We start from the raw sequence: 169240 nt of genomic DNA, 5'->3' as shown, positions 1-169240 counted from the left end.
GTTGGGGGGGGGGTGGGCGGTGGGGTTGTTCTGTTGTGGGGGGTTGTGGGTTGGGGGGCGTGCGTGATGGTGGGGGGGGCGGCCCCGGGCTGTCCCCCGCCCCACCGGTCGCAGCGAGAGTACGGAAAAGGTCAGGCCTTGAGCTCGGCCGCGACCAGCTCCGCGATCTGCACGGCGTTGAGCGCCGCGCCCTTGCGGAGGTTGTCGCCGGAGAGGAACAGCGCCAGGCCGTTCTCGGCGGTCTCGTCGCGACGGATACGGCCGACGTACGACACGTCCTGGCCGGCGGCCTGGAGCGGCGTCGGGATCTCGGACAGGGCGACGCCCGGTGCCCCGGCGAGCAGCTCGGTCGCGCGCTCCACGCTCAGCGGACGCTCGAAACGGACGTTGACCTGGAGCGAGTGGCCGGAGAAGACCGGGACGCGTACGCAGGTGCCGGAGACCTTGAGCTCGGGGATCTCCAGGATCTTGCGGGACTCGTTGCGGAGCTTCTGCTCCTCGTCGGTCTCGAAGGAACCGTCGTCCACGATCGAGCCGGCCAGCGGCAGCACGTTGAAGGCGATGGGGCGCTTGTAGACGCCGGGCTCCGGGAAGTCCACGGCGTCGCCGCCGTGGGTGAGCTCGGCGGCGTGGTCGACGACCTTCTTGACCTGACCGTCGAGCTCGGCCACACCGGCCACACCCGAGCCGGAGACGGCCTGGTAGGTGGTGGCGACCATGGCCGTCAGGCCGGCCTCCACGTGCAGCGGCTTGAGGACGGGCATCGCGGCCATCGTGGTGCAGTTCGGGTTGGCGATGATGCCCTTGGGGCGGGTCGCCACCGCGTGCGGGTTGACCTCGGAGACGACCAGCGGTACCTCGGGGTCGCGGCGCCAGGCGGAGGAGTTGTCGATCACGACCGCGCCCTGCGAGGCGACCTTCTCGGCCAGCGCCTTGGAGGTCGTGCCACCGGCGGAGAAGAGGACGATGTCCAGGCCGGTGTAGTCGGCCGTCGACGCGTCCTCGACGGTGATGTCCTTGCCCTGCCACTCGATCGTGGAGCCCGCGGAACGGGCGGAGGCGAAGAGGCGAAGCTCGTCGGCCGGGAACTTTCGCTCGGCCAGGATGGTGCGCATGACTGTGCCGACCTGACCGGTGGCTCCGACGATTCCGACCCTCACGAGGACTCCTTCGTACGTACGAACGTGCTGCTGGGGGCTTGACCTGGTGCTGTCCATAATGCGTATGTCCCGGGCCGCCTTGTCCAATCCATTGTCCGGCCCCTGGACCGGGTGACCGTTGTCACGGCCGTCACATGGCCGTCACCGGGTCTCCAGGCTCCACGCGCCACCCGTCCGGATCTGCAGGAAGCCGCTGGGGAACGTGTGCAGCCCGGGGGCGGTGGTGATGCGCCGCACCGGCTCCAGGCGCTCGTCGAGGGCCCAGACGACGGGCAGGTCCAGGGCGCCCTTGGACTCGTGCGTGAGCATCATCTCGGTTTCGGGTCCGGTGTTGCGTACGACGGCGTATCCCTGGCCCGAGACGGTCTGGCCGACGGCCGGGGCGCTTTCGGCGGCCATCGGCTCGATCTGCCAGCCGGTCGCTCCGGCGGCGGCGACCAGAACGTAACAGTGAGCTGCCCCGCTCATCACCCAGAGCGGGCCGACGACCGGGCGGCGCCTGCCCTGGGTGTCGGCGGAGATCACGGTCTTGCCGTGGGCCTGGACGGTGCGGGCGCAGAGCGGGTGGTCGTCGGACGTGGTGCGGCGGATGCCGAGGAGGGCGGGCGGCCCGTCGTAGCGGAAGACCTCGCTGCCGTTGCTCTGCACCGGGCCGGTGAGCACCGGAACCTGGTCCAGGGGGATCAGCCGCAGGTTCCAGTCGACGGCGTCCGCGATCCGCAGCCGGACCTCGGCCTCGCCCTTGCGGAACAGGAGGGTGCGGCCCTGCTCGCCGTTGTCGTTGCCGCGCAGGAAGCGCTCCTCGTCGTCGTACTCGTCGAGGATCGCGACCTCGTAGCCGAAGAGCGATCCGTCGCTCTGGACCGTGTACTCGAGAACGGCGGGGCGGCCCGGGTTCGGGTTGGTGAGGGTGACCGTGGTCGCGCCGCGGCCCTGGTGGACGCCGGTGGCCCGGGCGGCGGCCGCGTCGAAGACGGGCAGCGCGCGGGGGGTGAGCGACCAGGGGCCGTCGGCCTCGACGGTGATCACCAGGGGGCCGGTCGTGAGGGGAACGGTCTGCCGCAGCCGGCCGGTCTCGTTGACGAGGAGATCGCTGCGGTCACTGAACTTGTCGGCGGTCTCACAGCTGCTTACGCCGAAGTAGCCGCCCTCGTCCTCGTCGCCTGCGAACTCCACGTCGAGGTCGGCCACCGGGCCGTGGTAGACGACGACCTCCGGTCCGAAGCCGCGGATTCCCTCCGTCATGTCCCGGGCGACGGAGAGCGGCTGCACCATCAGGGTCCAGTCGTTGTCCGCCTCGATCTTCAGCCGCAGCGGGCGGTCGGGGCGGTTCTGGATGAGCGCCCGGCCGCGGAAGGTGGTGATGGTGGTGTTGAACACCAGCTCGTCGTCCTTGTTGCGGCGGTCGAGCGTCTCGACGCAGAAGTAGCCGTCCTCCTCGTGCCAGGCCTCGATGATCACCGGGCCGGGGGGAATGGGCGCGTCGACGGTGACGACGTCGTTGCCGTGCCCGCGGCGTACGAAGGTGGGGAACTGGGGGCCGAAGGTGTGGGGCACGCGGTCCTGGACGGGCGCGGAGTGCTGGACGGGCGTGGGCACGGCGTCCTGGATGACGGGTGCGGGCGCGGGTGCGGGTGCGTACGTGGCAGCCGGTGGGGCGGCGGGCACGGGCGCCGGCACCGCGTTCTGGGGCTGGGGCACGGTCTGCGCCTGGGCCTGCGCGGCCTCGCCCCCGTCGACCGCGATGCCGAAGTCGGTCGCGAGTCCGGCCAGCCCGGACGCGTAACCCTGCCCGACCGCACGGAACTTCCAGCCGCCGTCGCGCCGGTAGAACTCGCCGATGACGAACGCGGTCTCGTTCGTCGCGTCGTTCACCGCGTAGAGCGTGACCGGCACTCCGCCGCCGGTGAGGACCTGGACGTACAGCCCGGGTACGGAGCCGAAGACGCCGCCGTCGCAGGAACCGGCTATCAGCACCCGCTGCACCTCGGGTTCGACGCGCGGCAGATCGATCTCCAGCCACTCGGCGAGCCGGCCGTTGGCCTCGTTCGTGCCCAAGTGCCGTGCGGTGCCCGACGGGTGGTGCGGCTGGTTGTAGAAGACCAGGTCCGCGTCGCCGCGCACCTTGCCGTTCGCGTCCAGCAGGAGGGCCGATGCGTCCACGGCCGGAGCCCCGGCGACGTTCTGGCGGCAGACTGCCACGCGGAGAAGTTCGCTGGGCACAGGGGTGTTGGCCCCCTTGATGATGTGCGTCATGGGGAACATGGTGACAGTGAAGATGATGTGAAGTCGATGTGCAGTTCGAATTCTCCGGGGTGGATTTCTCCGGGAACGCGGCAGGGCGGGCGCCTGTGCGGGCGCCCGCCCCTCGTGCGTAACTCACGCTGCTACGAGCAGTGTTACGGCGTGACCTTCTCGATCTGCGCGCTGCCGGAGCCCGCGACCGTGCCGCGCGTGTTCACCAGCTGCACCTGGCCGAAGAAGCGCCGGCCCTCGGGGGCCGCTCCGGCCACCACAACCTCGGCCTTGACCTGCGCCGAAGCGCCGTTGGCCAGCTGCACGACCTGCGTGTCGTCGACCTTGACCTGGCCGAGCGACGGCGCGAAGTACACGTCGCGGTAGTTGTACTCGGTGCCGGCGGCGCCGACCGCGTAACCGTCCACCTCGATGGTGTACGTACCGGCTGCGGGCTTGATGAGGCTGACCGCCTCCTCCGAGTCGCCGTCCGCGGCCTGGCCGACGACCGCGGCGCCCCGCTTGACCGTCAGGTCGAGGTCGGCGGTCGCGTCGGAGACCCCGCCGATGGCGACGTCGAAGCGCTCGACGCCCTCACCGATGGTGACCGTGGTGGTCTGCGTCTCGCCCTGCTTGATGCTCGGGCGCGCGTCCTTCGAGGAGCCGAGCGAGCCGCCCTTCAGCTTGCCGTCCATCGCGGCGAAGCCGTTGGTGACCTTCCACTCGACCGGGGCCGGCGTACCGACCTTGGCCTCGGGAATGGTCTGCACGGCCGGGTCGAAGGCGGCGCCGAGCACCGAGACGTCCAGCTTGTACGGGTTGTCGAGCAGCGGCGACGTACGGCGCGACTCGATCTCGACCTCCCAGACGCCGGCCTGCGGGTTCGCGTACGAACGCAGGTCCGGGCGGCAGGTGTTGGCCGGGTTGGTGTAGTTCGGGTAGCAGACGATCGACGACGTGGAGTCGACCGGGACGCCGTACGGGTGGATCGCGATGAACCGGGTCTGACTGTCCTTGCCCAGACCGCCGAGCGCGACCTCGAGGGACTTCGCGCCCTTGGGGACGTTGATGAAGTACGACTTGCTGCTGTTGCGCTGCACGGAGGCGGTGTCCGAGAAGGTGTACGAGGGCTTCACCAGGTCCTTGGACACGACCACGGTCGCGAGGATCTGCTTGTCGATGCCCTCGGTGTCCTCGTCGTCCACTTCGAGGGCGGCGCTGTGCACACCGGCGGAGCCGGGCTTGGCCTGCACCTTGACGGTGACCGGCTTGTTCAGCGGCAGGTCGACGTCGCCGTCACCGAGGAGACGGAACGTGCCGTCGTTGTACTTCCAGTCCAGCTCGTGCTCGATCGCGCGGTCCGGGCCGCTCGTACGCGTGATGGTCACGTCGTACGTCTTCTTCTGCCCGGCCTTCAGGCCGCCCTCACGGTCGTAGACACCGGAGCCGAAGCCCGGCGTCTTGAGGTTCTGGTCGAGCGCGGTGTCGACCGGCGCCTTCACGGCGTAGTCGTGGGCGGTCGCGCCGTCCTCGATCGCGTCCCAGGCGTCGACGACGTTGATCAGGCCGGAGCCCTGCTCGTGCGCCTGCGTGCCGCTGATCTTGTCGGCGGCGCTGGTCAGCGCGGTGCGCAGCTCGACCGGCGTGAGGTCGATCTTCTCCTGCTTGGCGGCCGAGAGCAGCAGCGCGCTGGCGCCCGCCGCCTGCGGCGAGGCCATCGACGTACCCTGCAGCATCGAGTAGCCGGCCGGGAGCTTGTAGCCGGCCTCCGCGACCGGGCCGCCGGGCGACCAGGTCTGGGTGGTGTTGATGGACGAGCCGGGCGCGGAGATGGTCGGCGTGAAGCCGCCGTCCTCGCGCGGGCCGCGGGAGGAGAACGGCATCATGGCGTACCGCTTCTCCACGACCGAGCCGTAGTTGGCGGCCCAGGTCTCCTTGGAGATGGACGCGCCGACCGAGACGACCTTGTCGGCGAGGGACGGGTCACCGATGGTGTTGGTGCCGGGGCCGCTGTTGCCGGCCGAGACGACCAGCTGCACGCCGTACGTGTCGATGAGGCGCGTGTAGAGCTGGGCGCGCGCGTTGTTGCCGTCGTTCAGCGCGGGCAGGCCGCCGATCGACATGTTGACGATGTCGACACCGCGCTTGGTGACGAGGTCGATCATGCCCTCGGTGAGTGCGACGTTGGTGCAGCCGCCGCTCCAGGTGCAGGCGCGCGAGGAGACCAGCTTGGCGCCGGGGGCGGCGCCGTTCATGCGGCCGCCGAAGAGGCTGTTGGCGGCGGTGATGCCGGCGACGTGCGTGCCGTGCGAGCCCTCGATGACGCCGATGTTGACGAAGTCGGACTTGGCGCCGGCCGCGTTGTGGACGACGTCCTTGCGGACCTCGGCGACGAACGGGATCTGCTCGACGACCTCGGTGGCCGGGTCGTCCTTGCCGAAGTACCGGACCTGGTGCTTGTCCTTGTACGGCTTCATCGCCTCTTCGTCGCCGAAGTCGGCGTCGTCGTCGAGGTCGACGCGGATCGTGCCGGAGGCGGCGTCGTAGAGCACGCCCCACACGTCGGTGGTGTCACCGTCGCGGTTGAGGTCGCCGTTCATGTCGCCACCCTTGGTGGCGGCTTCGGCGAAGTTCCGGAACATGTACGACCCGGCGGGGGCCGAGTACGTACGGCTGCCGGAGGTGAACGTCGGGCCGGTCACGGCGCCGTCCATCCGCAGCCAGGTGCCGTCACCGTCCGCGACCGGGTCGGTGGCCGTCACCCAGTCGACGATCTTGCGCTCGCCGGTGGTGGTCTTCTGGAGCGCCGGGTGACCGACGTCGACACCCGAGTCGAGGATGCCGATGGTGACCCCGCGGCCGTCGGCCTTGGGGTTGTCCTTCACGAACTCCACGGCGCCGGTCTCGTGGGAGGGGTTGTACGGGTTCTTCGCGGGCGTCTGCTTGCCGGGGCCGGAGTAGGTCCCGGTTGTGGCGGTTTCCGCAGCCTTGCTCCGGTCGCCCGCCGGCGTCGGGTCGTCCAGCAGGATCTCCTGCTTGAGGTCGATGCCGTGGACGGAGGAGAGCTTCGTGGCGGCCTTGATGGCCGCGTCCGCCTTGCCGGTGGGCAGGGTGGCCCGTACGTATCCGAGCTTGTCGTCCGTACGGCCGACCAGGCCGCCCTGCACGGAGCCGAGCTGCTGCGCGACCTGCTCGGTGGCGCCGGGCGCGGTGGCGACCATCAGCGTGACACTCTTCGCGCCGTCGGCCTCGGCCTCCGCGAGCAGCTGCGCGTCGGCGGAACCGAGCTTCGCGGCGGCGGACTTGGGCGCGGGCGCCGTGGCCCGGGCGTCGTCGGGGCCGGCCGCCAGGGCGGGCACCGGTGCGGTCGCACACAGCGCGGCGACCAGACCGGCGGCGAGCGCTATGCGGGCCGCGGGTCTGGCCCCGGGTATGGAGCCGGATGATTCGAGGGTCATGGGCTTCCCTGTATGTGAAAGAAGGAGTCCGGAATACGGTGCCGGATGACCGCTCAGCCTTGCCTAAGTGATGGTTGTTTGGGGAGAGTTGCCGGGGGCGGAATGCGGTCGTGGCACACATCCGCCACTGCGCGGTATGCGCCACTGGGCTCAAATCCCCAGATACCGGACAGCTTGTCGGTGTCACCCCGTAACCTCAGCCAATGAACCGAGAGCTGAGGGTGGCGGCCTACGCCGTGTGCGTGCGGGAGGGACGGGTGCTCCTGGCCCGCTGGGTTGCGCCCGACGGCGCGAAGCGGTGGACGCTGCCGGGTGGGGGCATGGACCACGGCGAGGATCCGTACGACACGGTGATCCGCGAGGTGGAGGAGGAGACGGGCTACGCCGTCGAACCGGTCCGGCTGCTGGGCGTGGACTCCATCACCCGCCGCTACCCGCGCAGGCTCGGCACGTTCGCCGACTTCCAGGGCCTGCGGGTGGTGTACGAGGGCCACATCACCGGCGGCGAACTCCGCCACGAGACCACCGGCTCGACGGACTTGGCGGCCTGGCACCCTCTGGAGGCCGTGCCCCGCCTCGACCACGTCGAGCTGGTCGATACGGGAATGGAACTGTGGCGGACAAGGCCGGCGGTGGGGCGGGTGGCGCTGCCGGGGCGGTGAGGGTGAACGGTTGCCGCTACGCGGCAGTATTCAGCCCCTCCGGCATTTGAGGAGCGGGGTCTGGGGCAGCGCCCCCACGCGGCGGAGCCGCAAAGTGTCACAGCGGGATGGGGCGGGTAGGGGAACAGCGCCGCAGGCACCCGCACTGCCCCGCGGCCCCCCGCACCCTGCCCGCACGCCCCCGCGGCCCCAGCGGTGATCCCTGTTCGGTGATCGGCGTTGCGCGTTGCGGAGCCGTTAACGCGCAGGCCATCCCCGGTGTCAACGATCCAATGGGGCAAGGGGTTCCACTGGCTCCCACCAGTGGTCCGCCCTCTGCCCGGCCGATGCGATCGCACCCCGGGGAGACCGCACCATGTCACGCCTACGTTCCGCAGCCGAAGCCGCCCTCGACCGCCGTTCGTTCCTCGCCGCGACCGGAGCGGTCGGCATCTCCGCCGGCATCGGGCTCGCGCTCCGCCCGGAGCACGGTGCCCAGGCAACACCCCCTACCGTCGCCCCGGCGTCGGCTCCCAACCCCACCCCCGCCCGGGCCCCCGTCGCCGTCCCACCCTGGACGGCCACGACCCTCCGCACGGTCGCCACCCCGCGCGGCTCCGCCTCCGGCTACCGGCGGCTCACAACGGGCCCCGGCTGGCAGCGCGTCGTACGCACCCAGCTCACCGCCGCCCGCTCGGGCCGCGTCGAGCGACGTACGCCGCTCGCGTCCTTCGTACAGCTCACCGACCTCCACCTCACCGACGTACAGCACCCGGTCCGCACCGAATACCTGCGCGCCCAGGCGCCCAGCGCCTGGCGCCCCCAGGAAGCCCTGACAGTCCACGGCGCGATCTCGCTCGTCGAGCGCGTCAACGCACTCCGCGGCGGCCCCGTCACCGGCACGGACCTAGGCTTCGTCATGACGACCGGTGACAACACGGACAACAACAACAAGGCCGAACTCGACTGGTTCCTGCGCACCATGAGCGGCGGCCGCATCACCCCCAACACCGGCGACCCGACCCGCTACGAAGGCGTCCAGGACTCCGGCCTGCCCCTGTACTGGCACCCGGACGCGGTGCTGGGCGACGCCGACAAGAAGCGCGGCTTCCCGCGCCTGGAGGGCTACCTCGCGGCAGCACTACGCCCGGTGAACAGCCCCGGCCTGCGCATCCCCTGGTACTCCACCGTCGGCAACCACGACGACCTGCCCAGCGGCTGCTTCGCCAACGCCGCCGCCAACGGCTCCGGCGCCAACGGCTCCGGCTTCCTCGCCGATTTCGCCGTAGGCGGCCGCAAGCTGATGTCCCTCCCGGTGGCCGACGCGAGCGCGCTCGAAGCCGTACTCAGAAAGGGAAACGACCCGAGCGGAAGCTACTTCACCGACCTCCTGCGCCGCGAGACCCGCCGCATGCGCTCCATCACGCCCGACCCGGCCCGCGCCCCCTTCACCCCGCGCGAGTACGTCGAGGCGCACCTGGACCCGGCGTACGCCGGCGCGGGCCCGGCCGGCCACGGCTACACCCGCGAGAACGCCGACACAGGCGACCTCCACTACTCCTTCCGCATCTCCGACGACGTACTCGGCATCAGCCTCGACACCACCGACCGGGGCGGCCACTTCGCGGGCTCGATCGGCAAGGCACAACTGGACTGGCTGAGGCGCACTCTGCTCACCCACCAGGACGATCACGTCATCGTCTTCAGCCACCACAACAGCTGGACGTTCGACGACGGCGGCGGCGACAAACTCATCGCCCTCCTCCAGCAGCACCGCAACGTCATCGCCTGGATCAACGGACACAGCCACCGCAACGAAATCCTCGCGCACGGCACCTTCTGGGAGATCTCCACGGCTTCGCACGTCGAGTTCCCCCAACTGGCCCGGATCATCGAACTGACCGACAACCACGACGGCACGCTCTCCCTCTTCACCACGCTGATCGAGTCCGCCGCCCCCCACCACACGGACTACACCGACCTCTCCCAGACGGGCCTGGCGGCGCTCTACCGCGAACTGTCCCTCAACGCGCCGGGCGCCCGGCAGACCCTGGCGGGCCCGGCGGACGCCCGGAACACGGAGCTCCTGCTGAAGAAGCGCTGAGCCTGCTGAGCCCGCTGTGCCTGCTGAGCCTGCTGCGCCGCTAGCGTGGCAGAACCACCACATAAGCGGGCGGCTCCCGATCGCTCGACGCCATGAGAGCGGTCCGTACGACCGTCGCCTGCTGCTCCACCGCTTCCCGCAGCTTCTTCGGCGTGATGTGTACGACGGTGATGCCGAGCCGCTCCAGGTGTTCGCGCTTACGGGCGTACGCCGACCATTCCCCAAGCTCTCGGCTTCGCTCGAGCAGGGGAGACCCCATTGCGTCCTCGTCCTGCCGGGGCGCCCGGGTGTCCAGCTCCACGGCCACGGCCTGGTCGGGCCAGTAGATGTCGACGCCGCCGAGGTGGGGCCCGCCGGGCAGCCGCAGATCGACGTTCCAGAGCGGGTCCGGCAGGCCGTGATCCCGGACCATCGCATACAGCCGGTCCTCGGCGATGGCCCGCCCCTCGGCGAGCAGCGAGTCGACGGCGTCGATGACGTGCGGCCGCGAGAGCAGCCGCGCGAGCGTCAACTCCTTCACGACCGCCGACGGTTCGCAGTGGGAGCCGCGTACGGCCTCGGTGAGCAGCCGGCGTACGGCATCGGCGTCACTCAGCTGCGCGACGGCGTCGGCGAGGGCGCGGGCGACGGGGGCGACGGGCAGGCCGCCGATGTGCTGGACCGGGGGCAGCGCATGAACCCGGACCAGCCGCGCGCAGCCGGTGGACCGCAGCCGCCGCGTGCGCGGCACGAGGACGTCGATCCGGTCGAGGGAGAGCAGCGGGGGAGCGGAGGAGAAGCGGTGCAGGGCGAGGGCGGCGAGCCCGGTGACCATGACGTCACCGTACGAGCCTGCCTCGCCCTCCCCCCTGGCCTGCGCCGGCACCACGCGCTCCACGGTCGGCCGCCCCGCGTACAGCAGGGCGGCGTGCAGCCGCTCCTCGCTGGTGGGCGGCCCGGGGTGCAGGACAAAGACACCGGGCAGGATCTGCTGCCAAGGCCCACCGGGGCGGCACTGCGCGGCGGTCTGGGCGGTGGACACGCCGTGCGCCCGCAGCTGGGCGGCGGACAGCACGCGCCGCTGGGCGTCGGAGAGGTGGCTGAGGGGGCGGGGGGAGACGGGGGTGTTGTGGTTCATGTCCCGGGGTTTCCCGCCCACCCCCTGCCGCCTAACCGCTGTTACGCACCTGTCGACAATCCGGGACAACCCCGCACTAAAGTACGGCCGTTCGACTGCCGAAACCCCACCCGCCGAAAAGCGCCGCAGGCACCCGTAGCCGCACCGACTTCCGCACCCCCAGCGGCATCACCCCCAGCGCCGTCACCCCCAGCGCCGTCACACCCCCGCAGCCCGGTCGCACGCCTGCCCCCGCAGCCCCCGCGCCAAGTCGTCCCGCGCCTCCAGCACCAGCCGCCGCAGCGCCGGCGCCGCGTCCGCGTGGCCGGCCAGCCACGCGTCCGTCGCGTCGAGCGTGCCCTGGTCGTCCTGGAGCCCCGGGAACAGCCCCGACACCACATCCATCCCGATCTGAATGGACCGCTCGGCCCACACCCGCTCAATCGCGGCGAAGTACTTCTGTGCGTACGGAGCGATCAACTCCCGCTGCCCCGGCTGCACAAACCCGTCGATCGTGGCCACGACGAGCGCGTTCGACAGCGTGTCGGACTCCACGACCGCCGCCCATGCCTGCGCCTTGACGGCGGCCGAAGGGCGCGACGCCAGGCACCGCACCTGGTGCCGCTTGCCCGAAGCGGTGTCGTCCCGCGCCAGCTCCGCGTTGATCGCCTTCTCGTCCGCCACACCGTGCGAAGCGAGCGGCCCGAGGAAGGCCCAGCGCAGCTCCTGGTCCACGTCGAGCCCGTCGATCTTGGCCGTACCCTCCAGCAGCCCCTGGAGCAACTGGAAGTCGGTGTCCCGGCAAGCCGTAGCCGCGAAGAACCGCGCCCACGTCAGCTGGTGCTCGCTGCCCGGCTCGGCGATCCGCAGCTCCCGCAGCGCGCCCTCCGCCAGCGAACGCCCGCCCTGCTCACGCCACTCGGGCGCCGCGTAGTACGTCAGCGCGGACCGCGTCCACGCGTGCAGCATCTGGAGTACGCCGATGTCCGTCTCGCGTCCGGCGAACTTCAGCACCAGGTCCACGAAATCCCGCGCCGGCATCAGCGCGTCCCGCGTAAGGTTCCACATCGCCGACCAGCACAGCGCCCGCGCCAGCGGGTCACTGACATCACCGAGGTGAGCACGCAGGGTCCCCAGCGACTCCGCATCGAAGCGGATCTTGCAGTACGTCAGGTCGTCGTCGTTGACGAGCACCAGATCCGGCTTCTCGCTGCCCGCGAGCTCCGCCACGACCGTACGCGGCCCGGCGACATCCACCTCGGCCCGCGCGTACCGCACCAGCGCACCGCCGACTCCCTCTCGCCGGTACAGCCCGACAGCCACCCGGTGAGGCCGCAGCTCAGGATGGGACGCGGCGCTCTCCTGGAACACCGCCAGCTCGGTGATCCGCCCGGCCGAGTCGTACAACACCTGGGGAGTGAGCGAGTTGACCCCAGCGGTCTGCAACCACGCCCGTGACCAGGACGCCAGATCCCGCCCCGAGGTCTCCTCCAGCACGACCAGCAGGTCCTCGAGCCGGGTGTTCCCGTAGGCGTGACGCTTGAAGTAGCGTCGGGCGCCCTCCATGAAGGCGTCCTTCCCGACGTACGCGACGAGCTGCTTGAGTACGGACGCACCCTTGGCGTACGTAATCCCGTCGAAGTTGAGCTTCGCGTCCTCCAGGTCACGGATGTCGGCCGTGATCGGGTGCGTAGAGGGCAGCTGATCGGCGCGGTAGGCCCACGCCTTGCGGTTGTTGGCGAAGGTGATCCATCCGTTGGTGAAGCGAGTGGCCTCCACCATCGAGTACGACCCCATGAAGTCGGCGAAGGACTCCTTCAGCCACAGGTCGTCCCACCACTGCATGGTGACCAGATCGCCGAACCACATGTGCGCCATCTCGTGGAGAATGACGTTCGCCCGCCGCTCGTACGACGCCTGCGTGACCTTCCCCCGGAAGATGTACTCCTCGCGGAAGGTGACGCAGCCAGGGTTCTCCATGGCGCCGATGTTGTACTCCGGCACGAAGGCCTGGTCGTACTTCCCGAAGGGGTAGGGGAAGTCGAAGTTGTCGTGGAAGAAGTCGAGCCCCTGCTTGGTGACGGTGAAAATGTCATCCGCGTCGAAGTGCCGGGCAAGCCCCTTGCGGCACATCGCGCCAAGCGGGATTTCGAGCTCCGTACCGTCGCTGAACGTCCGCCGGTACAGATCGCTCTCGTAGTGGTACGGACCGGCGACGAAGGCGGTGATGTACGTCGAGATCGGCTTGGTCGCGCCGAACCGCCAAACCCCTGCACCTGCACCTGCACCTGCAGCGGTCACCTCGCCGACCCCGTTGCTCCACACGGTCCACCCGTCGGGAGCGGTCACCTCGAACCGGAACGGTGCCTTGAGGTCCGGCTGTTCGAAGTTGGCGAAGACGCGGCGCGCGTCGGCCGGCTCGTACTGCGTATACACATACACCTCGCCGTCCTCGGGATCGACGAAGCGGTGCATGCCTTCGCCGGTACGGCTGTACGCACACTGCGCGTCCACGACCAGGACGTTGTCGTCCCGCAGCCCGGCGAGCGCGATCCGCTTGCCGTCGAAGACGGCGGCCGGGTCCAGCGCTTCGCCGTTGAGTGTGACGGCGGTCACGGAGGGCGCCAGCAGATCGGCGAAGCTGTCGGCACCGGGCCGCGCGCACCGGAAACGGATGGTGGTCAAGGAGCGGAACGTACGAGGCCCGTCCCCGCCGTCCGCACCGTCCGCACCGTCCCCACCCTCTGTACTGTCCCTCCCATCCCGGGTCTCCCCGACCGCCGATCGCAGGTCGAGGGCTACTTCGTACCCCTCGACGGACAGCAGTTCGGCCCGCGCGCGGGCCTCGTCGCGGGACAGATTCTCACCGGGCACGGGCACTCCTTCGTGTCTCGTTCGAACCTCCCGATCCTCGCACGCGGCGCTGGGGTGGGGAGCGTGGGAATGCCTCCGGGGGCCGGTGGCGTTGCCACCGTCAGGTTGCGACCGCGCTGTTGACGCCATTGACGCCATTGACGCTATTGAGGAGAGACATGTCCGAGAGCTCAGAGAACGGCAAGACCGCGGCGGATTTCTGGTTCGACCCGCTGTGTCCGTGGGCCTGGATGACGTCCCGCTGGATGCTGGAGGTCCAGAAGGTCCGTAATGTCGAGGTTCGCTGGCATGTCATGAGCCTTGCCGTACTGAACGAGGAGAAGCTCGACGAGCTGCCGGAGCAGTACCGCGAACTGCTCGGCCCCAAGGGCTGGCGCCCGGTGCGTGTGGTGACGGCGGCACAGCAGCTGCACGGCGACGAGGCCGTCGGCAAGCTGTACACGGCGCTCGGTACGCGCTTCCACAACAAGGGTGAGGGCTCGACCCTGGAGGCGATAGCAGGCGCGCTCGAGGACGCGGGTCTTCCGGCTGACTTGATCGAGTACGCCGACAAGGAGACGTACGACGCCGAGGTGCGGGCGTCGCACAAGGCGGGCATCGACAAGGTCGGCCAGGAGGTGGGTACTCCGGTGATCTCCGTCCCGGGCGCGAACGGCGAGGAGATCGCCTTCTTCGGCCCGGTGGTCACCCCGGCACCGAAGGGCGAAGAGGCGGCACGCCTGTGGGACGGCACGCTGATGGTGGCGTCGATCCCCGGCTTCTACGAAATCAAGCGCACGCGCACGCAGGGCCCGATCTTCGACTGAGGGGGGCGGGGGCGGGGCGGAGGCGGGGACGGGGACGGCCGGGAAACCAAGGCTTGCTTCTGGGGGGCGGGCCGTCCCGAGCGCTCGAGTGTCGGTGGGCCGTGACGGCGCGTCAAGGGCGCTCCCTGCGGTCGCGTCGCTGCGCGATGTGCCTTCGGCCCACCCTTGACCCGCCGCCCCGGCCCACCGCTAACGCTTATACGGGGACGGCCCAAAGAAAAACGCCCTGCACGGGGGCTGGGGGAGTGGCGGAGGTCGGTTCGGTGGCCGTCGGCCGAGTGAGTGGGGCGCGCGACGTCTATGGGGCGGCTGGGCCCCAGCCTCAGCGACTGCGGCGACGGCCGTTGGCGCGCCATCCCCATTCCCACGCACACGAGCACCCAAGCCGGTGGACGGCCGACCTACCGGGTCGACCTGCGAACTGATGACTGCGCGGGTGGGGCGCATGAGTTGAATGGGGTGACTCGGGTGGGTGTGGCGTCCGTCCCGTCCGGTGGTCGGTTGGGCCGCAAGCACGTGGCTGGTGTGGGTGTGTAGAGGGGCGTCCAGTGGCAGGCAGTCCTGCCGACGGTCCGGCCGGGACGAGCGACGGGGCTCGCGGACCGGCTCGACACTCTCGCCCTCGACTTCGAACGAAACGAACCCACGAGAAGACGAACCCGCTCGTCCCTTTTATGCCGCTTTAATCTCACTTGGGTGATCGCAAACTGCATCGCAGGCCGGTTTCGGTGCACGTCGACATCCGGTCGGGTCGTCGCAGGCAGTGCGTGCGGGCAGAAGGCGGGCCGGCGGCTCGGGTCGACACCGAGGTCTCGATTCCGCTCCGGCTGGATGAGGTGAATCGGGCAGGCGCGGCGGACCTGGACGCCGCTACGGTTGGCGAGAAGTCGCCGCTGAGGGGGCGGTCGCTCCGACAACCCCGTTCAGGCGTCGGAATGCGACGAACCCATCACTTGATGAATCCCGGCCCCCCTGGGGCCCCATCCGTCCCATCCGTATCACTTCAAACCAGCGCGCGAGCGGTTAGTCCCAAGGCCCGAGGACTCGGTGTGGCTTGCGGCGGCCGACCATCCAGCGGGGAGGTCGGCTCCGTGGGGCTGGAGGGGACGGTCGAGATGAAAATCCCGCCGCAGTCACTCCGGCCAAGTAGCGTGCTCGCTCTCACCGTTGGCGGGGACTTGCCGCCCGCCGCCCCAACGGTCTGGTTCGGAGCGTGGAACGCGACGAACCCGGCACTTGATGAGCCTCAACGGCCCTCTGGCCCCTCCAGCCACAGCCGTATCGCTTCCAGCCATCACGGGAGCGATACGACCCACGTGTCTGGTGAGGATTGCGGTGGTTCGGCGGGCTCGTGTCGGCCGCCACACCCAGAGCACCGAACGCCACGAACCCCACACTTGACGAGGCACAACGCCCCTCTAGCTGTGAGGGGCCAAGACGTTGGTGACGCCGCCGCGTAGTCGTGTGGCGGGTGGCCGGTTCCTTATGGCGGTGTGGGGGCGGTGGTAGTTGTAGTGGATGTTCCAGACGTGGAGCGCGTCGGAACGTTGATTCTCTGACAACCAGGTCCTGGCGTAGAGGAACTCTTCTGCGAGGATCCGGTTGTAGCGCTCGACCTTCCGTTGTGACGGGGTGTGTACGGCGTGATTCGCCGATGCCTGGCCCCGTGCAGGGCGCGCGTGATCGCTGTCGCGTCCGTGGACCCGCCAGCCTCCGCCGTCGGGGATGCGGCCGGACTTCTTCATGTCGACGTGGATCATGTGGCCCGGTCGACAGGCGATGATCTGTCGAGGTTCCCGGTTCGAGTCTCCGTTGGGGTCGATGAAGCGACGCCGATTCAGCCCGAGCTCGGCGAGGTGCCGGCTGACCGTGCGTCGGCTGACCACGGTGCCGGTCCGAGACAGCTCGAACGCGATCTGCGCAAGCTGACCACTTGTGCCTGCGCCGGAGATCCTCTATCTGTGCCACCACATCGTCAGGTGTTGCGGTCGGCTGGTGGTGCGGAGTCGAGGAGCGGTCAAGGAGGCCGAGGTGGGTTCAGCAGTTGGCTTGCAGGCCGAGCGCGACAAGCACGCCGAGCAGAGTGAGCGCGGAGAAGGTGAGGCCGGCGAGGAGCCCACCCGCGAGGAGCATGAGCGGCACCGAGAGAACGCGAAGAGCTGTCTCCTGGCGCGATCGCCAGGCCGCGTTCACGGTCATTGGCCGTCGGTAGTCACCGCGGTTGCTGTTCCGCGATGACCGCCCAGTCGTCCGCCCCGCGACCGTCGGCGATGGCCTGATCGAAGACAGCCCGCAGCAGCTGACCGATCGGGAGCGGAATGTTGTGGTCGATCGCCGCATCGAGCGCGAGGTGGAGGTCTTTGCGGCCCAGGACTGTGGTGAAGCCGGCCGGAAGGTAGCGCCGTTCGGCAATCATTGACCCGTAGCCTGCGTAGACGGCACCCGGGAAGAGTGTCGAGGTCAGCAGATCGACGAACTGCCCAGAGTCGACACCGGCGCCTTCCGCGAGGCTGACGGCCTCGCCCAGTGACTGAATCGCGCAGGCGATCAGGTAGTTCCCGAGGATCTTCACGATGTTGGCCTGCTCCGGACGGTCGCCGAGTCGCCACGTCCGCGAGCCGATCACATCGAAGAACGGCTGCACGCGGTCAATCAGCCCGTCCTCACCGGCCGCAAGGACGTTGAGTGCCCCCGCTTCGGCGACCGGGACACGGCCGAAGACCGGTGCCGCGACGTACCCGACACCGGACTCGGCGTGCGCTGCGCCGACCCGGCGAGCCAGGCCGGCACTCACCGTGGCGAGGTTGACGTGAACAGTTCCGGCCGGGATCTGAGAGAGGACACCGGAGTCGATGAACGTCTCGGCGACGGCCCGGTCATCGGACAGGACCGAGAAGACCACCGGCGAGTGCATGGCCTCTGCGACTGAGGCGGCACGACGGGCACCCGCTGCAACGAGTTGCTCCGCATGTGCGTCGGAGCGGTTCCACACCACGACGTCGTGGCCGGCCTTCAAGAGGTTGTGCGCGATGGGTCTCCCCATCGCTCCCAGACCGATGACCGCGATGCTGCTCATGCAGAGCACGCCCCTTCCATTGAACCGTCTAAGACGGTTCAATGGAACCATGAAGTTACCATCATTTCGAACCGCCTAAGACGGTTCGATGAGTGTTGTCGCTCACCGCGGAGGTTGGAAATGACCGAGGACGTACGGCGTGTGTTCCGGATGGACAACGAGGTCCTGGCGTTCCGATTCACTGCCACCGTCAGCGACAGAGCCGGCATGGAGCCGAGAGAGCGGCTGACCGGCCCCGCACGACTGAAGATGTGGCTGCAGGCCACAGGGCTCGACGTCACAGACGTGTCGCCTGCCAATCTGGAGGACGCCGTCGAACTGCGTGAGGCGATCTACCGAATTGGGTCGGCGATCGCCGCAGGTGAACAGCCGGATTCAAAGGATGTCCGCACCCTCAACACGGTGGCTGCCGCTGGGCATGCGAAGGCTGCGCTGGAGCACGAACGTGCAGAATGGCACCTGACGGACACGACCCCTATTGGTGACGCCCTCGGCGTCCTGGCCACGGATGCCATCCGCATCCTCGGGGGCCCCGACCGTAGCCGCATCAAGAACTGCGAAGGCCCCGGATGCGCGGGGCTTTATCTCGACACCAGCCGCGGAGCCAACCGCCGTTGGTGCTCCATGAACACCTGCGGCAACAAGGTCAAGAAGTCACGGCTCACCGCGAGCTGACCCGACAGCGCCGCGATCAGAGCCGTCAACAACGTCATGACCAGCAACACCTAGTCCCACTCGTCTCAGCTGTATCGCTCCCAGTCGTCATGGGAGCGTTTCGACCCACGGCCGCTACCGCGATCGCGTGCCCCACCCCCAACCCACACCAGCAACGGGCTTGTAGCTCTACCGACCACCGGTCGGGGCGGACGCCACACCCGCCCGAGTCACCCCATTCAACTCATGCGCCCCACCCGCGCAGTCATCAGTTCGCAGGTCGACCCGGTCGGTCGGCCGTTCGCCGGTGTGGGTGGTCGTGTGCGTGGGAATGGGGAGGTCGCGCCAAGGGCCGTTCCCGTCGGCCGCTGAGCCTGGGGCCGAGCCGCTTCCTCAACCTGCCGCGCCCCACCCACTCAGCCGTCGGTCGGCAGCGGCGAGCGGCTAATCCCCGGACCTTCCCGTGGGCTCCCCCGGGGGCCGCCCCCCAGATGCATTGCGGCGGAGGGTCGGCGGTCAAGGGGGGAGCGGAGCGGAATCGCCGTAGGCGACGCGACGTAGGAGCGCCCTTGAGGGGCGGGCCTCCGGCGCCACCCTCCGAAAAGGCGGCCCCCACACCAGAAGCGAACAAGGCCCCAGGGCTGCCAACGCCCCCGCCCGGGGTTCGTCGGCCGACGCAGGTTCCTACTCGGGTGGTGGCGGGACGCGGAGCTCCGGGGTGAAGGGTGCCTTGTTCATGCCCGTGCGCAGGTTCCGGCAGCCTTCGGCAGTGCACATGAGGTAGTTGTCGACGTTCCTGGCGCGAATACGGTCCTTCAGCCACGCCTTCTCCTCGCCGCTGAGCGGCCGGTGCGGCTCGAACGAGTCACAGGTGTCGCAGTAGATCGGCTTGTTGCTCGCCATCATGCGGATCCTCCGCCGACTGTGGTCACAAGTCAGGAGTGGACGATCCTAATCGGGGCCTGGCAGGGAGCGACAGGATTAGCAATAGAACGTCAGAACGACAGGGCGTCGGAGCAACGTCTACCGCGCGAAAACAGCCGGCCCCCGCGAGTCAGGTCCTCGCGGGGGCCGGCCGTTTCATCCGCCTGCAAGTGATGGTTGAGAAGACGATCACGAGCAGGACGCCATGGTGTGCCGTGCGTGCCGTGCCTGCCGTGCGTGCCTACGGCGCGAGCAGCAGGTTGTTCGCGCGCGCCTTCGCGGCGGCGTAACGCTTCGACACGTCCTGCCAGTTGACGACCTTCCACATCGCCTCGATGAAGTCCACCTTCTGGTTCTTGTACTGAAGGTAGAAGGCGTGCTCCCAGGCGTCGAACACCAGGATCGGGACCGACCCCTGCCCGACATTGCCCTGGTGGTCGTAGACCTGCTCCACGATCAGGCGGCCGCTGACCGGCTCGTACGCGAGGACGCCCCAGCCCGAACCCTGGGTGGTCGCGGAGGCCTTGGTCAGCTGGGCCTTGAACTTGTCGAAGGATCCGAACGACTCGGCGAGGGCGTCCGCCAGCTCACCGAGCCCGTCCTTCTCCAACGGCTCACCGCCGCCGTCACCGGACATGTTGTGCCAGTAGATGGAGTGGAGGATGTGGCCGGAGAGGTGAAACGCGAGGTTCTTCTCCAGCCCATTGATCGTTCCCCACGACTCCTTGTCGCGCGCCTCTTCGAGCTGCTCAAGGGTGTCGTTCGCGCCCTTCACGTAGGCCGCGTGGTGCTTGTCGTGGTGCAGCTCGATGATCTGCGGGTTGATGACAGGCTCGAGCGCCGCGTAGTCGTACGGAAGTTCAGGAAGTGTGTAAACGGCCATGGAATCCGAGCCCTCCGACTGCTTATTGCGACTGATGTGCAAGTGCAGGTTAGCAGCAAGAGGGCTCGGAGTTGATCAGATCTCGGTCGTCCGTTGGTCCTAGGACTCCTAGGACTCCTAGGACTCCTAGGACTCCTAGGACTCCTAGGACTCCTAGGACTCCGTGGCCCCGGCCGCGTCCCTCGCGATGACCGCGAGGTCGGGGAAGTCGGTCACGACCGCGTCGACCCCGAGCCCGTAATGCAGGGCGTACTCCGCGAAGGCGTCCCCGAAGTCGTTGGGCGCGGTGCCGCGGCGGAACTGTGCGGGCAGGAATTGGTTCTCGCAGCGGAAGGTGTACGCCCCGACCTTCAGCCCCGCCGCGTGCGCGTCCGCGAGCAGCGGCGGGGCCGCGACGACCGAGGACTTGTCCGGGCCGATCCAGTCGGCGTACTCCGCGATCTGCCGCAGACCGGCCGGCGTCATCATTTCCTTGTACGTCGCCGGGTGGCCGTACGGCCCGCCCGTGGTCCCCAGCGCCTGCCACAGCGGCAGGCGCAGCCGGGCCTCCGCGATCCGGGTCAGGCTCGACGGTTCGAAGGACTGCACGACGCATTCGTGGGCGCCGAGCCGGTTGCGCCGAATGACGCGGATGAGCTCCGGTTCGAGGGGCAGGCCGATCGAGCGGAAGTAGGTGGGGTGCTTCGTCTCCGGGAACACGGCGATCGTCCGCCCGTGCCGCTTGGACAAGTGCCTTGCCAGGTCCACGACGTCCTGGAACGTCATGACTTCGAGTCGGCCGTCGAAGACGGTGTTCCTGTTCCTGACCAGCGGCAGGCGCTCGACGGCTCGCAGGGTTTTCAGCTCGGCGAGCGTGAAGTCCTCCGTGAACCATCCGGTGACGGACCGGCCGTCCACGGTCTTTGTCGTACGCCGCGACGCGAATTCCGGGTGCTTCGCGACGTCCGTCGTCCCGGAGATCTCGTTCTCGTGCCGTACGACGAGGACGTGGTCCTTGGTCGGTACGAGATCGGGCTCGATCCAGTCGGCGCCGGTCTGGACGGCATGGGTGTACGACGCGGCGGTGTGCTCGGGGCGCCAGCCGGCTGCGCCGCGGTGGCCGATGACGATGGGACCCTTGGGCCGGCGGTGGGGTTCGTCCGCGGCTGCCGAGCTCGCGCCGGGCAGGGCGGTGACGGCGGATGCGGCGGCGCCGACGGCGAGGAGTACGGAACGGCGTCTCGGCTGCTGTGCGGGCATGGAAGTCTCCCTGGTAGGCGGGGATATGGAGGGGCGGCGACTGCACGATAGGCCGCCCTGTGTCCGTGCGGAGCTGAGTACGCCCCCTTTCACGCAGTGGCCGACCGGAGGCCATGCGGGCTTCACTTGGCGGGCCGCACCCGCCCCTTGCGCGGACGGGCTGAAAGCGACCAAGCGCGCGCAGTCCGCATCCTCCGCCCCCACCCCGCCTCGCGAGTCACGGTGCCGGGAGGGGACGTGTCGGGGCGCTCCCCGCAGGGCGTTGAACGCAACCGGCCCGGAGAAAACGCGGTGCCTCGGTGTTCGACGCCCGAGGAGACGCCCCGGCGCGGCACCGACCCCGGAGCGCCGGGCCACTCGCACCCCCGGGAAGCTCAGCCCGGGGTGCCGGCACGGCCCCGCGCTCGGGTTCGGGCTTCCGCCAAGTGCGCCAGGTGCTTCGCGTAGCCCACCGTGTAGTGCTCCGCCCGCCCCGCGTCCGGCTCGACCACCGTCGTCGGACGCGTCCAGGACGCCACGTCCAGCTCCACCCCGTACCGCTCCGCCGCCGCCAGCACCGCGCCCCGCGCGCCCACCTCGCCCTCGACCACGCGCAACGGGCGGCCCAGTACGTCGGCGAACAGCCGCAGCCACGCCGGGGACCGCGTCCCGCCCCCGCAGACCGCCAGGGTGCCCGTGAGGCCCGCCGCCTCCAGGCAGTGGCGCGCGGCGTAAGCGATCCCCTCGCACGTCGCGCGCACCAGGTCGCCCTTCGTCGTCTCCAGCGACACGCCCGTCAGTTCCGCCCGCAGCCGCGGCTCCACGAACGGGGCGCGCTCGCCCGACGGCGCGAAGTAGGGCAGCACCTGCACCCCGTTCGCCCCCGGCGGTGTCGCGTCCAGGAGCGCGTCGACCTCCTCGTGCCGTACGCCCGTCGTGTTCAGCACCCAGTCCAGCGCCGCCGTGCCGACCATCGCCGGCATGGCGCGCAGCCACTGCCCCTCGCGGTCCGTGGAGATGTAGAGCCCGGCCGGCTCGCCGGCCTCCAGGTCGAGGACATCCGTCGCGACCAGCGACGCCAGGCACGTGCCGATGATGAGCAGCCCGTCCCCCGGCCGCGTCACCCCCGCGCCGAGCGCGCACGCGGGCAGGTCGTACGGGCCGTTGGCCATCCGCGTACCGGCCGGCAGGCCCGGACCAGACGCATCGCCGACCGCGACCGGGTCACTGACCGGGGCGAGCAGACCGCGCCGGTGGCCGAGGCCCAGCAGAGCCAAGGCCCCGTCGTCGTACGTCCGTGTCCGCGGATCCAGGAAGGGCATGGACGCGTCCGAGACGTCCGTCGCCCGGACCCCGGTCAGGCGCTGGAAGACCATGTCCTTGCAGTACAGGGCGGTGGCGGCCGCATCCAGCACCTTCGGCTCGTGCCGGTCCAGCCACGCCAGCACCGGCCCCGGACACCCCGGGAACATCGCGCTGCCCGTACGCCGGAACACGGAGGTGAAGACGTCCGACGCCATCCACGCGTCGAGGACTTCGTGCGCCCGGCCGTCCATCCAGGAGATGGCGGGCCGCACCGGGCGCCCCTCGGCGTCCACCAGCCACACCCCGTCGCCCTGCCCCGTCAGCCCGGCCAGGGAAACAGGGCTGTCCAGCCCCGATGTCAGCGTCGTCAGGACGTCCACGACCGCCCCGTACACCTCGTCCATGTCCTGCTCGACGCGGCCGTCGCGGATGTCGAGCCCGACCGGCCGGGACTCGACCGCGACCTCCCGCCCGGACGCGTCGAAGGCCGCCGCCTTCACCATGGACGTGCCCACATCGATACCGACGTACAACATTCCTCAGGACTCCTCAGGTCAGGCTGTGCGCCAGTGGTGTTCCGGCGGCGTACCGCGCCACCTCGGCCGCCGCGATCCGCGCCGCCTTCTCGGCCACCGGGCGGCTCGCCCCGCCCAGGTGCGGCGTCATCACGACCCCGGGTACGCCCCGCAGCCGCGCACCGGCAGGCAGTGGTTCCTGCTCGTACGTGTCGAGGGCGGCCGCCCCCAGCTGCCCGCTCTCCAGCGCGTCGCACAGCGCGTCCGTCTCGACGAGCGGCCCCCGCGCCACATTGACCAGCACGGACCCGCGCGGCAGCAGCCCCAGTTCGCGGGCGCCGATCAGGCCACGGGTCTCGTCGGTGAGCCGCGCGTGCAAAGTGACGACCCGCGACCGGGACAGCAGCGCGTCGAGCGACGCGACCCGTACGCCGTGCACATCACCGCGCACGTACGGGTCGTACACCTCCACCTCCGCACCGAACGCGCACAGCACCCGCGCGACCCGGCTGCCGACAGCGCCGTATCCGATCAGCCCCACCGGGGTGTCCTCCAGCTCCGGACCGCACCGGTCGTACGTGAAGTACGAGCCGTCCCATACGCCCCGCCGCGCCAGCGAGTCATGGGTCTCCGGGATGCGGCGCATCGCGGCCAGCATCATCCCGACCGTGAACTCGGCGGTGGCCGCCGCATTGCGGCCCGGCGCGAAGCACACCTGCACGCCGCGCGCCCGCGCCGCCTCCACGTTGACGTTGACCGGGCCGCCGCGGCAGACCACGATGAGCCGCAGCGCGGGGGAGGCCTCCAGCACCCGCTCCGTGAACGGCGCCATCTGCGTCACGCACACCTCGACGTCCCGCAGCGCCTCGATCAGCGCGTCCTCGCAGTCGCTGGCCTCGTCGACCTCGGCGACTTTCGTGAACGGTTCGAGCGGCCAGGGAAGGGTCAGTTCGGTCAGTTCGAAGGGGGACGCGGTGACGGCGGTCTCCACCGCCTCACCGATCAGTGAGTTGAGTACGAAGTGGTCACCGGCTGCCAGGATTTTCATCGCAGAGCCTCCCCTGTCTCGGCGTCGAATACATGCGTGAGCTGCGGGTCCGCGGTCACCCGCACGGTGTCGTCCCGGTCGAGGCGCACCTCGGGTCCGGTCTGTACGACGAGGGGCTTGGCCACTCCGTCGAGCGCGAGCGTGGCGATACCGGCTTCGAGGAGCGGTTCGTGTGCGCTCACCCGCGCCCGTACACCCGCGTCCTCCGCCAGCCGCAGATCCTCCGGCCTGATCCCCAGCACCACCTCCCGCCCCACGGCCAGCCCCGTCCCCAGCCGCACCGGAACGGCCAGCCGCACGCTGTCCGAGAGCCGCACCCGGCCGTCGGCTTCGGCCACCCCCGGCAGGAGGTTGATCGCGGGCTCGCCGACGAAGTCGGCCACGAAGAGATTCGCCGGGCTGTCGTAGATCTCGTACGGCGTGCCGAGCTGCTGGATGACGCCGTCCTTCATCACGGCGATACGGTCGGCGAGCGACAGCGCCTCCTCCTGGTCGTGGGTGACCAGGATGGTGGTGTGCCCCAAGTCCTGCTGGATGCGCTTCAGTTCGCGCCGGGTCGTGTCGCGCTGCGCCGCGTCCAGGTGCGAGAGCGGCTCGTCGAGCAGCAGTACGTCCGGCTCGCGGATCAGCGCGCGCGCCAGCGCCACCCGCTGCTTCTGGCCACTGGAGAGCCCGCCCGGCCGCGCGTCGAGCAGCTCCGTCAGGCCGATCCGCTCGGCCATGTCCCGTACCCGCGACGCCACTTCCCCGCGGGGCCTGCCCCGCGCCGCCAGCCCGAAGCCGAGGTTGTCGGCGACGGTGAGCGGCGGATAGAGCGCGTAGTTCTCGAAGGCGACGCCGATATTGCGCCGCTGGGCGGGAACCTTCACCACCGAGTCGCCGCCGACGAGAATGTCGCCGCCGGTCACCGCCTCCAGACCCGCGATCATCCGCAGGGTGGTGGATTTGCCGCAGCCGGAAGGGCCGAGCAGGCCCAGCAGCTCACCGGATCGCAGCTCCAGGTCGATGCCGCGTACGGCCTCCACCGGGGGGCGGCCCCGCGACACGTAGGTCTTGCGCAGCTCGCGCAGCGCGAGTTCAGTCATCGTCCGGTACTCCCCTCGCCGTCCCGGCCGTCCCAGCCGTCGCGCACACCTCGTACGGGACCTTGTGCTCGTCGAGGTCGCGCAGCAGCTCCGCCGACGCCCCGTCGTCGACCAGCACCAGGTCGAAGCGGGAGAGCGGGGCGAGCCGGTGGAGGGCGACGCGGCCGAGCTTGGAGTGGTCGAGCAGCAGCACGTTCTTCGCGGCGGAGTCGAGCATGGCCCGCTTGACGGAGACGATGTGCTGCTCCTGGTGGTAGGCGAAGCCGCCGGAGACGGCCGACGTCGACGTGAAGCAGATGTCGACCTGGAGGAGCTGGACGGCTTCCATGCAGGAGACGCCCAGGAAGGACGAGTGGAGGGGATCGTAGTCGCCGCCGAGCGCCATCAGGTGGATGCCGCGCTCGCCCGACAGCAGCGTCAGCGCTTCGAGGAAGTTGGTGACCACGGTCAGCGGACTGATCGGTCTCGAACCGAGCCGACGCGCGATCTCCAGGGTGGAGGTCGAGTCGTCGAGCATCACCGCCATGCCGGGCTCGATGAGCTTCAGCGCGTGCTCGGCGACGGCGGCCTTCTCCGCGCGCATCGTCTTCAGCCGGTACGCGACGTTCGATTCGAAGACGCCCGACGGCTGGGCGGTGACTCCGCCCCTGAACTTCCGTACCAACCCCTGTCGTTCGAGCTCGTCGAGGTCCCGGTGGATGGTCATCAGGCTGACGTCGAAGCGCTCGGCCAGCTCGGCGGCGGTGGCCGAGCCCGCGGCCAGTACGCGTTCGGCGATGGCCGCCTGGCGGGGTCCGGGGCCGCGCTCGCGCTGGTCGCCGCCGCTCATGCGCCGATCCTCCGCCCCGGCAGGTCCGGCCCGTCGGCTTCGAACAGCAGCAGGCTCTGAGGCCGTACGCTCAGCCTCACCGGCGCGTCGGGCCGCAGCCCGGCGGCGTCCGCGCGCGGCACGACCAGCGAGAGGTGCTGCCCGCCGAGCCGTACGGTGACCTCGGTGGCGCGCCCGAGGACTTCGGTGATGTAGACGGTTCCCGTGAGCTCGATGCTGCCCGCTCCGAGGGCGGAGGAGCCCAGCGCAAGGTCGCGCGGCCGGACCCCGATCTGCACGGCGGTGCCGGGTGCGGCGGACCCTGCCGGCAGCCAGTTCAGCGGAATCTCGAAGAAGCGGTCGGCGGACAGGAAGGTGCCGTGGCCCGTGACGGTCCCCGGCAGCAGATTGATGCGGGGCCGGCCGAAGGAGCGGGCGACGAAGGTGTCGTACGGCTGGTGCCAGATCTCCTCGCGAGTCCCCGTCTGGACGATCCGCCCCTCCCGGATCACCCCGATACGGTCGCCCAGCGCCAGCGCCTCCACCGAGTCGTGCGTGACGTACAGGGTCGTGGTGCGCTGGACCGCGCCGATCGCCTTCAGCTCGGCGCGCATCGCCTGGCGGAGCTTGGCGTCCAGGTGGGACAGCGGCTCGTCGAGCAGGAACGCGCGGGCGGGGCGCACCAGGACACGGCCGAGCGCGACGCGCTGCCGCTGCCCGTTGGACAGCCGGCCCACGGGGCGGTCCAGCAGCGCGCCGATGCCCAGCAGCTCGGCGATGGTGCCGATACGCTCGCGCGCCTGGGCGGCCGGCAGCTTGTACCGGGGGGAGCGCAGGGGCGACGCGAGGTTGTCGTACGCGCTGCGGTGCGGGTAGAGGGCGTACGACTCGAAGCACATCGCTACGCCCCGGTCGTACGGCTCGACTCCCGTCATGTCGGTGCCGTCGAGCGAGACCGTTCCCGACTGGGGTTCCTCCAGCCCCGCGACGGTCTTGAGTGTCGTGGTCTTGCCCGCGCCGGACGGCCCGAGCAAGCAGAAGAACTCCCCTTCCCCGACGTCGAGATCGAGCCCGTCGAGCGCGATGTTCTTGCCGTACGCCTTATGAATCCCGCGCAGCGAGATGGCAGCGCTCGGAGCGGTCGGAGCAGCCGGCATCAGGACTTCACCGCCCCGAAGGAGAGTCCGCGCACCAGATAGCGCTGGATGGTGAGCGCGAGCAGCAGCGGCGGGATCACCGAGACCAGCGCCGCCGCAGCCGTCAGGTTGTACTTGGGGCGGTCGCCGCCGAGGAAGGACAGCGCGCCGACCGTCACGGTCTGGGCTTCGGACGACGTCAGGATCAGCGGGAAGACGAAGTTGTTCCAGGCGAAGATGAAGGCGAGCAGCGACACGGCGGCGATGCCCGGCTTGACCAGCGGCAGCGCGACCTTGAAGAAGGCCTGTTTCCTCGTGTAGCCGTCGAGCAGCGCGGCCTGCTCCAGCTCCGGTGAGAGGTCGGAGAAGTACGAGCGCATGATCCAGACGATCAGCGGCAGCGTGACGAGCTGGAGCACCCAGATCATGCCGACGTACGTGTCGAAGAGCCCGAGCTGCTGGTAGAGCACGAACAGCGGGATGATCACGGTGAGTTCGGGTGCGAACCGGAAGGACAGCAGCGTGAACATCAGGTTCTCCGAGCCCCGGAACCGCCAGCGCGCCGCCGCGTAGGCGGCAGGCAGCCCGATCACCAGCGACAGCCCCACAGCTCCCAGCGACACCACCAGACTGTTGACGAAGAACCGCAGGAACGGCACGCCCTCGTCGTTCCCGGCCCCGAGCACCGTCTTGTACGCGTCGAAGGTGGGCGTGAACGAGAAGTACGTACTGAACAGCTCGTTCGCCGGCTTCAGCGACAGAATGATCATCCAGGCGATGGGGAAGAGCGCGAAGACGAAGTACAGAATCAGCGCCCCGTCGGCAGCGACAGCAAGCAGCTTGCGCTTCACTTGGGCACCTCCGCGGCCCGGTTCTGGATCTTCCCCAGATAACGCACCAGCACCATCGTGACCAGGTAGACCACCGCCCACAGCACGATCATGTAGCTGATCCCGAACGAGTACCGCTGGAAGCGGATCGCCTCCAGGTACGCCCGGATCTGGAGCACCACGGTCGAGTCGCCGGGTCCGCCCTCCGTCAGGGCGTAGATGATGTCGAAGACCTTCAGCGAGTCCATGAACCGGAAGATCACCGCCACCAGCACGTACGGCCACAACATCGGCAGCGTCAGCTTCCGGAACGTGAACCACCAGCCGGCCCCGTCCACCGCCGCCGCCTCGAACGGCGACGCGGGCAGCGACCGCAGCCCCGCAAGCGCCAGGATCGCCACGAACGGCGTGTAGACCCACACGTCCACGGCAATCGACGACAGCAGCGCGCCGGTAGGGGTGTCCGTCCACTGAACACCCCCCATACCGAAAGGTTTCAGCAGATAGTTGATGACCCCGACGCTCGGCTGGAGCATCAGCTTCCACATGATCGCGGCGATCACGGGCGCGATCATCAGCGGCAGGATGAGGATCTTCTCCAGTACACGCCCGACGAGCGTGGAGCGGTGCAGCAACAGCGCCACCCCCACCCCCAGGACCGTCTCGACCGCCGCCGCCCCCACCGCGTACAGCACCGTGATCCACGCCGAGTCCCAGAAGGACGACTCACTGAAGATCCGCCGGTAGTTCTCCAGCCCGACCATGTCCGGTTGCGGTTTGCTCGCCGCGAAGTCGAAGAGCGTGTAGTACAGCCCGAGCCCGAAGGGATAGAGGATCCCGCCGGTGAGCAGCAGAGCAGGCACGATCAGCAGATACGGCCGCAGCCCACGCCGCCAGCGCGGTACGACGCGCGCCGACGGCCCACCTCCCTCGCGTGAGGCCGCCCCGTGGCCGGTCTCGGTGAGGGACGACGACATCGAGCCGTCACCCGACCTTCGAAGCCAGGCCGCTCGCCAGCCCGTTCAGCACCGACTTGGCGTTCTTGCCGCCGTAGATCTCCTGGAGCGACGCCGCCCAGCTCGTCGTCGCGTCGAAGAACTGCTCCTGCGGCGTGAACTGGATCTTCGTCTGGTCGACGACCGTCTCGAAGGTCTCGATGAAGCCTTCCAGCCCCTTCATCTTGTCCTTGTACGCCGCGTCCTGGCTGATCGACTTCCGCACCGGGTCGATGTGGTTGCCCTCGACAGCGGCTTTCCGCAGATGCTCCTTGCCGGTAGCCCACTGGAGGAACAGCCACGCCGCGTGCTTGTTCTTGCTCTTGGCGTTCATGCCGAGCGACCAGATCCACATGTTCGTGGCGAGCGACCCGTCGGGCCCCTTCGGCCCCGGATGGAAGGCGATCTTCCCGGAGGCGGGCGACGCGCCCTTCACCGCCTGGAAGTACGCCGCCGTATCGGCGTCGAAGAGCATCCCGGCCTTCTTCGCGCCGAGGTCGCTGGAGCACTGGTACCAGGTGTACGAGGTCCAGGACGGCGGCCCGCCCTTCCGTACCATCTCGGCCCAGTCCTGGGTGAAGCTGACGGCCTCGGGGGTGTTCATGGCGGGCTTGACCTGCCCACCCTCGACCGTGAAGTCCTTGAGCCCGTACCGCGAGTACATCGTCATGAAGCCGGGATGGATCGTCGCCCAGCTCCGCGACCCGCGCACCGCGACGCCGTACATCCCCTCGAAGCCCGCACCGGGTGCCTTGCGCTTGATGGCGCCGGATATCTCGCGCAGCTCGTCGAAGGTCTCGGCGGGTTTGAGCCCGAGCTTCTTGAAGACCTCGGTGTTGTAGGCGACGACGTTCGTTTCCCACCCCCAGGGCAGCGCGTACTGCCCGCCCTGCCCGAGTGGCGCACCGGCTTTGAGCGACCACTGATCGGCCTGCAGCAGATTCGGGAAGAAGTCCCCTTGGTCCCACTCCCCACCGGTCGCCGAGGAGTTGCTCATCCATGGCCCCAAGTCCTCCAGCCACCCGGGCGGCCCGTACTGCCAGACCATGTAGGCGCCGAGCATGAAGATGTCGTAGGACGCACGCCCGCTGGACAGATCGACAGTGAGCTTGTCGAAGTAGTTGTCCTCGGGAAAGACGTCGTACTCGACTTTGATGCCGGTCTTCTCGGTGAAGGACTTGAGATCGGCGATCAGTGCGTCGGTGTACGGATGCTTGTTGAGCAGCGCTTTGACTGTCTTCCCCTTGGCCTTCTTCCAGTCGAAGGCCCCGGTGACGTCGTCGGCGGCGGACCCACCACCTTCTTTGCTCTCATCACCGCCGAAGCCGGCGCCGCAGGCGCTCAGCAGCGGGGTGGCGGAAGCAGCCGCTGTGAGGGCGAGGAACCGCCGCCGGTCATGTACGCGCATGTCCATCCCGACCTCCGCTAACACGTGCAGTCGACTGGTTAACAGAGCTTGGAACAGCGGAAGTTGGGCGTCAATCCCTCGCGCAACGGAAAATCTCGGTGCACAGTGAGAACTTCACAGGCGGCGCCGATAAGCGCGGGAGGATCGTGTGCGATCCGACAAGTCCGGAGACTGGGACGACGACACGGCATGGCTGGGCATCGACCTCGGTACGCAGAGCGTCCGGGCGGTGGTCGCGACCACCCGCGGACACCTGCTGGGCAGCGGCTCGGCCCCGTTGACCGGCCGGCGCACCGGCGTGCGCCACGAGCAGGACCCCGCCGACTGGTGGTCCGCCGTCTGCACCGCGACCCGGGCCGCGCTCACGGGCGTACAGGCGCGCAGACTCCGTGCGCTCGCGGTGTGCTCGACCTCGGGCACGGTCCTGCTCACTCACGCGTACGGCAACCCGCTCACCCCCGGCCTGATGTACGACGACGGGCGCGCCGCACCCGAGGCCTACGAGGCGGGCGTACCGCCGAGCTGGGGCCTGCCGAAGGCGCTCTGGCTGGCCCGGCGGCGTAACGGAACGACCGTGAGGCTGTCCCACCAGGCCGACACGGTGACCGCCCGGCTCACCGGCGGCCCGGTCGCCACCGACTCCAGCCACGCCCTGAAGACCGGCTACGACCTGGAACGCGACACCTGGCCCGAGGAAGCTCTCGCCCAACTGGGCCTGTCCGTCGCCCTCTTCCCGGAAGTCGTACGCCCCGGAACCTGCCTGGGCAAGGTCACCGAAGCGGCATCGACCGAGACCGGCATCCCCGCCGGGACCCTGGTCATCGCCGGCATGACGGACGGCTGCGCCGCGCAGATCGCCTCGGGCGCCTTACGCCCCGGCTCCTGGAACTCCGTACTCGGCACCACTCTGGTCCTCAAGGGCGTCTCGACCGCCCCCGTCCGCGACAGCACAGGCATCGTCTACAACCACCGCTCCCCGGACGGCAACTGGCTCCCCGGCGGCGCGTCCAGCGTAGGCGCGGGCGCCCTCACCGTGGCCTTCCCCGGCGCGGACCCGGCCCGCCTGGACGCCCTGGCCGCCCACCACGAGCCGTCGGTAGCCCTCGCCTACCCACTGACTTCACAGGGCGAGCGCTTCCCCTTCCGAGCCCCGGCCGCCACCGCCTTCATCCTCAACGGCGGTACGTCGGAGGCCGACAGATGGGCGGCGATGCTCCAGGGCATCGGCTACGCGGAACGTCTGTGCCTGGACTATCTGCACTACCTGGGCGCGCCGGTCGAGGGCCCTCTGACCTTCACGGGCGGCGCGGCCCGCAGCCCGTACTGGAACCAACTCCGTGCCGACATCCTGGGCCGCCCGGCCCGAATCCCCGAACAGACGGAACCAGCACTGGGCATGGCGATCCTGGCGGCGCACGGCGCGGGGGAGGGGGCGGGCCCCAACCTGGCCGACACGGCGGAAGCCATGGTCCGCATCCGCGAGACCGTCCACCCCCGTCCGGGCCGCACGACGGCCTTCGCGGCCCCGTACGCCCGCCTGATCACCGAACTGACCCACCGAGGCTGGCTACCACCCCCCGTGTCCGCCCACGCCCTAACCCGCCTACCCCCCTGACCCTGCGAGCTTTTCCGGGGCGCTGCCCCGGCCCCCGCTCCCCAATCGCCGGACGGGCTGAGGGGAGCCGGGGGTGGCTGGGGCTCCGCCCCGGACTCTGGTTCTCAAGTGCCGGTCGGGCTGTGGGGAGCCGGGGGTGGCTGGGGCTCCGCCCCGGGCCGCGGTCCTCAAACGCCGGACGGGCTGAAGTGGCCGGGGTGGCTGGGGCTTCGCCCCGGACTCTGGTTCTCAAGTGCCGGTCGGGCTGTGGGGAGCCGGGGGTGGCTGGGCTCCGCCCCCGGCCCTGTTCGCCGGAGGGGGTGGAGGTGCCCAGGGGGCTCGTCCGAGCTGAGGGCTTCGCCCCAGCTCGAGGTTGCCGCGCTCCGTGCAATTGCCGCGCTCTGGGACTCCAGCGCAGCAAAATCCAGCCCGTCCGGCGTTTGAGGACACGCCCGGAGGGCGTCTGTGTGGTCTGGGGGCTGGGGCTTGCCCCAGTTCGGGAAGGGGCGGGTAGGGGAAAAGACCGTCAGTACGCGCAGAACCCCCCGGCCATAGCGGCCAGGGGGTCCAACGCGTTGCGACAGATCGCTCAGTCTTCCTTGCTGCTACTGCTGCTACTGCTGCTGTTGCTCGCGACCGCTTCCGCGACCGCATCCGCCGCAGCCTTGGCGACAGCATTCGTCGCCGCTTCCGCAGCAGGCTTGGCAACGGCCTCGGTAACGGCCTTCGTCACGGCGTCAGCAACGGCCTTCGTCACCGCCACGGTGACAGCCTCCGTGATGGCCGTCGTAAGGGCCTCGGTAACGACAACCGGGGCAGGCTCGGTAACCGCCTCCGCGTCGGTCTCCGCCTCGGTCTCCGCCTCGGCCTCCGGCACAGTCTTCGTGACGACCACCGGCGCAGCCTCCGCGGCGGCCACCGCAACAGGCTCAGCCACCGCTACCGCCACCGGCGTCCGCACCATCTGCAGCACGAAACCGACAACCGCCAGAAGGCCCGTCAGCCCACCACTCCAGTACAGCTGAACCCGCGTGCCCTCCTCACGGGCCATCAGGACGAAAACGGCCGCCATGCCCGCGAGCGCCACCCACGTCAGCACCGGGTACGCCCACATCTTCACGACCAGCGTCTCCGGCGCCTCGCGCTCGGTGCGTCGGCGCAGCACCAGCTGCGAAACGGCGATGAAGAACCAGACGACCAGGATCAGCGCGCCGATCGTGTTGAGCAGCCACACGAAGATGTCGTTCGGCCGCCAGTAGCTCAGCAGCACACAGACGAAACCGAACACGGACGAGACCAGCACGGCGGTGCGCGGCACACCACCGTAAACCGCACCGAGCGCCTTCGGGCCCTGACGGCGCGAGACCAGCGAGCACGCCATGCGCGAGGCGCCGTAGATGTTGGCGTTCATCGCCGAAAGCAGGGCGATCAGCACCACCACATTCATGATCTGACCGGCGGCGGGGATACCCAGGTGGTCCAGGGTCGCGACGTAGGGCCCCTTCTCGGCGACCGCCTTGTCGTTCCACGGCACCAGCGTGACGATGACCGCCATCGAGCCGATGTAGAAGATCGCGATGCGCCACATCGCCGTACGCACGGCCTTCGCGACACCCTGCACCGGCCGCTCGGACTCGGCCGCCGCGATGGTGACCGTCTCCAGCCCGCCGTACGCGAAAACAGACGCCAGCAGTCCCACGATCAGACCCTCGGACCCGTTCGGCATGAACCCGCCGATGCCCGTGAGGTTCCCGGTGCCCGGCGCGGGGTTGTCGGAGCCCGGCAGGACGCCGACGATCGCGAGGACGCCGATGCCGAGGAACAGCACGATCGCGCCGACCTTGAGCGCGGCGAACCAGAACTCGAACTCACCGAAGTTCTTTACGGCCGCCAGGTTCGTGCAGCAGAACACCAGCATGAAGAGCGCGACCCAGGCCCACTCGGGCGAGTCCGGGAACCACCCCACCATGATCTTCGCGGCGCCGATGCCTTCGAGGCCGACAGCCACGCAGAGCAGGAACCAGAACGCCCAGCCCGCCGTGAAGCCCGCCCACGGGCCGATCGCGCGCTCGGCGTGCACGGAGAAGGAACCGGAGGCCGGATTGGCGGCCGACATCTCGCCGAGCATGCGCATCACGAGCATGACCAGCAGCCCGGATATGGAATACGCGACGATGATCGAAGGACCGGCGGCGGCGATGCCCGCACCCGACCCGACGAAGAGCCCGGCGCCGATGACGCCACCGAGGGCGATCATCGACAGATGGCGTTGCTTGAGTCCGTGCGTGAGTGGCGAGTCGACCTTGTTGCCGATGTCGGCAGTGCCGACATCTTCGACGGGCGCCGGCGCGGAAGTCCGAGACATGGGTGTGCCCTGTTCGGTAGCTGAGACGGGGGAATAGACGCCACAGTCTGAGTACGCGCACCGGTCACTGGGAACACTTGCCCGCTATACGGACACCATGCTCACACTTCGTGAACGATTACACACGCCGCGCACGCAACTCTCTCACCACGGCCACCACCAGCACCGCACCGGTAGCCGCGCCCGACCACATCACCTGCGGCCGCGCCGCGTCATCGGTGAGCATCAGCAGCAGTACGCCGCCGAGTGCGGCCAGCGTGACCCAGGTGAGCCAGGGGAAGCCCCACATCTTCAGCGTCAGCGTCTGGGGAGCCTCGCGCTCGATGCGCCGCCGCAGCCGCAGCTGCGAGGCGGCGATGAGCCCCCACACGAACAACAGCACAGCGCCCACCGCGTTGAGCATGTAAAGAAAGACGGTGTCGGGCCACATCAGATTCAGAAGTACGGAGACGAACCCGAAGGCGACCGAGGCCAGCACGGCCCGGCGAGGCACGCCACCGCCGCCCTCGCCACCCGACACCTTGAGCAGCCCCTTCGGCGCCTCACCGCGCTCCGCCAGCGAGAACACCATCCGCGAGGACCCGTACAGATTGGCGTTGAGCGCGGAAAGCAGCGCGACGAACACCACGACGTTCATGATCTGCCCGGCGGACGGAACGCCGATCGCGTCGAGCACGGTCACGTACGGGCTGAGCCCCGCCTGCTGCGCGGTCCAAGGCAGGACGGTCACGATGACCAGCATCGACCCCACGTAAAAGAAAAGAATCCGCCACACGGCGGCGCGCACCGCTCGCGCCACATTGCGGGCCGGGTCCTCGGTCTCGGCGGCGGCGATCGTGACGACCTCCAGCCCGCCGAAGGCGAAGACGACAGTCAGCACCCCCGACACGACGCCTTCCCAGCCATTCGGCAGGAAGCCGCCCCGACCGGTGAGATTGCTGAACCCCACGGGCCCGGTCTCCGGCAGCACCCCAAAAATGGCCAGCACCCCGAGCCCAAGAAACAAAACAATCGCGCCGACCTTGAGCCCGGCGAACCAGAACTCGAACTCGCCGAAGTTCTTGACGGCCGCGAGGTTGGCGCAGGTGAACACCACCATGAAGATCAGCACCCACGCCCACTGGGCGATCCCGGGCACCCAGCCGTTCGCGATCTGCGCCGCCGCCGTGGCCTCCACCGCCAGCACCACGACCAGCAGGAACCAGTACAGCCACCCCACGCTGAATCCGGCCCAGCGACCCAACGCGCGCTCGGCGTGCACCGAGAACGACCCCGAAGCGGGCATCGCCGCGGACATCTCCCCGAGCATCCGCATGACCAGCATCGCGAGCGCGCCCGCGATCAGATACGAGACGACGATGCCGGGGCCTGCGACCGCGATCCCGGCACCCGAGCCCACGAACAGTCCGGCGCCGATCACCCCGCCGAGGCCGAGCATGGTCAGATGGCGCTGCTTGAGCCCATGGGCCAGGGGCTCGGCATTGGCGGGGTGCATGTGGCTCGCGGCTCAGCTCTAGGAAACGTTCAGCAGGGCATTTGGCAAGAACCTACAGTCTGGCCGAGCCCGCCCCTGCTCCGCAAAACGGCCCTCCGCGCCCCCGACCTCAGTGACGAGCATCACGCGATCGCGCGATTACGGTCGACTCTTTGTCCGAACCCCACCACGCCGTCAACCTCCCCTTTGTCAGTGGCTGATGGTGATCGCTCGTTAACCCCTGGGTTACGGTCACGGTGTCCTTTCTGCCCGAGCCCTACTTTCCGCGGAGTCCCGATGAGCACTGCTGCCGCCCCCGCCCGCTCCGGAGCGGTCCTCGCCGACCTGCTGCCGTCCACCACCACCACCGCCCGGGCCTTCGCCCGCGACGCGGCCCTGGTGCTCGGCGGCGCCGCGCTCACCGGCATAGCGGCCCAGATCGCCGTCCCGGTCCCGGGCTCCCCGGTCCCCGTCACGGGCCAGACCTTCGCGGCGCTGCTCGTCGGCACGGCCGTCGGCGCCCGCCGCGGGTTCCTCTCCCTGGCGCTGTACGCCGTGGTCGGCATGGCCGGCGTGCCGTGGTTCGCGGGCGGCACCTCGGGCGCGGGCGGCGCGTCCTTCGGCTACGTACTCGGCATGCTGCTGGCCGCCACCGTGGTCGGCGCGCTGGCCCGCCGCGGCGGCGACCGCTCGGTGCTGCGCACCGCGGGCACGATGGTGCTGGGTTCGGCGGTCATCTACGCGGTCGGCGTTCCGTACCTGGCCGTCTCCACCGGCATGTCGCTGGGCACGGCCGTGGCCGTAGGCCTGGTCCCGTTCCTCCTCGGCGACGCGCTCAAGGCAGCCCTCGCGATGGGCGCGCTGCCGACGGCATGGAGGCTGATGGGGGACCGCGGCTAAGTCGCCCGTACAGACAAACAAAAAGGGCCCGCACCTCGCGTACGAGGTGCGGGCCCTTCCGTCTGGTCCTTACAGGTCCGAGCTAGCCGACCGAGTCCTCGACGACGACGCTCGCGTCCCGGCCACGCCGCAGCTTCTCGCGGATGAACGCGATGCCGACGACGACGGCAGCCACCAGCAGCGACAGCAGCACCTGCTCGCGCGCGGCGTTGTCGAACGCCATGTACACGATGACGAACGTGATCATCGCGGCGGTCGCCCACGTCAGGTACGGGAAGAGCCACATCTTCACGATGAGCTTCTCCGGCGCCTCGCGCAGGATGATCCCGCGCATCCGCAGCTGCGTGAAGCAGATGACGAGCCACACGAACAGGGCCACAGCGCCCGAGGAGTTCAGCAGGAACGCGAACACCGTGTCGGGCCACTTGTAGTTGAAGAAGACGGCGACGAACCCGAAGGCGACGGACGACAGGATCGCTGCCGTCGGTACGCCCTTGTCGCTCGTACGGGCGAACGACTTCGGCGCGTCACCGCGCTGGCCGAGCGAGAACGCCATCCGCGAGGCCGTGTACAGCCCGGAGTTCAGGCAGGACAGCACAGCCGTCAGCACGATGACGTTCATGATCTGACCGGCGTGCGGAATCCCGATCGAGTTAAGAGCGGCGACGTACGACCCGTCCTTCAGGATCGACTTGTCGTTCCACGGCAGCAGCGTCAGCACCACAAAGATCGAGCCGAGGTAGAAGACGCCGATACGCCAGATCACGCTGTTCGTGGCCTTGGTGACGGCCCGCTGCGGGTCCGACGACTCGCCGGCCGCCAGCGTGACGATCTCGCTGCCCATGAACGAGAAGACGACCATGAGCACACCGGTCAGGATCGCGCCGGGCCCGTGCGGGAAGAACCCACCGCTGTCGGTCAAATGCGCAAACCCTGTCCCAGGGTTGTCGGACCCCGGCAGCACCCCGAAAACGGCCAGCAGACCAATGACAACAAAGCCACCGATGGCGACGACCTTGATCCCGGCGAACCAGAACTCGAACTCGCCGTACGACGAGACGGACACCAGGTTCGTGGCGGTCAGGACGACCATCACGATCAGCGCCCAGCCCCACTGCGGTACGGCCGGTATCCACCCCTCAAGGATCTTCGCGCCGGCGGTCGCCTCGACCGCGAGCACCACGACCCAGAAGAACCAGTAGAGCCAGCCGATGGAGAACCCGGCCCAGCGCCCCAGGGCCCGATCGGCGTACGCCGAGAAGGAACCCGACGTCGGGTTGGCGGCGGCCATCTCGCCGAGCATCCGCATCACGAAGACGACGAGGGCGCCGACGAGTGTGTACGACAGCAGAATCGCCGGACCGGCGGCCGCGATGCCGCCGCTCGACCCCACGAAGAGGCCGGCGCCGATGACACCGCCGATGGCAATCATGGACAAATGGCGGTTTTTCAGACCGGCCTGGAGACCGTCGGAGGAGTGCGGATTCCCTGGTTCTACGGGGTTTCCGCCTGCCTTCGCAAGGGTCGGCTGCGCGTTCATGCACAATCCTTAGCTTCTCGGGTTACGAGCCCGTGCATTCAAACTGGAAGTTACGCGGGACGGAAGACCCGATTCCGGATCGTTGTACGAAATCCGAAGCAAGCGCCGCCGACCTCACCCCGGCGACAGCTACCCGACCGCTCACGTGCCACACTCGTCCCATGCGCGTGTACCTCGGTTCCGACCATGCCGGATACGAACTCAAGAACCATCTCGTCGAGTGGCTGAAGGCCCACGGGCACGAGCCCGTCGACTGTGGCCCCCACATCTACGACGCCCTCGACGATTACCCGCCGTTCTGCCTGCGTGCCGCGGAGAAGACCGCCGCGGACCCGGAGAGCCTGGGCATCGTGATCGGCGGCTCGGGCAACGGCGAGCAGATCGCCGCGAACAAGGTCAAGGGCGTACGCGCCGCGCTGGCCTGGAGCGAGCAGACCGCGGCGCTCGGCCGTGAGCACAACGACGCCAACGTGATCTCGATCGGCGGCCGGATGCACTCGCAGGACGAGGCGACCAAGTTCGTGGAGATCTTCCTCTCCACCCCCTACTCGGGCGAAGAGCGCCACCAGCGCCGCATCGACATGCTGGCGTCCTACGAGCAGACCGGCGATCTCCCCCCGATCCCGGCCCACCACCCCCAGCAGCCGTAGCAACCCTCATCGCCGGAGGGCATGGAGCCCTCCGGCGTTTCGAGGACCCGCCCGCCCAGGAGACGCACACCCATGCCCGAGGGGCACACCATCCACCGCCTCGCGGACGACCACCGCGCCCGCTTCGTGGGCGGACCGGTACGCGTCACGAGCCCCCAGGGCAAGTTCACGGACAGCGCGGCCCTCCTCGACGGAACACCCCTCACCACCTCAGAGGCCCACGGCAAGCACCTCTTCCTCGGCTTCGAGGACACCGGCTGGATCCACATCCACCTGGGCCTCTTCGGGAAACTGGGTTTCGGCAGCGCGAGCCCCGCCCCACCACCCCCCACGGACACGGTCCGCCTCCGCCTCCTGAACACCCACCACTACGCAGACCTCCGCGGACCCACCACCTGCGCTCTGATCACCGACGGCGAGAAGCAGGCGATACACGACCGTCTGGGCCCGGATCCACTGCGCCCGGACGCCGCCTCCGACAAGGCCTGGCAGCGCGTGTCCCGCAGCCGCACCACCGTCGCGGCGCTCCTCATGGACCAGAAAATCATCGCCGGCGTAGGCAACGTCTACCGCGCAGAAGTCCTCTTCCGCCACGGCATAGACCCGTATCGCACCGGCAAGGACCTGACCCGCCGCGAGTGGGACGCGATGTGGGCCGACCTGAGAACCCTCATGCGCGAGGGCGTACGCAACAACCGCATCGACACGGTCCGCCCCGAGCACATGCCGGAAGCGATGGGCCGCCCGCCCCGCGTAGACGACCACGGCGGCGAGGTCTACGTCTACCGCAGGGCGAACATGCCTTGCCACATTTGTGGCGACGAGATCCGCACCGCCGGTCTCGCCGCCCGCAACCTCTTCTGGTGCCCCACCTGCCAGACCCGCTGAGCGGGACGCGCTGCACGGTCGCGGTGGCTGGCGGGGACGTGCCGGGGCGCTCCCCGCAGGGTGCCGAACGCAACGAGCCCGAACAAACAACGCACTACCCGAACGTTCGGCACCCGAGGAGACGCCCCGGCGCGGCACGGCCCCCAAGGCCCCCGCTTCAAGCGAGCCCCGGGCCATAAGCGCGGCCCCGCCCCCAAGGCCCGCGCCTCAACCAGGGCCGGGCCGAAATTCCCAGCGCCCCTCAGAACCCGTGCGGAAGCCACGGCGCGACCCCCGCCCCGAACGCCACCGAAGCCTCCCCCAGCGCCCCCGGCCGCAACTCCCGCACGCGCCCGGCCGCCGCCAGCGAAGCCAGGCTGACTCCGCCCAGATACGCCGCACCCAACTCCCGTACAGACAGCGCGAGATCCGCCGCGTCATCAGTCCGCTTGCACGACGCCCCACCCTTCGCATCACCCGTCAACCGCCAACGCCCCTCATTCCAGGGGCAAAAGGCGTCAGCCACCTCCAACACCACATCCACCGGCGCCTGATAAGCACGCGCCTCCAACGCCGCCCCCACCTCAACCAGCCGCACGTACAGCGAATCCCGCACCCTTAGATCGCACCGCCGGATGTCAGACACAAGGTGCTGCCAGGCATCGTCCACAGGCCGGTTCCGCACCCGGATCTTCGACGTCAGATCAATGTCGAACAAAAACCGCCACAGCGCCGCGTACGCCGCCGGATCGAGCGCCTCCAGGTCCCGCAGCACGACCGTGCCGTCGGACCCGGCCCACTTCCACTCCGGCTTGAACTGAAACCGCGCGTACCCCACCACATCACCCGCCCGCTCGGCCAGCACACACCGCAGCGGCGACGCACCCTCACGCTCACTCTCCGGATCGAGCAGCGGCATCCGCTCCCAGTGCGGCCGCCGCGCGAGCATCCCGGGCCGCCCCGGCACATTCCGCGCGTACACCGCCTCGCAGGCGTTCCGCGCGTCGGCCGGCGCCGCGAACCTCAGCCGTACGTCGTCCGTCCCCGCCGGCACCGCCAGCCGCACCCGCGCCGTGTCGATCTCCGCCGACAACTGCTGCGTAGCGGCGCCGTACCCGAAGCGCCCGTAGATCGCGGGCTCCGAAGCGGTCAGCAGAGCGACCGACTCACCCCACTCCCGTACGTCGTCGAGCTGCCGCCGCATCATCGAGGTCAGGACCCCGCGCCGCCGGTGCGTAGTCGCGACACTCACCAGACTCACGCCCGCCGCAGGCACGAGCGCGCCCCCCGGCACGGACAGCCGAAAAGAGAAGGCCGAAGCAGTCCCCACACACTGATCCCCGTCCCAGACGCCCAGGCTCCGGTCAGCCTCCGTCACCGCGCGGTCGAACTCCCGCTCCTCCGCGCTCTCCGTCACACCCCCGAAGGCCAGTTCGACCGCCTCGAACCAGACGTCCCACTCACTCGCCCGCAACACCCGTAATTCGGTGGTCATATGCCATGCCTACCAGGCCTCCGGCATGAGGGCGACCCGATTTCGAACACAATGTCACAGGGGTCCCCCTGCGGAGCATGGCCGAGGATAGATAGGGTCCACCGCAATGGCAGCAGGAGTGGGAACCGAATCGCTCTCGGCACGGACGCGCAAGTCGGCGTACCGGGCCCGTATCGCGCTGCGCAAATCCGGCGTCGACTACTTCCGGGGCGACGGCTCGGACTGGATCGCCCTCGCGGGCCTGATGCTGACGATCCCGGCGATCGTCGGCGGCACGATCGCCTCGCCGGTCTGGTGCGCGCCGGCCATGCTGGTCCTGCCGATCGTGGCCGGCGGCCTGCTGCTGCGCCCGGCCAGCCTGCTCGGGCTGTACGCCGCGGCCGCGACCGGACTGATCGTCGAGTCGATCGTGCTCGGCCCGTACACGCAGGGCCCGGCCACGGTCACGCCCGGCACGGTGCTCACGGTCGCCGCCTGCGGCTTCTTCGGCCTGATCATCGCCCAGTTCCGGGCCAGGGTCGGCGTCCCCTGGCGACGCGGCGGCACGATGCTCTTCGACCTGCGCGAACGCATCCGGGTACAAAGCGCGCTGCCCCGCCTCCCGCAGCACTGGCACAGCGAAATGGCACTGCGCCCGGCCGGCGGCCAGTCCTTCTCCGGCGACTTCGTGGTCGCGGCCCGCACGAACGGCGGCCGCACCCTCGAAGTGGTCCTCACCGACGTGTCCGGCAAGGGCATGGACGCGGCGTCACGCGCACTCCTCCTCTCCGGCGCGTTCGGCGGCCTCCTGGGCTCCCTCCCGCCGCACGGCTTCCTCCCCGCCGCCAACGGCTACCTGCTGCGCCAGGACTGGGACGAGGGCTTCGCGACCTCCATCCACCTGGTCCTGGACCTGGATTCCGGCGACTACGAGCTCCTGTCGGCGGGCCACCTCCCCGCGCTCCAGCTCCACGCGGGAAGCGGCCGCTGGGAGGAGAAGTCCGGCGAGGGCCCGCTGCTCGGCGTGTACGACGGCGCCCAGTTCGACTCCTGCAAGGGCTCCCTGGCGCCCGGCGACGTACTGATGCTGTTCACGGACGGCCTGGTGGAGGCGTCGGGCCGGGACATCGCGGAAGGAATCGACCGCCTGACGGGCGAAGCCGACCGCTACGTGTCCTGCGGTTTCGAGGGCGCGGCGTGGCACCTGATCGAAGCGGTGGCGAAGGACGTCAACGACGACCGCGCCCTCCTCCTGATCTGCCACGACGCGTAACCGCGAAGGGAAGGGGCTTTCCCCGTCGCGGCCAGGGACCGTACAAGGTCCGCACACCATCCGTCCGTACAGTCGGGGGCATGCCGAACATGACTCTCGCCGAGGTCGAAGCCATCGCCCGGGCCGCGCACGCCGCGCAGACCGACAAGGCGGGCCGCCCGTACGTCGAACACCTCGCCGCCGTAGCCGAGGGCGTACGCGTGCGGGGAGGCAGCGAAGAGCAGATCGCCGCGGCCTGGCTGCACGACTCGGTGGAGGACGACGCCCTGTCGGCGGACTGGCTGGCGGCGGCCGAACTGCCGCAGTCCACGAAGGACATGGTGCTCGCGGTGACCAAGCGCCCGGGGGAGGACCTTCGCGCGTACACCCGGCGCATCCTCGCGACGCCCGGCGCGCGCCTCGTCAAGGAGGCGGACCTCGCACACAACGCGGACCCCGGCCGTCTCGCCGTACTCGACGAGGCGACCAGGGTCCGTCTCACGCTCAAATACGCGGAGGTACACCGTCTCCTGGGACTGGAACCCGGGCCCGGGACCGCTGCCCCCTAGGAGGCGTTGCCCGCCTTGCCCGCCTTGCCCGCGAAACGGCGCTCCCGCTGCCGGGCGTTCTCGACCGGGTCGCGGCGGAAGGCCCACTTCATCTCGGGCTCCATCGCCCAGCGGAACATCCGCCGTACGAACGGCGTGCAGAGCAGCGTGACCGCGACGGCGATCACGACGGTCACCAGGATCTCGCCGAGGGGGGTGGAGAGCCAGGGGTACGTTTCGAACAGGTCCGCGTAGCCGGCGCCCTTCACCAGGAAGCCGTGCAGCAGATAGCCGCCGAGCGTGCCGGCGCCCAGCACCGTGAACCACATCGTGCGGCCCGGGACCCAGGCCAGGAAGCAGGCCGTCAGGACGAGCGAGCACCCGAAGAGTGCGAAGGTCATGACGACCCCGGCCCACCAGGGAGCGCCGATCTGCTGCGACGCGCTGCTGTGGTAGAACCACCCGAGCCCGAGGCGGGGGGCGGCCCAGTACGCGAAGACCAGGGTGCAGAGCACGACGGGAAGGGCCAGCAGCCGGACCTCGCGCCGCCGCACCATCTGGAAGTGCTCCGGCTTCAGCAGCAGACCCAGCACGAAGTACGGCAGGAACTGCAGCACGCGCTGGAGGTTGAGGTCGTCCCCGATGTTGGGGGTCACGGAGGCGAGCACGGCGATGCCGAGCGCCACCGGCAGGGGATGGCGGAGCGACTGCCAGAGCGGGGTGGTCAGCCGCCAGACGAACAGGGCGATCAGGAACCAGGTCAGGTACCAGGGGTCGAGCAGGCTGATGGACTGGTCGGGGTCGTCGGCCCACCGTTTGAAGAGGGTATAAGCGGTCTCAAAGATCACATACGGTACGGCGACGCCCGTGATCAGGCGCTGGATCTTCTTGCGGCTCATGTCGAAGCCGCGGGAGAAGTAGCCGGAGATGATGATGAACGCCGGCATGTGGAAGCTGTAGACGACCATGTACAGCGCGCGGGTGGCGCGGCTGCCGTCCATCACGGGCTCCCACATGTGCGCCATCGCCACGAAGACGATCGCCAGGTACTTGGCGTTGTCGAAGAACGCGTCGCGCTGCTTCGGGGCGGGGGCGGGGGTGGCGGCGGAGGTGGGGAGGGGTGCGGCGGGCGTGGGGACTGCTTCGGCCCCGGACCGGGGGGTGGGGGTCGCGGCGGTCCGTGCAAGGGGTGTTTGGGGCTCCTGCTCCCGGGCCGGGGGGAGCGGGGCCCTCTGATATCCGTGCGGAGCGTGAAACATCTGAGGCACCCTAGCGCCGCCGGAGGGATTCCGTAAAACCTCGTTCTCGGCTCTCTGCTATTCGTGTGAGTACCCCGTGGACAGAGAAGTCGACATAGCCATGGGTCTTTATGGCGCGGCTCACATTTTCACCCCCGTATGGGGTAACTCATCCCGATTAAATGGTGCATACCGTCGGCGGGTGACTCTGGTGATATGTCCCATTCAATACATCTTTGTCGACCGTCGGCGTGTGGCCGTCCGCGCAATTCGAATTTCCTGCGAACAAGATGTGTGGATAGCGAAACGATCACGCCTATTAACTCCCGCGCGGGGCAGTCCAATTCAGCGGCGAGTATGTGCGCCGCCCGCGCCCCGGGGTGTGCGCCGGATCTCCCGGTGGCGCGAACCGGTCACCAACGTTCCGTCACCCGGCAGCCACCAGTGGTGAGTTGGTGGCACGATGGTGCCTGCGGGAGTGTGCTGGGCCGTGCGCCGGGCCGTGCGCTCCCGGGCCGGCAAGGCGGACCGACCAAAGGTGTGATCAGTGTGGCCATTTCACTGTCTGTGGTGCTTCTGTTGGCGATCATCCTGGTGGTGTTGATCCGCGGGGGTTCGATCAAGGCGGGACCGGCGGTGGTGGCCGTGCTCTTCGGCTTCTTCCTCGCGTCCACCGGCATGGCGCCGTCGATCAATCGCTTTCTGGATTCCCTGGCGGACACCATCAACCAGATCAGCTTCTGAGGGGGCGGCCGCAACGGCCGTCGTCGCGCCTCCGGCGGTACGGCTCACGAAATGCCGCCGGCCCGACCGGTGACGTATCACCGAGCCGGGCCGGAGGCTGTGGAGCGGGCGACGGGAATCGAACCCGCGTAGCTAGTTTGGAAGACTAGGGCTCTACCATTGAGCTACGCCCGCACATCGCACCGCCGGTCACGTGACCGCGGCACGAAGAGCATCGTAGCGGGTCCCTGGCCTTCGGCGCACACCCGATGGGCCCCTGGTAAACCGGCGGCCGTACTGTCCGCGGGCATGTACCCTACGTGTCGCACCGACGGGGTGTGGCGCAGCTTGGTAGCGCGTCCGCTTTGGGAGCGGAAGGTCGTCGGTTCGAATCCGGCCACCCCGACCATCACCAGCATCATCAGTACCGCCATCGGCGTCACCAGAAGCGCGATCCCGTGCGATCCCGACCAAGATCGCGTTGTGGGAGTCTTCCTGCTTGCCGTTACTATGCAAACTCGTGCCCGTGTGTCTGATGTGCCGGGCTCGATCGGCGAAGCCGCCTCCCGCGCGGCCCAGCAGAACCCCAGAAGTCAGCCCCCAAGGAGACCGAACCGTGAAGAGCGCCGTGGAGACCCTGAACCCGACCCGGGTTCGGCTCAGCATTGAGGTGCCCTTCGAGGAGCTCAAGGACAGCCTCGACGCGGCGTACAAGAAGATCAACCAGCAGGTCACGGTGAAGGGCTTCCGTAAGGGCAAGATCCCGAACCGAGTCATCGACCAGCGGTTCGGCCGTGGTGCTGTGCTGGAGGAGGCCGTCAACGACGCCCTTCCGAAGTTCTACACCGAGGCTGTCAACGAGGGTGAGCTGAATGTCCTCGGTCAGCCCGAGGTCGACATCACCGAGCTGAAGGACGGCGAGCTGCTCTCCTTCACCGCCGAGGTCGACATCCGCCCGACGATCGAGATCCCGGACTACTCCGGCATCGAGGTCGAGGTCGACGCGGTCGAGGTCAGCGACGAGGACGTCGACAAGGCCGTCGAGGAGCTGCGCGCGCGCTTCGCCTCCACGAACCCGGTCGAGCGTGCCGCCGCCGACGGCGACGTCGTGACGATCGACCTCGAAGCCAAGGTCGACGGTGAGGTCCTTGAGGACGGCGTCGCCGAGGGTGTCTCGTACACCATCGGTTCCGGCGAGCTCCTCGAAGGCATCGACGAGGCCGTGACCGGCGTGGAGGCCGGTGGCGAGGCCACCTTCACCTCCTCGCTCAAGGGCGGCAGCGCCGAGGGCAAGGAGGCCGAGGTCACCGTCAAGGTCACCCAGGTCGCCGCCCGCGAGCTGCCCGAGCTGGACGACGACTTCGCGCAGATGGCCAGCGAGTTCGACACTCTTGACGAGCTCAAGGCCGACAGCCGCAAGCGCCTCGAGAACATGAAGCAGTACGACCAGGCCACGCAGGCCCAGGAGCGCGTCCTGGAGAAGCTGCTGGAGCTGGTCGAGGTCCCGATCCCCGAGAAGCTGCTCGAGGACGAGATCAAGACCCGCAAGCACAACCTGGAGAACCACCAGCTCGCCCAGATGGGCCTGGACATCGAGAAGTACCTCGAGATCCAGGGCAAGTCGGCCGAGGAGTTCGACGCCGAGCTGCGCGAGCAGGCGGTCAAGGGCATCAAGACGCAGTTCGTCCTGGACGAGCTCGTCAACAAGGAGAAGCTGAACGTCAACCAGGAGGAGCTCACCGAGCACCTCATGCGGCGCGCGCAGTCCTCCGGCATGAGCCCCGACCAGTTCGCCCAGGCCGTCGTCGAGGGTGGCCAGGTGCCGATGCTCGTCGGCGAGGTCGCCCGCGGCAAGGCGCTCGCTGTTGTCGTCGAGGCCGCCAAGGTCACCGACACCAACGGTGACGCTGTCGAGCTCGAGGACGAGGAAGACGAGGCGGCCGAGGCTGCTGAGGCTTCCACCGAGACCGAGTCCGAGGCCAAGGCTGACGACAAGGCTGACGACAAGGCCGAGGAGAAGACGACCGAGGCCTGAGCTTCGATCGATCTGATCTGATCTGCGAGGACGGGCCCGGACGCATCACGCGTCCGGGCCCGTCGTCGTACGTCGGTGCGGCTCCGTACCTTGCGCTCCCAGCGAACAGTTCGGGAAGCGGGATGGCGTTGTCCTACCTGCGCGTTAGGGTCCATGAAGAGGAGAGTGGGGAGTCCCCGCCCTCCGGTACGAAGACGCTGAGACGGCCGATGCCGTCAGAGACGAGCAGGTGTATACGTGACGAATCTGATGCCGTACGCCGCGGGTGAGCCGTCCATCGGTGGAGGCCTCGGCGACCAGGTCTACAACCGGCTGCTCGGCGAGCGGATCATCTTCCTCGGCCAGCAGGTCGACGATGACATCGCCAACAAGATCACAGCGCAGCTGCTCCTCCTTGCGGCCGACCCGGACAAGGACATCTACCTCTACATCAACAGCCCCGGTGGCTCGGTGACGGCGGGCATGGCGGTCTACGACACCATGCAGTACATCCCGAACGACGTCGTCACCATCGGCATGGGCCTCGCGGCCTCGATGGGCCAGTTCCTGCTGACCGGTGGCGCCGCGGGCAAGCGCTTCGCGCTCCCCAACACCGACATCCTGATGCACCAGGGGTCGGCCGGCCTCGGCGGCACCGCCTCGGACATCAAGATCCAGGCGGAGCAGCTGCTGCGTACGAAGAAGCGCATGGCGGAGATCACCGCCCGGCACTCTGGCCAGACCGTCGAGACGATCATCCGTGACGGTGACCGCGACCGCTGGTACTCGGCGGAAGAAGCCGTGGCGTACGGCCTCATCGACGAGATCATCAGCTCCGCCTCGGGCGTTCCGGGCGGCGGCGGTACCGGGGCCTGACCCCCGCAGCCGAGCCTCCCCCAGCCCACCGAACGCCACCAGGATGGTGAAAACCCACATGAACGACTACTCCGCGAGCGGCCTCTACACCGGCCCGCAGGTGGACAACCGCTACATCGTGCCGCGCTTCGTCGAGCGCACCTCGCAGGGCGTGCGTGAGTACGACCCGTACGCGAAGCTCTTCGAGGAGCGCGTGATCTTCCTCGGCGTGCAGATCGACGACGCCTCCGCCAACGACGTCATGGCGCAGCTGCTGTGCCTGGAGTCGATGGACCCGGACCGCGACATCTCCATCTACATCAACAGCCCCGGCGGCTCGTTCACGGCCCTCACGGCCATCTACGACACGATGCAGTTCGTGAAGCCGGACATCCAGACGGTCTGCATGGGCCAGGCGGCCTCCGCCGCGGCCGTGCTGCTCGCCGCCGGTACGCCGGGCAAGCGCATGGCACTGCCCAACGCGCGTGTGCTGATCCACCAGCCGTCCTCGCAGACCGGCCGTGAGCAGCTCTCCGACCTGGAGATCGCGGCTCAGGAGATCCTCCGGATGCGTTCGCAGCTGGAGGAGATGCTCGCGAAGCACTCCACGACGCCGATCGAGAAGATCCGCGACGACATCGAGCGCGACAAGATCCTGACGGCCGAGGACTCCCTTGCGTACGGTCTGATCGACCAGATCGTGTCCACCCGCAAGAACGCGCCAGTGGGCGCCTGACGCGTGGCAGTCCACCCCTTGGCACGGTCGGGCACATCAATGTGAACCGTGCCGAGGGGGGCCCGAACGGGGGGCCAGGCAAGGTACCGTCGGATATGAGGCACCAGGAGACGCTGAACGTGGCGTCTCCCAGGCGAAGGGGAAGCACCTCGTGGCACGCATCGGTGATGGCGGCGACCTGCTCAAGTGCTCGTTCTGTGGCAAGAGCCAGAAGCAGGTGAAGAAGCTCATCGCAGGTCCCGGTGTGTACATCTGCGACGAGTGCATCGACCTCTGCAACGAGATCATCGAGGAGGAGCTCGCAGAGACCTCCGAGGTGCGGTGGGAGGAACTCCCCAAGCCGCGGGAGATCTACGAGTTCCTCGAGGGGTACGTAGTCGGCCAGGAGCCCGCCAAGAAGGCGCTCTCGGTGGCGGTCTACAACCACTACAAGCGCGTTCAGGCCGGCGAGAACGCGGGCAGCGGCTCGGGCCGCGACGACGCGATCGAACTGGCCAAGTCCAACATCCTCCTGCTGGGCCCCACCGGCTCCGGCAAGACCCTCCTCGCGCAGACCCTCGCCCGCATGCTGAACGTCCCGTTCGCGATCGCGGACGCGACGGCGCTGACGGAGGCCGGGTATGTCGGCGAGGACGTCGAGAACATCCTCCTGAAGCTGATCCAGGCGGCCGACTACGACGTCAAGAAGGCCGAGACCGGGATCATCTACATCGACGAGATCGACAAGGTCGCCCGCAAGAGCGAGAACCCGTCGATCACGCGCGACGTATCGGGCGAAGGCGTCCAGCAGGCGCTCCTCAAGATCCTTGAGGGCACAACGGCGTCGGTCCCGCCGCAGGGCGGCCGGAAGCACCCGCACCAGGAGTTCATCCAGATCGACACGACGAACGTGCTCTTCATCGTGGGCGGCGCGTTCGCCGGCCTCGAGAAGATCATCGAGTCGCGTGCGGGTGCGAAGGGCATCGGCTTCGGTGCGACGATCCGCTCGAAGCGGGAGATCGAGGCGAGCGACCAGTTCCAGGAGGTCATGCCGGAGGACCTGGTGAAGTTCGGGATGATCCCCGAGTTCATCGGCCGCCTGCCCGTCCTCACCTCGGTCCACAACCTGGACCGCGAGGCGCTCCTCCAGATCCTGGTCGAGCCGCGCAACGCGCTGGTCAAGCAGTACGAGCGGCTCTTCGAACTCGACGGCGTGGAGCTGGAGTTCGAGCGCGAGGCACTGGAAGCGATCGCGGACCAGGCGATCCTCCGCCAGACGGGCGCGCGCGGTTTGCGCGCGATCATGGAGGAGGTCCTGATGTCGGTGATGTACGAGGTCCCGTCCCGCAAGGACGTGGCCCGCGTCGTCATCACACCGGACGTGGTCCGCAACAACGTCAACCCGACCCTGGTCCCGCGCGAGCCCCGCATCATCAAGAACGACGGCCGCCACGAGAAGAGCGCGTAGCGGCTGCGTACGTACGCCGAAGGGGCGCCCCACCAGTCCAACTGGCCGGGCGCCCCTTCGCGTTGGTGTCTGAGATCTGTGCGGGCTACTTGATCTCGACGCGCACTTCGTTGCGGACCTTGGCCGCTGTGGCAGCCGCCTCCTCCAGGGACTTGCCCTCACCGCGGAGGGTGGACGTGTCGGCCTGTGTGGCGGTGCCCATGGTGCTGTGGTCGGCCCACAGGCAGGTGGGAATGCGGATGCCGCCACCGCTGACGCCCACCGAGGCAGAGGCTCCGGGGCTGGACATCTTCGTCATCCGGCACTTCATCACGCCGTCCTCGAACCCGTCAGGAGTGAAGGCCTCCGGTTCCCCGACGAACTCGACCTTCAGGCCCGCGACCTGTCCCGCCGAGGGGTCCTTCTCCTGCTTCTCGAACATCGCGTCGACGACTGCTTCGGGGTCCTCGATCTCGCCCCAGACGCCGCTGAAGTTCAGCTGCGTGGCGGTCGTCCCCTCCCCGGACTTGTAGCTCGCGCCCTCCTGCTTGGCGTTGGAGATGCCCAGTGCTTCCATCTCCGCGGCATCCTTGGCGGGCAGACCGCCGCTCGAAGCACCGCCGGCAGTGGCGTCCTTCTTGTACTCGCCCAGGAGCGTTTCCGGCGCGGCCAGCTTGTACTTCTTGCCGTCGTCGGCGACCGCGCCGCCACCACCGCGGGGGCTCAGGAAGTACGCACCGCCGGCGATCACCGCCAGCACCACGATCACCACGCCCACGATCAGGCCCGTCTTCTTCTTCGGGGCCGGCGGGGGCATCGGGACCATGCCGCCGGGGTACTGGGGCTGCTGGCCGTACGGGCCCGGGTGCTGGGGCTGGCCGTACGGAGCCTGCTGGCCGTACGGGGCCTGCTGCTGGCCCTGCTGGGGGTAGCCGTAGCCCTGGGGCGGCGGGGCCTGCTGGGGGTAGCCGTAGCCGGGCTGGCCCTGCGGGGGCTGCTGGCCGTACGGGTTCGGCGGCTGCTGGCCGTAAGGACCGGGCTGCTGCCCGCCGTACGGGCCCGGCTGGTTGTAGCTCATGGACTGGGTTCCCCTCCAGATACTTATGCGTTACGAACATCCTGGCGGAACCACCGGCGTCCAAGGGCGGCGGGGCCCTCACCGTTACCAAGAATCCGGTTTCGGTACGGGGCTGTGACGCCCGTAAACTGAGCCCGTGACCGAGAACTCATCGCAGCAGCCAGCCGCCCCCGCCCCCGAACTGCCGACCCAGTACGCGCCGGCCGAGGTAGAGGGGAAGCTGTACGAGCGCTGGGTAGAACGCGGTTACTTCGAAGCCGATGAGAAAAGCGACAAAGAGCCGTACACCATCGTCATCCCGCCGCCGAACGTCACGGGATCGCTCCACCTCGGCCACGCCTTCGAGCACACGCTGATCGACGCCCTCACGCGCCGCAAGCGCATGCAGGGTTACGAGACGCTCTGGCAGCCGGGAATGGACCACGCCGGCATCGCCACCCAGAACGTCGTCGAGCGCGAGCTCGCCAAGGAGGGCAAGTCCCGCCACGACCTGGGGCGCGAGGCGTTCGTCGAGCGCGTCTGGCAGTGGAAGGCCGAGTCCGGCGGCCAGATCTCCGGGCAGATGAAGCGCCTCGGTGACGGTGTCGCCTGGTCGCGCGAGCGCTTCACCATGGACGAGGGCCTGTCCAAGGCCGTCCAGACCATCTTCAAGAAGCTGTACGACGACGAGCTCATCTACCGCGCCGAGCGCATCATCAACTGGTGCCCGCGCTGTCTGACCGCCATCTCCGACATCGAGGTCGAGTACCAGGAGGACGACGGCGAGCTCGTCTCCATCCGGTACGGCTCCGGGGACAGCGAGATCGTCGTCGCGACGACCCGCGCCGAGACGATGCTCGGTGACACCGCCGTCGCCGTCCACCCCGACGACGAGCGGTACGCCCACCTCGTCGGCACCGAGATCGAGCTGCCGCTCACCGGCCGCCGCATCCCGGTCGTCGCCGACGAGCACGTCGACCCCGAGTTCGGCACGGGCGCCGTCAAGGTGACGCCTGCCCATGACCCGAACGACTTCGAGATCGGCCAGCGGCACGGCCTGCCCAACCTGGCCGTGATGGACGAGCGCGCCGTCATCACCGCGCACGGTCCCTTCCAGGGGCTCGACCGCCTCGAGGCCCGCAGCGCCATCGTCGCCGCCCTGCGCGCCGAAGGCCGGATCGTCGCCGAGAAGCGCCCGTACGTCCACTCCGTCGGGCACTGCTCCCGCTGCAAGACGACCATCGAGCCTCGCCTGTCCCTCCAGTGGTGGGTCAAGGTCGGCCCGCTGGCGAAGGAGGCCGGCGACGCGGTCCGCGACGGCCGGGTCAAGATTCACCCGAAGGAGATGGAGCCCCGCTACTTCGGCTGGGTCGACAACCTCCACGACTGGTGCATCTCGCGTCAGCTGTGGTGGGGTCACCGGATCCCGGTCTGGTACGGCCCGAACGGCGAGGTCGTCTGCGTCGGTCCTGACGACGAGGCGCCGACCGGCGAGGGATGGCACCAGGACACGGACGTCCTGGACACCTGGTTCTCGTCCGGCCTGTGGCCGTTCTCCACGCTCGGCTGGCCCGAACAGACCCCGAGCGTCGAGAAGTTCTACCCGAACTCCGTTCTGGTCACCGGCTACGACATCCTCTTCTTCTGGGTCGCCCGGATGATGATGTTCGGCCTGTACGCGATGGACGGCACCCCGCCGTTCCACACCATCGCCCTGCACGGCATGGTCCGCGACCAGTTCGGCAAGAAGATGTCGAAGTCCTTCGGCAACGCGGTCAACCCGCTGGACTGGATGGACAAGTACGGCTCCGACGCGGTCCGCTTCACGCTCGCGCGCGGCGCCAACCCCGGCGTGGACGTGCCGATCGGGGAGGACTGGGTCCAGGGCTCCCGCAACTTCGCCAACAAGATCTGGAACGCCACCCGCTTCGCGCTGATGAACGGCGCGACGGTCGAAGGCGAACTGCCGCCCGTCGGGCAGCAGTCGGCGACCGACCGGTGGATCCTGTCGCGGCTGAACGCGACGGTGGCCGAGGTCGACGCGTACTACGAGGACTACCAGTTCGCGAAGCTCTCGGACTCGCTCTTCCACTTCGCGTGGGACGAGGTCTTCGACTGGTACGTCGAGCTGTCCAAGACCACCTTCTTCGCGGGCGGCGAGCAGGCGAAGGTGTCCGCACGCGTCCTCGGCGAGGTCCTCGACGTGACGCTGCGCCTCCTGCACCCGGTCGTCCCCTTCGTCACCGAGACGCTGTGGACCACGCTCACCGGCAAGGAGTCGCTCGTCATCGCGGAGTGGCCGAAGGACTCCGGTTTCCGTGACGCCGGGGCCGAGAAGGAGATCGCGCTCGTCCAGCAGGTCGTCACCGAGGTCCGCCGCTTCAGCTCCGACCAGGGCCTCCAGGCCGGCCAGAAGGTCCCGGCCCGGCTGACCCTGGACGGGACGGCGCTGGCGCCGCACGAGGCGGCCATCCGTCAGCTGCTGCGTCTCCAGCCGGCCGGCCCGGACTTCCACGCCACCGCGTCCCTGCCGGTCGCGGGCGCGAAGGTCGAGCTCGACCTGTCGGGCGCGATCGACATCGAGGCGGAGCGCAAGCGCCTGGCGAAGGACCTGGCGGCGGCCGAGAAGGAGAAGGCGCAGGCGCTCGGCAAGCTCGGCAACGAGGCGTTCCTGGCCAAGGCTCCGGACAACGTGGTCGACAAGATCCGCGGGCGGCTCGCCAAGGCCGAGGCGGACATCGAGCGGATCACCGCGCAGCTCGCGGCCCTGCCGGAGAAGTAGGACCGTACGGTACGACGACGCCGAGGGCCCCCGCGCGAGCCGCGCGGGGGCCCTCGGCGTCGTCACCAGTCCGCCAGGAACTCCTCCAGCAGGTCGAAATTCTCGACGCATTTGCCCGCTCCGAGGGCCACACAGTCCAGCGGGTCGTCCGCCACGAACACCGGGATCCCCACCCCGGCCGAGATCCGCAGATCCATCCCCGGCAGCAGCGCCCCGCCGCCTGTGAGCACGATTCCGTGCTCCATCACATCGTCGGCGAGTTCGGGCGGGCACTCCTCCAACGTCGACTTCACCGCCGTGACGACGGCTTCCGCCGCGTCGTCGAGCGCCGCCCGCACTTCGCTCGCGGTCAGCTCGACGGTGTGCGGCAGCCCGCCGTGGATCTTCTCCCGCCCGCCCACGGCGAACGTGCGGTTCTCCAGTTCCGGGTCCTCCGGCACCGGCCACGCCGAACCGATCGCCAGCTTCACGGCCTCGGCCGTCCGCTCACCGATCAGCAGCCCGTGCTCCTTGCGCACATGGTCGGCTATCGCCGCGTCGAGCCGGTCGCCGCCCACCCGCAGCGACCACGCCGCGACGATCCCGCCCAGCGAGATCACGGCGACCTCGGTGGTGCCGCCACCGATGTCGACCACCATCGAGCCGTGCGCCTTCGACACCGGCAGCCCGGCGCCCATCGCCGCCGCCATCGGCTCGTCGATGAGATGCACCGTGCGGGCACCCACGCGTTCGGCCGCCTGGACGATCGCGCGCTGCTCGACCGGAGTAATACCGCTCGGTACGCACAGGACCATGCGGGGGCGGGGTTTGCGGCCGGGCACGGCCTTGCGGACGAAGTGCCGGATCATTTCCTCGGCGGCCGCGTAGTCGCTGATCACACCACCCTTGAGCGGGCGGATCGCCGTGATCGACCCCGGCGTCCGGCCGATGGTGTTCCTGGCCTCGGTGCCGACCGCGAGGGCGGTGCCGGACCTGGCCTGCACTGCCACCACGGACGGCTCATTGAGGACGATGCCTTTGCCCCGGGCGTAGACGATCGTGTTCGCCGTACCCAGGTCTATACCGATGTCCTTGGCCGTGTCACCCATCTGGAGAACCCTCCGATCGTGGTTTCCCAGGCTGGCACGACATCGCCGGATCCGCCGCCGCAGAGCGTCCGAAGGCGGTCGAAGGGCGGTGCGGAGGTCCTGGCGGGGCGTTGTCAGTGGTGCTCCGTAGACTGGTCCCGTGAGCCAGCTCCCCCCGCACGATGACAGCGACACCCCCGACGACACCCCCGACGGCCCCGACGCCTTCGAAGAGATCGTCCAGGCCGAGACAGGCCGCGACCCCGACCTGGCGGTGATCGAGGCAGGCAGCCGTACGCTGCGCACCCAAGGTGCCCCGCAGCAGGGCGACGGCGTGGCCGGCCGCCCGCAGGACCCGGAGGTGGACAAGGCGCTGCGCGCGGTCGAGCAGGAGCTCCTGGGCCGCTGGCCGGAGACCAAGCTGGACCCGTCGCTCGTCCGCATGGAGGCCCTGATGGACGTGCTGGGCGAGCCCCAGCGCGCGTACCCCTCGGTCCACATCACCGGCACCAACGGCAAGACCAGCACCGCCCGCATGATCGAGGCCCTGTTCGGCGCGTTCGAGCTGCGTACCGGGCGGTACACCAGCCCGCACGTGCAGTCGATCACGGAGCGCATCAGCCTCGACGGCGCCCCGATCGACCCCGAGCGCTTCATCGAGACGTACAAGGACATCCAGCCGTACGTCGAGATGACCGACGGCATGCAGGAGCACCGCCTGTCGTTCTTCGAGACGCTGACGGGCATGGCGTACGCCGCGTTCGCCGACGCGCCCGTCGATGTGGCGGTCGTCGAGGTCGGCATGGGCGGCAGCTGGGACGCGACGAACGTGATCGACGCGTCCGTCGCCGTCGTCACGCCGATCGATCTCGACCACACGGACCGGCTCGGCGGCACGCCCGGCGAGATCGCCGTCGAAAAGGCCGGGATCATCAAGCAGGGCGCCACGGTCATCCTGGCGCAGCAGCCGGTCGACGCGGCCCAGGTCATGCTGAAGAAGGCCGTCGAGGTCGACGCGACGGTCGCCCGTGAGGGCATGGAGTTCGGCGTCGTCTCCCGCGAGATCGCGGTCGGCGGCCAGCTGATCACCCTGCGCGGACTCGGCGGAGAGTACGAAGAGATCTTCCTGCCGCTGCACGGCGCGCACCAGGCGCACAACGCGGCGGTGGCCCTGGCGGCCGTCGAGGCGTTCTTCGGTATCGGCGCGGAGCACACGCGCACGCTCGACAACGAAACGGTCCGCAAGGCCTTCGCGTCGGTCACGTCGCCCGGCCGCCTGGAGGTCGTACGCCGCAGCCCGACCGTCGTCCTGGACGCGGCGCACAACCCGGCGGGCGCGCGGGCGGCCGCGGAGGGCGTCACCGAGGCGTTCAGCTTCAGCCGCCTGATCGGGGTCGTCGGCACGAGCGGCGACAAGGATGTGCGGGGCGTCCTCGAAGCCTTCGAGCCGATCCTCGCCGAGGTGGTCGTCACCCGTAACTCCACGCACCGCGCGATGGACGTCGACGAGCTGGCCGCGATCGCCGTCGAGGTCTTCGGCGACGACCGCGTCCAGGTCGAGCCGCGTCTGGACGACGCCCTGGAGGCGGCCATCACCCTGGCGGAGGAAGAGGGCGAGTTCGCGGGCGGCGGCGTCCTGGTGACCGGTTCCGTGATCACGGTCGGCGAGGCCCGGCTGCTCCTGGGGAGGGGCTGATACCTGTGCGTATGCTCTGCGCGTCCACTCTGATCAGTGAATTCTTCGTGGTGGCCTTCGCCGGCCTGGTCGCGATGAAGTCCGACGACCTGTCGATGACCGCGGTCTGGACGGTCTGCGGCATCGCGATGCTGCTGTCCGTGCTGCTCTGCGGAATGCTCGGCCGGCCGGGCGGGGTGCAGCTCGGCTGGGCGCTCCAGATCGGCCTGATCGCCAGCGGTTTCGTGGTCCCGACGATGTTCTTCCTCGGCGTCGTCTTCGCGGGCCTGTGGTGGGCTTCGATCCACTACGGCCGCAAGATCGACGAAGCGAAGGCGCGGTGGGCGGCGCAGGCGGAGGCGCAGGAGGCGCAGGAGGCGGGGGCGCAGTAGCGCCGCTGTCAGTGCCGGGTGCGGCCCCCGCGGCGTGTCCTTGTAGCCTCTGGACATTGCATCCGCTATGCCCGCAAGGAGCCGTACATGACTCAGCGCACTCTCGTCCTTCTCAAGCCGGACGCGGTCCGACGCGCACTCGTGGGTGAGATCATCAGCCGGATCGAGCGCAAGGCCGGCTGGAAGATCACCGCGCTGGAGATGCGCAGCCTTGATCACGAGACGCTGGAGCAGCACTACGGCGAGCACAAGGGCCGCCCCTTCTACGAGCCGCTGGTCGAGTTCATGTCCTCCGGTCCCGTCGTCGCGCTGGTCGTCGAGGGCGAGCGCGTCATCGAGGGTGTACGCCAGTTGGCGGGTCCGACTGACCCGATCGCGGCAGCGCCCGGCTCCATTCGTGGAGATTTCGGAAGCATCGTCCGGGAGAACCTCATCCACGCCTCGGACTCCGAGGAGTCCGCGGAGCGGGAACTGAAGCTTTTCTTCCCCGGCATTTCCTGACATAGCGTCAGCCAAACAGAGCTCATGGCCTGGGGCGACCGAAGTAATTCGGCCGCCCCCCGGCATATGCGGGAAGATGCGGGGAACGCATCCCTCCGACACGACGTCACCATTACTGGGACGGGCACGTGTTCCACTCACAATGGCGAAGGACCCTCGCACTGCCCATCCGTGCGGGCGGCACTACGATGAAACCCTCCACGCCCGCACCACCCACTTCGCCGTCCTAAAAAGCCAACCGCTCCACTTGGGAAGGCCCGACGCATCCTCATGGGGAACAAGGGGAACTCAATGTCGTTCATCGGCCGTGACATGGCTGTCGACCTCGGGACCGCCAACACGCTGGTGTACGTCAGGGGCAAAGGGATCGTGCTCAACGAGCCCTCCGTCGTCGCCATCAACACCAACACCGGCGGCATCCTCGCCGTAGGTGCCGAGGCCAAGAAGATGATCGGCCGGACGCCGGGCAACATCGTTGCCGTCCGGCCGCTGAAGGACGGCGTCATCGCCGACTTCGAGATCACCGAGCGGATGCTCCGCTACTTCATCCTGAAGATCCACAAGCGCCGCTACCTGGCTCGCCCCCGGGTCGTCGTCTGCGTGCCCTCCGGCATCACCGGAGTCGAGCGCCGCGCCGTCATCGAGGCGTCCACCCAGGCCGGCGCCCGCCAGGTGCACATCATCGAAGAGCCCATGGCCGCGGCCATCGGCTCCGGCCTGCCCGTCCACGAGGCCACCGGCAACATGGTCGTGGACATCGGTGGCGGCACCACCGAGGTCGCCGTCATCTCGCTCGGAGGAATCGTCACGGCACAGTCGATCCGGGTGGCCGGCGACGAGCTGGACAGCTCGATCATCCAGCACATCAAGAAGGAGTACTCCCTCCTGCTCGGCGAGCGCACCGCAGAACAGATCAAGATCACGATCGGCTCGGCGTTCGACCTGGAGAAGGACGAGCACACCGAGATCCGCGGCCGCGACCTCGTCTCCGGTCTCCCCAAGACCGTCGTCATCTCCGCCGCCGAGGTCCGCAAGGCCATCGAGGAGCCGGTCAACGCCATCGTCGACGCCGTGAAGACGACGCTCGACAAGTGCCCGCCCGAGCTCTCCGGTGACGTCATGGACCGCGGCATCGTCCTCACCGGCGGCGGCGCCCTGCTGCGCGGTCTCGACGAGCGCCTGCGCCGCGAGACCGGCATGCCGATCCACATCGCCGAGGACCCGCTCGACTCCGTCGCGCTCGGCGCGGGCAAGTGCGTCGAGGAGTTCGAGGCGCTCCAGCAGGTACTGGACGCCCAGCCCCGGCGATGAGCCGTTCCAACGAATCCGCCGTACGAGGCCTTCCCTCTCGTGCGGCGGATCGTTGATATAGAGACATAAGAATCCGACAGGAAGGCACGGCCGCCGCACGTGAGGGACACACGAGAGAGCCGGCTGCTCCTGGTGCTGCTGATCGCCATCGCATTCGCGTTGATCACGGTGGATATCCGTGGCGGCGAGGAGTCGCCGGTCGACGGTGCCAGGCAGGCCGCCGCCACCGTCTTCGGGCCGGTGGAAAACGCGGTCGCCACAGCTGTCGACCCGATCGGCAACGCCGTCGGTGCCGTTCGGGACTCCGGTGAGCGCCACGACCGCCTCGCCGTCCTTGAGCGCGAGAACGCCGCACTCAAGCAGAAGCTCGGCAGCGACGACCGCAACCGCAGCGGCGTACGACAGCTCGACAAGATGCTCAAGAGAGCCGGCGCCGGCCAGTACGGCATCAAGGGCGCCGAAGTCATCGCGATAGGAGCGGCCCAGGGATTCTCCTGGACCGTCACCATCGACTCCGGCAGCAACGACGGCATCAAGCGCGACATGACCGTACTCAACGGCGACGGACTAGTCGGCCGCGTCACCACCGTAGGCCCGGACGTCGCGACCGTACTGCTCGCCAACGACCCGGACTTCACCGTCGGCACCCGCCTGGAGAAGACCGACGAACTCGGCTTCGCCACCGGCCAGGGCGACCGTCCGCTGCGCGTGCAGATGCTCAACGGCAAGGCCAAGATCAAGGCGGGCGACCGGCTCGTCACCTTCGGCTCGCAGGCCGCCAAGCCGTTCGTGCCCGGCGTCCCGGTCGGCCAGGTCGTACGCGTCGACCCGTCCGGCGGCGACCTCACCCGCACCGTCTACGTCCGCCCGTACGTCGGCTTCACCAAGCTCGACATCGTCGGCGTCGTCGTCCAGGCCCCGCGCCACGACCCGCGAGACATGGTCCTGCCGCCCAAGCCGGCCCGACCGAAGCCCACGCCCACGGTCACCGTCACGGTCACCCCCTCGGCGCCCCCCGCCGACGGCATCGATCCCGCCGACGGCACCGAGTAGGAGCTGAACCTCATGCGCTTCAACCGGATGCTGCTCTCCACCACCCTGGTGATCGTCGCCCTGGTCGTCCAGGTCACCGTCCTCGCCAGGCTCCAACTCCCCGGCGCCGTACCGGACCTGATGCTCCTCACCGTCCTCGGTCTCGCCTTCGTGTACGGCAACACCAGCGGCGCCCTCATCGGTTTCGGCGCGGGCCTCCTCGCCGACCTCGCCCCGCCCGCCGACCACGCCGCCGGCCGCTACGCGCTCGTCCTGTGCGTCATCGGCTACCTCGCCGGACTCGCGAAGCCGGAGAACGGCCAGATCAAGTCCGCGACCGCCCCGATGGTCGCCGTCGTAGCCGCCGCAATCGGCTCCACCCTCCTTTACGCCGGAGTGGGGGCCCTGGTCGGCGACACCGCCGCCCGCCATGTGGGCATCGTGAACCTGCTGTTCACGTCCGCGCTGTACGACCTGCTGCTCGCCCCGTTCGTCGTCCCGGTCATCATGTGGCTCGCCAGACGCGCCGAGAACGATCCGCTCGCCGACAGCCAGAGCGGCAACAACGGCGCCGACGTGGCCAGCGGCTGGCTCGCCTCCGGCACCGGCCTGCGCATCGGCAGCCAGCGCGGGGGACTGAGGGTCAAGGCCGCACGCTCGCGGGCGGCGCGGGCCGGACGTATCAAGGGGGTCAAGCGACTGTGACCAACATTCCCGAGACCGGGCGGACCCCCCGGGTCCAGATCCGGCTCATCATCATCCAAGTGCTCGTCTTCTCCCTCCTGCTCACCCTCGGCGGCCGCCTCTGGTACCTCCAGATCCGCAACGGTGACGAGTACACCGCCGAAGCCGCCGGCAACGGCGTCCAGCAGGTCGTCCAGCCCGCCGTCCGCGGCTCGATCCTCGACGCGCGCGGCGTGCCGCTCGCCGACAACGAGACCCGCCTCGTCGTCTCCGCCAGCCGCACCGAGCTGCTGAAGATGAAGGACGACGGCAAGGCCGTACTGGCCCGCCTCGCCGGCGTACTCGGCATGAAGCCCGAAGAAGTCGCCGGCAAGGTCAGGCTCTGCGACTCCAAGACCCCCAAGCCCTGCTGGAACGGCTCGCCCTACCAGCCGATCCCCGTCACCGACGAGGCCACCACCAAGCAGGCGCTCCAGATCCGTGAGCGCGCCGAGGACTTCCCCGGCATCACCGCCGAGCCGACGGCCGTACGCCGCTACCCCGCCCCGGGCAAGGCGAAGACCTCCCAGGTCCTCGGCTACCTCTCGCCCGTCACCGACGAGGAGATCGAGAAGGCGAAGGACGGCCCGTCGCCGTACCTGCGCTCCGACATGGTCGGCCGCTCCGGACTTGAGCGTACGTACGACAAGGAACTGCGCGGCAAGGCAGGCGTCACCCGCTACGAGGTCGACAACCTCGGCCGCGTCATGGGTGAGGCGGAGAACGACCCGACGGTCCCCGGCTCCAGCGTCGTCACGAGCCTCGACGCCCGGGTCCAGGCCGTCGCCGAGTACGAGCTCCACCAGGCGATGAAAACCGTCCGGAAGGAGACCGACAAGATCACCGGCCGCCCGTACGAGGCCGACGCGGGCGCCGTCGTCGTCATGGAGTCCAAGACCGGCCGCGTCGTCTCGATGGCCTCCCAGCCCGACTACGACCCCAACGCCTGGATCGGCGGCATCTCCGGCAAGGAGTACGCCCGGCTCACCGACAAGAAGTCCAACTACCCGCTGCTCAACCGGGCCATCCAGGGCCAGGCACCCGCCGGCTCCGTCTTCAAGGTGGTGTCGGCGAGCGCGGCCGTGCGGGCCGGCCACCCCTTCGACGGCCTCTACAACTGCAGCAGCTCCTACAGCATGGGCAACCGGAGCTTCGCGAACTTCGAGTCCAAGGGGCACGGCCCCATCTCGCTGGGCGACGCCCTCAAGTTCTCCTGCAACACCGTCTTCTACCGCCTCGGCCACGAGGAGTGGAAGCGTGACGGCGGAATAAAGCCGAAGAAGGACGCCCACGACTGGTTCTACCGGACCGCCCATGACTTCGGATTCGGCGGCGAGACCGGCATCGACCTGCCGAACGAGGTCAAGGGCCGCATCCCCGACCGCCAGTGGAAGCAGAACTTCTGGGAAGCCAACAAGGACTCCTGGTGCAAGCAGGGCAAGAAGGGCGGCAGCTACGTCGAGCAGATCGCCTACGAGAGCTGCCTCGAAGGCAACCAGCTGAAGGCCTTCGACAGCATCAACTTCGCCATCGGCCAGGGTGACGTCCTCATCACCCCCATTCAGCTGGCCACCGCCTACGCCGCCATCAGCAACGGCGGCACCCTCTACAACCCCACCATCGGCAAGGCCGTGATCAGCCCCGACGGCAAGCGGATCGAGGAGATCAAGCCCAAGGCCCACGGCAAGCTGCCGGTCGACGCCGAGACCATCAGCGATCTCGACAAGGGCCTGCGCTCCGTCGTCGAGCCCGGCGGCACCGCCGCCTGGCGGTTCGGCGGCTGGCCTCAGGACAAGATCCCGATGCGGGCCAAGACCGGCACCGCCCAGGTCTACGGCAAGCAGACCACCTCGTGGTTCGCGACCTACACCGACGACTACACGATCGTCATGACGATCTCCCAGGGCGGTACGGGCTCCGGCGCCTCCGGACCCGCCGTACGCAACATCTACGACGCCCTCTACGGCGTCAGCGACGACGGCGACATCAACCCGAAGAAGGCCCTGTTGCCCAAGCCGCAGAAGGACCTCCCGAAGATCGGTACGGACGGCTCCATCGACGCCCCGGAGATCCGGCCGTACGTACCCGAGAAGCCCAAGGACCCGGCTGCCGACCAGCAGATCGCGATCGGCAGGAGTGGCGACTGATGTCCGGCCCGCACGGTTTCTCCGTCCAGCGGTACGCCCCCGAGCGCGGCACCCTCGCCAAGCTCACCGCACGCGACTCCATGGTGCGCCGGCTCGACTGGCCGCTGCTCTGGGCGTCGCTCGCGCTGTCCGTCATCGGCGCGCTGCTCGTCTGGTCCGCGACCCGCACGCGTGACCAGCTCAACCAGGGCGACCCGGAGTACTTCCTCTGGCGCCACGTCCTCAACACCGGCATCGGCCTCGTGCTGATGATCGGCACGATCTGGCTGGGACACCGCACCCTGCGCGGGGCGGTGCCGGTGCTGTACGGGCTGTCGGTGGTGCTGGTCCTGCTCGTCCTCACGCCGCTCGGCGCGACCATCAACGGCGCGCACGCCTGGATCGTGATCGGCGGCGGGTTCTCGCTCCAGCCCTCCGAGTTCACCAAGATCACGATCATCCTGATCATGGCCATGCTGCTCGCCGCCCGCGTCGACGCGGGCGACCAGGAACATCCCGACCACCGCACCGTGGTCAAGGCCCTGTGCCTCGCCGTCGTACCGATCGTCGTCATCATGCTGATGCCCGACCTCGGCTCCGTCATGGTCATAGCGGTCATCATCCTGGGGGTACTGCTCACCTCCGGGGCGTCCAACCGCTGGGTCCTCGGCCTCATCGGCACGGGCGCCGTCGGCGCCGTCGTCGTCTGGCAGCTCGGTGTTCTCGACGAGTACCAGATCAACCGCTTCGCCGCGTTCGCCAACCCCGAACTCGACCCGGCGGGCGTCGGCTACAACACCAACCAGGCGCGCATCGCGATCGGCTCCGGCGGCCTCACCGGCACCGGCCTCTTCAAGGGCAGCCAGACGACCGGACAGTTCGTACCCGAGCAGCAGACCGACTTCGTCTTCACCGTCGCGGGCGAGGAGCTCGGCTTCCTGGGCGCGGGCTTGATCCTTCTCCTCCTCGGCGTGGTGCTGTGGCGCGCCTGCCGCATCGCCCGCGAGACGACCGAGCTGTACGGCACGATCGTCGCCGGCGGCATCATCGCCTGGTTCGCCTTCCAGTCGTTCGAGAACATCGGGATGACGCTCGGCATCATGCCGGTGGCGGGACTGCCGCTGCCGTTCGTGTCGTACGGCGGCTCGTCGATGTTCGCGGTCTGGGTCGCGATCGGACTGCTCCAGTCGATCAGGGTGCAGCGGCCCCTAACGGCATAGCCTCTGCCCACGATTCCGATTCACGTCTAGATTCGATTCATGGCGGACACGAAGCGTGAGATCGAGCGGAAGTACGAGGCCGCGGCGGATGCCAGTGGCGAGACCCGGCTGCCCGACCTGACCAAGGTGGCCGGCGTCTCGTCCGTACGGGACAAAGGCGTCGCGGAACTCGACGCCGTCTACTACGACACGGACGATCTGCGCCTCGCCGCGGACTCCATCACCCTGCGCCGCCGCACCGGCGGCGACGACGCCGGCTGGCACCTCAAGCTCCCGGTCTCCCCGCACGTACGCGACGAGATCCGCTCGCCGCTGGCGGACGACCTGCCACCCGCCCTGGCCGCCCTGATCCGGTCCCGGACCCGCGCGGAGCCGGTCGTTCCCGTCGTACGGCTGCGCAGTGTGCGCGACGTACGCCACCTCCTGGACGCCGGGGGCGACCTGCTCGCCGAGGTCAGCGTCGACACCGTCACCGCGCAGCGGATCGGCGTCGACGCCGCCGGCGCCACCGCCCGCTGGACCGAGGTCGAGGTCGAGCTCGCCGACGAGGGTGACCCGGACCTCCTCGACGCGGTCGAGAAGAAACTCCGCAAGGCCGGCCTGCGCCCCGCCACGTCGGAGTCCAAGCTGGCCAGGGCGCTCGCGGACACGGCGCCGTCGTGGAAGAGGCCGGGGGAGGAGAAGCCGGACCGGACCGCGGGCGATCACGTCCTCGCGTACCTGCGCGAGCAGTACACGTCGCTGGTGGCGTACGACCCGGCCGTGCGACGGGACCTGCCCGACTCCGTGCACCAGATGCGCGTCGCCACCCGCCGGCTGCGCAGCGCCCTGCGGACGTACCGCAAGGTCCTGGACCGGGCGGTCACCGACCCGGTCGTCGAGGAGCTCAAGTGGCTGGCGCGGGAACTGGGCGCCGACCGCGACCAGGAGGTGCTGGACGCCCGGCTCCGCGCCCGGATCGACGACGTACCCGAAACGCTCCTCATGGGCCCGGTAAGCGGACGGCTCCGCATCTGGTCCGTGGCCGGCCGGGAGGGCGTACGCGCCAAGACCCTCGCGGCACTCGACAGCCGGCGGTACCTGGACCTCCTCACCGCCCTGCACGCCCTGCTGACCGATCCGCCGCTGCGCCCCGCCGCGAAGAGGTCTGCCGCCGAGGTCCTGCCCAAGGCGGTCCTCAAGGACTACGGCCGGCTGGCCCACCGCATGGAGCCCGCCCTCTCACTGCCCCACGGCGAGGAGCGGGACCGGGCCATGCACAGCGCGCGCAAGGCCGCCAAGCGCACCCGTTACGCCGCCGACGCCGCCCGGCCCACGCTCGGGAAGCCCGCCAAGCGGTTCGCGAAGCGGGTGAAGGCCGTCCAGTCCGTACTGGGGGAGCACCAGGACAGCGTGGTGGCCCGCGAGACCCTGCGCACCCTGGCCGCCCAGGCCCACGGGGCGGGCGAGACAGCGTTCACCTGGGGGCTGCTGTACGGGCGGGAGGAAGCGGCGGCGCAGGCGCGGGAGCGGCAGCTGCCGGTGGCGTGGGCCAAGGCTTCCAAGCCGAAGCCGCGGGCGCGACTCCGGGCATAACCGCACGGGTGGTCGGTCGTTTTGTCGGTGCACGGCTTCCCCGCACGCGCGGCGGTATTCCGATCGCCGTGAGGGGGGCGGTTCCAGGCGGGTTACGCTAGACAGTCGTCCCCCAGCCAGCTCAGGAAAGTTCTCGATGTCTGTCGATTCGGTCTTCCCACAGCTCGAAGCTCTGCTCCCGCATGTGCAGAAGCCCATCCAGTACGTCGGCGGTGAGCTCAACTCCACCGTCAAGCCGTGGGACTCCTGCGATGTGCGCTGGGCGCTCATGTACCCCGACGCGTACGAGGTCGGGCTGCCCAACCAGGGCGTAATGATCCTTTACGAGGTACTGAACGAGCGCGAGGGGGTTCTGGCCGAGCGCACCTACAGCGTGTGGCCCGACCTCGAGTCGCTCATGCGTGAACACGGTGTGCCGCAGTTCACGGTGGACGCACACCGGCCGGTCCGCGCCTTCGACGTCTTCGGGCTCAGCTTCTCCACCGAGCTCGGCTACACCAACATGCTCACCGCCCTGGACCTGGCGGGCATCCCGCTGGAGTCCAAGGACCGTACGCTCGACGACCCGATCGTCCTCGCGGGCGGGCACGCCGCCTTCAACCCCGAGCCGATCGCGGACTTCATCGACTGCGCGGTGATCGGTGACGGCGAGCAGGCCGTCCTGGAGATCACCGAGATCGTCCGCGCCTGGAAGGCCGAGGGCCGTCCCGGCGGGCGTGACGAGGTGCTGCTGCGGCTGAGCAAGACCGGTGGCGTGTACGTTCCGCGCTTCTACGACGTCGAGTACCTGCCCGACGGGCGTATCGGCCGCGTCGTACCGAACCGGTCAGGCGTGCCGTGGCGGGTCAGCAAGCACACCGTCATGGACCTCGACGAGTGGCCCTACCCGAAGCAGCCCCTGGTTCCCCTCGCGGAGACCGTCCACGAGCGGATGTCTGTCGAGATCTTCCGCGGCTGCACCCGCGGCTGCCGTTTCTGCCAGGCCGGCATGATCACGCGCCCCGTGCGGGAGCGAAGCATCACCGGCATCGGCGACATGGTGGAGAAGGGCCTGAAGGCGACCGGTTTCGAGGAGGTCGGCCTGCTCTCCCTCTCCTCGGCCGACCACACCGAGATCGCGGAGGTCGCGAAGGGTCTCGCCGACCGGTACGAGGAAGACAAGATCGGCCTCTCCCTGCCGTCGACCCGCGTGGACGCGTTCAACATCGACCTCGCGAACGAGTTGACCAGGAACGGGCGCCGGTCCGGCCTGACCTTCGCTCCCGAGGGCGGTTCGGAGCGTATCCGCAAGGTCATCAACAAGATGGTCTCGGAAGAGGACCTCATCCGGACGGTCTCGACGGCGTACGGCAACGGGTGGCGTCAGGTGAAGCTGTACTTCATGTGCGGCCTGCCGACCGAGACCGACGAGGACGTTCTCCAGATCGGTGACATGGCCGTCAAGGTCATCGCCGAGGGCCGCAAGGTGTCCGGCCAGAACGACATCCGCTGCACGGTGTCGATCGGCGGATTCGTCCCCAAGCCGCACACCCCGTTCCAGTGGGCCCCGCAGCTCTCCGCCGAGGAGACGGACGCCCGCCTGGAGAAGCTGCGCGACAAGATCCGCGGCGACAAGAAGTACGGCCGCTCCATCGGTTTCCGCTACCACGACGGCAAGCCCGGCATCGTCGAGGGCCTGCTCTCGCGCGGCGACCGGCGCATCGGCTCCGTCATCCGCGCGGTCTACGAGGGCGGCGGCCGCTTCGACGGCTGGCGCGAGTACTTCAGTTACGACCGCTGGATGACCGCCGCCGAGAAGACGCTGCCGGACTTCGGCGTGGACGTCGACTGGTACACGACGCGTGAGCGTACGTACGAGGAGGTCCTGCCCTGGGACCACCTGGACTCCGGTCTCGACAAGGACTGGCTCTGGGAGGACTGGCAGGACTCGCTCGACGAGACCGAGGTCGAGGACTGCCGCTGGACCCCGTGCTTCGATTGCGGCGTGTGTCCTCAGATGGATACGCAGATCCAGATCGGCCCCACGGGCAAGAAGCTGCTGCCGCTGACGGTCGTGAAGTAGCCGTAACGCAGGGGAAGGCCCGGCCTCTTGGCCGGGCCTTCGTGCGTGCCGGGCACAATGGCGCGATGCCGCAACTCATAGCCCCTGACGTCCGCTTTCGTGCCTCCTTCCTCGACGCGATGAAGGAATTCCAGACCGCGGACGAGTACGCCGGTGTCACCCTCACTCGCGAACTCGCTGTGTACGGCGACACCTTTCTCGGGCGCATCCACCTGCGTCACCGCCTCACGCCCCAACTGCGGGAAACGGGCGGGCACATCGGTTACGGTGTCCGGCCCGGCGCCCGCCGCCAGGGCCATGCCACCGCGATGCTGCGCGCCTGCCTGCCGTACGCCCGTGAGCTCGGCATCGAGTCCGTGCTGCTGACCTGCGACCGCGACAACGCGGGGTCGCGCAGGGCCATCGAGGCGAATGGTGGTGTCTTCGAGAACGAGCGCGAAGGAAATCTCCGATTCTGGATCCGGACGGCCGGCTGACGCGTCTTTGCGGGTATGGACTTTGAGAAGCGGCCCCAGCCGCAGCCGCCCGCGCCGCGGCGCGAGGTGCCGCAGGCGGAGGGCTGTCTGACTGCCGTCATCAGGATCCCCGTGCGCATCGTCGTGCTGGTTCTGGTCGTCCCGGTGCGGATGCTGTGGGACCTGCTCACCGTCTGCGGGAAGGCGGTCGGCCGCGCGCTCGCCGCGGTGTTCCGAGTGCTGGTCGTGACACCGCTGGTGTGGCTGTACGGGAAGGTTCTCGTTCCGGTTGCCAAGGCCTTGGGGTACGTCGCGCATGCCGTGCTCGTCGTGCCGGTGGTGTGGCTGTACCGGCAGGTGCTGACCCCGCTCGGGCACGGACTGGTCTGGCTCGGGCGCACGGTCGGGCATGCGATCGCGGCCGCCGCGCGTGCGGTGGGTGTGGCAGTGGTTTGGGTGGTCCGGACGTTCGCTGTGGTTCCGCTGGTGTGGCTGTACGCGTACGTCCTCGCGCCGGTCGGACGCGGACTCGGCCGGCTGGGCAGGGCGTTGTGGGAGTACGTACTCGCTCCGCTGGGGCGGGGTGTCGCGTGGCTGGCCGCCGGTCTCGGGCGCGGGCTCGCCTGGGTGGCGAACGCGGTGTTCGTGTGGCCGTGGGTGGCGTTGTGGCGGTACGTGCTTGCTCCGGTGGGGCGGGGTGTCGCGTGGCTGGCCGGCGGGCTGTGGCGTGGGGTGGTCTGGTGCGTCATGACGGTGCTGGTGGCGCCCGTCGCGTGGTTGTGGCGCGTCGTGCTGGTGCCGGTGGGGCGCGAGACCGGTGCCGCGTTCGGGCACGCCTGGCGCATCGCGGGGTACATCTCCCGGGCCGTCGGGCGGGCGCTGAAGTGGCTCGGGTGGAATCTGGTCGGGCGGCCGGTGCGGTGGGTATGGCTCGGCGTGTGTACGCCGGTGGGGCACTGGGTGCGTGACAGCGTCTGGGCGCCGGTGAAGCGTGCGGGCCTCGAAGCGGGCCGGGCGGCGCGCGGGGCGCTGCGGAGCGCCCGGGAAACGGTGCGCCGGGCGCGGCGCGACGCGTGGCGTGCGCTGGTCGGAGGGCCTGCGGACACGTGGCCGTCGGAGCGCGAGGCGGTGCGGCAGCGCGGGCCCGTCGACCCGGGGGAGGCCCCCGGAAGGCCGGGAATCGGTCGCAGCCTGGGCCCGGTGGAGCCGCAGCCCCTGTCCGGCCGTGCCCCTGTCGTGGAGCACTCGCCCCATCCCTCCGGGCTGCGGCCGGGCCCGGCCGCCGAGGCCGTGGAACCGGGGCGGGCTCCTGCGCGTACTCTGGGTAGTAAGACGACTGCCCCCAGCGCGGCACCCGCATCGTCCGAGATCTCCTTGCTTGAAGGAAAGACAGTCAACAAGCAGGGGTGAGCCGGCCGGCGGGACGGACGCGAGGGGACGCCCCCACGCCGGAGGGTGACGCGCGGACAGCGCGTCGCCCCGCACGAGGAGAAGAACCACTGGGCAAGCGACAGCCCGAAGGCCCGCCGCCCGCACCGGCGGTGCAGCGCATCCGACTGCGCTACACCAAGCGCGGCCGCCTCCGGTTCACCAGCCACCGCGACTTCCAGCGCGCCTTCGAGCGGGCGCTGCGACGCGCCGACGTACCCATGGCGTACTCGGCGGGTTTCACCCCGCACCCGAAGGTCTCGTACGCCAATGCCGCACCCACCGGCACGGGCAGTGAGGCCGAGTACCTGGAGATCGCACTGACCGCCACGCGCGACGCCGGTGAGCTGCGCGAGCTGCTCAACGAGTCGCTGCCGGACGGGCTCGACATCACGGACGCGGTCGAAGCGCGTACGTCGGGTCTCGCCGACCGGCTGCAGGCCTCCGTATGGGAGATGCGGCTCGACGGCGTTACTCCCGAGGACGCGGAGAAGGCCGTCGGCGCCTTCCTCGCCGCCGAGAGCGTCGAGGTCCAGCGCCGGACCAAGAACGGCATGAGGTCCTTCGACGCACGCAGCGCCGTCGCTGATCTGCAGGCCGTCCGTCCCTCGTCCGATAGGCCGGAGGACAAGCCCTGTGCGATACTGCGGCTGGTTGTTCGGCATTTGACACCCGCCGTACGACCCGACGACGTCCTGTCCGGTCTCCGAGCTGTGGCCGACCTGGCGCCGCCGGTCCCCGCAGCGGTGACCAGGCTGGCGCAGGGGCTCTTCGACGAGGAGTCCGGCACGGTGACCGACCCGCTCGCGCCCGACCGCGAGGCAGTCACGGCCGCCACACCCACGGCCGCCGGACTGACCGCCGCGAAGGCGCCGGAAGGTGCAGGTTCCGCGTAGGGCGGTCGTTGTAGCGCAGCCCTGGTACTCGGGAGCCACCTGGGTCGGGCAGCGCACTGACCACGAAGACTTTCGCCAGGCCGTACGCATACCGCGTACGGAACCGGCGAGCTAGACAACAGCTCCCGTGCGGCGCCCGCGCCCCGGACGGCGGTACCGCGCTCATCGCGCGGACCGGACCGGACCGGAATCAGGTGTGGCGCCCGGGAGCGTGACGGGAGAACCGCCCGCATGCTTGAGCCGATCGATTCCACCGAGCCCTCGGAAGGAACCGCGCGTAACGCGCGTACCGCCGGGGAGACCGACAACAACCATTCGCCCAGCGACACGCTGCCGCCGCGCCGCCGGCGCCGCGCGGCCTCGCGTCCTGCCGGACCTCCGTCCGGTGACGCGAAGGCCGTAGTGACCGCCGAGACTGTAGAGGCCGCGGCTCCGGCCATACCGGCCGGAGAGGGTGCCGCCGTGAGCGAGCCCGCAGAGAGCACACACCCCACCAAGAGCACCGAGAGCACCGAGAGCACCGAGAGCGCAGAGGCCGCGCCGCCGGCCCGTGCGCGCCGCCGTGCCACCCGTAAGGCGACCGCGCCCGCCGGTGCGCCGAAGGCCGCCGAGGTGGAGGAGGCCCCCGCGGCCCCCGCCGCGGTTGAGGAGCCCGCCGCGGACGAGGCCGCTGCGCCGGCCCGTACGCGCCGTCGTGCGACGCGCAAGGCGACGGCTCCGGCCGGTGCGCCGAAGAGCGAAGAGACGGCCCCTGAGCCCGAGGCCGAGCCCGCCGCTGCGGCCGAGGTCGCGGAGGAGGCAGCTGCGCCGGCCCGTACGCGCCGCCGTGCCACCCGTAAGGCGACCGCGCCCGCCGGTGCGCCGAAGCCCGCCGAAGCCGAGCCTGAGGCCGAGGCTGAGGTGACCGAGGCCCCCGCCGCTGTGGAGGCCCCTGAGGCCCCCGCCGCCGACGAGGCTGCCGAAGAGGCGCCGCGTGGGCGTGGCCGTCGTCGCGCGACCCGTAAGGCGACCGCGCCCGCCGGTGCGCCGAAGCCGGCCGAGGCGGAGGCCGAGGCCGCAGAAGAGGCGCCTGCCGCTGCCGAGCCCGCCGCCCCGGCGGAGCCGGTGGCCGCGCAGGCCGAAGAGGCACCCCGTGGCCGTACGCCGCGTCGTCGCGGTGGTCGTAAGGCCGCCGACGAGGCCGCTGCCGCGGAGTCGGCCGCGCCGAAGCCCGCAGCCGAGGAGCCGGCGCGTTCGCGCCGCCGTGCCGCGGGCCCCGCCGTGGCCGTGTTCCAGGCCCCGGTCTTCACCGAGCCGATGTTCCAGACCCCCGAGACGGCCGCGGCTGCCGCTGCTGCCCGGGTGTCGGAGCCGGACTACATCGAGGACGTGGAAGAGGACGAGGAGGCGGAGGAGACCGTCACCATCGAGGCCCCGCCCGCGCCGCAGGTACGGGAGCGCGGCCGCCGTCGCCGTCGCCGCGGCGAGCCTTCCGCGGACGAGCGCGACGAGCGTGCCGAGCGGCCCGCTCGTGCTGAGCGCGCCGAGCGTGCCGAGCGCGTCGTCGAGGCCGCCCCGGAGCCGGAGGAGCCCGCCGAGGCCCTTGAGGAAGAGCGCGAAGAAGAGGCGCGCGACGAGTCGGAGGAGGCCGAGGACCGCAGGGCGCGTCGTCGTCGCCGCGGTGGCCGTCGCCGCCGTCGTGGCGAGCTCGCCGACGCGGAGGAGGCCGAGGAGGAGCCGTACACCTCCGAGGAGGCTGCCGCCGCCGAGCGCGCCGAAGAAGAGGAAGAGCGCGCCGAGGAGGAGGAAGACGAGTCGGGTGCGGGTTCCGCGTCCAGCCGTCGCCGCCGTCGCCGTCGCCGTCGTAGCGGTGAGGCGGGCCCCGAGGCCGAGGTCAACGGTGTCGACGACCCGGAGCGTACGGTCGTCAAGGTCCGTGAGCCGCGAAAGAAGGAAGCAGCGGAGCGCGAGCCCGGCACCGGCTTCGACGAGGTCCAGTCCATCAAGGGCTCGACCCGTATGGAGGCGAAGAAGCAGCGCCGCCGCGAGGGCCGTGAGCAGGGCCGCCGCCGCGTCCCGATCATCACCGAGGCCGAGTTCCTGGCGCGCCGCGAGGCCGTCGAGCGCGTGATGGTCGTACGCCAGAACGGCGACCGCACCCAGATCGGCGTGCTCGAGGACAACATCCTCGTCGAGCACTACGTCAACAAGGAGCAGGCGAGCTCGTACGTCGGCAACGTCTACCTGGGCAAGGTCCAGAACGTACTGCCGTCGATGGAGGCCGCCTTCGTCGACATCGGCAAGGGCCGCAACGCCGTCCTGTACGCCGGTGAGGTGAACTTCGACGCGCTGGGCATGGGCCACGGCCCCCGCCGCATCGAGTCCGCCCTCAAGTCCGGCCAGTCGGTCCTCGTGCAGGTCACGAAGGACCCGATCGGCCACAAGGGCGCCCGCCTGACCAGCCAGGTCTCGCTGCCCGGCCGCTACCTGGTCTACGTGCCCGAGGGCTCGATGACCGGCATCAGCCGCAAGCTGCCCGACACCGAGCGCGCGCGTCTGAAGACCATCCTCAAGAAGATCGTTCCCGAGGACGCGGGCGTCATCGTGCGCACCGCCGCCGAGGGCGCGAGCGAGGACGAGCTGCGCCGCGACGTCGAGCGTCTGCAGCAGCAGTGGGAAGACATCCAGAAGAAGTCGAAGAGCACCGGCGCGACCAGCGGTCCGACGCTCCTCTACGGCGAGCCGGACATGACCGTCCGCGTCGTGCGCGACATCTTCAACGAGGACTTCTCGAAGGTCATCGTCAGCGGTGACCAGGCGTGGGAGACCATCCACGGTTACGTCAACCACGTCGCCCCGGACCTGACGGACCGGCTCTCGCGCTGGACGTCGGAGGTCGACGTCTTCGCGACGTACCGGATCGACGAGCAGCTGATGAAGGCGCTGGACCGCAAGGTCTACCTGCCGAGCGGCGGTTCGCTGGTCATCGACAAGACCGAGGCGATGATCGTCGTCGACGTCAACACCGGCAAGTTCACCGGGCAGGGCGGCAACCTCGAAGAGACCGTCACCAGGAACAACCTGGAGGCGGCCGAGGAGATCGTGCGTCAGCTGCGGCTGCGCGACCTGGGCGGCATCGTCGTCATCGACTTCATCGACATGGTCCTGGAGTCGAACCGCGATCTGGTGCTGCGGCGTCTGCTGGAGTGCCTGGGACGCGACCGTACGAAGCACCAGGTCGCCGAGGTCACCTCGCTGGGCCTGGTCCAGATGACGCGCAAGCGGGTGGGCCAGGGTCTGCTGGAGTCCTTCTCCGAGACCTGCGTGCACTGCAACGGGCGTGGCGTGATCGTGCACATGGAGCAGCCGGCGGTTGTCGGTGGCGGTGGCGGCGGCAAGCGTGCCAAGAAGCGCGGCCGTGGTGCGGAGGCCGAGCACGAGCACGTGGAGTCGATCGAGGCCGAGATCGAGGCCGAGATCGAAGCCGAGACCGAGGCTGAGCTCGCCGCCGAGGTGGCTGAGCCGATGGCGCTTGCCGAGCCCGAGTTCGTGCCGGACGAGGAGCTCTACAGCAGCCCGGCGGAGGCCGAGGCGGCTGCGGGCGGCCGTGGTCGTTCGCGTCGTCGCGCGTCGCGCAAGGCGACGGCTCCGGCCGGTGCGCCGAAGGCGGCCGCCGAGCCGGTGTACGCCGAGGAGCCTGCTCCGGAGCCCGCGGTCGTGGCCGAGCCCGAGCCCGAGCCCGTGGTCGAGCCCGCGCCCGAGCCCGTGGTGCAGGAGGCCGCCCCGGCCCGTACGCGCCGTCGTGCGACGCGCAAGGCGACGGCCCCGGCAGGTGCGCCGAAGGCCGCTGACGTCGCGGCCGACGAGGCGGTCCAGGTCCTCGCTCCGGCCCCCGTGGCCGAGGAGCCGAAGGCCGAGGAGCCCGAGGCAGCCGCTGAGCCGGTGGCCGAGGCCCCGGTCGGGGAGCCGGCGGTGGAGGAGCCCGCAGCGGCGGCTCCGCCGCGTGCGCGCCGTCGTGCGACCCGCAAGGCGTCCGCTCCCGCGGGCTCGCCCAAGGGTGCGGAAGAGGCGGCCGTGCTGGTCGTCGAGGCGCCGGTGACGGAAAAGGCCGCCGAGGCAGAGGCCGGTGCCGAAACCGGTGCCGAAGCCGAAGCCGAGGTCGCGGCTCCGGTCAAGAAGGCGGCGCGTAAGACCGCCGCCAAGAAGGCCCCCGCGAAGAAGGCGGCGCCCGCCAAGAAGGCGGCCGCGAAGAAGACGACCGCCAAGAAGACGACGGCCAAGAAGGCGTCGGCTTCGAAGAAGACCTCGGCTGCGGAGCAGCAGTCGCAGTCGGCGGTGTCGGCCCCGACGGAGGACTGACCGCAAGGTCGTACGGCATAACGACTGAGGGCCGCTCCCCGTCATGGGGGGCGGCCCTCGGGCGTACTACGGCGGTGGCTAGCGCTTCAGGCGTTCCGCCATGGCCTTGCCCACCCGCACCCGGTCGATCCGCAGGGTGAACTGCTCGCCGCCGGCCGTCGGTCTCGCGTACCAGGGCAGGCCGAGGCGCCGCCACCGGCCGGCTTCCATGTTCGGGCGTGCGGGCACGGGCGCGAGCCAGGCGGCACCGCCCGCTCCCGCCAGCGTCAGGGACGCTGTCCAGGTGCCGGCCGCGAGGCCGGAGACGGGGACGTGCGCGGTGAACCCCTTGTCCCGTGCTGCCCCGCGGGCGGTGACGGCGAAGTCGACGAGTGCGCCCTCCTCGCTGCTCAGCCGTACGCTCAGCGCGCCGAGCGGCAGCGTGGCCAGCTTCCACGAGCCGGTGATCTCCAGAGTCGCCGTATCGGTCTTCGACCAGGCGACACCGTCGATACGGAACTTGTCCGCGACGCGGTGCTTGTTCTCGCCGACATCGACGGTGAGGTTGCTGTACGGCTTGGTGAAGTAGAGGGCGACAGCCATGGTGCCGTCGCCCTGACCCACGACATGCGTGGCCGGCTTGGCGTCGACCTCGGGCAGACGCTTGTTGCCGAAGCGGATCTCGCGGGTGACGCCGTCGGTGTCGAGTGCGACGAAGACGTCCCACAGGCCGCGCGGCAGCCGCCCGCCGTCGGCGACGGAGAGCAGGTCCGCGGTCACGGAGAAGCCCGCGTCGGCGTAGGTGTACGCCCCGCCGTCCTCGTCCGCGCCGAGCCCGGCCGTCCTCGCCGGCTCCGCCGGTACGCGGTGCTCGGCCTTGCTGTCCCGCTCGCGCAGTACCAGCTCGACACCGGTGCGCTCGCCGGGGACGCGCCGCAGGTAGGCGTGGCCGGTCAGCGTCAGCCGGGTGCCGTCGAGCGATACGGAGTCGAGCCGGTGGCGCGCCTGGAGCTCGCGGGTGATGTCGAAACAGGCGTCGGGGATGCTGAGCCCGGTGTCGCGGAAGAACGGCATACGTGCGTACGCACTGCCGTCCTCCACCAGGACATCGGGGGAGGTACCGGCGCTCTTGTGGGCCTGCTCGGCGCGCTCCAGCTCCAGTAGCTCCGTGAGCATGCCGCGCTGGATCAGCTCGCAGCGCAGCCGGGTGATGGCATTGACGCGGGTCTTGAGCGACTCGGGGTACGAGCCCGACAGCATGTCGCGCAGTTCGCCGAGGTTGTTCTCCTGGACCGCGCGATCGGTCTCCCGCTCGATGTGCAGCAGCGCGTGGTACATGTCGATCGTCAGGTGACGGTGCATCAGTGCGTCGCGGTCGGGCCCGGGAGGGACGTTCTCCTCGACCAGGTCGACCATCATGCGCAGGGCGCGGATGCGCTCCTCCGCGCCGCGCGTGGTGACGGTGATGTTCTGGCCGTCGTCCCGCCTGACGATGAAGAGGCATTCGTAGTCGGCGACGACCGAGATGCCGTCGGCACGCAGATAGGCGAGAGCGGTGAAGAGCTGGTCCTCGCACACTTTGTAACCGGTGGGGAAGCGCAGTCCGTGACGCTCGATGAGGTCCCGGCGAAACAGCTTGAGCGGGTTGAGCGCCCAGTACACCCGGGAGCTGAAGACGTCGGTGCGCGGCTGATTCCGTACGAACATCGAGGCGGGCGCGGAGCGTCCGTTGACGCCGACCATCTTGCCGAGCACCACATCGGTCTTGTTCGTCTCGGCGGCCGCGAGCAGCCGCTCAAGGGTCTCTTCGCCGAGGTAGTCGTCGGCGTCGAGGAAGAAGATGTACCGGCCCCTGGCGCGGTCGAGTCCCACATTGCGCGGGGCGGAGGGGCCGCCGGAGTTCTCCTGGTGGATGACCTGGAAGAGCCCCGGGTAGTCGGCGGCGAAGCGCTCCAGCTCTTTGCCCGTGGTGTCGGTGGAGCCGTCGTTGACCGTGATGATTTCCATCCGGTCGTGCCCGATCGACTGCTCGACGACCGAAGTGAGGGTTCGAGTCAGGTAGGGCATGGCGTTGTAGGCGCCGATGATCACGGATATGTCAGGGTTGGTCACAGGTGATTCCCCGTTCCGGCGGCTCGATGAGCTCTGCCGCGAACGCGGGAAGGGCCGGCCGCCGTGCTACCGGCCCTTGCAGGACCTATTGGACGCGATGAAGATCTTCACGTGAAGGTACTTCATGTGAGGGCGGAGTGAAGTCTTCCGACTCGCCTGTACCTGCCTGAACCCATCGGCGCCGCGCCCCTCGCCCGGCCGCGGTGGGGCCGGTTTGACCCCTCAACACGGGGCCCGTACTCTTGACCGTCGGCGTGTTTTTGTGCACGCCATCTCCTGAGCACCTCCCTTCCGGCACTCCTTCGGTGTGCTGTTAGAGGCCGCTCGTCCATTCGGATTCGTCGCGGGCCCCGGCCCGTGCGAGCGGCTGGCATCAGGGGTCCCCGTCCCGAGCGAAAGAGAGATCAGCGTGTACGCCATCGTGCGCAGCGGTGGTCGCCAGCACAAGGTTGCTGTCGACGACATCGTTGAGGTTGACAAGATTCCCACGGCCAAGGTTGGCGACACGGTCGAGCTCTCGACCCTGCTCGTGGTCGACGGCGACTCCGTCACCAGCGACCCGTGGGTTCTGGCCGGCATCAAGGTCACCGCCGAGGTCGTGGACCACCACAAGGGTGCCAAGATCGACATCCTTCGGTACAAGAACAAGACCGGCTACCGCCGTCGCCAGGGTCACCGCCAGCAGTACACGGCGATCAAGGTCACCGGTATCCCCACGGCTGCGAAGTAAAGGGACTGAGACATGGCACACAAGAAGGGCGCATCGTCCACTCGGAACGGTCGCGATTCCAATGCCCAGCGGCTCGGCGTGAAGCGCTTCGGCGGTCAGGCCGTCAACGCCGGTGAGATCCTGGTCCGCCAGCGCGGCACCCACTTCCACCCGGGCTCGGGCGTCGGCCGTGGTGGCGACGACACGCTGTTCGCGCTCGCCGCCGGTGCGGTGGAGTTCGGCACGCACCGTGGCCGCAAGGTTGTGAACATCGTTCCGATCGCCGAGTAATTCCGGCTTTCGTCGAGCGGTACGCACAGCACTTTCCGAGGGCGGACGCACTTTCCCGGGTAACGGGGAAGCGCGGCCGCCCTTGGCGTGTTACGTATGTAGACATTTCCGTATGTACTGGAGGACCCACCCATGACCACCTTCGTGGACCGCGTCGAACTGCATGTCGCCGCGGGTAACGGAGGCCACGGCTGCGCCTCCGTACACCGTGAGAAGTTCAAGCCGCTCGGCGGCCCGGACGGCGGCAACGGCGGGCGTGGCGGCGACGTCACCCTCGTCGTCGACCAGTCCGTGACCACCCTGCTGGACTATCACCACAGCCCCCACCGCAAGGCCACCAACGGCCAGCCCGGCGCGGGCGACAACCGCTCCGGCAAGGACGGCCAGGACCTGATCCTGCCCGTCCCCGACGGCACGGTCGTCCTGGACACGGACGGCAACGTCCTGGCCGACATGGTCGGCCACGGCACGACGTACGTCGCCGGTGAGGGCGGCCGCGGCGGCCTCGGCAACGCGGCGCTGGCCTCGGCCCGCCGCAAGGCGCCCGGCTTCGCTCTGCTCGGTGAGCCGGGCAAGGGCGGCGACATCGTCCTGGAGCTCAAGACCGTCGCCGACGTGGCGCTGGTCGGCTACCCGAGCGCCGGCAAGTCCTCGCTGATCTCCGTACTCAGCGCGGCCAAGCCGAAGATCGCGGACTACCCGTTCACCACGCTCGTACCCAACCTCGGTGTCGTCACGGCGGGTTCGACCGTCTACACGATCGCGGACGTGCCGGGTCTGATCCCCGGCGCGAGCCAGGGCCGTGGCCTGGGCCTGGAGTTCCTGCGGCACGTCGAGCGCTGCTCGGTGCTCGTGCACGTACTGGACACGGCGACTCTTGAGTCCGACCGTGACCCGCTGACCGACCTCGATGTGATCGAGGAGGAGCTGGCGCAGTACGGCGGCCTGGGCGACCGGCCGCGTGTGGTGGTCCTCAACAAGATCGACATCCCGGACGGCAAGGAACTCGCGGAGATGATCCGCCCGGACCTGGAGGCGCGTGGTTACAGCGTCTACGAGGTGTCGGCGGTCGCGCACATCGGCCTCAAGGAGCTGTCCTTCGCGCTGGCCGAGGTCGTTGCCAAGGCGCGCGCGGCGAAGCCGAAGGAGGAGTCGACCCGGGTCGTCATCCGTCCGAAGGCCGTCGATGACGCGGGCTTCACGATCACCGAGGAAGACGGCGTCTACCACGTGCGCGGCGAGAAGCCGGAGCGCTGGGTGCGCCAGACCGACTTCAGCAACGACGAGGCCGTGGGCTACCTCGCGGACCGTCTCGCGCGCCTCGGCGTCGAGGACAAGCTGATGAAGGCCGGTGCGCGTGCGGGTGACGCGGTGGCGATCGGTTCGGAGGACAACGCGGTTGTCTTCGACTGGGAGCCGACGGTGATGGCGGGTGCGGAGATGCTCGGCCGCCGTGGTGAGGACCACCGCCTGGACGTTCCGCGTCCGGCGGCGACGCGGCGCCGGGACCGCGAGGCGGAGCGCGACGACCCGCAGCGCGAGTACGACGAGTTCAAGCCCTTCTAGGGGCTGCGCGGGGCCCCGGCGGGCGAGCGATGTCACCTGTGGCATCGGTCACGGCCGGGGCCTGCGGCGCTTTGGGGCTCCGCTCCGGACCCCGCTCCTCAAACGCCGGAAGGGCTGGAAGGTCGCGCGGGACGCACCGCAGGCGTACCCCCGGTTTCGTACAGGTGTCGCCCGGGGGACGTCCACCTTGCGAGACCGTCACGGAGAGTGCGACCATCACCCTGTCTCCCAGCCCTCGCAAGGTAGGTCGTCTGTGTCTGTGCAGCCCATAGCCAAGCCCCGAACCACAGCAGTAGTGCTCGCCGGTGGTACCGGTCAGCGTGTGGGTCTGTCGATCCCCAAGCAGCTGCTGAAGATCGCAGGCAAGGCGGTCATCGAGCACACGCTGTCGATCTTCGAGCAGGCGGAAGGCATCGACGACATCATCGTTCTCATGGCGCCGGGCTACGTGCCCGACGTCGAGAAGATCGTCGCCAAGGCCGGCCTCACCAAGGTCACCAAGGTCATCGAGGGCGGTGCGACGCGCAACGAGACCACCGAGCGCGCCATCTCCGCGCTCGAGGAAGGGCTCGCGGAAGGGGAGGACCGTAACGTCCTCTTCCATGACGCGGTGCGTCCCCTCCTGTCACAGCGCGTGATCCAGGACTGTGTCGACGCGCTCGACCGCTACCAGGCGGTCGACGTCGCCATCCCGTCCGCGGACACGATCATCGTGACGCGTACGCACGGCGGCGACGGCGAGTTCATCACCGAGGTCCCGGACCGGTCCCGGCTGCGCCGCGGCCAGACCCCGCAGGCCTTCAAGCTGAGCACCATCCGCAGGGCGTACGAAGTCGCCGCCGGTGACCCGAACTTCCAGGCCACCGACGACTGCTCGGTCGTGCTCAAGTACCTGCCCGACGTGCCGATCTACGTCGTCGCGGGTGACGAGTACAACATGAAGGTGACGCAGCCGGTCGACGTCTTCATCGCCGACAAGCTGTTCCAGCTCGCCTCCACCGCCGCCCCGCAGCAGGCCGACGAGGCCGCGTACCGCGAGCTGCTGGCCGACAAGACGCTGGTCGTCTTCGGTGGTTCGTACGGCATCGGCGCGGACATCGCGACCCTCGCCGAGCAGTACGGCGCCAAGGTGTACGCGCTGGGCCGCTCCACCACCGGTACGCATGTCGAGAACCCCGAGCACGTCGACGAGGCCCTGTCGAAGGCGTACGCGGAGACCGGCCGTATCGACTACGTGATCAACACGGCGGGCGTGCTCCGCATCGGCAAGCTGGCCGAGACGGACAACACGACCATCCAGGAAGCGCTGAACGTCAACTACCTGGCCCCCGTGCAGATCGCCCGCGCCTCGCACAAGTACCTCGCCGAGACCAAGGGCCAGCTGCTGCTCTACACCTCCAGCAGCTACACCCGCGGCCGCGCTGAGTACAGCCTCTACTCCTCCACCAAGGCCGCCATGGTGAACCTCACCCAGGCCCTCGCGGACGAGTGGGCGGGCGACGGCGTGCGCGTGAACTGCGTGAACCCGGAGCGCACGGCGACGCCGATGCGCACCAAGGCGTTCGGTGACGAGCCCGCGGGCTCGCTGCTGTCCTCCGAGGCCGTGGCGCGTACGTCGCTGGACGTGCTGCTCTCGGAGCTCACCGGTCACGTCATCGACGTACGGCAGGTGGACCCGACCCGTGGCGCGTCCGAGGCGTCGGGCTTCGAGCAGGCACTGGCCGCCGTCCTGGACCGTCAGGAAGATGTGTAATACTGCTTGACAATCCAAGATTCGGGCCTCTGTAGTCGCCAAGCAGCGATATGCAGAGGCCCGACTTCGTGGAGCTGGGCTTCACATTTCCGTTTCCCTTTGCACCGTAAATAACCGGCACCCCTCTGGAGCAGGTTCTTCGTGATTTCGACCGCCATCCGGCTGGCCCGCGTGGGCAGCGGATCCGAACTGGCCGCCGCCACCGTCATCGCACTGGGGTATCCGTGCATGATGCTGGCCGCGCTGATCCCCAGCCTCTGGTTCTTCGCGGCCGCAGTCGCCGCGACGTACCTCGCGGATCAGCATCTGCACCAGCGCGGCAGCTACTTGATCAATCGCCTCGGCAAGGTCCGGGCCGGTCTCTCGATCCGCTTCCTGGTGCGCCAGCTGCTGCTGATCCTGCTGCTGGCCCGCATGCAGCTGGCCGAGCAGACGATCTTCTACGTGACGATCGCCTCGCTGCTGCTTTTCTACGCGCTCCAGGCGCCGCACGGCGCGCTCGTCACGCTGATCCGCCTGCGTCGCAGGATGCCGGTGGTGACCCGCAACATCGACCTCGGCAAGCTGCGCATTCCGGCGGCCCCGCCCAAGCAGTTGCTGAACCGGTCCGCCGAGAAGATGCTGCACCTCGACGTCTTCGCGGTCGCGGGTGTGCTGATCGCCGTCAAGAGCGGTGAGAACGCCGTCGGTTACGCGGGCCTCGCGCTCACCGTGGCCCTGGCCGTCACCTACGTCGTGGTGCTGATGCCGTACCTGCGGCGCGGCCGCCGCGTCCCGACGACGGAAAAGGTCCTGGAGGGCATCGACGAGTGGCTGCGTGACTACCGCCCGACCACGGTCCTGTACTTCTCCGGCTCCCGTGAGTCGGCGTACCAGGTCAACATGTGGCTCGAAACGATGAAGCAGCTCGACGGCAGGCCGCTGATCGTCCTGCGCGAGCGCCACATCGTGCCGCAGCTCGGCCCGACGTCGGTGCCGGTGATCTGCGTTCCGAGCGCCACGCACCTGATGAACATGGACCTGTCCACGGTGCGGGTCGCGCTCTACGCCGCCAACGTCGGCAAGAACATCCACATGCTGCGCATCCCCACCATGAAGCACGTCTTCATCGGGCACGGCGACAGCGACAAGGTCGCGAGCATCAACCCGTTCAGCAAGGTGTACGACGAGGTGTGGAGCGCCGGCCGGGCCGGCCGCGACCGCTACGCCCTCGCCGACGTCGGCGTCCGCGACGAGGACATCGTCGAGGTGGGGCGCCCGCAGCTGGCCCCGATCCAGACCTGGGGCGGTACGCCGAAGAATCCGGTTCCCACCGTGCTTTACGCCCCCACTTGGGAGGGCTGGGACGACAACCCGGGCAACACCTCGATCCTGCTGGCCGGCGAGAACATCGTCAGGCGCCTGCTGGAGGCCGAGAAGCCCGTCAGGGTGCTCTACAAGCCGCACCCCTTCACCGGGACGCGCAGCCCCAAGGCGAAGGCCGTGCACGCCCGTATCACCGCCATGGTGGAGGCGGCGGCCGCCGAGCGCGCCACCGACACCCGCTGGGCGCAGGACGCCACCGCGCTCCAGGCGGAGCAGGCCGCGGCGAAGGCCGAGCTGGCCCGTATCGAGGCACGCCTCGGCGAGCTGGGGGCCAAGAGCAAGGGCGGCGCCAAGAACGGCAAGGACGAGGCTGAGATCTCGCGTGACGCGCTGCCCGATCCGGCGCGCGAGGCCGAGCTGGCGAAGCTCAGGGACGAGTGGAACGCCGCGTACTGGCGCTCGTTCGGGTGGTGGGAGCACCGGGTCATCACCGGCGCCGAGCCGCGCCTGTACGACTGCTTCAACGAGTCGGACGGCATGGTCTCCGACATCTCCAGCGTGGTGTCGGACTTCATCGCGAGCGGCAAGCCGTACGCCGTGACCGACTCCGCCGAGCTGGGCGTCGAGGAGTTCAAGCAGCAGAACACCGCCGTACGCGCCGCCGTCATCCTCAACAACGGTGCTGAGCAGCTCGACGAGCTGCTCGCGGCCATCACGGGTGGCGAGAGCGCCGACACGCTGGCTCAGGCGCGGCGCGAGCTGAAGGCGTACCTGCTGGGTCCCGACGAGCCGGCGTCCATCGTGCAGTTCAACGACGCCGTACGGGCCCTGGCGGCCAAGTCCGAGGCCCGCAACCACGGCGTGGCGCAGCGCACCGGCGTCGAGGTAGCCGTCACCGCGGCGGACCCGAGTGACTCGGCTCCGGAGTCGAACGGGATCGACTCGACTGTGGCGGGCTGACCTCCGACACCTGGTCGATACCCGGACAAAGGTCGAAAACCGGCCCGGTAGGACGTCTTTTTGAGACGTTCTGCCGGGCCGTTGGTGCGCGGTGTGGTGAGCGTCACGTGGAAAAGTGACGATGGTGAACAACCCCACCGATGTGCCGAGTGTCTTGGATGTCGATGAACGAGAATGAGACGGGTGTGGACGTAGCCGGTATTCCCGATGTGACAGTGATCATCGGGGCTTATGAGGCGATGCCGTACTTGATCCCCTGCTTGGAGTCGGTCGAAGCTCAGACGCTGGGCGCAGACCGCATTGAGATCGTGGCCGTCAATGACGGCTCGACCGACGGGACCGGAGAGTATCTCGACGAGTTCGCAGCCAGGACCAAGGTGCCTACGCGCGTGGTCCACCAGGAGAATTCCGGTGGACCCAGCAAGCCCCGCAACGTAGGGCTCGACATGGCGCGCGGCCGCTATGTCTTCTTTCTCGACGCCGACGACTACCTCGGTGACGAGGCGCTGGAGCGGATGGTCGCGATGGCCGACCGCAACGGCACGGACGTCGTGCTGGGCAAGATCGAGGGCATCGGACGCGGCGCGCCGAAGTCCATGTTCGGCCGCACCCTTGAGCGTACGGACCTCTTCTCCTCCAACATCAAGTTCACGCTCAGCGCGGAGAAGCTCTTCAGGCGCGAGCTGCTGGAGAAGCACAAGATGCGCTTCGATCAGCAGCTGTATACCGGCGAGGACGCGCGATTCACCCTTGAGGCATATGTACGGAGTGCCGGGGTTTCGATCATCGCCGACTACGTCTGCCTGTACATCGTGCGCCGAGACGACGGCAAGCACATCACGCAGAGCGGCAGTTACGCGATGCGCTTCGACTCGGCGACGGCCCTGATGGACCTGATCGCCGAGTTCTTCCCGCCCGGCGAGAAGCGGGACGAGCTGATGATCCGGCCCTTCGTGATCACGCTGCTCCCGCAGTTCGACCACCGCTGGCTGAAGTCGAAGGCCGAAACGCGCGAGGACAAGCTGGACCTTGCGCGGCCGCTCATGGAGAAGTACTGGACGCCGGGCGTGGCCCGCCGGCTGAAGGTGCCCGAGCGGCTGCGGATGCATTACGTTGCCGAGGGCCGGGCGGATCTCCTGGAGGACCACCTGAAGTTCCTCGAGGCGAAGGAAGTGCCCGAGGTGATCCGCAAGGGCTCCGCGGGCAAGCCGTACCTCGCGTACCCGCACTTCGGGGACAAGAAGGCGGGCGTACCCGACGAGATGTTCGCGGTCACGGTCTCGGAGATGGTCGGCGGGGTGCGGGTGACCGCCCCCAAGGCCGCCATCAGGCCCACGCCGTCCTTCGCGCGGCGCGTGGTGCGCAAGCTGCGCAGGATGGCGCGCGGCGTGCTCCGTTCCTGACGGAGGGTCTCCCGGCCTCTGGTTCGCGTCCCGAGTCCTCCTGGAATCAACGGACATGAACCAGAGGCGGCGTCCGCCCGCAGGCCCAAGTCCGTCCAGCGGGCGGAATGCGGAGGCGGCGTCCGCAGCTGCTCACGTACATTGCGAGGAGAATTACGGGGAGAACCGGGCGAGCAAGAGTGGGGACCGTACGTGTCAGGGGCAAGGCAGAGCGTCGCAGAGGCCCGCAGGATCGTCGTCAAGGTCGGCTCCTCCTCACTGACCACGGCGTCGGGGGGCCTCGACGCCGACCGGGTCGACGCCCTCGTCGACGTACTGGCCAAGACGCGCAGCGGCGGTGAGAAGGAGATCGTGCTCGTGTCGAGCGGCGCCATCGCCGCCGGGCTCGCACCCCTCGGCCTCGCCCGCCGGCCCAAGGACCTCGCCAGGCAGCAGGCGGCCGCCAGCGTCGGCCAGGGCCTGCTCGTGGCCCGCTACACCGCCTCCTTCGCGCGCTACGGCGTGCGCGTCGGCCAGGTGCTGCTGACGACCGACGACACCAGCCGCCGCGCCCACTACCGCAACGCCTACCGGACGCTGGACCAGCTCCTCGCCATGGGCGCGGTCCCGGTCGTCAACGAGAACGACACTGTCGCCACGGACGAGATCCGCTTCGGCGACAACGACCGGCTCGCCGCCCTCGTCGCCCATCTCGTACGGGCCGACCTGCTGGTGCTCCTGTCGGACGTGGACGGGCTGTACGACGGCGACCCCAGCCTCCCCGGCACCACACGCATCGCCGAGGTGCGCGGCCCGGAGGACATCGCGCACGTCTCCATCGGCAGCGCGGGCAAGGCAGGCGTCGGCACCGGCGGCATGGTGACCAAGGTCGAGGCCGCCCGTATCGCCGCGGCCGCCGGCATCCCCGTCGTCCTCACCTCCGCCAGCCAGGCCGCCGACGCCCTCGCGGGCCGGGAAACGGGCACCCACTTCCACAGCACGGGCCGCCGCAGCGCCGACCGGCTGCTGTGGCTCGCCCACGCGTCGACGCCGCAGGGCGCGCTCACGCTCGACGACGGGGCGGTACGGGCCGTGGTGGAGCGGCGTACGTCGCTGCTGCCGGCCGGGATCGCCGGGGTCGAGGGCGAGTTCAGCGCCGGTGACCCGGTGGAGCTGCGGGACACGGCGGGCGTGGCCGTCGCCCGCGGGCTCGTCAACTACGACGCCAAGGAAATCCCGCAGCTGCTCGGCCGCTCCACCCGCGACCTGGCGAAGGAGCTGGGGCCCGCGTACGAGCGTGAAGTCGTACACAGGGACGATCTGGTTGTTCTCCACCCCTGAAACGGCTGAAAGACCGGTCTCGTGGCAGAGACCTTCATGAAAACCGTCACGCGCCGGGCCCAGGACTGGTCAACTTTGTTGCGGGGGACACGGCAGCGCGGGGTACAGCACAGCAACGCATTACAGGAGGCCGCCGGTGAGACGAGCGCGTCCGGGGGCGCTGCCCCGAGGGACGGCCGAGCGAGCCCTGACCAGTGTCGGGGCGGGAGCAGACTTCGGCGACGCCACCGAACCCGACCAGGGGCCGGCTCCCGGCCGGGAGGTCCACGGCACGCGGGAGGCGTCGAGGCTCTGGCACATCACCCTCAGCGTCTCGGGCGCCGAGGCTCCGCTGCAGGAGGTCAGGCGTGGCCTCGAACAGCTCGCCCACGACCATCCCTTCCTGCTGACCAGCAGATACGCCAACGATCACGCGGAGATCCGCTACTGGGAAGAGGCGCGAGACCTGCACGACGCGGCGGCGGTCGCGCTGCGGCTGTGGGGGGAGCACCGGTCGACGTCGAAGCTGCCGCCGTGGGAGATCGTGGGCCTGGAGGTCATCGACCGGGACACCTACCACCAGCGGATCGCCGAGGGGTACGGTCCGCCGCCGGCGGCCCCGGTGGGCGTACATCCGTACTGACTGCTGTGATGCTTGGGGCCGACGGGGCCGACGGGGCTTGGTGGGGCTGACGGGGGCGGGCGCGGTGGACGGGTCGTCTCGCGGAGCGGGATACCCGGTGGATGCCCACAGGGAGCGCATTACCCTGCGGGTATGACCTCGCACTCTCCTCTCGCCGACGCGACGCCCGCCGACGCGCCCCTCGCCGACACGACCGCGGCCGGGTCCCCGGTCACGCTGACCGCCCGGCGGGCCCGCGCCGCCGCCGACGCGATCGCGCCACTTCCGCGCTCCGCCAAGGACGCCGCGCTGCTGGCCGTCGCCGACGCGCTGGTGGCCCGTACGGACGAGGTCGTCGAGGCCAACGCCCAGGACGTCGCCAAGGCGCGCGCCGCCGGCACGAGCGAGACGGTCATCGACCGGCTGACGCTGACCCCCGAGCGGATCGCCGCCATCGCCTCCGACGTCCGGGACGTGGCCGCGCTGCCCGACCCGGTCGGCGAGGTCGTACGCGGCTCCACCCTGCCCAACGGCATCGACCTGCGGCAGATCCGCGTGCCGCTCGGCGTCGTCGGGATCATCTACGAGGCCCGGCCGAACGTGACCGTGGACGCCGCCGCGCTGTGCCTCAAGTCCGGCAACGCGGTGCTGCTGCGCGGCTCGTCGTCGGCGTACGCCTCCAACACCGCGCTCGTCGGCGTCGTGCGCGACGCGATCGCCGGGGCCGGCCTGCCCGCCGACGCCGTGCAGCTCGTGCCGGGGAAGTCGCGCGTCTCGGTACGGGAGCTGATGCGCGCCCGGGGTCTGGTCGACGTCCTGATCCCGCGCGGCGGCGCGTCGCTGATCCGTACGGTCGTCGAGGAGTCCACCGTCCCCGTCATCGAGACGGGCACCGGAAACTGCCACGTCTACGTGGACGCCGAGGCCGACATCGACATGGCCGTCGACATCCTCGTCAACTCCAAGGCGCAGCGGCCCAGCGTCTGCAACGCCGCCGAGACGCTCCTCGTCCACCAGGACATCGCGGCCGCCTTCCTGCCGCGCGCCCTGGACGCGCTCGCCGAGGCGGGCGTCACGGTCCACGGTGACGAGCGGGTGCTGCCGTACGCCGAGGGGTCCAAGGTGTCGGCCGTGGCGGCCACGGAGGAGGACTGGGAGACCGAGTACCTGTCGTACGACATCGCCGCCGCCGTCGTCGACTCGCTGGACGGCGCCGTCACCCACATCCGCCGCTGGACCTCCGGGCACACCGAGGCGATCGTCACGACCTCGCAGGCCGCGGCCCGGCGCTTCACCCAGCTGGTGGACTCGACGACGGTCGCGGTGAACGCGTCCACACGCTTCACTGACGGCGGTCAGTTCGGTTTCGGCGCCGAGATCGGGATTTCGACGCAGAAGCTGCACGCGCGCGGTCCGATGGGGCTGCCCGAGCTGACCTCGACGAAGTACATCGTGACGGGCGACGGTCACACGCGTTAGCGAATCCGGCGCACGCATCGTTCGCACGTTCTCTGCCCAAAACGAGCGTCCAGGTCTACGCTGAACGAGTGCCGGACGACGTGGGGGGCAGGCCGTTCCAGGACGGCTGGGACCCTGAGGACCCTGTCGACCGCGGAGGCGCGGACGAGGACTTCGCCTCCGTGGTGTTCGACGAGGACTTCGTACGGGCCGCCGAGGTCCATGAACCGACCGCTGTGGAGCGGCTGTTGTCGGCCGCCCAGGCGCGCGCCGATGCCGAGGCGACCAGAGCGAGGGCCGGCAAGGTCTCCCCGGACGACGATCTCTTCGACGACGGGTACGGCTCCGAGTACGGCGCCCGCGATCCCCGTCACGACGGCGCGTACGGGCCGCTGGACGGCGACGGTGAGTACGGCGAGTACGACGGGGAGTACGACGGCGGCAGGGGCCCGTACGGGCGGCACGGCGGCGCCCTGCGCCCGTACCGGGGGCATGCGCGCTGGCACCGGCCGGTGGCCTGGATCCTGGCCCTGCTGATGGGCATCGGGATGGTGGCGCTCGCCTTCACCGCGGTCTACCGGGGGGCGGCGTCCGGCGGGCGCGAGGACCAGGTGCCGGTGCCCGCTACGAGCGACAACTCCCGGACCGGCGGTCCCTCGGCCTCCGCCGAGTACTCCGCGCCGGCCGCGCCGGCGGTCCCGCGCACCACGCCCTGACATGCGATCGCCCTGGTACGTGAGAACTCGCCAGAAGTTCTCACGTACCAGGGCGTTTAGCTTCGGGGCCATCGACCTACCCTGAAGTTGTGACCCCTCCCCCAGGGGGGCTTCTCACTTGTCCGCGCATGCGAACTCATGACGGACAGGCCCTGCCCGACGCCTCGCGGCTGTAGCGGAGCGTAGTGCATCGACTTCCGGTGGGTGGCGGAGATCGGGAGAAGTCATGGCAAGCCGCGGAGAGCCGCCAGAAGGTCCACCCGAGGGCCTCCCGGGTGGCAGCGACGACGAATACCGGTCCGTCGTCTTCGACGAATCGTTTGTGCGGGCTGCCCGCCTCCAGGAGTACTCCGCCCAGGAACGACTGGACGATCACGAGAAGGCGGTACGGAGCCGGCCTGCCTGGAAGGCCCGGGCCGCCGGCATGGGCGGCGGCGAAGGCCGCAAGGGCGGCTCGGGGCCGAAGCAGGCGCTGGTGCTCGTCCTGCTCGTCGCGATCGCCTTCGGCACGGCGATCTACATGGGCGTACGCCACCCCTACCAGCCGCCGACAGCCACGCGCGCGGGGCTGATGCGGACGACGGTCATACCGCTGGCTCCGGAGGGCACAGTGCCGGGCGGCGAGCCCGCCAAGCTCTTCGATCGCAGCCCGGCCGCGCAGTTCCGGACGGGCGCCGAGGGCATCACGCTGCCGTCCGCGCGGCGCACCGCGCACTTCTCGGAGGGGCAGGTGATGGCCGCGCTGACCATCGCGAAGGACTACCTGGTCGAGTCGTCCCTCGACCCGGACGTACTGAAGGGCTCCACGGTCCGCCCGGTGCGCACCCTGCTCGATCCCGACCAGCTGACCCAGTTCGACCGCAGCTTCGACGCCCCGGCCGACGACGGCAGGCACGCGGCCACGGGGTGGCTGGTCCGCTTCGACCCGACGAAGGTGACGCTCGCAAGCCCGCAGGCGCGCGTACAGGGCGTACTGCGCGTCGAGGAGACGCAGTCCCACCGCCTGGAAGTGACCTCGGACCACACCTTTGTGTACGCGATGCGGCCGGCGAAAGCCTCCGAGTCCGACGAGAGCGCGTCGCTGTTCACCGTGCGCCGGGAGCTGCACTTCGGCTTCGACCGCGACGACCTGCGGATGCACCGGGCCGAGCTGCTCGTGTCGTACGTCCAGGCCGGGCCCCAGGCGTGCTCCGCCGACGCGGCGGGCCATCTGCGGCCCGTTCTGGCCGGGCAGCGGGCCACCGCCGAGGGCCCCGCCGGGACCGACCCGTACGCGACGGGCCGGGCCACGGCGGCGCTCTGCGGCGCGCTCGCCCCGGGCGCGATGCCGAGCCCGGGGGGCGGTGGCTAGCCCGTGGGCCGGTGGCTCAGGGCGTCCGGGGGGGCGACGCTACGGAGCGTCGGGGCCGGGGCCCTTGCCCGTGTCGCTGCCGTTGTTGCTGCTGCCGCTGCTGCCGCCGCCGGTGAACTTGTCCCGCAGCTTGCCGCCCAGGTCGCCCGCGCCGCCCGCGAGGTCGCCCACGAGCTTCATCAGCGGGTCCTTGCTCGTGCGTACCGTGTCGGCGTAGTGCGAGGCGGACTCGCGGAAGGAGTCCGTGACGGAGGTGTCGCCGTCCTCGTCGCGCTTCGGGTAGTGGCCGTCCATGATCCGCTGGTAGTCGCGGCTCTCCGCCCACTTCTTCAGCTCGGCGGCCCGTACCGTCGTGAACGGGTGCGAGCGCGGCAGCACGTTGAGGATCTTCAGCACGGAGTCGCGCAGGTCACCGCCCGCTTCGTACTCGTCGGCCTGCGCCAGGAACGCGTCCACGTTCATCTCGTGCAGGTGGTTGCCTCCGGCGATCTTCATCAGGCCGCGCATCGACGACTGGAGGTCCTGGCCGACCAGCAGACCGGCGCGGTCGGCGGAGAGCTCCGACTTGCGGAACCACTCGCGCAGCGCCGTCACGATCGCCATGATCGCGATGTTGCCGAGCGGGATCCAGGCGACCTTGAGCGCCAGGTTCGTGAGGAAGAGCAGGATCGTCCGGTAGACGGAGTGCCCGGACAGGGCGTGGCCCACCTCGTGGCCGACGACCGCCCGCATTTCCTCCTCGTCGAGCAGCTCGACGAGGCCCGTGGTGACCACGATGATCGGCTCGTCCAGACCGATGCACATGGCACCCGGCTTCGGATCCTGCGTGACGTACATCGGAGGGACCTTCTTCAGGTCCAGGATGTAACAGGCGTCCAGCAGCATCGCGTGCAGATGCGCGAACTGGGCCTCGCTCACGCGCACCGAGTCGGAGAGGAACAGCAGCCGCAGGCTGCGCTCGGGGAGCAGCCCGCTCAGTGCCTTGAACACCGTGTCGAAGCCGGTCAGCTTGCGCAGGGCCACCAGGGCCGAGCGGTCCGCCGGATGTTCGTACGCCCGGGAGGAGATGTCCGGGAAGCGCCGGCGATTGCGGCTCGGTACGTTCTCGTGATTGCCGTCGGTCATGGGTGGCCCCCTGTCTACGAGTGTTTCCCGTCCCCCGGACTTGCCTCAGCGTATGTGCTCGTGTGTGCTCACGTGCGGCGCGCTCGGCCGGTTCCTGGAGCCGGACAATGCGTGAACGTCTGAGTCGGCGTGAGCGTGCCCGTGCGGCCCGCATACGATGTCGGGGAACTCTCCGAAGTTCTCCGCCCCGCTCCGACTCCCGATAGGTCCTGCCGAACATGAGCCTCCACAGCACCGCTGTCTCCCTCGTGACCCTTGCCTCCGGTGACGGCGGCGAGCACGGCGGGAACCACGAATCCCTCAACCCGTACCTCACCGGTGGCGGCGCGCTCCTCGCGCTCCTGGTGCTGCTGTGGATCACCACGCGCTTCAACCGCGACCGCTGAGGAAGGGCCGCGAGAGAGGGCCAGTAGGCTCTGCACGCATGGGAGAGCAGCAAAAGCCGAGCGGTCCTGGCAAGCGCCGACTCGGCGTGATGGGCGGGACGTTCGATCCGATCCATCACGGACACCTGGTGGCCGCCAGTGAGGTGGCCGCCCAGTTCCACCTCGACGAGGTGGTGTTCGTACCGACCGGGCAGCCGTGGCAGAAGAGCCACAAGCACGTGTCCCCGGCCGAGGACCGCTATCTGATGACGGTCATCGCGACGGCGTCCAACCCGCAGTTCTCGGTGAGCCGGATCGACATCGACCGTGGCGGTCCGACGTACACCATCGACACACTTCGGGATCTTCGCGAGCTGAACAGCGACTCGGATCTCTTCTTCATCACCGGCGCCGACGCGCTCGCCCAGATCCTCACGTGGCGGGACGCGGAGGAGCTGTTCTCGCTCTCCCACTTCATCGGTGTGACCAGGCCCGGCCACGACCTGACGGACGACGGGCTGCCCAAGGGAGGCGTCTCCCTTGTGGAGGTGCCGGCCCTGGCGATCTCGTCGACCGACTGCCGGGCGAGGGTCGCGGCGGGTGAGCCTGTCTGGTATCTCGTTCCGGACGGTGTCGTCCGCTACATCGACAAGCGCGCGCTGTACCGCGACTGAGCGGGCCGGCCCGGCAGTACGGGGAGCACAGACAAGCAGGGAGAGGGGCACCGGTGAACGACCGACAGTACCCGTACGACCCGTACGCGCAGGATCCGTACGCCCAGCAGCCGGAGATCATCGGCTACGACGCGTACGGGCAGCCGGTGTACCAGCAGGCGCAGCAGCAGCAGTCACAGGAACAGCCGCCGCAGCAGCAGTACGACGCGCAACAGCAGCAGGGGTACGGCTATGACCCGTACGCCCAGCAGCAGCATCAGCAGCAGCCGTCGTACGACCCGTACGCGCAGCAGCAGTACGGGTACGTCGACACCGCTCAGCAGCAGCAGTGGATCCCGCAGCAGGCCGCTCCCGCTCCTCAGGCGGAACCCGAACCGGAGCCGGACCCCGAGCCCGCTCCCGTGTCCGCCCGTGTGCCCGTTCCCGAGCAGCGCCGGCCCGAGCCCGGGTACGCGACCGAGCAGTTCTCCTTCGTCGAAGAGCCGGACGAGAACTCCGAAGACGTCATCGACTGGCTGAAGTTCACCGAGAGCCGCACCGAGCGCCGCGAGGAAGCCAGACGCCGCGGCCGTAACCGCGTCGTCTCCCTGGTCGTCGCTCTGACCCTCGTCGTCGCGGGCGGCGTCGGCTACCTCTGGTACGCGGGACTGCTGCCCGGCGTCGCGGGCAAGGGGGACGCTCCGGGCACCGCGTCGGGCCCGGAGAAGCGCGATGTGATCGCGGTGCACCTGCACACCACGCAGGGGGCCACCTCGACCGCGCTGCTCGTGGACAACACCACCACGGGGCAGGGCACCACCGTCCTGCTCCCGAACTCGCTCTCCGTCGCGAACGACGACGGCACCACGACCACGCTCGCCAAGTCCGTCGACGACGACGGTTCGACGGGCACGCGCGAGGCGATCGGTTCCGTACTCGGGACGAAGATCAGCGGCACCTGGCGGCTCGACACCCCGTACCTGGAGAACCTCGTCGAGCTGGTCGGCAACATCGACATCGACACCGACACCGATGTGCCCGACACCAAGAAGGGCGCGACGCCCGTGGTGCGGCAGGGCAAGGAGCAGACGCTGAGTGGCCGGATGGCCGTCGCGTACGCCACCTACCGGGCGCCGGGCGAGGCCGAGGCCAAGCAGCTCCAGCGGTTCGGGCAGGTCATGCAGGGCGTACTGAAGAAGATCTCGGACGACCCGCAGGCGGCGACCACCACCGTCCGCACGCTGGCGCAGATCCTCGACCCGTCGCTGCCCGAGAAGGACCTCGGTGCCTCCCTCGCCAAGCTCGCCGAGCACGCCAAGCGCGGCAAGTACAAGACGGCGCAGCTGCCGGTCCAGCCCGACGGCAAGCTGAGTGATTCCGCCGCCGACAGTGTGGTGAAGGACATCCTCGGCGGCTCGGCCAGCAGCCCGGAGCAGGGCGCGGCCGTGCGGGTCGGCGTCAAGAACGCCCAGGGGAACCCGGACGCCACCGAGACCGCCAGGATTGCCCTGATCACCGGTGGATACGCGTTCGTGGACACCGGCAAAGCCACCGCTGTGGTCACATCGTCGCAGGTCAGCTATGGCGACGAGGCGCAGAAGCCGGAGGCCCTGGAGGTCGCGAAGACGCTGGGTCTGCCGGTGGAAGCGGTGCGCAAGGGCAAGGCCGCCGCGAACGCCGATGTGACGGTCGTACTGGGCCAGGATTTCGAGGCGAAGTAATCCCGTCGGGGCTGTCGGCGGTCCGTGAGACCCTGGGGGTATCTCTGACCGCCGACGAAAGCCTGCTAGTGACCGCCACTGACCGTTCCATCGAGCTCATCAACGCCGCCGCTCAGGCGGCCGCAGACCGGCTCGCGCACGACATCATCGCGTACGACGTCAGCGATGTGCTGTCCATCACCGACGCCTTCCTGGTCGCTTCGGCGCCCAACGACCGCCAGGTCAAGTCGATCGTCGACGAGATCGAGGAGCGGCTGAACAAGGACCTCGGCGTCAAGCCCGTCCGTCGCGAGGGCGACCGCGAGGCCCGCTGGGTGCTTCTCGACTACGTCGACATCGTCGTCCACGTCCAGCACAGCGAGGAGCGTGTCTTCTACGCTCTGGAGCGCCTGTGGAAGGACTGCCCCGAGATCTCCCTGCCCGAGGACGCCGTCAAGACCCGCGGCCTGGCCGAGGAGCACGCGAAGTCGCGTGCGGCCGGTGATGTGGACGGAGACCTGAGCTGAACGGCAGCGACACCGGCGGCGACACCGGGACTGGCACCGTCAAGAAGAACCGGGGTCGCCGGATCGTCCTGTGGCGGCACGGCCAGACGTCGTGGAATCTGGAGCGCCGCTTTCAGGGCAGCACCGACATCGAGCTGACCGAGACCGGCGTCGCCCAGGCGCGCCGGGCCGCCAGGCTGCTCGCCTCCTTGAAGCCGGACGCGATGATCGCGTCCGACCTCAAGCGGGCGTCGGCCACGGCCGGCGAGCTGTCGGCTCTGACCGGCCTCGACGTGACCCACGACGCCGCGCTGCGCGAGACGTACGCGGGTGCCTGGCAGGGCCTGACGCACGACGAGATCATCGGGCGGTTCGGCGAGCAGTACGCGGCGTGGAAGCGCGGCGAGCCGGTGCGGCGCGGCGGTGGCGAGCTGGAGACGGAGGTCGCCGACCGGGCGGCTCCTGTCGTGCTCGCGCACGCCGACAAGCTGGCAGACAACGGCACGCTCGTCGTCGTCAGCCACGGCGGCACCATCCGCACCACCATCGGCCGGCTCCTGGGTCTGGAGTCGTACCACTGGGAGGGCCTTGGCGGGCTCTCCAACTGCTGCTGGTCGGTGCTGGGCGAAGGCGCCCGCGGCTGGCGGCTGCTGGAGCACAACGCCGGGACGCTCCCGGAACCGGTGCTCGGCGACGACGACTGACGGATTTCACTTATCCCAGGTCGCAGGCTAAAGTTCTTCTTGTTCGCAGCGCACAGCGCAGAGAACAGCGGGGCTATAGCTCAGTTGGTAGAGCGCCTGCATGGCATGCAGGAGGTCAGGAGTTCAATTCTCCTTAGCTCCACAATCGCAATCAGGATCCCGGTTCCTCCTCACAGGAGGGGCCGGGATTTCTTGTTGTACCGGTGCAGGGACTCCATCTGCTGCCGGCTCTCCTCGTCGACGGGTGTGTAGGCGACGATCCGGCATTCCGGCATTCCGTTGATGGACAGCGATACCGACGTCATCCGTATCTCACCTACCGCTTCGTGCCGGAAGGTCTTCACGTGCGGGCCCGGCGGGACGACATCACCGCTCTCCCACAGCCCGGCGAAGTACGGACTGGCCGCGGAGAGACGGCGGATGAACGTCTCCCAGACCGGCTCGCCCACGTGCCGTCCGTACGCGCTGCGCAACTGCGCGACCATCCTGGGCAGTTCGTCCTCCCGGAAGACCAGCGGGCAGGCCGGCTCGGGCACGGTGAAGAGCTCCCACAGAGCGTTGCGTACGGCGGATCCCGGCTCCGGTACGCGAGGTACGCGCGGCATGCCGAACAGACCGCGATAGGCGTCGTTGGTCGCCAGGATGTCGTAGCGCGTGTTGTAGACGACGGCCGGGCGCGGGGAGAGGGCGTCGATGATGCCCTGGATCTCCGGGCTGACGCTCTGGACATCCGCCTCACGGTCCGGGGCGTAGGGCACCTCGGCCAGATGGTAGAGATGCTCCCGCTCCGGCTGGTCGAGCCGGAGCGTACGCGCCACGGCGTCCAGGACCTGCGCCGAGGCGTTGATCGGACGGCCCTGCTCCAGCCAGGTGTACCAGGTGACGCCGACCCCGGAGAGCTGCGCGACCTCCTCGCGGCGCAGCCCGGGCGTACGGCGGCGCAGGCCCGGTGGCATGCCGACGTCCTCCGGGGTCACCCGGGCCCGCCGACCGCGCAGGAAGGCGGCCAGCTCCGGTCTGCGCCGCTGAGCCGTGGTCATCGTCGTCATGCCCCCCATGGTCGTCGCGCTGCCCGTCCCTTGCCAGGTGCTGTCAGTACCAGCATCAGCGGGCTCTCGTTACCCGTACCGGACTGGCGTCAGGCTCGGCACCATGACGACAACCTCCCCGGCGAGTCACAGTCCAAGTCCCGTATCCAGTAAAGGCCCTGCCACTGACAATTCCCCTCGAGCCGCGCGTGCGCGGCCGGGGCTGCTGCTCGCGGTCGTGCTCGCCGCGCAGTTCATGGCGCTGCTCGACGTCTTCATCGTCAACGTCGCCGCCCCCACCATCCGCACCGAACTGGGCGCGTCGGGCGCCGGGTTGCAGATGGTCGTCGCCGGTTACACCGTCGCGTACGCCGTCCTGCTGGTCACCGGCGCCAGGCTCGGCGACCTGCTCGGGCACCGTCGCGCCTACCTGGGCGGCCTCGCGTTGTTCACCGTGGCCTCGCTGGCCTGCGGACTGGCCGCCGGCACCGGCCAGTTGATCGCCTTCCGGCTGGTCCAGGGCGCGGGCGCGGCGCTGATGATCCCGCAGGTGCTGAGCGTGATCCAGCGCAACTTCGAGGGCGAGGCGCGGGCCAAGGCGCTCGGCGCGTACTCGGCCGTGCTCGCCACCGGGGCCGCCGCCGGTCAGGTGGTGGGCGGGGTGCTGGTCAGCGCCGACCTGTTCGGCACGAGCTGGCGCCCGGTGTTCCTGGTGAACGTTCCCATGGGCGTCGTGCTGCTGTTCCTCGGTACGCGCCTGCTGCCGCGCGACCGCCGCGGCGAGCCGGAACGCGCGCGTGGCCTCGACGTGCCGGGGCTCGTGCTGCTCGCCGCCGCTGTGACGCTGTTCACCGTGCCGCTGGTGCTCGGGCAGGAGGACGGCTGGCCGTTGGCGGCCTGGCTGTCCCTGGCGGCCTCTGGGGTGCTGTTCGCGGGCTTCCTGGCGTACGAGTCACGGCTGGCCGCGCGCGGCGGCGCGCCGCTTATCGCGCCCAGGGTGCTGCGGATTCCGGGCATGGGGCTCGCGGCCCTGCGGATCGTCGTGGTGATGGCGGTGAACGCGGGCTTCCTCTTCGTGCTGACCCTGTACGTCCAGGGCGGGCTCGGGTATTCGGCCCTCCGCGCGGGGCTCACGTTCGCGCCGGCGGCGGTGCTCTTCGGACTCGTCGGGCTGACGTGGCGGCGCTGGCCCGCCCGACTGCAAGGGATGCTGGCCCCGGGCGGGTTCGTGCTGGCGGCACTGTCCTGTGTCGCCGTCGGTCTGGTGATGCGGGACGGCGGCAGCGGAGGGCCCGGGATGTACGCCGTCTTCGCGGGCGCGGGGGCCGGCATGGCGCTCGGCTTCAGCCCGACGCTCACGGGTGCGCTCGCGACCGTACGGCCCGAGGACGCGGCGGATGCCAGCGGGCTGCTCGTCACGCTCACCCAGCTGGGGCAGTTGCTCGGAGTCTCGACATTCGGCACTCTCTTCCTGAACCGGCTGAATGCGCCGGGGGCGTATGCGTACGCGGATGCGCTGTGGGTATGCGCTCTTGCGCTGGCTGCCGCGTCCCTCTTCGGCGCTGTGGCAGGCCTCCTGCGCTCACGCCACTGACCCCCTTGCGGAGCCATGGCAGAATCGGGACCGCCGGAGGGGGACGACGGCCTGATGGGGAGGGAGAGCGCGATGCCCGCGAGCAGCCTCGACGCGGTCCGTGGTCTGCCCGGCAGCGACAACGGAGGTATCGCGTACGTGTGCACGGCCTGCCGCCACACCTGGAACTGAGTGATGGGCGCACACAGGCGGAAATGCGACTGGTGCGGCAGTGGCACGCCCATCGTCAGGGACATGGAACCGGTCAACGCCGACTACCAGTACTGGTGCGAGGAATGCGCCCGGGCGCTGATCATAAAAGGCGACCCCATCGAGACGTACCGCGAGCTCGAAGGAGAGCCGATCTACGGTCGGCTGCTCGACGAACACTGCACGCTCAAGCGCTTCTATTCGTTCGCCACAGCCTGAGCAGTGTGAGCAGCGCGGCGAGGGCCGTGAGCGGGTAGAGCGCCGACAGCGCCATCTGCCCGGCGTTCTGGGTGAGTTCGAGCCGTCCCGCACCGTGTGGCACCCACCACAACGCGTACGAACAGAAGACCGTCGCTGTCACCGCCGCCGCTGCTGTGCTGCCGCGCGTTCCCAGGAACAGCACCACGGGCACGCACCACACCCAGTGGTGCGACCACGACACCGGGCTGACGAGCAGTGCGGTCAGCGCGCACGCGACCACCGCGCCGGCCCGCTCGCCGCGCCGTTCGGCGGACACGGCGACGGCGAGGCCCGCCACGGCGGCCAGGACGGCGGCCACGGCCCACCAGGGGCCCGGATCGCCCGTGTGCAGCAGCCGGGCCAGTACGCCGCGCAGGGACTGGTTGGCGGTGTCTTCGGCGTGGCCCACCCGGCCCGCCTGGAAGACCATCCCCGTCCAGTAGCGGCGCGAGTCGTGCGGCAGGACGGCCGCGGCCGTCACGGTGGCCGCGAGGAAGACCGCCGCGGCTGTCCCGGCCTGCCGGAGCCAGGGGTTCGGGACCCGGCGTACGGCGCCCCTTGCCCGTACCAGACCGGTGATCAGGAGGAAGACCGCGAAGAGCGCCGGTGTGAGCTTCACCGCAGCGGCGAGGCCGATGCCCACGCCCGCCCACCGGTGGCCGTCGCGGCGGGTGAGGTCCCAGAGCACGGCTGCCGCGAGCAGCAGATTGACCTGCCCGTACCGCAGCGTCGTCCACACCGGCTCGCACCAGACGGCGAGCGCGGCGGTCAACAGGACGGCGGTGGCGCTCTCGCGACCCACCAGACGCAGCGAGAGACGGACGAACGCGACGAGGAGGACGAGGTTCCCGGCGGTGGCGAGAGCGCGCATCCCGTGGACGTCGAGAAGCGTCAGCGGGGTGAACATCAGGGCCGCGAAAGGCGGGTAGGTGGTCGGCAGGTTCGCCCGGGTGGCGCGCATCGCGTAGAGGTCCTGGCCGGCCCGTACGGTCTCGCCCTCGGCCCGGTAGACCATGAGGTCGATCATCGAGACGCCGGCGGCGCGCTGGGCGGCCCAGAAGGCCGCGAAGGAGATCAAGCAGACCGAGGCGGCGACGAGTATCGGCCGCCGGGCAAGGGTGTGGCGGGCGGCGGCGGTCTGCGCGGTCACGGTCACGCAAGCTGACAGTACCGGGCGTATGGGGACAGAACGGGTGTGCGGACAAACGATTTGGTGGAGGGCCGGGGGGACCGTGTAATGTTGGCGGAGCCGCGGGGGAAACCCGGAGAGCGGCGGAACACACGGGGCTATAGCTCAGTTGGTAGAGCGCCTGCATGGCATGCAGGAGGTCAGGAGTTCAATTCTCCTTAGCTCCACAGAATGAGGATCCCCCGGTCGATTCGACCGGGGGATCCTTTCGTTTCCGGGGCGGCTCAGCCCCTGCCGCTTCCCAGGGCCTTCCTGCCGCCCGGCGGCAGCGCGGGCCGCGCCGGGCGCTCGGGGGCCTCCTGCTCGATGCGCAGCGCCAGCTCGGGGCAGCGGCGTACGGCACGTTGGGCGCGTCCCCGCAGGTGTACCGGAATCGATGCGTCCGCGAGCGCCGGGTAACCGTCGGGGCCGAGCCGGATCAGCTCGGGAACGATGTCCGCGCACAGCCCGTGGCCCTTGCACAGCGTCCAGTCGACCGCGAACTTCTCGCCGCTCGGGATGCCCTCTTCCTCGTACCCGGGCCCGGGCAGCGGCAGCACGCCCATCGTCTCGCGGCCGCAGCCGCCGCCCAGGACGTGCGCCGCCAGGTCGTCGGTGAAGGCGTTGAGGGTCGAGACGAAGAAGCGCACCGAGCCGTCGGGGTGCTTGCACGCGCCCCGGCCCTTCACGGCCTGCGTCACTTCGCGCAGTGCCTCCAGGGCTGCCTGACCTCCTCCGTTGAGTACGTCGGAGAGGCCGCCGGCGGCTGCCGGCAGACCCAGGCGGCACGGGCCGCACTGGCCCGCTGTCTCCGCGGCCAGCCAGTTCGCCACGCGCAGCGACTCGCCCAGCGGGCAGGTCTCGGGGCCGATCGGGAGAATCGCGCCCGCGCCCAGCGCGCCGCCGAACGAGGCGAGGGACTCGCGGGAGATCACGGCGTCGTGCGCGGCTACCGCGTCGATCCAGTTGCCGTGGTAGCCGCCGGTCAGCACGCCCTGGGGCAGCGGCGGGGCGCCGGCCATCTGGAGGACGTAACGCAGCGGGACACCTGTCGGTACCTCGACGACCATGGGGCGCGAGACGGCGCCGGAGATGGTGAGCATGACGGTGCCCGGCTCTTTCTCCAGGCCGGTGTGGCCGTAGCGGCGGGCGCCTATGCGGGCGGCCACGGCGAGCTGCGCGAAGGTCTCGGTGTTGGACAGCAGTGTCGGCGCGCCTCCCACTCCTGTCTCCGAAGCGCGCTCGCGGCGGCCGGGAGGGAGCGCCGGGCCGCCGTTCGCGGCGCGGATCAGTGAGGACGCTTCGCCGGAGACCATGCGCTCAGGGGTACGCACGATCCGGGCGCGCAGCTGCTGTCCGCGCCGGTCGGACAGGCCGCGCTCGGCGAAAGCGGCGCGTATGGAAGCTTCCGTCGAGTTGCGGGTGACGCCGACGATCAAGGTACGGGCGCCGAGCGCCTCGGCCGCGAGCAGGGCGCCGTCGAGCGCGAGATGCGGGGCACGGTTGAGCAGGACGGTGTCCTTGCGGCAGGCGGGCTCGCCCTCGCTGCCGTTGATCACGACTACGGGGCGCACCCCGCGCCGGATGGAGGCCTGTGCGACCGCCCGCAGTTTCTTGCCGAAGGGGAAGCCGGCGCCGCCGCGGCCGCGGAGCGAGATGTAGTCGGCGAGTTCGGCCAGGCGCTCCCCGCCCATCGGTTCCAGCGGGCCGTGCACCTTCAGGTGCATGCCGAGGTCGAGGCGCTCGACCAGGTCGAAGCCGGTGGTCAGCTGGGGAAGGCCGACTACGCGTACTTCGGGGACGTCGGGAAGGGGGACGTTCAACGTCGGTCTCCTGCGGGTGCGTGCCAGGGCTCTCCGGCAGCGGGCCGGTAGAGCTGACCCGGCGCGGGCTCGGTGTCGTCGAGGGGGTGGGGGTGGGGGAGCGGTCCGGTGGGCGTATCCGGGGCGTACGCGGGAACGTCGGGGACGGTGTTCTGGCCGTTCCAGGGAACGTTCGTTTCGGGGTTCTGGCTGTTCCAGGGAACGTCGGTTTCCGGGTTCGGGCCGTACCCGGGAAGGTCCGGTGCGGGGACGGCTCCCGGGCCGTACGCCGCGCGGTCCGGGTCGTAGGGCGGGCGCAGGGCCTGGGCCGGCGGCGGGGGTGACGGGGTGGGCCAGCGAGGCGACGGAGGCGCCGCCTGGACGGGGATCTCTTCCGTCATGGGGATCTGCTCCGCCAGGGGGATCCGTTCCGTGGGGGCGGAGGCGGCCGTCGCGGCCGACACGGCGCGGTACGCCGCCGAAATGCCGGTGTCCGGCGCCCCGCGAAGGCCCTCAGGGGAACGCCCGGCCTCGTACAGGGGCGGGGCGGGAGCCGTGAGGCGCTGCGGCTGGGGTTGCGTGTCCTCGCGGAACAGCTGCTCGGGCTGCCGCTGCGGCCGCGGCGGCTCCTGCGGCGGGGCGAACCCGCCGCCCGGCAGCGGGGAGGTGGCGGCGTCGCGGGGCGCCGGTTCGGGCGCCGCGGTGAGGGAGCCGGACGTGGCCAGAGCCACCACCCGGTCCACGATGATCCGCTTGAGCGGCGGCGGCAGCAGGCGCAGCGAGAGGGCGGCGACGACCGCCGTGAGGGACAGGGCGTACATCGTGACGACCCAGCCCGCGGCGGGCCGGCCCGCGAACAGGCCGTGCACCAGCGCCGACCCCCACGCGGGGTAGGCGACCATGTGCAGCGAGCGCCAGCGGCCCGCAATGCGCCCCGGAGTGGCGAACGCGCTGCGCAGGGCGCCGGTCGAGGCCGCGACGACCATGAGGAATCCGGCCAGCGAGCCGAATCCGATGAGGCCGGACGTACCGCTGACTCCGAGGCCGAAGGGGACCAGGGCTCCCAGGAGTGCGACATGTCCCAGCGAGACCTTGACCGTTACGTGCAGCAGCAGGAAGCCGAGGGAGGCGACGGCGGTGGCGCGGTGGACGCCCTGGGCGAGGAGGCGGTGGCGCGGCCGGAGCAGCAGCCGGTCGGTCGCCAGCAGGCCCCACGCGACGGCGGCGGTGAGGGAGACCAGCGAGAGGACGCCGGTCGTGAAGTCGAGCGCGGCGCGCAGACTGTCGCTGCCGGCGACGGCGAGCAGCGGTATGAGGATCAACGCGGCGGCTGTGAGGCCTCCTTGGACGGGGCGGCTCAATGCGGGGAAAGCGGGGGAGGAACTTATTTTTCGACGAGGGTTCATGGGGGGCGACTCCGAATGGTTCGGCAAAGTGGTCCCGTTGCCGCATGCTAGGTCGCCCCATACCAGGCAGTACGCCGTTTGAGGGTTTAGCGCGGTGATTGTGGGAAAACTTGCTCGGGCGTTGCCCCGGATAGGGCCGATACGCGGAGTAACCCCAGTCGAACGCGGTCAGAGGGCTGCTGAGTCCGGCGTTCGGATACGCGATGCGGCCCTCTCGGGCGCTGCGGTACCCTGACGCCATGCGTGCCGTACGCCTTCTGCTTAGCGAGCCGCGCTGATCAGTCCCGACGGATGAAAGATCCGGTCGGAATCGGCGCGGCGTCCCCTCCTGTGCGAGGGGATTTTTCATTGGCTGAACGTCACAGTTCATTCGCTGAACGTCACAGTCTGAATGTCGCAGCCGCTGGCAGAGACGATCGATGGAGCTTTGAGGATCATGAGCGAGACGAATTCTGCTGCCGAGGTGGCAGCGCCGCACCGCTACACGGCCGCGATGGCCGCTGACATCGAGGCACGCTGGCAGGACTTCTGGGACGCCGAGGGTACGTACGAGGCCCCGAATCCCAGCGGTGACCTGGCGGGCGACGCGGAGCTGGCCGCCAAGCCCAAGAAGTTCATCATGGACATGTTCCCGTACCCCTCGGGCGCCGGACTGCACGTCGGCCACCCGCTGGGCTACATCGCGACCGACGTCTTCGCCCGCTACCAGCGCATGACCGGCCACAACGTGCTGCACACTCTGGGCTTCGACGCCTTCGGCCTGCCCGCCGAGCAGCACGCGGTCGCCACCGGCACGCACCCCCGGGTGTCGACCGAGGCCGCCATGGACAACATGAAGCAGCAGCTGCGCCGACTGGGCCTGGGCCACGACAAGCGCCGCTCCATCGCGACGATCGACCCGGACTACTACAAGTGGACCCAGTGGATCTTCCTGCAGATCTTCAACTCCTGGTACGACAAGGAGGCGGACCGCGCCCGGCCGATCGCCGAGCTGGTGGCGCAGTTCGAGAGCGGGGAGCGTACGACGCCGGACGCGCGCCCCTGGAGTGAGCTGAGCGCCGCCGAGCGCGCCGACGTCCTGGGCGATTACCGCTTGGCGTACGCCTCCGACGCGCCCGTGAACTGGGCGCCGGGCCTGGGCACCGTACTGGCCAACGAGGAAGTCACCGCCGACGGCCGCTCCGAGCGCGGCAACTTCCCCGTCTTCAAGGCCAAGCTGCGCCAGTGGAACATGCGCATCACCGCCTACTCGGACCGCCTGCTGAACGACCTGGACGGCGTGGACTGGCCCGAGGCGATCAAGCTGCAGCAGCGCAACTGGATCGGCCGCAGCGAGGGCGCGCGCGTCGACTTCCCCGTGGACAGCCACGCGATCACCGTCTTCACCACTCGTCAGGACACGCTGTTCGGCGCGACGTACATGGTGCTGGCGCCCGAGCACGAGCTGGTCGAGAAGATCGTCCCGGTCGCCTGGCCCGAGGGCACGCACGACGTGTGGACGGGCGGTCACGCCACCCCGGCCGACGCCGTCTCGGCGTACCGCGCCCAGGCCGCCTCGAAGTCCGACGTCGAGCGGCAGGCCGAGGCCAAGGACAAGACCGGCGTCTTCACCGGTGCGTACGCCGTCAATCCGGTCAGCGGCGAGCAGGTGCCCGTCTTCATCGCGGACTACGTGCTGATGGGCTACGGCACCGGCGCGATCATGGCCGTACCGGCGCACGACTCCCGTGACTTCGCGTTCGCGCGCGCCTTCGAGCTGCCGATGCGCTGCGTCGTCGAGCCGTCGGACGGGCGGGGCACGGACCCGGCGGAGTGGGACGACGCGTTCGCTTCGTACGACGCGAAGATCGTGAACTCGTCGGGCGAGGACATCTCCCTGGACGGGCTGGGCGTCGTCGACGCCAAGGCGAAGATCACCGAGTGGCTGGCCGCGCGCGGCATCGGTAAGGGCACTGTCAACTACCGGCTGCGCGACTGGCTGTTCAGCCGGCAGCGCTACTGGGGCGAGCCCTTCCCGATCGTCTACGACGAGGACGGCATCGCGCACCCGCTGCCCGAGTCGATGCTGCCGCTGGAGCTGCCGGAGGTCGAGGACTACTCGCCGCGCACCTTCGACCCGGACGACGCCGACTCCCGGCCCGAGACGCCGCTGTCGCGCAACGAGGACTGGGTCAATGTGACGCTGGACCTGGGCGACGGACCGAAGAAGTACCGGCGCGAGACCAACACGATGCCCAACTGGGCCGGTTCCTGCTGGTACGAGCTGCGCTACCTGGACCCGCACAACAGCGGGAAGCTGGTCGATCCGGAGATCGAGCAGTACTGGATGGGGCCGCGCGAGGGCATGCCGCACGGCGGCGTGGACCTGTATGTCGGCGGCGCCGAGCACGCGGTGCTGCATCTGCTGTACGCGCGTTTCTGGTCCAAGGTGCTGTTCGACCTGGGGCATGTGTCGTCGTCCGAGCCGTTCCACAAGCTGTACAACCAGGGCATGATCCAGGCCTTCGTCTACCGGGACTCGCGCGGTATCGCGGTGCCGGCGGCCGAGGTCGAGGAGCGCGACGGCGGGTTCTGGTACCAGGGCGAGAAGGTCAGCCGCGTCCTGGGCAAGATGGGCAAGTCCCTGAAGAACGCCGTCACTCCGGACGAGATCTCCGCCGAGTACGGCGCTGACACGCTGCGGCTGTACGAGATGGCGATGGGCCCGCTGGACGTGTCGCGGCCGTGGGACACGCGCGCGGTGGTCGGCCAGTACCGGCTGCTGCAGCGGCTGTGGCGCAACATCGTCGACGAGGCGACGGGCGAGGTCACGGTGGTCGACACCGAGCCCGACGAGGACACGCTGCGTGCGCTGCACAAGGCGATCGACGGCGCCGGCCAGGACATGGCGGGGATGCGCTTCAACACGGCGATCGCCAAGGTCACCGAGCTGAACAACCACCTGACGAAGGTCGGCGGCCCGCTGTCGCGGTCGGTCGCGGAGCGGCTGGTGCTGCTGGTCGCGCCGCTGGCGCCGCACATCGCCGAGGAGCTGTGGCGGAAGCTGGGGCACACGGACTCCGTGGTCTACCAGGACTTCCCGGTCGCTGATCCGGCGTACGTCGTGGACGAGACCGTGACGTGCGTGGTGCAGGTCAAGGGCAAGGTCAAGGCGCGGCTGGAAATCTCCCCCTCGATCGGGGACGAGGAGCTGGAGAAGCTGGCGCTGGCCGACCCCGCGGTGGTCGCGGCGCTGGGCGGGGCGGGGATCCGCAAGGTGATCGTCCGGGCGCCGAAGCTGGTGAACATCGTTCCGGCGTAATCGCTGGGCAGGTGCGGGTAGGTGCTTTCCCCTACGGGCAGGTTGGGGGTTCCGATGGAACCCTCAGCCTGCCTGTTCCGTTTACGGTGGAGAGACCACGCGAGCCGAGTGGACCGACAACGGAGGGGCGCTCATGGAAGCCGTCATCCTGATCCTTGCGCTGCTCTTCGTGGCGTTCGTGGCGGCGGGGGTGTACGTGAGCGTGAAGGCGGTCGGTGCGGCCAAGCGCGGCGTGGACCGTACGATCACGCAGGCGCGGCGCACCGTCGAGGACACGACCCTGCGGGCGAAGAGCTTCGGGCAGGTGGGCCTCGCCGGGGAGCTCGCCCAGCTGAGGCTCTCTTTGCGTACGTCGATGAAGGCCACCCAGGAGGCGCTGCACGCGGGCGTCGCGGAGGACGCCTCGCTGTCGGAGTCGATCGGCCTCTTCGAACGGCTGAGCGCGCACGGGCACGAACTGGACGACGACCTGAAGCGGCTGGAGCGTGAGCCGGACAAGGCGCGGGTCGCGGAGCTGCTGCCGGAACTGCGGGAGCGTACGGAACGGGTGACGCATGCGGCGGACTCGCTTCGGTGGGCGGCACGGGACCGGGCGCAGCGGTTCGCGGACGACGACCTCGCGTCGCTGAGCGCGCAGATCGAAGTGGAGTCGGGGGCGTTGCGGCATTGGGCCACTGGGCCGGGAGCGGACGCCGACTGGCCGGAGGCGGGCGCGGCTGCCGGGGCGGCCGGTACCGCTGGGGCGGCCGGCGCGGCGGCGGACCGGGAAAATGCCGCCGACGCGGCCGATGCGGCGCGCCGGGCCGCTGCCGGGCCTGAGGCGATCACGGCGCGTGACCCTCGCCGGCAGACCACGTACCCGTGGCAGAAGGCGGCCCGCCCGGAGGGCACCGTCTGAGACGGTTCCCGACCCGGGACGGATCATTGAGCGGGGCCGGACTGCCGTTGGGCGCCGCCGGCGGGTAACCTCCCGCTCATGTCCCGCCATGTCGCTATCGTCACCGATTCAACGGCCTACCTGCCGCAGCAGACGATGGAGCGGCACGGCATCACAGCGGTGCCGCTGACCGTCGTCATCGGCGATCAGGCCCTGGAGGAGGGCACCGAGATCTCGGCCCGCTCACTGGCCCTGGCACTGCAGAAGCGCCGGTCCGTGACGACGTCGAGGCCGAGTCCCGAAGTCTTCGCCGCGGCCTACCGCGCGGCGGCGGAGGCCGGCGCCACCGGCATCGTGTCGCTCCACCTGTCCTCCGAGTTCTCCGGCACGTACGACGCCGCCGTGCTCGCCGCCCAGGGCGCTCCGGTGCCGGTGCGGGTGGTGGACACGGGGATGGTCGCGATGGCTCTCGGCTTCTGCGCGCTGTCGGCGGCGGAGGTGGCCGACGCGGGCGGCACGGTGGACGAGGCGGTGGCCGCCGCGGAGAAGCGTGCGGCGGGCATGTCGGCGTACTTCTACGTGGACACGCTCGACTACCTGCGCCGAGGTGGCCGGATCGGCGCAGCACAGGCGTTGTTGGGGTCGGCGCTGGCGGTGAAGCCGCTGCTGGAGCTGGACGGTGGCCGCATCGAGATGCTGGAGAAGGTACGTACGGCCTCCAAGGCCATCGCGCGGCTGGAGGAGATCGTCGCCGAGCGGGCGGGGACGCGCCGCGTCGACATCGCGGTACACCACCTGGCGGCGCCAGAGCGGGCCGAACGGCTGGCGGAGCGGCTGCGTGTCCGGGTTCCCGGGCTGGCGGAGCTGCATGTCAGCGAGGTGGGGGCGGTGATCGGCGCGCATACGGGGCCCGGACTGCTGGGAGTTGTGGTCGCGCCTCAGTAACACCCCTCTTGAGGGTGACCCGGATATCCACAACTAACGGGTTTTCCACGGGAATCGACCATGATCAGCGGGGACGGGCGGATGTGCCTACCGTCTCGTGACATGGCTCTCCGATCACGCTCACGTTCAAGCGCCGCCCGCTCCGCAACGAGTGGACCGGGCCGCGCACCGGCCTCCGACGTCCGGTCGTCCGATGTCCGCGCCCGCCATGGGCACGGCCGAAGCGGGCGCCGCCTGCGCCGCCGCGGCGACGAATCCGCCGCGTCCGCGGCCTCGCGCCGCCGCGCGGAGGCACTTTTCGAAACAGTGCCACGCCGCAAACCGCCGACCACGAACAACCCACCGCCGTCGCCGACTCGGACTCCGGTTCCGCCGCGTCCGGCTCCGGCTCTCCCGGACACAGCTCCCGCGCTGCCTGCTGCGTTGGCTTCGGTTCGCGCACCGGCTTCCGCACCGGATTCGGAGCCCGCTGTGTCTCCTCCGGTTCCGGTTCCGGCGCGTCAGGGCCCGGGGGTGGGTTCGGGACGGGGTTCGGGTTCGGCTCCGGCGGCTGGGCGGGGAGCATTGCGGGCCGCCTCCGTGCGGGGCGTTTCCCTGGGGCGGCCCCGGGGCGGGCCGCGCCCGGTGGCCGATGACGTACGGGCTGTGGCTTCTGGGGCGGGCGGCCCAGGGCCGGTGGCGGATGTTCCGGCGCCGGTGTGGGATGCGGGCGGTGGTGGGGGTCGCCTGGGGCGGGTGCGGGCTGCTGTGCGGGAGCGGCTGCCTGTCTGGGTGCAGTCGCGGTGCGGGCTTGAACCGAGGACGCTGGCCGCGCTGTCCGTTGTTCTTGTTGTGGGTGCGGTCTTCTCGGCTCAGCATTTCTGGGCGGGGCGGCCGCAGCCCGTACAGCCGCCGCAGGTTGTCGGTGTGGGGTCGCCCGCAGAGCGGCCGCGACCGTCACCGGGGCCGCCTCCGACGACCGGCCCTGAGGGGCGCATCGTCGTCGATGTGAGCGGCAAAGTACGGCAGCCGGGGATTCACCGGCTGCCGGCCGGGTCGCGGGTCGCCGACGCGTTGCGGGCCGCCGGGGGGATCAAGGCGGACGCGGACACCGCCGGGCTCAACCGCGCACGCCTGCTCATGGACGGTGAGCAGGTGGTGGTGGGGGTTCCCGCGCCGGTAGGGGCTGCCGGGGGTGGGGGTGCGGCGGCTGCCGGTGGGACCGCAGGGCCGATCGGTCTGAACGCCGCTACCGCCGAGCAGTTGGAGACGCTGCCCGGGGTCGGTCCCGTACTGGCGCAGCACATCATCGACTACCGGACCGAACACGGCGGGTTCCGTTCCGTCGACGAGCTCAGCGAAGTCAAGGGAATCGGCGACCGCCGGTTCGCGGATCTCCAGCCCCTCGTACGGCCATGACGCGCCGCCGCGCGGCAGTTCACGTCGCGTCCGGACATCGGCTGGGGGCGTCCGACCCCTGGCAGGAAGGGCCGGCGGATCTGCGTCTGGTGCCGCCCGCGCTGGCCGCGTGGGCCGCGGCTTCCGTGACGGTGGGGGCCTCGGGCCGCTGGGCGGCCGGGTTCGTGCTGGCGTGCGTGGGGGTGGCGGCCGGGCTGCTGCTGGTCCGGGCGTGGCGGGCAAGGCGCGGGGCCGCGGTCCGGCGCGGGCTGAGCGTCACCGCTGTTGCCGCCGCGCTGCTGTGTGCGGCGGCAGGGGCCACCTCGGCCGGGTTGCACGCGGCCGATCTGCACCGTGGCCCCGTACCGGGCCTGGCGCGCGAGTACGCGAAGGTCACGGCGGAACTGACCGTCACCTCGGACGCCCGCACGACCCGCCCGCGCGTGTACGGCGACCACACGTTGCCGACGTCGGTCGTGCTCAACGCGGACATCACCCGCGTGACCCGCATGACCCGCGTGACCCGCGTGACCGTCAGCTCCGCCGTACGTACACCGGTCCTGGTGATCGCACCGGCCCGTGGGCCGGCGGCGGCCCGGTGGCAGCGGCTGCTGCCGTCCACCGGGCTGCGGCTCACGGCGCGGCTCGCACCCCCGACGGGCGGCAGCGGCGGCAACCCCGTGGCCGCAGTGCTGCGCGTACCGGACGGCGAACCGCCGTGGACGGTCCGCCCACCAACAGCCGTGCAGCGCACGGCCGGTGGCCTCAGGGCCGGGCTGCGCGAGGCCACCGACGGGCTCGCTCCGGACGCGCGGGCACTGCTGCCGGGGCTGGTCGTCGGCGACACCTCCAGGGTGCCGCCCGAACTGCACGAGGCCTTCGAGGCCACCGACCTCACGCACCTTCTCGCCGTATCAGGAAGCAACCTCACGATCATTCTGATCCTGCTGATCGGACCGCCCGGCACGGCCCTGCGTGCCGAACGGGGAGGGATCGCCCCGCGCCTCGGCATCCCCCTGCGGGCGACCGCGCTGCTCGGCGGGGCGCTCACGCTCGCCTTCGTCGTCGTGTGCAGGCCGGAACCGAGCGTGCTGCGGGCCGCCGCATGCGGGGCCATCACGCTGCTCGCCATCGGTACGGGCCGCCGCAGGCAGCTGATCCCCGCCCTGGCGGCCGCCGTCCTGCTGCTCGTCCTGTACGACCCGTGGCTGGCCCGCAGTTACGGGTTCCTGCTCTCCGTACTGGCCACCGGCGCCCTCCTCACCATCGGCCCGCGCTGGAGCGCCGCGCTGCGACGGCGCGGCGTGCCGCCGAGGCTTGCGGAGGTGCTGGCGGCGGCAGCCGCCGCTCAGGCGGTATGCGCGCCCGTCGTCGCGATGATGGCCGCCAGGGTGAGCCTGGTGGCGATCCCCTGCAATCTGCTCGCGGAGTTCGCGGTGGCTCCCGCGACGGTGCTCGGGTTCGCGGCCCTGGCCGCCGCTCCGGTGGCGATGCCCCTCGCCGAACTGCTGGCCCGGTGCGCGGGGTGGCCGGCCGGATGGATCGCGTCCGTCGCCCGTACCGGGGCGGCGCTGCCCGGCGCGGAGGTCGACTGGCCGGGCGGCTGGCGAGGCGGGCTCCTGCTGGCCGCCGTGACGGCGGGGGCCGTGTTCGTCGCCCGCAGGCTGCTGCGCCACCCGTGGCTGAGCGCGGCCTGCGCTCTGCTCCTGGTGCTCGCGATCCTGCGGCCGGTTCCGCTCACCCGGATCGTCACCGGATGGCCGCCGCCGGGCTGGAAGTTCGCGATGTGCGACATCGGCCAGGGAGACGCCTCCGTCCTCGCGGCGGGCGAGGGAACGGCCGTCGTCGTCGACGCGGGACCGGACCCGCAGCAGATCGACCGCTGCCTGCGCGAGCTCGGCGTCACGCGGGTCCCGCTCGTCCTGCTCACCCACTTCCACGCGGACCACGTGGCGGGGCTGCCGGGTGTGCTGCGAGGACGTTCGGTGGGCGAGATCCGTACGACGTCGCTTCAGGAGCCCGTGGAGCAGAGTGCGTTCGTCCGCAGGACCGCGGCAGCCGCAGGGGTGCCGTTACTCGCCACGGCCCCGGGGGAGCGGCGCCGCATCGGGCAGTTGTCCTGGCGGGCGCTGTGGCCGCCTCCGCTCCCGGCGCCGACGCCCGAAGAGCCGAACGACGCCAGCGTCACGCTCCTCGTCAGCTCCGGCGCGCTCACCCTGCTGCTCTTGGGCGACCTCGAACCCCCTGCGCAGCAAGGGCTGCTGAGAGCTCATCCGATACTCCGGCCCGTGGACGTCCTGAAGGTCGCGCACCATGGCTCGGCCTACCAGGACCCCGCCCTGCTCGCCCGCGCCCGCCCCCGGCTGGCTCTGGTCTCCTGCGGCCGGGACAACCCGTACGGCCACCCCTCGCCGCGTACGCTCACGGCGCTGCGCACGGGTGGGGCCACGGTGCTGCGCACGGACACGGACGGGGCGATCGCGGTGACCGGCTCGGGTCCCGGCCTGCGTGCGGTGCCCGCGGGGCCGGAGCTCGCGAGATAGACGCGCTGGAGGAGCTACTGGAGGAGCTAGACGAGCCAGTCGCCGTCCCTCATCAGGTCGCGCTCGGCCAGCTCGTTCTCCTCGCGCCACGCCTTCACGGCGCGCGGGGTGATGCGGAGGTACACCCAGGGCGTCCGGTTCCGCGGGTCCCAGCCGTTGAGCTTCGCCGCGAAGGCGTCGGCCGACTCCGGTGCCAGGTCCGTCCCCTCCACGGGTTCGGCGGTGCCCTCGATCAGCACCACGTCCCTGGTGTGGCCGAGGGTGACCCGTACCTGCCCGGCGGGTGTCAGGTTCCGTGCCGTGGGGTTCGTACGACGGGTGCACATCAGGAGCGTGTCCTGGTCCCAGACGAACGACAGCGGGACGAGGCACGGCTCTCCGTCAGCCGACGCCGTGGCGACCCACAGGTCGTCGTCCTCCGCCAGCCGGTCCAGTACGTCCTGCTTGCGCTGCTCCCGGCTGCGCGCCGGTTCCGTGGTCGTCATGCCCGCACGCTATCGACGGGACATGTCCGCCCGCCTCGGCCGACCGACCTAGGACCGGAGGTCAGGCGACGTCAGGCATGTTCGAGCCATCCCTCGTACTCGCCGGCCAGTGCGTGCAGCGCCCCGGGGTCGAGACGCCGGCCCGGGTCCTCCACCACGACCAGCCACTGCGCGTCCTCGGCATCGTCCTCACCGGCCAGCGCGTCCCGTACGAGCTGCGGCTCCTCGACAGCTCCGAAGCGCTCGCCGAGCTCCAGGGCCACCTCCTCGGCGGCGTCCCGATCCGGCAGTACCAGTACGTGTCTCACTTCGCTCACCTGCCCATTCTCCAACACGAACGGGACTGTCAGTGAGCCATGCGATGCTGGACCACGATGGCCACCAGGAAGAATTCGAACGACGATCCGCTCGCCCCCCTCACCCTCGCCGTGGGGCAGGAGGACCTGCTGCTCGACCGCGCCGTGCAGCAGGTGGTGGCGGCCGCCCGCGCCGCCGACGCCGACACCGACGTACGCGACCTCACGCCCGACCAGCTCCAGCCCGGCACCCTCGCCGAGCTGACGAGCCCGTCGCTCTTCGCCGAGCGCAAAGTGGTCGTCGTGCGGAACGCGCAGGACCTCTCCGCCGACACGATCAAGGACGTGAAGTCCTACCTCGAAGCACCCGCCGAGGAAATCACGCTCGTACTGCTCCATGCGGGTGGCGTGAAGGGGAAGGGGCTGCTCGACGCGGCGCGTAAAGCGGGGGCCCGCGAGGTCGCCTGCCCCAAGACCACCAAGCCCGCCGAGCGCCTGTCGTTCGTACGGTCCGAATTCCGCGCGCTGGGCCGCTCCGCGACCCCCGAGGCGGGCCAGGCCCTGGTCGACTCCATCGGCAGCGACCTGCGCGAGCTGGCCAGCGCCGTCGCCCAGCTCTGCGCGGACGTAGAAGGAACCATCGACGAGGCCGTCGTGGGGCGGTACTACACGGGCCGCGCCGAGGCCTCCAGCTTCACGGTCGCCGACCGCGCCGTGGAGGGCCGTGCCGCCGAGGCCCTGGAGGCCCTGCGCTGGTCGCTGTCCACCGGCGTCGCGCCGGTCCTGATCACCAGCGCCCTGGCCCAGGGCGTACGGGCCATCGGCAAGCTGTCCTCCGCCCGCGGCGGCCGCCCCGCCGACCTCGCCCGTGAGCTCGGCATGCCCCCGTGGAAGATCGACCGCGTACGGCAGCAGATGCGCGGCTGGACACCGGACGGCGTGGCGCTCGCGCTGCGGGCCGTCGCCGAGGCCGACGCCGGCGTCAAGGGCGGCGGGGACGACCCGGAGTACGCGCTGGAGAAGGCGGTCGTCACCGTCGCCCGCGCGGCCCGCCACAAGTAGCGGCGTAACAGCAGCACGAAGGCCCCGGCCGCCGTCCTGGGGAGGACGGGCGACCGGGGCCTTCGCGGTCAAGCCATGAAGCCATGAAGCCTGTGAAAGCTTTGGTGCGCCGCACCCGCGTGGCGAACGCAGGCCGCGTGCGGCGCGGAGGTGCCGGATCAGGAGCGGAAGAGAGGGCCCGCTGAGTCCCTACCGGCGGTCGTGCAGGTGGTGCAGGTCATTCAAGTGAGTGCTCAGCCCTGCAGGGAGGCAACCTTGTGCGCCAGCGCCGACTTCTTGTTGGCGGCGGCGTTCTTGTGGATGACACCCTTGGAGACTGCCTTGTCGAGCTTCTGCGAAGCCTCGCGGACGGCCACAGTGGCCTTCTCGAGGTCGCCCGCAGTGACAGCCTCGCGGGCCTTGCGGATCGCGGTCTTGAGCGAAGACTTGACGGCCTTGTTACGCAGGCGCGCCTTCTCGTTCGTCTTGTTCCGCTTGATCTGGGACTTGATGTTCGCCACGAAAGAGCCTCTACAGGTTCGTTGGATCTTCGATGAGTGCCGCGCCGCTTAGAGGGCATGCGAGACACAGCTGCTCAGCGTACCAGCGGCCCGCCTGACGGCCCAAACCGAGGCCCGCCGCCCGTCCGTGGGACCATGGAAGCTACGTATCGATCCAACATCGCCCCGAGACGAGACCCTGCGTGCCCGCGACTCCTACCAACGTGCCCGAGCCGAGCCGTACCGACCCGGCGCTGATCCGCAATTTCTGCATCATCGCGCACATCGACCACGGCAAGTCGACCCTTGCCGACCGGATGCTCCAGCTGACCGGTGTGGTCGACCAGCGGCAGATGCGTGCCCAGTATCTCGACCGGATGGACATCGAGCGCGAGCGCGGCATCACGATCAAGTCCCAGGCGGTCCGGCTGCCCTGGGCCCCCAACGAGGGCCCGGACGTGGGCACGACCCACATCCTGAACATGATCGACACGCCGGGCCACGTGGACTTCACGTACGAGGTGTCGCGGTCGCTCGCCGCCTGCGAGGGCACGGTGCTCCTCGTGGACGCCGCCCAGGGCATCGAGGCGCAGACCCTCGCCAACCTCTACCTGGCGATGGAGAACAACCTCACCATCGTCCCGGTGCTCAACAAGATCGACCTGCCGGCCGCCCAGCCGGAGAAGTTCTCCGAGGAGCTGGCCAACCTCATCGGCTGCCAGCCCGAGGACGTACTCAAGGTCTCGGCGAAGACCGGCCTCGGCGTGGACGCGCTGCTCGACCGGGTCGTCAAGGACGTACCGGCTCCGGTCGGAAACGCCGACGCCCCCGCCCGCGCGATGATCTTCGACTCGGTCTACGACTCGTACCGCGGTGTCGTCACCTATGTACGTGTCATCGACGGTGGGCTGAACAAGCGCGAGCGCATCCGCATGATGTCCACCAACGCGACCCACGAGCTGCTCGAGATCGGCGTCTCCTCCCCGGAGATGACGCCGTCCGACGGCATCGGCGTCGGCGAGGTCGGCTACATCATCACCGGCGTGAAGGACGTCCGTCAGTCCAAGGTCGGTGACACGATCACCTCCCTGCACAAGGGCGCCACCGAGGCCCTCGGCGGCTACAAGGACCCGAAGCCGATGGTCTTCTCGGGTCTGTATCCGCTGGACGGCTCCGAGTACCCCGACCTGCGCGAGGCGCTCGACAAGCTCCAGCTCAACGACGCCGCACTGGTGTACGAGCCCGAGACTTCCGCGGCCCTCGGCTTCGGCTTCCGCGTCGGCTTCCTCGGCCTGCTGCACCTCGACGTGATCCGCGAGCGCCTGGAGCGCGAGTTCGGGCTCGACCTGATCGCCACCGCGCCCAACGTGGTCTACCGCGTCGTCATGGAAGACCGCAGCGAGCACATCGTCACCAACCCGAGCGAGTTCCCCGAGGGCAAGATCTCGGACGTGTACGAGCCGGTCGTACGGGCCACGATCCTCGCCCCCAGCGAGTTCATCGGCGCGATCATGGAGCTCTGCCAGACCCGTCGCGGCACGCTCCTCGGCATGGACTACCTCTCCGAGGACCGCGTCGAGATCCGCTACACCCTCCCGCTCGCGGAGATCGTCTTCGACTTCTTCGACCAGCTGAAGTCCAAGACGCGCGGTTACGCCTCCCTGGACTACGAGCCCACCGGTGAGCAGGCGGCCTCGCTCGTCAAGGTCGACATCCTGCTGCACGGCGACCGGGTCGACGCGTTCTCCGCCGTCACGCACAAGGACGCGGCGTACGCGTACGGCGTGCGGCTCGTCGCCAAGCTGCGCGAGCTCATCCCGCGCCAGGCGTTCGAGATCCCCATCCAGGCGGCCATCGGCTCCCGGGTCATCGCCCGCGAGACCATCCGCGCCATCCGCAAGGACGTCCTCGCCAAGTGTTACGGCGGTGACATCTCCCGTAAGCGGAAGCTGCTGGAGAAGCAGAAGGAAGGCAAGAAGCGGATGAAGATGGTCGGCAGTGTGGAGGTCCCGCAGGAGGCCTTCATCGCGGTGCTGTCCAGCGACGACTCCGGCGGCAAGAAGAAGTAGTCACGACATACGACAGCATGTGCGAAAGCGCCCTCCGTACTCACGGACGGGCGCTTTCGCATGTGAGGAGATGCTGGTGGCGACGGTGCCGTTCCGTTATGAAGCCGCGTGCCGCAGGCCCTTACGCCCCGGGCACTCGCGCTTTACTCTGATCACCACTCGAAGGTTACTCGCCAGTTAAATACCAGCCAGTCGTGCAGTATGCGCAGGCCCGGAGGACGTCGTGAGCGACACACAGACCTTGATCGAGAACCGGCCGCCGTCGGTGGCGACCCTCTTCATTGAGCGCGTGGCTGCCACGCCCGATGGTGAGGCCTACCGCTACCCCGTACCGGCCCCCGCCGGGCAGGGAGCCGACGCCTGGAAGTCGCTGAGCTGGGGACAGGCGGCCGAGCGCGTGTACGCCATCGCCGCCGGCCTCATCGACCTCGGCGTACAGCCCGAAGAGCGCGTCGCGCTCGCCTCCAACACCCGCGTCGAGTGGATCCTCGCCGACCTCGGCGTCATGTGCGCAGGCGCCGCCACGACGACGGTCTACCCCTCGACCAACGCCGAGGAGTCGGCGTACATCCTGGCCGACTCCGAGAGCCGGGTGCTGATCGCGGAGGACGCGTCGCAGCTCGCCAAGGCCCGCGAGCGGCGCTCCGACCTGCCGAACCTCGCCCACGTCGTCGTCATGGACGCCACCGGCGTCGAGCCGGCCGAGGACGACCCCGAGGGCTGGGTGCTCACGCTCGCCGAGCTGGAGGCGCGCGGGAAGGCGTACCTGGAGAAGCACCCGCAGGCCGTCACCGAGCGGGTGGAGGCCATCACCTCCGACCAGCTCGCGACGCTCATCTACACCTCCGGCACCACGGGCCGCCCCAAGGGCGTACGGCTGCCGCACGACTGCTGGTCGTACATGGCGAAGGCCACGGTGGCGACCGGGCTCATCAGCGCGACCGACGTGCAGTACCTCTGGCTGCCGCTCGCGCACGTCTTCGGCAAGGTGCTGACCTCAGGGCAGATCGAAGCCGGGCACGTCACCGCCGTCGACGGCCGGGTCGACAAGATCATCGAGAACCTTCCGGTGGTCCAGCCGACGTACATGGCGGCCGTGCCGCGCATCTTCGAGAAGGTCTACAACGGCGTCGCGGCCAAGGCGCGGGCCGGCGGTGGCGCGAAGTACAAGATCTTCCAGTGGGCGGCCGAGGTGGCCCGCGAGTACGCCAAGGTCACGCAGGACAACTTCCGCCGCACGGGCACGGCCTCCGCACCCTTCGGCCTGACCGCCAAGCACAAGGTCGCCGACGCCCTCGTCTACGCCAAGATCCGCGATGCCTTCGGCGGCCGGCTGCGCGCCTGCGTCTCCGGCTCGGCGGCGCTCGCGCCCGACATCGGCTTCTTCTTCTCCGGCGCCGGCATCCACATCCTGGAGGGTTACGGACTGACCGAGTCCAGCGCCGCCTCCTTCGTGAACCCGGGCGAGGCCTACCGCACCGGCACGGTCGGCAAGCCGCTCCCCGGCACCGAGGTGCGCATCGCGGACGACGGCGAGATCCTGCTGCGCGGCCCCGGCATCATGCAGGGCTACCACCAGCTGCCCGAGAAGACCGCGGAAGTGCTGGAGCCGGACGGCTGGCTCCACACCGGGGACATCGGCGAGCTGTCGGTCGACGGGTACCTGCGCATCACGGACCGCAAGAAGGACCTGATCAAGACGTCGGGCGGCAAGTACATCGCGCCGGCCGAGGTCGAGGGCCAGTTCAAGGCGGTGTGCCCGTTCGTCTCCAACATCCTGGTGCACGGCGCGGACCGCAACTACTGCACCGCGCTGATCGCGCTCGACGAGCCGACGATCCTCGGCTGGGCCAAGGACAACGGCCTGGAGGGCAAGTCGTACGCCGAGGTCGTCGCGGACAAGAAGACCCAGGAGCTCGTCGAGGGCTACGTGCAGCGGCTCAACGAGGGCCTGCAGCGCTGGCAGACGATCAAGAAGTTCCGGCTGCTGCCGCGCGACCTGGACATCGAGCACGGCGAGCTGACGCCGAGCCTCAAGCTCAAGCGGCCGGTGGTCGAGCGCGAGTACAAGCACCTCATCGAGGAGATGTACGCGGGCTCGCGCGAGGCCTAAGGCGCGAGGCGTAAAGCGGTGGCGCGGGCGGGGCCGACAACGGCTTCGCCCGCGCAGTACGTTCACAACTCCGGCACATTACGACCACTTCGGTGACTCGGCGCTTATGCGCGGCCTCAGTCTGTCACTCTGTTCCATGTCGCCAGCGGCGACGTCGACAGAGAACCGACGGGGAGCCGGCCAGTGGGGTCCATTCCGAGGCAGCGGGAGAGTACGTACCGCTCGACGCACCTGCCGGGCGGCCTGTCCGACCCGCACTCGGCCGCCTGGACCAGCCTGCCGGGGAACCCGCTCGCGCCCGCCGCCGCGCGGCGCTTCGTCCGGGCCGCGCTCGCCGAATGGACCGGGCTCGGGCTGCCCGCCGCCGACGGTTTCACCGACCAGCTCGCGGACGACGCCGTGATCCTCGTCAACGAGCTGGTGACCAACGCGGTCGTCCACGCGGGTACCAACGTCGAGCTGGTGTGCCACCTGGAGGAAGCGACGGAGGACGATCCCGCCGCTCTCGTCGTCGAGGTCTCCGACCACCACCCCGCCCGCGTCGTACGGAACGAACCCGGCGGATCGCCCGCGGCCGGCGGCCACGAGTTCGGGCGCGGCCTGCACCTCGTCGCTGCCCTCTCCGCGTGCTGGGGCGTCACCTACCGCACCGGCCTCAAGACCATCTGGGCCCGGATCGCCATCGACGCCGTACTCCCCGGCATGCACACCGCCCTGCACCCCGCTGCCCTGCATCCAGGGTCGGCCGACCTCGCCGACCAGGCGCTCCAGCGCGGGCTGCGCGCCGCCGAGATCCTCGCTCCCGTACCGCGGCGGGCCGCGCGCGAGTACGACAGTGACTGGATCAACCGGGGTGCGCTCTCGTTCCTCGCCGAGGCGTCCGACCTGCTGACGGGCCAGTTCGACGAGGACATGATCGCGGCCCTCGCCGCGCAGCTTCTGGTGCCGCGGCTCGCGGACTGGTGCGCGGTGTGGCTGGAGGAGGAGGGTGCGGCGCCCCGTCTCGCCCGCGTCTGGCACCAGCGCGAGTGCAGCATCGAGGAACTGCGCGGGCGCGTCGAGAAGGAGCCGCCCGCCGTGCCGGACTCCGCTCGGGGCGGACCGGTGCCGGTGCCGTGGCCGGGCGTGGACGATCCGGGAAGCATTGAGGGTACTGAGGGTACTGCGGGTGCTGCCGGTACTTCCTGTACTTCCGGTGCTCACGACGGCGCCGCGGTCGCGTACCGGCTGATCGCGGGCGGGCGCGGGCTCGGGACGCTGATGCTGGGGCGGGCGGGACTGACGCGGATGCCCGACGAGGTGACGGGCCTGATCGAGGACTTCGTACGCCGGGTCGCGCTGGCCGTTGCCGCAGCTCGCCAGTACACCCGGCAGGCCACCATCAGCCGTGTCCTCCAGCGGGCGCTGCTGCCGGGCCAGATGGCCGACATCCCGGGTATCGAGAAGGCCCTCGTCTACGAGCCGCGCGGGCAGGGCGTCGCGGGCGGCGACTTCTACGACGTCTTCCCCGGCGCGAGCGGCAGCTGGTCCTTCTCGCTCGGCGACGTCCAGGGCAACGGCCCGGAGGCGGCGGTCGTCACCGGCCTCGTCAGGCCCTGGCTGCGGCTGCTGGCGCGCGAGGGCCGGTCGGTCGGGGAGGTGCTGGGGCGGCTCAACGGGCTGCTGCTGGACGACGCGGTGGAGGCGGCGGAGGCGACGGCCAGGATGGCGGTGGCCGGGGCTTCAGGGGCTGCTGGGGCTACGGGGGGACCCGCCGTGCCCGTCGGCCTGCGGGAGGCGCCGCCGCAGCCTCGGTTCCTCTCGCTCCTGTACGGCGAGCTGGTGCCGTTCGCGGCCGAGGACGGCGGCGGGGTGCGCTGCACGCTCGCCTGCGCCGGGCATCCACTGCCGCTCGTGCTCCGGCCGGACGGGAGCGTACGGCCGGCCGCCGTCTCCCAGATGCTGCTCGGCGTCCTCGACGACGTGACGTACGAGAGCGAGACCTTCGTCCTCCAGGCGGGCGACACTCTGCTCTGCGTCACGGACGGCGTGACCGAGCGGCGGTCCGGGCGGCGGATGTTCGACGACGCGGACGGGCTGGCGGCGGCGCTGGGGCGGTGCGTGGGGCTGAGCGCGCAGGGGGTCGCAGAAAGGATCATGCGCGAGGTGCACGATTTCTCGCCGACGCCGCCCGACGACGATGTGGCGCTGCTGGTGCTCCAGGCAATGTGACCCAGGCAATGTGACCGGAGCTGTGACAATGGGGGCATGCCTTCTGTACTGCCCGACGGTGAGCCCATGCCCGAAGACGGGGCGCTGCCACCGCACGCCCTGGCCGGCGCGGCCGAGCGGCCGCTCGGCTTCTACCTGCACGTTCCGTACTGCGCGACCCGCTGCGGCTACTGCGACTTCAACACCTACACGGCGACCGAGCTGCGCGGTTCGGGCGGTGCGCTGGCCTCGCGCGACAACTACGCGGACACGCTGGTGGAGGAGGTCCGCCTGGCGAGGAAGGTGCTCGGGGACGACCCGCGTGAGGTACGGACAGTCTTCGTCGGCGGGGGTACGCCGACGCTGCTGGCGGCGGGTGATCTCGTACGGATGCTGGCGTCGATCCGGGACGAGTTCGGGATCGCGGCCGACGCGGAAGTCACCACCGAGGCGAATCCGGAGTCGGTGAATCCGGCGTATCTGGAGGAACTGCGGGCCGGTGGCTTCAACCGGGTCTCGTTCGGGATGCAGAGCGCGAAGCAGCACGTGCTGAAGATTCTGGACCGTACGCATACGCCGGGGCGGCCGGAGGCGTGCGTCGCGGAGGCGCGGGCGGCGGGCTTCGAGCACGTGAACCTTGACTTGATCTACGGCACGCCGGGGGAGAGCGATGCGGACTGGCAGGCGTCGCTGGACGCGGCGATCGGGGCGGGGCCCGACCATGTGAGTGCGTACGCCCTGATCGTGGAGGAGGGGACGCAGCTGGCGCGGCGGATCCGGCGGGGCGAGGTGCCGATGACGGACGACGACGTACACGCCGACCGGTACCTGATGACGGAGTCCGCGCTGTCGGCGGCGGGTTTTGAGTGGTACGAGGTGTCGAACTGGGCCACTTCGGATGCGGCGCGGTGCCTGCACAACGAGTTGTACTGGCGCGGGGCGGACTGGTGGGGCGCGGGGCCCGGTGCGCACAGCCATGTGGGTGGGGTGCGGTGGTGGAACGTGAAGCACCCGGGGGCGTATGCGCAGGCGCTGGGTGATGGGCGCTCCCCGGGTGCCGGGCGTGAGGTGCTCCCGGCTGAGGACCGCCGCGTGGAGCGCATCCTGCTGGAGCTGCGGCTCGCGGACGGCTGCCCGCTGACGCTGCTGGCGCCGGCGGGCCTGGCGGCGGCGGAGCGGGCGCGGGACGAGGGGCTGCTGGCGGGGGAGCCGTTCGCCGCTGGGCGGGCGGTTCTGACGCTGCGGGGACGGTTGCTGGCGGACGCGGTGGTCCGGGACCTGGTGGACTGACCCGGGGGCGCGGGGCGCGGTGCCTGCGGCGCTTTCCCCGACCCGCCCCTCCCCGAACCGGGGCGCTGCCCCAGACCCCGGTCCTCAAGCGCCGGACGGGCTGGAGGGGGCGGGGTGGGCCGCTGGGGCTCTGCCCCAGACCCCGCTCCTCAAACGCCGGAGGGGCTGGATGTCCGGGGGAGTGTGCAGGGGCGCTGCCCCAGACCCCGCTCCTCAAGCGCCGGAGGGGCTGGAGGGTGCCGCTGGGGCGGGGATGTGCCCGCTGCGCGGCAGATCCAGCCCGTCCCGGCTGATCCAGCCCGCCCGGCGCTTGAGGGCACGCCCGTAGGGCGTCCCGGGGGCCTGGGGGCTCGCCCCCAGTTTCGGGAAGGGGCGGGTAGGGGAACAGCGCCGCAGGCAGCCCGCACCCACACCGGCCCGCACCCACACCGGCCCGCAACGGCCCGCACCCACCTCACCCCCGCCCTCACACCGGCCCGCACCCGCCCGCACCCGTCAACCGCCGGCCGGCGCCGTAACGAAATCGATCAGCTCCTCCACCCGCCCCAGCAGCGCCGGCTCCAGGTCCTTGTACGACCGCACCGACGCCAGAATCGCTCGCCACGCCGCCCCCGTGTTCTCCGGCCACCCCAGCGCCCCGCACACCCCCGTCTTCCAGTCCTGCCCCCTCGGGACCTTCGGCCACGCCTGGATGCCCACCGCCGACGGCTTCACCGCCTCCCATACGTCGATGTACGGGTGGCCGACGACCAGGACGTTCGCGTCCGAGACCTGCGCCGCGATGCGGGACTCCTTCGAGCCCGGGACCAGGTGGTCGACCAGGACGCCCAGGCGCGCGTCCGGCGCCGGGGCGAAGTCCGCGACGATCGCGGGGAGGTCGTCGATGCCCTCCAGGTATTCGACGACCACGCCCTCGATGCGGAGGTCGTCGCCCCAGACCCGCTCGACCAGCTCCGCGTCGTGGCGCCCCTCCACGTAGATCCGCCCCGCACGCGCGACCCGCGCCCGCGCCCCCGGTACGGCCACCGAGCCCGACGCCGTACGGGCCGGCCGGGCCGGCCGGGACTCCGCGGCGGAAGGCGGGCGGACGAGGGTGACCACGCGGCCCTCCAGGAGGAAGCCGCGCGGCTCCATCGGGAACACCCGGTGCTTCCCGAAGCGGTCCTCCAGGGTGACGGTCGGCCCCTGCGCCGTCTTCTCGCACCGGATCACCGCCCCGCAGAACCCGGTGCCGACCTCCTCCACGACAAGATCGGTCTCAGCGGGAACTTCGGGAACGGGGGCGGGCTTCTTCCAGGGCGGGGTGAGATCCGGCCCGTACTGTCGGCTGCGCATGCGGCCATTGTGACGTCACACCCGGGCGTCACACCCCGGCGTCACACCTGACGTCACGTCACACCTCGAACCGCGCCGCCAACGCATCACGCTGCGCCCGCACGTACGCCGCGTTCACCACCGCCCCGTGCCCCGGCACGTACGCCGCGTTCTCGCCGCCCAGCGCGAGCAGCCGGTCCAGGGCCGCCGGCCAGGAGGTGGGGTGGGCGTCCGGGCCCGCCTGGGGGGCGCCCGACTCCTCCACCAGGTCGCCGCAGAAGACGACCTCGGGGTCGCCCGGCACCAGCACCGCCAGGTCGTGACCGCTGTGCCCGGGGCCGATGTTCGCCAGCAGCACCTGGCGGCCGCCGCCCAGGTCCAGCGTCCACTCGCCGCACACCGTGTGGTGCGGCGCGACCAGTACGTCCGCCGCCTCCGCCGCCGCGCCCCGGTCGACACCGTGCCGCACCGCGTCGTCCCGCAGCGCCTCCCGGCCCCGCCGCAGCAGATCGTCGATGCCGACCGCCCCGTACACCTCAACTCCCGCGAACGCCGCCGTGCCGAGGACGTGGTCGAAGTGCGGGTGGGTGAGCGCGATGTGCGTCACTCTCCGGCCGGGGCCCAAAAGGCGCTGCGCCTCGGCGCGCAGCTGCGCGCCCTCGCGCAGCGTCGCCCCTGTGTCGATGAGCAGCGCCCCGCCGTCACCCCCGGCCACCAGGCCCACCGTCGCGTCCCAGACGGGCATACGCCGCCGTCCCACGCCCAGTGCGAGCCGCTCCCAGCCTGCCTCTTCCCAACTGAGGTCCATACCCCGACGCTAGACCCATCCCCGGTGCAGGCGCCCGCTGAACAGGGCCGTCGCGCGGTGACTGGCGCGGTAACGTGACCGGCCGCCCTTGCTAGGGGCGTACCCGCCCGCCGTACACTGGGCGGGGACTGCTGGCACTCCCCCGCGGTGAGTGCCAAGCAGACGCCGAGGACACAGCGCCGAGGACACAGAACGACCGACCAGCTGGAGGTGGTGCGAGATGCTCAGCGAACGCAGACTTGAGGTGCTGCGCGCCATCGTCCAGGACTACGTGGGCACCGAGGAGCCCGTCGGCTCCAAGGCGCTCACCGAGCGGCACAAGCTCGGTGTCTCACCGGCCACCGTGCGCAACGACATGGCCGCCCTGGAGGACGAGGGCTTCATCGCCCAGCCGCACACGAGCGCCGGCCGCATCCCCACCGACAAGGGCTACCGGCTCTTCGTCGACAAGCTCGCCGGCGTCAAGCCCCTGTCGTCGCCCGAGCGCCGCGCCATCCAGAACTTCATGGACGGAGCGGTCGACCTCGACGACGTCGTGGCCCGTACGGTCCGGCTGCTCGCGCAGCTGACCCGGCAGGTCGCCGTCGTGCAGTACCCGTCGCTGACCCGCTCGACGGTGCGGCACGTGGAACTGCTCGCGCTGGCTCCCGCCCGCCTGATGCTCGTGCTCATCACGGACACCGGCCGGGTCGAGCAGCGCATGATCGACTGTCCGGCACCCTTCGGCGAGACGTCCCTGGCGGACCTGCGCGCCCGGCTCAACAGCCGGGTCGTCGGGCGCCGCTTCGCGGACGTACCGCAGCTGGTGCAGGACCTTCCCGACTCCTTCGACAAGGAGGACCGAGGCACCGTTTCGACGGTCCTCTCCACCCTCCTGGAGACTCTGGTCGAGGAGACCGAGGAGCGTCTGATGATCGGCGGCACCGCCAATCTCACGCGCTTCGGACATGATTTCCCCCTCACCATCCGGCCCGTGCTGGAGGCGCTTGAGGAGCAGGTCGTGCTTCTCAAGCTGCTGGGTGAGGCAACGGACTCAGGCATGACTGTACGAATCGGTCACGAGAACGCCCATGAAGGGCTCAGCTCCACGTCCGTCGTCGCAGTCGGCTACGGTTCGGGCGACGAAGCAGTCGCGAAACTCGGCGTGGTCGGACCGACCCGCATGGACTACCCCGGAACGATGGGAGCGGTACGCGCAGTGGCACGTTACGTCGGACAGATCCTGGCGGAGTCGTAAGTGGCCACCGACTATTACGCCGTACTTGGCGTACGCCGCGACGCTTCCCAGGATGAGATCAAGAAGGCATTCCGGCGGCTGGCGCGCGAGCTCCACCCGGACGTGAATCCCGATCCCAAGACGCAAGAGCGCTTCAAGGAGATCAACGCCGCGTACGAGGTGTTGTCGGACCCGCAGAAGAAGCAGGTCTACGACCTCGGCGGCGACCCGCTTTCGCAGGCGGGCGCCGGAGCCGGCGGCTTCGGCCAGGGTGGCTTCGGGAACTTCTCGGACATCATGGACGCCTTCTTCGGTACGGCGTCGCAGCGCGGCCCGCGCTCGCGCACGCGCCGCGGCCAGGACGCGATGATCCGGCTGGAGATCGACCTCAACGAGGCGGCCTTCGGTACGACGAAGGACATCCAGGTCGACACCGCTGTGGTGTGTACGACGTGTTCGGGCGAGGGCGCCGCGCCCGGCACCTCGGCCCAGACCTGTGACATGTGCCGCGGTCGTGGTGAGGTCTCGCAGGTCACCCGGTCCTTCCTGGGCCAGGTCATGACCTCGCGGCCGTGCCCGCAGTGTCAGGGCTTCGGCACGGTCGTACCGACTCCGTGTCCGGAGTGCGCCGGTGACGGCCGAGTGCGCTCGCGCCGGACGCTGACGGTCAAGATCCCGGCCGGTGTCGACAACGGCACGCGGATCCAGCTCGCGGGCGAGGGTGAGGTCGGCCCCGGTGGCGGCCCCGCCGGTGACCTGTACGTCGAGATCCACGAGCTGCCGCACGCGGTGTTCCAGCGGCGCGGCGACGATCTGCACTGCACGGTCACCATCCCGATGACGGCGGCCGCGCTGGGCACGAAGTGCCCGCTGGAGACGCTCGACGGGGTGGAGGAGATCGACGTACGTCCGGGCACGCAGTCGGGGCAGTCGATCCCGTTGCACGGGCGCGGCATCACGCACCTGCGGGGCGGAGGCCGCGGCGACCTGATCGTGCACGTGGAGGTGCTGACTCCGTCGAAGCTGGACCCGCAGCAGGAGGACCTGATGCGCCAGCTCGCGAAGCTGCGCGGCGAGGAGCGTCCCACGGGTCAGTTCCAGCCCGGGCAGCAGGGTCTTTTCTCGCGGCTGAAGGACGCTTTCAACGGGCGGTAGGTGCATGCGGGCTTGGCCGGGGGTCCGGGGGTTGTCCCCGGGAGGTGGGGTCAGCCCGGGCAGCAGGGTCTTTTCTCGCGCCTGAAGGACGCCTTCAACGGGCGCTGGGCGCTCGCTTCCGAGACGGCCGAAGCCTCGATTCGGTGCAGTGCGGAGGGCATGAAACTATGCGTTCATGTCCTCCGCACTGACCGATCTTTGCCGTTATCCGATCGTGCAGGCCCCCATGGCGGGCGGCGCCTCCAGTCCTCAGCTCGTCGCCGCCGTCTGCGAGGCCGGCGGTCTCGGGTTTCTTGCCGCCGGGTACAAGACCGCGGACGGCATGTACGAGGAGATCAAGCAGCTGCGGGGGCTTACGAGCCGCCCCTTCGGCGTCAATCTCTTCATGCCGCAGCCGAGCCACGCCGACCCGGCCTCCGTCGAGGTCTACCGTCACCAGCTCGCCGGCGAGGCCGACTGGTACGACACCCCCCTCGGCGAGCCCGACAACGGCGCCGACGACGGCTACGAAGCCAAGCTGGCCATCCTCATCGACGACCCCGTCCCCGTCGTCTCCTTCACCTTCGGCTGCCCCACCCGCCCCGTCCTCGACGCCTTCGCGAAGGCCGGCACGCTCACCGTCGTGACCGTCACCACGCCCGAAGAGGCCCAGGCCGCGCAGTGGACCGGCGCCGACGCCGTGTGCGTACAGGGCATAGAGGCCGGTGGCCACCAGGGAACGCACCGGGACGATCCCAAGAACGACGGCACCGGCATCGGCCTGCTGTCCCTGGTCGCGCAGGTACGCGAGACCGTGCAGCTGCCGATCATCGCGGCGGGCGGCGTGATGCGCGGCGCGCAGATCGCCGCGGTCCTCGCGCTGGGCGCGGACGCGGCGCAGCTCGGCACGGCGTTCCTGGTGTGCCCCGAGTCCGGTGCGAACGTGCTGCACAAGCAGGCCATGACCAATCCGTTGTTCGTACGCACGGAACTCACCCGGGCGTTCTCGGGACGCCCCGCACGCGGCCTCGTCAACCGCTTCATGCGCGAGCACGGCCCGTACGCCCCCGCCGCCTATCCGCAGGTGCACCACATCACCTCCGGCCTGCGCAAGGCCGCGGCCAAGGCGGGCGACGCCCAGGGCATGGCGCTGTGGGCGGGCCAGGGGCACCGGATGGCGCGCGAGATGCCGGCCGGGCAGCTGGTCGAGGTCCTGGCCGCCGAGACCGACGCGGCGCGCGCGGCGCTGGCGCTGCGGGGCGCGGGCGGTGCGGCATGACGGCGCCGGTGTTCGTCGTGGACGCCGTACCGGCGAAGGGTCAGTTCGTACTCGAAGGCCCGGAGGGGCGGCATGCCGTCTCGGTGCGGCGGCTGAACGCGGGGGAGCACGTCGTACTGACGGACGGCCTCGGTACGGGCGCGGCGGCCGTGGTGCTGGCGGCCGAGGGCAAGGACCGGCTCGTCGTCGAGGTGACGGACGTGACGGCGGAGCCGGAGCCGGCGCCGCGCATCACCGTCGTACAGGCGCTGCCCAAGGGCGACCGGGGTGAGGTCGCCGTCGAGACGATGACGGAGACAGGCGTCGACGCGATCGTGCCGTGGCAGGCGTCCCGGTGCATCACGCAGTGGCGAGGCGACCGGGGCGCGAAGTCCCTCGCGAAGTGGCGGGCCACGGCGCGGGAGGCGGGCAAGCAGTCGCGCAGGCTGCGCTTCCCGGAGGTCGCGGACGCGCTGACGACGAAGCAGGTGGCCGCGCTGCTGGCCACGGCGGACTTCGCGGCGGTACTGCACGAGGACGCGTCGGCGGGAGGCAGCGAGGCGCTGGCCACTGCCGCGCTGCCCGAGACGGGTTCCATCGTGCTGGTCGTGGGGCCGGAAGGGGGCGTGTCGCCGGAGGAGTTGGCGGTCTTCGCCGAGGCGGGGGCGAAGCCGTACCGGTTGGGGAGCAGTGTGCTGCGTACGTCGACTGCCGGTACTGCGGCGGCGGCGCTGCTGCTGGGGCGCACGGGGCGCTGGTCCTGAACCGCTGGGGCGCTGCCCCGGACCCCGGACACGCCCGGAGGGCGTCCCGGAGGCTGGGGCGGAGCCCCAGTTTGCTCAAGTGCCCGTGCCATGGGGCGGATAGCATGCGGCCATACTTGATCGGTATCGGTACATCCTGATCCAGCCGCATTCGAGGAGGCCAGGACCATGGCGGGACAACCGCAGGCAGACTGCCTGTTCTGCAAGATCGCCGCGGGCGAGGTGCCCGCGGACGTCGTCCGTGAGACGGCCACCACCGTCGCGTTCCGCGACATCAACCCCCAGGCGCCGACGCACGTCCTGGTCATTCCCAGGGTGCACCACCCGGACGCCGCCTCGCTCGCAGCCGCCGAGCCGCAGGTCCTCGCGGACCTGCTCACCGAGGCGGGCAACGTCGCCGCCGACGAGAAGGTCGACCGCACCGGCTACCGCGTCATCTTCAACACCGGCTCCGGAGCGGGCCAGACCGTCTTCCACGCGCACGCCCACGTCCTCGGCGGACGCGGCCTCAACTGGCCCCCCGGATAAGGCAGCTTCTGTGTCCGCACGAGAACTGGTGGTCCTCGGCACCGCCAGTCAGGTCCCCACCCGGCACCGCAACCACAACGGCTACCTCCTGCGCTGGGACGGCGAGGGCATCCTCTTCGATCCCGGCGAGGGCACCCAGCGCCAGATGCTGCGCGCCGGCGTGGCCGCGCACGACATCAACCGGATCTGCGTCACCCACTTCCACGGTGACCACTCCCTCGGCCTCGCCGGAGTGATCCAGCGGATCAACCTCGACCGCGTCCCGCACGCCGTCACCGCGCACTACCCGGCGAGCGGGCAGCGCTTCTTCGACCGGCTGCGGTACGCCACCGCCTACCGCGAGACGGTCCTGCTGAACGAATCGCCGGTCGCCGCCGACGGGGCGCTGGCCAACGGTCCTTCGTACGCCCTCGACGCGGTCAAGCTGTCCCACCCCGTCGAGTCGTACGGCTACCGGCTCACCGAGCCCGACGGCCGCCGCATGCTGCCCTCCCTGCTCGCCGAGCACGGCATCAAGGGGCCCGACGTCGGCCGCATCCAGCGCGACGGGCAGCTCGGCGGTGTCTCGCTCGACCAGGTCAGCGAGGAGCGGCGCGGGCAGCGTTTCGCGTTCGTCATGGACACCAGGCTCTGCGACGGTGTGTATGCCCTCGCGGAGGGCTGCGACATGCTCGTCATCGAGTCGACCTTCCTTGACGAGGAGGTGCGGCTTGCCGCTGAACACGGCCACCTGACGGCTGGACAGGCCGCCCGCGTCGCGCACGAAGCCGGCGTACGCCACCTCGTCCTCACCCACTTCTCGCAGCGCTACAGCGATCCCGAAGCCTTCGAACGCCAAGCCCGTGCGGCCGGGTTCGACGGCGAACTGACCATCGCCGCCGACCTGCTGCGGGTCCCTCTTCCCAAGCGTCACTGAACGAGAAGACGACCCCCCCATGCACCTCCCCAAGGCCGAACTCCACCTCCACATCGAAGGCACTCTCGAACCCGAGCTGGCCTTCGAGCTCGCCGCCCGCAACGCCGTCGTACTGCCCTACTCCACCACCGAAGAGCTCCGCCGCGCCTACCTCTTCGACAACCTCCAGTCCTTCCTCGACCTGTACTACGCGCTGATGGCGGTGCTCTGCACCGAGGACGACTTCGACCGGCTCGCCGACGCCTACCTGGCGCGGGCCGCCGCGCAGGGCGTACGGCACGCGGAGATCTTCTTCGACCCGCAGGCACACACCGCGCGAGGTGTGGACATCGGTACGGTCATCGAGGGGCTCTCCCGTGCCCTGGACCGCAGCGAGGAGCGGCACGGGATCTCCACGCAGCTGATCATGTGCTTCCTGCGCGATCAGTCCGCCGAGTCCGCGCTGCAGACACTGGAGGCGGCCAGGCCGTACCTGCACCGGATCGCGGCCGTCGGCCTGGACTCGGCGGAGGTCGGGCACCCGCCGTCGAAGTTCCGCGAGGTGTACGAGGCTGCCGAGGCCCTGGGGCTGCGGAAGGTCGCGCACGCGGGGGAGGAGGGCCCGCCGGCGTACATCTGGGAGGCGCTGGACATCCTCGGCGTCGAGCGCGTCGACCACGGGCTGCGTTCCATGGAGGACCCGGCGCTCGTGGAGCGACTGGTGCGCGACCGGGTGCCGCTGACGCTGTGTCCGCTGTCGAACGTACGGCTGCGGGCCATCGACATCCTGGAGCAGCACCCCTTGCGCGAGATGATGGAGGCCGGGCTGCTGGTCACCGTGAACTCCGACGACCCCGCCTATTTCGGGGGCTACGTGGGCGACACGTTCCACGCGGTGCACGAAGCGCTCGGTCTCGGGCAGGAGCAGCTGCGCGAGCTCGCCCGTAACTCCTTCCTGGCGGCCTTCCTTGACCACGACGAGAAGCGCCGGGAGGCGTATCTCGCGGAGGTCGACGCGTACGTCTTCTGAGCGGACTTGGTGACGAACGTTGACGCCCTTGGGACGCCTCCCTACGCTGCATTCCCATACGTGGACATCGTCTGCATACGGAGATGAGTTGTTGTGGCGGACCTGACCATTGCCGACGTCCGGCTGACCCCCGTCCTCATCTGCGACCCACCCCTCCTCAACGTCCAGGGCGTGCACCAGCCGTACACACCACGCCTGGTCGTTGAGGTGGTCACGGCGGACGGGATCACCGGCGTCGGTGAGACGTACGGCGACACCAAGTACCTCGAACTGGCCCGCCCGTACGCCGATCTGCTGCCCGGCCACTCGGTCGCGGATCTGAACGGACTGTTCACGCTCGCGCAGCGGGTCGGCGTCGACCACGCGCGCGTGGAGCACGCCATCGACGTCGGCGGGCTGCGCGGCGTACAGACGGCGGACAAGCTGCGGCTGTCCGTCGTGTCCGCCTTCGAGGTGGCGTGCCTGGACGCGCTCGGGAAGGCGTACGGGCAGCCCGTGCACGGACTCCTGGGCGGCAAGGTGCGCGATCACGTCGAGTACAGCGCGTATCTCTTCTATCGCTGGGCCGCACACCCCGATGGTGCGGGCGAGAGCGACGACTGGGGGGCCGCGCTCGACCCGGCGGGGATCGTCGCGCAGGCGCGGCGGTTCGCGTCCGAGCACGGCTTTCGTTCGTTCAAGCTCAAGGGCGGCGTCTTCGAGCCGGACCAGGAGATCGCCGCTGTACGGGCGCTCGCCGAGGCGTTCCCGGGACAGCCCCTGCGGCTGGACCCCAACGGCGCCTGGACGGCGGAGACTTCCCTGAAGGTCGCGGGGGAGCTGGCAGGGGTCCTCGAATACCTGGAGGACCCGGCACCCGGGACAGCCGCCATGGCGGAGGTGTCCGCCGGGACGGACGTTCCGCTCGCCACCAATATGTGCGTAACGACCGTTCCCGAGATCCGCGAGGCGTTCCTCACCGACGCCGTGCAGGTCGTTCTCTGCGACCACCACTACTGGGGCGGTCTGCGGGCCACCCGCGAACTGGCCGCCGTCTGCCGGGCCTTCGGCGTCGGCCTGTCCATGCACTCCAACACCCACATGGGGATCAGCCTCGCCGCGATGACCCACGTCGCCGCCACCGTCCCCAACCTCGACCACTCCTGCGACAGCCACTACCCCTGGCAGACCGAGGACGTCATCACCCGCCGCCACACCTTCACCGGCGGCCGGCTGCCCGTCTCCGACGCCCCCGGGCTCGGTGTCGAGCTCGACCGCGACGCCCTGGACCGGCTGCACCGCCGCTGGCTCGACGAGGCGGCGTACGGCGCGATGCGTGACCGCGACGACGCCGCCGCTATGCGCAGGGCGGACGGCCACGAGACCTGGCAGGCACCCACGCTGCCCCGCTGGTAACCACACCGGCCGACAAGTCGCCGTCGTATTGCCGCGAGCTCCCGTGGACGCGTATCGGGCACACTGGCCTGAATCCGCACCACACCACAGGAGCGCAGGGTGAGCACGGTGAGAAAGCACGCAGCGGCCACGGACATCAGCCGGCAGCAGGACCAGGCCACGCACCTCGACCCCCTGGACGGGCTCCGTGCGCCCGACGGCCCCTGCTGCGACGTGTTCCTCACCGGAACGGTCTTCCTCGACATCATCTTCACCGGCCTCGACAGCGCCCCGGTCCGCGGCACCGAGTCCTGGGCGCGCGGCATGGGCTCCAGCCCCGGCGGCGTGGCCAACATGGCCACCGCCCTGGCCCGCCTCGGCCTGCGTACGTCGCTGGCCGCCGCCTTCGGCGACGACCACTACGGCGAGTACTGCTGGGACGCGCTGGCCGACGGCGAAGGCATCGACCTGCGCATGTCACGGACGGTCCCCGGCTGGCACTCCCCGGTCACCGTCTCCATGGCGTACGAGGGCGAGCGGACCATGGTCTCCCACGGCCACGAGGCCCCGCCGCCCGCCGAACCCGGCCCCTTCCCCGACTGCCCGCCCCGCGCGCGGGCCGCCATCGCCGCGCTCACCCCCGGCCGGACGGAGGAGTGGATCGCCTCCGCCGCCGGCCGAGGCGCCAAGATCTTCGCCGACGTGGGCTGGGACGACACGGGCCGCTGGGACCTCGCGGGCCTCACCGACCTCCAGCACTGCGAGGCGTTCCTGCCCAACGCCGAGGAGGCGATGCGCTACACCCGCACCGACTGCCCGCGCGCCGCCGCCCGCGCCCTTGCCGAGAAGGTGCCGGTCGCGGTCGTCACGCTGGGCGCGGAGGGTGCGTACGCCGTGGACGGCTCGACCGGGGAGACCGCCGAGGTCCCCGCCATCGCCGTCGAGGCACTGGACCCGACCGGCGCCGGCGACGTCTTCGTCGCCGGATTCGTCACCGGTACGCTCGCGGGCTGGCCACTCGCCGACCGCCTCGCCTTCGCCGGGCTGACCGCCGCCCTGTCGGTACAGGAGTTCGGCGGATCGCTGTCGGCGCCCGGATGGTCGGAGATCGCCGCCTGGTGGCAGCAGGTGCAGGCCGTCGACGGGCAGGACCCGCAGGCACTGCGCCGGTACGCCTTCCTCGACGGACTGTTGCCCACGGCAGGCGCCCGCGTGTGGCCGCTGCGCCGGGCGGTGCCCACGATCGGCTTCCGCAGGCCGGCCTGACAGGCCCGTACAGGCGCGTTCGAAAAGCCTTCGGCCTTGTCAGTGCACCGACGTAGGCTTGGTCTCAAGAGGTTGTCGAGCAGCGAGAACCCTGCAACGGGAGGTATGTGCAGGCCATAGTGCCGGCCCATGACTCAGACACCTACACAGCCGCAGGCCCGCGCCCAGTTCACCGTGCCGGACAGACACCCCATGGTGATGGTTCTGGGTTCCCGCGATTCCCTGTTGCGCGTGATCGAGAACGCCTTCCCCGACGTGGACATCCACGTCAGGGGGAATGAGGTCAGCACGGTCGGCGACCCGACCGAGGTCGCACTGATCCAGCGCCTGCTGGCCGAGATGATGCTGGTGCTCCGCACCGGACTGCCGATGACGGAGGACGCCTTGGAACGCTCGATCGCCATGCTCAGAGCGAGCGGAAACGGCAGCGGCGCGGAAGCCGTGAGAGAGACCCCGGCCGAGGTGCTCACCCAGAACATCCTCTCCAGCCGTGGTCGCACCATCCGACCCAAGACGCTCAACCAGAAGCGGTACGTCGACGCCATCGACAAGCACACCCTTGTCTTCGGCATCGGCCCCGCCGGTACGGGCAAGACCTATCTCGCCGTGGCCAAGGCGGTCCAGGCCCTGCAGTCCAAGCAGGTCAGCCGGATCATCCTGACCAGGCCCGCCGTCGAGGCGGGCGAGCGGCTCGGCTTCCTGCCCGGCACGCTCTACGAGAAGATCGACCCGTACCTGCGCCCGCTCTACGACGCCCTGCACGACATGCTCGACCCCGACTCGATCCCGCGCCTGATGGCGGCGGGGACGATCGAGGTCGCCCCGCTGGCATACATGCGTGGCCGGACCCTCAATGACGCGTTCATCATCCTGGACGAGGCGCAGAACACCAGCGCCGAGCAGATGAAGATGTTCCTGACGAGGCTCGGCTTCGACTCGAAGATCGTCGTCACGGGTGACGTCACGCAGGTCGACCTGCCGGGCGGGACGAAGAGCGGTCTGCGGCAGGTCCAGGGGATCCTGGAGGGCCTCGACGACGTCCACTTCTCCCGGCTCACGTCGCAGGATGTCGTACGGCACAAGCTGGTCGGCCGTATCGTCGACGCGTACGAGCAGTACGACGACAGCCAAAACGCGCTGTGACTTTGAACCAGGGGTAGATCCAGCACCATGTCGATCGACGTCAACAACGAATCCGGCACCGAGGTCGACGAGCAGGCGATTCTCGACATCGCCCGTTACGCACTCACCCGGATGCGGATCCACCCGCTCTCCGAACTGTCGGTGATCGTCGTGGACACGGCCGCCATGGAGCAGCTCCACATCCAGTGGATGGACCTCCCCGGACCGACCGATGTCATGTCCTTCCCGATGGACGAACTGCGTCCGCCGTCACGGGACGATGACGCCGCGGAGCCCCCGCAGGGGCTCCTCGGTGACATCGTGCTCTGCCCCGAGGTCGCCAAGAAGCAGGGTGAGGACGCGGACACGCAGCACTCCATGGACGAGGAGCTCCAGCTCCTCACCGTCCACGGAGTGCTGCACCTGCTCGGTTACGACCACGAGGAGCCGGACGAGAAGGCCGAGATGTTCGGCCTCCAGGCGGCCATCGTCGACGGCTGGCGAGCGGAGAAGGGCCTGACCGGTCCGTCCCCCGCGCCGACCGTTTCATGACCGCCCAACTGATCACCGGCGCCGTCCTGCTGGTCGTGGTCGCCTGGCTGGCGGCCTGCGCGGAAGCCGGTATCGCCCGCGTCTCCACCTTCCGGGCCGCCGAGGCCGTACGCTCCGGCCGGCGCGGCGGCGCCAAGCTGGCCCAGGTCGCCTCCGACCCGACCCGCTACCTGAACGTCGCGCTGCTGATACGGGTGGCCTGCGAAATGGCCGCCGGTGTCTTCGTCACGTACGCCTGCCTGCGCGAGTTCGACGAGACGTGGGAGGCGCTGGCCATCGCCATCGGCGTGATGGTCCTCGTCTCGTACGTCGCCGTCGGCGTCTCCCCGCGCACCATCGGCCGCCAGCACCCGATGAACACGGCGACCGCCTCCGCGTACGTCCTGCTGCCGCTCGCCCGCATCATGGGCCCCATCCCGCAGCTGCTGATCCTCATCGGCAACGCCCTCACGCCCGGCAAGGGCTTCCGCAAGGGCCCCTTCGCCAGCGAGGCCGAGCTGCGCGCGATGGTCGACCTGGCAGAGCAGGAGTCCCTGATCGAGGACGACGAGCGCCGCATGGTGCACTCCGTCTTCGAGCTCGGCGACACGCTCGTACGCGAAGTCATGGTCCCCAGGACCGACCTCGTCTCCATCGAGCGCTTCAAGACGATCCGCCAGGCCCTCACCCTCGCCCTGCGCTCCGGTTTCTCCCGTATCCCGGTGACCGGCGAGAACGAGGACGACATCGTCGGCATCGTCTACCTCAAGGACCTGGTCAGGAAGACCCACATCAACCGCGAGTCCGAGGCCGACCTGGTCTCCACCGCGATGCGCCCCGCCGTCTTCGTCCCCGACACGAAGAACGCGGGCGACCTGCTGCGCGAGATGCAGCAGGAGCGCAATCACGTCGCCGTCGTCATCGACGAGTACGGCGGCACGGCCGGCATCGTCACCATCGAGGACATCCTCGAAGAGATCGTCGGCGAGATCACGGACGAGTACGACCGTGAACTGCCGCCCATCGAGGAGCTGGACGACGGCTGCTACCGGGTGACCGCCCGGCTCGACATCGGCGACCTCGGCGAGCTCTTCGGCTTCGACGAGTACGACGACGAGGACGTCGAGACCGTCGGCGGACTGCTCGCCAAGGCGCTCGGCCGGGTGCCGATCGCGGGCGCGTCCGCGACCGTGGACCTGCCCGACGGGCGCTCGCTGCGCCTGACCGCGGAGTCGCCGGCCGGCCGCCGGAACAAGATCGTCACGGTACTGGTGGAGCCGGAGGAGAAGGAGGCGGCATGACGCCGCAGGAGCTCAGGGCGTTCTGTCTGGAATTCAACGCGGCGACGGAGGAATTCCCCTTCGGCCCGGAGACGTCGGTCTTCAAGGTCGCGGGAAAGCTCTTCGCGCTGAGCGCCCTCGACGCAGCCCACCTCACGGTCAACCTCAAGTGCGAACCCGAGATCGCTGTCCAACTCCGCGAGGAGCACGAAGCGATCGCCCCCGGCTGGCACATGAACAAGCGCCACTGGAACACGGTCACCGTCGACGGCCGGCTCCCGGACCGCATGGTCCGGGAGCTGATCGAGGACTCGTACGACCTGGTGGTGGCCGGTCTCCCGAAGGCGGAGCGGCTGCGACTCGACCGGCCCTGACGCTTACTGGTCCTTCGCCCGGCTCGTCCGCAGGCCGATGCCCACCAGGACCGCCGCCACCACCACGATCGCCGCGTCCAGGGCGAGGACGGTGCGTACGCCGTCGAACAGCGCGCCCTGGGTCGTGGCCAGCACACCGAGCAGCGGGATGCCGATCGTGAGGCCGACCTGCTGGGTGGTGGTGACGAGTCCGGTCGCCAGCCCCTGCTCCTCGTCCGGCACCCCGGACGTGACGATCAGCCCGTACGAGATGATCGCGCCCAGGTGGCACATGCTGGCCAGCGAGACGGCGGCGGCCGCCAGCACCGCGCCCGACCCGGTGCCGATGCCCAGCAGCGCGGCGACGAACAGGCCCTGGCCGAGCAGCGAACCGACGAGAGTGCGGCGGGCGCCGATGCGGCCGATGAGCTTGGGGGCGTACGTACCGGCGACGGCGGACAGCACACCCTGGAGGCCGAAGATCAGACCGGTCTGAAGGGCGGAGAGCTTGAGCACTTCCTGGAGGTAGAGCGTCAGGACGAACACGACGGTGCTCATCATCGAGAAGGTGACCAGGCCGCCGAGATTGCCCCAGGCCACGGTCCGGCGCCGCAGCATCGGCAGCGAGACGAGGGGCGCCGCGGCACGGGACTCGACGTACACGAAGGCGGCGAGGAGCGCGATGCCGGCGACCAGGGTGACGAGCACGTCGGTGCCGCCGAAGCCGCGCTCGGCCGCCGTCGACAGGGCGTAGATCAGGGCCAGCAGACCGGTGGTGACGGTGACCGCGCCGGGGATGTCGAGGCGCGGGCGCTCGGGGTGGCGGGACTCCGACAGCAGACCCGGCGCGAGTACGAGCACGATCACGGCGGCGACGGCCAGCAGGGCCATCGTGGAGCGCCAGCCCAGGGTGTCGGTCATGACGCCGCCGAGCAGCATGCCGACGGTGAAGCCGAGCGAGAGCAGCGTGCCGCTGATGCCCAGCGCGCGGTCGCGCTGCGGGCCCTCGGGGAACGTGGTGGTCAGCAGCGACATGCCGGTCGGCACGATCGCGGCCGCGCCGAGGCCCTGGAGGGCCCGCCCGGCCAGGAAGGACGCCGGGTCCCAGGCGAAGGTGGCGAGGAGGGAGGCCGCGCCGAAGACGGCGAGGCCGGTGAGGAACAGCTTGCGCCGCCCGAACAGGTCGGCGATCCGGCCGAAGAGGAGCAGGAATCCGCCGGAGGGGAGCGCGAAGGCGGTGACTGCCCACTGGAGCGCGGACTGGCTCATGCCGAGGTCCTTGCCGAGGACGGGCAGGGCCACGTTCAGTACGGAGAAGTCGAGGGCCACCATGAACTGGGCGGCGCACAGCACGAAGAGAATCAGCTTGGCGCGGCCGGAGAGCTTGGGCGGCGTCGCAGTCGCTGTCGCAGTCGCCGTCGCTTCGGGGCCAGTTGAGCTGGTGAGAGGGGGGACAGGGGTGTCGATTGCCATGGTCGACACCTTGCGGCCGCAGGAATAGCCGTGGGGAGCGGGAACTTATCCTGTTGGTGCAACCACCAGGCAGCCGTATACAGGGGGAGTACGTGGCTACACCGGTCGATCTCAAGGCACACCGTCTCGGCGAGCTGCGCGAGTTCCTCATGAGCAGGCGAGCCAGGGTCAGCCCCGCGGAGGCGGGGCTTCCGGACGGCGGCGCGCGGCGGCGTACGCCCGGACTGCGCCGGGAGGAGGTCGCGGTGCTCGCGGGCGTCGGCGTCTCCTGGTACCAGTGGCTGGAGCAGGGCCGGGACATCACCGTCTCGGCGCAGGTGCTCGACTCGGTGGGGCGGGTACTGCGGCTGAGTAGCGTGGAGCGTCGGCACTTGTACGTCCTGGCCGGGCTGAACCCGCCCGCGCCGGAGGTCGATCCGCGCAATGCGGACATGTGCGAGGGACTGCGCCGGCTGATCGACGCCTGGATGCCGTTTCCCGCGCACATCATGGACGCGTACTGGAACACGATCATGTACAACGACGCGGCGGGCGCGGTCCTGGGCATGCGGCCCGAGATCACCCAGAACTGCCTGGTCGCGTTCTTCACCGACCCGATCTACCGCTCCAGGGCGAAGAGCTGGGGCCAGAACGCCGCGAATGTCGTGGCCCAGTACCGGGCGGCGTGCTCGGACCGGCCGGACGACGAGGGCTTTCGCGCGGTCGTCGACGAGGTGAAGGAACTCTCGCCGGAGTTCGCCGAACTGTGGGAGCGGCGCGACATCGCGCCCGGCGGGCAGGTCCGCAAGGAGATGGAGCATCCGGTCGTCGGCACGCTCGTCGTGGAGTCGACCCAGCTGCGCGTGCCGGCCCGCCCCGACCTGACGATCGTGCTCCACACGGCGCTCCCGGAGGCGGACACGGCGGCGAAGCTGGAGTGGCTGGCGTCGCCGGAGGGGCGGCGCGGCTCCATGTACCCGGTCGCGGGCTGATCAGGCTTCCTTCCTTATGCTCTGGGCATGACTGAGACGACGCCGAGCACTGAACTCGACCCTGAGGACCGCAAGATCATCACGCTGGCGCGGAGTGCGCGTGCCCGTAATGAGGTGCCGGAGGGGGCGGCGGTGCGGGATGAGACGGGGCGTACGTATGTCGCCGGGAGTGTTGACCTGGACTCCCTCAAACTGAGCGCGCTGCGGACCGCGGTCGCGATGGCGGTGGCGAGCGGGGCGAAGTCGCTGGAGGCGGCGGCGGTGGTGACGGACGCCGACACGGCGTCGGAGGAGGACCGCGCGGCGGTGCGTGACCTGGGCGGTCCCGGGACGCCGGTGCTGGTGGCGGGGCCGGACGGGGCGCTGCGGGTCAGTGTGACTGCGGGCGGCTGAGGGCGCGAGCCCCAGCCCCCGGGACGCCCTGCGGGCATGTCCTCAAACGCCGGACGGGCTGTTCGGCCGCACTATCCAGCCCCTCCGGCGTTTGAGGAGCGGGGTCTGGGGCAGCGCCCCAGGTGCCCCGCAGGGGGCGCTCCCCGGCCGCACTGGTCGGCCTTGCCGCGTACATCGGGGAGAATGGCACGCATGAGCGCTCGCACCCAGTCTTCCGAGGCCCCCCACCGGGCCGGCTTCGCCTGCTTCGTCGGCCGCCCGAACGCGGGCAAGTCCACCCTGACGAACGCTCTGGTCGGCCAGAAGGTCGCCATCACCTCCAGCCGGCCGCAGACCACCCGCCACACCGTGCGCGGGATCGTGCACCGCCCCGAAGCGCAGCTGATCCTGGTCGACACCCCGGGCCTCCACAAGCCGCGCACGCTGCTGGGCGAGCGCCTCAATGACGTCGTACGCACCACCTGGGCCGAGGTCGACGTGATCGGCTTCTGCCTGCCCGCCGACCAGAAGCTCGGCCCCGGCGACAAATTCATCGCCAAGGAGCTCGCGGGCATCAGGAAGACGCCGAAGGTCGCGATCGTCACCAAGACGGACCTCGTCGACTCCAAGCAGCTCGCCGAGCAGCTCATCGCCATCGACCAGCTCTCCAAGGAGCTCGGCTTCGAGTGGCAGGAGATCGTTCCGGTCTCCGCCGTCGGTGACAGTCAGGTCTCGCTCCTCGCGGACCTGCTGGTCCCGCTCCTCCCCGAGAGCCCGCCGCTCTACCCCGAGGGCGACCTCACCGACGAACCCGAGATGGTCATGGTCGCGGAGCTGATCCGCGAGGCCGCCCTCGAAGGCGTACGGGACGAGCTGCCGCACTCCATCGCGGTGGTCGTCGAGGAGATGCTGCCCCGCGAGGACCGCCCGGCCGACAAGCCGCTCCTCGACATCCACGCGAACGTCTACATCGAGCGCCCCAGCCAGAAGGGCATCATCATCGGCCCCAAGGGCAAGCGCCTGAAGGACGTCGGTACGAAGTCGCGCAAGCACATCGAGGCGCTGCTCGGTACGCCGGTCTTCCTCGACCTGCACGTGAAGGTCGCGAAGGACTGGCAGCGGGACCCGAAGCAGCTGCGCAAGCTCGGCTTCTGATCGTCACCCCCGCGCCCGCTGCCCGCGCAAAGCGTCCCGCAGCCATCGGAACGACGCCTTCGGCGTCCGGGCGAGCGTCTCGTAGTCGATATGGACGAGGCCGAAGCGCTGGGCGTATCCCTCGGCCCACTCGAAGTTGTCCATCAGCGACCAGACGAAGTAGCCGCGTACGTCGACGCCCGCCTCCATCGCCCGGTGCAGCGCCCGCAGGTGGCCGTCGAGGAAGGCGATCCGCTCCTGATCGTCCAGGCCGTCGTACGAGCAGCCGTTCTCGGTGATGACGACGGGCGGGAGCCGGTCGCCGTACCGCGCGCGGAATGAGGTCAGCAGTTCGGTCAGCGCGTCGGGGACGACCGGCCAGCCGAAGGCGGTACGCGGGTGGCCCTCGATCTCCCGTACGGAGAACGGCATTTCCGGCGGTATCTCGATGCCCGCGAAATCTGTCGGCGCGTCCGCGCCCGGAGCCCCCACCAGCGTCGGCTGGTAGTAGTTGATCCCGTACCAGTCGAGCGGTTGTCCGATGAGGTCGAGGTCCTCGGCCACCGGGCCGGGCAGCATCTCGGCAATGCCGTCCGGATAGCGCCCCAGCAGCAGCGGATCCGCGAACAGCCGGTTGAGCAGCAGGTCGTAGAAGTCGGCCGCGCCCCGGTCCTCGTCGCTTTCCGCCGCCGCCCACACCGGCCCGTGCGAGTTCGCGATCCCGATGCTGTACGTGCCGCCGCCCCTGGCCCGCAGCGCCTGTACGGCCAGACCGTGCCCCAGGAGCTGGTGGTGGGCGACGGGCAGCGCGTCGAAGAGCAGCCGCTTGCCGGGGGCGTGCTGCCCCAGCCCGTACCCGAGCAGCGTCAGCTCGGCCGGCTCGTTCAGGGTGATCCAGCGGTCCACGCGGTCCCCGAGCCTGGCGGCCACCACCTCGGCGTACTCCGCGAACCGGTACGCCGTGTCCCGCTCCAGCCAGCCACCGGCCTTCTCCAGCGCGAGCGGGGTGTCCCAGTGGAAGAGGGTCGGCACGGGGCGTACGCCCGCCGCGCACAGCTCGTCGACGAGCCGGTCGTAGAAGCCGAGCCCGGCCTCGCTGACCGCCCCGCCGCCCTCCGGCAGCACCCGCGACCAGGCCACGGAGAAGCGGTACGCCCCGACGCCGAGGTCTTTGAGCAGCGCCACGTCCTGGGGATACCGGTGGTAGTGGTCCGTCGCCACGGACGCGTCCGAGCCGTCCTTGATCCGCCCCGGCTCGGCGGCGAACGCGTCCCACGAGGACCGCCCCCGCCCGCCCTCGTCCACCCCGCCCTCGATCTGCTGGGCCGAAGTCGACACCCCCCAGAGGAAGTTGGCAGGAAAGCGGGGCAGCGGGCGCAGCGGCGGCGTCGTCATGCAGAGATGCTCGGTACCGCCGGTAACCCTGTCAATGGGGAGGTCAATCGGAAGGCAGGTCATGCAGCAGCGCATCGGCCTGGGCGCGCTCTTCGTCGGTGAAGGCGCCGTGTTCGCGTTCGTACCGGTGTAGCTCCTCGGCGAGCAGTTCGTTGCGGATCCTGCGGGCGAGGGCTTCCGCCGCGTAGCTGGTGGCCATACCGCCATCATGCTGCGATACGGCCACCGTCGAGCCCTATTCGGCCGACGCCTCCATCGCCGTCCCGATGCACCGGAAGCCCGCCCGTGCGTAGACGCGCGCGACCGCGTCATCCGTCGCGGTCAGGAACACCGTGTCGATGCCGCGCGCGCGGGCGTCCGCCGCCAGCGCCGCCGTGACCGCGACCGCCAGGCCCCGGCGGCGGGCCGAAGGCAGCGTGCCCACGCCGACTATCTCCGTGGCCGTGGCCGTACTCACCGGGCGGTACTGGCCCGCGCAGAGCACTGTGCCGTCCTCGACCGCCGCGGCCACGACGGACAGCCCCGCCCGGATCTGGTCCGCGACGCGCTCCACCGAGCCGTTGCCGTCGGCCTTCTGGGCCGCGATCAGGGCGGCGAGTTCGTCCGGTCCCGCCGCCCCCACCGCCGTACCGAGCTCCGCGAAGGCGAGCTGCGGGACGGCGAGTGCGCCGGGCAGCGCCGGGTCGTCGGCGGCGAGCAGGCGTACCAGCGGGTGCGGGGCCGCGGCGCTCCCGTCGTCCTCCAGGAGCATCAGTGGGCGCTCCTGCATCGCCAGCCCGGTCTCCTCGAGCGCCCGGCGCAGGCCCGGAGTCATGTCCGGCACCCACTCGAACGCCTCGGGTATGCCCAGCTCCCGCTGGCGCGCCCTGACCCGTTCCACATCGGCGGCGGTCGCCGGGGCGCCGGTCCATTCCAGCGTCGGCCGGGCGTAGTACGGGTGACCCGATCCGGCCGGTACGAAGAGGGTCAGCGGGCCGAAGTCCTCGGCACGGGCGGAGGATCGCGGTACGGCGTCGTAGTAGCGCTCGAGCCGGGTGAGGATGTCGGTGGTGGTAGAAGTCATCCGCGCATCAGATCATCCGGCAGCCCCCTCACGCCCCTCCTTTTAGGCCTCCTTCCTTCAGGCCCCTTCCTTCAAGACCTGCGAGATGAGCCGGCTCTGCGCCTCCGTCAGCCGTGGATCCGCGCAGTAGACGGTCTCCCCGTCGATCGTGATCTGGTAGCTGAATCCGTCCGGTACGCCGATGGGCGGCGTCCCCCGGCCGTCGGCGACCGCCTCCTCGGCCAGGGCGTGCCACTCGCCCGCGTCGGGCCGCCCCGAGGTGTCCACCTCGGCGTACCGCTCGATGCCGGCGAATCCGCCCGTACGCCTTACCCCAATTCGCATGTGTCCCGTTCTAGTACGGATAGGGCTCAGCCGGTAGGCACCCCGACCGTGGACCACGCTTTCAGCAGAGCCTCGAGCTCCTCGCCGTCACTGAAACGGGCGCGCGCGGCGGCCACCGTGGCGCGGGCGAAGTCGGCGAAGCTCGCGTCGACCTGGAGGGTCCCGGCGGTCAGGGTGTCGTACCAGATCTGGCCCGCCCCCTCCCACGCCTTGCCGCCCAGCGCGGTGGCCAGCAGGTAGAAGGCGTGGTTGGGGATGCCGGAGTTGATGTGGACGCCGCCGTTGTCCCGCCCGGTGCGGACGTACTCGTCCATCGTCGCGGGCTGCGGGTCCTTGCCGAGTACGTCGTCGTCGTACGCCGTGCCGGGAGCCTTCATCGAGCGCAGGGCCACCCCGGTGACGCGCTCGGCCAGCAGGCCCGCGCCGATCAGCCAGTCGGCCCGGTCGGCGGTCTGTTCGTTGACGTACTGCTTGACCAGGGAGCCGAAGACGTCCGACACGGATTCGTTCAGCGCGCCGGGCTGGCCGAAGTACGTGAAGTTCGCCGTGTACTGCGTCAGGCCGTGAGCGAGCTCGTGGGCGATCACGTCCACGGGGAGGGTGAAGTCCCGGAAGATCTCGTCCCCGTCGCCGAAGACCATCTGCTCGCCGTTCCAGAAGGCGTTTCCGTAGTTCTCGCCGTAGTGGACGGTCGCGACGAGCGGCAGGCCGTTCCCGTCGATGGAGTCGCGCTCGAAGGCCTTCAGCAGGAGTTCGAACGTCGCACCCAGACCTGCGTACGCCCGGTTGACCGTCGCGTCCTGTCCGGGCTCGTCGCCCTCGCCGCGCACTTTGATCCCCGGCAGCTGCTCGCGGTGCTGCGCGTCGTAGAGGGTGCGGTGCGGTGTGTTCCCGGCCGCGCCGCCGCGCGGCTCGGCGGCCGGCGGCGCGCCGAGCACCGTGGTCAGCCGGCGGTGGGTGCGCTGCGCGGCGTCCGCTTCGAGGGTCCGGCGGGCGGGGCCCGCGAGCGCCGGATCCTCGGCCTGGGCGAGCTTGTCGAGGACGTGGGGAGGCACGATGGTGCAGAACACGGGATGTGTGGCCTTCATGGGCGCAATGTGGCACTGGGTCACGCGACTGTCACTACTTGCAACCATGATTGATGAAATCGAGTGAAGGATCACTTTCGCCCGTTACCCCCCCGTTATCGGGGAAGCGGTCCCGCATACTGATACGGGACCGGCATTTCCGGCTTCCCTCGGCTAGGCTGCGGCACATCATGCGTTACGGGCTGCTCCTCCTTAGCTGCCGCGGCGAGGGTCTGTAGTTATAGGCCGACCCCCTCCCCGCGGAGTCTGGTGCTGCAGCGACACCGTCGGCCGTCCCCTTTGCAGGACACCGAGGAGCCCTACGCGATGAACGCCCCTGTTGGCCGCCCCACGCCGATCACCAACGCGACGCAGCTGCAGAAGCCGTCCGGGATGCCGATCCACAAGTACGGCAAGTACGAGGCCGTGGACATCCCCGACCGCACCTGGCCGGACCGCCGCATCACCAAGGCGCCCCGCTGGCTGTCCACCGATCTGCGCGACGGCAACCAGGCCCTGATCGACCCCATGAGCCCCGCCCGCAAGCGCGAGATGTTCGACCTGCTCGTACGCATGGGCTACAAGGAGATCGAGGTCGGCTTTCCGTCGTCCGGCGAGACCGACTTCAACTTCGTACGCTCCATCATCGAAGAGGGCGCGATCCCCGAGGACGTGACGATCTCCGTCCTGACCCAGGCGCGCGAAGAGCTGATCGAGCGGACCGTCGAGTCGCTGGTCGGCGCCCGGCGCGCGACCGTGCACCTCTACAACGCCACCGCCCCGACCTTCCGCCGCGTGGTCTTCCGCGGCTCCAAGGAGCAGGTCAAGCAGATCGCCGTCGACGGCACGCGGCTGGTCATGGAGTACGCCGACAAGCTGCTGGGCCCGGAGACGATCTTCGGTTACCAGTACAGCCCGGAGATCTTCACCGACACCGAGCTGGACTTCGCCCTGGAGGTCTGCGAGGCCGTCTGCGACGTATGGCAGCCGGAAGAGGGCCGGGAGATCATCCTGAACCTGCCGGCCACCGTCGAGCGCTCCACGCCGTCCACGCACGCGGACCGCTTCGAGTGGATGTCGCGGAACCTGTCCCGGCGTGAGTACGTCTGCCTGTCCGTGCACCCGCACAACGACCGCGGCACCGCCGTCGCCGCCGCCGAGCTGGCGATCATGGCGGGCGCCGACCGTATCGAGGGCTGCCTGTTCGGGCAGGGCGAGCGCACGGGCAACGTCGACCTGGTGACGCTGGGCATGAACCTCTTCTCCCAGGGCGTCGACCCGCAGATCGACTTCTCGCAGATCGACGACATCCGCCGGACGTCCGAGTACTGCAACCAGATGGAGGTCCACCCGCGCCACCCCTACGCGGGCGACCTGGTCTACACCGCCTTCTCCGGCTCCCACCAGGACGCCATCAAGAAGGGCTTCGACGCGATGGAGGCCGAGGCGGCCGCCGCCGGCAAGACGGTCGACGACATCGAGTGGGCCGTGCCGTACCTGCCGATCGACCCGAAGGACGTGGGCCGCTCGTACGAGGCGGTCATCCGCGTCAACTCGCAGTCCGGCAAGGGCGGTATCGCGTACGTCCTGAAGAACGACCACAAGCTGGACCTGCCGCGCCGCATGCAGATCGAGTTCTCCCGGATCATCCAGGCCAAGACGGACGCCGAGGGCGGCGAGGTCACGCCGAAGGCGATCTGGTCGGTCTTCCAGGACGAGTACCTGCCGAACGCCGAGAACGCGTGGGGGCGGATCCAGCTGCGTTCCGGCCAGACCACCACCGACACGGACGGCCAGGACACGCTGACCGTCGAGGCGGTCGTCGACGGCGTCGACACGGTGCTGACCGGCACCGGCAACGGCCCGATCTCGGCCTTCTTCGAGGCGCTGGGCGCGGTCGGTGTGGACGCCAGGCTGCTGGACTACCAGGAGCACACGATGAGTGAGGGTGCGAGCGCCCAGGCCGCGTCGTACATCGAGTGCGCGATCGACGGCAAGGTCATGTGGGGCATCGGCATCGACGCCAACACCACGCGCGCGTCGCTGAAGGCGGTCGTTTCGGCCGTGAACAGGGCCACGCGCTGAGGCGAATTCTGCTCCGGTCGTGAAGCGCCGGGCGGGCCGATTTTCGGCCACGTCCGGCGTTTTGCGTGCGCCTTGTCGCGGGAGGGTGCTGACGCGACATCACAGATGTGGCTAACATCACGGCAACGCGGCAGTGTTGCCGGAGCGTTACGGAGGTGCGACGTGCTGCCAGCCCGAGGGCGGAAACAATGCGTATGGGGCATTCGCACCGCATGGAACACCGTCGGCGACGGTGACTTCTTTTGCCCGGATTGCGGCGGTGACCGCAACTACCGCCGCCGGACCGGGCGCAGACGCTTCACCGTCCTCGGCATCCCGCTGCTGCCGCGCGGTTACGCCGGCCCGGTCATCGAATGCGCCGCCTGCCAGGGGCACTTCGGCACCGAGGCACTCGACCACCCCACCACCGTCCGCTTCTCCGCGATGCTCCGCGACGCCGTCCACACCGTCGCCCTCGCCGTCCTCGCCGCGGGCGGCACGTCCTCCCGTACCGTCAGGGTGACCGCCGTCGCCGCGGTGCGCGCCGCCGGGTTCGACGAGTGCACCGAGGACCAGCTCACCACCCTCATCGACGCCCTCGCCGCCGACACCGGCCGCCTTCCCGGGGCGTACGAGGGCACCAGTGAGCCCTGCGGCGCCGCGCTCGCCATCGAACTGCACGAGGCCCTGGAACCGCTGGCCCCGCACCTCGCCCCGAGCGGCCGCGAATCGATCCTGCTCCAGGGCGCCCGGATCGCCCTCGCCGACGGCCCGTACAGCCCCGCCGAGCGCGAGGTGCTGACGATCGTCGGCGGCGCGCTGCTGATCTGCCCGGACGACACGTCCCGGCTGCTGGCGGCGGCGCGTACACCTTCCTGAATCGATCCTGAACCGATCCCTCCTTACTCCCCAGGGAGTAAGGGAGCCCGCGTACCGCCCCTGGCAGTACCGCTGATCTCGCCCCCGCGCGCGACGAATCGGCCGTCCCCCGACGGGACTCTGGTGAGGACCGGAAGCCCGTCCAGGAGGGGAGGCCCGCGATGGGGCCTGCGACATCCGATTCATCTTCCGCTGTACGCCGACGAGCCGCGCCCTGGGCCGTGATCGCGCTCTGGGCCATCGCCGTCGCGGTGGCGCTCACCTTTGCCGGCAAGCTCGGCGACGTACAGCGCGACGAGGCCGTCGACTACCTTCCCGCGAGCGCCGATTCGACGCAGGCGGAGAAGCTCCAGCAGCTGCTGCCCGGCGGCGAGACCACCGACCTCGTCCTCGTCTACCGGCGCGACGGCGGGCTCACCGCCGCCGACCGGGGCGCGGCGCAGGGGCAGGTCGACGCGATCGCGGCGGAGTACCGGCTGACCGGGGACCGGCCCGAGGGCATTCCTTCGAAGGACGGCAGCACGCTGATGTTCCCGGTGTCCACCTCGGAGCCGGGACAGGACGAGGAGGCGCGGAACGCCTTCGTCGACGACGTACGGGAGGCAACGGCCGACGTCGGCGGGATGAGCGTCGAGGTCGGCGGGCCCGGGGCCCTCCAGACCGACCTGGAGGCCGTCTTCGGGTCCATCGACGCCACGCTGATGCTCGCGACACTGCTGGTCGTCGCCGTCCTGCTGATCGTCACCTACCGCAGCCCGTTCCTGTGGCTGGTGCCGCTCGTCGTCGTGGGCGTCGCGGCTCTGGTCTCGCGGGCGGTGATCTACGGCCTCGTCCAGGGCTTCGACCTCACCGTCACCAGTCAGAGCGCGGGCATCATGACCGTCCTCGTCTTCGGCGCGGGCACCGACTACGCCCTGCTCATCGTCGCCCGCTACCGGGAGGAGCTGCGCCGCGTTCCCCGGCCGTACGACGCCATGCGGGCCGCGCTGCGCGGCTGTGGGCCCGCCGTGCTCGCCTCGTCGGGGACGGTGGCCGCCGGGCTGCTGTGCCTGCTCGCCGCCGACCTCAACAGCAGCCGGGGGCTGGGGCCGGTCGGCGCGGTGGGTGTGGTGTGCGCGCTCGCCGCGATGATGACGCTGCTGCCCGCTGTGCTGGTGCTGCTCGGGCGGCGCGTGTTCTGGCCACTGATTCCGGCGTACGGAAGCGAGCCGCGTAAGCGCCGTAACCTCTTCGCCGGCATGGGCGGTTCGGCCGCGCGCAGGCCCGTCGCGGTGCTGGCGACCGGCACGGTGCTGCTCGGTGCGCTGGCCCTCGGTGCGCTCAATCTCCCCGGAGCGCTCAAGGAGGAGGACAGCTTCACCAAGGCCCCCGAGTCGGTCGCCGCGATGGCGACGCTCGCCGAGGCCTACCCGGACCGCAGCAGCAGGCCCATCGACGTCCTGGCGCCGACGGAGGAGGCCGACAGCGCGCTGACACTTGCCCGTACGACCGAAGGCGTCGCGGGGGCGGAGCGGGGCCGCAGCGGCGGAGGGTGGACCGAGATCGCCGTCTTCGCCAAGGACGCACCGGAGACGGCGGGGGAGACGGCGACGATCGAGCGGCTGCGGGATTCTTTGGACGATGCGGCGTACGTCGGCGGCCCGAGCGCCCAGCAGCTGGACCTGGAGGAGACCACCGGCCGGGACCGCCTGATCGTCATCCCGCTCGTCCTGGCCGCGGTGATGCTCATCCTGACGGTGCTGCTGCGCAGCCTCGTCGCGCCGCTTCTGCTCGTCACGGCGGTGGTGGTGGTGTGGGGAGCGGCGATGGGCCTGGGAGGTCTGGTCTTCGGCCCGGTGCTGGGATTCGAGGGCATTGATCCCGGGCTCCCGCTGCTGTCGTTCGTCTTCCTGGTGGCGCTGGGTGTCGACTACGGCATCTTCCTGATGCACCGCATGCGGGAGGAGGCGGCGCGGGGCGCGGGCCCCGCCGAGGCGGCGCTGACCGCGTTGCGCACGACGGGCGGGGTGATCGCTTCGGCCGGCATCGTGCTCGCCGCGACGTTCGCGGTCCTCGCCTCGCTGCCGCTGGTGATGATGGTGGAGCTCGGCTCGCTGGTAGCGGTGGGCGTACTGCTGGACACCTTCCTCGTACGGACCTACCTGGTGACCAGCGCGAGCCTGCTGCTCGGCCGGCGGGTGTGGTGGCCGGGGTCGCTGTCCCGTGGCGCGGAGAAGGCGACTTCCGCTGCCCCCATGGCCGAAGAACCGGTGCGTACCGGAGGATGAGCGGGTGGATCTGACGTGGGAACGGGTCTTCGCCGCGCTGCGGCGGGACCCGGTGCGAGCGCCGCACCGGCAGCGCACCGACGCCGTGATCACCGCCGTGATCGGTGCGCTCGCCGCCGCGCTCGCGCTCCTTGTCGACGACGGGCGCAGGCCGGACGAGCTCGGCTGGGCGCTGCTCGCGGCAAGCACGGTGCCGCTCGCATGGCGACGGAGCAGGCCGGTGGTCGTACTGCTGGGGGTGGTGGCGGCGGTCGGGGCGTACCACGCGCTCGACTACAACCACGCCGCTCCGGTGCCGGGTTCGCTGCTGGCCGTCTACACGGTGGCGGTCACGGGGAGGCCGCTGCGGACGGTGCTGATCGGGTCGGGGGTGGTGGCGGTCGCGGTGTCGGTGATGTCCGTCGTCAACACCCACCAGGGTCTGGAACTGCTGCGCACATCGGGATGGATCCTCGCGGTGATCGTCCTGGGCGTGGCGGTACGGACCCACCGGCGGTACATCGCGGCGACCGTGGAGCGGGCCGAGCGCGCGGAGCGGACGCGGGAGGAGGAGGCGGCGCGCCGGGTGGCGGAGGAGCGCCTGCGCATCGCCCGGGACCTGCACGATCTGCTGGCGCACTCCATCACGCTCATCGGCGTCCAGACGTCGGTCGCGGCCCACATTCTGGTCGCCGACCCCGACCGGCTGGACCGGGAGGCGGTCGCCAGGGCGCTGGACGGCATCGCGGAAACCTGCCGTACGGCGCGGGGTGAGCTGCGCACGACCCTGGAGGTACTGCGGACCGACGCCGGCCGCGACGGCCCGCTCCCGGACCTGGCGGCGCTGCCGGCGCTCGTACGGGCGGCGGAGACGGGGGGGCGCGAAGGTGGAGCTGACGGTCGAAACCCCGGAACTGCGCCCGGCGGTGGCTGCGGCGGCGTACCGGATCGTGCAGGAGTCGCTGACGAACGCGGTACGGCACGCGGGGCCGGACGTGTGCGTGCGGGTGGGGGTCGTGGCGGGGGCCGACGGTGCGGTGCGGGTGATGGTGACGGACGACGGGGGCGCGGCGTCGCCGGACAACTCGCCGCCGCGAGCGGGCAACCCCGGCTTGGGCAGCCCCGGCTACGGACTGGCCGGGATGCGGGAGCGTGCCCGCAGCGTCGGGGGGACGGTGGTGGCGGGGCCGCGTCCGGGTGGGGCGGGGTTCGAGGTTGCGGCGGTGCTGCCGCTGGGTCAACGGGGGGCCGGTGCGTGAGTGCTGGGGCGCGGGTGCCTGCGGCGCTGTTCCCCTACCCGCCCCTTCCCGAACTGGGGCGCTGCCCCAGACCCCGCTCCTCAAACGCCGGAGGGGCTGGAGTGGGGCCGGGGGTTGCTGGGGCTCCGTCCCGGGCCCCGGTCCTCAAACGCCGGAGGGGCTGGATTTTCCAGCCCGTCCGGCGTGCCACGCGGTCCGGGCGGTGTTGGATGCAGGTTGCGGCGGTCGGTCCTGCCGCTTGGACAAGGAGGCCATCGCGTGAATCCGATCCGGGTACTGCTCGCCGACGACCAGACGCTCGTACGCGCGTCCTTCGCCATGCTCGTCGAATCCTGCCGCGACATGGAGGTCGTCGCCCAGGCCGGCACCGGCCGCGAGGCCGTCGACCTGGCCCGTTCCGCACGCGCCGACCTCGTCGTCATGGACATCCGGATGCCCGACCTCGACGGCATCGAGGCGACCCGCCTCATCGCCGCCGACGACGACCTCGCGGGCGTACGCGTCCTCGTCCTCACGACGTACGACAGTGATGAGCACGTCATCGAGGCGCTGCGCGCGGGCGCGTCCGGGTTCCTGGTGAAGGACGCCAAGCCCGCCGACCTGCTGGCCGCCATCCGCACGGTCGCGGCGGGCGAATCCCTCCTCGCCCCGGGCCCGACCTCCCGGCTGATCGCCCGCGTGCTCAGTGCTCCGGAGCCACCGGCGATCGGCGCGGCAGGCGGACCCGACCACCTCACCGACCGCGAGCGGCAAGTGCTGACGCTCGTGGCGCGCGGCCTCAACAACACGGAGATAGCCGAGACGCTCAGCCTCTCCCCGCTCACCGCCAAGACGCACGTCAGCCGCATCATGGGCAAGCTCGACGCACGCGACCGGGCGCAGCTCGTGATCATCGCGTACGAATCGGGGCTGGTCTCCCCGGGCCAGTAGGGGGCTCGGCCGCCCAGGTGCAGCCGGAGACGCCAGTGCATCGCGCGCCGCATCCGGCCGTTCCTGCCCGTCGTGGCGGATGATCGGTCTGGCAGTGCACGAGTGCACGAGTGCGCATGAGCGTGGGAGGTCGGCGGTGGCGGCGCATCCGGTGATCGGGTATCTCGTCTGGGCGGTTCTGTTCGGCGCCATCTTCGCCTGGGAGGGCATCGGTCTGATCCGGGCCGGTGACAGCTTTCCCACCCTCAGCGACGCCGTTGACGCCGTCATGCGCTATCCCGTGGGGCGGTGGACGCTCTTCGCGCTGTGGCTGTGGTGGGGGTGGCACACCTTCGTACGCGGCTGGCACTTCCTCCTCCAGGACCCGTCGTGACGTTCCATCAGTGCGTCGGAGGGCGTGTTCCTTGCTTCCCCTCCCGCTGAACATCGCCCTCATGGCGATCGGCTACCTGCTGGTCATGGGGTACCTCGCCGTCGGCCTGCGCATGCAGCGCCGACAGGCGGTCAGGCCCGCCCGGGTTGTCGGGAGACGGGGGTGGCCCGGCCTCGTCCGCCGGGTGGTCGGCACCGCGGTCGGCGGCTACGTGCTGCTGATGGTCGTGGTGGTCGGCTACTACCAGGGTGTGTCCCACCTGGACGGCGACCTTGTGACGAGTGCGTTCACCGGTGCCGCGACGCTCGTGGGGATCAGCCTGCCGGTGTTCTTCGTAGTGTCGTGGGTGGTCGTACGGCGGCGGTACGGCAAAGCCGCCTCCCGGCGAGCCGGAAGGCGGCTTTGACCCTGCGGTCGTGTCAGGCCTCGGTCGGGGCCTCGCTCGCCTTCAGCATCGCCTCGCGGTCGACGATCTTCACGCGCTCGCGGCCCTCCGCGGCGCCCAGCGCGCGCTCGGCGCTGTCGAGGTGGTGCCAAGACTCCCACGTCGTGTACCGGACGCCGCTGCTGTCGAGGAAGGCCACCACGGCGTCCTCGGCGGGCGCGGCGGGAGCGGGCAGACGGCCCGCGCTGTGGTCCGCCAGCAGGTTGGCGACCGTCTCGTTCGCGTCGCCCTTGGTGTGGCCGATGAGGCCGACCGGGCCGCGCTTGATCCACCCGGTGACGTACGTCGACGGAAGGTGCTCGCCCGCCTCGATGACGCGGCCGCCCTCGTGCGGGACGGTGCCGGTGGTGAAGTCGAACGGGAGCTTGGGCAGCTCGTCGGAGAGGTAGCCGACCGCACGGTAGACGGCCTGGACGTCCCACGTCTGGGTCTCGCCGGTTCCGGTGACGTTGCCGGTGCCGTCGAGCTGGGTGCGCTCGGTGCGGAGCCCGACCACTTTGCCGTCCTCGCCGACGACCTCGGTGGGTGACTCGAAGAAGTGCAGGAAGAGCTTGTGGGGGCGGGTCCCCACGTCGCGGATCGCCCAGTTTTCGAGCGTCTTCGCGACCATGTCGGCCTGCTTGTTGGCGCGGCGGGTGGCGATGCTGCCGTCGTCGTAGTCGATGTCCTCGGGGTTGACGATGACTTCGATGTTGGGGGAGTGGTCCAGCTCGCGCAGCTCCATCGGGCTGAACTTGGCCTGTGCCGGTCCGCGCCGTCCGAAGACGTGGATCTCGCGGGCCTTGTTGGCGGCGAGGCCGTCGTAGACGTTCGGCGGGATCTCGGTGGGCAGGAGCTCGTCGGCGGTCTTCGCGAGGATGCGGGCCACGTCGAGGGCGACATTGCCGACGCCGAGTACGGCGACCTTCTCGGCGTCCAGCGGCCAGGTGCGGGGGACGTCCGGGTGGCCGTCGTACCAGGAGACGAAGTCGGCGGCGCCGTAGGAGCCGTCGAGGTCGATGCCGGGTATGTGCATCGCGCGGTCGGCGCTGGCGCCGGTGGAGAAGATCACGGCGTCGTAGAACGCGCGGAGGTCGTCCAGGCCGATGTCGGAGGGGTAGTCGACGTTGCCGAAGAGGCGTATCTGGGGCTTGTCGAGCACCTGGTGCAGGGCGGTGATGATGCCCTTGATGCGGGGGTGGTCGGGCGCGACGCCGTAACGGATCAGCCCGAAGGGCGCCGGCATCCGCTCGAAGAGGTCGATGGATACGCCCGGCTCGGAGGCCGCCTCGGATTTCAGCAGGGCATCGGCGGCGTAGATCCCGGCGGGGCCGGCACCGACGATGGCTATCCGCAGGGGGCGGGGCATGGGTGTTCCCTTCGAGCGGCGACAACTGGAAGAACCGACAGCTGGACAACTGTCTCCTGCGTCACCCTAGGCAACGAAATGCCCGTTCAGGTACTTGACCCCGGCCTATGACCTCATAAGCGGGGCTTATGGCCGCTCATAGGTCGCCTTAATGAAGGCGGCCCAGCTGGCGGCGCCGATGAGGAGGACGGGGCCGGTGGGGTTCTTGCTGTCCCGGACGGGGACGACACCGGGGATGTTGTCGAGAACCTCGACGCAGGACTCCCCGCCGTCGCCGCCGCTGTACGTGCTCTTGCGCCACTGCACTGTGCTCAGGTCGTACTCGCGCATCGTTTGTAGTCCTCCGCTGCAGATTCGATCAGGGCCAGGGACGCGTCCAGCGACAGTGCGGCGACCCTGAGCAAATCGTAATGCGCGTGTGCTCGCTTCACTACCGCCGGATCGTCCAGCAGATTCCCTGAAAGCACCCCCTCTGTATAGATAGTTGGCGGCGCGTCCCCGAACTCCATGAGCGTCAGAATCTTGCCCATCGCCGGGTGCGCCCCGGCCGAGAACGGGAGCACCTGCACCAGCGCCTTGCGCTCCCGCACCATCGCCACGACGTGGTCCAGCTGCCGAGCCATCGAAGCCGGACCTCCTACCGGCGTACGCAAGACGGCCTCGTGCAGGACTGCGCAATACAGCGACCTTGTAGCGTCCTTAAGGATCGGGGTGCGGTCCATTCGCAGTTTGACCATGTCCTGGATGTACTCGTCGCTGGCGAGGGGATTGCTCGCCAGGTACACCGCGCGGGCGTACTCGGCGGTCTGGAGGAGGCCCGGCACCACGGCCGGGGCGAACTCGCACAGCTTCGTCGCCAGCCGCTCCAGGTCCGCCACATGTGCGAAGTACTCCGTGTACGGCAGTTCCTTGATGAGCTTGCGCCACATTCGCTCGAAAAAACCAGCGGTTTGTAGAGCTTCGTCGATCCGCATCGCCGCATCCAATTGCGGCTTACGAAGGGCCTGTTCGAACTGCCCGATGTACGCCCCCGACACAAACACCCGCATGCCCAGCTCCGCCTGGGTGAATCCCGCCGCCTCCCGGTGTCGTTTCAGCTCCGCGCCGAAGAATTCCCAGGCGGCCTGCCGTGAACCGGATGTCTTGGCCATGGGTTAACTCCCTTGTGCTGCCAGCGAGTTGTTGAGCTTGTCGCCCTGCCGATTCTAGATTCTCGGCCTCAATGTGGAGGGGGAAACAGCCGAAGCACAAGAAGGAGGTGCGCATGGTGTCAGCGGGAATGGAAGACGGCGCGTTCGTCTTCGATACATGTACCGGACGCATCGGATGCGTCATGGGAAATGAAGGGCCCTATCTTCAGCTCCGGCCCGTCGGCGGTGGACGGGAATGGGACTGTTCCCCCGACGACGCGAGACCCGCCACCGTCGTCGAGACCATGCGGGCCAAGGTCGCGGCGGCCAATGCGCTCAGCCGGCGTGGGCGGTGAGGGGAATGGGCGCGCACACCGTGATCCTTTTCGGGACGTGGACCCTCCGGCCGGACCAGGAGCCGGACGCCGAGCCTGTGACGTACGCCATGCGCTGCGCGGTCTGCGGGGCCGGGTCCGAGGCGAGTACGGACTTCTCCGAGCCGCAGAGCTGGGTGTTCCGGCACGTCGGGCGCAATCCGTCGCATCACACGTTCCAAGAGGTCATCGTCCGGCCGTGGAGGGCATGGATGAGGAGGTAGTGGCCGTGGGCGAGAATGGATCCCATGAGCCTGTTCCGCGACGACGGCATCGTGCTGCGCACCCAGAAGCTGGGTGAGGCGGACCGGATCATCACGCTGCTCACTCGCGGTCACGGCCGCGTACGCGCCGTCGCGCGCGGCGTCCGGCGGACCAAGTCGAAATTCGGGGCGCGGCTCGAACCCTTCTCGCACGTCGACGTGCAGTTCTTCTCGCGCGGCAGCGAGCTCGTCGGGCGCGGGCTGCCGCTGTGCACGCAGAGCGAGACCATCGCTCCGTACGGTGGAGGGATCGTCACCGACTACGGCCGGTACACCGCCGGCACCGCGATGCTGGAGACCGCCGAGCGGTTCACCGACCACGAGGGCGAGCCGGCTGTACAGCAGTACCTGCTGCTCGTCGGCGCCCTGCGCACCCTCGCGCGCGGCGAGCACGCCCCCAATCTGATCCTGGACGCCTTCCTGCTGCGCTCGCTCGCCGTCAACGGCTACGCGCCCAGCTTCACCGACTGCGCGCGCTGCGGCCTGCACGGGCCGAACCGGTTCTTCTCGGTCGCGGCGGGCGGAGTCATATGCGGCGACTGCCGGGTGCCCGGAAGCGTCGTACCCTCGGGCGAGGCCATCGGTCTGCTCAGCGCGCTCCTCACGGGGGACTGGGAGACGGCGGACGCCTGCGAGCCGAGGCACGTGAGGGAGGGCAGCGGGCTGGTTTCGGCGTATCTCCACTGGCACTTGGAGCGCGGACTGCGCTCGCTGCGGTACGTAGAGAAGTAGAGACGGGTAGAGGGAGACAAGCTCATGGCACGACGCGGGATTCTCGGCCGTAACCGGCGCGAATACAAGACGCCGGAACCGCACCCGTCCGGTGCGCGGCCGCCGAAGATCCCCGGCGAGCTGGTGCCGGAGCATGTGGCGGTCGTCATGGACGGCAACGGCCGCTGGGCGAAGGAGCGCGGGCTGCCGCGTACCGAGGGCCACAAGGTCGGCGAGGGCGTCGTTCTCGACGTACTCAAGGGCTGCATCGAGATGGGCGTCAAGAACCTGTCGCTGTACGCCTTCTCCACTGAGAACTGGAAGCGCTCGCCCGACGAGGTGCGCTTCCTCATGAACTTCAACCGGGACGTCATCCGCCGCCGGCGCGACGAGATGGACGAGCTCGGGATTCGTATTCGGTGGACCGGCCGGATGCCGAAGATGTGGAAGTCCGTCGTCCAGGAGCTCCAGGTCGCCCAGGAGCAGACCAAGAACAACGACGCCATGACGCTGTACTTCTGCGTCAACTACGGCGGTCGCGCGGAGATCGCGGACGCGGCGCAGGCGATCGCGCGGGACGTCGCGGCGGGCAAGCTCGACCCGTCGAAGGTCAATGAGAAGACCTTCGCGAAGTACATGTACTACCCGGACATGCCGGACGTCGATCTCTTCGTACGTCCGAGTGGCGAGCAGCGCACGTCCAACTACCTGATCTGGCAGAGCGCGTACGCCGAGATGGTCTTCCAGGACGTGCTGTGGCCGGACTTCGACCGCCGCGACCTGTGGCGCGCCTGCGTCGAATACGCCTCCCGCGACCGCCGCTTCGGCGGCGCCGTCCCGAACGAGGAGCAGCTCGCCGCGGGCAGCATGTAGGGCGGCGCGGGGCCGGCCGGACAGCGTGGCTAGGATCCCGCCTCATGGATCACCAGGGGCGGGACATCATCCAGGCCGCGGAGACCGTCGAGCTGACCTACCGGCCGACGCGCGGCGACATTCTGGCGGGCATCCGGGTACGGGACCGCGTCCGGCAGCTCCATGTGCTCCGGGGGGCGCTGATCGCGCTGGTCGCGGGGCTCGGCCTGCTGCTGACGATGGAACCCGACGGGGCGGGGATGATGAACGTCCTCGTGTACGGACCGGTTGTCCTGCTCCTCTGGGCGATTCCGCGTCTCCAGGCCCGCCACGTGCTGCGCATCGTGCAATGGCAGGGCGAATACCGTACGACGGTCACCGACGCGGGCGTCTCGGCCACCAACGAGCACGCCACCCTGACCGTGCGCTGGTCGCTCTTCCGGGGCTACCGGGAGACGCGCGACCACGTCGTCCTGCTCAGCCGGGACCCGAACATCCTGTGCCTGGAGGTCCTTCCCAAGCGGGGACTCGGGGCCCCGGAAGACGCCGAGCGGCTGCTGGCGATCCTGGACCGGAACGTGGGGCGGGTCTGAGGCGCCTCGGATACGAGAGCGGGCCCGCACCGACAGTTCGGTGCGGGCCCGCTCTCGTATCGCCTCAGACAGCCGCCGCCGCGCACTCCACGCACGTACCGAAGATCTCGACGGTGTGCGCCACGTTCACGTAGCCGTGCTGGGCCGCGATCGCCTCGGCCCACTTCTCCACCGCGGGGCCCTCGACCTCGACGGCCTTGCCGCAGACCCGGCACACCAGGTGGTGATGGTGCTCGCCGGTCGAGCAGCGCCGGTACACCGCTTCGCCCTCGCTGGTGCGCAGTACGTCCACCTCACCGGCCTCGGCGAGGGACTGCAGGGTGCGGTAGACAGTGGTCAGCCCGACCGAGTCGCCCCGGTGCTTGAGCATGTCGTGAAGGTCCTGCGCGCTGCGGAACTCGTCCACCTCGTCGAGCGCCGCCGCTACGGCGGCCCGCTGCCGGGTGGACCGGCCACGCACCGGGGATGGGGTTCCCGCCGTCGTCACAGGTGCCTCCTCTGGTCGCCCGTACGTATGTCGGGCCATTCTGCCAGGTCGTTGCCGAGCGCCGGTCAGACCTTGACGCCGTTGGCGGGGCGGGAGCCGTCCGGCAGCCCGTCCGCCTCCACGCTACAGCCGGACCCCGACGCCGCCTCCGCCTCCACCTCGGTCAGGGCTCGTGCCCGGCGCCTGGCGAGCGGTGCGGCGAGTGCCGTCAGTACGAAGAAGGCAGCGATGGCCAACAGGACGATGGTCGCGCCCGGCGGTACCTCGTACTGGTACGAGGCGGCCGTGCCCGCGAGTGTCACGACCGTGCCGATGGCCACGGCCAGAACGAACGTGACCTTGAACGACCGGGTGATCTGCTGCGCCGCCGCCACCGGCACCACCATCAGCGCGCTGACCAACAGCAGTCCGACGACGCGCATCGCCACGGTGACCGTGACGGCCGCGGTGACGGCGATCAGCAGATTCAGGGCGCGCACCGGCAACCCGGTCACCCGCGCGAACTCCTCGTCCTGACTGACCGCGAAGAGATGACGTCGCAGACCGATGGTGACCAGCATCACAAAGCCCGCGAGGAGGCAGATCGCGGTGACGTCCTCGTCGGAGACGGTCGCAAGCGAGCCGAAGAGGTACGAGGTGAGGTTGGAGTTGGAACCGTTCGGCGCCAGATGCATCAGCATGACGCCGCCCGCCATGCCGCCGTAGAACAGCATCGCCAGCGCCATGTCGCCGCGCATGCGGCCGTACCAGCGGATCAGTTCCATCGCGACGGCGCCGATGATCGAGACGAGCGCGGCCATCCACACCGGGTTGGTGCTGAGGAGGAAGCCGAGGCCTACGCCGGTCATCGCTACGTGGCCGATGCCGTCGCCCATCAGTGCCTGGCGGCGCTGCACCAGGTAGATGCCGACGGCGGGGGCGGTGATGCCGACGAGGACGGCGGCGAGCAGGGCCCGCTGCATCATGGGCGTTTCGAGCATCTCGATGATGATCACGTCAGCAGTCCCGTCCGGACAGGCTCGGAATCCGAGTGAGGGTGTACGTGGTCGTGGCCGGGCAGCGCGTGCTGGCCCAGCGACTCCGGGGGCGGGCCGTCGTGGGTGACGCAGCCGTCGCGCAGGACCACCGCGCGGTCGATCAACGGCTCCAGGGCGCCGAGTTCGTGCAGGACGAGGAGGACCGTCGTACCGGCTACGACCTGCTCGCGCAGGGTCGCCGCGAGGATCTCCTGGCTGGTGAGGTCCACGCCGGCCATCGGCTCGTCCATGATCAGCAGCTCCGGCTCGGAGGCGAGTGCCCGCGCTATGAGGACGCGCTGGTGCTGGCCGCCGGACAGGGCGTTCACGGAATCCTTTGTGCGGTCCGCGAGCCCGACGAGCTCTATCGCTCGGTGCACGGCGGCGCGGTCGGCCCTGGACGGCCAGCGCAGCTTCGCACGGGAGAGGCGGCCGGACGAGACCACCTCGTACACGGTGGCCGGTACGCCGCTCGCGGCTGTCGTGCGCTGCGGTACGTACCCGACGCGCGACCAGTCGCGGAAGCGGCGCAGCGGCGTACCGAAGAGCTCTACGGAGCCGCCGGTGAGCGGCACCTGGCCGATCACGGAGCGTACGGCGGTCGACTTGCCGGAGCCGTTGGCGCCGAGCAGCGAAACGACCTCACCGCGGTGCACGGCGAGGTCGATGCCGCGCAGAACGGGGCGCGAGCCGAGGGTGGCCGTGGCACCGCGCAGGGATATGACGGGGTCCGCTGTGGGGTGCTGCTGTGGCTTCATGGCTCGTGCCTCCGATGCTGCCGACGGTGCCGCCGGGGTGAGCTGCTTCACTTCGCGCCGAGGGCCTTTTCCAGCGCGGCGAGGTTCGACTCCATGACCTTGATGTAGTCATCGCCCTTGGACTTGTCCGTGATTCCCTCCAGCGGGTCCAGGACGTCGGTCTTCAGGCCGGTGTCGCCCGCGAGGGTCTTGGCGGTCTTGTCGCTGACGAGCGTCTCGAAGAAGACCGTGGTGACCTTGTCCTTCTTGGCGATCTTCTGGAGGTCCTTCATGCGGGAGAGGCTGGGCTCGGAGTCGGGGTCGAGGCCGCTGATGCCCTCCTGCTTGAGGTCGTAGCGCTCGGCGAGGTAGCCGAAGGCGGAGTGGGTCGTGATGAACGTCCGGGTGTCGGCGTTCTTCAGGCCCTTCTCGAACTTCGTGTGGAGACCGTCGAGCTTGCCGACCAGGGCGTCGGTGTTCTTCTTGTACGCCGCGGCGTTGTCGGGGTCGGCCTTCTCCAGGGCCTTGCCGACGCCCTTGGCGACCTCGGCGTACTTCACGGGGTCGAGCCAGATGTGGGGGTCGCCGCCGGCTTCGGAGTGCTCGTGGCCTTCTTCTTCGGCGTGCTTTTCCTCTTCCGCGCCGTGCTCGTCGTGGCCGACGTCGGTGCCGTGCTCTTCGAGGTGGGTGAGGCCGGCGGCGTCGACGGTGTTCTTCACACCGGACTGCGCGACGGCCTCGTCGACGGCGGGCTGCAGGCCCTTGAGGTAGAGGATGAAGTCCGCCTGGCCGAGCCCGGCGGTCTGCTTCGGGCTGAGCTCCAGGTCGTGCGGCTCCACGCCGGGCTTCGTGAGGGCCGATACGTCGACGTGTTCGCCGCCTATCTCCTCGGCCAGGTACTGCATGGGGTAGAACGACGCCACCACGTCGAGCTTGCCCTCGCCGTTCTTGTCGGCGGCGCCGGAGGATGAGGAGCAGGCGCTCACGGACAGCAGGCCGAGCGTTACGGCTGCGGCGGTCGCGGCGGTGGGTATGAGGCGGAGTCGACGTACGTTCATGACTCCCATTTTCAACTAAACTGGAAACGATTGTCAATAAAGTGGGGTGTGATCTGAGCCCGGAGCGCCGCTGTGATCCCTGCTGTGATCCCTGCTGTGATCCCTTACCTGGGTATCGATTTGATCCGGGGGGTACGAGCGCCGGTAACCTGAATCATTCGCGTTCGTCGTCGTCGTAATGAAGAGAGCACCGTGGCCGCCGACAAGATCGACACCATCGTCAGCCTGAGCAAGCGCCGTGGCTTCGTCTACCCGTGCAGTGAGATCTACGGCGGCTCCCGGGCCGCCTGGGACTACGGACCGCTGGGTGTCGAGCTCAAGGAGAACATCAAGCGCCAGTGGTGGCGTTCCATGGTCATCGCGCGCGAGGACGTCGTCGGTCTCGACTCCTCGGTGATCCTGGCGCCCGAGGTGTGGGAGGCGTCCGGTCACGTCGCGACGTTCTCCGACCCGCTCACCGAGTGCACCGCCTGCCACAAGCGTCACCGCGCGGACCACCTCATCGAGGCGTACGAGGCCAAGCACAACGGCCGTGCCCCCGAGAACGGTCTTGCCGACATCAACTGCCCGCACTGCGGCACCAAGGGTCAGTTCACCGAGCCCAAGCAGTTCTCCGGCATGCTGGAGACGCACCTCGGCCCGACCCAGGACACCGGCTCGCGCGCCTTCCTGCGTCCCGAGACCGCGCAGGGCATCTTCACCAACTTCGCCCAGGTCCAGCAGACTTCGCGCAAGAAGCCGCCGTTCGGCATCGCGCAGATGGGCAAGTCCTTCCGCAACGAGATCACGCCGGGCAACTTCATCTTCCGCACGCGCGAGTTCGAGCAGATGGAGATGGAGTTCTTCGTCAAGCCGGGCGAGGACGAGCAGTGGCAGGAATACTGGATGGAGCAGCGCTGGAGCTGGTACCGCGAGCTTGGTCTCCGTGAGGAGAACATGCGCTGGTTCGAGCACCCGGCGGAGAAGCTCTCGCACTACTCGAAGCGCACCGCGGACATCGAGTACCGCTTCAACTTCGGTGGCAGTGAGTTCTCCGAGCTGGAGGGTGTGGCCAACCGCACCGACTTCGACCTCAAGGCCCACTCCAAGGCTTCCGGCCAGGACCTGTCGTTCTTCGACCAGGAGGCCGGCGAGCGCTGGACTCCGTACGTCATCGAGCCGGCGGCCGGTGTGAACCGCGCCATGCTCGCCTTCATGCTCGACGCGTACATCGAGGACGAGGCGCCGAACGCCAAGGGCGTCATGGAGAAGCGCACCGTGATGCGCCTCGACCCGCGCCTGGCGCCGGTCAAGGTCGCCGTTCTGCCGCTGTCCCGCAACCCGCAGCTGTCGCCGAAGGCCAAGGGCCTGGCGACCGACCTGCGCAAGAACTGGAACATCGAGTTCGACGACGCCGGCGCCATCGGCCGCCGCTACCGTCGTCAGGACGAGATCGGTACGCCGTTCTGCGTGACCGTCGACTTCGACACCCTCGACGACAACGCGGTGACGGTGCGCGAGCGCGACACCATGAAGCAGGAGCGCGTCTCGCTGGACCAGATCCAGTCGTACCTCGGCGGCCGCCTCCTCGGCTGCTGACCTGCGCGTACGTCCCGAAGGCCCCGGTTCCGCAGAGCGGAGCCGGGGTCTTCGTGCACACTGGGCCCGACGCACAGCAGGGAGGCGTGATGCCGCCGACTACCGGCAGCAAGGTCCGCAGATGGGATCAGCACGGCCGTGAGCATGTGGTCGAGGTCCAACGGGTCGGGATACAGCGCTCGTTGAACTGCGGGACGTGCGGCTGGCGCAAGGGGGTGCAGTTCCTGCCGTGGCTCAAGGCCGAGGAGCACCTCGCCGAGGCTCACCAGGCGACGGTGGATCCGGCGGGGTCCCGGAGCTGAGCCCGCGGCGCCTCGTGGCGGAAAATCTTGGTGCCCGGCGCCCCGGAGGCCGGGTAATGTCGCATGCATGTTCTTCCAGATCTACGAGTGAGCGCGCGGCGGATCCCACGTCCGCCCCCCACCAGACGAATCCGCAGATCACTTCTCATCACTTCGGGAGAACCCCGTGGCAAAGAGCCGCAACAACCTTCTCGGCGTAGGCGGGCAGCGCAAGAGGATGTCCCGCGCCGAGCTCGCGGACAACGGTCCCACGCGCAACGCCGACCGCAAGCTCGCGTCCGGCCACAAGGAGGAGCTGCTGCGCAAGATGCGTGAGCGCGCCTCTGGGGGCGAGGGCGTCGAGGCGGCCGCCGACGGCGGTCAGGACACTCAGGACGCGCAGGACGCGCAGAGCTGACGCACGTACGCAGCCGTAGAGCTGCGGAAGGGGCCCGGACCGCAGGCAGCGGTCCGGGCCCCTTCGCGTGTCCTTCAGCGCACCGCGCCCGCCGACGACTGGTCCGTCGGGCAGTCCTCAAACCGGGCGGCCGTCCGGCGGGCCGACCGCAGGGCCCACGGGCCGCTCGTCAGGGCTCCCACCAGCAGTACGCACATTCCGCAGCCGGCGATGATCCACCAGGCCGGCCTGCTCGCCGCCACGAAGGTGTCGGCGTACGACCGCCCGTGCACCCCGGCGGCCAGCACCGCGCCGATGACGGCGACGCCCAGCGTCGTGCCGACCTGTCTGCTGGTCGAGGCGACCGCGGCGGCGACGCCCGCCTGGGCGCGCGGCATCCCGGATACGGCGGTGTTCGTGATCGGTGCGTTCACCATGCCGAAGCCCAGGCCGAAGAGCACGTACCCGGTGAACAGCAGGGGCGTGGACGTCTCCGCCTCGAACGCCGCGAACAGCACGCCGCTCGCCGCCATCGTGACCCCGGCCACCAGGAGCGACAGGCGCGGCCCGCGGCTGCCTACGAGCCGTCCCGAGAGCGGTGCGCAGACGAACGTCAGAGCCGCCATGGGGAGCATGTAGAGCCCGGCGTGCAGAGCGGAGAAGCCGCGTACGTCCTGGAGGTACAGGGTGTTCACGAAGAGGAAGCCGCCGAGCGCGGCGAACGCGCACACCGCGATCACCGTCGCCCCGCTGAAGGGCGCACTCCGGAAGAACCGGAGATCGATCAGTGGCTCCGTCCGTCTCGGTTCGTACACGAGAAGGCCCAGTAGTGCCGAAACGGCCGTTCCCGCGAACAGCAGAATCAGCGGCGACGTCCAGCCCGCCACGGGTGCCTCGATGATCGCGTACGTGAGCGATCCGAGCAGCGCGATGACCAGTAGCTGTCCGACGGGGTCGGGGCGGCGTGCCTTCGGGGCGCGCGACTCGGGTACGTACCGGATGGTCAGCAGGAGTGCGGCCAGCCCTACCGGCAGATTCACCCAGAAGATCGCCCGCCAGCCCACCGAGTCCACCAGCAGGCCGCCGATCAGCGGGCCCGCGGCCATGGAGATTCCGACCACACCGCCCCACACCCCGATCGCCCTGGCCCGCTCGCGCGGCTCGGTGAAGGTGTTGGTGATGATCGACATGGCGACGGGGTTGAGCATCGAGCCGCCGACGGCCTGGACCATGCGGAAGGCGACGAGCGATTCGAGGTTCGGCGCGAGGGAGCAGAGCAGCGAGCCGAGGGTGAAGAGGACGAGCCCGGTCTTGAAGACCTTGCGGCGCCCGATCCGGTCCGCGGTGGAGCCCGCGAGCATCAGCAGTGAGGCGAGGACCAGCGTGTACGCGTCGATCGTCCACTGCATCCCGGCGACCGTCGCCCCGAGTTCCTCGCGCATGGAGGGGAGGGCGACATTGAGCGCGGTGTTGTCGAGGCTCACGATCAGCAGGCTCATGCAGCAGATCGCCAGCACCAGCAACCGCCGCCGGTGGGTGAGCTCGGGCATACGCGGATAGTACGGCTCACTAACGACTCGTGCCGTACGGGACAATGGGGCCATGACCACCGCGCTCCCCATGCTCTCCATCGGCCCGCACTCCGTGCAGCCGCCGGTGGTGCTCGCCCCCATGGCCGGCATCACCAACGCCCCTTTCCGCACCCTGTGCCGCGAGTTCTCCGGCGGCAAGGGGCTGTTCGTGAGCGAGATGATCACCACGAGGGCGCTGGTCGAGCGCAATGAGAAGACCATGCAGCTGGTCCACTTCGATGCCTCCGAGACGCCTCGGTCCATCCAGCTGTACGGCGTGGACCCGGTCACCGTCGGCAAGGCGGTCCGCATGATCGTGGACGAGGACCTGGCCGATCACATCGACCTGAACTTCGGCTGCCCGGTGCCGAAGGTGACGCGCAAGGGCGGCGGCTCGGCACTTCCGTACAAGCGGCCGCTGCTGCGGGCCATCCTCAACGAGGCCGTGTCCAACGCGGGCGAGCTGCCCGTGACGATGAAGATGCGCAAGGGCATCAACGACGACCACCTCACCTATCTCGACGCCGGGCGGATAGCGGTCGAGGAGGGCGTCACAGCGATCGCTCTGCACGGCAGGACTGCCGCGCAGCATTACGGCGGTACGGCCGACTGGGACGCCATCGCGCGCCTCAAGGAGCACGTGCCGGAGATCCCGGTGCTCGGCAACGGCGACATCTGGTCCGCCGACGACGCGCTGCGGATGATGCGCGAGACGGGCTGTGACGGTGTGGTCGTCGGGCGCGGCTGCCTGGGGCGCCCGTGGCTGTTCGGCGACCTGGTGGCGGGCTTCGAGGGTACGGACGCGTACGCCGCCCCGACGCTGCGCGAGGTGGCCGCGGTGATGCGCCGGCACGCGGAGCTCCTCGGCCAGTGGATCGGTGACGAGGCACGCGGGGTCATTGACTTCCGTAAGCACGTCGCTTGGTACCTCAAGGGCTTCGCCGTGGGCTCGGAGATGCGCAAGAAGCTTGCGATCTCCTCATCTCTGGACGAAATGGACGCTCACTTGAGCGAGCTCGATCTGGACCAGGCGTGGCCGGTAGGGGCCGACGGACCGCGGGGTCGTTCGTCCGGCAATGGGCGAGTTGTCCTGCCGGACGGCTGGCTGAAGGACCCGTACGACTGTGCCGGTGTGAGCGAGGACGCAGAGCTGGACACGTCCGGAGGCTGAGATTCGGGTCTCAGTCGGGTCTCATTCGAGCTCATCTGTGGCGTGATCCTCGCCACGCCTGATGAGCTGTTTGCTCAGATGAGCATGTTGGCCGAGACTGCATCTCTCAAAAGGTGGCACTGGGTGCCACCTTTTTTGTTTTGATCGATCAAAGCATTCGTCACTCTCTGCCTATGATTTGCGCGATGGTGATCGCTGAGAGTGTTTTTGTGTACAACCCTTGAACGGAGTCCGTTTTGTGCTCTGGGTAGTTGATCACTTTCGATCTGCTGGCGGACGAGTGGTTAAGGCCGCATGACAGTCAGGTGGACGTACCCAGACACCTTCGATCTGGGTATGTTCCTGGCCGTCAGGGCAGCCACCGAGCCTCGAGGAGTCGAGACCCGTGTCGGAAAACAAAGATCTTCACGTAGTCACACCCGCGCCTGAGGGCCAGAAGTTCGTTTATGACTTCACCGAGGGCAACAGGAACCTCAAGGACCTGCTGGGCGGCAAGGGCGCCAACCTCGCCGAGATGACCAACCTCGGGCTGCCCGTCCCTCCGGGCTTCACCATCACGACCGAGGCGTGCAAGGTCTACCTCGACAGCGGCGAGGCGCCGGAGGCGCTGCGCGCCGAGGTCAGCGCGCACCTCGACGCCCTCGAGCAGAAGATGGGCAAGAAGCTCGGCCAGGCCGACAACCCGCTGCTCGTCTCCGTCCGCTCGGGCGCCAAGTTCTCCATGCCCGGCATGATGGACACGGTCCTGAACATCGGGCTCTCCGACAAGTCGGTCACCGGCCTCGCCAAGCAGGCCGGCGGCGACGAGCGCTTCGCGTGGGACTCGTACCGCCGTCTCATCCAGATGTTCGGCAAGACGGTCCTCGGCGTCGACGGCGAGCTCTTCGAAGAGGCGCTGGAGCAGGCGAAGGCCGCGAAGAAGGTCAAGGTCGACACCGACCTGGAGGCGGCCGACCTCAAGAAGCTGGTCCGCAAGTTCAAGAAGATCGTCTCCGACGAGGCCGGACGCGACTTCCCGCAGGAGCCGCGCGAGCAGATGGACCTCGCCATAAACGCGGTCTTCGACTCGTGGAACACCGACCGCGCCAAGCTGTACCGCCGCCAGGAGCGCATCCCCGGCGACCTCGGCACGGCCGTCAACATCTGCTCCATGGTCTTCGGCAACCTCGGCCCCGACTCCGGCACCGGTGTCGCCTTCACCCGCGACCCCGCCAGCGGCCACCAGGGCGTCTACGGCGACTACCTGCAGAACGCGCAGGGCGAGGACGTCGTCGCCGGTATCCGCAACACCGTGCCGCTCGCCGACCTCGAGAACATCGACAAGGCGTCGTACGACCAGCTCATGCAGATCATGGAGACGCTGGAGACCCACTACAAGGATCTCTGCGACATCGAATTCACCATTGAGCGCGGCCAGCTGTGGATGCTCCAGACCCGCGTCGGCAAGCGCACCGCCGGTGCCGCCTTCCGCATCGCCACGCAGCTCGTCGACCAGGGCCTCATCGACGAGGCCGAGGCGCTCCAGCGCGTCAACGGCGCGCAGCTCGCGCAGCTGATGTTCCCGCGCTTCGACGACGAGGCGAAGACCCAGAAGCTCGGCCGCGGCATCGCCGCCTCCCCGGGCGCCGCGGTCGGCAAGGCCGTCTTCGACTCGTACACGGCCGTCAAGTGGTCGCGTTCCGGCGAGAAGGTCATCCTCATCCGCCGTGAGACGAACCCGGACGACCTCGACGGCATGATCGCCGCCGAAGGCATCCTGACCTCGCGCGGCGGCAAGACCTCGCACGCCGCCGTCGTGGCGCGCGGCATGGGCAAGACCTGTGTCTGCGGCGCCGAGGAGATCGAGGTCGACACCAAGCGCCGTCGGCTGACCGCCCCGGGCGGGATCGTCGTCGAAGAGGGTGACGTCGTCTCCATCGACGGCTCCACCGGCAAGGTGTACCTCGGCGAGGTGCCCGTCGTGCCGTCCCCGGTCGTCGAGTACTTCGAGGGGCGCATGCACGCCGGCGCCGACGACGCAGACGAGCTCGTCGCCGCCGTTCACCGGATCATGGCGTACGCCGACCGGGTACGTCGTCTTCGTGTACGCGCCAACGCGGACAACGCCGAGGACGCCCTCCGTGCCCGTCGCTTCGGGGCCCAGGGCATCGGCCTGTGCCGTACGGAGCACATGTTCCTCGGCGAGCGCCGCGGGCTGGTCGAGCGGCTGATCCTGGCCGACACCGACGACGAGCGCGAGCAGGCGCTGGGCGCGCTGCTGCCGCTCCAGAAGGCCGACTTCATCGAGCTGTTCGAGTCGATGGACGGACTGCCCGTCACGGTCCGTCTCCTCGACCCGCCGCTGCACGAGTTCCTTCCCGACATCACCGAGCTGTCGGTGCGCGTCGCGCTCGCCGAGTCCCGCAAGGACGCGAACGAGAACGACCTGCGCCTCCTCCAGGCCGTGCACAAGCTGCACGAGCAGAACCCGATGCTGGGTCTGCGCGGTGTACGTCTGGGCCTCGTCATCCCGGGTCTCTTCGCGATGCAGGTCCGCGCCATCGCCGAGGCGGCGGCGCACCGCAAGAACGCCAAGGGTGACCCGCGTGCGGAGATCATGATTCCGCTCGTCGGCACGGTCCAGGAGCTGGAGATCGTCCGCGAGGAGGCCGACAAGGTCATCGCCGAGGTCGAGGCCGCCACCGGCACCAACCTCAAGCTGACCATCGGCACCATGATCGAGCTGCCGCGCGCCGCGCTGACCGCCGGTCAGATCGCCGAGGCCGCGCAGTTCTTCTCCTTCGGTACGAACGACCTCACCCAGACCGTGTGGGGCTTCTCCCGCGACGACGTCGAGGCGAGCTTCTTCACGGCGTACCTGGAGAAGGGCATCTTCGGGGTCTCCCCGTTCGAGACGATCGACCGGGACGGCGTCGGCGCACTCGTGCGCAGCGCCGTCGAGGCCGGGCGCGCCACGCGTCCCGACCTGAAGCTCGGCGTCTGCGGCGAGCACGGCGGTGACCCGGAGTCGGTGCACTTCTTCCACGAGGTGGGCCTGGACTACGTCTCCTGCTCGCCGTTCCGGATCCCGGTGGCGCGACTTGAGGCGGGCCGCGCGGCGGCGCAGTCCTCGGGCAGCGACTCGCGCTAGCAGCAGCACGTAACAACAGAGCGGCGGCACCCCGACAGGACGCCCAGTGAGCGGACCGTGCACCCGCTCGGCCTGGTGTCCAAGGCCGG

The 169240-nt window shown here is 69.8% G+C and carries 139 protein-coding genes, 4 tRNA genes and 3 pseudogenes; 94 read left to right on the top strand and 52 right to left on the bottom strand.

Annotated features, from left to right (window positions below):
* Nucleotides 1-131: 131 nt before the first annotated feature.
* The 3 genes from ABZX79_RS22705 to ABZX79_RS22695 form a co-directional block, all read right to left on the bottom strand.
* Complete coding sequence (locus tag ABZX79_RS22705; RefSeq protein ID WP_355260498.1) at nucleotides 132-1160, bottom strand: aspartate-semialdehyde dehydrogenase; 1029 nt, start codon at nucleotides 1158-1160, stop codon at nucleotides 132-134.
* A 141-nt stretch (nucleotides 1161-1301) separates the two neighbouring features.
* Nucleotides 1302-3416 (bottom strand): TerD family protein, encoded by a 2115-nt coding sequence (locus ABZX79_RS22700; RefSeq protein WP_355260495.1) that lies wholly within the window; start codon nucleotides 3414-3416, stop codon nucleotides 1302-1304.
* A gap of 143 nt (nucleotides 3417-3559) precedes the next feature.
* Entirely contained in the window at nucleotides 3560-6853 is a 3294-nt protein-coding gene (locus tag ABZX79_RS22695; protein WP_355260492.1) for a S8 family serine peptidase, read from the bottom strand.
* 203 nt (nucleotides 6854-7056) lie between these two features.
* Between ABZX79_RS22695 and ABZX79_RS22690 the strand changes: the two genes are divergently transcribed.
* Both ABZX79_RS22690 and ABZX79_RS22685 read left to right on the top strand, forming a co-directional pair.
* Nucleotides 7057-7515 carry an NUDIX hydrolase gene (locus tag ABZX79_RS22690; RefSeq protein ID WP_355260489.1) on the top strand — a complete coding sequence of 153 codons (459 nt, stop codon included), beginning with the start codon at nucleotides 7057-7059 and terminating at the stop codon, nucleotides 7513-7515.
* Nucleotides 7516-7870: 355 nt separating this feature from the next.
* Nucleotides 7871-9598 (top strand): TIGR03767 family metallophosphoesterase, encoded by a 1728-nt coding sequence (locus ABZX79_RS22685; protein ID WP_355260486.1) that lies wholly within the window; start codon nucleotides 7871-7873, stop codon nucleotides 9596-9598.
* 40 nt (nucleotides 9599-9638) lie between these two features.
* Here the strand turns inward: ABZX79_RS22685 and ABZX79_RS22680 are convergent, their stop codons facing one another.
* Both ABZX79_RS22680 and pepN read right to left on the bottom strand, forming a co-directional pair.
* Nucleotides 9639-10715: a hypothetical protein gene (locus ABZX79_RS22680; protein ID WP_355260483.1), complete on the bottom strand. Its 1077-nt coding sequence runs from the start codon at nucleotides 10713-10715 to the stop codon at nucleotides 9639-9641.
* A 198-nt stretch (nucleotides 10716-10913) separates the two neighbouring features.
* On the bottom strand, nucleotides 10914-13568 hold the full coding sequence (gene pepN, locus ABZX79_RS22675; RefSeq protein ID WP_355260480.1) for an aminopeptidase N: 2655 nt from the start codon (nucleotides 13566-13568) through the stop codon (nucleotides 10914-10916).
* 158 nt (nucleotides 13569-13726) lie between these two features.
* On the opposite strand from pepN, the gene ABZX79_RS22670 reads away from it, so the two are divergent.
* A complete protein-coding gene (locus tag ABZX79_RS22670; RefSeq protein WP_355260477.1) occupies nucleotides 13727-14374 on the top strand; it encodes a DsbA family protein in 648 nt (215 codons plus the stop codon).
* A gap of 1418 nt (nucleotides 14375-15792) precedes the next feature.
* Here ABZX79_RS22670 and ABZX79_RS22665 read toward each other — a convergent pair.
* The 3 genes and pseudogenes from ABZX79_RS22665 to ABZX79_RS22655 all read right to left on the bottom strand — a co-directional run.
* Nucleotides 15793-16405: pseudogene (locus ABZX79_RS22665) on the bottom strand (integrase core domain-containing protein); the annotation flags it as partial.
* Nucleotides 16406-16411: 6 nt separating this feature from the next.
* Complete coding sequence (locus ABZX79_RS22660; protein WP_355260474.1) at nucleotides 16412-16573, bottom strand: hypothetical protein; 162 nt, start codon at nucleotides 16571-16573, stop codon at nucleotides 16412-16414.
* A 13-nt stretch (nucleotides 16574-16586) separates the two neighbouring features.
* Nucleotides 16587-17450 (bottom strand): NAD(P)-dependent oxidoreductase, encoded by an 864-nt coding sequence (locus tag ABZX79_RS22655; protein ID WP_355260471.1) that lies wholly within the window; start codon nucleotides 17448-17450, stop codon nucleotides 16587-16589.
* A 150-nt stretch (nucleotides 17451-17600) separates the two neighbouring features.
* On the opposite strand from ABZX79_RS22655, the gene ABZX79_RS22650 reads away from it, so the two are divergent.
* On the top strand, nucleotides 17601-18125 hold the full coding sequence (locus ABZX79_RS22650) for an ABATE domain-containing protein (protein ID WP_355260528.1): 525 nt from the start codon (nucleotides 17601-17603) through the stop codon (nucleotides 18123-18125).
* Nucleotides 18126-18788: 663 nt separating this feature from the next.
* Here the strand turns inward: ABZX79_RS22650 and ABZX79_RS22645 are convergent.
* From ABZX79_RS22645 to ABZX79_RS22595, 11 genes are all read right to left on the bottom strand, one after another.
* Nucleotides 18789-19010 (bottom strand): hypothetical protein, encoded by a 222-nt coding sequence (locus ABZX79_RS22645; protein ID WP_355260469.1) that lies wholly within the window; start codon nucleotides 19008-19010, stop codon nucleotides 18789-18791.
* A gap of 259 nt (nucleotides 19011-19269) precedes the next feature.
* Nucleotides 19270-19911, bottom strand: a complete 642-nt coding sequence (locus ABZX79_RS22640) for a superoxide dismutase (protein WP_355260466.1) — start codon at nucleotides 19909-19911, stop codon at nucleotides 19270-19272.
* A 153-nt stretch (nucleotides 19912-20064) separates the two neighbouring features.
* The gene (locus tag ABZX79_RS22635) at nucleotides 20065-21150 is read right to left on the bottom strand and encodes a glycerophosphodiester phosphodiesterase family protein (RefSeq protein WP_355260464.1); all 1086 of its coding nucleotides are present in this window, start codon (nucleotides 21148-21150) and stop codon (nucleotides 20065-20067) included.
* Nucleotides 21151-21524: 374 nt separating this feature from the next.
* Entirely contained in the window at nucleotides 21525-22967 is a 1443-nt protein-coding gene (locus ABZX79_RS22630; protein ID WP_355260525.1) for an FGGY-family carbohydrate kinase, read from the bottom strand.
* A gap of 16 nt (nucleotides 22968-22983) precedes the next feature.
* Nucleotides 22984-23997 carry a 2-hydroxyacid dehydrogenase gene (locus ABZX79_RS22625; protein ID WP_355260461.1) on the bottom strand — a complete coding sequence of 338 codons (1014 nt, stop codon included), beginning with the start codon at nucleotides 23995-23997 and terminating at the stop codon, nucleotides 22984-22986.
* On the bottom strand, nucleotides 23994-25082 hold the full coding sequence (locus ABZX79_RS22620) for an ABC transporter ATP-binding protein (RefSeq protein ID WP_355260458.1): 1089 nt from the start codon (nucleotides 25080-25082) through the stop codon (nucleotides 23994-23996). Before ABZX79_RS22620 ends, ABZX79_RS22625 begins: the two co-directional genes overlap by 4 nt.
* Nucleotides 25075-25911: a DeoR/GlpR family DNA-binding transcription regulator gene (locus tag ABZX79_RS22615; RefSeq protein WP_355260455.1), complete on the bottom strand. Its 837-nt coding sequence runs from the start codon at nucleotides 25909-25911 to the stop codon at nucleotides 25075-25077. Before ABZX79_RS22615 ends, ABZX79_RS22620 begins: the two co-directional genes overlap by 8 nt.
* A complete protein-coding gene (locus ABZX79_RS22610) occupies nucleotides 25908-27047 on the bottom strand; it encodes an ABC transporter ATP-binding protein (protein WP_355260452.1) in 1140 nt (379 codons plus the stop codon). The genes ABZX79_RS22615 and ABZX79_RS22610 overlap by 4 nt, the downstream gene beginning before the upstream one ends.
* On the bottom strand, nucleotides 27047-27877 hold the full coding sequence (locus ABZX79_RS22605; protein WP_355260449.1) for a carbohydrate ABC transporter permease: 831 nt from the start codon (nucleotides 27875-27877) through the stop codon (nucleotides 27047-27049). The genes ABZX79_RS22610 and ABZX79_RS22605 overlap by 1 nt, the downstream gene beginning before the upstream one ends.
* Nucleotides 27874-28833 carry a sugar ABC transporter permease gene (locus tag ABZX79_RS22600; protein WP_355260447.1) on the bottom strand — a complete coding sequence of 320 codons (960 nt, stop codon included), beginning with the start codon at nucleotides 28831-28833 and terminating at the stop codon, nucleotides 27874-27876. The genes ABZX79_RS22605 and ABZX79_RS22600 overlap by 4 nt, the downstream gene beginning before the upstream one ends.
* A gap of 7 nt (nucleotides 28834-28840) precedes the next feature.
* The gene (locus tag ABZX79_RS22595; protein WP_355260444.1) at nucleotides 28841-30265 is read right to left on the bottom strand and encodes a sugar ABC transporter substrate-binding protein; all 1425 of its coding nucleotides are present in this window, start codon (nucleotides 30263-30265) and stop codon (nucleotides 28841-28843) included.
* Nucleotides 30266-30407: 142 nt separating this feature from the next.
* On the opposite strand from ABZX79_RS22595, the gene ABZX79_RS22590 reads away from it, so the two are divergent.
* Complete coding sequence (locus ABZX79_RS22590) at nucleotides 30408-31874, top strand: FGGY family carbohydrate kinase (protein WP_355260441.1); 1467 nt, start codon at nucleotides 30408-30410, stop codon at nucleotides 31872-31874.
* Between the two features lie 943 nt (nucleotides 31875-32817).
* Here the strand turns inward: ABZX79_RS22590 and ABZX79_RS22585 are convergent.
* A pseudogene (locus tag ABZX79_RS22585) lies at nucleotides 32818-34218 on the bottom strand (amino acid permease); the annotation flags it as partial.
* Nucleotides 34219-34336: 118 nt separating this feature from the next.
* The gene (locus ABZX79_RS22580) at nucleotides 34337-35713 is read right to left on the bottom strand and encodes an amino acid permease (protein WP_355260438.1); all 1377 of its coding nucleotides are present in this window, start codon (nucleotides 35711-35713) and stop codon (nucleotides 34337-34339) included.
* A 276-nt stretch (nucleotides 35714-35989) separates the two neighbouring features.
* Between ABZX79_RS22580 and ABZX79_RS22575 the strand changes: the two genes are divergently transcribed.
* Nucleotides 35990-36592, top strand: coding sequence for a biotin transporter BioY (locus ABZX79_RS22575; RefSeq protein WP_355260435.1), 603 nt, complete (start codon nucleotides 35990-35992; stop codon nucleotides 36590-36592).
* An 82-nt stretch (nucleotides 36593-36674) separates the two neighbouring features.
* Here ABZX79_RS22575 and ABZX79_RS22570 read toward each other — a convergent pair whose 3' ends face one another.
* A complete protein-coding gene (locus ABZX79_RS22570; RefSeq protein ID WP_355260432.1) occupies nucleotides 36675-38132 on the bottom strand; it encodes an amino acid permease in 1458 nt (485 codons plus the stop codon).
* A 161-nt stretch (nucleotides 38133-38293) separates the two neighbouring features.
* Between ABZX79_RS22570 and ABZX79_RS22565 the strand changes: the two genes are divergently transcribed.
* Nucleotides 38294-38782 (top strand): ribose-5-phosphate isomerase, encoded by a 489-nt coding sequence (locus tag ABZX79_RS22565; protein WP_215129991.1) that lies wholly within the window; start codon nucleotides 38294-38296, stop codon nucleotides 38780-38782.
* A 72-nt stretch (nucleotides 38783-38854) separates the two neighbouring features.
* Entirely contained in the window at nucleotides 38855-39670 is an 816-nt protein-coding gene (locus ABZX79_RS22560) for a DNA-formamidopyrimidine glycosylase family protein (protein ID WP_355260429.1), read from the top strand.
* 241 nt (nucleotides 39671-39911) lie between these two features.
* Here ABZX79_RS22560 and ABZX79_RS22555 read toward each other — a convergent pair whose 3' ends face one another.
* Complete coding sequence (locus ABZX79_RS22555; RefSeq protein WP_355260426.1) at nucleotides 39912-41144, bottom strand: GNAT family N-acetyltransferase; 1233 nt, start codon at nucleotides 41142-41144, stop codon at nucleotides 39912-39914.
* Nucleotides 41145-41250: 106 nt separating this feature from the next.
* Between ABZX79_RS22555 and ABZX79_RS22550 the strand changes: the two genes are divergently transcribed.
* Nucleotides 41251-42396 carry a PP2C family protein-serine/threonine phosphatase gene (locus ABZX79_RS22550; protein WP_355260423.1) on the top strand — a complete coding sequence of 382 codons (1146 nt, stop codon included), beginning with the start codon at nucleotides 41251-41253 and terminating at the stop codon, nucleotides 42394-42396.
* An 80-nt stretch (nucleotides 42397-42476) separates the two neighbouring features.
* Nucleotides 42477-42944: an HD domain-containing protein gene (locus ABZX79_RS22545; protein WP_355260420.1), complete on the top strand. Its 468-nt coding sequence runs from the start codon at nucleotides 42477-42479 to the stop codon at nucleotides 42942-42944.
* On the opposite strand, the gene ABZX79_RS22540 is transcribed toward ABZX79_RS22545, so the two are convergent.
* Complete coding sequence (locus tag ABZX79_RS22540) at nucleotides 42941-44182, bottom strand: acyltransferase family protein (RefSeq protein WP_355260417.1); 1242 nt, start codon at nucleotides 44180-44182, stop codon at nucleotides 42941-42943. The genes ABZX79_RS22545 and ABZX79_RS22540 overlap by 4 nt on opposite strands.
* A 528-nt stretch (nucleotides 44183-44710) precedes the next feature.
* Between ABZX79_RS22540 and ABZX79_RS22535 the strand changes: the two genes are divergently transcribed.
* Nucleotides 44711-44905: a hypothetical protein gene (locus ABZX79_RS22535; protein ID WP_355260414.1), complete on the top strand. Its 195-nt coding sequence runs from the start codon at nucleotides 44711-44713 to the stop codon at nucleotides 44903-44905.
* 100 nt (nucleotides 44906-45005) lie between these two features.
* Here ABZX79_RS22535 and ABZX79_RS22530 read toward each other — a convergent pair.
* Nucleotides 45006-45079, bottom strand: a tRNA-Gly gene (locus tag ABZX79_RS22530).
* A gap of 137 nt (nucleotides 45080-45216) precedes the next feature.
* On the opposite strand from ABZX79_RS22530, the gene ABZX79_RS22525 reads away from it, so the two are divergent.
* The 5 genes from ABZX79_RS22525 (at nucleotide 45217) to clpX (ending at nucleotide 49936) form a co-directional block, all read left to right on the top strand.
* Nucleotides 45217-45293: transfer RNA gene (locus ABZX79_RS22525), tRNA-Pro, on the top strand.
* A 207-nt stretch (nucleotides 45294-45500) separates the two neighbouring features.
* Complete coding sequence (gene tig, locus ABZX79_RS22520; RefSeq protein WP_355260411.1) at nucleotides 45501-46919, top strand: trigger factor; 1419 nt, start codon at nucleotides 45501-45503, stop codon at nucleotides 46917-46919.
* 249 nt (nucleotides 46920-47168) lie between these two features.
* Entirely contained in the window at nucleotides 47169-47774 is a 606-nt protein-coding gene (locus ABZX79_RS22515; protein ID WP_355260522.1) for an ATP-dependent Clp protease proteolytic subunit, read from the top strand.
* A 43-nt stretch (nucleotides 47775-47817) separates the two neighbouring features.
* Nucleotides 47818-48489, top strand: coding sequence for an ATP-dependent Clp protease proteolytic subunit (locus ABZX79_RS22510; RefSeq protein WP_355260408.1), 672 nt, complete (start codon nucleotides 47818-47820; stop codon nucleotides 48487-48489).
* 151 nt (nucleotides 48490-48640) lie between these two features.
* Nucleotides 48641-49936, top strand: a complete 1296-nt coding sequence (clpX, locus tag ABZX79_RS22505; protein ID WP_215129974.1) for an ATP-dependent Clp protease ATP-binding subunit ClpX — start codon at nucleotides 48641-48643, stop codon at nucleotides 49934-49936.
* An 85-nt stretch (nucleotides 49937-50021) separates the two neighbouring features.
* Here the strand turns inward: clpX and ABZX79_RS22500 are convergent, their stop codons facing one another.
* Entirely contained in the window at nucleotides 50022-50993 is a 972-nt protein-coding gene (locus ABZX79_RS22500) for a hypothetical protein (RefSeq protein ID WP_355260404.1), read from the bottom strand.
* 136 nt (nucleotides 50994-51129) lie between these two features.
* Between ABZX79_RS22500 and ABZX79_RS22495 the strand changes: the two genes are divergently transcribed.
* Nucleotides 51130-53754, top strand: coding sequence for a valine--tRNA ligase (locus ABZX79_RS22495; RefSeq protein WP_355260401.1), 2625 nt, complete (start codon nucleotides 51130-51132; stop codon nucleotides 53752-53754).
* A gap of 62 nt (nucleotides 53755-53816) precedes the next feature.
* Here the strand turns inward: ABZX79_RS22495 and ABZX79_RS22490 are convergent, their stop codons facing one another.
* Nucleotides 53817-54842, bottom strand: coding sequence for a rod shape-determining protein (locus ABZX79_RS22490; protein ID WP_355260398.1), 1026 nt, complete (start codon nucleotides 54840-54842; stop codon nucleotides 53817-53819).
* Nucleotides 54843-54981: 139 nt separating this feature from the next.
* Here ABZX79_RS22490 and ABZX79_RS22485 point away from each other — a divergent pair, with 139 nt between their 5' ends.
* From ABZX79_RS22485 to ABZX79_RS22420, 14 genes are all read left to right on the top strand, one after another.
* Nucleotides 54982-56517, top strand: a complete 1536-nt coding sequence (locus ABZX79_RS22485) for a folylpolyglutamate synthase/dihydrofolate synthase family protein (RefSeq protein WP_355260395.1) — start codon at nucleotides 54982-54984, stop codon at nucleotides 56515-56517.
* Nucleotides 56518-56522: 5 nt separating this feature from the next.
* On the top strand, nucleotides 56523-56888 hold the full coding sequence (locus ABZX79_RS22480) for a DUF4233 domain-containing protein (protein WP_355260392.1): 366 nt from the start codon (nucleotides 56523-56525) through the stop codon (nucleotides 56886-56888).
* Nucleotides 56889-56975: 87 nt separating this feature from the next.
* Nucleotides 56976-57389, top strand: a complete 414-nt coding sequence (ndk, locus tag ABZX79_RS22475; RefSeq protein ID WP_355260389.1) for a nucleoside-diphosphate kinase — start codon at nucleotides 56976-56978, stop codon at nucleotides 57387-57389.
* A 291-nt stretch (nucleotides 57390-57680) separates the two neighbouring features.
* A complete protein-coding gene (locus ABZX79_RS22470; protein WP_028813452.1) occupies nucleotides 57681-58700 on the top strand; it encodes a rod shape-determining protein in 1020 nt (339 codons plus the stop codon).
* 99 nt (nucleotides 58701-58799) lie between these two features.
* On the top strand, nucleotides 58800-59753 hold the full coding sequence (gene mreC / locus ABZX79_RS22465) for a rod shape-determining protein MreC (RefSeq protein WP_355260386.1): 954 nt from the start codon (nucleotides 58800-58802) through the stop codon (nucleotides 59751-59753).
* Nucleotides 59754-59765: 12 nt separating this feature from the next.
* Nucleotides 59766-60437, top strand: coding sequence for a rod shape-determining protein MreD (gene mreD / locus ABZX79_RS22460; RefSeq protein WP_355260383.1), 672 nt, complete (start codon nucleotides 59766-59768; stop codon nucleotides 60435-60437).
* Nucleotides 60434-62602 (top strand): penicillin-binding protein 2, encoded by a 2169-nt coding sequence (gene mrdA, locus ABZX79_RS22455; protein ID WP_355260380.1) that lies wholly within the window; start codon nucleotides 60434-60436, stop codon nucleotides 62600-62602. Before mreD ends, mrdA begins: the two co-directional genes overlap by 4 nt.
* Nucleotides 62602-63801 carry a rod shape-determining protein RodA gene (gene rodA, locus ABZX79_RS22450; protein WP_355260377.1) on the top strand — a complete coding sequence of 400 codons (1200 nt, stop codon included), beginning with the start codon at nucleotides 62602-62604 and terminating at the stop codon, nucleotides 63799-63801. Before mrdA ends, rodA begins: the two co-directional genes overlap by 1 nt.
* 39 nt (nucleotides 63802-63840) lie before the next feature.
* Nucleotides 63841-65376 (top strand): CYTH and CHAD domain-containing protein, encoded by a 1536-nt coding sequence (locus ABZX79_RS22445; protein WP_355260373.1) that lies wholly within the window; start codon nucleotides 63841-63843, stop codon nucleotides 65374-65376.
* A gap of 136 nt (nucleotides 65377-65512) precedes the next feature.
* Nucleotides 65513-67438: a TIGR03960 family B12-binding radical SAM protein gene (locus ABZX79_RS22440; RefSeq protein ID WP_355260370.1), complete on the top strand. Its 1926-nt coding sequence runs from the start codon at nucleotides 65513-65515 to the stop codon at nucleotides 67436-67438.
* Nucleotides 67439-67503: 65 nt separating this feature from the next.
* Entirely contained in the window at nucleotides 67504-67914 is a 411-nt protein-coding gene (locus ABZX79_RS22435) for a GNAT family N-acetyltransferase (RefSeq protein WP_355260367.1), read from the top strand.
* Nucleotides 67915-67929: 15 nt separating this feature from the next.
* A complete protein-coding gene (locus tag ABZX79_RS22430; RefSeq protein ID WP_355260364.1) occupies nucleotides 67930-69303 on the top strand; it encodes a hypothetical protein in 1374 nt (457 codons plus the stop codon).
* 131 nt (nucleotides 69304-69434) lie between these two features.
* Nucleotides 69435-70217 carry a TIGR03936 family radical SAM-associated protein gene (locus ABZX79_RS22425; RefSeq protein ID WP_355260361.1) on the top strand — a complete coding sequence of 261 codons (783 nt, stop codon included), beginning with the start codon at nucleotides 69435-69437 and terminating at the stop codon, nucleotides 70215-70217.
* 231 nt (nucleotides 70218-70448) lie between these two features.
* Entirely contained in the window at nucleotides 70449-74555 is a 4107-nt protein-coding gene (locus tag ABZX79_RS22420; RefSeq protein WP_355260358.1) for an Rne/Rng family ribonuclease, read from the top strand.
* A gap of 78 nt (nucleotides 74556-74633) precedes the next feature.
* Here the strand turns inward: ABZX79_RS22420 and ABZX79_RS22415 are convergent, their stop codons facing one another.
* Nucleotides 74634-76646, bottom strand: coding sequence for a glycosyltransferase (locus tag ABZX79_RS22415; RefSeq protein ID WP_355260355.1), 2013 nt, complete (start codon nucleotides 76644-76646; stop codon nucleotides 74634-74636).
* Nucleotides 76647-77055: 409 nt separating this feature from the next.
* On the opposite strand from ABZX79_RS22415, the gene rplU reads away from it, so the two are divergent.
* From rplU to ABZX79_RS22360, 11 genes are all read left to right on the top strand, one after another.
* Nucleotides 77056-77376, top strand: a complete 321-nt coding sequence (rplU, locus tag ABZX79_RS22410) for a 50S ribosomal protein L21 (RefSeq protein WP_028813461.1) — start codon at nucleotides 77056-77058, stop codon at nucleotides 77374-77376.
* Nucleotides 77377-77388: 12 nt separating this feature from the next.
* Entirely contained in the window at nucleotides 77389-77646 is a 258-nt protein-coding gene (gene rpmA, locus ABZX79_RS22405) for a 50S ribosomal protein L27 (protein ID WP_069928781.1), read from the top strand.
* 132 nt (nucleotides 77647-77778) lie between these two features.
* On the top strand, nucleotides 77779-79212 hold the full coding sequence (obgE, locus tag ABZX79_RS22400; protein WP_355260350.1) for a GTPase ObgE: 1434 nt from the start codon (nucleotides 77779-77781) through the stop codon (nucleotides 79210-79212).
* 253 nt (nucleotides 79213-79465) lie between these two features.
* A complete protein-coding gene (locus ABZX79_RS22395; RefSeq protein ID WP_355260347.1) occupies nucleotides 79466-80965 on the top strand; it encodes a bifunctional cytidylyltransferase/SDR family oxidoreductase in 1500 nt (499 codons plus the stop codon).
* 141 nt (nucleotides 80966-81106) lie between these two features.
* Nucleotides 81107-83230 carry a hypothetical protein gene (locus ABZX79_RS22390; protein ID WP_355260344.1) on the top strand — a complete coding sequence of 708 codons (2124 nt, stop codon included), beginning with the start codon at nucleotides 81107-81109 and terminating at the stop codon, nucleotides 83228-83230.
* Nucleotides 83231-83394: 164 nt separating this feature from the next.
* Nucleotides 83395-84633: a glycosyltransferase family 2 protein gene (locus ABZX79_RS22385; protein WP_355260341.1), complete on the top strand. Its 1239-nt coding sequence runs from the start codon at nucleotides 83395-83397 to the stop codon at nucleotides 84631-84633.
* A 192-nt stretch (nucleotides 84634-84825) separates the two neighbouring features.
* Nucleotides 84826-85953: a glutamate 5-kinase gene (gene proB, locus ABZX79_RS22380; RefSeq protein WP_355260338.1), complete on the top strand. Its 1128-nt coding sequence runs from the start codon at nucleotides 84826-84828 to the stop codon at nucleotides 85951-85953.
* Nucleotides 85954-86089: 136 nt separating this feature from the next.
* On the top strand, nucleotides 86090-86575 hold the full coding sequence (locus tag ABZX79_RS22375) for a hypothetical protein (RefSeq protein WP_355260335.1): 486 nt from the start codon (nucleotides 86090-86092) through the stop codon (nucleotides 86573-86575).
* A gap of 132 nt (nucleotides 86576-86707) precedes the next feature.
* On the top strand, nucleotides 86708-88033 hold the full coding sequence (locus ABZX79_RS22370) for a glutamate-5-semialdehyde dehydrogenase (RefSeq protein WP_355260332.1): 1326 nt from the start codon (nucleotides 86708-86710) through the stop codon (nucleotides 88031-88033).
* 68 nt (nucleotides 88034-88101) lie between these two features.
* Nucleotides 88102-88728, top strand: coding sequence for a hypothetical protein (locus ABZX79_RS22365; protein ID WP_355260329.1), 627 nt, complete (start codon nucleotides 88102-88104; stop codon nucleotides 88726-88728).
* Nucleotides 88729-88954: 226 nt separating this feature from the next.
* On the top strand, nucleotides 88955-90079 hold the full coding sequence (locus ABZX79_RS22360; RefSeq protein WP_355260326.1) for a hypothetical protein: 1125 nt from the start codon (nucleotides 88955-88957) through the stop codon (nucleotides 90077-90079).
* 39 nt (nucleotides 90080-90118) lie between these two features.
* On the opposite strand, the gene ABZX79_RS22355 is transcribed toward ABZX79_RS22360, so the two are convergent.
* A complete protein-coding gene (locus ABZX79_RS22355; RefSeq protein WP_355260323.1) occupies nucleotides 90119-91204 on the bottom strand; it encodes a M48 family metallopeptidase in 1086 nt (361 codons plus the stop codon).
* Between the two features lie 218 nt (nucleotides 91205-91422).
* Between ABZX79_RS22355 and ABZX79_RS22350 the strand changes: the two genes are divergently transcribed.
* The 6 genes from ABZX79_RS22350 (at nucleotide 91423) to ABZX79_RS22325 (ending at nucleotide 95274) form a co-directional block, all read left to right on the top strand.
* The gene (locus ABZX79_RS22350; RefSeq protein WP_215129926.1) at nucleotides 91423-91590 is read left to right on the top strand and encodes a hypothetical protein; all 168 of its coding nucleotides are present in this window, start codon (nucleotides 91423-91425) and stop codon (nucleotides 91588-91590) included.
* Between the two features lie 38 nt (nucleotides 91591-91628).
* Nucleotides 91629-92243, top strand: a complete 615-nt coding sequence (gene nadD / locus ABZX79_RS22345; protein ID WP_355260320.1) for a nicotinate-nucleotide adenylyltransferase — start codon at nucleotides 91629-91631, stop codon at nucleotides 92241-92243.
* 53 nt (nucleotides 92244-92296) lie between these two features.
* Nucleotides 92297-93943, top strand: coding sequence for an LCP family protein (locus ABZX79_RS22340; protein ID WP_355260318.1), 1647 nt, complete (start codon nucleotides 92297-92299; stop codon nucleotides 93941-93943).
* A 68-nt stretch (nucleotides 93944-94011) separates the two neighbouring features.
* Nucleotides 94012-94449 (top strand): ribosome silencing factor, encoded by a 438-nt coding sequence (rsfS, locus tag ABZX79_RS22335; protein WP_308315699.1) that lies wholly within the window; start codon nucleotides 94012-94014, stop codon nucleotides 94447-94449.
* Nucleotides 94446-95132, top strand: coding sequence for a histidine phosphatase family protein (locus tag ABZX79_RS22330; RefSeq protein ID WP_355260519.1), 687 nt, complete (start codon nucleotides 94446-94448; stop codon nucleotides 95130-95132). Before rsfS ends, ABZX79_RS22330 begins: the two co-directional genes overlap by 4 nt.
* Before the next feature lie 69 nt (nucleotides 95133-95201).
* Nucleotides 95202-95274: transfer RNA gene (locus tag ABZX79_RS22325), tRNA-Ala, on the top strand.
* Nucleotides 95275-95302: 28 nt separating this feature from the next.
* Here the strand turns inward: ABZX79_RS22325 and ABZX79_RS22320 are convergent.
* Complete coding sequence (locus ABZX79_RS22320) at nucleotides 95303-96172, bottom strand: helix-turn-helix transcriptional regulator (protein ID WP_355260516.1); 870 nt, start codon at nucleotides 96170-96172, stop codon at nucleotides 95303-95305.
* A gap of 226 nt (nucleotides 96173-96398) precedes the next feature.
* Between ABZX79_RS22320 and ABZX79_RS22315 the strand changes: the two genes are divergently transcribed.
* Nucleotides 96399-97754 carry an MFS transporter gene (locus ABZX79_RS22315; protein ID WP_355260315.1) on the top strand — a complete coding sequence of 452 codons (1356 nt, stop codon included), beginning with the start codon at nucleotides 96399-96401 and terminating at the stop codon, nucleotides 97752-97754.
* Between the two features lie 174 nt (nucleotides 97755-97928).
* On the top strand, nucleotides 97929-98162 hold the full coding sequence (locus ABZX79_RS22310) for a hypothetical protein (RefSeq protein ID WP_028813478.1): 234 nt from the start codon (nucleotides 97929-97931) through the stop codon (nucleotides 98160-98162).
* Here ABZX79_RS22310 and ABZX79_RS22305 read toward each other — a convergent pair.
* The gene (locus ABZX79_RS22305; protein WP_355260311.1) at nucleotides 98131-99339 is read right to left on the bottom strand and encodes a glycosyltransferase 87 family protein; all 1209 of its coding nucleotides are present in this window, start codon (nucleotides 99337-99339) and stop codon (nucleotides 98131-98133) included. The two genes, ABZX79_RS22310 and ABZX79_RS22305, sit on opposite strands and share 32 nt — an antisense overlap.
* Nucleotides 99340-99466: 127 nt before the next feature.
* On the opposite strand from ABZX79_RS22305, the gene ABZX79_RS22300 reads away from it, so the two are divergent.
* A tRNA-Ala gene (locus ABZX79_RS22300) sits at nucleotides 99467-99539 on the top strand.
* Nucleotides 99540-99596: 57 nt separating this feature from the next.
* On the opposite strand, the gene ABZX79_RS22295 is transcribed toward ABZX79_RS22300, so the two are convergent.
* The gene (locus ABZX79_RS22295) at nucleotides 99597-101174 is read right to left on the bottom strand and encodes an NADH-ubiquinone oxidoreductase-F iron-sulfur binding region domain-containing protein (RefSeq protein WP_355260308.1); all 1578 of its coding nucleotides are present in this window, start codon (nucleotides 101172-101174) and stop codon (nucleotides 99597-99599) included.
* Nucleotides 101171-102475, bottom strand: a complete 1305-nt coding sequence (locus ABZX79_RS22290; protein WP_355260305.1) for a hypothetical protein — start codon at nucleotides 102473-102475, stop codon at nucleotides 101171-101173. Before ABZX79_RS22290 ends, ABZX79_RS22295 begins: the two co-directional genes overlap by 4 nt.
* Nucleotides 102476-102995: 520 nt before the next feature.
* On the opposite strand from ABZX79_RS22290, the gene leuS reads away from it, so the two are divergent.
* The 5 genes from leuS to ABZX79_RS22265 all read left to right on the top strand — a co-directional run bounded on the left by leuS (nucleotide 102996) and on the right by ABZX79_RS22265 (nucleotide 111602).
* On the top strand, nucleotides 102996-105860 hold the full coding sequence (leuS, locus tag ABZX79_RS22285) for a leucine--tRNA ligase (RefSeq protein WP_355260302.1): 2865 nt from the start codon (nucleotides 102996-102998) through the stop codon (nucleotides 105858-105860).
* 133 nt (nucleotides 105861-105993) lie between these two features.
* On the top strand, nucleotides 105994-106758 hold the full coding sequence (locus tag ABZX79_RS22280) for a hypothetical protein (RefSeq protein WP_355260299.1): 765 nt from the start codon (nucleotides 105994-105996) through the stop codon (nucleotides 106756-106758).
* 78 nt (nucleotides 106759-106836) lie between these two features.
* Nucleotides 106837-107682: a DegV family protein gene (locus ABZX79_RS22275; RefSeq protein WP_355260296.1), complete on the top strand. Its 846-nt coding sequence runs from the start codon at nucleotides 106837-106839 to the stop codon at nucleotides 107680-107682.
* 987 nt (nucleotides 107683-108669) lie between these two features.
* Nucleotides 108670-109080, top strand: coding sequence for a ComEA family DNA-binding protein (locus tag ABZX79_RS22270; protein ID WP_355260293.1), 411 nt, complete (start codon nucleotides 108670-108672; stop codon nucleotides 109078-109080).
* Nucleotides 109077-111602, top strand: coding sequence for a ComEC/Rec2 family competence protein (locus ABZX79_RS22265; protein WP_355260290.1), 2526 nt, complete (start codon nucleotides 109077-109079; stop codon nucleotides 111600-111602). The genes ABZX79_RS22270 and ABZX79_RS22265 overlap by 4 nt, the downstream gene beginning before the upstream one ends.
* A gap of 26 nt (nucleotides 111603-111628) precedes the next feature.
* Here ABZX79_RS22265 and ABZX79_RS22260 read toward each other — a convergent pair whose 3' ends face one another.
* On the bottom strand, nucleotides 111629-112087 hold the full coding sequence (locus ABZX79_RS22260; RefSeq protein WP_355260287.1) for a pyridoxamine 5'-phosphate oxidase family protein: 459 nt from the start codon (nucleotides 112085-112087) through the stop codon (nucleotides 111629-111631).
* A gap of 71 nt (nucleotides 112088-112158) precedes the next feature.
* Nucleotides 112159-112404, bottom strand: coding sequence for a hypothetical protein (locus ABZX79_RS22255; RefSeq protein WP_215129904.1), 246 nt, complete (start codon nucleotides 112402-112404; stop codon nucleotides 112159-112161).
* Nucleotides 112405-112461: 57 nt separating this feature from the next.
* Between ABZX79_RS22255 and holA the strand changes: the two genes are divergently transcribed.
* Entirely contained in the window at nucleotides 112462-113445 is a 984-nt protein-coding gene (holA, locus tag ABZX79_RS22250) for a DNA polymerase III subunit delta (protein WP_355260284.1), read from the top strand.
* Nucleotides 113446-113678: 233 nt separating this feature from the next.
* Here the strand turns inward: holA and rpsT are convergent, their stop codons facing one another.
* Nucleotides 113679-113945 carry a 30S ribosomal protein S20 gene (gene rpsT, locus ABZX79_RS22245; protein ID WP_214979475.1) on the bottom strand — a complete coding sequence of 89 codons (267 nt, stop codon included), beginning with the start codon at nucleotides 113943-113945 and terminating at the stop codon, nucleotides 113679-113681.
* Nucleotides 113946-114127: 182 nt separating this feature from the next.
* Here rpsT and lepA point away from each other — a divergent pair, with 182 nt between their 5' ends.
* The 4 genes from lepA to hemW all read left to right on the top strand — a co-directional run bounded on the left by lepA (nucleotide 114128) and on the right by hemW (nucleotide 121586).
* The gene (gene lepA / locus ABZX79_RS22240) at nucleotides 114128-115993 is read left to right on the top strand and encodes a translation elongation factor 4 (protein WP_355260282.1); all 1866 of its coding nucleotides are present in this window, start codon (nucleotides 114128-114130) and stop codon (nucleotides 115991-115993) included.
* Between the two features lie 223 nt (nucleotides 115994-116216).
* Nucleotides 116217-118106 (top strand): AMP-dependent synthetase/ligase, encoded by a 1890-nt coding sequence (locus tag ABZX79_RS22235; protein WP_355260280.1) that lies wholly within the window; start codon nucleotides 116217-116219, stop codon nucleotides 118104-118106.
* Nucleotides 118107-118337: 231 nt separating this feature from the next.
* Complete coding sequence (locus ABZX79_RS22230; protein WP_355260513.1) at nucleotides 118338-120317, top strand: ATP-binding SpoIIE family protein phosphatase; 1980 nt, start codon at nucleotides 118338-118340, stop codon at nucleotides 120315-120317.
* A 36-nt stretch (nucleotides 120318-120353) separates the two neighbouring features.
* Entirely contained in the window at nucleotides 120354-121586 is a 1233-nt protein-coding gene (gene hemW / locus ABZX79_RS22225; RefSeq protein WP_355260277.1) for a radical SAM family heme chaperone HemW, read from the top strand.
* A gap of 495 nt (nucleotides 121587-122081) precedes the next feature.
* Here the strand turns inward: hemW and ABZX79_RS22220 are convergent, their stop codons facing one another.
* On the bottom strand, nucleotides 122082-122921 hold the full coding sequence (locus ABZX79_RS22220; RefSeq protein ID WP_355260274.1) for a DUF3097 domain-containing protein: 840 nt from the start codon (nucleotides 122919-122921) through the stop codon (nucleotides 122082-122084).
* Nucleotides 122922-122979: 58 nt separating this feature from the next.
* Nucleotides 122980-123708: an MBL fold metallo-hydrolase gene (locus ABZX79_RS22215; RefSeq protein WP_355260271.1), complete on the bottom strand. Its 729-nt coding sequence runs from the start codon at nucleotides 123706-123708 to the stop codon at nucleotides 122980-122982.
* A gap of 220 nt (nucleotides 123709-123928) precedes the next feature.
* Here ABZX79_RS22215 and hrcA point away from each other — a divergent pair, with 220 nt between their 5' ends.
* The 13 genes from hrcA (at nucleotide 123929) to ABZX79_RS22150 (ending at nucleotide 136480) form a co-directional block, all read left to right on the top strand.
* Complete coding sequence (gene hrcA / locus ABZX79_RS22210) at nucleotides 123929-124945, top strand: heat-inducible transcriptional repressor HrcA (RefSeq protein ID WP_214979493.1); 1017 nt, start codon at nucleotides 123929-123931, stop codon at nucleotides 124943-124945.
* A complete protein-coding gene (gene dnaJ / locus ABZX79_RS22205; RefSeq protein ID WP_214979495.1) occupies nucleotides 124946-126079 on the top strand; it encodes a molecular chaperone DnaJ in 1134 nt (377 codons plus the stop codon).
* A 175-nt stretch (nucleotides 126080-126254) separates the two neighbouring features.
* Nucleotides 126255-127337 (top strand): nitronate monooxygenase, encoded by a 1083-nt coding sequence (locus tag ABZX79_RS22200; protein WP_355260267.1) that lies wholly within the window; start codon nucleotides 126255-126257, stop codon nucleotides 127335-127337.
* Nucleotides 127334-128080: a 16S rRNA (uracil(1498)-N(3))-methyltransferase gene (locus ABZX79_RS22195; RefSeq protein ID WP_355260264.1), complete on the top strand. Its 747-nt coding sequence runs from the start codon at nucleotides 127334-127336 to the stop codon at nucleotides 128078-128080. Before ABZX79_RS22200 ends, ABZX79_RS22195 begins: the two co-directional genes overlap by 4 nt.
* 168 nt (nucleotides 128081-128248) lie before the next feature.
* The gene (locus tag ABZX79_RS22190) at nucleotides 128249-128608 is read left to right on the top strand and encodes a histidine triad nucleotide-binding protein (protein WP_355260261.1); all 360 of its coding nucleotides are present in this window, start codon (nucleotides 128249-128251) and stop codon (nucleotides 128606-128608) included.
* Between the two features lie 10 nt (nucleotides 128609-128618).
* Complete coding sequence (locus ABZX79_RS22185) at nucleotides 128619-129524, top strand: ribonuclease Z (RefSeq protein WP_355260258.1); 906 nt, start codon at nucleotides 128619-128621, stop codon at nucleotides 129522-129524.
* Between the two features lie 19 nt (nucleotides 129525-129543).
* A complete protein-coding gene (locus ABZX79_RS22180; protein WP_355260255.1) occupies nucleotides 129544-130533 on the top strand; it encodes an adenosine deaminase in 990 nt (329 codons plus the stop codon).
* A gap of 93 nt (nucleotides 130534-130626) precedes the next feature.
* Nucleotides 130627-131928: a glucarate dehydratase family protein gene (locus ABZX79_RS22175; RefSeq protein ID WP_355260253.1), complete on the top strand. Its 1302-nt coding sequence runs from the start codon at nucleotides 130627-130629 to the stop codon at nucleotides 131926-131928.
* Nucleotides 131929-132102: 174 nt separating this feature from the next.
* The gene (locus tag ABZX79_RS22170; protein WP_355260510.1) at nucleotides 132103-133173 is read left to right on the top strand and encodes a PfkB family carbohydrate kinase; all 1071 of its coding nucleotides are present in this window, start codon (nucleotides 132103-132105) and stop codon (nucleotides 133171-133173) included.
* A gap of 129 nt (nucleotides 133174-133302) precedes the next feature.
* The gene (locus ABZX79_RS22165) at nucleotides 133303-134316 is read left to right on the top strand and encodes a PhoH family protein (RefSeq protein ID WP_355260250.1); all 1014 of its coding nucleotides are present in this window, start codon (nucleotides 133303-133305) and stop codon (nucleotides 134314-134316) included.
* Between the two features lie 27 nt (nucleotides 134317-134343).
* On the top strand, nucleotides 134344-134847 hold the full coding sequence (gene ybeY / locus ABZX79_RS22160) for an rRNA maturation RNase YbeY (protein WP_215129875.1): 504 nt from the start codon (nucleotides 134344-134346) through the stop codon (nucleotides 134845-134847).
* Entirely contained in the window at nucleotides 134844-136127 is a 1284-nt protein-coding gene (locus ABZX79_RS22155) for a hemolysin family protein (RefSeq protein WP_355260246.1), read from the top strand. Before ybeY ends, ABZX79_RS22155 begins: the two co-directional genes overlap by 4 nt.
* On the top strand, nucleotides 136124-136480 hold the full coding sequence (locus tag ABZX79_RS22150; RefSeq protein WP_355260243.1) for an MmcQ/YjbR family DNA-binding protein: 357 nt from the start codon (nucleotides 136124-136126) through the stop codon (nucleotides 136478-136480). Before ABZX79_RS22155 ends, ABZX79_RS22150 begins: the two co-directional genes overlap by 4 nt.
* Nucleotides 136481-136483: 3 nt before the next feature.
* Here ABZX79_RS22150 and ABZX79_RS22145 read toward each other — a convergent pair whose 3' ends face one another.
* Entirely contained in the window at nucleotides 136484-137932 is a 1449-nt protein-coding gene (locus ABZX79_RS22145; protein ID WP_355260240.1) for an MFS transporter, read from the bottom strand.
* A gap of 149 nt (nucleotides 137933-138081) precedes the next feature.
* Between ABZX79_RS22145 and ABZX79_RS22140 the strand changes: the two genes are divergently transcribed.
* From ABZX79_RS22140 to era, 3 genes are all read left to right on the top strand, one after another.
* Nucleotides 138082-138903 carry a helix-turn-helix transcriptional regulator gene (locus tag ABZX79_RS22140; RefSeq protein WP_355260507.1) on the top strand — a complete coding sequence of 274 codons (822 nt, stop codon included), beginning with the start codon at nucleotides 138082-138084 and terminating at the stop codon, nucleotides 138901-138903.
* Between the two features lie 27 nt (nucleotides 138904-138930).
* The gene (locus tag ABZX79_RS22135) at nucleotides 138931-139296 is read left to right on the top strand and encodes a cytidine deaminase (RefSeq protein ID WP_355260237.1); all 366 of its coding nucleotides are present in this window, start codon (nucleotides 138931-138933) and stop codon (nucleotides 139294-139296) included.
* 192 nt (nucleotides 139297-139488) lie between these two features.
* On the top strand, nucleotides 139489-140430 hold the full coding sequence (era, locus tag ABZX79_RS22130; RefSeq protein ID WP_355260234.1) for a GTPase Era: 942 nt from the start codon (nucleotides 139489-139491) through the stop codon (nucleotides 140428-140430).
* Between the two features lie 3 nt (nucleotides 140431-140433).
* On the opposite strand, the gene ABZX79_RS22125 is transcribed toward era, so the two are convergent.
* The 5 genes from ABZX79_RS22125 to ABZX79_RS22105 are packed head-to-tail and all read right to left on the bottom strand — an operon-like array spanning nucleotide 140434 to nucleotide 144279.
* Complete coding sequence (locus ABZX79_RS22125; RefSeq protein WP_355260231.1) at nucleotides 140434-141804, bottom strand: GH1 family beta-glucosidase; 1371 nt, start codon at nucleotides 141802-141804, stop codon at nucleotides 140434-140436.
* Between the two features lie 43 nt (nucleotides 141805-141847).
* Nucleotides 141848-142003, bottom strand: a complete 156-nt coding sequence (locus ABZX79_RS22120) for a hypothetical protein (protein ID WP_355260228.1) — start codon at nucleotides 142001-142003, stop codon at nucleotides 141848-141850.
* Nucleotides 142004-142039: 36 nt separating this feature from the next.
* Nucleotides 142040-142867, bottom strand: coding sequence for a GNAT family N-acetyltransferase (locus tag ABZX79_RS22115; protein ID WP_355260225.1), 828 nt, complete (start codon nucleotides 142865-142867; stop codon nucleotides 142040-142042).
* 57 nt (nucleotides 142868-142924) lie between these two features.
* Complete coding sequence (locus ABZX79_RS22110) at nucleotides 142925-143191, bottom strand: protealysin inhibitor emfourin (protein WP_355260222.1); 267 nt, start codon at nucleotides 143189-143191, stop codon at nucleotides 142925-142927.
* A gap of 26 nt (nucleotides 143192-143217) precedes the next feature.
* Nucleotides 143218-144279 (bottom strand): M4 family metallopeptidase, encoded by a 1062-nt coding sequence (locus tag ABZX79_RS22105; protein ID WP_355260219.1) that lies wholly within the window; start codon nucleotides 144277-144279, stop codon nucleotides 143218-143220.
* Between the two features lie 306 nt (nucleotides 144280-144585).
* Here ABZX79_RS22105 and leuA point away from each other — a divergent pair, with 306 nt between their 5' ends.
* The 7 genes and pseudogenes from leuA to ABZX79_RS22070 all read left to right on the top strand — a co-directional run bounded on the left by leuA (nucleotide 144586) and on the right by ABZX79_RS22070 (nucleotide 152415).
* Nucleotides 144586-146343 (top strand): 2-isopropylmalate synthase, encoded by a 1758-nt coding sequence (leuA, locus tag ABZX79_RS22100; RefSeq protein ID WP_355260215.1) that lies wholly within the window; start codon nucleotides 144586-144588, stop codon nucleotides 146341-146343.
* 162 nt (nucleotides 146344-146505) lie between these two features.
* On the top strand, nucleotides 146506-147201 hold the full coding sequence (locus tag ABZX79_RS22095; RefSeq protein WP_355260212.1) for a TerB family tellurite resistance protein: 696 nt from the start codon (nucleotides 146506-146508) through the stop codon (nucleotides 147199-147201).
* A gap of 161 nt (nucleotides 147202-147362) precedes the next feature.
* Entirely contained in the window at nucleotides 147363-149468 is a 2106-nt protein-coding gene (locus tag ABZX79_RS22090; protein ID WP_355260209.1) for an MMPL family transporter, read from the top strand.
* Nucleotides 149469-149472: 4 nt separating this feature from the next.
* Nucleotides 149473-150706, top strand: a pseudogene (locus ABZX79_RS22085) (histidine kinase).
* A 258-nt stretch (nucleotides 150707-150964) separates the two neighbouring features.
* Nucleotides 150965-151636 (top strand): response regulator transcription factor, encoded by a 672-nt coding sequence (locus ABZX79_RS22080; protein WP_355260206.1) that lies wholly within the window; start codon nucleotides 150965-150967, stop codon nucleotides 151634-151636.
* Between the two features lie 136 nt (nucleotides 151637-151772).
* Nucleotides 151773-152009: a DUF6186 family protein gene (locus ABZX79_RS22075; protein WP_215129854.1), complete on the top strand. Its 237-nt coding sequence runs from the start codon at nucleotides 151773-151775 to the stop codon at nucleotides 152007-152009.
* A gap of 61 nt (nucleotides 152010-152070) precedes the next feature.
* Nucleotides 152071-152415, top strand: a complete 345-nt coding sequence (locus ABZX79_RS22070) for a DUF6256 family protein (protein WP_355260202.1) — start codon at nucleotides 152071-152073, stop codon at nucleotides 152413-152415.
* Nucleotides 152416-152428: 13 nt separating this feature from the next.
* On the opposite strand, the gene ABZX79_RS22065 is transcribed toward ABZX79_RS22070, so the two are convergent.
* The 3 genes from ABZX79_RS22065 to ABZX79_RS22055 all read right to left on the bottom strand — a co-directional run bounded on the left by ABZX79_RS22065 (nucleotide 152429) and on the right by ABZX79_RS22055 (nucleotide 154953).
* Nucleotides 152429-153802, bottom strand: coding sequence for an FAD-dependent oxidoreductase (locus ABZX79_RS22065; protein WP_355260199.1), 1374 nt, complete (start codon nucleotides 153800-153802; stop codon nucleotides 152429-152431).
* Between the two features lie 126 nt (nucleotides 153803-153928).
* Entirely contained in the window at nucleotides 153929-154132 is a 204-nt protein-coding gene (locus ABZX79_RS22060) for a DUF397 domain-containing protein (RefSeq protein WP_355260196.1), read from the bottom strand.
* Complete coding sequence (locus ABZX79_RS22055; protein ID WP_355260194.1) at nucleotides 154114-154953, bottom strand: helix-turn-helix transcriptional regulator; 840 nt, start codon at nucleotides 154951-154953, stop codon at nucleotides 154114-154116. The genes ABZX79_RS22060 and ABZX79_RS22055 overlap by 19 nt, the downstream gene beginning before the upstream one ends.
* Before the next feature lie 128 nt (nucleotides 154954-155081).
* Between ABZX79_RS22055 and ABZX79_RS22050 the strand changes: the two genes are divergently transcribed.
* From ABZX79_RS22050 to ABZX79_RS22030, 5 genes are read left to right on the top strand one after another with little or no spacing between them, the layout of a single operon-like run.
* The gene (locus ABZX79_RS22050; RefSeq protein ID WP_355260504.1) at nucleotides 155082-155288 is read left to right on the top strand and encodes a hypothetical protein; all 207 of its coding nucleotides are present in this window, start codon (nucleotides 155082-155084) and stop codon (nucleotides 155286-155288) included.
* Between the two features lie 5 nt (nucleotides 155289-155293).
* A complete protein-coding gene (locus ABZX79_RS22045; protein WP_355260191.1) occupies nucleotides 155294-155530 on the top strand; it encodes a hypothetical protein in 237 nt (78 codons plus the stop codon).
* 24 nt (nucleotides 155531-155554) lie between these two features.
* Complete coding sequence (recO, locus tag ABZX79_RS22040; protein ID WP_214979557.1) at nucleotides 155555-156301, top strand: DNA repair protein RecO; 747 nt, start codon at nucleotides 155555-155557, stop codon at nucleotides 156299-156301.
* 24 nt (nucleotides 156302-156325) lie between these two features.
* The gene (locus tag ABZX79_RS22035) at nucleotides 156326-157153 is read left to right on the top strand and encodes an isoprenyl transferase (RefSeq protein WP_355260188.1); all 828 of its coding nucleotides are present in this window, start codon (nucleotides 156326-156328) and stop codon (nucleotides 157151-157153) included.
* 44 nt (nucleotides 157154-157197) lie between these two features.
* Nucleotides 157198-157725 carry a YcxB family protein gene (locus ABZX79_RS22030; RefSeq protein ID WP_355260186.1) on the top strand — a complete coding sequence of 176 codons (528 nt, stop codon included), beginning with the start codon at nucleotides 157198-157200 and terminating at the stop codon, nucleotides 157723-157725.
* 64 nt (nucleotides 157726-157789) lie between these two features.
* Here the strand turns inward: ABZX79_RS22030 and ABZX79_RS22025 are convergent, their stop codons facing one another.
* The 4 genes from ABZX79_RS22025 to ABZX79_RS22010 all read right to left on the bottom strand — a co-directional run bounded on the left by ABZX79_RS22025 (nucleotide 157790) and on the right by ABZX79_RS22010 (nucleotide 161023).
* Nucleotides 157790-158212, bottom strand: coding sequence for a transcriptional repressor (locus ABZX79_RS22025; RefSeq protein ID WP_355260183.1), 423 nt, complete (start codon nucleotides 158210-158212; stop codon nucleotides 157790-157792).
* Nucleotides 158213-158277: 65 nt separating this feature from the next.
* A complete protein-coding gene (locus ABZX79_RS22020; RefSeq protein ID WP_355260501.1) occupies nucleotides 158278-159204 on the bottom strand; it encodes a metal ABC transporter permease in 927 nt (308 codons plus the stop codon).
* Nucleotides 159204-159986: a metal ABC transporter ATP-binding protein gene (locus ABZX79_RS22015; RefSeq protein WP_355260180.1), complete on the bottom strand. Its 783-nt coding sequence runs from the start codon at nucleotides 159984-159986 to the stop codon at nucleotides 159204-159206. Before ABZX79_RS22015 ends, ABZX79_RS22020 begins: the two co-directional genes overlap by 1 nt.
* Before the next feature lie 47 nt (nucleotides 159987-160033).
* The gene (locus ABZX79_RS22010; RefSeq protein ID WP_355260177.1) at nucleotides 160034-161023 is read right to left on the bottom strand and encodes a metal ABC transporter substrate-binding protein; all 990 of its coding nucleotides are present in this window, start codon (nucleotides 161021-161023) and stop codon (nucleotides 160034-160036) included.
* Between the two features lie 192 nt (nucleotides 161024-161215).
* On the opposite strand from ABZX79_RS22010, the gene ABZX79_RS22005 reads away from it, so the two are divergent.
* The 3 genes from ABZX79_RS22005 to ABZX79_RS21995 all read left to right on the top strand — a co-directional run bounded on the left by ABZX79_RS22005 (nucleotide 161216) and on the right by ABZX79_RS21995 (nucleotide 163300).
* Nucleotides 161216-162601: a glycine--tRNA ligase gene (locus ABZX79_RS22005; RefSeq protein WP_215129834.1), complete on the top strand. Its 1386-nt coding sequence runs from the start codon at nucleotides 161216-161218 to the stop codon at nucleotides 162599-162601.
* Between the two features lie 89 nt (nucleotides 162602-162690).
* Nucleotides 162691-162903, top strand: a complete 213-nt coding sequence (locus tag ABZX79_RS22000) for a hypothetical protein (RefSeq protein WP_355260173.1) — start codon at nucleotides 162691-162693, stop codon at nucleotides 162901-162903.
* Nucleotides 162904-163069: 166 nt separating this feature from the next.
* Nucleotides 163070-163300: a DUF6243 family protein gene (locus ABZX79_RS21995; protein ID WP_355260170.1), complete on the top strand. Its 231-nt coding sequence runs from the start codon at nucleotides 163070-163072 to the stop codon at nucleotides 163298-163300.
* Nucleotides 163301-163374: 74 nt separating this feature from the next.
* Here the strand turns inward: ABZX79_RS21995 and ABZX79_RS21990 are convergent, their stop codons facing one another.
* Nucleotides 163375-164829, bottom strand: coding sequence for an MFS transporter (locus tag ABZX79_RS21990; protein ID WP_355260167.1), 1455 nt, complete (start codon nucleotides 164827-164829; stop codon nucleotides 163375-163377).
* 52 nt (nucleotides 164830-164881) lie between these two features.
* Here ABZX79_RS21990 and dusB point away from each other — a divergent pair, with 52 nt between their 5' ends.
* Together dusB and ppdK are read left to right on the top strand one after the other, a co-directional pair.
* Nucleotides 164882-166021 carry a tRNA dihydrouridine synthase DusB gene (gene dusB / locus ABZX79_RS21985; protein WP_355260164.1) on the top strand — a complete coding sequence of 380 codons (1140 nt, stop codon included), beginning with the start codon at nucleotides 164882-164884 and terminating at the stop codon, nucleotides 166019-166021.
* A gap of 385 nt (nucleotides 166022-166406) precedes the next feature.
* On the top strand, nucleotides 166407-169151 hold the full coding sequence (gene ppdK / locus ABZX79_RS21980) for a pyruvate, phosphate dikinase (RefSeq protein ID WP_355260161.1): 2745 nt from the start codon (nucleotides 166407-166409) through the stop codon (nucleotides 169149-169151).
* Nucleotides 169152-169240 lie beyond the last annotated feature (89 nt).

This window comes from Streptomyces sp. NPDC002994 (genome assembly GCF_040611155.1).
In the GTDB taxonomy this organism is placed as follows: Bacteria; Actinomycetota; Actinomycetes; order Streptomycetales; family Streptomycetaceae; genus Streptomyces.
Note: the sequence above shows the minus strand (reverse complement) of the source record. Positions and strands in the feature narration are given on the sequence as shown.

What these genes read in the sequence shown, in the direction of transcription:
- ABZX79_RS22670 (WP_355260477.1), top strand. Translation starts at nt 13,727, where the DNA reads ATGTCCGAGAGCTCAGAGAACGGCAAGACCGCGGCGGATTTCTGGTTC.
- ABZX79_RS22690 (WP_355260489.1), top strand. Translation starts at nt 7,057, where the DNA reads ATGAACCGAGAGCTGAGGGTGGCGGCCTACGCCGTGTGCGTGCGGGAG.
- ABZX79_RS22265 (WP_355260290.1), top strand. Translation starts at nt 109,077, where the DNA reads ATGACGCGCCGCCGCGCGGCAGTTCACGTCGCGTCCGGACATCGGCTG.
- rodA (WP_355260377.1), top strand. Translation starts at nt 62,602, where the DNA reads ATGTCCGGCCCGCACGGTTTCTCCGTCCAGCGGTACGCCCCCGAGCGC.
- ABZX79_RS22490 (WP_355260398.1), bottom strand. Translation starts at nt 54,842, where the DNA reads ATGGGTGACACGGCCAAGGACATCGGTATAGACCTGGGTACGGCGAAC.
- ABZX79_RS22355 (WP_355260323.1), bottom strand. Translation starts at nt 91,204, where the DNA reads ATGACCGACGGCAATCACGAGAACGTACCGAGCCGCAATCGCCGGCGC.
- ABZX79_RS22645 (WP_355260469.1), bottom strand. Translation starts at nt 19,010, where the DNA reads ATGATGGCGAGCAACAAGCCGATCTACTGCGACACCTGTGACTCGTTC.
- ABZX79_RS22550 (WP_355260423.1), top strand. Translation starts at nt 41,251, where the DNA reads ATGGCAGCAGGAGTGGGAACCGAATCGCTCTCGGCACGGACGCGCAAG.
- ABZX79_RS22570 (WP_355260432.1), bottom strand. Translation starts at nt 38,132, where the DNA reads ATGAACGCGCAGCCGACCCTTGCGAAGGCAGGCGGAAACCCCGTAGAA.
- ABZX79_RS22540 (WP_355260417.1), bottom strand. Translation starts at nt 44,182, where the DNA reads ATGTTTCACGCTCCGCACGGATATCAGAGGGCCCCGCTCCCCCCGGCC.
- ABZX79_RS22155 (WP_355260246.1), top strand. Translation starts at nt 134,844, where the DNA reads ATGACCGCCCAACTGATCACCGGCGCCGTCCTGCTGGTCGTGGTCGCC.
- ABZX79_RS22640 (WP_355260466.1), bottom strand. Translation starts at nt 19,911, where the DNA reads ATGGCCGTTTACACACTTCCTGAACTTCCGTACGACTACGCGGCGCTC.
- ABZX79_RS22220 (WP_355260274.1), bottom strand. Translation starts at nt 122,921, where the DNA reads ATGCGCAGCCGACAGTACGGGCCGGATCTCACCCCGCCCTGGAAGAAG.
- ABZX79_RS22370 (WP_355260332.1), top strand. Translation starts at nt 86,708, where the DNA reads ATGACCTCGCACTCTCCTCTCGCCGACGCGACGCCCGCCGACGCGCCC.
- ABZX79_RS22435 (WP_355260367.1), top strand. Translation starts at nt 67,504, where the DNA reads ATGCCGCAACTCATAGCCCCTGACGTCCGCTTTCGTGCCTCCTTCCTC.
- ABZX79_RS22260 (WP_355260287.1), bottom strand. Translation starts at nt 112,087, where the DNA reads ATGACGACCACGGAACCGGCGCGCAGCCGGGAGCAGCGCAAGCAGGAC.
- ABZX79_RS22620 (WP_355260458.1), bottom strand. Translation starts at nt 25,082, where the DNA reads ATGACTGAACTCGCGCTGCGCGAGCTGCGCAAGACCTACGTGTCGCGG.
- ybeY (WP_215129875.1), top strand. Translation starts at nt 134,344, where the DNA reads ATGTCGATCGACGTCAACAACGAATCCGGCACCGAGGTCGACGAGCAG.
- ABZX79_RS22310 (WP_028813478.1), top strand. Translation starts at nt 97,929, where the DNA reads ATGGGCGCACACAGGCGGAAATGCGACTGGTGCGGCAGTGGCACGCCC.
- ABZX79_RS22385 (WP_355260341.1), top strand. Translation starts at nt 83,395, where the DNA reads ATGAACGAGAATGAGACGGGTGTGGACGTAGCCGGTATTCCCGATGTG.
- mreD (WP_355260383.1), top strand. Translation starts at nt 59,766, where the DNA reads ATGCGCTTCAACCGGATGCTGCTCTCCACCACCCTGGTGATCGTCGCC.
- ABZX79_RS22470 (WP_028813452.1), top strand. Translation starts at nt 57,681, where the DNA reads ATGTCGTTCATCGGCCGTGACATGGCTGTCGACCTCGGGACCGCCAAC.
- ABZX79_RS22615 (WP_355260455.1), bottom strand. Translation starts at nt 25,911, where the DNA reads ATGAGCGGCGGCGACCAGCGCGAGCGCGGCCCCGGACCCCGCCAGGCG.
- rpmA (WP_069928781.1), top strand. Translation starts at nt 77,389, where the DNA reads ATGGCACACAAGAAGGGCGCATCGTCCACTCGGAACGGTCGCGATTCC.
- ABZX79_RS22275 (WP_355260296.1), top strand. Translation starts at nt 106,837, where the DNA reads ATGTCCCGCCATGTCGCTATCGTCACCGATTCAACGGCCTACCTGCCG.
- ABZX79_RS22055 (WP_355260194.1), bottom strand. Translation starts at nt 154,953, where the DNA reads ATGGCCAAGACATCCGGTTCACGGCAGGCCGCCTGGGAATTCTTCGGC.
- ABZX79_RS22510 (WP_355260408.1), top strand. Translation starts at nt 47,818, where the DNA reads ATGGTGAAAACCCACATGAACGACTACTCCGCGAGCGGCCTCTACACC.
- ABZX79_RS22065 (WP_355260199.1), bottom strand. Translation starts at nt 153,802, where the DNA reads ATGCCCCGCCCCCTGCGGATAGCCATCGTCGGTGCCGGCCCCGCCGGG.
- ABZX79_RS22180 (WP_355260255.1), top strand. Translation starts at nt 129,544, where the DNA reads ATGCACCTCCCCAAGGCCGAACTCCACCTCCACATCGAAGGCACTCTC.
- ABZX79_RS22215 (WP_355260271.1), bottom strand. Translation starts at nt 123,708, where the DNA reads ATGGACCTCAGTTGGGAAGAGGCAGGCTGGGAGCGGCTCGCACTGGGC.
- ABZX79_RS22010 (WP_355260177.1), bottom strand. Translation starts at nt 161,023, where the DNA reads ATGAACGTACGTCGACTCCGCCTCATACCCACCGCCGCGACCGCCGCA.
- ABZX79_RS22660 (WP_355260474.1), bottom strand. Translation starts at nt 16,573, where the DNA reads ATGACCGTGAACGCGGCCTGGCGATCGCGCCAGGAGACAGCTCTTCGC.
- leuS (WP_355260302.1), top strand. Translation starts at nt 102,996, where the DNA reads ATGAGCGAGACGAATTCTGCTGCCGAGGTGGCAGCGCCGCACCGCTAC.
- ABZX79_RS22280 (WP_355260299.1), top strand. Translation starts at nt 105,994, where the DNA reads ATGGAAGCCGTCATCCTGATCCTTGCGCTGCTCTTCGTGGCGTTCGTG.
- era (WP_355260234.1), top strand. Translation starts at nt 139,489, where the DNA reads ATGAGCGCTCGCACCCAGTCTTCCGAGGCCCCCCACCGGGCCGGCTTC.
- ABZX79_RS22045 (WP_355260191.1), top strand. Translation starts at nt 155,294, where the DNA reads ATGGGCGCGCACACCGTGATCCTTTTCGGGACGTGGACCCTCCGGCCG.
- ABZX79_RS22000 (WP_355260173.1), top strand. Translation starts at nt 162,691, where the DNA reads ATGCCGCCGACTACCGGCAGCAAGGTCCGCAGATGGGATCAGCACGGC.
- ABZX79_RS22695 (WP_355260492.1), bottom strand. Translation starts at nt 6,853, where the DNA reads ATGACCCTCGAATCATCCGGCTCCATACCCGGGGCCAGACCCGCGGCC.
- ABZX79_RS22320 (WP_355260516.1), bottom strand. Translation starts at nt 96,172, where the DNA reads ATGACCACGGCTCAGCGGCGCAGACCGGAGCTGGCCGCCTTCCTGCGC.
- recO (WP_214979557.1), top strand. Translation starts at nt 155,555, where the DNA reads ATGAGCCTGTTCCGCGACGACGGCATCGTGCTGCGCACCCAGAAGCTG.
- holA (WP_355260284.1), top strand. Translation starts at nt 112,462, where the DNA reads ATGGCCACCAGGAAGAATTCGAACGACGATCCGCTCGCCCCCCTCACC.
- ABZX79_RS22430 (WP_355260364.1), top strand. Translation starts at nt 67,930, where the DNA reads ATGGACTTTGAGAAGCGGCCCCAGCCGCAGCCGCCCGCGCCGCGGCGC.
- leuA (WP_355260215.1), top strand. Translation starts at nt 144,586, where the DNA reads ATGAACGCCCCTGTTGGCCGCCCCACGCCGATCACCAACGCGACGCAG.
- ABZX79_RS22500 (WP_355260404.1), bottom strand. Translation starts at nt 50,993, where the DNA reads ATGAGCTACAACCAGCCGGGCCCGTACGGCGGGCAGCAGCCCGGTCCT.
- ABZX79_RS22655 (WP_355260471.1), bottom strand. Translation starts at nt 17,450, where the DNA reads ATGAGCAGCATCGCGGTCATCGGTCTGGGAGCGATGGGGAGACCCATC.
- ABZX79_RS21990 (WP_355260167.1), bottom strand. Translation starts at nt 164,829, where the DNA reads ATGCCCGAGCTCACCCACCGGCGGCGGTTGCTGGTGCTGGCGATCTGC.
- ABZX79_RS22135 (WP_355260237.1), top strand. Translation starts at nt 138,931, where the DNA reads ATGACTGAGACGACGCCGAGCACTGAACTCGACCCTGAGGACCGCAAG.
- ABZX79_RS22560 (WP_355260429.1), top strand. Translation starts at nt 38,855, where the DNA reads ATGCCCGAGGGGCACACCATCCACCGCCTCGCGGACGACCACCGCGCC.
- obgE (WP_355260350.1), top strand. Translation starts at nt 77,779, where the DNA reads ATGACCACCTTCGTGGACCGCGTCGAACTGCATGTCGCCGCGGGTAAC.
- ABZX79_RS22105 (WP_355260219.1), bottom strand. Translation starts at nt 144,279, where the DNA reads ATGAAGGCCACACATCCCGTGTTCTGCACCATCGTGCCTCCCCACGTC.
- hemW (WP_355260277.1), top strand. Translation starts at nt 120,354, where the DNA reads ATGCCTTCTGTACTGCCCGACGGTGAGCCCATGCCCGAAGACGGGGCG.
- ABZX79_RS22360 (WP_355260326.1), top strand. Translation starts at nt 88,955, where the DNA reads ATGGCAAGCCGCGGAGAGCCGCCAGAAGGTCCACCCGAGGGCCTCCCG.
- ABZX79_RS22030 (WP_355260186.1), top strand. Translation starts at nt 157,198, where the DNA reads ATGGATCACCAGGGGCGGGACATCATCCAGGCCGCGGAGACCGTCGAG.
- ABZX79_RS22580 (WP_355260438.1), bottom strand. Translation starts at nt 35,713, where the DNA reads ATGCACCCCGCCAATGCCGAGCCCCTGGCCCATGGGCTCAAGCAGCGC.
- ABZX79_RS22575 (WP_355260435.1), top strand. Translation starts at nt 35,990, where the DNA reads ATGAGCACTGCTGCCGCCCCCGCCCGCTCCGGAGCGGTCCTCGCCGAC.
- ABZX79_RS22195 (WP_355260264.1), top strand. Translation starts at nt 127,334, where the DNA reads ATGACGGCGCCGGTGTTCGTCGTGGACGCCGTACCGGCGAAGGGTCAG.
- ABZX79_RS22120 (WP_355260228.1), bottom strand. Translation starts at nt 142,003, where the DNA reads ATGGCCACCAGCTACGCGGCGGAAGCCCTCGCCCGCAGGATCCGCAAC.
- ABZX79_RS22145 (WP_355260240.1), bottom strand. Translation starts at nt 137,932, where the DNA reads ATGGCAATCGACACCCCTGTCCCCCCTCTCACCAGCTCAACTGGCCCC.
- ABZX79_RS22685 (WP_355260486.1), top strand. Translation starts at nt 7,871, where the DNA reads ATGTCACGCCTACGTTCCGCAGCCGAAGCCGCCCTCGACCGCCGTTCG.
- ABZX79_RS22050 (WP_355260504.1), top strand. Translation starts at nt 155,082, where the DNA reads ATGGAAGACGGCGCGTTCGTCTTCGATACATGTACCGGACGCATCGGA.
- dusB (WP_355260164.1), top strand. Translation starts at nt 164,882, where the DNA reads ATGACCACCGCGCTCCCCATGCTCTCCATCGGCCCGCACTCCGTGCAG.
- ABZX79_RS22115 (WP_355260225.1), bottom strand. Translation starts at nt 142,867, where the DNA reads ATGACTTCTACCACCACCGACATCCTCACCCGGCTCGAGCGCTACTAC.
- ABZX79_RS22150 (WP_355260243.1), top strand. Translation starts at nt 136,124, where the DNA reads ATGACGCCGCAGGAGCTCAGGGCGTTCTGTCTGGAATTCAACGCGGCG.
- ABZX79_RS22110 (WP_355260222.1), bottom strand. Translation starts at nt 143,191, where the DNA reads ATGCGAATTGGGGTAAGGCGTACGGGCGGATTCGCCGGCATCGAGCGG.
- ABZX79_RS22600 (WP_355260447.1), bottom strand. Translation starts at nt 28,833, where the DNA reads ATGTCGTCGTCCCTCACCGAGACCGGCCACGGGGCGGCCTCACGCGAG.
- ndk (WP_355260389.1), top strand. Translation starts at nt 56,976, where the DNA reads ATGACTCAGCGCACTCTCGTCCTTCTCAAGCCGGACGCGGTCCGACGC.
- ABZX79_RS22060 (WP_355260196.1), bottom strand. Translation starts at nt 154,132, where the DNA reads ATGCGCGAGTACGACCTGAGCACAGTGCAGTGGCGCAAGAGCACGTAC.
- ABZX79_RS22125 (WP_355260231.1), bottom strand. Translation starts at nt 141,804, where the DNA reads ATGACGACGCCGCCGCTGCGCCCGCTGCCCCGCTTTCCTGCCAACTTC.
- ABZX79_RS22610 (WP_355260452.1), bottom strand. Translation starts at nt 27,047, where the DNA reads ATGCCGGCTGCTCCGACCGCTCCGAGCGCTGCCATCTCGCTGCGCGGG.
- ABZX79_RS22420 (WP_355260358.1), top strand. Translation starts at nt 70,449, where the DNA reads ATGCTTGAGCCGATCGATTCCACCGAGCCCTCGGAAGGAACCGCGCGT.
- ABZX79_RS22595 (WP_355260444.1), bottom strand. Translation starts at nt 30,265, where the DNA reads ATGGACATGCGCGTACATGACCGGCGGCGGTTCCTCGCCCTCACAGCG.
- nadD (WP_355260320.1), top strand. Translation starts at nt 91,629, where the DNA reads ATGGGAGAGCAGCAAAAGCCGAGCGGTCCTGGCAAGCGCCGACTCGGC.
- ABZX79_RS22625 (WP_355260461.1), bottom strand. Translation starts at nt 23,997, where the DNA reads ATGAAAATCCTGGCAGCCGGTGACCACTTCGTACTCAACTCACTGATC.
- ABZX79_RS22700 (WP_355260495.1), bottom strand. Translation starts at nt 3,416, where the DNA reads ATGACGCACATCATCAAGGGGGCCAACACCCCTGTGCCCAGCGAACTT.
- ABZX79_RS22090 (WP_355260209.1), top strand. Translation starts at nt 147,363, where the DNA reads ATGGGGCCTGCGACATCCGATTCATCTTCCGCTGTACGCCGACGAGCC.
- ABZX79_RS22565 (WP_215129991.1), top strand. Translation starts at nt 38,294, where the DNA reads ATGCGCGTGTACCTCGGTTCCGACCATGCCGGATACGAACTCAAGAAC.
- ABZX79_RS22445 (WP_355260373.1), top strand. Translation starts at nt 63,841, where the DNA reads ATGGCGGACACGAAGCGTGAGATCGAGCGGAAGTACGAGGCCGCGGCG.
- ABZX79_RS22015 (WP_355260180.1), bottom strand. Translation starts at nt 159,986, where the DNA reads ATGAAGCCACAGCAGCACCCCACAGCGGACCCCGTCATATCCCTGCGC.
- ABZX79_RS22035 (WP_355260188.1), top strand. Translation starts at nt 156,326, where the DNA reads ATGGCACGACGCGGGATTCTCGGCCGTAACCGGCGCGAATACAAGACG.
- ABZX79_RS22440 (WP_355260370.1), top strand. Translation starts at nt 65,513, where the DNA reads ATGTCTGTCGATTCGGTCTTCCCACAGCTCGAAGCTCTGCTCCCGCAT.
- ABZX79_RS22140 (WP_355260507.1), top strand. Translation starts at nt 138,082, where the DNA reads ATGAGCAGGCGAGCCAGGGTCAGCCCCGCGGAGGCGGGGCTTCCGGAC.
- ABZX79_RS22350 (WP_215129926.1), top strand. Translation starts at nt 91,423, where the DNA reads ATGAGCCTCCACAGCACCGCTGTCTCCCTCGTGACCCTTGCCTCCGGT.
- ABZX79_RS22555 (WP_355260426.1), bottom strand. Translation starts at nt 41,144, where the DNA reads ATGACCACCGAATTACGGGTGTTGCGGGCGAGTGAGTGGGACGTCTGG.
- ABZX79_RS22190 (WP_355260261.1), top strand. Translation starts at nt 128,249, where the DNA reads ATGGCGGGACAACCGCAGGCAGACTGCCTGTTCTGCAAGATCGCCGCG.
- ABZX79_RS22650 (WP_355260528.1), top strand. Translation starts at nt 17,601, where the DNA reads ATGGACAACGAGGTCCTGGCGTTCCGATTCACTGCCACCGTCAGCGAC.
- ABZX79_RS22680 (WP_355260483.1), bottom strand. Translation starts at nt 10,715, where the DNA reads ATGAACCACAACACCCCCGTCTCCCCCCGCCCCCTCAGCCACCTCTCC.
- hrcA (WP_214979493.1), top strand. Translation starts at nt 123,929, where the DNA reads ATGCTCAGCGAACGCAGACTTGAGGTGCTGCGCGCCATCGTCCAGGAC.
- ABZX79_RS22200 (WP_355260267.1), top strand. Translation starts at nt 126,255, where the DNA reads ATGTCCTCCGCACTGACCGATCTTTGCCGTTATCCGATCGTGCAGGCC.
- ABZX79_RS22635 (WP_355260464.1), bottom strand. Translation starts at nt 21,150, where the DNA reads ATGCCCGCACAGCAGCCGAGACGCCGTTCCGTACTCCTCGCCGTCGGC.
- ABZX79_RS22070 (WP_355260202.1), top strand. Translation starts at nt 152,071, where the DNA reads ATGGCGATCGGCTACCTGCTGGTCATGGGGTACCTCGCCGTCGGCCTG.
- ABZX79_RS22515 (WP_355260522.1), top strand. Translation starts at nt 47,169, where the DNA reads ATGCCGTACGCCGCGGGTGAGCCGTCCATCGGTGGAGGCCTCGGCGAC.
- ABZX79_RS22545 (WP_355260420.1), top strand. Translation starts at nt 42,477, where the DNA reads ATGCCGAACATGACTCTCGCCGAGGTCGAAGCCATCGCCCGGGCCGCG.
- ABZX79_RS22165 (WP_355260250.1), top strand. Translation starts at nt 133,303, where the DNA reads ATGACTCAGACACCTACACAGCCGCAGGCCCGCGCCCAGTTCACCGTG.